Source organism: Hymenobacter latericoloratus, from assembly GCF_014199535.1.
Classification (GTDB): domain Bacteria; phylum Bacteroidota; class Bacteroidia; order Cytophagales; family Hymenobacteraceae; genus Hymenobacter; species Hymenobacter latericoloratus.
Genome location: NZ_JACHNV010000005.1, coordinates 1 through 227,515 on the forward strand (window position 1 = coordinate 1; position 227,515 = coordinate 227,515).

The 227,515-nt window shown below is 60.4% G+C and carries 202 protein-coding genes, 1 other RNA gene and 2 pseudogenes (1 of these 205 cut by a window edge); 122 read left to right on the top strand and 83 right to left on the bottom strand.

Annotated elements, in window-relative coordinates; all coding sequences use genetic code 11:
- Window positions 1–152: 152 nt before the first annotated feature.
- Window positions 153–959: a TrmH family RNA methyltransferase gene (locus tag GGU46_RS15740; RefSeq protein ID WP_183404526.1), complete on the bottom strand. Its 807-nt coding sequence runs from the start codon at window positions 957–959 to the stop codon at window positions 153–155.
- 153 nt (window positions 960–1,112) lie between these two features.
- On the opposite strand from GGU46_RS15740, the gene GGU46_RS15745 reads away from it, so the two are divergent.
- From GGU46_RS15745 to GGU46_RS15795, 11 genes are all read left to right on the top strand, one after another.
- Complete coding sequence (locus tag GGU46_RS15745; RefSeq protein ID WP_183404527.1) at window positions 1,113–2,597, top strand: sensor histidine kinase; 1,485 nt, start codon at window positions 1,113–1,115, stop codon at window positions 2,595–2,597.
- A 215-nt stretch (window positions 2,598–2,812) separates the two neighbouring features.
- Entirely contained in the window at window positions 2,813–3,223 is a 411-nt protein-coding gene (locus GGU46_RS15750) for a response regulator (protein WP_183404528.1), read from the top strand.
- A 29-nt stretch (window positions 3,224–3,252) separates the two neighbouring features.
- A complete protein-coding gene (locus tag GGU46_RS15755; protein WP_183404529.1) occupies window positions 3,253–3,654 on the top strand; it encodes a SpoIIAA family protein in 402 nt (133 codons plus the stop codon).
- A 248-nt stretch (window positions 3,655–3,902) separates the two neighbouring features.
- A complete protein-coding gene (locus tag GGU46_RS15760) occupies window positions 3,903–4,820 on the top strand; it encodes a hypothetical protein (RefSeq protein WP_183404774.1) in 918 nt (305 codons plus the stop codon).
- A 102-nt stretch (window positions 4,821–4,922) separates the two neighbouring features.
- Window positions 4,923–5,654 (top strand): endonuclease III domain-containing protein, encoded by a 732-nt coding sequence (locus GGU46_RS15765; RefSeq protein ID WP_317171925.1) that lies wholly within the window; start codon window positions 4,923–4,925, stop codon window positions 5,652–5,654.
- 46 nt (window positions 5,655–5,700) lie between these two features.
- Window positions 5,701–5,901 (top strand): hypothetical protein, encoded by a 201-nt coding sequence (locus tag GGU46_RS15770; RefSeq protein ID WP_183404530.1) that lies wholly within the window; start codon window positions 5,701–5,703, stop codon window positions 5,899–5,901.
- A 9-nt stretch (window positions 5,902–5,910) separates the two neighbouring features.
- Window positions 5,911–6,174 carry a DUF167 domain-containing protein gene (locus GGU46_RS15775; protein ID WP_183404531.1) on the top strand — a complete coding sequence of 88 codons (264 nt, stop codon included), beginning with the start codon at window positions 5,911–5,913 and terminating at the stop codon, window positions 6,172–6,174.
- Window positions 6,175–6,276: 102 nt separating this feature from the next.
- The gene (locus GGU46_RS15780; RefSeq protein WP_183404532.1) at window positions 6,277–7,077 is read left to right on the top strand and encodes a ZIP family metal transporter; all 801 of its coding nucleotides are present in this window, start codon (window positions 6,277–6,279) and stop codon (window positions 7,075–7,077) included.
- A gap of 115 nt (window positions 7,078–7,192) precedes the next feature.
- Complete coding sequence (locus GGU46_RS15785; protein ID WP_183404533.1) at window positions 7,193–8,602, top strand: AAA family ATPase; 1,410 nt, start codon at window positions 7,193–7,195, stop codon at window positions 8,600–8,602.
- A gap of 12 nt (window positions 8,603–8,614) precedes the next feature.
- Window positions 8,615–9,820 carry a tetratricopeptide repeat protein gene (locus GGU46_RS15790; protein WP_183404534.1) on the top strand — a complete coding sequence of 402 codons (1,206 nt, stop codon included), beginning with the start codon at window positions 8,615–8,617 and terminating at the stop codon, window positions 9,818–9,820.
- 39 nt (window positions 9,821–9,859) lie between these two features.
- Window positions 9,860–11,068, top strand: a complete 1,209-nt coding sequence (locus GGU46_RS15795) for a tetratricopeptide repeat protein (protein ID WP_183404535.1) — start codon at window positions 9,860–9,862, stop codon at window positions 11,066–11,068.
- A 166-nt stretch (window positions 11,069–11,234) separates the two neighbouring features.
- Here GGU46_RS15795 and GGU46_RS15800 read toward each other — a convergent pair whose 3' ends face one another.
- The 3 genes from GGU46_RS15800 to GGU46_RS15810 form a co-directional block, all read right to left on the bottom strand.
- Window positions 11,235–12,572, bottom strand: coding sequence for an ammonium transporter (locus GGU46_RS15800; RefSeq protein WP_183404536.1), 1,338 nt, complete (start codon window positions 12,570–12,572; stop codon window positions 11,235–11,237).
- Window positions 12,573–12,933: 361 nt separating this feature from the next.
- Complete coding sequence (locus tag GGU46_RS15805; RefSeq protein WP_183404537.1) at window positions 12,934–14,130, bottom strand: threonine synthase; 1,197 nt, start codon at window positions 14,128–14,130, stop codon at window positions 12,934–12,936.
- Between the two features lie 65 nt (window positions 14,131–14,195).
- Window positions 14,196–15,101: a LysR family transcriptional regulator gene (locus GGU46_RS15810; protein WP_183404538.1), complete on the bottom strand. Its 906-nt coding sequence runs from the start codon at window positions 15,099–15,101 to the stop codon at window positions 14,196–14,198.
- 257 nt (window positions 15,102–15,358) lie between these two features.
- On the opposite strand from GGU46_RS15810, the gene GGU46_RS15815 reads away from it, so the two are divergent.
- Both GGU46_RS15815 and GGU46_RS15820 read left to right on the top strand, forming a co-directional pair.
- A complete protein-coding gene (locus tag GGU46_RS15815) occupies window positions 15,359–16,063 on the top strand; it encodes a hypothetical protein (RefSeq protein ID WP_183404539.1) in 705 nt (234 codons plus the stop codon).
- A gap of 21 nt (window positions 16,064–16,084) precedes the next feature.
- Window positions 16,085–19,789: a DUF2339 domain-containing protein gene (locus GGU46_RS15820; protein ID WP_183404540.1), complete on the top strand. Its 3,705-nt coding sequence runs from the start codon at window positions 16,085–16,087 to the stop codon at window positions 19,787–19,789.
- Window positions 19,790–19,861: 72 nt separating this feature from the next.
- On the opposite strand, the gene GGU46_RS15825 is transcribed toward GGU46_RS15820, so the two are convergent.
- Window positions 19,862–20,725, bottom strand: coding sequence for a M28 family peptidase (locus GGU46_RS15825; RefSeq protein WP_183404541.1), 864 nt, complete (start codon window positions 20,723–20,725; stop codon window positions 19,862–19,864).
- A gap of 480 nt (window positions 20,726–21,205) precedes the next feature.
- A complete protein-coding gene (locus tag GGU46_RS15830) occupies window positions 21,206–21,634 on the bottom strand; it encodes an STAS/SEC14 domain-containing protein (RefSeq protein WP_183404542.1) in 429 nt (142 codons plus the stop codon).
- A 178-nt stretch (window positions 21,635–21,812) separates the two neighbouring features.
- Here GGU46_RS15830 and GGU46_RS15835 point away from each other — a divergent pair, with 178 nt between their 5' ends.
- A complete protein-coding gene (locus GGU46_RS15835; RefSeq protein ID WP_183404543.1) occupies window positions 21,813–22,409 on the top strand; it encodes a Uma2 family endonuclease in 597 nt (198 codons plus the stop codon).
- Between the two features lie 40 nt (window positions 22,410–22,449).
- Here GGU46_RS15835 and GGU46_RS15840 read toward each other — a convergent pair whose 3' ends face one another.
- Complete coding sequence (locus GGU46_RS15840) at window positions 22,450–22,866, bottom strand: hypothetical protein (RefSeq protein WP_183404544.1); 417 nt, start codon at window positions 22,864–22,866, stop codon at window positions 22,450–22,452.
- Between the two features lie 282 nt (window positions 22,867–23,148).
- On the opposite strand from GGU46_RS15840, the gene GGU46_RS15845 reads away from it, so the two are divergent.
- From GGU46_RS15845 to GGU46_RS15890, 10 genes are all read left to right on the top strand, one after another.
- Window positions 23,149–28,758, top strand: a complete 5,610-nt coding sequence (locus tag GGU46_RS15845) for an alpha-2-macroglobulin family protein (protein WP_183404545.1) — start codon at window positions 23,149–23,151, stop codon at window positions 28,756–28,758.
- Between the two features lie 188 nt (window positions 28,759–28,946).
- A complete protein-coding gene (locus tag GGU46_RS15850) occupies window positions 28,947–29,237 on the top strand; it encodes a hypothetical protein (protein WP_183404546.1) in 291 nt (96 codons plus the stop codon).
- Between the two features lie 151 nt (window positions 29,238–29,388).
- Window positions 29,389–30,165, top strand: a complete 777-nt coding sequence (locus GGU46_RS15855; RefSeq protein ID WP_183404547.1) for a protease inhibitor I42 family protein — start codon at window positions 29,389–29,391, stop codon at window positions 30,163–30,165.
- A 75-nt stretch (window positions 30,166–30,240) separates the two neighbouring features.
- Window positions 30,241–32,622: a penicillin-binding protein 1C gene (gene pbpC / locus GGU46_RS15860; protein WP_246399059.1), complete on the top strand. Its 2,382-nt coding sequence runs from the start codon at window positions 30,241–30,243 to the stop codon at window positions 32,620–32,622.
- Window positions 32,623–33,016: 394 nt separating this feature from the next.
- Window positions 33,017–34,369: a TolC family protein gene (locus GGU46_RS15865; RefSeq protein ID WP_183404549.1), complete on the top strand. Its 1,353-nt coding sequence runs from the start codon at window positions 33,017–33,019 to the stop codon at window positions 34,367–34,369.
- Between the two features lie 222 nt (window positions 34,370–34,591).
- Window positions 34,592–35,752, top strand: coding sequence for an efflux RND transporter periplasmic adaptor subunit (locus GGU46_RS15870; RefSeq protein WP_183404550.1), 1,161 nt, complete (start codon window positions 34,592–34,594; stop codon window positions 35,750–35,752).
- Window positions 35,753–35,938: 186 nt separating this feature from the next.
- On the top strand, window positions 35,939–39,166 hold the full coding sequence (locus GGU46_RS15875) for an efflux RND transporter permease subunit (RefSeq protein WP_183404551.1): 3,228 nt from the start codon (window positions 35,939–35,941) through the stop codon (window positions 39,164–39,166).
- 321 nt (window positions 39,167–39,487) lie between these two features.
- Complete coding sequence (locus GGU46_RS15880) at window positions 39,488–40,828, top strand: SWIM zinc finger family protein (RefSeq protein WP_183404552.1); 1,341 nt, start codon at window positions 39,488–39,490, stop codon at window positions 40,826–40,828.
- Window positions 40,829–40,893: 65 nt separating this feature from the next.
- A complete protein-coding gene (locus GGU46_RS15885) occupies window positions 40,894–43,962 on the top strand; it encodes a DUF6493 family protein (protein WP_183404553.1) in 3,069 nt (1,022 codons plus the stop codon).
- A gap of 41 nt (window positions 43,963–44,003) precedes the next feature.
- Window positions 44,004–44,927, top strand: coding sequence for an alpha/beta hydrolase (locus GGU46_RS15890; RefSeq protein WP_183404554.1), 924 nt, complete (start codon window positions 44,004–44,006; stop codon window positions 44,925–44,927).
- Window positions 44,928–45,014: 87 nt separating this feature from the next.
- Here GGU46_RS15890 and GGU46_RS15895 read toward each other — a convergent pair whose 3' ends face one another.
- The gene (locus tag GGU46_RS15895; protein ID WP_183404555.1) at window positions 45,015–45,320 is read right to left on the bottom strand and encodes a hypothetical protein; all 306 of its coding nucleotides are present in this window, start codon (window positions 45,318–45,320) and stop codon (window positions 45,015–45,017) included.
- Between the two features lie 131 nt (window positions 45,321–45,451).
- Between GGU46_RS15895 and GGU46_RS15900 the strand changes: the two genes are divergently transcribed.
- Window positions 45,452–46,048, top strand: coding sequence for a YMGG-like glycine zipper-containing protein (locus tag GGU46_RS15900; protein WP_246417700.1), 597 nt, complete (start codon window positions 45,452–45,454; stop codon window positions 46,046–46,048).
- Window positions 46,049–46,147: 99 nt separating this feature from the next.
- Window positions 46,148–46,624, top strand: a complete 477-nt coding sequence (locus GGU46_RS15905) for a nuclear transport factor 2 family protein (protein WP_183404557.1) — start codon at window positions 46,148–46,150, stop codon at window positions 46,622–46,624.
- 346 nt (window positions 46,625–46,970) lie between these two features.
- On the opposite strand, the gene GGU46_RS15910 is transcribed toward GGU46_RS15905, so the two are convergent.
- Together GGU46_RS15910 and GGU46_RS15915 are read right to left on the bottom strand one after the other, a co-directional pair.
- On the bottom strand, window positions 46,971–47,312 hold the full coding sequence (locus GGU46_RS15910; RefSeq protein WP_183404558.1) for a hypothetical protein: 342 nt from the start codon (window positions 47,310–47,312) through the stop codon (window positions 46,971–46,973).
- A gap of 179 nt (window positions 47,313–47,491) precedes the next feature.
- Window positions 47,492–47,707, bottom strand: a pseudogene (locus GGU46_RS15915) (aldehyde dehydrogenase family protein); the annotation flags it as partial.
- Window position 47,708: 1 nt separating this feature from the next.
- Here GGU46_RS15915 and GGU46_RS15920 point away from each other — a divergent pair.
- Complete coding sequence (locus GGU46_RS15920; protein WP_183404559.1) at window positions 47,709–47,984, top strand: helix-turn-helix transcriptional regulator; 276 nt, start codon at window positions 47,709–47,711, stop codon at window positions 47,982–47,984.
- A 61-nt stretch (window positions 47,985–48,045) separates the two neighbouring features.
- Window positions 48,046–49,284, top strand: coding sequence for an MFS transporter (locus tag GGU46_RS15925; RefSeq protein WP_246399061.1), 1,239 nt, complete (start codon window positions 48,046–48,048; stop codon window positions 49,282–49,284).
- A 240-nt stretch (window positions 49,285–49,524) separates the two neighbouring features.
- On the opposite strand, the gene GGU46_RS15930 is transcribed toward GGU46_RS15925, so the two are convergent.
- Entirely contained in the window at window positions 49,525–56,403 is a 6,879-nt protein-coding gene (locus GGU46_RS15930; protein ID WP_183404560.1) for an FG-GAP-like repeat-containing protein, read from the bottom strand.
- A gap of 550 nt (window positions 56,404–56,953) precedes the next feature.
- On the bottom strand, window positions 56,954–57,154 hold the full coding sequence (locus tag GGU46_RS15935) for a hypothetical protein (RefSeq protein WP_183404561.1): 201 nt from the start codon (window positions 57,152–57,154) through the stop codon (window positions 56,954–56,956).
- A 797-nt stretch (window positions 57,155–57,951) separates the two neighbouring features.
- Here GGU46_RS15935 and GGU46_RS15940 point away from each other — a divergent pair.
- A complete protein-coding gene (locus GGU46_RS15940; RefSeq protein WP_183404562.1) occupies window positions 57,952–59,037 on the top strand; it encodes a fatty acid desaturase family protein in 1,086 nt (361 codons plus the stop codon).
- A gap of 96 nt (window positions 59,038–59,133) precedes the next feature.
- Here GGU46_RS15940 and rfbD read toward each other — a convergent pair whose 3' ends face one another.
- The 5 genes from rfbD to GGU46_RS15965 form a co-directional block, all read right to left on the bottom strand.
- Complete coding sequence (gene rfbD, locus GGU46_RS15945; protein ID WP_183404563.1) at window positions 59,134–59,997, bottom strand: dTDP-4-dehydrorhamnose reductase; 864 nt, start codon at window positions 59,995–59,997, stop codon at window positions 59,134–59,136.
- Between the two features lie 87 nt (window positions 59,998–60,084).
- Complete coding sequence (locus tag GGU46_RS15950) at window positions 60,085–61,044, bottom strand: TIGR03915 family putative DNA repair protein (RefSeq protein ID WP_183404564.1); 960 nt, start codon at window positions 61,042–61,044, stop codon at window positions 60,085–60,087.
- 10 nt (window positions 61,045–61,054) lie between these two features.
- Window positions 61,055–61,939, bottom strand: coding sequence for an alpha/beta fold hydrolase (locus GGU46_RS15955; RefSeq protein ID WP_183404565.1), 885 nt, complete (start codon window positions 61,937–61,939; stop codon window positions 61,055–61,057).
- Between the two features lie 39 nt (window positions 61,940–61,978).
- Entirely contained in the window at window positions 61,979–62,164 is a 186-nt protein-coding gene (locus tag GGU46_RS15960) for a hypothetical protein (protein ID WP_183404566.1), read from the bottom strand.
- 104 nt (window positions 62,165–62,268) lie between these two features.
- Entirely contained in the window at window positions 62,269–63,537 is a 1,269-nt protein-coding gene (locus GGU46_RS15965) for a putative DNA modification/repair radical SAM protein (RefSeq protein ID WP_183404567.1), read from the bottom strand.
- A gap of 212 nt (window positions 63,538–63,749) precedes the next feature.
- Here GGU46_RS15965 and GGU46_RS15970 point away from each other — a divergent pair, with 212 nt between their 5' ends.
- The 4 genes from GGU46_RS15970 (at window position 63,750) to GGU46_RS15985 (ending at window position 68,235) form a co-directional block, all read left to right on the top strand.
- Window positions 63,750–65,657 (top strand): BamA/TamA family outer membrane protein, encoded by a 1,908-nt coding sequence (locus GGU46_RS15970; protein ID WP_183404568.1) that lies wholly within the window; start codon window positions 63,750–63,752, stop codon window positions 65,655–65,657.
- Between the two features lie 214 nt (window positions 65,658–65,871).
- Window positions 65,872–66,708, top strand: a complete 837-nt coding sequence (locus tag GGU46_RS15975; protein ID WP_183404569.1) for a CvfB family protein — start codon at window positions 65,872–65,874, stop codon at window positions 66,706–66,708.
- A gap of 227 nt (window positions 66,709–66,935) precedes the next feature.
- Window positions 66,936–67,598: an NAD-dependent epimerase/dehydratase family protein gene (locus GGU46_RS15980; RefSeq protein WP_183404570.1), complete on the top strand. Its 663-nt coding sequence runs from the start codon at window positions 66,936–66,938 to the stop codon at window positions 67,596–67,598.
- A 67-nt stretch (window positions 67,599–67,665) separates the two neighbouring features.
- Complete coding sequence (locus GGU46_RS15985) at window positions 67,666–68,235, top strand: hypothetical protein (RefSeq protein ID WP_183404571.1); 570 nt, start codon at window positions 67,666–67,668, stop codon at window positions 68,233–68,235.
- A 100-nt stretch (window positions 68,236–68,335) separates the two neighbouring features.
- On the opposite strand, the gene GGU46_RS15990 is transcribed toward GGU46_RS15985, so the two are convergent.
- The 9 genes from GGU46_RS15990 to GGU46_RS16030 all read right to left on the bottom strand — a co-directional run bounded on the left by GGU46_RS15990 (window position 68,336) and on the right by GGU46_RS16030 (window position 77,467).
- Complete coding sequence (locus tag GGU46_RS15990; protein WP_183404572.1) at window positions 68,336–68,614, bottom strand: hypothetical protein; 279 nt, start codon at window positions 68,612–68,614, stop codon at window positions 68,336–68,338.
- Between the two features lie 105 nt (window positions 68,615–68,719).
- Window positions 68,720–69,697 carry a DUF4249 domain-containing protein gene (locus GGU46_RS15995; RefSeq protein ID WP_183404573.1) on the bottom strand — a complete coding sequence of 326 codons (978 nt, stop codon included), beginning with the start codon at window positions 69,695–69,697 and terminating at the stop codon, window positions 68,720–68,722.
- 34 nt (window positions 69,698–69,731) lie between these two features.
- Window positions 69,732–72,128, bottom strand: coding sequence for a TonB-dependent receptor (locus GGU46_RS16000; protein ID WP_183404574.1), 2,397 nt, complete (start codon window positions 72,126–72,128; stop codon window positions 69,732–69,734).
- Between the two features lie 253 nt (window positions 72,129–72,381).
- Window positions 72,382–73,041: an OmpH family outer membrane protein gene (locus tag GGU46_RS16005; RefSeq protein ID WP_183404575.1), complete on the bottom strand. Its 660-nt coding sequence runs from the start codon at window positions 73,039–73,041 to the stop codon at window positions 72,382–72,384.
- Between the two features lie 80 nt (window positions 73,042–73,121).
- Window positions 73,122–74,210, bottom strand: coding sequence for a succinylglutamate desuccinylase/aspartoacylase family protein (locus GGU46_RS16010; RefSeq protein ID WP_246399062.1), 1,089 nt, complete (start codon window positions 74,208–74,210; stop codon window positions 73,122–73,124).
- A 185-nt stretch (window positions 74,211–74,395) separates the two neighbouring features.
- Window positions 74,396–75,337, bottom strand: a complete 942-nt coding sequence (gene rimK / locus GGU46_RS16015) for a 30S ribosomal protein S6--L-glutamate ligase (protein ID WP_183404576.1) — start codon at window positions 75,335–75,337, stop codon at window positions 74,396–74,398.
- Window positions 75,338–75,422: 85 nt separating this feature from the next.
- Window positions 75,423–75,884, bottom strand: a complete 462-nt coding sequence (locus tag GGU46_RS16020) for an ATP-dependent zinc protease family protein (protein ID WP_215906372.1) — start codon at window positions 75,882–75,884, stop codon at window positions 75,423–75,425.
- A 121-nt stretch (window positions 75,885–76,005) separates the two neighbouring features.
- Window positions 76,006–77,136: a PQQ-dependent sugar dehydrogenase gene (locus GGU46_RS16025; protein ID WP_183404577.1), complete on the bottom strand. Its 1,131-nt coding sequence runs from the start codon at window positions 77,134–77,136 to the stop codon at window positions 76,006–76,008.
- Between the two features lie 46 nt (window positions 77,137–77,182).
- A complete protein-coding gene (locus tag GGU46_RS16030) occupies window positions 77,183–77,467 on the bottom strand; it encodes a 2TM domain-containing protein (protein WP_183404578.1) in 285 nt (94 codons plus the stop codon).
- Window positions 77,468–77,672: 205 nt separating this feature from the next.
- Between GGU46_RS16030 and GGU46_RS16035 the strand changes: the two genes are divergently transcribed.
- Both GGU46_RS16035 and GGU46_RS16040 read left to right on the top strand, forming a co-directional pair.
- On the top strand, window positions 77,673–78,275 hold the full coding sequence (locus tag GGU46_RS16035; RefSeq protein ID WP_183404579.1) for an O-acetyl-ADP-ribose deacetylase: 603 nt from the start codon (window positions 77,673–77,675) through the stop codon (window positions 78,273–78,275).
- A 63-nt stretch (window positions 78,276–78,338) separates the two neighbouring features.
- Window positions 78,339–78,797 (top strand): DoxX family protein, encoded by a 459-nt coding sequence (locus GGU46_RS16040; RefSeq protein ID WP_183404580.1) that lies wholly within the window; start codon window positions 78,339–78,341, stop codon window positions 78,795–78,797.
- Window positions 78,798–78,801: 4 nt separating this feature from the next.
- Here GGU46_RS16040 and GGU46_RS16045 read toward each other — a convergent pair whose 3' ends face one another.
- Both GGU46_RS16045 and GGU46_RS16050 read right to left on the bottom strand, forming a co-directional pair.
- Window positions 78,802–79,593 carry an alpha/beta fold hydrolase gene (locus GGU46_RS16045; RefSeq protein ID WP_183404581.1) on the bottom strand — a complete coding sequence of 264 codons (792 nt, stop codon included), beginning with the start codon at window positions 79,591–79,593 and terminating at the stop codon, window positions 78,802–78,804.
- A gap of 433 nt (window positions 79,594–80,026) precedes the next feature.
- Window positions 80,027–80,581, bottom strand: a complete 555-nt coding sequence (locus GGU46_RS16050) for a DUF502 domain-containing protein (RefSeq protein WP_183404582.1) — start codon at window positions 80,579–80,581, stop codon at window positions 80,027–80,029.
- A gap of 160 nt (window positions 80,582–80,741) precedes the next feature.
- Between GGU46_RS16050 and GGU46_RS16055 the strand changes: the two genes are divergently transcribed.
- Complete coding sequence (locus GGU46_RS16055; RefSeq protein ID WP_246399063.1) at window positions 80,742–81,086, top strand: SDR family oxidoreductase; 345 nt, start codon at window positions 80,742–80,744, stop codon at window positions 81,084–81,086.
- Window positions 81,087–81,218: 132 nt separating this feature from the next.
- Here GGU46_RS16055 and GGU46_RS16060 read toward each other — a convergent pair whose 3' ends face one another.
- From GGU46_RS16060 to GGU46_RS16075, 4 genes are all read right to left on the bottom strand, one after another.
- Window positions 81,219–82,103 carry a 4-hydroxy-3-methylbut-2-enyl diphosphate reductase gene (locus tag GGU46_RS16060; protein ID WP_183404583.1) on the bottom strand — a complete coding sequence of 295 codons (885 nt, stop codon included), beginning with the start codon at window positions 82,101–82,103 and terminating at the stop codon, window positions 81,219–81,221.
- Window positions 82,104–82,236: 133 nt separating this feature from the next.
- The gene (gene cmk, locus GGU46_RS16065; RefSeq protein WP_183404584.1) at window positions 82,237–82,953 is read right to left on the bottom strand and encodes a (d)CMP kinase; all 717 of its coding nucleotides are present in this window, start codon (window positions 82,951–82,953) and stop codon (window positions 82,237–82,239) included.
- A 41-nt stretch (window positions 82,954–82,994) separates the two neighbouring features.
- Entirely contained in the window at window positions 82,995–83,387 is a 393-nt protein-coding gene (locus tag GGU46_RS16070) for a hypothetical protein (RefSeq protein WP_183404585.1), read from the bottom strand.
- Between the two features lie 11 nt (window positions 83,388–83,398).
- A complete protein-coding gene (locus tag GGU46_RS16075) occupies window positions 83,399–83,611 on the bottom strand; it encodes a hypothetical protein (RefSeq protein WP_183404586.1) in 213 nt (70 codons plus the stop codon).
- Window positions 83,612–84,359: 748 nt separating this feature from the next.
- Here GGU46_RS16075 and ade point away from each other — a divergent pair.
- Window positions 84,360–86,015 carry an adenine deaminase gene (gene ade, locus GGU46_RS16080; RefSeq protein WP_183404587.1) on the top strand — a complete coding sequence of 552 codons (1,656 nt, stop codon included), beginning with the start codon at window positions 84,360–84,362 and terminating at the stop codon, window positions 86,013–86,015.
- Window positions 86,016–86,102: 87 nt separating this feature from the next.
- Here the strand turns inward: ade and GGU46_RS16085 are convergent, their stop codons facing one another.
- Together GGU46_RS16085 and GGU46_RS16090 are read right to left on the bottom strand one after the other, a co-directional pair.
- The gene (locus GGU46_RS16085; protein ID WP_183404588.1) at window positions 86,103–86,522 is read right to left on the bottom strand and encodes a response regulator; all 420 of its coding nucleotides are present in this window, start codon (window positions 86,520–86,522) and stop codon (window positions 86,103–86,105) included.
- A 55-nt stretch (window positions 86,523–86,577) separates the two neighbouring features.
- Window positions 86,578–87,552 (bottom strand): annotated as a pseudogene (locus GGU46_RS16090) (PLP-dependent cysteine synthase family protein); the annotation flags it as partial.
- Window positions 87,553–87,811: 259 nt separating this feature from the next.
- Here GGU46_RS16090 and sucD point away from each other — a divergent pair.
- Window positions 87,812–88,693: a succinate--CoA ligase subunit alpha gene (gene sucD, locus GGU46_RS16095; RefSeq protein WP_183404590.1), complete on the top strand. Its 882-nt coding sequence runs from the start codon at window positions 87,812–87,814 to the stop codon at window positions 88,691–88,693.
- Window positions 88,694–88,804: 111 nt separating this feature from the next.
- Window positions 88,805–89,530, top strand: a complete 726-nt coding sequence (locus tag GGU46_RS16100) for a hypothetical protein (protein WP_183404591.1) — start codon at window positions 88,805–88,807, stop codon at window positions 89,528–89,530.
- Window positions 89,531–89,561: 31 nt separating this feature from the next.
- Here GGU46_RS16100 and GGU46_RS16105 read toward each other — a convergent pair whose 3' ends face one another.
- Together GGU46_RS16105 and GGU46_RS16110 are read right to left on the bottom strand one after the other, a co-directional pair.
- Window positions 89,562–90,296, bottom strand: coding sequence for a hypothetical protein (locus tag GGU46_RS16105; protein ID WP_183404592.1), 735 nt, complete (start codon window positions 90,294–90,296; stop codon window positions 89,562–89,564).
- Window positions 90,297–90,465: 169 nt separating this feature from the next.
- The gene (locus GGU46_RS16110) at window positions 90,466–91,200 is read right to left on the bottom strand and encodes an outer membrane beta-barrel protein (protein ID WP_183404593.1); all 735 of its coding nucleotides are present in this window, start codon (window positions 91,198–91,200) and stop codon (window positions 90,466–90,468) included.
- A 161-nt stretch (window positions 91,201–91,361) separates the two neighbouring features.
- Here GGU46_RS16110 and GGU46_RS16115 point away from each other — a divergent pair, with 161 nt between their 5' ends.
- Window positions 91,362–92,762, top strand: a complete 1,401-nt coding sequence (locus GGU46_RS16115; RefSeq protein WP_183404594.1) for a mercuric reductase — start codon at window positions 91,362–91,364, stop codon at window positions 92,760–92,762.
- A gap of 4 nt (window positions 92,763–92,766) precedes the next feature.
- On the opposite strand, the gene GGU46_RS16120 is transcribed toward GGU46_RS16115, so the two are convergent.
- The 5 genes from GGU46_RS16120 to pheT form a co-directional block, all read right to left on the bottom strand.
- Window positions 92,767–93,552: a hypothetical protein gene (locus GGU46_RS16120; RefSeq protein WP_183404595.1), complete on the bottom strand. Its 786-nt coding sequence runs from the start codon at window positions 93,550–93,552 to the stop codon at window positions 92,767–92,769.
- 138 nt (window positions 93,553–93,690) lie between these two features.
- Entirely contained in the window at window positions 93,691–95,388 is a 1,698-nt protein-coding gene (gene rny / locus GGU46_RS16125) for a ribonuclease Y (RefSeq protein WP_183404596.1), read from the bottom strand.
- Between the two features lie 136 nt (window positions 95,389–95,524).
- Window positions 95,525–95,815 carry a cell division protein ZapA gene (locus GGU46_RS16130; RefSeq protein ID WP_183404597.1) on the bottom strand — a complete coding sequence of 97 codons (291 nt, stop codon included), beginning with the start codon at window positions 95,813–95,815 and terminating at the stop codon, window positions 95,525–95,527.
- A 32-nt stretch (window positions 95,816–95,847) separates the two neighbouring features.
- Entirely contained in the window at window positions 95,848–96,147 is a 300-nt protein-coding gene (locus tag GGU46_RS16135) for a hypothetical protein (protein ID WP_139924494.1), read from the bottom strand.
- Between the two features lie 137 nt (window positions 96,148–96,284).
- Window positions 96,285–98,720 (bottom strand): phenylalanine--tRNA ligase subunit beta, encoded by a 2,436-nt coding sequence (pheT, locus tag GGU46_RS16140; RefSeq protein ID WP_183404598.1) that lies wholly within the window; start codon window positions 98,718–98,720, stop codon window positions 96,285–96,287.
- A gap of 189 nt (window positions 98,721–98,909) precedes the next feature.
- Here pheT and GGU46_RS16145 point away from each other — a divergent pair, with 189 nt between their 5' ends.
- On the top strand, window positions 98,910–99,518 hold the full coding sequence (locus GGU46_RS16145; RefSeq protein WP_183404599.1) for a Uma2 family endonuclease: 609 nt from the start codon (window positions 98,910–98,912) through the stop codon (window positions 99,516–99,518).
- 64 nt (window positions 99,519–99,582) lie between these two features.
- Here GGU46_RS16145 and GGU46_RS16150 read toward each other — a convergent pair whose 3' ends face one another.
- Entirely contained in the window at window positions 99,583–100,224 is a 642-nt protein-coding gene (locus tag GGU46_RS16150; RefSeq protein ID WP_183404600.1) for a DUF1684 domain-containing protein, read from the bottom strand.
- Window positions 100,225–100,564: 340 nt separating this feature from the next.
- Entirely contained in the window at window positions 100,565–101,329 is a 765-nt protein-coding gene (gene radC, locus GGU46_RS16155) for a RadC family protein (protein WP_183404601.1), read from the bottom strand.
- A gap of 114 nt (window positions 101,330–101,443) precedes the next feature.
- Between radC and GGU46_RS16160 the strand changes: the two genes are divergently transcribed.
- The 5 genes from GGU46_RS16160 to GGU46_RS16180 all read left to right on the top strand — a co-directional run bounded on the left by GGU46_RS16160 (window position 101,444) and on the right by GGU46_RS16180 (window position 105,825).
- Window positions 101,444–102,688 carry a metallophosphoesterase gene (locus GGU46_RS16160; protein ID WP_183404602.1) on the top strand — a complete coding sequence of 415 codons (1,245 nt, stop codon included), beginning with the start codon at window positions 101,444–101,446 and terminating at the stop codon, window positions 102,686–102,688.
- Between the two features lie 152 nt (window positions 102,689–102,840).
- Window positions 102,841–103,488 carry a hypothetical protein gene (locus tag GGU46_RS16165; protein ID WP_183404603.1) on the top strand — a complete coding sequence of 216 codons (648 nt, stop codon included), beginning with the start codon at window positions 102,841–102,843 and terminating at the stop codon, window positions 103,486–103,488.
- A 184-nt stretch (window positions 103,489–103,672) separates the two neighbouring features.
- The gene (locus tag GGU46_RS16170; RefSeq protein WP_183404604.1) at window positions 103,673–104,305 is read left to right on the top strand and encodes a carboxypeptidase-like regulatory domain-containing protein; all 633 of its coding nucleotides are present in this window, start codon (window positions 103,673–103,675) and stop codon (window positions 104,303–104,305) included.
- Between the two features lie 230 nt (window positions 104,306–104,535).
- Window positions 104,536–105,441 (top strand): UV DNA damage repair endonuclease UvsE, encoded by a 906-nt coding sequence (gene uvsE, locus GGU46_RS16175; RefSeq protein WP_183404605.1) that lies wholly within the window; start codon window positions 104,536–104,538, stop codon window positions 105,439–105,441.
- A 30-nt stretch (window positions 105,442–105,471) separates the two neighbouring features.
- On the top strand, window positions 105,472–105,825 hold the full coding sequence (locus tag GGU46_RS16180) for a hypothetical protein (RefSeq protein ID WP_183404606.1): 354 nt from the start codon (window positions 105,472–105,474) through the stop codon (window positions 105,823–105,825).
- Between the two features lie 75 nt (window positions 105,826–105,900).
- Here the strand turns inward: GGU46_RS16180 and GGU46_RS16185 are convergent, their stop codons facing one another.
- The 7 genes from GGU46_RS16185 to GGU46_RS16215 form a co-directional block, all read right to left on the bottom strand.
- On the bottom strand, window positions 105,901–106,287 hold the full coding sequence (locus tag GGU46_RS16185; RefSeq protein ID WP_183404607.1) for a hypothetical protein: 387 nt from the start codon (window positions 106,285–106,287) through the stop codon (window positions 105,901–105,903).
- Window positions 106,288–106,496: 209 nt separating this feature from the next.
- Window positions 106,497–107,705 carry an aldose epimerase family protein gene (locus GGU46_RS16190; RefSeq protein WP_183404608.1) on the bottom strand — a complete coding sequence of 403 codons (1,209 nt, stop codon included), beginning with the start codon at window positions 107,703–107,705 and terminating at the stop codon, window positions 106,497–106,499.
- A 151-nt stretch (window positions 107,706–107,856) separates the two neighbouring features.
- Entirely contained in the window at window positions 107,857–109,515 is a 1,659-nt protein-coding gene (locus GGU46_RS16195; protein ID WP_246399064.1) for a family 43 glycosylhydrolase, read from the bottom strand.
- Window positions 109,516–109,556: 41 nt separating this feature from the next.
- Window positions 109,557–110,621 carry a glycoside hydrolase family 43 protein gene (locus GGU46_RS16200; RefSeq protein WP_183404609.1) on the bottom strand — a complete coding sequence of 355 codons (1,065 nt, stop codon included), beginning with the start codon at window positions 110,619–110,621 and terminating at the stop codon, window positions 109,557–109,559.
- A 152-nt stretch (window positions 110,622–110,773) separates the two neighbouring features.
- On the bottom strand, window positions 110,774–112,348 hold the full coding sequence (locus GGU46_RS16205) for a RagB/SusD family nutrient uptake outer membrane protein (RefSeq protein WP_183404610.1): 1,575 nt from the start codon (window positions 112,346–112,348) through the stop codon (window positions 110,774–110,776).
- Between the two features lie 38 nt (window positions 112,349–112,386).
- Window positions 112,387–115,473 carry a SusC/RagA family TonB-linked outer membrane protein gene (locus GGU46_RS16210; protein WP_183404611.1) on the bottom strand — a complete coding sequence of 1,029 codons (3,087 nt, stop codon included), beginning with the start codon at window positions 115,471–115,473 and terminating at the stop codon, window positions 112,387–112,389.
- Window positions 115,474–115,513: 40 nt separating this feature from the next.
- Complete coding sequence (locus GGU46_RS16215) at window positions 115,514–115,717, bottom strand: hypothetical protein (RefSeq protein WP_183404612.1); 204 nt, start codon at window positions 115,715–115,717, stop codon at window positions 115,514–115,516.
- 239 nt (window positions 115,718–115,956) lie between these two features.
- Here GGU46_RS16215 and galK point away from each other — a divergent pair, with 239 nt between their 5' ends.
- Window positions 115,957–117,123, top strand: coding sequence for a galactokinase (gene galK, locus GGU46_RS16220; protein ID WP_183404613.1), 1,167 nt, complete (start codon window positions 115,957–115,959; stop codon window positions 117,121–117,123).
- A 159-nt stretch (window positions 117,124–117,282) separates the two neighbouring features.
- Entirely contained in the window at window positions 117,283–118,326 is a 1,044-nt protein-coding gene (locus GGU46_RS16225; protein WP_183404614.1) for a UDP-glucose--hexose-1-phosphate uridylyltransferase, read from the top strand.
- A 65-nt stretch (window positions 118,327–118,391) separates the two neighbouring features.
- Here the strand turns inward: GGU46_RS16225 and GGU46_RS16230 are convergent, their stop codons facing one another.
- A complete protein-coding gene (locus tag GGU46_RS16230; protein ID WP_183404615.1) occupies window positions 118,392–119,486 on the bottom strand; it encodes a glycoside hydrolase 5 family protein in 1,095 nt (364 codons plus the stop codon).
- A 246-nt stretch (window positions 119,487–119,732) separates the two neighbouring features.
- Between GGU46_RS16230 and GGU46_RS16235 the strand changes: the two genes are divergently transcribed.
- Together GGU46_RS16235 and GGU46_RS16240 are read left to right on the top strand one after the other, a co-directional pair.
- Complete coding sequence (locus tag GGU46_RS16235; RefSeq protein WP_183404616.1) at window positions 119,733–120,803, top strand: glycoside hydrolase family 43 protein; 1,071 nt, start codon at window positions 119,733–119,735, stop codon at window positions 120,801–120,803.
- A 161-nt stretch (window positions 120,804–120,964) separates the two neighbouring features.
- On the top strand, window positions 120,965–121,987 hold the full coding sequence (locus GGU46_RS16240; protein ID WP_184094075.1) for a LacI family DNA-binding transcriptional regulator: 1,023 nt from the start codon (window positions 120,965–120,967) through the stop codon (window positions 121,985–121,987).
- Window positions 121,988–122,102: 115 nt separating this feature from the next.
- On the opposite strand, the gene ssrA is transcribed toward GGU46_RS16240, so the two are convergent.
- Window positions 122,103–122,473, bottom strand: a transfer-messenger RNA (tmRNA) gene (gene ssrA / locus GGU46_RS16245).
- A 254-nt stretch (window positions 122,474–122,727) separates the two neighbouring features.
- Here ssrA and dnaX point away from each other — a divergent pair.
- From dnaX to GGU46_RS16265, 4 genes are all read left to right on the top strand, one after another.
- Window positions 122,728–124,890: a DNA polymerase III subunit gamma/tau gene (gene dnaX / locus GGU46_RS16250; protein WP_183404618.1), complete on the top strand. Its 2,163-nt coding sequence runs from the start codon at window positions 122,728–122,730 to the stop codon at window positions 124,888–124,890.
- 398 nt (window positions 124,891–125,288) lie between these two features.
- Complete coding sequence (locus GGU46_RS16255; RefSeq protein WP_317171926.1) at window positions 125,289–128,348, top strand: M16 family metallopeptidase; 3,060 nt, start codon at window positions 125,289–125,291, stop codon at window positions 128,346–128,348.
- A gap of 207 nt (window positions 128,349–128,555) precedes the next feature.
- On the top strand, window positions 128,556–129,818 hold the full coding sequence (gene icd, locus GGU46_RS16260; RefSeq protein WP_183404619.1) for an NADP-dependent isocitrate dehydrogenase: 1,263 nt from the start codon (window positions 128,556–128,558) through the stop codon (window positions 129,816–129,818).
- 91 nt (window positions 129,819–129,909) lie between these two features.
- A complete protein-coding gene (locus tag GGU46_RS16265) occupies window positions 129,910–130,473 on the top strand; it encodes a hypothetical protein (RefSeq protein WP_183404620.1) in 564 nt (187 codons plus the stop codon).
- Between the two features lie 463 nt (window positions 130,474–130,936).
- Here GGU46_RS16265 and msrB read toward each other — a convergent pair whose 3' ends face one another.
- A complete protein-coding gene (gene msrB, locus GGU46_RS16270) occupies window positions 130,937–131,527 on the bottom strand; it encodes a peptide-methionine (R)-S-oxide reductase MsrB (RefSeq protein WP_183404621.1) in 591 nt (196 codons plus the stop codon).
- 147 nt (window positions 131,528–131,674) lie between these two features.
- On the opposite strand from msrB, the gene GGU46_RS16275 reads away from it, so the two are divergent.
- Window positions 131,675–132,040, top strand: coding sequence for a hypothetical protein (locus GGU46_RS16275; protein ID WP_183404622.1), 366 nt, complete (start codon window positions 131,675–131,677; stop codon window positions 132,038–132,040).
- A 198-nt stretch (window positions 132,041–132,238) separates the two neighbouring features.
- Here GGU46_RS16275 and GGU46_RS16280 read toward each other — a convergent pair whose 3' ends face one another.
- Complete coding sequence (locus GGU46_RS16280; RefSeq protein ID WP_183404623.1) at window positions 132,239–133,732, bottom strand: serine hydrolase; 1,494 nt, start codon at window positions 133,730–133,732, stop codon at window positions 132,239–132,241.
- Between the two features lie 255 nt (window positions 133,733–133,987).
- Between GGU46_RS16280 and GGU46_RS16285 the strand changes: the two genes are divergently transcribed.
- Both GGU46_RS16285 and GGU46_RS16290 read left to right on the top strand, forming a co-directional pair.
- On the top strand, window positions 133,988–134,287 hold the full coding sequence (locus tag GGU46_RS16285) for a DUF3817 domain-containing protein (protein WP_183404624.1): 300 nt from the start codon (window positions 133,988–133,990) through the stop codon (window positions 134,285–134,287).
- 230 nt (window positions 134,288–134,517) lie between these two features.
- On the top strand, window positions 134,518–134,853 hold the full coding sequence (locus GGU46_RS16290) for a hypothetical protein (protein ID WP_183404625.1): 336 nt from the start codon (window positions 134,518–134,520) through the stop codon (window positions 134,851–134,853).
- A 76-nt stretch (window positions 134,854–134,929) separates the two neighbouring features.
- Here the strand turns inward: GGU46_RS16290 and GGU46_RS16295 are convergent, their stop codons facing one another.
- The gene (locus GGU46_RS16295; protein ID WP_183404626.1) at window positions 134,930–135,793 is read right to left on the bottom strand and encodes an SDR family oxidoreductase; all 864 of its coding nucleotides are present in this window, start codon (window positions 135,791–135,793) and stop codon (window positions 134,930–134,932) included.
- Between the two features lie 131 nt (window positions 135,794–135,924).
- Window positions 135,925–136,455, bottom strand: coding sequence for a DinB family protein (locus tag GGU46_RS16300; protein ID WP_183404627.1), 531 nt, complete (start codon window positions 136,453–136,455; stop codon window positions 135,925–135,927).
- Window positions 136,456–136,582: 127 nt separating this feature from the next.
- On the opposite strand from GGU46_RS16300, the gene GGU46_RS16305 reads away from it, so the two are divergent.
- The 3 genes from GGU46_RS16305 to GGU46_RS16315 all read left to right on the top strand — a co-directional run bounded on the left by GGU46_RS16305 (window position 136,583) and on the right by GGU46_RS16315 (window position 139,093).
- Complete coding sequence (locus tag GGU46_RS16305) at window positions 136,583–137,827, top strand: pyridoxal phosphate-dependent aminotransferase (RefSeq protein WP_215906373.1); 1,245 nt, start codon at window positions 136,583–136,585, stop codon at window positions 137,825–137,827.
- Between the two features lie 193 nt (window positions 137,828–138,020).
- Window positions 138,021–138,512, top strand: a complete 492-nt coding sequence (locus tag GGU46_RS16310; protein WP_183404628.1) for a hypothetical protein — start codon at window positions 138,021–138,023, stop codon at window positions 138,510–138,512.
- Between the two features lie 53 nt (window positions 138,513–138,565).
- Window positions 138,566–139,093: a hypothetical protein gene (locus GGU46_RS16315; RefSeq protein WP_183404629.1), complete on the top strand. Its 528-nt coding sequence runs from the start codon at window positions 138,566–138,568 to the stop codon at window positions 139,091–139,093.
- Between the two features lie 138 nt (window positions 139,094–139,231).
- On the opposite strand, the gene GGU46_RS16320 is transcribed toward GGU46_RS16315, so the two are convergent.
- Window positions 139,232–140,272: an NAD(P)-dependent alcohol dehydrogenase gene (locus tag GGU46_RS16320; RefSeq protein ID WP_183404630.1), complete on the bottom strand. Its 1,041-nt coding sequence runs from the start codon at window positions 140,270–140,272 to the stop codon at window positions 139,232–139,234.
- A gap of 171 nt (window positions 140,273–140,443) precedes the next feature.
- Between GGU46_RS16320 and GGU46_RS16325 the strand changes: the two genes are divergently transcribed.
- Window positions 140,444–141,382: a multidrug resistance efflux transporter family protein gene (locus GGU46_RS16325; RefSeq protein ID WP_183404631.1), complete on the top strand. Its 939-nt coding sequence runs from the start codon at window positions 140,444–140,446 to the stop codon at window positions 141,380–141,382.
- Between the two features lie 17 nt (window positions 141,383–141,399).
- Here the strand turns inward: GGU46_RS16325 and GGU46_RS16330 are convergent, their stop codons facing one another.
- Window positions 141,400–142,122: a DUF1990 domain-containing protein gene (locus GGU46_RS16330; RefSeq protein WP_183404632.1), complete on the bottom strand. Its 723-nt coding sequence runs from the start codon at window positions 142,120–142,122 to the stop codon at window positions 141,400–141,402.
- On the bottom strand, window positions 142,115–142,684 hold the full coding sequence (locus tag GGU46_RS16335) for a hypothetical protein (protein ID WP_183404633.1): 570 nt from the start codon (window positions 142,682–142,684) through the stop codon (window positions 142,115–142,117). Before GGU46_RS16335 ends, GGU46_RS16330 begins: the two co-directional genes overlap by 8 nt.
- A gap of 138 nt (window positions 142,685–142,822) precedes the next feature.
- On the opposite strand from GGU46_RS16335, the gene nfi reads away from it, so the two are divergent.
- The 3 genes from nfi to GGU46_RS16350 all read left to right on the top strand — a co-directional run bounded on the left by nfi (window position 142,823) and on the right by GGU46_RS16350 (window position 148,589).
- The gene (gene nfi, locus GGU46_RS16340) at window positions 142,823–143,506 is read left to right on the top strand and encodes a deoxyribonuclease V (RefSeq protein ID WP_183404634.1); all 684 of its coding nucleotides are present in this window, start codon (window positions 142,823–142,825) and stop codon (window positions 143,504–143,506) included.
- A gap of 345 nt (window positions 143,507–143,851) precedes the next feature.
- Window positions 143,852–147,046 carry a SusC/RagA family TonB-linked outer membrane protein gene (locus tag GGU46_RS16345; protein WP_183404635.1) on the top strand — a complete coding sequence of 1,065 codons (3,195 nt, stop codon included), beginning with the start codon at window positions 143,852–143,854 and terminating at the stop codon, window positions 147,044–147,046.
- A 13-nt stretch (window positions 147,047–147,059) separates the two neighbouring features.
- Entirely contained in the window at window positions 147,060–148,589 is a 1,530-nt protein-coding gene (locus tag GGU46_RS16350; RefSeq protein ID WP_183404636.1) for a RagB/SusD family nutrient uptake outer membrane protein, read from the top strand.
- A 62-nt stretch (window positions 148,590–148,651) separates the two neighbouring features.
- On the opposite strand, the gene GGU46_RS16355 is transcribed toward GGU46_RS16350, so the two are convergent.
- Entirely contained in the window at window positions 148,652–149,563 is a 912-nt protein-coding gene (locus GGU46_RS16355) for a glutamate--tRNA ligase family protein (protein ID WP_183404637.1), read from the bottom strand.
- 898 nt (window positions 149,564–150,461) lie between these two features.
- On the opposite strand from GGU46_RS16355, the gene GGU46_RS16360 reads away from it, so the two are divergent.
- The 13 genes from GGU46_RS16360 to GGU46_RS16415 all read left to right on the top strand — a co-directional run bounded on the left by GGU46_RS16360 (window position 150,462) and on the right by GGU46_RS16415 (window position 165,224).
- Complete coding sequence (locus GGU46_RS16360) at window positions 150,462–150,602, top strand: hypothetical protein (protein ID WP_183404638.1); 141 nt, start codon at window positions 150,462–150,464, stop codon at window positions 150,600–150,602.
- A gap of 381 nt (window positions 150,603–150,983) precedes the next feature.
- Window positions 150,984–152,153 (top strand): protein kinase domain-containing protein, encoded by a 1,170-nt coding sequence (locus GGU46_RS16365; RefSeq protein ID WP_183404639.1) that lies wholly within the window; start codon window positions 150,984–150,986, stop codon window positions 152,151–152,153.
- A 70-nt stretch (window positions 152,154–152,223) separates the two neighbouring features.
- Window positions 152,224–154,617, top strand: a complete 2,394-nt coding sequence (locus GGU46_RS16370; protein WP_183404640.1) for an ABC transporter transmembrane domain-containing protein — start codon at window positions 152,224–152,226, stop codon at window positions 154,615–154,617.
- Complete coding sequence (locus GGU46_RS16375; RefSeq protein ID WP_183404641.1) at window positions 154,592–155,821, top strand: HlyD family secretion protein; 1,230 nt, start codon at window positions 154,592–154,594, stop codon at window positions 155,819–155,821. The genes GGU46_RS16370 and GGU46_RS16375 overlap by 26 nt, the downstream gene beginning before the upstream one ends.
- Window positions 155,822–155,864: 43 nt before the next feature.
- Window positions 155,865–157,145, top strand: a complete 1,281-nt coding sequence (locus GGU46_RS16380; RefSeq protein WP_183404642.1) for a TolC family protein — start codon at window positions 155,865–155,867, stop codon at window positions 157,143–157,145.
- Between the two features lie 57 nt (window positions 157,146–157,202).
- Window positions 157,203–158,387 carry a metallophosphoesterase gene (locus tag GGU46_RS16385; protein WP_183404643.1) on the top strand — a complete coding sequence of 395 codons (1,185 nt, stop codon included), beginning with the start codon at window positions 157,203–157,205 and terminating at the stop codon, window positions 158,385–158,387.
- Window positions 158,388–158,771: 384 nt separating this feature from the next.
- On the top strand, window positions 158,772–159,128 hold the full coding sequence (locus tag GGU46_RS22475) for a pirin family protein (protein WP_317171927.1): 357 nt from the start codon (window positions 158,772–158,774) through the stop codon (window positions 159,126–159,128).
- Entirely contained in the window at window positions 159,129–159,485 is a 357-nt protein-coding gene (locus tag GGU46_RS22480; protein WP_317171928.1) for a pirin family protein, read from the top strand.
- Between the two features lie 126 nt (window positions 159,486–159,611).
- Window positions 159,612–160,190, top strand: a complete 579-nt coding sequence (locus tag GGU46_RS16395) for a nitroreductase family protein (protein WP_183404644.1) — start codon at window positions 159,612–159,614, stop codon at window positions 160,188–160,190.
- A gap of 3 nt (window positions 160,191–160,193) precedes the next feature.
- Window positions 160,194–160,904: a pirin family protein gene (locus tag GGU46_RS16400; RefSeq protein ID WP_183404645.1), complete on the top strand. Its 711-nt coding sequence runs from the start codon at window positions 160,194–160,196 to the stop codon at window positions 160,902–160,904.
- Window positions 160,905–161,089: 185 nt separating this feature from the next.
- The gene (locus GGU46_RS16405) at window positions 161,090–163,516 is read left to right on the top strand and encodes a S9 family peptidase (protein ID WP_183404646.1); all 2,427 of its coding nucleotides are present in this window, start codon (window positions 161,090–161,092) and stop codon (window positions 163,514–163,516) included.
- A 206-nt stretch (window positions 163,517–163,722) separates the two neighbouring features.
- Window positions 163,723–164,016 (top strand): YMGG-like glycine zipper-containing protein, encoded by a 294-nt coding sequence (locus GGU46_RS16410; RefSeq protein WP_183404647.1) that lies wholly within the window; start codon window positions 163,723–163,725, stop codon window positions 164,014–164,016.
- A 266-nt stretch (window positions 164,017–164,282) separates the two neighbouring features.
- Entirely contained in the window at window positions 164,283–165,224 is a 942-nt protein-coding gene (locus GGU46_RS16415; protein WP_317171929.1) for a D-2-hydroxyacid dehydrogenase, read from the top strand.
- A gap of 482 nt (window positions 165,225–165,706) precedes the next feature.
- Here GGU46_RS16415 and GGU46_RS16420 read toward each other — a convergent pair whose 3' ends face one another.
- Complete coding sequence (locus GGU46_RS16420; protein ID WP_183404648.1) at window positions 165,707–165,847, bottom strand: hypothetical protein; 141 nt, start codon at window positions 165,845–165,847, stop codon at window positions 165,707–165,709.
- A 178-nt stretch (window positions 165,848–166,025) separates the two neighbouring features.
- Here GGU46_RS16420 and GGU46_RS16425 point away from each other — a divergent pair, with 178 nt between their 5' ends.
- Window positions 166,026–166,610: an HPP family protein gene (locus GGU46_RS16425; protein WP_183404649.1), complete on the top strand. Its 585-nt coding sequence runs from the start codon at window positions 166,026–166,028 to the stop codon at window positions 166,608–166,610.
- Here the strand turns inward: GGU46_RS16425 and GGU46_RS16430 are convergent.
- The 4 genes from GGU46_RS16430 to GGU46_RS16445 all read right to left on the bottom strand — a co-directional run bounded on the left by GGU46_RS16430 (window position 166,607) and on the right by GGU46_RS16445 (window position 169,284).
- On the bottom strand, window positions 166,607–167,374 hold the full coding sequence (locus tag GGU46_RS16430; protein WP_183404650.1) for a DUF72 domain-containing protein: 768 nt from the start codon (window positions 167,372–167,374) through the stop codon (window positions 166,607–166,609). The genes GGU46_RS16425 and GGU46_RS16430 overlap by 4 nt on opposite strands.
- 3 nt (window positions 167,375–167,377) lie before the next feature.
- On the bottom strand, window positions 167,378–167,833 hold the full coding sequence (locus GGU46_RS16435) for a DUF2243 domain-containing protein (RefSeq protein ID WP_183404651.1): 456 nt from the start codon (window positions 167,831–167,833) through the stop codon (window positions 167,378–167,380).
- A gap of 33 nt (window positions 167,834–167,866) precedes the next feature.
- Window positions 167,867–168,100, bottom strand: a complete 234-nt coding sequence (locus GGU46_RS16440) for a hypothetical protein (protein WP_183404652.1) — start codon at window positions 168,098–168,100, stop codon at window positions 167,867–167,869.
- Between the two features lie 434 nt (window positions 168,101–168,534).
- The gene (locus GGU46_RS16445; protein WP_183404653.1) at window positions 168,535–169,284 is read right to left on the bottom strand and encodes a hypothetical protein; all 750 of its coding nucleotides are present in this window, start codon (window positions 169,282–169,284) and stop codon (window positions 168,535–168,537) included.
- 189 nt (window positions 169,285–169,473) lie between these two features.
- Between GGU46_RS16445 and GGU46_RS16450 the strand changes: the two genes are divergently transcribed.
- From GGU46_RS16450 to GGU46_RS16470, 5 genes are all read left to right on the top strand, one after another.
- Window positions 169,474–171,603, top strand: a complete 2,130-nt coding sequence (locus GGU46_RS16450) for a prolyl oligopeptidase family serine peptidase (protein WP_183404654.1) — start codon at window positions 169,474–169,476, stop codon at window positions 171,601–171,603.
- A 245-nt stretch (window positions 171,604–171,848) separates the two neighbouring features.
- Entirely contained in the window at window positions 171,849–172,316 is a 468-nt protein-coding gene (locus GGU46_RS16455) for a hypothetical protein (protein ID WP_183404655.1), read from the top strand.
- Between the two features lie 46 nt (window positions 172,317–172,362).
- A complete protein-coding gene (locus GGU46_RS16460; protein WP_183404656.1) occupies window positions 172,363–172,797 on the top strand; it encodes a hypothetical protein in 435 nt (144 codons plus the stop codon).
- Window positions 172,798–172,804: 7 nt separating this feature from the next.
- A complete protein-coding gene (locus GGU46_RS16465; RefSeq protein ID WP_183404657.1) occupies window positions 172,805–173,242 on the top strand; it encodes a hypothetical protein in 438 nt (145 codons plus the stop codon).
- A gap of 11 nt (window positions 173,243–173,253) precedes the next feature.
- Complete coding sequence (locus GGU46_RS16470; RefSeq protein ID WP_246399067.1) at window positions 173,254–173,697, top strand: NUDIX hydrolase; 444 nt, start codon at window positions 173,254–173,256, stop codon at window positions 173,695–173,697.
- 133 nt (window positions 173,698–173,830) lie between these two features.
- Here GGU46_RS16470 and GGU46_RS16475 read toward each other — a convergent pair whose 3' ends face one another.
- Both GGU46_RS16475 and GGU46_RS16480 read right to left on the bottom strand, forming a co-directional pair.
- On the bottom strand, window positions 173,831–174,217 hold the full coding sequence (locus GGU46_RS16475; RefSeq protein WP_183404658.1) for a DUF3037 domain-containing protein: 387 nt from the start codon (window positions 174,215–174,217) through the stop codon (window positions 173,831–173,833).
- Window positions 174,195–174,989, bottom strand: coding sequence for a HipA family kinase (locus tag GGU46_RS16480; RefSeq protein ID WP_183404659.1), 795 nt, complete (start codon window positions 174,987–174,989; stop codon window positions 174,195–174,197). Before GGU46_RS16480 ends, GGU46_RS16475 begins: the two co-directional genes overlap by 23 nt.
- A 210-nt stretch (window positions 174,990–175,199) precedes the next feature.
- Here GGU46_RS16480 and GGU46_RS16485 point away from each other — a divergent pair, with 210 nt between their 5' ends.
- From GGU46_RS16485 to clpB, 10 genes are all read left to right on the top strand, one after another.
- Window positions 175,200–176,153, top strand: a complete 954-nt coding sequence (locus tag GGU46_RS16485; protein ID WP_183404660.1) for a 1-phosphofructokinase family hexose kinase — start codon at window positions 175,200–175,202, stop codon at window positions 176,151–176,153.
- Between the two features lie 380 nt (window positions 176,154–176,533).
- A complete protein-coding gene (locus GGU46_RS16490; protein WP_215906374.1) occupies window positions 176,534–177,109 on the top strand; it encodes a hypothetical protein in 576 nt (191 codons plus the stop codon).
- A gap of 51 nt (window positions 177,110–177,160) precedes the next feature.
- Entirely contained in the window at window positions 177,161–177,625 is a 465-nt protein-coding gene (locus tag GGU46_RS16495; RefSeq protein ID WP_183404661.1) for a hypothetical protein, read from the top strand.
- Window positions 177,626–177,763: 138 nt separating this feature from the next.
- Window positions 177,764–177,982 carry a type II toxin-antitoxin system Phd/YefM family antitoxin gene (locus GGU46_RS16500; RefSeq protein ID WP_183404662.1) on the top strand — a complete coding sequence of 73 codons (219 nt, stop codon included), beginning with the start codon at window positions 177,764–177,766 and terminating at the stop codon, window positions 177,980–177,982.
- Window positions 177,982–178,239, top strand: coding sequence for a Txe/YoeB family addiction module toxin (locus tag GGU46_RS16505; RefSeq protein ID WP_183404663.1), 258 nt, complete (start codon window positions 177,982–177,984; stop codon window positions 178,237–178,239). Before GGU46_RS16500 ends, GGU46_RS16505 begins: the two co-directional genes overlap by 1 nt.
- 500 nt (window positions 178,240–178,739) lie before the next feature.
- Entirely contained in the window at window positions 178,740–178,997 is a 258-nt protein-coding gene (locus GGU46_RS16515; RefSeq protein ID WP_183404665.1) for a hypothetical protein, read from the top strand.
- A 90-nt stretch (window positions 178,998–179,087) separates the two neighbouring features.
- A complete protein-coding gene (locus tag GGU46_RS16520) occupies window positions 179,088–179,588 on the top strand; it encodes a hypothetical protein (RefSeq protein ID WP_183404666.1) in 501 nt (166 codons plus the stop codon).
- 239 nt (window positions 179,589–179,827) lie between these two features.
- Window positions 179,828–179,992: a hypothetical protein gene (locus GGU46_RS16525; RefSeq protein ID WP_183404667.1), complete on the top strand. Its 165-nt coding sequence runs from the start codon at window positions 179,828–179,830 to the stop codon at window positions 179,990–179,992.
- The gene (locus GGU46_RS16530; protein ID WP_183404668.1) at window positions 179,982–180,554 is read left to right on the top strand and encodes a hypothetical protein; all 573 of its coding nucleotides are present in this window, start codon (window positions 179,982–179,984) and stop codon (window positions 180,552–180,554) included. Before GGU46_RS16525 ends, GGU46_RS16530 begins: the two co-directional genes overlap by 11 nt.
- A 135-nt stretch (window positions 180,555–180,689) precedes the next feature.
- Window positions 180,690–183,311 carry an ATP-dependent chaperone ClpB gene (gene clpB, locus GGU46_RS16535; protein WP_183404669.1) on the top strand — a complete coding sequence of 874 codons (2,622 nt, stop codon included), beginning with the start codon at window positions 180,690–180,692 and terminating at the stop codon, window positions 183,309–183,311.
- A gap of 72 nt (window positions 183,312–183,383) precedes the next feature.
- Here the strand turns inward: clpB and GGU46_RS16540 are convergent, their stop codons facing one another.
- On the bottom strand, window positions 183,384–183,764 hold the full coding sequence (locus GGU46_RS16540) for a hypothetical protein (RefSeq protein WP_183404670.1): 381 nt from the start codon (window positions 183,762–183,764) through the stop codon (window positions 183,384–183,386).
- A gap of 310 nt (window positions 183,765–184,074) precedes the next feature.
- Here GGU46_RS16540 and GGU46_RS16545 point away from each other — a divergent pair, with 310 nt between their 5' ends.
- The 3 genes from GGU46_RS16545 (at window position 184,075) to GGU46_RS16555 (ending at window position 188,341) form a co-directional block, all read left to right on the top strand.
- Window positions 184,075–185,052 (top strand): SMP-30/gluconolactonase/LRE family protein, encoded by a 978-nt coding sequence (locus GGU46_RS16545; protein WP_183404671.1) that lies wholly within the window; start codon window positions 184,075–184,077, stop codon window positions 185,050–185,052.
- Between the two features lie 119 nt (window positions 185,053–185,171).
- Complete coding sequence (locus GGU46_RS16550; protein WP_183404672.1) at window positions 185,172–185,777, top strand: HupE/UreJ family protein; 606 nt, start codon at window positions 185,172–185,174, stop codon at window positions 185,775–185,777.
- 200 nt (window positions 185,778–185,977) lie between these two features.
- The gene (locus tag GGU46_RS16555; RefSeq protein ID WP_183404673.1) at window positions 185,978–188,341 is read left to right on the top strand and encodes a M1 family metallopeptidase; all 2,364 of its coding nucleotides are present in this window, start codon (window positions 185,978–185,980) and stop codon (window positions 188,339–188,341) included.
- A 665-nt stretch (window positions 188,342–189,006) separates the two neighbouring features.
- Here the strand turns inward: GGU46_RS16555 and GGU46_RS16560 are convergent.
- Window positions 189,007–189,258: a hypothetical protein gene (locus GGU46_RS16560; RefSeq protein ID WP_139924567.1), complete on the bottom strand. Its 252-nt coding sequence runs from the start codon at window positions 189,256–189,258 to the stop codon at window positions 189,007–189,009.
- Between the two features lie 190 nt (window positions 189,259–189,448).
- Here GGU46_RS16560 and GGU46_RS16565 point away from each other — a divergent pair, with 190 nt between their 5' ends.
- Window positions 189,449–189,823: a PH domain-containing protein gene (locus GGU46_RS16565; protein ID WP_183404674.1), complete on the top strand. Its 375-nt coding sequence runs from the start codon at window positions 189,449–189,451 to the stop codon at window positions 189,821–189,823.
- A gap of 77 nt (window positions 189,824–189,900) precedes the next feature.
- Window positions 189,901–190,284, top strand: a complete 384-nt coding sequence (locus GGU46_RS16570) for a hypothetical protein (protein ID WP_183404675.1) — start codon at window positions 189,901–189,903, stop codon at window positions 190,282–190,284.
- A gap of 76 nt (window positions 190,285–190,360) precedes the next feature.
- Here the strand turns inward: GGU46_RS16570 and GGU46_RS16575 are convergent, their stop codons facing one another.
- From GGU46_RS16575 to GGU46_RS16585, 3 genes are all read right to left on the bottom strand, one after another.
- Complete coding sequence (locus GGU46_RS16575; RefSeq protein WP_183404676.1) at window positions 190,361–192,400, bottom strand: S9 family peptidase; 2,040 nt, start codon at window positions 192,398–192,400, stop codon at window positions 190,361–190,363.
- A 173-nt stretch (window positions 192,401–192,573) separates the two neighbouring features.
- Window positions 192,574–193,956: an NAD(P)/FAD-dependent oxidoreductase gene (locus GGU46_RS16580; protein WP_183404677.1), complete on the bottom strand. Its 1,383-nt coding sequence runs from the start codon at window positions 193,954–193,956 to the stop codon at window positions 192,574–192,576.
- A 312-nt stretch (window positions 193,957–194,268) separates the two neighbouring features.
- The gene (locus GGU46_RS16585; RefSeq protein WP_183404678.1) at window positions 194,269–194,952 is read right to left on the bottom strand and encodes a carboxypeptidase-like regulatory domain-containing protein; all 684 of its coding nucleotides are present in this window, start codon (window positions 194,950–194,952) and stop codon (window positions 194,269–194,271) included.
- Window positions 194,953–195,077: 125 nt separating this feature from the next.
- Here GGU46_RS16585 and GGU46_RS16590 point away from each other — a divergent pair, with 125 nt between their 5' ends.
- From GGU46_RS16590 to GGU46_RS16600, 3 genes are all read left to right on the top strand, one after another.
- A complete protein-coding gene (locus GGU46_RS16590; protein WP_183404679.1) occupies window positions 195,078–195,476 on the top strand; it encodes an ArsR/SmtB family transcription factor in 399 nt (132 codons plus the stop codon).
- Between the two features lie 41 nt (window positions 195,477–195,517).
- Window positions 195,518–195,844, top strand: coding sequence for a (2Fe-2S) ferredoxin domain-containing protein (locus GGU46_RS16595; RefSeq protein WP_183404680.1), 327 nt, complete (start codon window positions 195,518–195,520; stop codon window positions 195,842–195,844).
- A gap of 228 nt (window positions 195,845–196,072) precedes the next feature.
- Window positions 196,073–196,768, top strand: coding sequence for a YjjG family noncanonical pyrimidine nucleotidase (locus GGU46_RS16600; RefSeq protein ID WP_183404681.1), 696 nt, complete (start codon window positions 196,073–196,075; stop codon window positions 196,766–196,768).
- Between the two features lie 6 nt (window positions 196,769–196,774).
- Here the strand turns inward: GGU46_RS16600 and GGU46_RS16605 are convergent, their stop codons facing one another.
- Window positions 196,775–197,161 carry an SIMPL domain-containing protein gene (locus tag GGU46_RS16605; protein WP_183404682.1) on the bottom strand — a complete coding sequence of 129 codons (387 nt, stop codon included), beginning with the start codon at window positions 197,159–197,161 and terminating at the stop codon, window positions 196,775–196,777.
- Between the two features lie 89 nt (window positions 197,162–197,250).
- On the opposite strand from GGU46_RS16605, the gene GGU46_RS16610 reads away from it, so the two are divergent.
- Window positions 197,251–197,802 (top strand): nucleoside/nucleotide kinase family protein, encoded by a 552-nt coding sequence (locus GGU46_RS16610; RefSeq protein WP_183404683.1) that lies wholly within the window; start codon window positions 197,251–197,253, stop codon window positions 197,800–197,802.
- Window positions 197,803–197,827: 25 nt separating this feature from the next.
- Window positions 197,828–198,271: a hypothetical protein gene (locus tag GGU46_RS16615; RefSeq protein ID WP_183404684.1), complete on the top strand. Its 444-nt coding sequence runs from the start codon at window positions 197,828–197,830 to the stop codon at window positions 198,269–198,271.
- 50 nt (window positions 198,272–198,321) lie between these two features.
- On the opposite strand, the gene GGU46_RS16620 is transcribed toward GGU46_RS16615, so the two are convergent.
- A complete protein-coding gene (locus GGU46_RS16620) occupies window positions 198,322–199,320 on the bottom strand; it encodes a glycoside hydrolase family 43 protein (RefSeq protein WP_183404685.1) in 999 nt (332 codons plus the stop codon).
- A 292-nt stretch (window positions 199,321–199,612) separates the two neighbouring features.
- On the opposite strand from GGU46_RS16620, the gene pruA reads away from it, so the two are divergent.
- The gene (gene pruA, locus GGU46_RS16625; protein WP_183404686.1) at window positions 199,613–201,283 is read left to right on the top strand and encodes an L-glutamate gamma-semialdehyde dehydrogenase; all 1,671 of its coding nucleotides are present in this window, start codon (window positions 199,613–199,615) and stop codon (window positions 201,281–201,283) included.
- 98 nt (window positions 201,284–201,381) lie between these two features.
- Here the strand turns inward: pruA and GGU46_RS16630 are convergent, their stop codons facing one another.
- A complete protein-coding gene (locus GGU46_RS16630; protein ID WP_183404687.1) occupies window positions 201,382–201,978 on the bottom strand; it encodes a Uma2 family endonuclease in 597 nt (198 codons plus the stop codon).
- 134 nt (window positions 201,979–202,112) lie between these two features.
- Between GGU46_RS16630 and GGU46_RS16635 the strand changes: the two genes are divergently transcribed.
- The 12 genes from GGU46_RS16635 (at window position 202,113) to GGU46_RS16690 (ending at window position 213,313) form a co-directional block, all read left to right on the top strand.
- Entirely contained in the window at window positions 202,113–202,505 is a 393-nt protein-coding gene (locus GGU46_RS16635; RefSeq protein WP_183404688.1) for an NADH-quinone oxidoreductase subunit A, read from the top strand.
- A gap of 69 nt (window positions 202,506–202,574) precedes the next feature.
- Window positions 202,575–203,129: an NADH-quinone oxidoreductase subunit B gene (locus GGU46_RS16640; RefSeq protein WP_281378894.1), complete on the top strand. Its 555-nt coding sequence runs from the start codon at window positions 202,575–202,577 to the stop codon at window positions 203,127–203,129.
- A 94-nt stretch (window positions 203,130–203,223) separates the two neighbouring features.
- A complete protein-coding gene (locus GGU46_RS16645; protein WP_183404689.1) occupies window positions 203,224–203,787 on the top strand; it encodes an NADH-quinone oxidoreductase subunit C in 564 nt (187 codons plus the stop codon).
- An 18-nt stretch (window positions 203,788–203,805) separates the two neighbouring features.
- The gene (locus tag GGU46_RS16650; RefSeq protein WP_183404690.1) at window positions 203,806–205,074 is read left to right on the top strand and encodes an NADH-quinone oxidoreductase subunit D; all 1,269 of its coding nucleotides are present in this window, start codon (window positions 203,806–203,808) and stop codon (window positions 205,072–205,074) included.
- A gap of 22 nt (window positions 205,075–205,096) precedes the next feature.
- The gene (locus GGU46_RS16655) at window positions 205,097–205,666 is read left to right on the top strand and encodes an NADH-quinone oxidoreductase subunit NuoE family protein (protein ID WP_183404691.1); all 570 of its coding nucleotides are present in this window, start codon (window positions 205,097–205,099) and stop codon (window positions 205,664–205,666) included.
- A gap of 12 nt (window positions 205,667–205,678) precedes the next feature.
- Window positions 205,679–206,035, top strand: a complete 357-nt coding sequence (locus GGU46_RS16660) for a hypothetical protein (RefSeq protein WP_183404692.1) — start codon at window positions 205,679–205,681, stop codon at window positions 206,033–206,035.
- A gap of 12 nt (window positions 206,036–206,047) precedes the next feature.
- A complete protein-coding gene (nuoF, locus tag GGU46_RS16665; RefSeq protein ID WP_183404693.1) occupies window positions 206,048–207,388 on the top strand; it encodes an NADH-quinone oxidoreductase subunit NuoF in 1,341 nt (446 codons plus the stop codon).
- A 143-nt stretch (window positions 207,389–207,531) separates the two neighbouring features.
- The gene (locus GGU46_RS16670; RefSeq protein WP_183404694.1) at window positions 207,532–208,533 is read left to right on the top strand and encodes a 2Fe-2S iron-sulfur cluster-binding protein; all 1,002 of its coding nucleotides are present in this window, start codon (window positions 207,532–207,534) and stop codon (window positions 208,531–208,533) included.
- Window positions 208,534–208,669: 136 nt separating this feature from the next.
- The gene (gene nuoH / locus GGU46_RS16675; RefSeq protein WP_183404695.1) at window positions 208,670–209,752 is read left to right on the top strand and encodes an NADH-quinone oxidoreductase subunit NuoH; all 1,083 of its coding nucleotides are present in this window, start codon (window positions 208,670–208,672) and stop codon (window positions 209,750–209,752) included.
- Window positions 209,753–209,814: 62 nt separating this feature from the next.
- A complete protein-coding gene (locus GGU46_RS16680) occupies window positions 209,815–210,390 on the top strand; it encodes a NuoI/complex I 23 kDa subunit family protein (RefSeq protein WP_183404696.1) in 576 nt (191 codons plus the stop codon).
- A gap of 59 nt (window positions 210,391–210,449) precedes the next feature.
- Window positions 210,450–210,962 (top strand): NADH-quinone oxidoreductase subunit J family protein, encoded by a 513-nt coding sequence (locus tag GGU46_RS16685; protein ID WP_183404697.1) that lies wholly within the window; start codon window positions 210,450–210,452, stop codon window positions 210,960–210,962.
- Window positions 210,963–211,564: 602 nt separating this feature from the next.
- A complete protein-coding gene (locus GGU46_RS16690; protein WP_183404698.1) occupies window positions 211,565–213,313 on the top strand; it encodes a serine hydrolase domain-containing protein in 1,749 nt (582 codons plus the stop codon).
- A gap of 53 nt (window positions 213,314–213,366) precedes the next feature.
- Here the strand turns inward: GGU46_RS16690 and GGU46_RS16695 are convergent, their stop codons facing one another.
- The 3 genes from GGU46_RS16695 to GGU46_RS16705 form a co-directional block, all read right to left on the bottom strand.
- Entirely contained in the window at window positions 213,367–213,741 is a 375-nt protein-coding gene (locus GGU46_RS16695) for a hypothetical protein (protein ID WP_183404699.1), read from the bottom strand.
- Between the two features lie 79 nt (window positions 213,742–213,820).
- Window positions 213,821–214,423 carry an RNA polymerase sigma factor gene (locus GGU46_RS16700; protein WP_246399068.1) on the bottom strand — a complete coding sequence of 201 codons (603 nt, stop codon included), beginning with the start codon at window positions 214,421–214,423 and terminating at the stop codon, window positions 213,821–213,823.
- Between the two features lie 122 nt (window positions 214,424–214,545).
- On the bottom strand, window positions 214,546–215,007 hold the full coding sequence (locus GGU46_RS16705) for a MaoC family dehydratase (RefSeq protein ID WP_183404700.1): 462 nt from the start codon (window positions 215,005–215,007) through the stop codon (window positions 214,546–214,548).
- A gap of 300 nt (window positions 215,008–215,307) precedes the next feature.
- On the opposite strand from GGU46_RS16705, the gene nuoK reads away from it, so the two are divergent.
- The 5 genes from nuoK (at window position 215,308) to GGU46_RS16730 (ending at window position 221,213) form a co-directional block, all read left to right on the top strand.
- Window positions 215,308–215,640: an NADH-quinone oxidoreductase subunit NuoK gene (nuoK, locus tag GGU46_RS16710; protein WP_183404701.1), complete on the top strand. Its 333-nt coding sequence runs from the start codon at window positions 215,308–215,310 to the stop codon at window positions 215,638–215,640.
- 122 nt (window positions 215,641–215,762) lie between these two features.
- Window positions 215,763–217,709 (top strand): NADH-quinone oxidoreductase subunit L, encoded by a 1,947-nt coding sequence (gene nuoL, locus GGU46_RS16715; protein WP_183404702.1) that lies wholly within the window; start codon window positions 215,763–215,765, stop codon window positions 217,707–217,709.
- A 13-nt stretch (window positions 217,710–217,722) separates the two neighbouring features.
- Complete coding sequence (locus tag GGU46_RS16720; RefSeq protein ID WP_184094083.1) at window positions 217,723–218,235, top strand: hypothetical protein; 513 nt, start codon at window positions 217,723–217,725, stop codon at window positions 218,233–218,235.
- 53 nt (window positions 218,236–218,288) lie between these two features.
- Window positions 218,289–219,758: a complex I subunit 4 family protein gene (locus tag GGU46_RS16725; RefSeq protein ID WP_183404704.1), complete on the top strand. Its 1,470-nt coding sequence runs from the start codon at window positions 218,289–218,291 to the stop codon at window positions 219,756–219,758.
- A gap of 42 nt (window positions 219,759–219,800) precedes the next feature.
- Complete coding sequence (locus tag GGU46_RS16730) at window positions 219,801–221,213, top strand: NADH-quinone oxidoreductase subunit N (RefSeq protein WP_183404705.1); 1,413 nt, start codon at window positions 219,801–219,803, stop codon at window positions 221,211–221,213.
- A gap of 81 nt (window positions 221,214–221,294) precedes the next feature.
- On the opposite strand, the gene GGU46_RS16735 is transcribed toward GGU46_RS16730, so the two are convergent.
- The 4 genes from GGU46_RS16735 to GGU46_RS16750 all read right to left on the bottom strand — a co-directional run bounded on the left by GGU46_RS16735 (window position 221,295) and on the right by GGU46_RS16750 (window position 224,701).
- Window positions 221,295–222,644, bottom strand: a complete 1,350-nt coding sequence (locus GGU46_RS16735) for an OmpA family protein (protein ID WP_221297357.1) — start codon at window positions 222,642–222,644, stop codon at window positions 221,295–221,297.
- 241 nt (window positions 222,645–222,885) lie between these two features.
- Complete coding sequence (locus tag GGU46_RS16740) at window positions 222,886–223,674, bottom strand: 3'-5' exonuclease (RefSeq protein WP_183404707.1); 789 nt, start codon at window positions 223,672–223,674, stop codon at window positions 222,886–222,888.
- A gap of 104 nt (window positions 223,675–223,778) precedes the next feature.
- Complete coding sequence (locus tag GGU46_RS16745; RefSeq protein ID WP_183404708.1) at window positions 223,779–224,432, bottom strand: SdpI family protein; 654 nt, start codon at window positions 224,430–224,432, stop codon at window positions 223,779–223,781.
- Window positions 224,429–224,701 (bottom strand): autorepressor SdpR family transcription factor, encoded by a 273-nt coding sequence (locus GGU46_RS16750; RefSeq protein WP_183404709.1) that lies wholly within the window; start codon window positions 224,699–224,701, stop codon window positions 224,429–224,431. Before GGU46_RS16750 ends, GGU46_RS16745 begins: the two co-directional genes overlap by 4 nt.
- A gap of 91 nt (window positions 224,702–224,792) precedes the next feature.
- On the opposite strand from GGU46_RS16750, the gene GGU46_RS16755 reads away from it, so the two are divergent.
- Complete coding sequence (locus GGU46_RS16755; RefSeq protein ID WP_183404710.1) at window positions 224,793–225,296, top strand: DUF2314 domain-containing protein; 504 nt, start codon at window positions 224,793–224,795, stop codon at window positions 225,294–225,296.
- 518 nt (window positions 225,297–225,814) lie between these two features.
- Here GGU46_RS16755 and aspS read toward each other — a convergent pair.
- A protein-coding gene (gene aspS, locus GGU46_RS16760; RefSeq protein WP_183404711.1) for an aspartate--tRNA ligase crosses the window boundary here: on the bottom strand, window positions 225,815–227,515 show its 3' portion. Its footprint extends 63 nt past the window's final position; the window shows 1,701 of its 1,764 coding nt (coding positions 64–1,764); the start codon falls outside the window, past its right edge — the gene reads right to left on this strand; its stop codon occupies window positions 225,815–225,817.

Sequence of the window (227,515 nt, forward strand, 5' to 3'; positions counted from 1 at the left end):
ACGAATTCACCCCCGTCAGCCACGTCACGTGGCTCCTGATTGCCAACATCACCCTCTGCCTCAATCGATGACCAAAATTCCCCAACACCTTCTAACGCCGGCCCTGCTGGCACCCTACCTGCAGGCGGTAACGCAGGAGTACAACCAGCGCCTTACGCCTCCCGTTGGCGCACCGCCTCAAAAGTAAGAATGGCGGTAGCCGTGCTTACGTTCAGCGAGTCGATGGCCCCGCGCATGGGAATGATGATGGTCTGGTCGCAGGCCTGCAGCAGCTCGGGCGTAAGGCCATCGGCTTCGGTGCCCATCACCAGCGCCGTGGGGCCGCGAAAGTCGCAGGTGGTGTAGGGAACTGCTTTGTCGGTGAGGGCCGCGGCGTAGGTGCGGATGCCGTGCTGACGGCACCAGGCCAGCAACTCGGGGCGGGTGGTGGCAATGGTGGGCACCGTGAATGAGCAGCCGATGCTGCTGCGGATGGCGTTGGGATTAAACAAATCGGTGCGCGGGTCGCAGACGATGACGGCCGTAGCCTGGGCTGCATCGGCGGTGCGCAGAATGGCGCCCAGGTTGCCGGGTTTTTCCACCGCCTCCAGCACCAGCAGCAGCGGGGCGGCCGGCAGGGGCAGCTGCGCCAGCGTGCGGTAGGGCGGCTCGGCCAGGGCCAGCACGCCATCGGAGCCCTCGCGGTAGGCTACCTTCTCGAAAACAGCCTTCGATACTTCGAACCACTCCGTTGAGCTACCCCCGAACAAGCCCCGCAGCTGCTGCTGGCGCTCTGCTCCGGCCAGCACGGGGCATACAAACAGGGCCGGCACCACTACGCCGGCACCGTGAGCAATGGTGAGTTCGCGCAGCCCTTCAATGATAGTGAGCCCCTGAGCGCGGCGCTCCGACGACTTCTGCTGGAGCTTAAGCAGGTTTTTGATACGCGGATTCTGGGGGCTGGTAATTGCGTCGGGCATGGGGAAGCGGACTAGCGGATGTGGCAGGCGGCCGGCGGGGCGTCGCCGCCGCGAAGATACGGACCGCGCTCCGGGCCGGCCACGGGGTAGGCAGCCTAGCGCCGCAGCACGTACCTTGCGGCCGGTATCGTTTCACTTGCCGCACCACCGCCGATGGGCCTTAAGCTAAACACGAAGATAATTCTGGGATTTATTATTGCCGTGGGCGTGCTGCTGCTGACCTCGGTTACCTCCTGGTACAGTATTCAGCAGCTTTCGTACTACACGCAGCAGGTAGAGCACACCTACCAGGTACTGCAGGGCACGGCCAACATCCGTACCCACATGCGCGACGCCCAGAGCCACATCCGCAGCTATCTGCTGCTGGCGGATACCACTGCCCTGACCAGCTTCCGGCAGCTGCAGCCCGAGGCCCACGCCGACTTTGAGCAGTTGCACCGCCTCACGCTCGATAACCTGCGCCAGCAAAGCCGCCTCGATACCCTGAAGCGGCTGATGGCTGATGAAATAGCCTACCTGGCTCGCTGGACCGACCGCCGCCCCAGCGGCGAAGCCGTGCGGGAGCTGGTACTCGGCGACCGGGACCGGCAGCTGCAGCTGCGCAATCTGCTGATCCGGGTGCGCCTCGAGGAAGAAGCCCTGCTGGCTCAGCGCCGGCAGCAACAGGATATGTACGAGAACATCACGCCTGTTGCCGTTGTGGTTTCGGCCGTGCTGGCCGCCCTCATTGTGCTGTGGCTGTTCCGGCAAATTACCCGGGAGGTGCGGGCCAATGAAGCCTTACAGCAGGAGCTCTCGCGCAGCAACGACGAGGTGGCCCGCCGCATCCAGATTATTGAGGCGCTGGCCAACCGGGTGGTGCAGGGCGACTACACCGTGAAGATTACCGACCAGGAGCAGGACAGCCTGGGCAACCTGGCCACGGCCCTCAACCGCATGACCCAGACCCTGGATACCAACTTCACGGCCCTGGAAAACCGCAACCGCGAGCTGGACCAGTTTGCCTACGTGGCCTCGCACGATCTGAAGGCCCCCCTGCGCGGGGTAGTGACGGTGGTGAAATGGATTGAAGACGAGCTGCCCCACGAGCTCAGCCCCCAGATGCGCCAGTACCTGGAGATGATGAAAGGCCGCCTTTACCGCCTCGAAGACCTGATTAACGGTTTGCTGGCCTACGCCCGGGCCGGCCGCACGGAGCAGAAGCTGGAGGAAGTGAGCGTGCAGCAACTGGTGCAGGAGGTAGCCGAGCTGGTGGTGCCGCCCACCTTCCGGGTTGCCACCCCTACCCCCCTGCCTACCTTCGTTACCGACCGGCTCAGTCTGCAGCAGGTGTTCACCAACCTGATGGGCAACGCCGCCAAGTACCATCACCGTCCCGATGGCCTGATTACCGTAACCTGCCGCGACATGGGGGAGTGCTACGAGTTTCGGGTGCAGGACGACGGCCCCGGCATTGCCCCCCAGTTTCACCAGAAAGTTTTCCTGATGTTCCAGACCCTGCGCGACCGGCACACGGCGGAAAGCACCGGTATTGGCCTGAGCATCGTAAAACGCATCATCGAGGAAAGAAAAGGCACCATCCACCTCGAATCGGCAGAAGGCGCCGGGGCGTCTTTTATCTTCACTTGGCCGAAGTGAGGGTAGGCGGGTAAGAAGGTGTGAGGGTAGGAGTTATACAAGGGGGGTGGGGTAGGGAGGCAGGAAAACGCTGCTTTCCAGCCCACACGAAGCAGAAAAGCACTGCTCCCGGCTTTCCAACCCCATCACCGGCCTACCTTCACCTTACTCCTCAAACCACTCCTACCTCGACCCCCTCACGCCCTCTTACCCTCTTACCCTCCTACCCTCTTCCTATGCGCTCCGTACTACTGGTTGAAGACGACTTTTTTGACACCATGACGGCCCAGAAGGCCTTCGAGAAATTTAGTGTACCCCACAAGCTGTACACGGCTTTCAATGGCCTGGAGGCCCTGGATATGCTGCTGGGCACCAACGGCGTGGAGCCCATCCGGCCCCTGCCGGAAGTAATTCTGCTGGATTTGAACATGCCCAAGATGAACGGCCACGAGTTTCTGGCCGAGCTTCGGACCAACCCCGAGTTAAATGCCATTCCGGTATTTATTACCACTACCTCCGGCATGGATGTGGACCGACTCAGCGCCCAGAACCTGGGAGTAAGCGGCTACATTTTGAAGCCCCTCGATTTTGAAACCAGCGCCAATATGGTAGACAGTATTAATTTGCTGGAAAAGCTGCTGCGGTAGCCGTTTTTCACCTCTTTTTCCGGCCGGGTATGGAATTGGTATTTCAAAATCAGCATTGCGCCATATTCTTCGATCCGGTCACCCGCTGCCTCCACCAGACCTGGACGGGCTTTGCCACCGGCGAGCTGCTGCGGGAAGCCCACGAGGCTACCCTGGTACTGCTCAGCCGCCACGGCGTGCAGCAGGTCCTGGCCGATACCCGCGAAATGCGCACGATCTTGCGCACCGACCAGCAGTGGATTACCGACAATTTTTTTCCGCGGGCCCTGGCCCGGGGCTACCGCCGGGTGGCCATCGTCATATCGGCTGATATGTTCAACCAGCTTTCCGTGCGGGCCATTCTGGACCTGGTTTTGGGGCAAAGCCTGTTCACGGCCGAGTATTTCGGCAACCTGGAAACAGCCCGGGAGTGGCTTATTCAGGAGACCTGAGCTGCTATTGGGTAGGCTTTGCTTCCCCAAACCCACCCGGACCTCTCTTCTTTTCCGACCTGGAAGGTTGCATATACAGCTAAAACGGATTAATTCGTTGGGTTCTTGGGCCGGGCACCTTCACGAAGGACCGGCTGTTAAGGAAAACCCGTTGGTCCGGCCGGCCCTTCCGGATCAGAGCAGGCAGCGGCTCATCTTTGCCTCACGCTCCGGGCCGACGTTGTCACCCCACTGCTTTACCTGCCTGTATGGTACTTCGCCTTCTCCCACTTGTGTTGTTTTTGTGCGCGGCAGCCGCACCCACTTTTGCCCAACAAACCCCACGGGAACTGAACACCCTGCCCGGTACCCCGCAACCGGCCACTCCGGCCCAACCGGCTCCCGTACCTACTACGGCTACCCCGGTCCCCGCCGCCCCTGCCGCCGTAGCCTCACCTGATTCAGCCCGCCGCCCGGCGCCGGGGCAGTTGCCCGCGGCTACTACCAGCCGCTACGCTGTGGGGCTGAAAACCGGCCAGGTAGTGCGCGCCTACGATGTAGAAGTGAAACAACCCATTCTGGGCCGCACCTTTTTGCTGGTAGATGGGCAGCAGCGCCTCGACCTGAACGACGTGCGCTACTACGAGGATGAAACCGGCTTTTATGTGCGCACTACCCTGCCCGGCCGCTCCAAGCGCGAAAGCACGCTGCGCCGCGACCGGGTGGGCCGCATCAGTCTGTACTCCATCACGCGCCAGCAGTACACCAATGGCCCCTACGGCTACAGCCCGTACGGCATGGGCCGCTATGGGTACGGCTACCCCTACGGGGGCTACGGCGGGTTTGGGGGCTACCGCACGGTGCGCCAGGAATACTTCAGCAAAGACAATGGCCCCATTGAGGACCTGAGCGTGCGCAACCTGCAGCTGGCCACCGCCGATAACCCCGGCGCGCAGCAGCTGCTGGCCAATGCCCGCCGCTACCAGACCCTTACTACCCTGAGCTACGTAGGCGCGGGGGGCCTGCTGCTGGCGGGCGTGCTCTCCAGCTTCGGCGGAAGCAACGGAGCCTCCGTGTCGCCGCTGATGTACGCGGCTATTCCGCTGGCTGTGGTACCGCTGGTTATTGGCGGCAAGCAGCAGAACAACATCAAGCAGGCTATTCTGCTGTACAACCGGGGCCAGTAGGGCAACATCCTTTTAACCAAGAAAGCCCCGGCGCCTGCGCAGCCGGGGCTTTTTTGTGGAGGCGCCCTAACCCCATCGGCAGCAAGTTGCGTAGGCAGAAGCGTGGCCTCTTCTTCCCTACCCCTCTCCGCCGACCCAACCTATTTTGCCCGCCAGGAACTGGCCCTGTGGGTGCACGAGCGGCTGTGCGCCGAATACGGGGCGCCGTTCCGGTTTTTCAGCTCCAAAGACCCGCTTAGTGAGCTGATCAGCTCCCTGCTTTCGCACCGCACCCGCAACCAGGATTCGCACCGGGCTTACCAGCAGTTGCGGGCCCGCTTCCCGACCTGGGATGAGGTGCGCGACGCTCCTACGGCCGAGGTGGAGGAGGCCATCAGCCCCTGCACCTGGCCTGAGCAGAAGGCCCCGCGCCTGCAGCAGGTGCTGCGCGAGGTAGGCCAGCGCTGTGGCGGCCCCTGCAACCTGGAGTTTCTGGCCGCGCTGCCCATTCCGGAGGCCCGGGCCTGGCTGGAGCAGCTGCCCGGGGTAGGCCGCAAAACCAGCGCCGCCGTGCTGCTGTTCAGCACCCTGCGCCTACCCGCCATGCCCGTGGATAGCCACCACCACCGCGTGGCCCAGCGCCTGGGCTTGATTGGGCCGAAGGTGGGCGAGGCCGCCGCGCACGCCCTGCTGGAAGCGTTGCTGCCCCTCGGCTGGGACGCCCAGCAGGTGTACGACCACCACGAGGCCCTAATGTTCCATGGCCAGAAATGCTGCTACTTTCATACTCCCGCCTGTGGCCGCTGCGTGGTACTGAGCCGCTGCCCCTTCGGGCAGGCTCGCGTGAATACGTAACTTCTCCTACCTTGCCTTCCTTCCTCCATCTCCTGCCTGCTGCCTCATGAAAACGACTTACGGCCTGCCCGCTTTACTTTCTGCTTTTTTCCCCGGCCTGGGCCAGTTAATAAAAGGCCAGATTCTGAAGGCCATCTTCATCTGGCTGGTGGGCGGGGCGGTTGGGTTTCTGCTGAGCTGGACGATTATCGTGCCTGTGGCCCTGTGGGCCTGGAACGTGTACGACGCCTACAACGACCCCGCCTGAGCAGTGCCCGTGCTACACCTGAAAGCCAGGCCCAACGGCCGCCGCAACCAGCTGGAGGTAGCCCCCGACGGCAGCGTAACTGTGCGCCTGAACGCGCCGGCCCAGGATGGCAAAGCCAACGCCTGCCTGCTGGGCTACCTCGCCGAGGTATTTGGGGTAGCCAAATCCAGCCTTACGCTGCTCAGCGGCCACACGGCGCCCTTCAAGAAAGTAGAAGTAGGGGGCCTTTCGCCGGCGGAGTTCGAGGCAGTGCTGGCTCGTTTTCGGGGGTAGGCAAAGGCAGCGCATAATGCATCTTTCGGCGTAAAGGTTGCGTTGAACGGTTCAGTTCCGGCTTTTAGCCGGGTTCCGTCCTTCTCTCTCCCCTCTCTTTCCATGATTGATTTTCCTACCTGGGCCGTAGCAGGCTTCTGGGGCCTGGTTTCCGGCTCAGCCCTGCTGCTGGGCGCGGCCATCGGCTACTTTGCCCACGTGCCACAACGCCTGATTGCTGCCATCATGGCCTTTGGCAGCGGGGTCCTGATTTCTACCTTATCGTTTGATTTGATGGAGGAAGCCTACCGGCAAGGCGGCTTCGATGCGACGGCCGTGGGCTTTGTGGGCGGAGCGGCCGTGTACACCTTCGCTAACTGGCTGCTGGCCCGCCAGGGTGCCAAAAACCGCAAACGCTCCGGCAAGCACCAGGCGCGGGAGCGCCAGGCCGTGCAACAGGGCCAGACGGAAGCCTCCGACCCTGGCTCCGACAACGGCATGGCCCTGGCCATTGGGGCCCTGCTCGACGGGATTCCGGAAAGCATTGTGATTGGGCTGAGTATGCTGGCCGGCGGAGCCGTGAGCATGGTGGCGGTGGTAGCCATTTTCCTGAGCAACTTGCCCGAGGGCCTGAGCAGCGCGGCCGGCATGCGCAAGGCGGGCCGCACGCCGGCCTACGTGCTGGGCCTCTGGGCCGGTATTGCCCTGGTTTCGGGGGTTGCTTCGCTGGTAGGCTACACCGTGTTCAGCGGCTTTTCCTCGGAAGTGGTGGCCGCTACCACGGCCGTAGCGGCGGGGGCCGTGCTGGCCATGATTGCCGATACCATGATTCCGGAAGCCTTTGAGGTGGCCCACAACTTCACGGGCCTGATTACGGTGCTGGGCTTTCTGGTGTCATTTGTCCTCAGCAAGCTGGGCGGGTAGCAACGGTTGCCGCGGCAGCAGCCTACCCTAGCTTTCAGACTTAACCAAGCGCCAGCATTCCGAGGGGGCCTAAATCTGCGTAGCTTGCAGGTATCGACTTATTGTACGGATACCTATGCCCGCTACGCCCGACCCGTCTGCTATTCAACCGCTGCTGGAAGCCCTATCCTTCTCGCCCGATAACCTGGCCCTGCGCAAGCACGTGGCGGGCCTGCTGGTGCAAGCCGGCCGCCTGCCCGAAGCCGAAGACCTCTACCGCACCGGCCTGCGCCAGGCCCCCGACGACCCCGACCTGCAGCTGGGCCTGGCCGAAACCTACGCTGGTATGGGCAAAACGTCGGCGGCGTTTGTGGTGGTGGAAGAGCTGCTGGCCGCCCGCCCCGAGCACGCCCGGGCCCATCTGCTGCACGCCCGCCTGCTGCTTGCTACGGAGCAAGTAACGGCGGCCCGCGAGGCCTACCACACGGCCCTGCACTACAACCCCACCCTGGAAGATGCCGAGCTGGCCGGCCGCCTGCGCGGCAGTGCCAGCGCTACGGCCCAGCCGGCCCACGGTGGGGCGCCTACCCCCCTCCCCGGCACCAACCCCGATACCTCAACCGGCTCCGACGATGATTTTGGCAGCCTGGAGCAAAACCTGTTCAGCGGCCTGGAGCGCCCCAAAATCACCTTTGCCGATGTGGGTGGCATGGAGGCCATCAAGGAGGAAATCCGGCTGAAGATTATTCACCCCCTGCAGTTCCCGGACCTGTACAAAGCCTACGGCAAGGCGGCCGGCGGTGGGCTGCTCCTGTACGGCCCGCCCGGCTGCGGCAAAACCCACCTGGCCCGCGCTACGGCCGGCGAGGTGCAGGCCAGCTTTATTCACGTCGGCATCAACGATATTCTGGATATGTGGCTGGGCAACAGTGAGCGGAACTTGCACCAGATTTTCGAGCAGGCCCGCCTGCAGGCGCCCTGCGTGCTGTTTTTTGATGAGGTAGATGCCCTGGCGGCCAACCGCCACGATTTGCGCCAGAGTGCGGGCCGCACCGTCATCAACCAGTTTCTCTCGGAGCTGGACGGCGCCACCCGCTCCAACGACGGCGTCCTGATTCTGGCCGCCACCAACGCGCCCTGGCACCTCGACTCCGCCTTCCGCCGCCCCGGCCGCTTCGACCGGATTTTGCTGGTTACCCCGCCCGATGAGCCCGCCCGCGAGGCCGTGCTGGAGGTGCTGCTGCAAGGCAAGCCCGTGGCACCCTCGGTTAATCTGCGCAAGCTGGCCGCTCAAACCGCCGGCTTTTCCGGCGCCGATCTGCAGGCCGTGGTAGATGTGGCCGTGGAAAGCCGCCTGCGCGAATCCATGAAAGCCGGCAAGCCCCTGCCCCTGGAGCAGGCTACCTTTCAGGAGGCCATCGGCAAAGTAAAGCCCAGCACCCGCGAGTGGTTCGCCACGGCCAAAAACTACGCCCTCTACTCCAACGAAGGCGGCGTGTACGACGACATTCTGGTGTATCTGGGCATCAAGAAGCCTTCGGCGTAAGCAGAGCCGCCGATGGAAGAAGTTCGCGCTACTAAATGGCAGGAGGCGGTGCGGCATCTGCTGGCCGTGTGCCGGCCGGAGCAGGCCGAGCAGCTGGTGCGGCGGCACTTAGCATCTCATCCGCTGGATGCTGCTGCCCACGAGCTGCTGGGCCTGGTGCTGCTCAACGTGCCCGGCCGGGAAGCCGAGGCACAAGCCGTCATTCGGGAGGCCATTGGCCTGGACCCGCAGCAGCCTGACGCGCACTATTTCCAGAGCGTGACCCTGCTGCGCAGTTCCCAGCCGTTTGCCGCCCTGCAGGCCATTGACGAGGCCCTGCGCCTTAACCCGCGCAACGCCACGTATTTCGGCTACAAGGCAGTTATCCTGAATGCTCGCCGGCAGCCCGAGCCGGCCCTGCAGGTGGCGGATGCGGGCCTGGCTTATAACCCGGGGCATCTGGAGTGCTTGTACCAGCGTATTCGGGCCCTGCAAGCCCTGCGCCGGCAGGAGGCCGCAACCCAGACAATCGGGCAGCTGGCCCGGTGGCACCCCACCTCCTTCCTGGCGCACTACCTGTTGGGAGAAGAAGCGGAGCGCCAGGGCCACACCGCAGCAGCGGCTTCTCATCTGCAGGAAGCCCTCCGGCTCCATCCCCACAGCACCCAGGCTCAACAAAAACTGATGCCTGTGTTGGCGCAGCTGGGGCGGGCGGCCCGGCAGCGCGGGGAGGCAGAAGCGGCCCGCGCCTACTTCTGGCAAGCCTGGCACCTGCAGCCCGGCAACCCCGATACGCAGCGGGAAATAGAACAGCTCGCCCAGCACAGCTACTGGCTGAAACGGCAGCTGCTGCGGCTTGATGCGTGGTCGGAGGCGGTGCAGCACAACCTGAAAAAAGGCAAGCCGCGTGCTTTCCTGCAGCTGTATCTGGTAATGGTGCCGCTGATAGCCGTGTTTTGTCTGCCCTTGCTGCTGGCTATGCTTTACGCTACCGTGCAGTGGCGGCTGCACCCCGATGTACGGCTGCTGCGGCAGCACTCGCGCCGCGCCACCGTGGGCCGGGTGGCGCTGGAGGTAGGCGCAGGACTCCTCATACTGGGGCTGATGGTAGCATTTCGGCTTTGGCTTGATAGCGTACCGGAGGAGGTCATCCTGCTCCTGCTGTTACTGCTGGCAGGTGTAGGTGGCATCTGGGTGCGGCGTGAACGGAAGAAAACGTCTTCGCCCCAGCCCCAATAACCCATTCTGTTTTCTCTTCCCCGACCCTCTTCTACCCCCATGGAACAAGCCAACTGGCCCGACCGGATTTTACTGCTGCTGCGCCAGGGCCGGGCGGCGCAGGCCGAGCAGGAGCTGCGCCGCATACTGCGCCAGGAGCCCAACGATGCCCTGGCCCATGCCTGGCTGGGCATGGCCCTGCTGGACCTGGGGCAGCTGCCCGAGGGACAGGAGCACATTGAAATTGCCATTGGCCTGGCCCCGGAGTTCGACTTTGCTTACTACCTGCTCAGCCTGGCCCACCAGCGTCAGCACCGCCTTTCGGAGGCCCAGGAAGCCATTGAGGAAGCCCTTCGTCTCGACCCCACCGACCCCAACTACCACCACACCCTCGGCCTGATTCGGTTTCAGCGGGGGCAGTGGGAAGGCGCGCTGCGGGCCGCTGAAATGGGCCTGGCCTACGACCCCGAGCACGTGGACTGCCTGGGGCTGCGGGGGCGCTGCCTGGCCCGCCTCGGTCGCGCCCAGGATGCCGAGGCTTCCCTGCAAACCGCCCTGCGCCACGACCCCGACGATGCCGGCACCCACGCCGACGCCGGCTGGGTAGCCCTGGAGGCCGGCCGCCACCGCCAGGCCCTGGAGCACTTCCGCGACGCCCTGCGCCGGCAGCCGACCTCCAACTACGCCCGCGAGGGGTTGGTGGAATCATTAAAGGCGCAGTACTGGCTGTACCGGGCCTTCCTGCGTTTCACCGTCTGGACGGAAAAGCTGGGCGGCGGCACGCGGCGTCTGCTGTTCATTGGGCTGTATGTGCTGGTGCGGTTTGTGCCGGTGCTGCTGCCTGTTTACCTGCCCTTGGTGTTCATGAGCTGGTTTGCCGACCCCATGTTTAATGGGCTGCTGCTGCTGAACCCCTACGGCCGCCATGCCCTTTCGGAGCCGCAGAAGCGGCAGGCCCTTGCGTTTCTGGGGGTACTGCTGGGCGCTACGGCCCTGCTTACCACCGCCACCTTCACTTCCCTGCCCGGGCTGGGCATTTTGGGTGGCAGCCTATTGGCAAGCCTGTTCCCGCTAACGGTAGCGCTGCGGCCCCACGCTACCCGCCGGGCCCGCACCTGGGCTATTGTGGCCGCTACCCTGCTGCTGGTGCTGGGGGTAGCCGGCACCGGAGCCAGTTTCCTACTGCCGGAGGCAGGTATTGAGAAAGGTTTGGTGGGGCTACTGTTCATTATCTGGCTGGTGTACCTGTGGTCCACGGCCCTGAGCTAGCGGGTGTTCCGGCGGGGCGCTCGGCAGCCAGCAGCGCATAAGAAAAGGCCACCGGATTCCCCGCCGGTGGCCTTTTCTTTATTGCCTCTCACCCTTCTATGTTACCTACTGCCGGAGAGGCACCCCAGGATTCCCCGGCCTGGAGCTGTGGCAGCAGGCGTTGCTGTTACACGTTTTCCGGCGTTAGCTCGCGCCGGTACGTGCGCTCAAATTCCTCATCAATGTGATAGGTGGATTCCTCGTGCTGGCTTAAATCCAGGCCCAACTCCTCTTCCTGCACTTTTACGCGCAATCCGAAGATACGGTCGGTGATTTTCAATAAAATCCAGGCGCCGCCGAACGAATAGGCAATAACGATGACCAGGCCCAGCAAATGGTAGCCGAACGTGGTAAAGGTGCCGTGAATCAGACCTACCTTATCGGCAAACACGCCCGTGAGCAGCATGCCCACAATGCCACCCAGGCCGTGGCAGGGAAACACGTCCAGGGTATCATCAATGGTAGTGCGCGAGTTTTGCCAGTGCACGGCGGCGTGGCTGATGAGGGCGGCCAGCACCCCAAACAGAATGCTTTGCCCATACCCTACGTAGCCGGCCGCGGGCGTAATGGCCACCAGCCCCACTACGGCCCCGGTGCAGGCCCCTACCGCCGTGGGCTTGCCGCCCCGGGCTACCTCAATCAGCACCCAGGCAATGAGGGCGGCAGCCGAGGCCAGGTTGGTATTCACGAACGACAGGGCTGCCAGTTCGTTGGCTCCCAGGGCCGAGCCGGCATTGAACCCAAACCAGCCAAACCACAACAGCCCGGTGCCCAGCAGTACGTAGGGCACGTTGGGGGTAGAGAAAGACGAGCTGCGCAGGCTGGCCGAGCGGCGACCCAGCACCATAGCCCCGGCCAGCGCGGCCACGCCGGCCGAAATATGCACCACCGTACCGCCCGCGAAATCGAGCACGCCCCACTTACGCAGGAAGCCCTCGGGGTGCCAGGTCCAGTGGGCCAGCGGGCAGTAAATAAACAGGCTGAACAACACCATAAAGGCCAGATAGCCTTTGAAACGCACCCGCTCGGCAAAAGAGCCGGTAATCAGGGCCGGGGTGATGATGGCGAACTTCAGCTGAAAGGCGAAGTAGAGAATAAACGGAATGGTAGCGGCGAAAACCGGATTAGGCGCTGTGCCCACGTTGCGCAATAGCGCAAACGTGCGCGGGTCCCCGATAAGGCCGTACCAGGAGTCGCCGTAGCAGAGCGAAAAGCCCACGAAGTAAAAAAGCACCGATACCACGCCCAGAGCCACAAAGCTTTGCAGCATGGTACTGATAACGTTTTTGGGCCGCACCATGCCTCCATAAAAAAAAGACAGGCCAGGGGTCATAATGAGCACAAAGGCGGTGGCCGTCAGCATCCAGGCTACATCGGCCCCGTTGAGCGAGCCGGGCGCGGCCGCCGGATGCGGTACTTCTACCAAAGCGGCTACCAAGGCCAGCACCAGCAGAGTTCCCAGCATCAGTAAGCTAAGGCCAGGACGGAAGGGGGCAGCTTTAGCGTTCATAACATGTTTTTCAGAATACTACTATCGTTTTCAAAGGCAATATATCAAATATCATAGGTTATTATTCCATATACCCCCTAAAAGTATAGGCATCTTGCAAAAATCACCTTATTATCAGCCCATACCCCCTCAAAAAACTACACCCTAACCAAAGCAAGCTGCCTGGCTTGAAATACGCACTTCATCTTGTCAGATGATGGACGGCTCAATCCAGGCAGCTTGTTTATGGGGGCCAGCACACTTGTGCTACCTGTTTTGCAGGAGGCAGCAGCTTTTCGCCGCCGACTTTCGGTATTTCGGTACGGTTTCCGGTGTTTTAGGCCAGCCCCACAATGTTCTCCAGGTATTTCTGCCCGGAGCCGGTATTGAGCAGCAGCACCCGTTCCTCGGGCCGCAGCCAACCAGTACGGAACAGGTGGCGGGCCGCCATCCAGACGGCCGCTCCTTCCGGCGCCACAAACAGGCCTTCTTCCTTGCCTAACTCACGCAGGCCCTCCAGCATTTGCTCGTCGGTGATGGGTAGGGCCAGGCCCTTCGATTCGCTCAGCACTTCCAGCATCAGCGGCTCGCCCAGGGGGCGGGGCACGGCCAAGCCATTGGCAATGGTGGGCTGGCCCACGTAGGCGTGGCAGTTGGGCTGGCGCCCGGCCCGGGTTTCAACCAGCGGGCAGCAGTTGGCGGCTTGCACGGCTACCATGCGCGGGAGCTTCAGGGTGGCGGGCAGCCAGCCCAGCTGCTGCATTTCGCGGAAGGCCTTCCAGATACCGATAAGCCCCGTGCCGCCGCCGGCCGGGTACAGCAGTACGTCGGGCAGCTCCCAGTTCAGCTGTTCGGCAATTTCGTAGCCCATGGTTTTCTTGCCTTCGAGGCGGTAGGGCTCTTTCAGGGTTGACACATCGAGCAGCTCGCCGGCCGCGTTCAGCTCCCGCACCCGGGCGGCGCAGTCGTTAATCAGGCCGTCCACCAGGTGCACTTCGGCCCCGTACCAGTAGCACTCCTCCTTAAAGGCCTGGGGGGTGTGGCGCGGCATCACCACCACGGCCCGCATGCCGGCCCGGGCGCAGTAGGCCGCCATTGCCACGCCCGCGTTGCCCGCCGTAGGAATGATGCAGCCCGTCACGCCCAGCTCTTTGGCTTTGGAAATGGCCATGCTCAGCCCCCGGGCCTTAAAGGAGCCCGTGGGGTTCTGGCCCTCATCTTTGAGTTGCAGGTCGTGGAAGCCGTAGCGGGCTGCCAGCCGGGGCAGGGCCAGCAGCGGCGTCCAGCCCTCGCCCAGCGTTACCCGGTTTGCCTCGTCGAGCAGGGGTAGCAGGGCGGCGTAGCGCCACATGGAGTTTTCCGGGGCTTGGATGCCGGCCGCTTTTGATAACGGTTCCTGCAGCTCGTAGTCGGCTATCAGGGGCTGGGCGCAGCAGGCGGAAACGCGTTGCAGGCTGAAGGCCGGGTAGGGGGCGCGGCAGGCGGCGCAATGCAGCTTTTGCAGACGCGAGGTGGTAGCGAGCAGGGTAGTCATAGCGTGGAGTTCAACGCAAAACTGCCCCGGGGTTATGCCTCCTGCAAACGGCAAATTGGAATAGGCTATTCCCGTTTGGAATAGTGACGCCGCGCAAACTGCACGAATTCCTTGTAGGGCAGGTTATTCTCAGTACCCTTGCGCTGCACGAAATCGAAGTGACGTACCAGGTTCAGGTCCCGGATGGCTACCTCCACCAGCTCACCGGCTGCCAGCTCCTTCATCACCGACTGCCGGGGCAGGAAGGCCAGGCAGGTATCTACCCGCACAAAGTTTTTCAGGGCCTCGGTGCCGCCCAGGCGCACTTTCACGGGCAGGTCAGTCAGGCGGATGCCTTTTTCGGCCAAGGCTTCTTCCAGCACGGCCAGCGTACCCGAGCCCGTTTCGCGCAGGGCCACCGGAATCCGGCGCAGGTCCTGGGCCTGCAGCTCGTGGCGGTGCAGGGGGTGGCGGCCCGAGCACACGGCCACTACCTCGTCGGTGAGCAGAGGCGTGTAGGTTACGTTGCTGACTTTGTGAATGCCCTCAATGATGCCCAGGTCGATTTCGTGCTCCAGCAAGGCCTTCAGGATGTTCTCGGAGTTGCGGTTTTTGAGTGTGAGCTGGGTATGCGGGTAGCGGCCCAGGTAGGCCGAAAGCACCGGCGGAATCACGTACAGTGAAATGGTAGTACTGGCCCCGATAACCATGTGCACCTGCGGCGAAAACCGGGGGCTGAGCTCCGTGATTTCCTGGTGCAGCTCGTGCTGCAGCTGCCGGGCCAGCAGCAGCTTGCGGTACAGCAGCTCGCCGGCCGGCGTGAGCTGAATACTGTTGCCCAGGCGCTCAAACAGCCCCGTTTTGTAGTGCTCTTCCAGCGCCTTCACCTGCTTGCTTACCGCCGACTGGCTAAGGAACAGCGTTTGCGCTGCCTTGGTAAAACTGAGTTGCCGGGCTACTTCCAGGAATATTTCGTGCGGGTGGGAAAGCATGGCCGGAAGGTAGGGGAATGCGCCGGTAAGGCAAGTAGCTTAAAGAGCCCTCAGCGCTGCTTAGAGCCATATCAGAAAAAATATGTGTAAAATTTTGTCATGCACTTGATAAGTATTCAGAGAGTAATTGGTAGGTTTCGGTCCCTATGCTACTGTGCGCTACGGCGGCGGCTTTACTACCGGCCGCGCCCGGCCCACGCCCTTATAGGCTGCCTGACGGCAGCCAGTTGTGTGTTATCCTTTACCGTTCTTCATCTATGGGTACTTCCTTGCTGATGCTGGTCGCCGTGGTGGTGGCTTTGCTGTATCAGAAGATTACCAGGCGCGTGCAGGAGCTAAGTGAGCAGCTGCAGCAGCGTGAAAACGAGCACCAGGCCCTGCACTCCACCGTGGAGCAGCTGCGGCAGGAGCTTCGGCAGCTGCGCTCCAGCACAGCACCCGCCGCAACGGCCGCGCCTTCGGCTTTGGCCGAGCCCGCAAAGGCAGCGGCTCCAGCGGCCGCTCCGGCAGTAGCTCCTCCCACGGCCCAGGAAAGGTATCAGACAGCGGCTCCGGCGCCTACCCCTGCTGCGCCAAGTAGTACGCCCCCGGTTGCGGCTACTCAGCCCACGGCGCCGACCTTGCCCGCTCAAGCTACCCCACCTCCCGCCGCGGCTCCCGTACTGCCCGCTGCCGCGCCAGTTGTTCCGGCTGCGCCTACACCCGCGCCTACACCCGTAGTTGCGGCCTCAGCGCCGGCGGAGCCGGTACTACCCGTTGTTCCAGCATCGGCGGCTACGCCGGCAACATCTGTTCCTTCGGTAGCAACTTCATCGGCATCTTCTGCGGAGGCAGCTCGCGCGGAAAGCCCCACTCCTACCCCGCCCCGCACCCCCAAACCACCAGCCCCGGCTCCGGTAGCTGCTGAGCCGGCCGGACCGAGCTGGTGGGACCGCGCCGAGCAGTTGCTGCTCGATAACTAGACCGGCATTCTGGGGGCCATCGTGCTGGTGACGGGCATTGGCTTTCTGGGCGTGTACACGGCCCTGCGCGTAAGCGCCCCGGCCCGCTTCGGCATGATTACGGCTTTTGCGGCGGTGCTGCTGGCCCTGCACTACTACCTGCGGCCCAAGCCGTTTGCCGCCCGGCTGCATGTATGGTTGCAAAGCAGCGCGGCGGCCGTGTTTTTGTTTGCCTGCGTGGGCGCCGTGAGTGTGCCCGGGCTGCAGTGGGCGGGCCCGCCCCTGAGTTACCTGCTGCTGCTGAGCGGGGTAGCCGCCAACCTGTGGCTGGCCTGGGACGCCAGCCGGGAGTCGGTGGCTACCCTGCACGGCGTGCTGAGCCTGGTGGCCCTGGCCGTGCTGCCCCATACCCTGCTCACCCTGGGAGCGGCGGCGGGCGTTACGGCGTTCCGCATTGGGATTACCTACCGGCAGCGCTGGAAATACCAGCTGCTGCTGAGCATCATCAGCTTCTTCGCTTTCCATTACTACTGGCATGCCTCCCTTACCGCAGCCGGGCCGCTTACCGGCGGGCTGCGGCTTGGGGCGCTGGGCTTCGTGCTGCTGGTGGGGGTAGCAGCGGCCGTGGTGCAGTACCGCAAAGTGTACGCTAACGCCCGTTTTGATGGGCTGCTGTTTTCGGCCCACATGCTGAACTGGACGTGCCTGGGCATCAATCTGTACCTGTATAGCACCGGCTCGCCCTGGAAAACGGTGCCGCTCGGCCTGGGGGCCCTGCTTACTTTTGGCGTGGCCCGCCGGGCGCGGCAGCTGGGCATCCGGTGGCTGTTCCGCACGGATAGCATTATTTCCCTGGCACTGGCCTTGTTCACGGCCTTTTCTTTGCAGGGCTGGCACGCGTCTGGCTCCCTGATTCTGCTGTTTATGCTGCTGGAAACGCTGCTGGTGGCGTTCATTATGGTCCGGGAAAACGAGGCTATGGTGTCGCAGGTGGCCATGGTGGGGGCGGTACTGGCAGCGGTACTGCTGCTGGTGCTCAACATCAGTCAGGTAGCTGCCTACTCGCCCGCCGAGCTGCACCGCAACGCGTTTTTGCTGCTGCTGGCCGGGCTGCTGGGCGCTGGCTACTACCACTTGCTGCAGCGCCAACCCGCACCCGACGGCGAAGCGGGACTTATTGGCCGGGAGCTGTACCAGGGCTTTGGGCTGATGGTAGGCGCCCTGTACCTGGGCACGGCTGTGTTGCTGCTCCGGGCGCTGTTTGGCGTGCCGCACCCACCAGTTGGGGCGTTGCTGGGCGGTGCATTTGGAGTCGCCGGAATATTGTTTGGTGGGGCGTGGTGGCTGCGTAGCTACCCCGGCTGGTTCCGGAGCATGCATTACTTGGGTGGCCAGGTATTTTTGGCGGTTGCCATCGTGGGCCTACATAAGCTGGGGCTGAGTTGGCCGGCCACTGCCGCCCTGCTCTACCTGGAAACCCTGGTGCTGGCCGGCGCGCTGGCCTGGTATGGCGAGGCCGCGTTGTACCGAATACTCGCGGGGGCGGCCCTGCTCGGCGGCGGCTGGTTTCTGCTGGCTTCTGCCCACGCCTTCCGGGTGGTGCCGGAAACGGTGCTGTACCAGCGGCTGCTCCTGCTGGTACTGGCGGGCCTAAGCAACACTGTCCTGCTTTCACTGCCCACCCGGTGGCCCCGCTTTACGCAGGCGGTAGCGGCAGCTTCTGCCCAACGCCTACTCACGGGCCTGCAGCTGTTCACGGTGCTGGTGTATCTGACCGGGGCCGGGCTACTGGGGCAGGCGCTGTTTGGGGTTGCGCACCCGCCGGTAGCTGCTCTTCTTGGAAGTACGGTGGTAGTGGCGGCCGGGGTATTCGGGCTGGCAGAGTGGCTGCGCGGCAGTACCGGCTGGTTCCGGCCCGCCCACCTGCTGCTCGGGCAGCTTCTGCTGATGATAGCCGTACTGGGCCTGCACGAAACGGGACTGTCGGGGCCCGCAACCGGCACCCTGCTGTACCTGGAAGTGCTGCTGATGACCGTTTGGCTGGCCTGGCGGGCCGAGTTGCTGGTGTATCGGGTGCAGCTGTACCTGGCGCTGGCCCTGGCTGCCGTTCTGCCGTTGCTGGCTTATCAAACCGGCCAGATAACGGACTCCCTGCGGGCCCTGCTGCTGACGGGTGCGGCACTGGCTACCCTGGGCACGCAGTTGCTGCTCAGCTGGCGCCAGGCCCCACCCCACGATGCGCTGCCCCTGCCCGACAGCCCCGCCTTCCGGGTGCGCCTGTTCAGCCTGCTGATGGGCCTGCAGCTGCTGGCGGCCGGCGGGCTGGTATATGAGCACACCTGGGCCGGGTGGGTGGCCGCCGCCGTAGGCGCGGGCCTGCTCGTGGTTCGGCGGGTAGGCAAGGTACCGGGCTTGTGGAGCGGGGTAGCCGCCGCGGCTATTGGCTACCAGGTGCTGCAGTGGAGCGAGGTGCTGCCAGCCGGATCGGTTTTCCGGCCGTGGGCGGTACTGGGCTACCTGCTGCCGCTGCTGGCCCTGCCCGCAGCGGGTATGTTCTGCTCGTGGTGGGCAGCCCGGCAGCAGCACGTACGCTGGCCGTGGCTGTACCTGGGGGGCTTGCAGCTGCTGCTGGGAGCGTGGGCAACCCTTGCCCCGCGCACCGAGGCCCTACCCGTTCTGGCCTGGACCGGGCTGGCCGCCGGCCTGGCCCTGGCAGCCCAGGTAGTGCGCCGCCGCTTCGGCCAGGCCGAGGCTCTGCGCCGGGCTGGCTCGCCCGATAGTTTTCTGTTGCATCTGGCTTACGTGCTGCTGGCCGTGGCCTTTCTGGGGCACTTTACGCTGCTGGCCACCCACTCGTCTGATGTTTTGCTGGGCTTGCCCGCCCGGCGCTTCACGGCGGCGGCCCTGCTTCTGATGGTGGCCGGCTGGGCCTGGCAGCGCCCACCTGCCACGGCGCCGGTTTACCGCTCCTGGCGCTACCTGCACCCATTGCTGCCGGAAGTAGCCCTGGTGTTCGGCGGCTTCACGGCGTGGCACGAGGCCCGCACAGCGTGGCACGCCCCGCTCTGGCTGCTGCTGGCTTTTGCCCTCACCCTGGGCGGGCGCTACCTCCCCCTGCGCCTGCGGCGGGTGCGCGTGTACGGGCTGCTGTTCTTTGGGGCAGCGGTGCTGAGCAGTAGCTACGTGGCCCTGGCCTACCTGGCGCCGGGCCAGCTGCTTAGCCTCGCCGGCCTGACCACCATGGCCACTACGCTGGCGCTGTTTGCTTACGCGGCGGTAGCGCTGCAGCATTTCCCCAGCGCGGCGGCCGCCACCTGGCCGCGCCTGCTGGCCCCGATGGCCGCCCTGGGCCGCCTGCCCACCCAGGCGCTGATTCCGCTGCTGCTGTACCCGGCCTTCGGGGTGCTCACGCTGCTGCTGCTGCAAACCTTCGACCGCTCTATTCTCACGGTGCTGCTCATGCTGGAGGTAGTGGCCGCTTTTGTTAGTAGCCTGCTGCTGCGCCGCCAGGATTTACGCTACGCCTCCCTGGCCGGCACCGTGCTGTGCTTTGGCCGGCTGCTGCTCATCGACCTCCGGCAGCACGGCACCATCACCCGCGCCATCGTCTTTATCCTGATGGGGGTGCTGCTGCTGGGCATGAATGCGCTGTATGCTCGTTTCAAAAGCCGGTTTGCGGCCCCCGCGTCCACCGGACCGCCCGACCCCGACGAGCTGGCCGAGCCCCTGGCCGATTCGCTGCGCTAACGTAAAAGCCGGAGCCGGATTACTTCCGGCTCCGGCTTTTGCGTTACAGTGTCTTTACCACCCGAAAGCCGCCTACAGCCCCAGAATGGCGGCGTACACGCCGTTTACTACCTCAGCCATGCGCCGGAAGTCTAGGGTATCGATAGTATCGGAGGGAAGGTGGTAGTGAGGGTTGCGCAGGAAGGCCGTGTCGTTGATCATCACGGCCTCGTAGCCGTAGGTCCAGTAGTTGCGGTGGTCAGAGAGGCCCGCCAGGCCCATTTCGGCCGGCAGGTTGATGCGCTGCACGTCAATATCGGCGTTGGCCTGCATAAGCTCCTGCACCTGCTGGGTAAACGCCTCCTGCCCCGTGCGGCCTACTACCGTAATAAAATTGCCGGTGCTGGGGTAGCGGGCGGCCAGCTGCTCGTTGGGAAAGCGCTGGGAGCCGGGCTCGTCGCGGAAGTAGCCAATCATTTCGTAGCAGAGCATGGCCCGCACCGGCACGCCGGCCTCGTGCAGGGACTTGGCGTGCACGGCGCTGCCCATGTACTCGGTGGCAAAGTAGGGCGGCTCCTCGTTGGGGTAGGCCACCAACTCTACGCAGTATTTGAGGTTGGAGCCCAGCGTGTGCAGCAGGCGAGCCGTTTCCAGCAGGCCGGCCACGGCGCTGGCGTTGTCGTCGGCCCCGGGCGTTTCATCGAACACATCGTAGTGGGCTCCCACTACAATGCGCGGCGCGCTCAGGGAGCCCACCGACAAAATAATGTTGCGGTACTGCCGACCATCGGCCCGGAAGAGCTGCTCCGCCACGGAACCGCCCCCCAGTTTCTCGAACTCCGCCTTAATGTAGTCGGCCGCTTGGTCCAACGACCGGAGGTTGCGGTAGTGGCGGGCAGGCTGCAGAGAAGTCAGGAACTTGACGTGGGCGTAGAGCAGGTTCTGGTCGGCGTGCATGCGGACGGCGGGCGTAAGGGAAGCAGCAGGTGGGGCGTTGCACGGCGGGCATCGCAGGCGCTCAGGCTCAACAGGGCCCACAGCCCCCGGCTACCGCTTCGTGGCAGAAACATACCCCCTAAACGGCAGCGGGCCCTAATGGGTCATCGGATGCCGGCTTTCTTTTTCAGCCGTGCAAATGCCCCGCTGAGCAAACGCGGACGGGCCAGGCCCCGAAGTAGGGCCTGCTCCTGCGGCCATAACCCCGGGCCCGGGGCGGCGGCGGCTTGCACCCGCGGGGTAGCCGGGCTTCCGGACCGTGGCTACCCGAGCCAAGTGCCGTAGGCCCGGGGAACAGCTCTGGGCTGGCCATTATGAGCCCGCATGCCGCGCAGAGCGGGCTTTCGGGGCCAGCCCAGGTGCCGGGCCGGGCTGTTCGCGCGCTTCGGCCGGCCGCGCAACGTTGGGGCAGGGGCACGGGCTAACCCAAAACGTCGGCCGCTATTCTTCCAGCAGCCAGCTTTCGGCTTCCGCCTCGTTATCGAAGTACTTGACCGTGAGGGGCAGGCGCCCCAGCTGCATGACTACTTGCGCGGCAGCCAGCCGGCTAAACACGTTGAACGACTGCACCACCGCCGCCCGCTGGTACCCACAGTCCTGCACGGCTTGCTGGGTCCAGGTGCTAACCAACCAGTGCTGCAGGTCTGCCGAGAGGGGGCGCATGTCCCGGTGGTCGGTGAGGATGCCCGTGACCCCGTACTGCAGCAGCGCCTCACTCGCCGCTTCGTAGAGCCGCTGCACTTCCGCGTCGGAGGCCGGAGTACTGTACCAGTCCAGGCGTACGTACCCGGCAGAATGGTAAACGACTTTGCCAGCCTGATTTTCGAGAATCAACAGGTCGGCGTTATGAAGAAAGTATGCGGCGGCCATAAGGGCGGCAAAGCTAGCTGGCACTTGTTCACTAGGCAAGCAAGCTCGCTTATAAGGTCAACTATTTTTTCTATTGCGCACTTGAAAAATACCAATCGTCCCGCCGGATTAGTCCTGCACGGCACGCCTCCCGCCGGCGCTTTCCGTATCTTTACTACTGCCCGAAACGCCCGCTATTATGCCGCCCATCACCAGCCTTTCTCAGCTCGACCTCACCAAAACCTACACCTACGCTGATTACCTGACGTGGCAGCTCACGGAGTGGGTAGAGCTCATTCGGGGCAAAGTGCGCCCCATGAGCCCAGCGCCACGGGTAGTGCACCAGCGGATTTCCAGCCGCCTGATGGGTATAATTTACGCCCGGTTGGCGCAGCATCGCTGCGAAGTTTTCCACGCTCCCTTCGATGTGCGCCTGACTACAACCTCCGCCAACGGTGATGCCGAGGTTACCACCGTCGTGCAGCCGGATATCTGCGTGGTGTACGACCCAGGCAAGCTGGATGAAAAAGGCTGCGTAGGTGCTCCCGACTGGATTATCGAAATCCTGAGCCCCGGCAACCTTGCCCGCGACACCAAGGAGAAATTCGACCTCTACGAGGAGGATGTGGTAGGCGAATACTGGATTGTGTCGCCCGGCGAGAAGAGCGTGACGGTGTATGTGCTCCGGGACGGCTGCTACCAGGTGCGCGGCGAGTTCTACACGCCCGGCCTCATTCCGGTGCACACGTTGCCCGAGTTTGGCGTTGAGTGGACGGAGGTGTTTAAGGGGGTGTAAGGGGGTATTGGCACTACAACCAACTACCCCACTAGTACATCTACTCTTCTTTAGGAAATAAAACTTTGAATCTGCTACATAAGGCCAGGAAGGGAGCAACTTGCCTGTTATTGGAACTATGTAGTGGACCTACATCAATCCGAATATTTCCGTATTTACTCTTAATATTTAGTATTCCACTCACATCGTCAGTTTCAAAGTGCGTTTGTTTTGGTTCGTTATAAATAGTATCAATGTTTGAAACTGCTACAGACTTATACACTGCTTTGGCCAGATTGAACAAGCTATCAGCCTGTGATGCCGTGACTGCTACCTCTACTGTATCATGTGTTGCTACTTCTCGCTGCAGCTTATCATCGTAATCATATTGGCTTGTTAGTCGGTAAGCATACATTGTTGCGCCCGGCTTTTCAGAGAAACGATGGAATTGCCACAGTCTTCGAATTTTAGGTCTCAATAAGAACTGGGTGTCACCTCTGTTAATTACAGTGCCTCTTACTGAGGCCCCTATAGTATAGAAATAGCTACGCTTAAGCGTAAAATTTTCTTCGGCCTTGGGTTGACATCTTGTAAGCAGGAGGCCTGCAAGAGCGCATAAGAGTGATAAATGATATATGCGCACTCCATTCATGTCAGACTGTCCTTATTAGTATTTATCCCTTCCTCAAACCTATACAAAACATAGCAGAAACGCCGTTTTTCTATACCTTCCGGCGTCCTTTCTACCTCCTCCCTATCCATGCTATTCCGCTCCGTTTCTCGCCTGCCGCTGCTGGTGCTGCTGGCTTTGCTGTGTGCCTGCTCTAAGTCGGGCTCCGATGCCACTTTGGACCCCAACGGCGAGGAAATTGACCCCTACCAGAATCTGGTGTTTCAGTTTGCCGATGCCGTGGCCAACCCGGAGCAGCAGGACCGCTGGGATACGGTGCAGGTAGTGAAGTTTGAGCCGGCCATGCGCGGCAAGTTCAAGTGGACCTCGGATCGGGAGTTGATTTTCTCGCCCACCACGCCCTTTAAACCCAGCACCGCCTTCAAGGCCACCCTGCAAAAAGAGGCCCTGCCGGAGGGCAAACGCAACGTAGAGCTGCCCGAGAACCGCCAGAAATTCCACACGCCCTACCTGCAGCTGCAGGAGCCCCAGGCCTTCTGGGGCCGCTCGGAGCGGGCGGCGGGCACGGCTGAAATGCGGGTGGAGCTACCCTTCAACTACAGCGTAAAGCCCGCCGACGTAAAGCCCCTGCTCCGCGTGACCCAGGACGGGCAGCCCGTGGCCTTTGAGGTGAGCGGAGAGCCAGGCCAGGTAGTGCGCGTGAGCCTCAACCAACAGGTGCGCCCCGGCAGCCCCCTCACGGTAGCGCTGGGCCAGGGTCTGCGCGCCCAGGGTAGCGACCAGGCCTCTACCGCCGACTACGAAAAGCAGGTGCAGGTGCCCGACCCGGAGGCCCTGGAGGTGCGCTCTATCACCGGTACCCTGCAGTCAGCCGACCCCGTCATCACCATCCTGACCAGCCAACCAGTAACCACGGGTGACTTACAAAATGCCCTATCGGTGTCGCCGCAGGTGGCCTACGAGGTGGAGGAGCTGGAAAGCGGCTTCCGACTCAAGGGCGGTTTCGAGGTGGGTAAGAGCTACCAGGTGAGCTTGCGCCAGGGGCTGCGGGGTGGCCTAGGCGGTCATTTAAGCGAGGACTTTACCCAAACGGTAAGCTTCTCCGATGAGCGGCCGACCATCAGCTTCGCCAGTGCTGAAAAGGCCATGTACCTCGATGCCCTGGGTGGGCGCAACCTGGGCGTGCGCATCAACGAGGTAGGCCAGGTGAAGGTGACCATTGCCAAGGTCTACGCCAACAACATCCAGCAGCTCTTGCGCGGCGGCACCCAGTACGGCTACCCCGGCTACGACGGAGAATATTCTGGTGATGAAGACCAGGATGAGGAGGGCGAATACGTGGACCGCTCCTACCAATACTACGACGTAGAAAACCTGGGCAACGTACTCACGGAGCGCACTTACACCGTGTCGGGGCTGCCGAAGGCGCAGGGGCTGCGGCTGCTGAACCTGAATCTGAAGGACCTGGAGTTTTCCGGTGGCTTGAAGGGCCTCTACATCATTAAAGTGCAGGACACCGAGCGGCAGTGGCTACAGGTAAGCAAGCTGGTGGCCGTGTCGGATATTGGGCTGATTGTGAAGCAGGGCAAGGCCGGTAGCACGCTGGTATTTGCCAATTCTATCCGCAACGCCAAGGCCCTAAGCGGCGTGGAAATGCGCTTTATCAGTACCAACAACCAGGTAATGGGCACCGGCCTTACCAACGGCGAGGGTGTAGCAAAATTCGATAGCACCGCCCAAAACGGCCGGTTCCGGCTGGGCATGGTGATGGCCCAACAGGGCAACGATTTCACCTTCCTCGACCTGAGCCGCAGCCGCGTAGAAACCTCCCGCTTTGAGGTGGGTGGCCTACAGAGCAACGCCGCCCGCTACCAGGCCTTTCTCTACGGCGACCGGGACCTGTACCGCCCCGGAGACACCATCCAGACCAATACCGTCATCCGGACCGAGGATTGGCAGGCGCCGCCCAAAGGTTTGCCAGTGAAAATCAGGCTGCTGCTGCCCACCGGCAAGGAGTACGCCGGTCTGCAGAAAACCCTGAATGCAGCCGGCTCCTTCGAAGCGCGTTTCCTGCTACCCCCCGCCGTGATGACGGGCCTCTACACGATGGAAGTACTGACCGGTAACGACGTGCTGCTAGCCTCGCGTCAGATTTCGGTGGAGGAATTTATTCCGGACCGCATGAAGGTAACGGTGAAAGCCTCCAGGGCTGTAGTGAAGCCCGGTCAGGCCGTTGCAGCCCAGATTACGGCCCAGAACCTGTTCGGCCCGCCGGCCGCCGACCGCAAGTTTGAAGTAGAGTTTTCCTTGAAAGAAAAAGCCTTCAATCCCAAAGGCTTTGAGCAGTACACCTTCGCCATTAATAGCGGCGAGCGGCGGCGCGGCGGCTACGGCTACCAGGAATCGACGCCCATTTCCGACCGCTTCGAGAAAACCACCCGCGAAGGCACTACGGATGCCGCCGGCCGCGGCACGGCCACGTACGAGGTGCCCGATTACACCGACCTCGGTACTCTGGAAGGCGCGGCCTTCACAACGGTGTTCGATGAAACCGGCCGCCCCGTGAACCGGCTGGCTACCTTTGAAGTGCAAACTCAACCCGTGTTGTTCGGCATTAGCAGCCCCAATGAGTTGGTGAGCACCGGCAAGCCCCTGGCCGTGCAGCTGGTGGCCCTTACCCCAGCTGGCAAGCCCACCCAGGCTCAGGCCCAGGTGCGCATTGTGCGCCTGCTCTGGGAAACGGTGATTGAGCGTCAGGGCGGCCGCTACGTGTACAACTCGCAGAAGCGGGAACAGGTAGTGCTAAACCGCACCATTCCGGTGTACGGCGGCAGCAATGCCGAGGCCCACCTGGGCTTCTCGCCCACCTACTCCGGCGAATACGAAATCCGCGTGTCCCGGCCTGGGGCCGTCACCTACGTGGCCCGGCAGGTGTACGCCTACGGCTACGGCGACACCCAGAGCAACTCCTTCGAGGTAAACAACGAAGGTGAGGTGACCATTGAAGCCGACAAGCCCAAGTACGAGCCCGGCGAAACGGCTAACCTCCTGCTGAAAACGCCCTTCCCCGGTCGCGTGCTCGTGACGGTGGAGCGGGACCGGGTGCTGGACCACTTCTACGTGAACACCGACGAGAAGTCGGCCCGCGTGAGCATTCCCATTCGCACCGGCCACGTGCCCAACGTGTACGTGACAGCCACCGCCATCCGCGAAATCAAGGACAACCGTCTGCCCCTCACGGTGGCCCGCGGCTTCGTGCCGCTCACGGTAGAAAAGCCCGGCGCCAAGCTGCAAGTGGCCATCAAAGCCTCTGCCCAAAGCCGCTCCCAAACTGCCCAGACCATTGAAGTTACCACCGCCCCCGGCGCCCAGGTGACGCTGGCTATGGTGGACGAGGGCATCCTGCAGATGAAGGACTACCGCACGCCCGACCCCTACGGCTACTTTTACCAGAAGCGCGCCCTGGAAGTACAGGCCTACGACGTCTACCCCTTTCTGCTGCCCGAACTAGGGACCAGCAGCACCGGCGGCGACGGTTACGACCTCTCGCGTCGCACCACGCCCGTGCCCAACCGCCGCGTGAAGCTGCTCGCCAAATGGAGCGGCGTGCTCACCGCCGATGCCAGCGGCAAGGTGCGCTACAAGCTGCAAGTGCCCCAGTTCAGCGGCGCCGTGCGCATCATGGCCGTGGCCTACAAGAACGACGCCTTCGGTTCCGCTGAGCACACCATGCGTGTCGCTGACCCAGTAGTCATCAGCACCGCTCTCCCCCGCTTCCTCAGCCCCGGCGACACAATTGACGTGCCCGTAACGCTGACAAACACGACGAAGTATCGAATAATAGGTGGCGTAAGAATATCCACGTCCATACATTCTTCTGAAGATCCTCTGATTCGGGTTCAGACTAAAGACGACCTAGACCCTAACAAGAGTGATAGAGGTATATATGAGGAAGAATTGCATGGCCTTCGAATTGACTTAGCGCCTGATAGAGAGCAACGTGTTGTTTTTCGAGTAGCAGCAACACACATTGGAAATTCTCGAATAAGCATGAATGCTCGGGTTAGACAAATAGGAGCTCCGCAGCCTAAGAAGTCGAAGGTATCTTCTGATCCTTACCAATTTTTCACCGAAACCATCGAGATACCCGTCCGTCCTGCTTCACCACTGCAGAAGCGCACGGGAGCGGGCGTGGTGACGGGCGGCGCAGCCCAGCAGCTGAACCTGAAAACCGACTTCCTGCCTTCGTCGCTGCGGAGCCAGCTGGTGGTGAGCCGCTCCCCCATGACGGAGTTTGCCAAGGACCTGCGCTACCTGCTGCAATACCCCTACGGCTGCCTGGAGCAAACCGTGTCGGCCGCTTTCCCGCAGCTATACTACGGCGACTTAGCCGCCACGCTAGGCCAGAAAACCGGCAAAACCGGTAAGGCGGGCCTGTTCAACCCCAACTACCACGTGCAGGAAGCCGTCCGGAAGGTGGAAGCCCAGCAGATGTACAACGGCTCCCTCAGCTACTGGCCCGGCGGCGACTACGATAACTGGTGGGCCACCACCTACGCCGCTCACTTCCTGCTGGAAGCCCAGCAAGCCGGCTTCGACGTGAACAAGAACGTGCTCGATAGGGTACTGCGCTACCTGCAGGCCCGGGTGCGCAAGCGCGAAACCGACACCTACAACATCATCCAGACCGGCGGCGTGATCCGCCCCCTCACGCTGGCCAAGAAGGAGGTAGCCTACTCCCTCTACGTGCTGGCCCTGGCCGGCCGCCCCGATGCCGTAGGCCTCAACTACTACAAAGCAAACCGCCCCCAGCTGGCCGAAGATTCGCGCTACCTACTGGCGGCGGCCTTCGCCCTGAGCGGTAACCAGCGCGGCTACCAGAGCACGGTACCCACCCGTTTCGGGGCCGCGCCCAGCATCGCCGGCCGCCAGCTCGATGGGGCCTTCTCCTCTCCCATCCGCGACGAAGCCCTGGTGCTCAACGCCCTGCTCGCCGCCGACCCCGCCAATCCGCAGATAAACACCCTAGCCCGTCAGCTCAGCCGCCAGGTAAAGCAAGCCGGCTGGCTCAACACGCAGGAACGGTCATTTGCACTGCTGGCCCTCGGCAAGCTGGCGAAGAAAAACGCCGGTAGCACCGTGGTAGCTAGCCTGCTGGCCGACGGTAAGGCCATCGGAAACTTCTCAGGCAAAGACCTCACGGTAAGCAACGTGGCCAACCGCCAGCTGCAGCTGCGCACCAGCGGCAAGGGCAGCCTCTACTACTTCTGGGAAACCGAAGGCATTTCGCCCACCGGCCAGGTGCGCGAGGAAGACGCCTACCTGCAAGTGCGCCGCCAGTTCCTGGACCGCAACGGCAACTCGGTGGGCTCTACCTCTTTTAGGCAAAATGACCTGGTAGTGGTTAAAATCACTATTCAATCAGCGGAAACGGCGGGTGAGGTAAAGAACGTGGCTATTACGGACCTACTGCCCGCCGGCCTGGAAATTGAGAACCCGCGCATCGGGGCCGTGCGTGACCTGACCTGGGCCACCGACGCCGCCCAGCCTGACTACCTCGACGTGCGCGACGACCGGATTAACCTGTTCACTACCGTTACCACCGCGCCCAAGTCGTTCTACTACCTCTGCCGCGCCGTGAGCAAAGGCACCTTCAAGCTCGGTCCCGTCAGCGCCGACGCCATGTACAACGCCGAGTACCACAGCTACGCTGGTAGCGGCATAGTGCGGGTGCGGTAGTTTTCGATGCATAACAAAAGTTAGTGTCATGCTGAGCTAGTCGAAGCATCTCTACCGCTCCGTCCTCACAATTGGGGTAGCCAGAGGTAGAGATGCTTCGACCAGCTCAGCATGACGTTCTTTTTCACACTACATCCTCACTTTTTATCATAATCAACTTCCGCCTTATTCTGATTTCCATCCTGGTTATGTTCATCGGCATGATTCTGTGGATGGGCTACTACTTCTATTTCCGCACCGATGGCCAGGGCCGCGTAACGCGGGAAGCAGACAGCCCCGAAGCGGCGGCCCGGGGCCAACAAACCCTGCGCCGGGCTGACGCTCTCATCAATCAACGGCAATATGAGCCGGCCAAAGCCCTACTCGATTCCCTGCGCGACGCTGACCTGAACCCCGCATTCTTCGTCAGCACCGAGGATCTGCAGCAGCGCTTCGATACGCTGCGGGTGCGCAGTTACCGCGAGAAGCAGGTTCAGTAAGCGAGGGGGGGGGTAGCATCCCAGGCAACTTCGCTCAGCAAGCTCAACTGCAGCCTTTTACTTGTGCATTCGTAGAATTTCTACCGCAGCCGGCGCTTCCTAAGTGGCCGGCTGCGCTGCTGTTGATGAACTCTATTTCTGGCGCCGCTCCATGAAACCTACCCTGTGCTTCTCTCTGTTTCTGCGCCTGGCTACCGCCCTGCTCCTGGTGTGCGTAGTCCTTCTTTTTCCTACCCCTGCGCAGGCCGACATCGTCACGCTCACGGCCACCGACAATGGCAAGCAGGTGCAGTTGAACGTGGGCGACCAGCTGGTTATCCGGCTACCGACCGTTTCACCGCGCTTTGGCTGGCGCCTGACCCAAACGTATCCGGGGCAACTGACCGTGACGCAGGTCCACAGCCTGCCGGGGTTGAGCAGCGGCGTACCGGGGGCGCCGGCTACCTTCGAAATTCACTTTCAGGCAACCGGCACCGGGGGCCTCGACCTGGCGCTGGTGTCGGCGCAACCGGGTACGGGCTTTTCCCCGCTGGGCGATTTTTTCCGGGTTTTTGTGACGATTGATAAGCCGGGCGTAGCCAAAAACGTGAACATCACGGAGTACGGCAACCGCAGCCGCGTGAAAGTAAACAAAGGCGACCAGCTCGCTATTCGGCTTGATAACACGGGCGGCTCGAAGTACCAGTGGGAAGTGATGCCCATTGCCAACGGCGTCATCCAACTGATTCCGCCCGCGGCCACCCCGCCCACCAAGAAGCCGAGAAAGAAAGCTAAAGCGGGCGGCGAGGAAGATGTGACCTTTCAGTTTCAGGCCCTAAACCCCGGCAAAACCACGCTGCGTTTCCTCTACCGCAACACGGCCAACAACGAAGCCCCACCCAAGCGCGACTTTGAGCTGGAGGTAGAAGTACCCGAGCCGCCCAGATAAAAGCACCACTACCGCTGCCAGCTTTCTATCTTGCTACCCCTAATCCATGGCTGAATGCCGTGGGTTAGGGGTAGCATGAAACGCGCTTTTAAGGTTCTTCTGGGGGTAGTGGCGTTCCTGGCGTTGGCCGGGGGCCTCGACCTGCTTTTCCCGCTGCCGCCTACCCCCCGGTACTCGCCCATTGTGCTGGCCGCCGATGGCTCGGTGCTGCATGCCTACCTCAACCCCACCCAGAAGTGGCGGATGAAAACCGAGCTGCGCGAGATTACGCCGGTGCTGCGCAAAGCCATTCTGGAAAAGGAAGACCGGTGGTTTCGGTGGCACTTTGGGGTGAACCCGGTGGCACTGGTGCAGGCCGCCGCCCGCAACCTGTTTGGCACGGGCCGCACCACGGGGGCCAGCACCATTACCATGCAGGTGGCGCGGCTGCTGGAACCCAAGGAGCGCACCTTCGGCAACAAGCTACTGGAAATGCTGCGCGCTACCCAACTGGAGCTGCATTACAGCAAGGACGAGATTTTGCAGCTTTATCTGAACCTGGTGCCTTACGGCGGCAACATGGAGGGCGTGAAATCGGCCGCCCTGCTCTACTTCCAGCAAACGCCCGACTACCTCTCCCTGGCCCAGACCGTCACGCTGGCTATCATCCCGAACCGGCCCAGGGGCCTGGTGCTGGGCAAGAACAACGCGGCCGTGCTACAGGAGCGCAACCGGTGGCTGAAGCGGTTCGGCGAGGCCGGGTTATTTCCGAAAGAAGAGGTAGCCGACGCCCTGCTGGAGCCCTTGGACGTGCAGCGCCACCCGGCCCCCACCCTGGCTCCCCACCTTTCGCGGCGGCTGGTGCGGCAGTTCCCGGGCCAGGCCATCATCCGGAGCAGCTTGCAGCGCAGCAAGCAGGCCCGGGCCGAGGACCTGACGCTGGGCTACGTGCGCCGCCTCCGGGAATTGGGCATCAGCCAGGCCGCCGTGCTGGTGGTGAATAACCGTACCCGGCAGGTGGAGGCCTACGTGGGCTCGGCCGATTTTCGCGACTTTGGCAGCCAGGGCCAGAACGATGGGGTAGTGGCCGTCCGCTCGCCAGGTAGCACGCTCAAGCCGTTTCTGTACGCCCTGGCTATGGACCGGGGCCTGGTTACGCCCAAGCTGCTGCTGCCCGATGTGCCCACCAACTTCCAGGGCTACCGGCCCGAAAACTTCGATAAGCGCTGCAACGGCGAGGTAACGCTGGAACGCGCCTTGGCCTATTCGCTCAATATTCCGGCCGTGCGCGTGCTCAACCAACTGGGCGTGCCCGCCTTCACCGACAAACTCCGCCAGGCGGGCTTCCGAAACATTACCCGTAACCGGGCCCGCCTGGGCCTGAGCAGCATTCTGGGCGGCTGCGGGGCGAGCCTGGAAGAGCTGACCAACCTGTACGTGACCCTGGCCGAGGGCGGGCAGTATAGTCCGCTGCAGTTTACCTCACCCCCCGGCCCCCTCCCCTTCAAAGAGGAAGAGCTAGGCGCGAGTAGCAGAACCAAATCGTCGGGCTCCCCCTCTCTGAAGGAGAGGGGGCCGGGGGGTGAGGCCCAACTTATTTCCCCCGCCGCCGCCTTCCTCACCACCGACATCCTGGCCCAGCTTACCCGCCCAGATTTGCCCCTGGGCGCGGCCAGCAGCATGCGGCTGCCCAAAGTGGCCTGGAAGACCGGCACCAGCTACGGCCGCCGCGACGCCTGGAGCATTGGCTACAACCGGCAGTACACCATTGGGGTGTGGGTGGGCAACTTCAGCGGCCAGGGCAGCCCCGCCCTCACGGGCGCCGATGTGGCTACCCCCCTGCTGTTCGACCTGTTCAACGCCTTGGCCTACAACTCGCCCAACAACTGGTTTACGCCTCCGGCCGCGCTGGATTTCCGGCTGGTGTGCGCCGAATCGGGCCGGGTGCCGGGCGAGAACTGTCCGGATCAGGTTATCGACTATTTCCTGCCAGGCGTCAGCAACGGGCAGCGGTGCCAGCACCAGCGCGAGGTGCTGGTAGCAGCCGATGGCAGCAGCGCCTATTGCCGGGCCTGCGCGCCGGCGGCGGGGTACCGGCGGGAGCTGTTCCCGAACCTGCTGCCCGAGGTAGCGGCCTTTAAGGAGGCCCAGGGTATCCCGTACCGCCGCCTGCCCCCGCACAACCCCCAATGCCAGCGGGTAAGCGGGGGCGCGGAGCGGGCCCCCACCATCACTTCCCCTACCCCCAACACCGAATACGTGCTCAACCGCCACGAGCAGCAACAGCTGCTGCTCAGTTGCACCACGGGCAACGAGGTGCGCCAGGTGCACTGGTACGTCAACGACCGGTTTCTGCGCACGGCGGCGGCCACGGAGCGGGTCTTTTTCCGGCCGGCGCCCGGTCCGCTGAAAGTTTCCTGCGCCGACGACCACGGCCGCAACACCGATGTGCTGGTGACAGTAACCGAGCTGGAATAGGCCCGCCGGCCGGGCTTGTTCCAGCTCGGCGTTAGGGCCTGTTCTGCTACCTATTGCTGCCCAAACCGCCCGCGGCGTAGCTGGGCGCTACGTGCCCTGTGCTACCTGTTGAGGTACATTTTATTTCTGCGGACCGCATAACCTTTCGGTCCTACCCCGGTTTATCAGCCTTGTAATCCTGAAACCATGCTGTTATTCATCTTGGATAATCTTGGATGAGTACTACGCTGAATTTCAGAACCCTTTTCATTTTCCCACCGAATACCCCCTGATGGCAGGCAGCGGTGCGGCGAAAGGCCGTGTCCTTGCGCCTGATGGTTTGGATTCCGGGCGGCTGCCATTAGTCGCCTACCGTGCGTTGGCTACGTGGTGTAGTAGCTGCTTTACCCCGAATATGAAACAAACGAAACGGGCGCTCCGCTTGCTGCTTGGGCTGTTTATGCTTGCCCCGGCCTGGCTGCAGGCGCAGCCCACCTCCCCTCCGCCCCCGCCCAGCGCCCTCACGCTGGAGCAGTGCCTGCAATACGCCCTGCAAAACCAGCCGGTGCTCCGGCAGGCCCGCCTCGATGAGGAAACCAACGAGGCCACCATTCGCATTGGGCTGGCCGGCTGGCTGCCCCAGGTGGGCCTCAACGCCACGGGGCAGCACTACTTCCAGTTGCCTTACACGGTGTTTCCCAACGCGGAAGGCGTGAACGTGCCTCGCCAGATTGGCCTGAGAAACACCTCTACCGTGGGGCTGGCCGCCACCCAGGCCCTCTACAACAACGATGTGCGCCTGGCCCTGCGCACAGCCCGCCCCTCCAGGCAGTTCTATCAGCAGAACACGGTAGGCGTGCGCATTGATGTGGTAACCGACGTGAGCAAGGCCTTTTACGACGTGCTGCTTTCCCAGCGCCAGCTGGACGTGCTGGGCGAAGACATCGTGCGCCTGCAGCGCAGCCTCAAGGATGCCCGCGCCCGCTACGAAGCCGGCATTGTGGATAAAACCGATTACAAGCAGGCTGAGATTCTGCTCAATAACTCCGTGGCGGCGCGCAAGCAGGCCCAGGAGGCCATCAAGGCGAAATCGGCGTACCTGCGGGAGCTGATGGGCCTGAGCGGGCAGCAGCCCCTGACCCTGCAGTACGATACCCTGCGGCTGATGCAGGATGCGGCCGTGGACACGGCCGTGGCCCTGGACCCCGCCAACCGCATTGAGCTGCAGCAGCTGCAAACCCAGAAAGCCCTGCAGGCCGCCCAGATCAGCTACTACCGCTGGGGGTTCCTGCCGTCCTTGTCGGCGTTTGGTAACTACAACGCGGCTTTTCTGAGCAACGAAATCAGCACGCTCTACAACCAGCGCCTACCCAACTCCTACGCGGGGCTGCAGCTGAGCCTGCCCATTTTTCAGGGCCTGCGCCGCCTCCAGAACCTGCGCCGCGAACGGCTCACCGACCAGCGCCTCGACCAGGATATTCTGGCTACCCGCAACCGCATCAATACCGAGTTTGAGCAGGCCCTGGCCAGCTACAAAGGCTACTACGCCGACTACCTCATCGGGCAGCGCAACCTGGCTTTGTCCAAGGAAGTGTACTCCGTGGTGGACCTGCAGTACCGGGAGGGCATCAAAACCTACCTCGACGTGATTGTGGCTCAGACTACGCTGCGCACGGCCCAGCTCAACTACTACAGCGCCCTGTTTCAGGTGCTCAGCAGCAAAGTGGATTTGCTGCGCGCCCAAGGCAATCTGCCAACCGGGTTTTAGGGCATGAGGGGGTGGGGGTGCGAGGTGTAAGGGTAGGAGGGTAGGAGGGTAGGAGGGCTTGAGGGTATAGCTTCTGATGACAAAGCCCTCCTACCCTCCTACCCTCCTACCCTCCTACCCTCACACCTCGCACCCCCACACCTTCACACCTTCACGCCCTCCTACCCTGACACCCCCTACCCCCAAGCAACGCATCCTTTCCGCCGCTCCTGCTTACCCCATATGAAAAACACAGTTCTTGCCTTGTCTTACGCTGCGGGCCTGCTGGCTTTGGCCGGCTGCGGCAACAAAGAGGCCGAAAAGCCCGCCGGTCCGCCGCCGGCCACGCCCGTGACCCTGGTAGCCGCCCGCGAAACCGATGCGGTGTACTACGATGAGTACCCGGCCACGGTAGTCGCCATCAACAACGTGGAGCTGCGCAGCCAGGTAGCGGGCTTTATCACGGGCATCTTCTTTAAGGAAGGCGACGTGGTGCAGAAAGGCAAAACCCTCTACGAAATAGACCGCCGCAAGTACCAGGCCGCCTACCAGCAGGCCCAGGCTGCCCTGCGCAGCACCCAGGCCACGGCCCAGAACGCCCGCGTAAACCTGAACCGCTACGAGCGGCTGCTGGAGCAGGATGCCGTGGCCCGCCAACTAGTGGACAACGCCCGCACGGCCTACGCCACGGCCCAGGCGCAGATTGCCGAGGCCCAGGCTGGCGTATCGGCCGCCCGCACCGACCTCGACTACTCCCTGATCAAGGCGCCCTTCACGGGCCGCATTGGTATTTCGCAGGTGCGGCTGGGCTCCCAGGTCAGCCCGGGCTCTACCTTGCTCAACACCATTGGCGGCGAGGACCCGATGGGGGTTGATTTCGTGGTGACGGAATCGGACCTCACGCGCTTCAACGACCTGCAGCGCCAGGGCGGCGGGGCTTCCGACTCCACCTTCCGGCTGGTGCTGCCCGATGGCACCCGCTATGAGCAGCCGGGCAAAATTCTGGCCATCGACCGGGGCGTAAACCAACAGACCGGTACCGTCCGGATTCGGGTGCAGTTCAGCAACCCCCAGCGCCAACTCAAGGATGGCATGAGCACGGTGCTGCGCGTGCTCAACCGGCAGTCGGGCCGCCGCATCGTCATTCCTTACAAAGCAGTGGTAGAGCAGATGGGCGAAAACTTCGTGTTCGTGGCCGGCGACAGCAGCAAAGCCTACCAGCGCAAAGTGCAGCTGGGCCCGCGCCTACGCGACCAGATCGTCGTTATGGAAGGCATCAAGTCCGGCGACCAGGTAGTAACCGAAGGCCTGCAGCGCCTGCGCGACGGCGGCCAGATTCAAACCGGCCCGCCCGCCCAGGCCCAGGGCGGCGCAGGAGCCCCGGCCGCGGGTGGCGCCAAGTGACCTAAAATGTAGAGCTATGCTAGCTGCTCTCCTCGGAAAAGGAGGGATTGGGGGTGGTTGACCGAAGCGCCTACACAATAACTAGCTCTAGTTTTTGAATCTGAAAATCAACCACCCCAGCCCCTCCTTTCCGAGGAGGGCAGCTAGCACAGCTTTTCTCCCAGCAGCGCATCTATTCCTTCTGATATGATTGCAGAAACCTTTATCCGGCGCCCCGTCACGGCCATTGTCACCTCCCTGGTGATTGTGCTGGTGGGGGTGCTGGCCATCCTGAATCTGCCCGTGGGGCAGTATCCGGAAATCACGCCGCCCACGGTGTCGGTGAGCGGCACTTACACCGGGGCCGATGCCCAAACGGTGGAGCAGACGGTAGCTACGCCCGTGGAAGTGCAGGTGAACGGCACGCCCGGCATGACCTACCTGCAAAGCAACAGCACCAGCAACGGGCAGATGAGCATGACGGTGAACTTCGAAGTGGGCACCGACATCAACATTGCCGCCTTGGACGTACAGAACCGCGTGGGCATTGCCCAGCCTACCCTGCCCCAGGAGGTACAGCGCCTGGGCCTGGTGGTGCGCAAGCGCAACCCCAGCATTCTGATGCTGGTGGCCCTGTACGCCCCCAACGGCTCGCACAACAGCACCTTCCTCGATAACTACGCCAACGTGTTCATCAAGGACGCTTTGCTGCGTACCAAGGGGGTAGGCGACATCGTGTCGCGGGCCGATGACTTCTCCATGCGCGTGTGGCTGAACCCTGACCGGCTTTCCCAGCTGGGCGTAACGGCCCAGGAAGTAACGGCGGCCATTCAGGAGCAGAACGCCCAGATTGCGGCCGGCTCCATTGGGGCGCCGCCCTCCCAGCGCGGCCAGACGTTCGAGTACATTGTGTTCGTGAAGGGCCGCCTGACCACCACCGACGAGTTTGGGGATATTGTGGTGAAAACCCGCCCCGACGATGGCTCGGTGGTGTACCTCAAGGATGTGGCCCGCCTGGAGCTGGGCAAGTTTAATTACGCCAACAACTCCTACGTGGACGGCAAGCGCGCCGCCTACCTGCTGGTGTACCAGGCCCCGGGCGCCAACGCCCTGGAAACCTACGAAAACGTGCTGGGCACCATGACCCAGCTGAAAAAGCAGTTCCCCGCCGACCTCGATTACGTGGTGCCGTTCGAGGCTGCTTCCGTGGTGAAAGTGTCGATTGAAGAGGTGCTGCACACGCTGGTAGAAGCCCTGATTCTGGTAATTGTGGTGGTGTACCTGTTCCTGCAGAGCTGGCGCTCCACCCTGATTCCGGTGCTGGCTATTCCGGTGTCCATCATCGGCACGTTCATCCTGTTTATTCCGCTGGGCTTCACCATCAATACGCTCACCATGTTCGGCTTCGTGCTGGCCATTGGTATTGTGGTCGATGACGCCATTGTGGTGGTGGAGGCCGTAGAGCACAACATGAACGAGCGGGGCATGAGCCCCCTGGACGCCACCCTGGCGGCCATGCGCGAAATTTCGGCGCCGGTTATTGCCATTGCTCTTATTCTGGCGGCGGTGTTCGTGCCGGTGGGCTTTATTCCGGGCATCACGGGCCGCTTATACCAGCAGTTTGCCATTACCATTGCCATTTCGGTGCTGATTTCGGCCTTTGTGGCTCTCTCGCTCACGCCGGCCCTGTGCGTGCTGCTGCTCAAGCCCCACAAGCGCGACGAAAACTCCCGGGGCGTTGACCGCCTGTTCTACAAGTTCAACACCTGGTTTGATAAGGTGACCCGCAAGTACGGCAACGGCGTACAGCGCGGCATCAATCACTCCCGCTTCGTGGTGGTCATTCTGGTGTGCATTGTGGCTGGTACGGGCCTGCTGTTCGCTAAAAAGCCCGGCGGCTTTATCCCGACCGAGGACGAGGGCCGGGTCATCATTACCTTCAACCTGCCCGAAGCCGCCGCCACGGAACGCACGGTAAGCACCCTGAATGCCATTATGAAGGAGCTAAGCCAGATCAAGGGCATCCGGCACTACGCGGGTCTGGGTGGTCTGAACGCGGTAAACTTCTCTTCCAAATCAAACAGTGGCACGGTGTTCTGCCAGCTCCAGCCCTGGGAAGAGCGCAAGGACAAAGAGCTGCAGCTTCAGGGCCTGATTGCCACCATTCAGCAGCGCCTAAGCCATCTGAAGGAAGCCAATATCGTTGTGATTTCGCCGCCCGCTATTCCGGGCCTGGGTAACACGGGCGGCTTCTCGTTTATTCTGCAGGAGCGCGAGGCGGGCGGCGACATCAAGAACTTCGATGCCCAGCTCCAGAACTTCCTGGGGGCCCTGCGCAAGCGCCCCGAAATTGCGGCTCCCTTCTCCTTCTTCACGGCCAATACGCCCGGCTACCAGCTTACCATTGACCGCGAGAAAGCCAAGAAACTGGGGGTATCCATTGCCGATGTGGGCACGGCCCTGCGCACCTATCTGGGCTCGGCCTACGTGAACGACTTCACGGTGTACGGCCGCAACTTTCGGGTGGTAACCCAGGCCGACAGCATGTACCGCACCAACATCAGCAACCTGGGGCAGTACTACGTGCGCAACTCCTCGGGCGGCATGGTGCCCCTGAGTACGCTCACCAGCTACCAGCGCACCGAGTCAGCTCCCCTGATTTCGCACTACAACCTGTTCCGCTCCGCCGAAATCAACGGCAACGCGGCCCCCGGCTACTCTTCCGGCGACGCCATTAAGGCCCTGCAGGAAACGGCTGCCCAGAGCCTGCCCCAGGGCTACGGCTTCGAGTTTTCGGGCCTGACGCGGGAAGAGCTGCTGGCCGGCGGCCAGACGGTGTACATCTTCGCCCTGTCTTTGGCCTTTGTGTTCCTGTTTCTGGCGGCCTTGTATGAAAGCTGGTCGGTGCCGTTCTCCGTACTGCTGGCCGTGCCGGTGGGGGCCTTCGGGGCTATTCTGGCGCTTACCTTCCTGCCCAAGCTCACCAACAACGTCTATGCCCAGATCGGGCTGATCACGCTGATCGGTTTGTCGGCCAAAAACGCCATTCTGATTATCGAATTTGCCAAAGAGCGGGTGGACAAAGGCATGCCCCTGGTAGATGCTACCCTGGAAGCCGTGCGCCTGCGTCTGCGCCCCATTGTGATGACCTCGCTGGCCTTTATCCTGGGCGTGCTGCCGCTGGTGTTTGCCTCCGGGGCCGGCGCCCAAAGCCGCCAGACCATCGGCTGGACGGTGCTCGGCGGCATGCTTTCGGCTACGCTGCTGGCCATCTTTATTGTGCCGGTGCTCTACGTGCTCATCACCCGCTTTGCTTACGGCAAAGAGAAGCTGGCCGAGCTCGAAGCCAACTATAAGCCCGATGAAGAACACGGCGGCCCCAAAGAAGAAGGCCCCGGCGAAGGCAACCACTCTCCCGCCCCCAGCCCGGCCTAGGCTACTCTGGCCGCTCCACCCATTTGCCGGAGGCAACCGGAAGCCCCTGTGAAACCGACACTCCTTAATCTGAGCTATCGGTTTCACGGGGGCTTTTCGTTTGGTAACAACTGGCTTACGGCCGCCAATAGCATCTTTAGTTACCTTACCGCCAGCAATATAGCTTGGTAGCTAGGCTCTCCAGGGCATATTGCGCAGATCCATTACACTACTAAATTCAATAGCATAAGCAGGCTAATATTAACCTAATTTTATACTAAAATTATTAGCATAACTAATGCGGATTACCGAACTTGAGGCTACCAACTTACCCCGCTTCGTATGTCTGATTTCGCTTATGCTTATGCCCGTCCTTCTGCGCTGGAAGCCCGTCCGGAAGGCAATGCCTTGCTTTTGTCTGCCTTCGCCGAGGATGCCGCTGAATCCGGTACTTCCTGCTTTTTCTGGGGGCGGCTACGTAACTCCTGGCTAGCCGCCCGCGGGCTAAGCACGTTAGCTAAAGTGGTGGCCTCGCGGTTCGTGCCGCAGAGCGCCGCCCTCCGCGACCCCATCGTAACGGCCGGAGCCGGGCTGCTGCGCTTCGAAGCATTTTCCTCGTGCAATGGCGTGTACGCCCGCCTGGACCTGGGGCCGGAAGCCCTGGACGGGGAGTTTCTGAGCAGCGGCACTACCAACGTCGATTTCAACGAGCCCATGGTGAATGCCCTGGCCCGCATTTCGCGCACCGAGCCGGTGCTGCTGTCGGTGGGTGAGCAAGAGGTAGTACTGGAGCGGGCCGAGGGCCGCGTGACGGAGCGCAAAGTAGCCCTGCCGGAGCGCTGGATTAAAGGCCTGACCGCCGTGCAGGCCTACCTGGCCCTGATGGAAGAAAAGATGCGTCTCACCCGCGTGCAGGCCGTGCAGCTGGTGCAGGGCCTACCCGCCGGCACTGCCAAAACCGACGTTTTTCTGGTGCTGCGCGGCCCCCGGCCCAGCTTCTCGCCGGTGGCGACGGCGGGGGCGGTGCGGGTGGGCGGCGCCCACCGACTGCGGCTCCTGGAGGGGCTGCTGCCTTTGTGCGAAGCCCTGCGCGTGTACGCTACTCCTGATGGGCAGGCCTCGGCCTTTGTGCTGGAGCTGGGCGGCGGGCAACAGTTTGTGCTGGCCTTGTCGGCGGATGTGTGGCGGGGCTTTTCGGGGGAAGGCAACCAGCTGGATGCCCTGATGGAAGAATTGCCCACCGAGTGGATTGCGGGTGCCAATAACCTGTTTCGGGGCAACGAAACCTTCAACCCTACCCTCTTCGCCCTCGAAAACAACCTCGACCCCAACACCGTGGACAAGCTCTGCGCCAGCCTTTCGGCCATGGGGCTGCTGGGCTTCGACCTGGCCGAAAATCAGTATTTCTACCGCCGCCTACCCTTCAAAACCCAGCGCATCCTCAGCCTGAACCCGCGCCTGAAAAACGCGCGGGCCCTGCTGGCCGCCGCCGATGGCCTGCAGCTGGTGGGTGTGGGCGAAGGCGGGCGCACCGAGGCGCGAGTGCGCGGTACGGGCGTATGGCACACGGTACTGGTAGGTGGGGCGCAACCGCCCCAATGCACCTGCACCTGGTTTAGTGAGCACCAGGGCCAGCGTGGCCCTTGCAAGCATATTCTGGCGGCTCAAATGCAATTCGCTTAAATTCCCTACCCCCGTTGTCTGCTTAAACGCGGTCCTATCTGCGGCTGCGTAGGCTCTGCTATTCTATGACTACTGCCGAAACCTTCGAGCACATTATCCGCCACCAAAGCTGCCGGGAGCTGGTGCCCTTCCTGGGGGCGCTGGGCAACTCCGACATTGTGGCGGTGCGCCAGAAAACAAAAAGCCTGCTCCGGGAGCTGGACCGCTACGAGAAAACGCATGGGCGGTCAGGCCTGGGCGAGTACCGCCGGGTTATCACGCCGGAGCAGGAGATGATGCTCTTCTTTGCCGGCCTGGCTACTTACTCGCGCAAAGAGGCCCAGGCCCGCAGCTTCTCGCTGCCCTGGCACCTTTCTGATCGGGGCCCCGACCCGCAGGGGCACCAGGAGCAGTTTATGACGGTGCTGGAACAGGCCCGGCCCGCGTGGCTGGCGGAGTGGCTGGTGCGGCTTACCCGCGCGAACCAATGGGCTGTTCTATCCTACAAACAGCTGCGGGAGCTGGAAGACCGGAACCTGCTGGCCCACGACCCGTGGTTGTTCACTCAATCGGTAGCTCACCAGCTGACCCGCTATAACTGGCTGCGCAACACCTATAAGAAACCCGATATTGACGGCTACGACCAGCAGATTCTGCAGCAGCTACAAGAGGACCCCACCCTACTGCAGCGCGACCTGCTCCTGCTGTTCGATTATGACAGTCTGGTGGATTCTGACAGCACCTTCAGCGGGAAAGACCGGGAATTGATTAACTGGCTGACTCTGCTGCCCCGGTTGGTTGCTTCGGGTCACCTGAACCGCCCGGAGGTGCTGACCCGCTGCCTGCTGGCTCTGCGCCGCGACTTCCGCCGGCCCCTGCTGACGTGGTTCAAGAACCTGTTTCTGGCCCTGCAGCCTACCCCCGCCGAGCGGCTGGCCCGGCAAACCGAACTAGTTGATCTGCTGGCCCACCCGCTGCCGCTGGTCATTAACTTTGCGCTTGATCAGCTGAAAGAGCTGTGGACGCAGCCGGCGTTCGATGCCGCCGCCCTGCTGCTGTACGCCGATGCGCTGGTTACCCGCCAGGACCTGAAAACGGGCCTGCGCACGCTGTTCAATGGCCTGGAAAAACTACTTAAGCAGGACCCTACCCTGGCCCCAACCCTGAGCCGGCTCAGCACCACGGCCCTTACCAGTGCCGATGCCAGCGTACAGGAGCGGGCCGCCAAGCTGCTCAAAACCATTCTCGGGGCCCGGAAACCCTTGCTGACAGCCGCGGAGGCAGCGGAAACCACCGATACTATTAGCCTCTACACCGACCTGCTGACGCCGGCTGCCCGCACCCTGCTGGGACCGTACCTGACTACCGCACCCACGCCCGGCAGCTCTACGGCGCTGGCTGCCGCCTACGCGCCGGCCACCGGCTTCACCCCCGATATTTCAGAGGCTACGGTTATTGCTCCGGTGCGTGACTGGCACGAACTGCTGTTTCTGACCGGCGAGCTGCTACAGCACAACAGCCCCGTCAGGGTGGAGCGGTGGCTTGATGGCCTGGGGCGCCTGCGCGGCCACTACCCCGCCGACTACGCCCAACAGCTGCGACCGTATATCGTGCAGACGGCCTCTTCGGAGCTTAAAAACAAGACCGACGACGAAATCCGGGAGTACTTCCGCACCTACTCGTTCGGCGGAATTCGGCAGGGCCGCCGGGAGCTGCTTGTTGCGCTGCTGATTAGCTGGTACCAGGGCTTTACCCAGGGCAACGTGCCGCGTGCCAACCTGCAGCCCCAGCAGTATAGCGCCCCCGACCCGCTGCTGCTAGTAGAGCAAGCCCGCCTGGCCGCGCTTGAGCAACGCCTCCACACCGGCAGTCCCGCCCTACCCCTGCTCAGTACGCCAAGCCACGCTCCGCACTGGGTGGCGCCCTCCGCGCTGGTGCAGCGCCTGCTGGCCTACCAGGCCGCCAGCGCAGAACCTGCTGCCGCCGACCTCGCCCTGGCCCTGACCCGCACCGCCGCCACGGCCCCCGATGATGCCGCTGCTGCCCGCCTGCTGCTCCCGCAACTGCAGCATCCGGAACTACGCGCCCTGCTCGAGTGGTACCTGGCCCCCCAACCTGAGCCCGCCGCCTTACCCCTGCAGGTGGCACCATCCCCTGGCAAGCCCATAGCCCGCGAGCTAACGGAACGGCTGGGCAAGCTGATTCCGTTTCTGAAACGCACACCGGCTGCGGATTCCTCCCCGCCCCTGGCGGAGTCCCTGCCGTGGCTGTGGGTGGTGGCGGCCCGCACACGTTTGCCCTATCAGGAGTTGCCGGCGCTGGCCGCCGTGGCCAGCTACCCCGGCGTGGCTCAGCCCTGGCTTCCGGGGTGGCACTTCGAGCAGAAAACGCACACTTACAAGCAAAGCTGGAACAAGCAGCACCCCGAAGTGACGAATACGTGGCAGGAGCTTTTGGTGCATACTCCTCCGGTGCCGCAGGGACTGCCCAACCCCTTGCTGCTGTATTCCTACTACGTGCAGCCGCCCAAGTCCACTACTGGCTGGTACTCACTTTTCTCCCTGCAGCTGGAGCTACCTTTTTTGCTTTCCCTGTTTCCACAAAACCCCGACCCGCTGTACTGGCACCTGATCCGGTTGAGCTGCCGGACGGATAACTCGGATACTACGGCCCGGGAGGTAATTCAAACGGCGCTGCACGCACTTCTGGCGGCGGGACCGGCCTTCAGCGAGCCGGCTACCCTGCTGCTGGCGCTAGGGCTCACGCATTCTACCCCGGCAGGCCGGGCCGTAGCGCTGGAGGTTTTGCTGGCTTCCGTTGATACGGGCCGGCTAGTGCCGGATGCGCTAGGCAGAATACTGGGCAAGCTGCTGGCGGTAGGGTTTGCACCGGTGCAGCGCCTCAGCGACGCCCTGGCCCAGGCCCGCGCCATCAGTCCCCTGCTAGACGATGCGGTAGGCCAGGTGCTGGACGAGTTGCTGCCGCTATTGCCAACGGCCACGCCTCTGCGCAACACCCGCAAGCTGCTGGAAGCCTACACCGATGTGCAACAGCGGACCACCCGGGTAGTGCCGGCCCCGGTTGCTCAGCACCTGCAGGCCTGGAGCCAGTCAGCGGCCCTCAGGAAGGCCGCCGCTAGCTTACTTACGGTGTAAATAGTTGCTTTCTACCTCTCACTCTTCCCGTGGTTCTTATAATGCGCGCCTTTCTGCTTTCCCTTCTCCTTAACCTGACTTCTTCTGTGGTGATGGCCCAAACGCACCCTGTTATTCCATTATATGCGGGCGCGGTGCCCAACTCTAAGCCGAGCCCAACGGCCGAAGCCGTCACAAGGAGGCCCGACGGCAGCCCGCGCGTTTCGCAGGTAGTACAGCCCACCCTCACGGTGTATAAAGCGGCCAAAGCCAACGGCACGGCGGTCATCATCTGCCCCGGCGGCGGCTACGGAATGCTGGCCATGGACCACGAGGGCCACGACGTAGCAAGGCGGTTCAACGACATGGGCATTACGGCCTTTGTGCTGAAATACCGCCTACCCCTCGACGCAAGCCAAACCGACAAATCCATTACCCCGCTGCTGGATGCCCAGCAGGCCCTGCGGCTGGTGCGGCAGCGGGCCGCCGAGTTTGGGGTGCACCTGGGCCGGGTGGGCCTGATGGGCTTTTCGGCCGGCGGGCACCTGGCGGCTACCACGGGTACCCACTTCACTACCCCCGTCGGCGATACGAAGGACAAAACCACCGTGCGCCCCGATTTTCTGATGCTGATTTACCCGGTGATTAGCTTGTCGGATAGCCTCATGCACGCCGGCTCCCGCACGAATCTTCTGGGTGACAAGCCCGCGGGTGAGCAAATCAAGCGCTACTCCAACGAGCTGCAGGTGACCGCCCAAACGCCGCCTACCTTCCTGGTGCACGCCCAAGACGACCAGGTGGTGAAAGTGCAGAACAGCCTGGCGTTCTACGAAGCCTGCCTGCACCATAAGGTACCCGTGGAGATGCACCTTTATCCGCTGGGGGGCCACGGCTTCGGCATGCACAACAAAACCACCCAAGACAACTGGACCGACCGCCTGCAGAACTGGCTGGCGGCCGGCGGCTGGCTGGGCCAGAGCAGGTAGAAGGCGGGAAACCATCCCCTCCTTCTTTGCTCCCGCTCAGGCTGATACCCGTTTTGGCTTACGCCTGGCGCATGGGTCTGGCGCACCTCAAAGCAGCTCTTCCCAGCCTACCTCCGCCCCCGTCCACCAGACCTGCGCGCCGGCAGGCCCTGAAGCAGCGCCCGCCTGCGTCAGCAGCAGGCCCCGGATGAGGGGCATTTCGGTGCGGGCTATTTCTTCCACGGTAGCAAGGGCGGTTTCAGCGGGGCCGGTGGGGTAGCGCAGGCTGACTCTGAGGGCCGTGTGCAGGGCTAACTCCTGCAGCTCGGGCACCCCGGATGCAGGCAACAGCAGCACGCCCAAACCCGGCAGCGAAAAATTTTTATCGACCTGAAAAAGAAATTTTTCTTCCATGAGGCGCTGTACGCAAAAACTGCCCGTATTGGCTGGAACACCATGTTTTCAACATTTCACCTGTCCAAAACAGAGGCCTCCCTTCGCCCTACTGCCGAGCTAAACCTGTCCCGACTTTTGCCCGTATTGGCATGGTGCTTGTAAAACTGAGCGCAGGGCTACTGCTCAACCAGCCCACCGAACCTAAACTTCTCTTCGCCATGAAAAAGGTAAGTCTGCTTCTCGCCCTGGTAATGTTCTTCTCCGCCATTGCTACCAGCTTTGCGCAGGATCGTAAGATTAGCTCCCACGCCAAAGGGGCCGTCATTGGTGGTTTGGGTGGTGCCGCCGCTGGTGCCATCATCAACAAGAAAAACCGCGTAGTAGGTGGTGCCGTGGGGGGTGCGGCCGGCGCGGGCCTCGGCTACGTTATTGGTAAGAATGCCGACAACAAGCGCAAGGCTGAAGCGGCCCGCGTAGCCGCCGCCCGCCGGGCTGAGCAGCGCCGCGCGGCCGCCTACCGCGCGGGCCTGGCCCAGGGTGCTGCCAAGGCCAAGGCAAACAACACGGCCCTGGCCGCCGCTGCCGTGCCCGCCGCCGCTGCCGCCCCCGTTATGATGAACAGCTTTGGTGCTCCGGCCGGTGCTCCGGCCGCCCTGTCCATGAGCTCGGCCTACCTGCCGAACAACAACTACGGCGCCCGCGACGCGGCCTATCCTACCTCGGAAGTGCGCCGCAAGAGCTGGTAATCCTATTTTTGCTCTAGCTTCTAAGCCCAGGCCCCCGGGCCTGGGCTTTCTGCTGCCTATCCTCTCTTCTTTTTCAGCCCTCACCTAACCTCTGTTCCCATGAAACCTCTTTCTGGTTTTCTGCTTGGGAGTGCCGCTCTGCTGGCCTCCTGCTCGGCGCCCAAGCCCGATGATGCCGCCGCTGCCGCCGTGGATGTAAAAAGCCTCAACCAGCAGTTTATCGGGGCCTGGAACGCCAAAAACACCGCCGCCCTCGACACGCTGCTGGCCGACGACGTGCAGTACGCCCAGGGCGCTACCCGCTTCAATGGCAAGTCGGAAGTGTCGGACAAATGGGTGCGCGCTACCCTCGGCACTATTGCTGATCTGAAACTTTACGGCACCAGCACCGGCACCGATGCCAACACGGCCTACGAGGCGGGCACCTTCTCTACGGAAGTGCTGCCCGAGGCCCCCGGCCAGCCCAGCGGCGAAGGCGAAGGCAACTTCATTTTGCTCTGGAAGAAGAATAAGAAAAACGCCTGGAAGCTGAGCTACGTGCAGCTCGAAGGCCTGCCGGTAAAAATCAGCAACTAGCTATCCGCCGTAAGCTCGCTTTCTACGCAAAAAGCCCCGCCCATCTTCTGGCCGGGGCTTTTTTGCTATTGTATTGGATTGATAGCGCTATTAGATTTCCGTAATCGGCTTGCTACCGCTTAAGGGGCCTTCCATCTTGCCGGTAACGGCACCGATGATGGACTTACCAGTGGCTATTTGCTCTTTTTAGGCAAAAGAGCCGGGCACCGGCGGAGCCAGGACGGGAATATCGCCCAGCGGCGCTGCTTTTTCTACGTGGAATTCCCCTTTTCCATCAAGCGAAGGGCCCTCGAAGGCCGAAGCTGCAAAGCCGGAACAGGCGAGTTAAGTAGCCAGCGGAACTAGGCTAGCGGGCCCGCCGCCGATAGACGTAGGCCGTGCCCGTCCGCTGCTGGTGCACCGTCACGCGCTGGTCGGGCGCCACCTGGCCCGGCTGGCTCACCCACTCGTACGCCACTTGTTGCTGCGCATCCCAGCAGTAGTGGCGGTTGCCGCTGCTGGTAATACTTTTCTGGGCGGCATTCGGCATTCGGTTGGAACTGAGCGGTAGCACGGAGGGGCTGGGCTTCGGGGCATCTGCCTTTTCCAGCACCCAGTCGGGGTTTTGGCTACCGGGAACGGGTAAAAGCTGGGCCTGAGCTACCGAAGCTGCACTAGCCAGTATGAGAAGCAAAGCGGCTCGTTTCATAGCGAATAGAATAAGCGGATACTATTTTACGCAATTTGCCTGATGCCAGCCTGTTCGCAGCCGAAATAGTAAAGCCCGCTGGCCCGTTTGCTACCTACCGCTGCTCCCCTGAGCAAAGCGAGGGCTTTATTGCGCTGAAAAAACTGTTTCTTAACAGGATAAAGCGGCTTGCTACCCTCTTAGAAGAGACTCAGCTTCTGCTGGCTGTAGGAAATCAGCATGTTCTTGTTCTGGCGGTAGTGCGCGAGCATCATCCTGTGGTTTTCGCGGCCGTAGCCCGAGGGCCTGTAGCCGCCGAACGGCGCGTCGGCGGGGTAGCAGTTGACCCACACGCGGCCGGCCTGAATGGCGCGGGGCGCCTAGTAGAGTTCGTGGGCGTCGCGGGTCCAGACGCCGGTGGAGTACATTATTCAGGAGCGGCTGGCCGAAGCCAAGCGCCTGCGGCGCAGTCTGCTGGTAACCGTGGCCGACGTGTGCTACCGGGCGGGCTTCCCCAACACGTCTTATTCTCCGAAGCTGTTCAAGCAGTACCAAGGCGTAACGCCGGACCTGTATAAGCGCCCGTATTGTGCGGGCGTGGCCCGAAAAGCGGCCCGCATGGCGCTTCGGCTGGCCTCGGTTTTGCTCCCCCGGCCGGCGGCCCGGAGCCAGCACGACAACCTTCCGGCCTGAAATCCTGTTATCGGAGGCCACTTAGGCGGCTGCCAGCCAGCGCCCGCCGGTTTTTTGCCTCATGACACACCTAGCAGCGGCCGACACCCGGCCCGTGCCTCAGGACGATACCCGTTCTAGTCCCCCTCCTCTCCCCCTGGCCCCCGCCCTGGTGTGGCTGATGGCCATTACCTGCGGGCTGGTGGTAGCCAACATTTACTACAACCAGCCTTTGCTGGCCGAAATTGGCCGCACGTTTAACCTATCGGAAAGCCGGGTAAGCCTGATGGCTACCATCACCCAGGTGGGCTACACGCTGGGTTTGCTGTTTGTGGTGCCCCTGGGCGACAAGCGCGAGCGAAAAAGCCTGACCCTGGTGCTGCTTTTGTGCGCCGCCGCGTGCATGGCGGGCGCGGCCGTGGCCCCTACGTTTGCCCTGCTGGCAGCGGCCAGCCTGCTCATTGGCCTTTTCTCGGCGGTGCCTCAGCTCCTGATTCCCATGGCCGCGTCGCTGGCTAGTGACGAGGAGCGCGGGCGGGTAGTGGGCAAAGTGATGAGCGGGTTGCTGATTGGCATTCTGTTGTCGCGCACTATTAGCGGCTACGTGGGCGCCCAGTTTGGCTGGCGCACCATGTTTTGGGTTGGCGCGGGCGTGATGGTGGTGCTCACCGGTATTCTGGCCCGCATGCTGCCCCGCAATCAGCCCCAGTTTACCGGCAGCTACGGCAGCTTGCTCAGGTCGTTGGGTACGCTTACTACCGAGCTGCCGGTGCTGCGCCGCTCGGCCCTGGTGGGCGCCTGCATGTTTGCCGGCTTCAGCGCCTTCTGGACTACCCTGGTGTTTTTCCTGGAAAGCCCGGCCTACCGCTACGGCAGCGAAGTAACCGGGCTGTTTGGCCTGATTGGGGCCAGCGGGGCCTTCGCCGCTTCCTTCGCCGGTAAATCGGCCGACACGAAAGGGGCCGACTACGCCCTCAACCTCGGGATTCTGCTGTTTCTGGGGGCGTATCTGCTGCTGGGCCTCGGCGGCACCTACCTGCTGGGGCTGATTGCGGGGGTAGTGATTCTGGACATCGGGCAGCAGATGACCCACATTTCCAACCAGACCCGCATCTTCACCCTGCGCCCCGAGGCCCGCAGCCGCCTGAACACGGTGTACATGACGGCCTGCTTTATCGGGGCCTCCACGGGCTCCTTCGTGGGCGGCCTGGCATGGGACCATTTCCACTGGCTGGGCGTGTGCGGCGTGGGGTTGGGCTTTGTGGTGCTGGCCTACCTTGCCAACCGGTTTTACGGCCAGGTGGCGGGCGCGCGGCCCTAGCAGGGTAGCACACGGATAATGGCGGGCTCTGCCCCACTGTAGCTGCCCCCCCCCAACGCCCGGATAAGATTATGGGGGGCACTAAAGCAGGAGGAGAACTACTGGTAATCTGATTATAGCACCCACAAGGGTGCTGCTCCCAACGGCCCGGAGCCACAACCAGGCTAGCATGGTATGCTGCTCGGTTGTGGCTCCGTGAAGGCGGCTCATCGGCCTAGGCGACGTAGGTCGGGGTATTTCTCACTCTATCATCAGATGCCCAACGACCTGCGGGCTACCCTCCGCGCTCAGCCGAACCAAGTATAGCCCGGCCGCTAGGCCGGGGATGCGAACAGTGGTACGGCTGCCAGCCGGGGCGGCGGCCAGGGCCTGCGCATGCATCACCTGGCCCAGGCTATTCACCAGGCTAAGCGTACCCGGGCGCAGCAGCAGGCCTGCCGGCAGCTGAAGCGTAAACTGCTGGTGCGCCGGGTTAGGGTACAGCGCCACGGCGGCCAGCAGCGGGCTGCCCGGGGTGGCCGCCAGGGGCGCACCAGGATTGTTCAGACGAACGGCCAGGCCGTAGTTACCGTCCGAAAAGTTGTCCGTAGCCAGGTCCAGGTCGCCGTCCCCGTCCAGGTCGCCGAGCTGCAGGGTGACGGGCGTGCCAGTGGTGGGCAACGACGTAACCGCACTGAGAGCACCGCGCCCATCGTTGAGGAACAGGCGGATAAACTGCGCCGGGTTGCGGTAGTCGTGGCCCGAGGTGAAGGCATCTATGTCACCGTCCGCATCCACGTCGCCCAACTCCAGCACGTCGGCCACGGCGCTGGGGGCGGGCAGAGCCCGCCGGGGGCCCACGGTGAACCGGGCCGCGCCCGTGTTGCGCAGCACCGTCAGGCCCCAATGGTCGGCGCCGGGCAGGTCCTCGAAGTCGGTAATCACGGCGTCGAGAGTACCGTCCCGGTCCATATCGGCCAGCTTCAGGCCGGTGGGTACGGTGGGCAGGGGTAGGTTGGCAGCCGCCGTAAACTGACCGTTGCCATCATTGAGTAGAATGCTCAGTACCCTTCGGCCGGGGTCGGCGTCGGATTCCCGGATGGCCACCAGGTCCAGGTCCCCATCGTTGTCCACATCGCCCAAGCGGAAAATGGTGAAGTACACGGTCAGGAGCTGCTGCGGGCCCGGGCTAAATACGCCCTTGCCATCGTTGAGCAACGCCGTGATGCTGCCCCGGTTGGGAGAGCCGGTGATGAGGTCCAGGTCGCCGTCGGCGTCAACGTCGCCAACCTCCAGGGGAATTTCCCGGTAGGCTCCGCCCCCAAAGTCGGGGGCGGGCACGTTCTGGGCGCCGCTCAGGTTGCCGCGGCCATCATTCAGCCGGATGGCCACTGTACCAAAGTTGTAGTACGTAGCTACGTCCAGGTCCCCGTCTCCGTCGAAGTCGCCGAGCTGCAGAACCGGGCTGCCGCTTACTACCGGGTTAGAGGTGTAGACAGGGGTAGCAAACCTACCATTGCCCTGGTTGAGCGCAACGCTCAGTTGGTTGTAGCCGCTGTTCGTTACTATATCCAGGTCCCCGTCGCCGTCCATGTCGCCCAGGCGCAGGGCGTTGACCAACAGCTTGTGTGCCAGGTCAGAGGGGCCGGCGAAGGTGCCGCGGCCCGGGCCGCTGGTAGCCGCCCGAAACTGAAACACCCGCTTCACCGTCCGGCCCCCTTCTGTGCCCAATAAAGTGGGCGGCAGGCTCACGCTGATTTGCTCGCCGGGGGCGAAGGGCTGGGCCGGCACGAAGCGCAGCGCCGCCGTGCCGCCGCCGGTGAGCGTGCCCGTGCGCTGCCCTTGGCGCTGGTTGCCGAACACGCGCAGGCTGCCGGCCGAAGCCGCCGAAATAGCCCGCGAAAACGACACCTCAATGGGGCTGGTGGCCGGTACGTGCGAGGCGTTCGGGCCGGGGACCCAGGTAGTAGCTACCGGCGCCGCCAGTACCGTAAACGGGCTGACGCTGGTGCCCGTCCCGCTGGGCGAGGTCAGGCGGATGGGAGCCGTGGCGGCGCCTTCGGGTACTACCGCCGTGGCCTCCGTAGCCGACACCACCGTGAACGAGGCCGCCGCTACCGTCCCGAAGCTGACGCCGGTGGCGCCGGTGAAATAGCTACCCCGCAGGGTAACCACCAGGCCCGGGCCGCCGGCCGTTGGGGTAAACGAGGCAATGGCCGGGGCGGGCAGCACGAACGGCGCGGCACTCACGGCCACGCCGTAAGGGGTAGTCACCTTGATAACGCCCGAGGTGGCCGTAGCCGGCACGGTAGCCGTTAGCTGAGTAGCCGATACCACCGTAAAGCTGGCCGGTACCCCGTTAAAGGTTACCTGGCTGGTTCCGGTAAAGAAGCGCCCGGTAAGGGTTACTACCGTGCCAGCCTCGCCGGTAGTGGGCGTAAAGCTGCTGATAACCGGAGCCGGCAGCGAGTTCAGAAATACTCTTACGAACCCGCTGTTCAGCTGATCATCCACGGAAACCAGGTCCAGGTCCCCATCCGCGTCAATATCACCGAGGGCCATTTCCCAGGGGGCTGAGCCGACAGGAACTTCCTGCACCGCCGCGAAGTTGCCGTGCCCATCGTTGAGCCGTACGCTGGTGGTTTTGCTGGTTACGTTGCTGGTCAGCAGGTCCAGGTCGCCATCGGCGTCTATATCACCCAGGAGCACGGCCTCCGGCTGGCGGCCCACCGCTACGGTTTGGCTGGCGCTGAACACGCCCTGCCCGTTGTTGAGGCCAATAGACACGCCTTTGTTGGGGTAATCTTCGGTAGAGGCTACCAGGTCCAGGTCGCCGTCGTTGTCCACGTCGCCGAGGGTTACGCTCTGGGGCCGGCCGCTCACCGGCACGTTCTGCGTGCCCGAGAAAAAGCCCAGCCCGTTGTTGAGGCGCACGCTCACGATGTTGGGTCGGTCGGTGTAGGAATCAGAAACGTTGGCTACCACCAGGTCCAGGTCGCCGTCGTTGTCCACGTCGCCCAGCACCAGGGTTTTAGGCTGAGTGCCCACCGCTACGGCGTGTTTGCCCGAGAAGCGGGCCTGCCCGTCGTTGAGGCGCACGTACACACTGTCGCGGCTGTAGTTGGCCAGCACCAGGTCCAGGTCGCCGTCGTTGTCCACGTCGCCGGTATTTACCGAGTAGAGGCGGCCGGGCACCGGAATAGACGGGGCCGCCGTGAAGTTCCCAGTGCCGTCGTTGAGCTGAATCGCCACCTCGCCCGTGGTACCGCCCCAGCTGCAGTGGCAAATGGGAATTATAATATCCAGGTCCTGGTCGTTGTCCACATCGGCCAGCTTTATCTGTCCCGGACCGGTGGGCATGATTATTTCCTGGGTGCCGCTAAAGGAGCCCTGGCCATTGTTGCGCCGGATGCTGATGGTTTCGCTGCGGGCGTTGCTGCTCACCAGGTCCAGGTCCCCGTCATTGTCCACGTCGCCCAGGGCTACGCCCAGGGGCAGCTGGCCTACTTCTACCGGAGGCGCCGCCACAAAATTGCCGGTGCCCGGGCCGCTGGTAGCCGCCCGAAACTGATACACCTGCTGCACCGCGCTTCCGGCAGCTCCCTGCAGCGTATTGGGCACTACCACCGTTACCTCTTCGCCGGGGGCAAAGGGCTGGCTGGGCGCGAAGGACACCGCAGGTGTGCCGGCCCCGGTCAGGCTTCCGCTCCGCAAGCCCTGGCGCTGGTTGCCAAAAACCCGCAGGTCGGTGGCCGTTTGCATGGGCTGCGCGAAGGTGAGAGCCACCGGGCCGGCCACGGGGGCTATATGGCTGTTGCGGGCCGGGCTCAGACTGGTAACTGCTACGGGCTGCGTAATTGTGAAAGCCTGCTCGGAAGCCCCCGTGCCAGCCGGCGACACCACGGTGATGGGGCCGGTGGTAGCAGCCGCCGGAACCCGCACGGTTAGTTGCGTGGCCGAGTTAATGATGTAGTCAGACGCTGCCTGCCCGTTGAAGCGTACCTCCCGGACGCCCACCAGGTGGCGGCCCGTCAGCAGCACCAGGCTACCGACGGGGCCCCGGGCCGGGCTAACCTGACTAATCACGGGTGCAGGGGTAGGCTGGTTGAAGCGCACACTCACGCTGTTGCCGTAGGCGTTGGCCGTGAGCAGGTCCAGGTCCCCGTCGTTGTCCAGGTCGCCGAGGGCAATCTGGTAGGCGGCGTCGTTGGGCGTTACCACGGCGCTGGGCGCGGGAGCAAAACCGCCGTGGCCGTCGTTGAGGCGGACGCTGATGGTATTGGGGCGGGTGAGCTGCTGCTGGTAGTTCGGAACCACCAGGTCCAGGTCCCCGTCGGCATCCACGTCGGCCAGCTCCAGGGCCGTAGGCTCCGGGCCCACCGGCACGGCCTGCAGGTTCCCGAACTGCCCGCGGCCGTCGTTGTACTGCACATGCAGGCGGCCAGTGGTCCGGTGTACGGTTACCAGGTCCACGTCCTGGTCGCCGTCGAGGTCAGCCAGGGCCAGGGCCGTAGCGGCGGCGCCCACGGCTACGGCCGGGCCCGGCGTGAAGCTGCCCCGGCCATCGTTCAGCCCGATTTTAGCGAATTTGCTGGTGAGGCCGTGGGTGGTTACTACGTCCAGGTCGCCGTCGTTGTCCACGTCGGCCAGGGCCAGACCCACGGCGTCGTCCAGGCCCGCGTAGGAGCCGGTGGTGAAGGTAGCGTTGCCGTTGTTGAAGAACACGTTCGGGCCCGGCCCGCTGTCGGCGCTCAGAATGTCCTGGTCGCCGTCCGCGTCAATATCTCCCACGGCCAGGAACTCGCCCCCGGTCAGCGCGTTAGTGCCCGAGAAGTTGCCGCGCCCGTCGTTGAGGCGCAGGCTGATTTTGCCCGTGCTGCTGCTGCTGACCAGCAAATCCAGGTCCCCATCGGCGTCCAGGTCGCTGAGCAGGGCCTGCTGGGAATGAAAGTCCGTGGGAATCTCCCGGCTTACGGGAAAGTTGCCGCTACCATCGTTGAGGCGCAGCACGATGGCCGAGTTGCTGTTTTTGGTGGTGGCTATCATATCCAGGTCGCCGTCGTTATCCACGTCGCCTACCGTCACGCCCCAGCATTCCGCGCCTACCCCTACGTTTTGCGTACCCGTGAAATTAGCCTGCCCCGACACGCCCGTAACGGCCGTCCGAAACTGAAAGACGTGGGGCGTTACGCCCCCGCTTGGCCCTTCCACCGTCGCCGGCACCGACACGCTTATTACCTCGCCGGGCGCATACCCTTGGGCCGGGCTGAAGGTGAGGGTAGCACTACCGCCGCCCGTAATGGTGCCCGCCTGCCTACCCCGTAGCAGGGAGCCAAACACGCGCACATTATCGGCTGAGGCCGCCGTCATGGGCTCCGAAAAGGTAATCTGCGCTGTTGTGCTGCGGTCGGCGGCTACGGTGTTGCGGGCGGGCGCTACGGCAGTTACCACGGGTGGCACTTGTACTATATAGCTGGCGGCCGAGGTAGTGGTGCCCAGGGGGGTAGTAACCGTCAGGGGGCCCGAGGTGGTGCCGGCCGGTACGGTTACCGTCAGGCGCGAATCCGAATCAACGGTAAAATCAGGAGCCGGAATACCGTTGAAGCGCACCTGGGTAGCGGCCCAGAACCCGGTGCCCGTCAGGACCACCGTAGTGCCCACCCGGCCGCCGGAGGGGGTGAAGCTGGTAATGGCGGGCGGGCGCGACACGCCGTTCAGCCGGACGCTTACGGTGCTCTCGTTTTCATTGCTGGCCAGCAGGTCCAGGTCCCCGTCGGCATCCACATCGGCCAGGGCTAAGCCCGATGGATTGAGCCCCAGGGCTACCGGCACTACGGCTGTAAACGTGGCGCTGCCATTGTTCAGAAATACAGTCGCGTTTTTTCTACCGGCGGCCACTAAGTCGGCGTCGCCATCGGCATCAATATCGCCCAGCACCAGGGCCGAGCCGGGCTCCGGCAGCGGCAGCGCCAGGGTACCCGTAAAGGTGCCCGCCCCCGTGTTCAGGCGCACGCTCACCGAAGAATCCTCGTCGTTAATGGTAGCGAAATCCAGGCTGCCGTTGCCGTCCAGGTCGGCCAGCACCACGTCCTCCGGGCTAGTGCCTACGCTGACTGTAGTGGTGCCGCTGAAGGTGCCATTGCCCGCGTTCAGCCGCACACTCACGGTATTATCGGTGGCGTTGGCCGTGAGCAGGTCCAGGTCGCCGTCGTTGTCCACATCGCCCAGCACTACTTTCTCAGGAAAAGCGCCCACGGCGACCGTGCCGGTGCCCGAAAACGTGCCCGCGCCATTGTTGAGCCGGACGCTGACGGAATTGCTACCCGCGTTGGCGGCCACAAAGTCCAGGTCGCCATCGGCATCCACGTCGCCCAGGGCCACGCTGGAGGGGCGCACGCCAACCACCCGGCTCTGGGCCCCGAATACAGTGCCCAGAAACTCTCCTTTGCCATTGTTGGGGCAAATGCTCACGCTGCCCGCCCCCCCGCCCTGTCCAGCGTCCTGGGCGTCGGTAACCAGCATATCCAGGTCCCCGTCGCCGTCCACGTCGCCCAGGGCCACGCTGGTGGGGTGCCCGCCCACAATGGTGTTATACGGCGCCAGCGTATAGGTACCGTTGCCGTTGTTGAAGCCCACAGCCGCCCGGAACAGGTAGTCGTGTACTGTCACAAAATCCAGGTCCCCGTCGCCGTCCACGTCGCCCGCCGCAATACCAGTAGGCCAGGTGCCCACCACTACCTCGGAGCCCCCCGTGAAGGTGCCCTGGCCCGTACCGCCCGCGGCGGCCGTAAACTCCAGCACCTGTTTAATGGCCCCGCTGCCGGTAGCACTTTGCAGGGAAGCAGGCACCGAAACCCGTACTTGCTCACCGGGTGCAAAGGGTTGGCTGGGGCTGAACGTGAGGGCAGCCGTGCCGCCGCCCGCCACGGTGCCGGCCCGCCTACCCTGCCGCTGGGCACCAAATACGCGCAGGTTGTTGGCAGAAGCTGCCGTAATGGGTTGCGAAAACTGCAGCTTTATTCCGGTCTGGATGCCCAGCACTGCCGTGTGGCGGGCCGGCTCGGTGCCGGTTACTACGGGCGCTTGGGCGCGGCTGCTGGTGGGTGCCAGCAGGGCCCCACAGGCCAGGCCAACGCCCATGGCAGTTAAGCCGGAGAGCGGACGGGAAAGAAAGCAAGCCAGAAAAAACGGAAAAGCAGAGGGGGAAGTAAAATTTTGCAAATTCAAGACAATTAATTGTACTATAACTTGAATAAATCAAGATTATTTCCTAAATATAAGCCGCTAAATGGGGTATCTGCCTTCCCTACTGGGAAACAAATGAAATTTGACCGTCGAGTTTTAATTGCACTTGGCCACTATGTACGGCCCGCACCGCAGCATTTGGCAGTGTCTGAACTCTGCCCTGGCAGAAACCCACGCGTTATTGCTACAGGAAGCCAGTTTGGCGGCTTCGTGCACGAGGTAGGCAGTCTGACTTCCGGTCCGCCTGGGGCCGCCAGGGCCGCATGAGCCTGGTTGCCTGAATAGCCGGCTGATGCGCATCCGGCGGCCTAGCGGGCGGACAGGGGTGGGGCAAAAAATACTGGTAAGCAGCGGCGCCCCTCCCCTGCTTGCTTGCCGCGCGGAACCTGCCCGTGGGCTGCACCGCACGAAGCCCGGGTGCAAGCCGCCTGGCGGCATTTCCTCGCTAGGGTTGGGAAGGAGCCTCCCGCAGGGCGCACACATCTTCCCAGCTAAGCTCTCCGTCAATGTAGCGGCGGTAGAGCTGCGCAATGTGGCCGGTGGCCTTCTTGTACAAATCGGGCCGCACGGCCTGCATCTGGGCCAGTACATAGGCGCGCTGCTGAGGCGTTTGCGCAGCCGGGCCATATTTCGGATCATTCTTCATGAGCAGGCCTTCTAGAGCAGCAAGATGCTGAATTAAAAGCCTGGTGTCGAGGAAAATTCAGGGGCTTTTGTGACAACGGTTTCGCCCTGGGCACGGCGGGCAACTCTGCTCCCCGCCGCGTCCGTACCGGGCCGCCTGTTGGTAGAGAAAATAGCGGGGCAGGCCGATACTACCGGGGCATTGAAAGAGGCTACCCAGGCGTGACCGTATCAACGCTTTGCCGGGGCACAGGGCTTGCAAAGTACCCTACAGACACCCGGCGCTACTCCCTAACTCTTTCACTTACAGTATTTTTCTTTCGCCATAAAAGCCACCATCTTCTCCCTCGTTGCCGCCCTGGGCCTGCTGGCCAGCTCTTCTTCCTTCGCCGCTCCGGCTGCCGCCCCTGACCCGTACAAGGCCCGCAAGGAAGCCATCAGGTACGACCGCAAAGCCGAAGTTGAGCGGGCCCGCCGGGAAGCGACCTACCGCCACGACAACCACGGCCACGGCCGCGACTATGGCTACCGCCGCTAAGCCCAGCCTACCCCTTCCCTGGCCCGAAAGCCCCGGCATAGTGCCGGGGCTTTTATGGTATATGCAGTGCCGGACCCGTAGCATTGGCAATGCTGAAAATAGCCGTTGGTGTCCTGAAGCAAGGCTGCTGCGTGCAGGAAAGAGCGTCAGTCAATCTGGACAATTCTTAGAAAGCAGGCACAACCGGAGCTTTCTCGGCAGTATCCGGGTTAGAACCCATACATTCAGTTTTCTTTTCCGGCCAAGGCAGTTTGTATTGCTTTTGCGCAGTACTGCTTCCAATGACCAAACCCCTCAAGTTTACCAATGCCAACCGCTCTGCCTTCTTCGCCACGGTGCGTGAGCGGGTTGACGTGTATTTCCAGAGCCGGCAGCTCTCCCGCCACGCCAATGGGGCTATGTGGGTTAAAACTATTTTCTTCCTGACGAGCTTCGTGGGGCTGTACACGCTGATCCTGTCGGGGCAGTTCGGGCCCTGGGTTATGCTGGGACTGGCGGGTTTGCTGGGCGCCTGCTGCGCTTTCATCGGCTTTAACATCTGCCACGATGCCCTGCACGGCGCCTTTTCGGCAAATAAGCGCGTGAATAAGGCCTTTAGCCTGCTCTTCAACCTGATTGGGGCCAACCCCTACGTCTGGACCATCACGCACAACATCGTGCACCACACCTACACCAACATTCCGGGCCACGATGAAGACATCGAGGTAGCGCCCGGCCTGATTCGGTTGTCGGAAGAGGAGCCGGTGCGGCCCTGGCAGCGCTTCCAGCACCTGTACGCCTTTCCGCTCTACGGCCTGGCCTCACTGTCGTGGGTAGTGCGCAAGGATTATATCAAGTTTTTCAAGTCGAAGATCGGACAGCATCCTACCCTCAATCACCCGCGCAAAGAGTACATCAACCTCTTCGCCTACAAGGCCTTGTACTACGCCCTGTTTATTGTGGCGCCGCTGGTAGTACTGCCTATTACGTGGTGGCAGTTCCTGATTGGCTTCCTGAGCCTGCACCTGGTAGAGGGCTTGGTGCTGGGCCTGGTTTTCCAGTTGGCCCACGTAGTAGAGGGCACGGAGTTTCCTACCCCCGACGAAACCGGCGACATGCAGGAAGCCTGGGCGGTGCACCAGTTGCGCACCACGGCTAACTTTGCTCCGCGTAGCGCCGTGGCCAGCTTCCTGTGCGGCGGCCTGAACCGGCAGATCGAGCATCACTTGTTTCCGCGCGTCTGCCATATCCATTACCCGGCCTTGGCGGGCATCATCCGGCAAACGGCGCAGGAGTTTGAGCTGCCTTACCTCGAAAACCCGTCGTTTCTGGCCGCGCTTCGCTCCCACTACCGCATGCTTCACCAGCTAGGCCGAGAGGCCGCGTAATTGCGTGCCTCTCGCGGCGAAACCCTACCCCCTCTTTCATAGCAAAGCCCCGACAAGACTGCCGGGGCTTTGCTATGAAAGAGGGGGTAGGAATATCTATGCCTCCAGTCGGCTCAGGCAAACTTTCAGACTTTCGCGCCAGTGCGGAATGGCCACGCCCAGCTGCGCCTTGGCCTTCGACTTGTCCATGACCGAAAAAGCGGGCCGGGTGGCTTTGGTGGGGTATTCGGCGGTGCGGATGGGTAGGGTACGGGTGGGCAAGCCGCTGAGCTCGAAGATGGCCACCGCGAAATCGTACCAGGAAGTCAGGCCCTCGTTGCTGTAGTGGTAGATGCCGTACTGCTGGTTCTGCTGCTCGATGATTGTGAGGATGCAGCCGGCCAGGTCGATGGCGTAGGTTGGGGTGCCCACCTGGTCCCAAATCACCTTCATTTCCTCCCGCTCCCGGCCAAACTTCAGCATGGTCTTCACGAAGTTGCCCGCGTACTCCGAGTACAACCAGCTGGTGCGCAGAATGAAATACTGGCTGGTAAGGGCCGGAATTACCTGCTCGCCTTCCAGCTTGGTGAGGCCGTACACGCTGATGGGCGCGGCTTCGTCGGTTTCCAGCAGCGGGGTATTACCGGTGCCGGCAAACACAAAGTCGGTGGAAATATGGATGAGCGTGGCGTTGTGCTTTCCGCATAGCCGGGCCAGGTTTTCGGCGCCGTCGCGGTTTACTTTGCGGGCAATTTCCACCTCGTCTTCGGCCTTGTCCACGGCCGTGTAGGCGGCGCAGTTAATCACGTAAGCCGGCTGGTATTGCTGAAAAACGGCCTGCAGCGCCTCCGCATTCAGGATGTTGGCCTGCTCCTCGGGCAGAAACACCAGGCTGGTGAGGGTACGCTCCTGGGCAACGTGCTGCAGGCATTGTCCCAGTTGCCCGGAGGCTCCGAAGACGAGGGTAGTAGTTGTGCTCATAACGAACGAAGAGAGAAAGGAATCCGCTGGTGGTTCTGGGTCAGGGCAAGATGCCGAAAACCCAGAACGGGCGCAAATTACCCTTTTTTACTCCGGCAGCGCATCGGGGCCCGCTTCCAGCGCGGGGCCACCGGGCTGCACCGGCCGCTTGTTCTTGATGGGCTCGAAGCGCTGCTCCCGGGGCTGCTTTTCGCTGAGGTAGCGCCAGTAGCGCAGGGGCATGTGGCGGCGGTGCAGCTTCAGGTTTTTGCGCTCCGGGATGTTCACATGGTCGAAGTAGGACTGCCAGAGCAGCTTGAACAGGGGCTCCCGCTCGTCGAGCACGGTAGCGGAAATATCGGTGGTGCGCTGGGGGGCGTTGGTTTCAAACTGCACCACGTCGGTGCGGTGCAGATCGTAGTAGAGGCCGTAGCGGCGCCGCCGGTCGAAGATCAGCCAGCGCTGGTCGGCGTAGCGCTTCGTGAAGTGAGGGGCAATCAGCGGCAGCACATCGAAATCGGGGTCAATGGTGGCGTGAAACAGCCCGTCGGAGGTTTTCTCGAAGCGCACGAAGGCCTCCATGCGGTGCTTTTCGCGGTACATCTGCTGGGCAATGCCAGCCACGCGGCGCACATTTTCGTCGGCGTAGTTGTCGGAGATGTCACGGCCGGCACGCATGGCCAGGTCGGCGTAGCGGAAAATCAGCAGTTCCCGGTCGGGCTGCTCGCTCAGAAAGGTGTGGAACAGGCGGGTGCGGGCTTCCTCATTCATGTGCCGAAGCAGGCCCTCCCACACGCGGGCCGCGGTGGCCTCGTGGGTGTCAATCTGCACGGGTTGGGCAAACAAGCCACCCTGCACCGCGCCCAGGGGCTGAATGCTATTCGGGGCCGACTTGCGCTCATAAATGGCAAACAGCACCGTCAGCAGCCCCTCAAACGACCCATCGTAGGCGTAATCAAGCGGCGGGTTGGTGAGCTGCACCACCGTAGGGCGCGCGGCCACCGGGCCGGTCGCCTGGCTGGCTACGGCTCTTTTTCCGGATGTAAGCGGGGTTAAGGAACGGCTCATGGGTAGGAAATCAGGGAGCAACGGGCGGCGAAACAGCCCGCAGAAACTCCAGCAGTAGTCGGTTTACTTTTTCGGGCTCTTCCTGGTGCAGCCAATGGGTAGCCTGGTTGAAATACGTCAGCTCGCCTTGGTCGCAGAGGTCAATGCTTAATTGCGCCAGTACGGGCTCCAGAAAGCTGTCGTGCCGGCCCCAGAGCATGCGCACCGGAACCTGTATGCGGCCGGCCTCGCCTACCCCACTCGGCTGCCGGAACGCGGCCCGGTACCAGTTAAGCATGGCGGTGGGGGCGCCGGGCTGGGCCCAGGCTTCGGTGTAGCGGTGCAAATCGTCGGTGGTGAACGTACCGGGCCGACTGGTGCCGCGCAAGGCCCCGCGCCCAAACCGAAACTGCCGCCGCCAGAACAGCTTTTCGGGCAGCCAGGGCAGCTGGAAAAAGAAAATGTACCAGCTCCTGAGCAGCTGCCGCGGCGCCCGCCGCAGGGCCCGGCCCAGTACGGCTGGGTGCGGCACATTCAGGATGGCAACTCCGTGCAAGCGGGCCGGATGGTGGGCCGCCAGCCACCACGTTACGGCCGCGCCCCAGTCGTGCCCAACCAAGGTGGCTTTGCCTACCCCCGCCGCATCCAGCAACCCCAGTATGTCGGCCCCCAGCTGCTCCATGCGGTAGTCGGCTACGCGGGGCGGCTTGTCGCTGAGGTTGTAGCCGCGCTGGTCGGGCGCCCACACGCGGTAGCCGGCGGCGGCCAGCGCCTGTATCTGGTGGCGCCAGCCGTACCAAAACTCCGGAAAACCGTGCAGCAGTATCACCAGGGGCCCGGCGGCCGGGCCGCACTGCACCACCTGCAGCCGGATGCCGTTGGTGACAACAGAATGATGTTCAAGGTCGAAAGCCATAGGCTTCCTACCCCCGGCAGCCCGGCAAGGTTACCGGTGCTAGGCGGCCTCCGGGCGCTGCGCTTTGTGGGCCGCATTGGCGCGGGCCGCCTCGTGGTGCAACTGCTGCACCATGGGCAGCAGCTCCGACAGCTTGCAGCAGCAGGCCATGCGGGCCACTTTCGTAGGCTTACTGGCTTCCGCAGTAGCGGCCGACGCGTCGGCGGCGCGATGGGAGATGGTCATAGCAGCTTGGGTCACTGATGGTTTCTTTTCGGGTAGTTCGGGTAAGAAAAGTTGTTTTTCGCTCCTGCCAACACACTAAAAATCAACCGCCAGAAAACGAAAGCTTACGAGGCCTGGGCAAACAAATCGAGCTGCTGGGTTACCAGCGCCGAGCGCACCGAGCCCGCGCCAAACAGAATCTGGCGCCGAATGGTCTGCTCGTCGTAGTCGCGCTTCTCCAGGGCCTGGCCGCGGCAGGTCAGGAAGAACTTAGCCCGCTTCAGCACCACCCCAAACTTGTGCAGGTGGTCGAGGGTAATGGGCGAAAACCGGCGGGCCGCCACAATGCGCTTGGCCGAGCGCGCTCCTACCCCCGGAATCCGCAGAATCATCTCGTAATCAGCGGTATTCACATCCACCGGGAATACGTGACGGTTGCGCAGGGCCCAGGCCAGCTTGGGGTCAATTTCCAGATCGAGGAAGGGGTGGGCGGGGTCCAGAATTTCATCGGCCTGGAAGCCGTAGAAGCGCATGAGCCAGTCAGTCTGATACAAGCGGTGCTCCCGAATCAGGGGCGGCTGCGTTACCTGGGGCAGGCGGGCGTCGTCGGTTACGGGGATGTAGCCGGAGTAGTACACGCGCTTGAGGCCGTAACCCTTATAGAGCGAGTCGGTGAGGTTGATGATTTGCAGGTCGTTTTCCGCCGAGGCGCCCACAATGAGCTGGGTGCTTTGGCCGGCGCTGGCAAACTGCGGCACTTTCTTAAACAGGGCCTTCTCATCCTTATTCAACTGAATCCCGTCCCGGATCTGGGCCATCGGGGTCAGAATTTCCTGGTAGTTTTTCTCCGGCGCCAGGGCGGTCAGGCTCATTTCGGAGGGTAGCTCGATGTTCACGCTCAGGCGGTCGGCGTAGAGGCCCGCCTCCTGAATCAGCTCCTCTGAGGCGCCCGGAATGGCCTTTACGTGGATGTAGCCGTTGAACCGGTGCTCCGTGCGCAGCTTTTTGATGATGCGCACCAGGCGCTCCATGGTGTAGTCGGGCGAGGAGAAAATGCCGGAGCTCAGGAACAGGCCTTCGATGTAATTGCGCCGGTAGAAGTTCATGGTCAGGTCCACTACCTCATCCACCGTAAAGGCGGCGCGCTTCACGTCGTTGCTTTTCCGCGACACGCAGTAGGCGCAGTCGAAGATGCAGTGGTTAGTCAGCAGAATCTTAAGCAGGCTCACGCAGCGGCCATCTTCGGTGTAGCTGTGGCAAATGCCCATGCCCTCCGCATTGCCCAGGCCTTTGTCCTCGTTCTTGCGCTTGCCGCCGCTGCTGGAACATGAGGCATCGTACTTCGCGGCATCTGCCAAAATACTTAGCTTTTCCTGAATACGCTGGTCGTTCATCGTGCCGGTTTGTTGGCTTAAAAATAGAAGCTTGCGCGCACATACGCATCATCTTTAAGGCTAATTTCGTTGGAAATGTTCCTTCAACCTCAACTTTCCTACCCGCGGGTATTGCCCCTAGATTTGGCGGGCTTTTTGGCCCGGCAACCGCAATAAAACCCGGCGCTAAACGCGTTTGGGCTGTATCTTGCGAAGACTGGCCTGCTGTTTTTATGAAGTATCTGGTTTGGGTTTGGGGACTACTGCTCGGGGTGGCCGTGGCTGCTACCCCCGTGCTGGCCCAAACCCCGGCCCTACCCCACCCCGATACCACCAAGCTGCCGGGGGCCCGCCCCGACTCGCTGCGCCGCCGCTTCGATCAGGAGCGCATGCTCAACAGCCTGAAGGCCTACACCAAGCGCAAAACCATAGCCGGCAAAGCCGCCTCGGCCCTGTTCAACTTCACGGAGCGACGCGAAGACCAGGCCGGCCTCGACGCCAAGCTGCTCGACCGCCAGTTCGACCGGCACAACTACAAGGTCATTCGGCGCATTGATATTCGCTCGCTCGACGCCTTTGGCTACAGCATATCCGACTCTTTGCGCGAACCCCGCAACATTCTGGAGAAAACCGGCAACTTCTTCCACATCAAAACCAACAAGCTGCGGGTGCGGCAGGTACTGCTGTTCCGGGAGGGCGAGGAGCTGGAGCCGCAGGACCTGGCGGAATCGGAGCGTTTGCTGCGCCAGACCTCCGAGATTCTGGATGCCCGCGTGTTCGTGAATGAGCGCACCAGCACTCCCGACAGCGTAGATATTCAGGTAATTACCAAGGATGTGTTCAGCATCAGTGGCTCGTTTCAGCTGCGCGACGTGGCGGCGGGAGTGATTGGCCTGCGCGACGTGAACTTTCTGGGGCTGGGCCACCAACTGCGGAACCGCTACGAGTACGGGCGGCGCGACAATGGCCCTGGCGCCCAGAGCTGGCGCTACATTGGCAGCTACCAGATTCCGTTCCGCAACTTCGTGTACGGGCAGGCTCGCCACCGCAACGAAACCCGCAACCGCGAAACGGGCGTTACGTTCAGCCGCGACTTTTACTCCATCAACACCCGCTACGCCGGGGCCATCAGCTACGACTTTATTGACCGGGTAGTAACCACCCAGGGCAGTGGCACCGAGGAAGACCCCTACATCTTCCGGCCCCTGCGCTACAATATGCAGGATATGTGGCTGGGCCGGACGCTGCGCCTGAAAAGCTACGACCTGGGCTACGAGAGCCCCGGCCGGGTCATTGTTTCGGGGCGGGTTATCCGGACCAGCTACGCCCAAAAGCCGACCACTGACTACTTCAATGCCAACCTGGTGCTGGGTACCGTGGGCTACAGCGTGCGCCGCTATTACAAAGACAAGTACCTGTTCGGGTTTGGGCGCACCGAGGACATCCCGACGGGCACTCTGGCCAGCCTGACGAGCGGCTACGAGTTTAACAACCAGGCCAACCGCCGCTACTACGGGGTACGGCTGGCCTATGCCGGCTACCACCCCCAGCGCGGCTACCTTTACCTCAACGGCGAGTTTGGCTCTTACCTGCGCGGGCGCGACAACGACTGGCAGCAGGGCCTGGTGAGCGGGGAGCTGCTGTACTTTACGCGCCTCTACCACACGGGCAACTACCAGTGGCGCCACTTTCTCTGGCAGCGCACCAGCCTCGGGCTTAACCGCCGGCCGGGCGAGCAGCCCCTCAGCATCGACGGGGAGCATGGGCTGCGCGGCTTCCAGCCGGAGGGCCTGCTGCTGGGCACCAGCCGCGTAACCCTCAACTACGAGGCTACCCTATTTACGCCGGTATCGTTTCTGGGCTTCCGGATGGCGGGCGTGGCCTTTGCCGATGTGGCCTGGCTGAACGCCCGTAATCAGCGCCAAGTGCTGCCTTTCCTGGAAGCTCCCTACACCGGGTTCGGGCTGGGCCTGCGCTTCCGCAACGAGTACGCCGCCCTGCGCACCTTCCAGATTACGTTCGGCTTCTACCCCCGCGGCATGGTGCAACCCAACGGCATCCGCATCTTCGAAAACTCCCGGCCCTACTACGACTTCAGCGACTTCAGCTTTGGGCAGCCCGGCGTGGTGCGCTACCAGTAAAGCACAGATTCGCGCTGATTACATCGATTACGCTGGTTCTTGAACACCGAATAGTAAACCCTTGAGCAGACCATACTTATCTGGGAGCTTTCCGGCCCCGTATAGATGGTGGCCGGCTTGGTAGCGGCGGGCGCCTTGCCGGTGTGTACCTTTGTCCTTGGTCAGCTTATGAAAATCAGCGTAATCGACCTAATCAGAGCAAATCTGTGATTCTATGAACCTTGGTGACTTTAACGACCTGGAAGTAGCCCGCGAGGTAGATTTCGGCATGTACCTGACCTCCGACGACGGCGACCTGCTGCTGCCCCGCAAGTACATTCCGGCCGGTACCCGCGTGGGCGACGTGGTGCGCGTTTTCGTGTACCGCGACTCCGAAGACCGCCTGATTGCCACCAACCTGGAGCCCTACGTGCGGGTAGGCCAGTTCGCGGCCCTCACCGTCCGCGACGTGACGCCCACCGGCGCCTTCCTCGACTGGGGCCTGGAAAAAGACCTGCTGCTGCCCTACCGCAACCTGCGCCGCACCCTGCGCCCGGGCGAGCGAGCCACCGTGTTTGTGTACCTCGATGACACTACCGACCGCATTGTGGCCTCGGCCAAGTGGGAGTGGTTTCTGAGCGACGACCCCTTCCCGGGCAAGGCCGGCGACGCCGCCGACTTGTTTGTGGCCGAGGAAACCGACCTGGGCTACAAAGTCATTGTGGATGGTACCCACCAGGGCCTGCTCTACCACAATGAGGTGTTCAAGCCCCTGCGCCTCGGCGATGTGCACACGGGCTACGTGCGCCAGGTGCGCCCCGATGGCAAGCTCGACCTGAGCCTGCAGCGCCCCGGCTACGACGAGGCCCTGGCCGCCGCCGATACCCTGCTGGCCGCCCTGCGCCAGGCCCCCAACGGCACCCTGCCCCTCGGCGACAAAAGTGAGCCCGACGACATTTACCGCCGCCTGGGCATGAGCAAGAAAGTATTCAAGAAAGCCCTGGGCTCTCTCTACAAACAAGGTATGGTGCAACTGGAACCCGAAAAAACGGTGCTGGTTTCTAGCAAGTAGTCCGGAGTTACCTTGCCTACCCCACCCCTGGCTTCAAACCCACAAAGTGGGCAGAAGCCGGGGGTTTATCTTTCGGGGGCGGGGTAGGCCCCGCAAAGCTCACCCGACTGGGCAACGCTGGCGGTGGCTGGTGCATCTGAGCCAGAGGGAAGGCAGCGTTTCAACGGCCGGACACGTACCTGCCAGAAGCTGCGGCCTTCCGTTCAGCTCCTCTTTTCCTTCTGCTCATGCAAAAAACTGCCCTCCTGGCCGGCGCCACTGGTTTGGTCGGAAGCCAACTGCTACCCCTGCTGCTGGCTTCCGGGCGCTACAATCGGGTTATTGTGGTGGGGCGGCGCCCGGTGCCGCTGGTGCACCCCAAGCTGGTGCAGCGCATTCTGCCTTTTGACCAGCTGGAAGCCCACCGCCTGCAGCTGATTGCCGATGATGTGTTCTGCTGCCTGGGCACCACCTTGCGCCAGGCCGGGTCCCGCGAGGCTTTTTACCGCGTCGATTACCTCTATGTAGTGACGCTGGCGGCGCTTACGGCGGCCAATTTTGCCGCGCAGCTACTGGTCGTATCGGCCCTGGGTGCCAGCGCAGCGTCGCGGTTCTACTACAACCGGGTGAAAGGTGAAATGGAGGAAGCCCTGCGTCCGTTGCCCTTCCGGGCTGTTCACTTTTTTCGGCCTTCTCTGCTACTTGGGCCCCGGTCCGAAAAGCGTTTGGGCGAGCAGCTGGGGGCCGTGGTACTGGGTGCGCTACGGCCGGTGCTGGTGGGCCCTCTACGGCAGTACCGCGCCATGGAGGCGGCAGCCGTAGCCCGGGCCATGCTGCACGCCGCCGAGCAGGATACCAGCGGTATCCACGTTCATCTTTCCGGTTCGATGGGGCAAAAAGCAGCTAACTAGTCGTAATAGTCGGGCAGTTATGGTACTTTTGCGGGAAAATTGACTGTTTACTACCTTCTTTTTCCGCATGAAGCGTTTGATTTTTGGCCTCGTAGCCCTGGGGCTGTTGGCAACCACTGAAGGGGCCCAGGCCCAGAGCAAGAAGAAAAGCAGCGGCAGCGGTGCCGGCTACGAAACGGCCATTGGTCTGCGCGGCGGCGGCTGGTCGTCGGGCCTTACCTTCAAGCACTTCCTCAGCGGCAAAAACAACGTCGCCTTTGAGGGCCTGCTGACCCGCGAGTACCAGGCCCGCGGTGGCCGCCTCACGCTGCTGCTGGAAAAACACCTGCCCGTTTCCGACTTCAAAGGCCTGCAATTCTACTACGGTGCCGGAGGCCACGTAGGGGTGTACAATGGCCGCTACTACGTGCTGGATGGCCGCTTTGTGCGGGGCCGGAAGCGTGACTTCTACTATACCTACTACCGGGAAGACCGGAATTACATCGTAGGTGGCGCCGACCTCATCCTGGGTCTGGAGTACAAAATGGAAGACCTACCCTTCACCATTGGCGTCGATTACAAGCCCTTCTTTGAGGTATTCGACGGCTACACCGGCTTCTATAATGATGCCGCTGTAAGCCTGCGCTTCGCGTTCTAAGCACTACCGGCACTGAACTCCTGACTGCTCAGTACAAAACAAAGCCCCACCGATTGATATGTCGGTGGGGCTTTGCTTTTCATGGAAAGCCGGAAAAGAGCTACCGCATCCGTCCGTAGGGCCGGGCCTGGTAGTGCGGCCGGGGCGCCGGCACCACCACGCGGCGGCGGGGCTCCACTACCACTACCCGGGCCGGGCGCGGACGGTAGTAGGGCCGGTACGGCCGATGATAGACGGGGCGGGCGGGGTACCGGTAGTAAGGCACCGGGGCCGGCGCTACCACTACTCCGGGCTGGGCCGTAGCTACGCACCCAGTAAGGGAGGCAGCGGCCAGCAGCAAGGCAAAAAACAGGGCAGGAAACTTCAGAAAGCTTTTCATACGCAGGGCAGCCGCTGGTTAGGACGGCTTCTGTCCTTTGACGTACCCGAAAGCCTCGGGTTTAATGCCTTGCCCTAAAAAAAGCCGGTAGTGCCTACCCCCTGCTTACAGCTGAATCCGGTAGGTAGTGCCGGACATGCCCCCGAAAAAGCCGTAGCCATTGCGGATGTTGGAGTACAGGGGGGCGGGCTCGGCGAAAGGGTTGTCCTCGGTATCCTGGTAGCGCTGGCGCGACTGGTAAAACTTGTAGGCATCGGCCGTGAGGTTCAGCACCTGCAGCTCCAGGTAAGCGGGCACGGGCACATTGCTTCCCCCGTAGCTGGTGGAGCTTACCACGTTGCTGCTGAGGGTAAACTGCCGGCCGTTCACGTTGGTATCGGGGTAGGGTGCCAGGCTGCTGTAGTAATCGTTGTAGAGCGAGGACAGGGTGAAAGTTTCGCCCACGTTGCCAAACTCCGTGTTGGTATCCTCGGTCATCAGGTCGCCGTACGGGCGGCCCTGGGTGTCATAGAGTTTGCCTATCACCACGTAGTAGTCGGCCGTAGCGGCGGGGTCGGTAAGCACCAGGCTCAGGCGGCCCCGCAGTTGCCCGTAGTCGCCGGGCGGGCGCTGGGTGTAGGTGGCGCGCTCAATCTGCGGGCGGGCCGGCATGGTCAGCTGGCTTTCTACCGCCTCGAAGCCGGGCAGCCGGCCGCGCAGCGTGTAGGTCTGGCCGGGCTGGGCGGCAAAGTTCATCGTCGGCTCGTAGTAGCCCGGCTCGTAACGGGGGCGCGGATACGTTTGCCACTGCTTGTTGGTAGCCTGCCGGAACCGCTCTACCACCGTGCCGGTGGCATCCAGTATTTCTACCGTCGCGTCGGGGCGGCCCTGCAGCGGCCGGGCATCAAACATGCGCTGGCTGTGGCTCACGTAGAGCTGGTTGAAGGCCTGCATGGCTTCCGACTGCTGGGTGGGGGTAGCGTTGCTGAGCAGGTAGCGCAGGGCAATGCGGGGCGTGTGCTCGGGCTCGGGCAGGTTCACGTCGGTTTCGCAGCCCGCCAGCGTTGTTGCAGCCAGCACCAGAACGGGGAATAGCTTTTTCATAACCATCAGATACAAATGACCGTGTGCCCCACCGCTAAAACCGGAAGGCTTTGCTGAAGGATGGAATAATGGGAAACAGCGAAATCTGCTTGTAGGTGGCTTTGCGCTCCACGTTGCCGTACTGGTCCAGGTAGCCGCGCTGGAAGTAGAGGTAGTAGGGGTTGCGGCGGCTGTAGGCGTTGTAGAGGGACAGGCTGTTTACCACTTCGCCCCACTTTTTCTTTTTGGTGCGGCTCAGGTCGAGGTCCATACGGTGGTAGGCCCGCATGCGGTAGCTGTTGCGCCCGCCGTAATCCTCGTATTCCTGGTAGTCGCCGAGCTGGAAGCGGCCCTGGCCCAGCGTCACGGCGTTGCCGGTGCCATACACCCACGTACCGGAAAGCGTGAGCGTGGGGCTGAAATGGTGGATGATTACGAGGGAAGCATCGTGGCGGCGGTCGTATTTGTAGGGGAAGATGCGGCCTTGGTTCAGGTCAGGGAAGCGGCGCTTGCTCCAGGCCAGGGTGTAGCCAATCCAGCCGGTCGTGCGCCCCGATTTCTTCTGCAGAAACAGCTCGGCTCCGTAGGCCCACCCGTCGCCGCTGGTTACTTTGTCCTGCCAGTTGTTGTCGGTGGTACCCAGGAAGCTGGCGCCCTCGCGGTACTCAATCAGCTGGCGCATGGGCTTGTAGTAACCTTCCAAGCTGAACTCGTAGTCCTCGTCTTTGATGCGCACGGTGCGGGCCGCGCCCACGCTGAACTGCTGGGCTTTCTGGGGCTTTACCTTGGCCGTGGCGGGCACCCACAAATCGGTGGGCAAGCCAATGCCGCTGTTGGTGAGCAGGTGAATGTACTGGGTGGTGCGGGCGTAGGCAGCTTTCAGGGCCCAGTCTTCGGTGAGCAGGAAGCGGGCCGCCAGCCGCGGCTCCAGCGAGGGGTACAGGGTTTTGTCCACCAGAAAGCCGTTCAGGCGCAGGCCGCCATTTACTTTCAGGCGCTCGGTCAGGCGGTAGTCGTCCTCCAGGTACAGCGAGGCCTCACTGGCCAGCGTACGGCTGCCCACCTCCAGGTCCGAGTCCACGTCGGAGCCGGCGCCTTTCACCTGCAGGGCGCCCGGCCGGAACGAGTGCTGAATAAACTGCCCCCCGAAACGGATGTAGTGGTCGGCGGTGGGCGTGTAGTCCAGGTCCGATTTCAGGCTGAAGTCCCGGATGTTGGAGAGGTACTTCAGGGCAAACCTGTCGGTCTGGGCCTGGCCGTTGTTGTCGGGGTAGCGGCTCTCGTTTTCCTGCGTTACGTTGAACTGGTACTTGCTGTAGGTGAGGTGGGTATTCAGGAACAGCTGGTCGGTGAGGACGTGGTTCCAGCGCAGGGCCGCCGTGAGGTTGCCCCAGCCCAGCCCGGCCTTGTTGCGGTCGTAGTTGCTGCCGTCTTCCTCGCGGTAGCGGGCATAAAACTTATCGTAGCCGGTGTAGGCACTCAGGTACAGCCGGTCGCGCCGGCTTACTTTCCAGTTGAGCTTGCCGTTCAGGTCGTGGAAGAAGTAGCCGATGGAGCCTTTTTGTCCCTCGCTGGCCAGGGTGGCTTTGATCAGGGGCTGGGCCAGAATATCAATGTAGGTGCGGCGGGCCGAGAAGATAAACGAGGCCGTATCCTTCTTGATGGGACCTTCCAGGGTGATTTTAGAGGCAATCAGACCGATGGCGCCCTCACCCTGGAACTTCTGCATGTTGCCCTCCTTCATCGAAATATCCAGCACCGAGGAAAGCCTCCCCCCGTACCGGGCCGGAAAGCCGCCCTTAATCAGCTCCACATTATTGAGGGCATCGGCATTGAACACCGAGAAGAACCCGAACAGGTGGGAAGCATTGTACACGGGCGTGCCATCCAGCAGAATCAGGTTCTGATCGGGGGAGCCGCCGCGCACGTACAGGCCGCTGGTGCCCTCGCCCCCACTCTGCACGCCGGGCAGCAGCTGCAGCACCTTCAGCACGTCCCGCTCGCCGAGCAGGGCCGGTACCGCCTTAATCTGGTTGAGCGGGATGTTGACGGTGCCCATGCGCGTGCTCTGGGCTATTTTCTCCTCGCGGCTGCCTACCACCTCTACCCCGCCCAGGTTATTGGCAGCGGAGCGCAGGCGAAAGTCGTGGGCGAGGCTGCGGCCGACGGGGGCGGCCCAACGGGCCTTTTCGTAGCCCAGGTAGCTGACCAGCAGCCGCACCGAGTCGGTGGGAGCCGGCAGGGTAAGCGAGTAGAACCCGTAGGTATTGGTGGCCGTGCCCTGGCCCGTGCCCGGGCTGACTACGGCCACGCCGATGAGGTTTTCGCCGGTGGCCGCGTCGCGGACGTAGCCGCTGATGGTAACCCGGGCCGGAGTGGCCTGCTGGGCAATAGCGGGGGAGGTAGCCAGCACGGCAGCGCCCACCGAAAGTGAGCGGAATAGTCGGCTCATAAGAGGGAATAGAAGTTAGCTATATAGGCAGATTTCAGCGTGAGCAGAAACGCGCTGACCAGCGCGTTGGTATCGGCAAGAGCCCGGGCCCGGAAAAAAGGTTGCCCCGGGCCGGCGAATTATTTAAGGCTAAGCTACAGACAAAAACGCCCGCTTTTCAGAAGAAGAAAAGCGGGCGTTCAGAAAAAACGGGCGGCTACCCCGGGCGCGGTGGCAAAGCCTGAGTTTTACTGACCCAAGTGGGCCAGGGCGCTTACTTTTTACCGGCCCGGTACTCGTCGTTGAGGTACTTGAGCACCGGAGTGGTGATGTCGAGGTCTTTGCGGCCGTACGCCAGCGAGCCGCTCAGAATCAGGCGGTAGCCGTGGGCCTTGCCGTACTTCTCAATTTGCTTGTTGGCCCGGTCCAGCACCTGCTGGGTCATTTTGGCTTCTTCCTCCTGAGCCTGGCGCTGGAGTTTTTCCTGCTCCTGGGCCACCTGCATCTGGCGGCCCTGCAGCTGCTGCTCGGTGGCGGCGCGCTGCTCCTGGGTCATGCTTTCGGCCTTTTGCTGGTACTGCTGCACGGCCGTCTGGAAGCCCTGCACCAGGGTTTTGTTCTGGGCTTCCCAGCGGCGGGCCTTGGTTTCAAAGTTCCGGCGGGCGTCTTTCATGCCCTGGTAGCCATCCAGCAGCTTACCCGACTCCACGTAGGCTATTTTGTTGGTATCGGCCACGGCAGCCACATCGGTGGGCTCTTCTTCCACCACATCGGGGGCATCGGCGCTGGCCGAATCAGTGGGGGCGGCCGGCGTAGTAGTAACGGCTGCTTTTTTGGTAGCCGCGGCCGGTTTGCTGGCGAAGTGCAGGTAGAACAGAACCGCTACGGCCACGGCCAGCACTGCGTTAATTGCTAATTGAAGCGAATTTTTCATTCAGGAAACGAGGAAGAAGATCAAAGGCCGTATGGCTCTTCAAAGTAACGCAAAATGTAGCAAGCCGATGAGCTTTGGGGCTATTCGCCGTCCCGCATCTGCTCCTCGCCGGCTTCCTCGTCTTCCTCCGTTTCACTTTCCAGGGGCCGCATCGGCTTCTCCTCGAACGGGGCCGCCAGATCGGCGCGGGCGGGCGCGGCATCGGTGCGGCCTACGTGCACGAGGGCATCGCCCTGGTTTACGACGGGCATGTGGTTGAGCCCGATGATGTAGCCTGCCACCGGCGACTCCAGGCGCACAGAGTTTTCCCCGTAGGGGTCGGCCACGGTGCCAAACACTTGCCCTTTTTCAATGTACTGGCCCAGGTGCACCAGGCTACGAAACAGGCCCGCGTACTTGGCCCGCAGCCAGGTAGAGCGCATGCACACCACCGAGGGGTAGGCGGGGGCCGGCGCCTCCGGCATCATGCCCAGGTGATGCAGTACCCGGAACGTGCCGGCAATGCCCAGGTCAATGCCTTGCTCATCGAGGCGCAACGACTCGCCGGTTTCGTACACAATAATGCGGCGGCCCTGCTGCATAGCCGTTTCGCGCAGGGAGCCGGGGCGCAGGCCCGCGTGCAGGGTAAACGGCGCCCCGAAGGCTTCGGCCAGGGCATCGGTTTCGGCATCCTGGTGGAGCAGGCACCGGATCTGGGGGATGTTGGCCCGGGCCGCACCGCCCGTATGAAAATCAATGCCGTAGTCAATCAGGGGCATAATTTCGCGCATGAAGCGGTGCGCCACGCGGCTGGCCAGCGAGCCGCGCGGGTTGCCCGGAAACGAGCGGTTTACGTCTTTGCCGTCGGGTACCTCGCGCGAGAAGTTCAGGAACCCGTAGATGTTGAGGATGGGAATGGCCAGGATGGTACCCCGCAGCGGCTGCAGCATCTGGCGGCGCACCATGCGCCGGATGGTTTCAATGCCGTTCACCTCGTCGCCGTGCAGGCCCGCCATGAGCAGTACCGTGGGGCCCGGCTCCAGGGCGCGGTACACGTGCACCGGAATGTCGATAACAGTGCCGGAGGGCAGCCGCGAAATCACCAGCCGCGTCAGGACCTGCTCGCCGGGCTTGATAACCAAGCCGTTCAGGCACAAATCGGGAGGGCTACAGACAGATTCAGTGGACAAGGCAAATGAAGCTACGGGGCGGGACTACCCTACCCCATTCAACAACTCCGGTAGCGCATTCGCTCCGGCCAGAAACGCGTGCGTCAATTATCGTTCCAAGGCGGCTGCCCCTGTGGCCGCCCGGAAGCCAAACCGCCTACCCAGCAAAGCCAGGTAGGCGGTGAAAATCAATAAAATAACCAGCCTTAATCTACCGGAGTATCGGGCAGCGCCTGGGGCGGAACAGGAGCGGCGGGCTTTTTCCGCTTCTGTTTGTGGGCCAGCTGCTCGGTGTACTCAATGATTTTGCCGGCAATGTTGAGGCCGGTGGCCTTCTCGATACCTTCCAGCCCCGGCGACGAGTTTACTTCCAGCACCAGGGGGCCGCGCTTGCTCTGGAGCATGTCCACGCCGGCAATGCCCAGGCCCAGGGCTTTGGTGGCCAGCAGGGCGGCGGCTTTTTCGGCGCGGGTTAGCTTCACCAGCGTGCCGGAGCCGCCGCGGTGCAGGTTGGAGCGGAACTCGCCCTCCTTGCCCTGGCGCTTCATAGCCCCTACTACCTCCCCGTTTACCACGAAGGCCCGCAGGTCGGCGCCTTTGCTTTCGGCAATGAACTCCTGCACGATAATGCGGGCCTTGAGGTTGTGGAAGGCCTCAATCACCGACTGCGCCGCCTTAGCCGACTCGGCCAGTACCACGCCCAGGCCCTGGGTGCCTTCCAGCAGCTTGATAATAACCGGAGCGCCGCCGACCTGCTGAATCATAGCCGGCACGTCGTCGGAGTAGTTGGTGAAGGCGGTTTTGGGCATGCCTACGCCCGCGCGGCTCAGAATCTGCATGGAGCGGAGCTTGTCGCGGCTGCGCACAATGGCCTGGCTTTCCACGGCCGTGCGCACCTTCATCATTTCAAACTGCCGCACCACGGCGCAGCCATAGAATGTTACGGAAGCCCCGATGCGGGGAATGATGGCGTCGAAGCCTTCCAGCTTCCGGCCTTCATATACAATGCCGGGCTGGCCTTTTTCCAGCACCAGATTGCAATGCAAATGGTCGAGCACTACGGCCTCGTGGCCGCGCTCTTGGGCAGCTTCCACCAGGCGGGTAGTAGAATATAGCTTCGGCTCACGCGATAGAATCGCCAGTTTCATCAGGATGCGGGTGGTACGTGAGAGAGAGGATAGGAGCGGAAGCGCGAGGCAAAGATAGGCGGCCCGGCCGGCACGCCGGGCGGTACTAACGAGCAGAAGGTTGATTTTTATACGACAGGTTGCGCCGGGCTACATCCACAATCAGCCGCGCCTCACGCAACAGCACGCGCCCAATTAATACGGGATATTTCATGTCGGAGCGGTCGGAGAGCGAAAATTCCGTGATGAAATCCTGCCCGAATAACCGGATGGCCGTCCGGATAACGTAGCGCTCCTGCACCTCCCCGTTGGAGCTTCTGATATCGCGCAGCTTAAACTGGTCAAACTGCATGGGCGAGCCATCAAAGTTGGGGTGCGAGGGGTCCAGCAGCTGCACATGCAGGTGCCGGCGGCCCTGGGCATCGGTTTCCACCCGGATGTTGGAGCAGTGAATGGCCCCGGTGTAGGCGCCAGTATCCACCTTGGCCTCCACGCCCCAGAGCTGAAACTCCGGAAAATCCACCAGTTCCCGCCGCCCCACCATTCGCTTCGGTCCGCGCTGTTTCATTATAAGTGGTGAAATAGTGAAATGGTGAAATGGTGAGTTTACTGTTCTGCCGACGCAATATGCGCAAGTCGGGCAGTTTGAACAGCAAACTCACCATTTCACCATCGCACTATTTCACCACTCAGCCCTTGTAGCTGATGCGGTACACGGCGTCGTTCTGGTCGTCGGAAACCAGCAGGGAGCCGTCGGGCAGGTTTAGCAGGCACACGGGCCGGCCCCAGGGCGTCTGGCCCTGCAGCCAGCCGCTGGCGAAGGTTTCGTAGCTGGTGGCCTGCTTGCCGGTGGCGTCGAGGCGCACGAGGGTAATGCGGTAGCCGATTTTGTTGCTGCGGTTCCAGGAGCCGTGCTCCGGAATAAAAATCTGGTTGCGGTACTGGGCCGGAAATTGCTTGCCGGTGTAGAACTTCATGCCCAGGGCGGCTACGTGCGGGCCCAGCTTGCGGGCGGGCTTCACGTAGGTATCCGCCGATTTGCCTTTGCCAAACTCCGGGTCGGCAATATCACCGGCGAAGAAGTACGGGAAGCCAAAGTGCTGGCCGGGGCCGGCGGCGCGGTTCAGCTCGTCGGGCGGCAGGTTGTCGCCCAGCTGGTCGCGGCCGTTATCCGTGAACCACAAGGCCTTGTCCTGGGGGCTCCAGTCGAAGCCCACGGTGTTGCGCACGCCATACGCATACGTTTCCAGGCCCGAGCCATCGGCGTTCATGCGGTTGATGGTGGCGTAAATCGGCTCCTCGGGCAGGCAGGTGTTGCAGGGCGCGCCCACCGGCACGTAGAGCTTGCCATCGGGCCCGAAGGAAATGTAGCGGAAGCCGTGCCACTCTTTAGTGGGCAGCTTGCCGTACACCACCACCGGCTTGGGTTTCTGCCGGAGGCGAGCCGCAATGTTGTCGAAGCGGATAATGCGGTTGATTTCGCCTACGTACAGGGCGCCGTTGCGCACGGCTACCCCGTTGGGCGCGTTCAGGCCGGTGGCTACGGTTATAATCTCATCGGCGCGGCCGTCCTTGTTACGGTCGGGCAGGGCGTACACTTTGTCGTCCTTGGTGCCTACGTACACCGTGCCATCGGGGCCCACGGCCAGCTCGCGGGCGCTTTTCACGCCTTTGGCAAAGTAGCTGATAGTGAAGCCGGCCGGCAGCTTGATTTTGCTCAGGTTCGCATCGGGGGCCGGGGCGGGCTCCGGCTTGGTGGCAGAAGAAGCCAGAGCCAGCGGAACCAGCGCGAGCAGCGGAAGGAAGTAGCGCGTTTTCATACTGCCACAAACCCCTACCCCGGCCCGAAGGTTGCACCCAGGGCCGCTACACCCGGTCGGCGCGCTGGCGCACCAGCCGCTCGTACTCCCGCTCCGAGAGGTTGCCCTGGCTCATGTTGCCGTAAGTGGCAAAGCCCTGAATAGCTACGCCCACGCCCCAGAACACGGTTGACCAGATGGGCCAGGGCAGGGGAGAGCCGGGCCGCCCCGTCAGCAGCCAGATGGTCCAGAGCAAGGCATTCACGGTCACGTAGGTGAAGAGGTGAGACTTAAACTTGGCGCGAGCTTTAGCCATTCGCCACAGGTGGGGGTCGCGCTGAGAGGTTTCCATGGATGAGTAGGTTTCGGGTTGTTGAATGCTCAAACGTAGGAGATTCATCAATATACGCAAACCTATATCTACCCAACCGGCTATTTTCAGCCCCGAACCGGCTAAAAGCGGCCCCGAACCGCTCGGAATAATGCTGGCGTGGCGCTGTGCTCAGCCACCATGCTATCCTATCCGGTACGTTATTGCGCAAAATTTTCTGTTCCCTATGCTTACCTCCCCTACCCCCCATTGGCGCGCCAATGCCTTGTCTTTCGGCCGCATCCTGCTCTACCGCGGCGACATTACCCGGCTGGATACCGACGCCATCGTGAATGCCGCCAACTCCAGCCTGCTGGGCGGCGGCGGGGTTGATGGGGCCATCCATCGGGCCGGCGGCCCCGAAATACTGGCCGCCTGCCGGCAGCTGCGGGCCAGCCACTACGGCAGCGGCCTGCGCACCGGCGAGGCCGTCATCACCACCGGCGGGCGCCTGCCGGCTCGCCACGTAATTCATACCGTGGGGCCCGTCTGGAACGGAGGGCACAAGCACGAGCCGGAGCTGCTGGCCAACTGCTACCGCAACAGCCTGGGGTTGGCCGCTAAGCATGGGGTAGGGAGCGTGGCCTTTCCGGGTATCAGCACCGGCATTTATGGCTACCCCAAAGAACAGGCCGCTCCCATTGCCATTCAGGAAGTACGCCGGTTTCTGCAGGCCCATGCGCAGCTCCGGGAGGTAGTATTTGTGGCGTTTGGGGAAGATGATTTCGCCTTATATGAGCGAGAGCTAATCAAACTTCAGGCTGATTATAAGGGCGATACGGCGGGCTGAATCCGGAAATAGTGGTGTATATTTAATAGAGCCTAGTTCTTCCCACCCTCCACAAGATGCGCCATGGAACTCTCTAATCAATTTCCGGTGGCCCAGCGCCGTCGCAGAACCAGTGCCACTAACCCCATCTGGATGGATGCGCTGCGTATAATGCTGGGCCTGTTTCTGTTTATCAAAGGGGTTTCTTTTCTGGATAACTCCACCGACGTTTTTGCTCTGCTGCGGCAGCAGCCCAGCCTGGCCGAGCTCCGGAAAGCGTCGCTTTTCGTCAGTACATTTCATATCGTAGGCGGCCTCATGATTGCCTTCGGAGCTCTTACCCGCTTTGCGTTACTGCTCCAGATTCCGATTCTGGCCGGAGCGGTACTACTCGTGAATTTCCGCAACGGGCTCCGCCCGGAAAATACTGAGCTGTGGGTATCGGCGCTGGTGCTGCTGCTGTGCTTGTTCTTCCTGATTGCGGGTCCGGGCCGCTACTCCATCGACAATAAGGTTTTCCGCCACCAGCCGCCCCGCCTGTAAGTACTCAGAGCCGGAGCCCCGGGTGCCGGCGCAGGTAGGCGGCAACATCGTAAATCAGGCCGGCGTGCCCGGCTTCCAGTACCACCGTATGCGCCCGGCGCAGGGAGCCAATAAACTGCTCGAGGCCCGCGTGCGGAATAACCCGGTCGTAGCGGCCGAGGAAGAAGGTAACGGCGGTAGGCTGGCGGTTGAGGGTGGCCGCCAGCTTTTTCACATCGAACGTCAGATTTCGGAAACCCACCCAGCTGCGGTACACGCGCAGGCGCTTTTCGCGGCTGTCCAGCTGCCACTGGGCAAACCGCACTAGGTTGGCATCAACGAGGCGGCGCTGGTGTAGGGCGTCGAGCAGGCGCAGCAGGCGCTGGGGGCGGAGCACGGCCCGGCCCAGCACCCCGCGCATCCAGGGCGGGTAGGTAGCCAGCGCGTACCAGAACCGGCGCTGCAGCCCATCTGGGGCAATCAGCCAGAGCTGCTCTGCGGCTGCGGGAAACTGCTCCACGGCCGTCAGGGCAAACTTGGCGCCCATGCTGAACGCCAGCAGGCTGAATCGGGTAATGCCCTCGGCTTCCAGAAACTCTCGTAGCAGTTCTCCCAGCCGCTTTTTGCTCAGGGGCGCGTCGGTACGGGCCAACTTGCTGCGGCCGTGGTAAAACAGGTCGAAGGCGTACACCGTCACCTCCGGACCCAGCACCGTTATCAGGCTCCGCCAGTGCCCCTCGCCCTGCCCGTACCCATGAAACGCCAGCACCACCCGCGGCCCCGTCCCGTATTTCTGAAAGTGCAGCCGGGTTTTCATGAGGTTGTGTGAGGTGATGGGGTAAAAAGGTGATGGGGTGATGAGGTAAATAGTGACAGGTGGCAGGTAAGGGGTAGTCAGGTGATGGGAGGTGTTGTGATAGGTAAAGAGGTTGATGTTGGAAGGCTTCTCTGCGTGTGAGGGGGTAGGCGGCCTACCCCCTCACACGCAGGGAAGCCCCGGCGGGGCGGCACCAATCGTTCAACGACGTGGTGCCGCCCCGCCGGGGCTTTACGTGCTTATGCTCGCCAGGATGCTACCGATATGCCGCCCCTCCGGGACTGGTGGGGCGTTTTGTTGCTTCTGTGTTATCTATCTGCTTATCGCCCCGTCACTCCCCTACCCCTCCTCGCCCTGTCAAACCAGTATCACCCTTTACCTATCACCTGTCACCATTCACCTCATCACCTCATCACCCTATCACCTCGCAAACTCACCCCAGCCTCGATACGCCGCCGGATACGATGAATTTCATCACTTCACTGCTGGGCAGATCCAGGTAGGTGATGTTCTGGACGGGCACCAGCACCAGCTCGCCGGAAAAGTTGTAGGAGTGCGGGAAGTACACCGCCAGCAGATCGTCGCGGTGGATGGCGGCCATGGTGGGCTGCGTCACGAAGCCCATTTTGAAGGTTTGCTCGGCGGCGCTCAGCCGCACCAGCACCGGCCGGTTAAACTTCTGGTTGTCGCCCACGAAGGCGTCAAACAAATCCTTTAGGCTGGAATAGATGATGCTGACCAGCGGCGTGCGGTGCAGCAGCCGCTCGGTAATAATGAGGAAGGGCCGCACCAGAAACGACTTGGCCACGAACCCCACCGCCGTAATCAGCAGCACCGCTACCAGTAACCCCAGCCCCGGCACATCAAAGCTCAGCCCGGCGAACAGGTCATCGAGCCAGCGCAACAGCGCAAACAAAATGTACACGGTGAGCCCAATGGGCGCCACGATTAAAAACCCGCTGAGGAAATAGTTGATGAAACGACGCATGAAGAGGGAGTTAAAGCGGCTGGAGCAGCGGACGCCCAGAGGCGCAAGATACCCGCCCCCGCTAAAACCCGAAAGCCAGACGGCGCGCTATTTCCCTACCCCTGGCCGCCACGCGGGCCGGCAGTTGGTTGCAGCTTTGATTTTCACAACGCCCGTCACCATGAAAGCTGCTCCCCTGGCCGAGTTCTATCACGACGTAACTGCCTGCACTAGCGCCGAGCTGAGCGCGCTGCTTCCCGACGGCATTTTTTACCCCGGCGCCTCGGCCTACGGCATCATGAAGGGGGCGGTAGATGTGTTCACGCGCTACCTGGCCGCGGAACTGGGCGCGCGGGGCATCACGGCCAACGTAGTGGCCCCGGGGGCCATTTTTGGCGGCGGCGCCATGACGGATGCCCCGGAGATGCGCGCCTTCGCGGCCCACACCTCGGCCCTGGGCCGGGTAGGCCTCCCCAACGACGTAGCCGGGGTAGTGGCCTTTCTTTGCACGGAGGAGGCCGAGTAGCTCAACGGCCAGCGGCTGGAGCTAACGGGCGGCGTGAACCTGTAACTCAGTAACCTGCTACCCTTGCTACAAAAACACCAGACCCGGCGCAGCTAACTGCGCCGGGTCTGGTGTTTTTGCTAAAAAAAGCTGCTACGCTACGTGCTCGGTCACTTCTTCAATCCGGTCCTTCACGCGCTGCATCAGCCACATAGGCGTACTGGTAGCCCCGCAGATGCCTACCGATTCGGCGCCCTGGAACCACTCTTCGCTTAGCTCCTCTTCGTTTTCCACAAAGTAGCTGCGCGGGTTGGTTTTGTTGACTACCGAGAACAAGGCCTTGCCGTTGGAGCTTTTACGCCCGCTCACAAACACCACTACGTCGTGCTGCTGGGCAAACTTGGCCAGGGCCGGCTCCCGGTTGCTTACCTGCCGGCAAATGCTGTCGTTGGCATCGAAGGCCTCCAGGGAGCCCCCGGCAGCCTTAATCCGGTCCTCTATCACGCCCTTCATGTGGTAGAAGCCGGCCGTGCTCTTGGTGGTCTGGCTGAACAGGGTTACGGGGCGCGAAAAGTCCACCTGGTCCAGGTCCTGCTCCGTCATGACGATGAGGGCCTGGTTGCGGGTCTGCCCCGTCAGGCCGATAACCTCAGCGTGGCCGGGCTGTCCGTAAATTACAATCTGCCCATCCTGGCGGGTGGTCGCGTCGAAGGCGTGCTTCACGCGGTTCTGCAGCTTGAGCACTACCGGACAGGAGGCATCAATCAGCTCAATGTTGTTGCGCAGGGCAAGCTCGTAGGTTTCCGGCGGCTCGCCGTGGGCCCTGATCAGCACTTTGGCGTCGTGTAGTTCCGTGAGTTGCTCCCGGTCGATAATGCGCAGCCCCAGGGCATGCAGGCGCTCTACCTCCATGCGGTTGTGTACAATATCGCCGAGGCAGTACAGGGTTTCCTGCTGCCCCAGCTCATCCTCAGCCATCTGAATGGCGAACTCAACGCCGAAACAATAGCCGGAATTCTTATCAATGATGACGTTCATGGGCTCTTATAGTATGACGGCGAGGCTCCATAAAGCCGGGTCGTCGGCGCGGGATTCGCTTTCCCGCAAATCCGATAACACTATTTCTCTACAACAACTTTGCCGCACTTTTGCTCCGGGAGCGGCTTAGTTCTTATTTCTGCTCGCTGCCCTGCCAGCCACCCGCAGCCAACGAAAACAGCGTGGCCGACACGCGCTCCAGCACGAAATCTACCTGCTCATCAATCATCATGTGGGTAGTATCGAGCAGTACGGCATCGGAGGCGCGGCGCAGGGGACTTTCGGCGCGGGTCGAGTCCAGGTGGTCGCGCTTGCGCAGGTTTTCCACAATGTCTTCCACCGGTACGTGCTCTTGTTTGAGGGCCAGCTCTTCCTGGCGGCGCAGGGCGCGCGTGAGCACGTCGGCCGTCATAAAGATTTTCACTTCCGCATCGGGGAAAACGGTGGTACCAATGTCGCGGCCATCCATTACTACCCCCCGCTTGCGGCCCATGCGCTGCTGCTGGGCCACCATGGCGTGGCGCACGGCCGGAATTACTGATACTTCGCTCACGGAGTTGGAAATGCGCATCTGCCGGATTTCGTCTTCCCGAATCACGCCATCGAGGCACAGCTCGTTGCGGCCGGTTTTGCGGTTGCGCTTGAAGGTGATGTGCATTTCCTGCAGGGCCTGCTCAATGCGGGGCAGGTCATCGAAGGGGATGCCGTGCTCCAGCAGATACAGCGTTACGCCCCGGTACATGGCTCCGCTATCAATATAGGCGTAGCCCAGCTCCGCGGCCACGGCCTTGGCCGTGGTGCTTTTGCCACAGGAAGAGTAGCCGTCGATGGCAATGACGATTTTTCGCATGGCGGGGGCGGGGCTAGGCTCAAGCAAACTAAAGGGGCTCACTAAATCCAGGATTTACGGCCTGGCTTGGCAGCCAGGCGCTCGGGTACACCCGCGAAAAACGCAGCAACGGACTGGGTTTCGCCCTTGGCCAGTTGCTCGCTTACGCGGTAAAATGGGTTGAAAAACGAGGTCTGGTTGATGCCTACCCCCGTGGTGCCGTCGGGGCCCTGGGCCCAGGTGCCGCCGTAGGTTTCTACCAGGCACTGGCCCAGAAAGCACCCCAAAGCGGTAATAACGCCCTGGCGGTCCGTTTCTTTCAGGGTGGTCCGCTGCCCTTCAATAAACTCGGCTAGGCGCTGCACGGCGGCCGCATCAAAGGCATTGACGTGCAGCTGCTGGCGCACGGCTTCGGCAGCGGCTACCAGGGAGGCAAGCGGGTTCTGATCGGGCATAAGGGCGCGGGTTATTTGGTAGCAGGCTGGAGGTTGGCCTGCTGCCAACGAGCATAAGTTTGTACTATCTGCCGCATATGCTGACGGCCCAGCTTACCCTTGGTAATCTGAGCTGCCAGTTCCGGACAGTCGCCTATCAGCGTCAGCATTGTCCGGGTGAAGGCCCCCCGGGCAGTCGGCACGCGCACCGCATCGCCGATGATAGGCTGCAGTACTAAATCCATAGCACCAGCGGGTACTACTGTATTGCTTCCAAACGTGTGGTCACCCTCTCCAATGTATCGATGGTCGAGTTTGAAAGCGGTGTACTGCCCGTACCGGTACAGTTGCAAGGCAAATGCAGCCGGTATGCGCCGATACGACATGTTAACGTTCCGCACTGTCCCGAATGTGTCAGACTTCAACACGAAAGCACTGACCTGGCCCGGTTGGTACACTGTGGTAGCCTTGCTCTCAAGTGGACGCACCCTCAACTGCCCTGATGTTTCCAGATACAGCTGCCCCATCTGCCAAGTACCATCCGGCAGTTGGTAGGCCCCATCGTGGTAATTAACAATACGCGGCAATCCGGCGCCATTGCTTGTATACTGTGCCTGTGCCAGATTGGGCTTCAGATACGCCACTGTACACAGCAGCACAGCAAACCAACGGGTATATTTTATAAAGACAGCCAAAACAGCGTGACTAACTGTAGAGGGTGAAAGAATACCAGTTGCATAACATAACCAGCTAGTGACTTTCACAGGGACAGGGGAGTTTACCGAACTTAGCTTTCCGCTTCATGGAGGCCGTTTTCTTTTGCTGAGGGGTGCGGGCAGCGCAGCCAGCAGTTAGCAGGCCGGAACCCCCAAGCAGGGCGGCCAGTAGCAAAGTCACAATCTTTCTCACGGCGCGGATTTTCGGCAAATATACGGTTCTTTACCCGTTAGCCGCCCCCCGGCTCCACAATTCACCGCGCCTCGTGCCCTGCCTATGCCCGCCGATTTTCAGTTGCTCGCCAACGTCATTGACCTGTTTCAGAACACGATACTACCCGCTACCGTGCACGTATCCGCCGGCCGCGTGCAGCGCATTGAGCCTACCGGCGCCACCGTGCCGGACCCTACCCTGCCCTACGCCCTGCCGGGTTTCGTGGATGCGCACGTGCACGTAGAAAGCTCCCTGCTGGTGCCCTCGGAGTTTGCGCGCCTGGCGGTGGTGCACGGCACGGTAGCTACCGTTTCGGACCCCCACGAAATTGGCAACGTGCTGGGCGTAGCTGGCGTAAAGTACATGCTGCGGAGCGGCCGACAGGTGCCGTTCAAATTCTGCTTCGGGGCGCCTTCCTGCGTGCCCGCTACCCCCTTCGAAACGGCCGGGGCCGAAATAACCGCCGCCGCTATTGAGCAGCTGTTCCAGGAGCACCCCGAAATCGGCTACCTGGCCGAGATGATGAACTGGCCCGGCGTACTCAACCGCGACGAGCTGGTGCTGGAGAAAATCCGGCTGGCTGAGCAGTACGGCCGCCCCGTGGATGGGCACGCGCCCGGCCTACGTGGCTCCGATGCCCAACGCTACGCCGAGGCCGGCATCAGCACCGACCATGAGTGCTTTACGGCCGAGGAAGCCCTGGACAAGCTGGCCGTGGGCATGAAGATTCTGGTGCGGGAAGGCTCGGCGGCCCGCAACTTCGAGGCCCTGATTGACTTGCTACCCCAGCACTACGCGCAGATGATGTTCTGCTCCGACGACAAGCACCCCGATACGCTTGTGCTGGGCCACATCAACCAGCTGGTGCAGCGCGCCGTGGCCCGCGGCCAGGAGGTGCTGCAGGTGCTGCGCGTGGCTTGCCGCAACCCCGTGGAGCACTACAAGCTACCGGTAGGCTTGCTGCAGCCCGGCGACCCGGCCGACTTCATCGTGGTCAACAACCTCACCGATTTCAGGGTGCAGCAAACCTACCTCAACGGCGAGCTGGTAGCCGAAAACGGCCAAACGCTGATTCCGGCCGTGCCCGTGGAGGTAGTCAACAACTTCAACACCAACCCCGTCCGGCCCGAGGATTTCCGGCTGCCCGCCCCGCAGTCGGCCGCTACCATCCGGGTAATGGAGTGCTTCGACGGGCAGCTTATCACGGCCCGCCACGACCTGCCGGCCCGCGTGGAAAACGGCGCGGTAGTGCCCAACGTAGCCCAGGATGTGCTGAAGCTGACGGTAGTGAACCGCTACCACGCGGCCCCGCCGGCCGTGTCCTTCATTCAGGGCTTTGGGCTGAAACGTGGCGCCCTGGCCAGCAGCGTCGGCCACGACTCCCACAACATCACGGCCGTGGGCTGCGACGATGAGAGCCTGGCCCGCGCCGTGAACCTGGTGATTGAAGCGCGCGGCGGCCTGGCTGCCGTATCGCCCGATGGACGGGAGCTGCTGCTGCCTCTGCCCGTAGCCGGCCTGATGTCGGACCAGGAAGGCTACCACGTTGCCGAAGCCTACGCCGCCGTCGATGCGCTGGCCAAGCAGCTGGGCTCCCCGCTCCAGGCTCCTTTCATGACGCTTTCTTTTATGGCCCTGCTGGTTATTCCCAGCCTCAAGCTCAGCGACAAAGGCCTGTTCGACGGGGAAGCCTTCCGGTTTGTGGATGCGGTAGTATAACGTCTGCCACCCTACCCCCTCCGAAACCACAAAAGCCCGGCGCTAGGCAGCGCCGGGCTTTTCTATGGTACTGGTGAAGCAGAATTGCTAGGCGGCTACGAAGCGCTTCTGCATCAGCTTCTGCATCTTTTCTTCGGTCAGGGGCTTGGCCAGATACTCCACGCCTTCATACTGCGCTACCCGGGCGGTATCGGCGGCGTGCATGGAGGTAGTAAGCACGGCCATAACGGTTTTCTCGCGGACGGCCTCGGGCAGGGCGCTATACAGCTTCAGAAACTCGAAGCCATCCATACCCGGCATCTTTAGGTCCACGAACACCAGATCGGGGGCTTCTGCGGCGGGTTGCTCCCCTTTGGCACCGCCCCAGATATGCTGGTAGGCCTGCTCGGCTTTGGAAAAGGTATGCACCTGCTCGGCCACGTCGAGGCGGCTGAGCAACCGGTTGTTGAGGAAACTAGTGGTTTCGTTGTCGTCCACCAATACCACGCTGCGCAACTTCTTAGACATAGGGCTCTGCGGTTAGTAAGCTTGTATGAGTAGGCATAAGCAACCAGGGTGGCTACAGCCAGCCCTGCTCGCGCATCCAGTCATCGTTGTAAATCTTACCGAGGTAGCGCGTGCCGTGGTCGGGCAGCACAATCACCATGGTATCGTCTTCTTTCAGGTGCTCCTTGGCATATTCCAGCGCCCCGTACACGGCCGAGCCGCACGACCAGCCCACGAACAGCCCTTCTTCCTTGGCCAAACGCCGCGTCATGAGCGCCGCATCTTTGTCTGATACTTTGATGAAAAGATCAATCAAGTCAAAGTTAACATTCTTAGGCAGAATATCTTCGCCGATGCCTTCCGTCTTGTAGGGGTAAATTTCGTTTTCATCGAAGATACCCGTTTCCTTGTACTTCTTGAACACTGAGCCGTAGGTATCCAGGCCTACCGTTACAATGTTCGGGTTTTGCTCTTTCAGGTACTTGGCCGTGCCGCAGATGGTGCCGCCCGTGCCCACGCCGGCGGCGTAGTGCGTGATTTTGCCTTCCGTTTGCTGCCACAGCTCGGGGCCGGTGGTTTCGTAGTGGGCCGCCGAGTTGGAGGGGTTATCGTACTGGTTGGGGTAGATGGAGTTCGGGATTTCCTGGTTGAGCTTGCGGGCCACCGAGTAGTAGCTGCGCGGGTCGTCGGGGGCCACGTTGGTGGGGCACACGATTACCTCGGCGCCTACTGCCCGCAGAATATCCTGCTTCTCCTTGCTTTGCTTGTCGCTCATCGTGAAGATGCACTTGTAGCCCTTGGCAATGGCAGCCAGCGCCAGGCCCATGCCGGTGTTGCCGGAAGTACCCTCGATGATGGTGCCGCCGGGCTTCAGCAAACCGGCCTTTTCAGCATCCTCTATCATTTTGAGGGCCATGCGGTCCTTCACGGAGTTGCCGGGATTAAAGTATTCCACCTTGGCCAGGATGGTTCCTTTGATGCCGTCGGTGACGTTGTTGAGCTTCACCAGCGGGGTGTTGCCGATGGCCTCAACGATATGGTTCAAATACATGAGTGAGAGGTAGGTGGTGTTTCAAGGGAGAGAGGCGGCAAAGGTACGGATTTCGGGCGGGAGGCCCGGGCGCCCGGCCGGAAATAGCCTAAATCGGCCTAACAACCGCCGCGCCCACGGGTTAGATTCCCGGCTCCGGGCAGAATGATAGGGAATGCTTCGCCCGACACCCAAAAAAGCCTACTTTTGCGCACCGTCGGCTGGTAGCCGGTGGTGAGTATCCCACCCCAAATCCGCATCTTCCTCTAACCCCACTTCTATGAGTGTTCTGGTAAACAAGGATTCCAAAGTGATTGTGCAGGGCTTCACGGGCTCTGAAGGCTCGTTCCATGCCCAGCAGATGATTGAGTACGGCACCAACGTGGTGGGTGGCGTAACGCCCGGCAAAGGGGGCTCGCAGCACCTCGAGCGCCCGGTGTTTAACACCGTAGCCGAGGCCGTTGCCCAAACCGGCGCCGACACCAGCATCATCTTTGTGCCGCCGGCTTTCGCCGCCGACGCCATCATGGAAGCCGCCGACGCTGGCATTAAGGTTATCGTAACCATCACCGAGGGCATCCCAACCAAGGACATGATTGCGGTGAAAGAATACCTGAAAGGCCGCGAAGGCCTGCGGATGGTAGGCCCGAACTGCCCCGGCGTGATGACGGCCGGCGAGTGCAAAGTAGGCATCATGCCCGGCTTCATCTTTCAGAAAGGCCGCGTAGGCATCGTCTCGAAATCGGGCACGCTGACCTACGAAGCTGTGGACCAGCTGACCAAGGCCGGCCTGGGCCAGACCACGGCCATCGGCATCGGCGGCGACCCCATCATTGGCACCACCACCAAAGAGGCCGTGGAGCTACTCATGAACGACCCCGAAACGGAGGGCATTGTGATGATTGGCGAAATTGGCGGCGGCATGGAAGCCGAAGCGGCTCGCTGGATCAAGGAAACCGGCAACAAGAAGCCCGTAGTAGGCTTCATTGCCGGCCAAACCGCGCCTCCCGGCCGCCGCATGGGCCACGCCGGTGCCATCGTAGGCGGCGCCGACGATACGGCCGCCGCCAAAATGGCCATCATGCGCGAGTGCGGCATCCACGTAGTGGACTCGCCCGCCGAAATCGGCGACACGATGCTGCGCGTACTGGGCGGAAGGTAAGCTCTGTTCTGACGCAAATTAAAAAGGCGACTCTTGGTACAAGAGTCGCCTTTTTGTTGAATAGCTGCCATATTATGGCAACTGTTGGCTTCTTTTCCTGCTCTGGTTTGTATGCGACTCCTCGGCGGCGTGATTGGTCTAGCACTTTTAGGGATAATTCGTTCAGGGTACTGCCAGCAGCCTGCTGATAGCACGGCGAGGGTTATTGCTTTACCGGACGTGCAAATTGCGGGTAGTTTACAACAGCTCGTAGTGGCGTCGGGCACCGAGGACAATAAGTACGCACATATAATAGGCCCTGGTGGCGGTAATGCCATCCGTTTTCTGGCAGCGCAGGCGGGCGACCACCAACTGCGCCAAGTACGCCTGCACCTTCGACACGCCAGCGAACTGCCGGCCAATAAGATACAGGTGCGTGTAGTCTCCGTAACGGATGCCGGTAACCCCGCAAATGACAATCTGCTACCTACCTCCGGGTTGCTGCAAACCAGTGACTTACCAAAAGCACGGCGTACAATAACTTTGCAGTGGCCGTTAAATGCAGTGCCCGTACCGGAGCGAGGATTTTCTATTGTAGTGGAGGGCTTGGGCGAAACGGCCGACGAGTACGTGAGTGGAGTGGTAGAGGAGCACAAACATGTGTATTATAAAATTTCTCGTCGCAGTCAGCCTGGCACAGTGGTACGAACCATTGATGCCTTCAAGCTTCCCCAGCTAAAAGGCACCCGGCCTGATCCCACACAAATAAGCAGTTGGCACCGGGATGCCCTGACGCAACAGTGGCGCCCAGACCGCGCGGGCAGCTCTGCACTATTGGTAGAGGCTATAGTTGAATAGCTAGTTGGGCCAGCGTCCGGCGCGCTACCCCCTACCAGTTGCGCAAACCCGGGCGCCACACCACGCCCAGGCTCACCAGGAAACCAGGCAGTTGGGTGTACTGCACCCCAAAAGCCGTCGGATCGTTATCGGGGCCGTCGCCCGGACGACGACCACCCGAAATACCAATGCTGGTTTGGGTTTGCCACTGCGCCCCCCACCCAGGATTATGGCGCAGGTTCAGCAGGATTTCGTGGCGGCTCATGCGCTGCAGCGGCAGGTCCTGAGCTTCGTCGCGCAGCTGCCGAAACCGCACGGAGGTGAGGCGGTAGCCCAGACTGATGCTGCCGCCATTATCAAGCTGCCAGCCCAGACCTGCTTGCCCAAACAAGGTAGCGTAGCGCGCCTGATACTGCTCCCGGCCGCCGAGTATTTCCCGGAAACGCCGGTTTGTGCGGGCCCCTCCGGCCCCGAGCATGCCGCTGAACAGTATCTGCTCACTCAGTTTTGCGTAGCCCCCGGCCATTGCCTCCGCCTGCTGCACCCGGAAGAAAGTGGAAGAAGAAAAATTTGGCCGCGTGCTACCTCCCACGCCCACCAGCACATGCCGGACGGGCGAGTACACTCCGCGCGCTTCTACCCGCCCGTTCAGTTGCATGCTACCACTGACCTCTGCCTCGCCCTTACTTTCTACCATGGGCACCGCCGGCGAGGTAGGCGCGTAGGCGCTGCAGCCCGCCAGCAGCAGGCTGCCCAAAGTACCGGGAATACGTACCAGAAGAGACATAACGAATGGGGTAAGAATACTTACCCCAAGGTAGAGGTGCGCCCTGGCGGGCTAACACCACTTTTCCTTCCGATCTGACTTTTCAGGCCAGCCCCCCCAGTTTCCCGCCCACCCTGTAGCCGCTGCCCAAGCGGATCGGGGGCCTTAAAAATCTGACTTTTGCCGCTCGCTATTTTCCCCCGCTCTGCCCCCCTACGTTCACTACCAACCCGAACTGAAACACGGAGTTGGCCGCCTTCAAATACTTGCGGTGGCGCAGGCCGAAGTTGCTGCCGCTGATAAGCTGGAAGTCCAGGGGGCCAACCAGGTTGATGCGGGTGTAGGTGATAGGCTCCAGAAACACGTTGTCTTCGGAGGCGTGGGGCTGGTTGTCGAGGCGGAAGTTAGTGAGCGTTACGTAGCTCAGGCGCAGGGCTGTGCCGTAGGTCACGGGCCAGTCGCGGCCCAGCACGTGGTAGGTTTTCTTGTCCTTGGAGGTGTAGTTTACCTGGGCGAAGTACTTCGTCAGGCTGCCTTCCAGGGTGCGCGTAATGCCCTCGGCGGGCGTGCGCTCCACCCGCCGGGTATGGCCCAGGCCGTAGCCCCCGTAGATTTCCAGCACCCGCTTGTCGCGCAGGCGGGTGTAGTAGCCCAGCCCTACCTCACCAAAATCGTGGTCCTCGGCCCGCTTTTTTTTATCGGTGTGCAGGAAGGAGGCGGAGCCCATTACGCCCAGGTGGTCGGTGAAGGCGTAGGCGCCCTGCACGGCCGTGTTCTGGCTGAAATTGGTGTGGATACCGCCGCTCCACTCGCCTTTTTGGGTGAGCAAGGGCACCTGGGGCGGCGGCGGAAAGTACAACGACGAGCAGCTGGCCAGCAGCGGGAGCAGCAACAGCGCATGGGTCCGGCGGAAAAGAAACGACATAGGCAGGAAGAAAGGGCTGGTTGGGGCAAAACGTTAGAACGAAGCTTTCGTTGTGATGCCGGGGGTAGCTCCCCGCAACAGCCAAGCCGGCGGTTTACGCACGAGCCTCGTATAGAGCCGCGAAGGTCAGCTTTTGCCCCCTTGTTCCCCACCCCGATTCTATGGCTGTTGCTACCCGCTTCGATGCTATTATCATTGGCTCCGGCCAGGCTGGTAATCCTTTGGCCACCGCGCTGGCGGCCGCGGGCCGGAAAGTAGCCCTTATCGAGCAGAACCTGCTGGGTGGTTCCTGCATCAACTACGGCTGCTCGCCGGTGAAGGCCATGCTGGCCTCAGCCGAACGAATGCAGCAGGTAGCCACCGCCGCCAATTACGGCATTAAAGCCGGCAAGCCTACCCCCAATCTGCGCGCCATTGTAGAGCGGAAGGACGCTCTTATACAAGCCAAGCGCGACGGTATCCAAAAGAACCTTACGCAGGAACAAAAAGGCATTACCCTCCTGCACGGCCGCGCTACCTTCACGGGGGCCCGCCGACTGCGGGTGGCTCTGGCTGATGGCGGCGAACAGGTTCTGACCGCTCCGCGCATCTTCATCAACACCGGCACGCGGGCCGCCGTGCCGCCCATTGAAGGGCTGGAAGAAAGCGATTTTCTCACCAATGTAGAAATCCTAAACCTGAAAGAGCTGCCCGAACACCTGCTGATCCTGGGCGGGGGCTATATTGGCCTGGAATTCGGGCAGATGTTTCGGCGCTTTGGCAGCCGCGTCACCATCGTCAGCACGGCTACTCAGTTGCTGGAAAATGAAGACGACGACGTATGCGCCGCCATGCAGGAGCAGCTGGCCGCCGACGGTATCGAGTTTGTGCTGCAGGCCGACGTACACCGCGTGTCGCGCAATGCCGATGGCATCTATACCCTCACGGCAGCCACGCCCGCGGGCGAACGGCGCCTGCGCGGCACCCACCTGCTGGTAGCGGTGGGCCGGGAACCCAACACCGATCTGCTGGGCCTGGAGGCGGCCGGCGTTGCAACCGATGAGAAAGGCTACGTGCAAGTAAATGAGCGGCTGCAAACCAACGTGCGCGGCGTGTACGCCCTCGGCGACGTGCACCCGGGCCCCCAGTTCACCCACATCAGCTACGACGACTACCGCCTTGTGCGCGACAACCTGCTGCACGGCAAGCGCCGCACCACCACGGGCCGCCCCGTGCCTTACGTGGTATTCACTCAGCCCCAGCTCGGGCGCATCGGCCTGAACGAGAAGCAAGCCCAGGAGCAGAAGCTCAGCTACCGGGTGGCTACCATGCCGGTCCGGACCATTGGCCGGGCTCAGGAAACCGGCCACACCACGGGGCTGATGAAAGTGCTGGTCGATGGCCGGGGCTACCTCCTGGGAGCCGCTGTTTTCAGTGAGCAGGGCGGCGAAATCATGTCGATGCTACAGCTGGCCATGGCCGGCGGCCTCACCTGCGACGATTTACAGGACATGGTTCTGGCCCACCCTACCTGGGCGGAGGCCCTGAACAACCTGTTTAGTAAGCTGCGGCAGCCCGGCTGATACGCTACCGGCTGCGACCAGCGTATTCCCTGAACAGGTGTGGGTAAATCACTAGGCCAAGGGTAGTAAACAGGCGGCCTTCCTTGTTGTCTCTGATTTCCGGATTGAGCGAACGGCTTCTGCCTTCCGGCGATACGGAAACACTAGTGGCTACTTGCCCTTGCAGCCACGGTAGCCGGCCCGGCCCGCCGAACCGCATAAACAACATTGGCTCAAGCCGGGTCATGCGCCGCAGCGGCACGGGCACCCCGTGGTTGGTGAGGGACGCAAAGGCCACCTGCGACAATCGGCAGGCCGCCCCAAAGGTAGTCCAGCCGGCATCGTGGGCTATATAAGCCTCCCCGAAGAGCTTGTGAAAACGAGAATGATAGGCCACGGTGCTTCCAGCTGTTGGGTAAGGGATGATAAAAGCGGCCGTTAATCTGGTTTTTTGATACCGCCTTTCTCCCTGGCCATAGCCGTAGCCCAGCAGGCCGCCTATCAGCCACTGCTCCTTGATGTAATAATAGCCACCGGCACCCGCCTCCCACTGCCGACTCCGGGAATACGTCGAATCCCGGTTGTCTGGTCGCAGTCCACCAGCAGCGCGTACCAGCACATGCTGCAGGGGGGAGTAAGCCACGGAGCCTTCCAGCCGACCGGAGAGGTAGGCGCTACCCACTACTTCCGCCTCCCCCTTATCGTGCAGCAGGGGGGCGCTCGTCTGCAGTGGCAAGTACACCGAGCAGCCCGTCAGGGAACCGGCAGCGACGAATAACAGGCTATTTTTCAGGCGTAGATAGGCACGCATTAACAACATGGTATAGAGGGGAAAGCCCTGGCGGCCCTATAGGGTAGAGGTGCACTCCAGCCCAAACGTTGCATACGCCAAACGTCCCCGCAGCGGCTGCTACGGGGGCGCTTTGTGGTGAGAGGATGGGAGCGAAACTTACTTGGCGTAAGCTACGGCGCGCATTTCCCGGATAACCGTGATTTTGATCTGGCCCGGATACTGCATTTCCTTTTCAATCTTCTGGGAGATTTCGTAGCTCAGCTCGGCGGCGCGCTCATCGGTTACGTTTTCAGCATCCACCATCACGCGCAGCTCGCGGCCGGCCTGAATGGCAAAGCACTGATTTACGCCTTTGAAGCCGTTGGCCGTTTCTTCCAGCTGCTTCAGGCGCTTGATGTAACTTTCCATCATTTCGCGGCGGGCACCCGGGCGCGAGCCCGAAATAGCGTCGCAGGCCTGCACCAGGGGCGAAATCATGGCCGTCATTTCGATTTCGTCGTGGTGAGCCCCGATGGCGTTTACCACGTCGGGGTGCTCTTTGTACTTCTTGGCCATTTCCATGCCCAGAATGGCGTGGGGCAGCTCGGGCTCCTCGGTGCTTACCTTTCCGATGTCGTGCAGGAGGCCGGCGCGCTTGGCGTGCTTCACGTTCAGGCCCAGCTCGGCGGCCATAGTAGCGCACAGGTTGGCTACCTCACGGGAGTGCTGCAGCAGGTTCTGCCCGTAGCTGGAGCGGAAACGCATCCGGCCCACCATCTTGATCAGCTCGGGGTGCAGGCCGTGAATACCCAGGTCAATGATGGTTTTCTCGCCAATCTCAACGATTTCCTCGTCGATGTTCTTCCGGGTTTTGGCCACAATTTCCTCGATGCGGGCGGGGTGAATCCGACCGTCCTTCACCAGTAGGTGCAGGCTCAGGCGGGCCACTTCGCGGCGCACGGGGTCAAAGCCGGAAATGATGATAGCCTCGGGGGTATCATCTACTATAATCTCGACGCCAGTAGCGGCTTCCAGGGCGCGGATGTTGCGCCCTTCGCGGCCGATAATCTTGCCTTTGACGTCGTCGGACTCAATGTTGAACACCGACACGCAGTTCTCGATGGCGTGCTCGGCGGCGGTGCGCTGAATGGTTTCCAGCACCACTTTCTTGGCATCTTTGGTGGCCGTGAGCTTGGCCTGGGCTACTACGTCCTTGATGTAGCTGGAAGCCTGAATCTGGGCTTCGTTTTTCAGAGACTCTACCAGTTGCTCGCGGGCCTCGGCGGCCGTCAGGCCGGAAATGGTTTCGAGCTGGGTGGTTACCTGCTGCAGCTTGGTGCTGAGCTCCTGGCGGCCTTCTTCCAGCTCGGCTTCTACTTCCTGCTCGCGCTGCTCCAGCTTAGCCAGCTGGTTTTCGAGGGTAACGCGGCGCTTTTCTTCCTGGGCTTCCAGCTTCTCGCGTTGCTGCTGAGCCTGGGTTTCAATTCGCTCGCGGGTAGCGTCCAGTTCCTTTTCTTTGCGCTGAATCTGCTCCAGTTGCTTCTGGGTGGTGAGGGTCAGCTGCTTGATGCTCTGCTCCTGCTCCACTACGGCGGCGCGGCGCTCGGTCAGCTCCTGCTCCAGGGCTTGCTTCTGGCGGCGGCTTTCCTGCTCGAATTCCTGCTTAAGGGTGCGGAATTTATCTTTTGACTGCTGAATCCGCTCGTCGCGGGTACGGGTGGCCTGCGCTTCGGCTTCGGCCATAATCTGCTGAGCCCGCGCTTTGGCATCGGCTTCGTGGTCCTGCCGGGCTTTGCCCGCCAGCAGGCGCCCTACCACTACGCCAACCACAAGGGCCAGCACGGCGGCAAGGACAATATAAAGAGGTTCAGACATGAGCTATGAAGGGGTTTTAGGAAGGAAGAAACCCATAGCTCCACTGCAGAAACACCAATGCCCGCGCAGAAAGCAGGGCCGACTGCCCTACCCTGCTCGGGCTTACGCTTCGCGCTGCTGCTAGCCGCGCAACTGGCTAGACCAGCACCACTCCCGACAGCAGCTCGTCCAGGCGCGCGAGGCGCTCGGTCAGGGCCGCGTCGGTCCCGTCCTTTTCCTTGCTGACCTTGAGTTGGTCAGCCATTGTTGATAACGCAATCATGGCCAGCAAGTCCTGCTTGTCCTGAATGCCGTACCGGTCCCGAAATTCCTTCAGCCGCTCGTTTAGCTGCCGACCCGCGAGGCGCAGGCGTTCCTCGTCCTGGGGGCTTACCCGCATGGGGTAGTCCCGGTCAGCAACGCGGATTTTGATGGATAGCTCAGACATCGGTAGCCAGGGGGCGGTGGGTTAGGTGGTGGTTACTCCCTCAAATAGGCAAGGCACTTATCTATTTCTCGGATGTATTCGTTGAGGCGAAGTTTCAGCTCGTTGACATTGGCCGGTTCTGCACCGGCTATGGTATTGACAAGTTTAGTGATATTCTCCTGATTCTGGAAATCCTTCAACTGCCGCTCCCGGTCGCGCACGTCGGCCCGAAGCTGTTGAATGGTGGTATGGGCATCGGCCAGCTCCTCGCGCAACTGCTGATAGGCAGCCACTAACGTGGTTACCTGTCGCTCCATGCGGTCGAGTTGAGCAAGCTGCTGGGTAGAAGCCATTTTTTGGTGAATGATGAGTGGTGAAGATACGCAGCTACCGCGAAGCTCCTACATTGTCATTCCGACCGAAGGGAGGAAGCTGAGTTAGCCTTTGATGAGGACCCAGGATTTCTCCCTTCGGTCGGAATGACAACGGGCTACTTCCGAATCAACGCCCCAGCTTGCTGCTCGAACTGCTGAATCAGGCGCTGCATCACGCCGTCGATGGCCTGGTCAGTCAGGGTTTGCGTGGGGTCCTGGAGCAGGAAGCTCACGGAGTACGACTTCTTGCCGGCCCCGAGGTTGTCGCCCTCGTACACGTCGAACACATTCACCTGCTGCAGGAGTTTCTTCTCGGTGCGGCGGGCAATCTGCTGGAGCTGGTCGAAGGTGATGGTTTTATCCACCACCAGGCTCAGGTCGCGGCGCACCTCCGGGAACTTGGGCAGCTCGCGGGCTACGAGGCTGTTCTTGTACTTGCGCATCAGCCAGTCCCAGTCCAGCTCGGCGTACCACACCGGCTGCGACACGTCCAGCTTCTTCAGCACTACCCCCGACACGGCGCCCAACTGCGCCACCGGCTGGTTCTGGGCCAGCAGCGTAAGCCCCCCGGCCAGGTACGGGTGCTGCACCGGCTGGGAGGTAGGCGCCGGGAAGCCCAGCGAGGCCAGCACCTGCTGCACCGCTCCGGCCAGCTGGTGGTAGGTAGCCTTTTCCGATTTCTGCTGCCAGGTTTCGGCAGCCGTGTTGCCGGTCAGGTAGATGACGAGCTTGTTTTTTTCCTCGTACTGGCCGTCGGCTTTCTGGTGGTAGGTTTTGCCGAACTCGTACAGCTTTAGGTCGCGCTGGCGGCGGTTCACGTTGTGGCGCACCACTTCCAGGCCGCTGTGCAGCAGCGTGGGCCGCAGCACGTTCAGCTCGGCGCTGTTGAAGTTGAGCAGGCGCACCAGGGTAGCATCCGTTTCCCCTTCCTTCTCGAAATAAAGCGAGTTGGTAATGGAGTTGGTAATGATTTCCAAGAAGCCCTGGCCGCTAAGCAGGCGGGCTGTGTTCTGCCGAATTACCTCCGGGTCGGGGTTCGGGAATTTGGCGAGGTAGGAAGCCGAGTTGTGGGGGCGCAGGGCTACGTGGTTGTAGCCATAGATGCGCAGAATCTCCTCAATCACGTCGGCCTCGCGGGTTACATCTACCTTGTGCGGGGGCACCGACAGAATCCATTCGGCGTGGCCGGTTTCGTCGGTCAGCTCCTCCGAAATCAGGATATCGAGGTCGGTGAGGATCTGGCGAATACGCTCGGGCGCGATGAACTGACCCACCAGCTTTTCTACCCGCGGCAGGCGCAGGCGCACCAGGGTATTGCTGATGTGGGTTGGGTACTCATCCACTACCGGGGCAGCTACCGTAGCACCCGCAATTTCCTGGAGCAGCAGAGCCGCGCGTTTGAGGGCCACGGGCACCATGTGCGGATCGGTGCCCCGCTCGAAGCGGAAGGAAGCGTCGGTTTTGAGCTGGTGGGTCTGGCCGGTTTTGCGCACCACGGCCGGCGCGAAGTAGGCGCTTTCCAGGAACACCCGGGTAGTGGCGTCGGAAACGCCGGAGGTCTTGCCCCCGAACACGCCCGCCAGGGCCATGGGCGTGCCGTTGGCATCGGCAATAACCAGGTCCTCCGCGCGCAGGGCGCGCTCTACCCCATCCAGGGTCACGAACGTCTCGCCGGCTTCGGCCCGCTTCACCCGGATGTGGTTGCCGGTAATCTGGTCGGCGTCGAAGGCGTGCAGGGGCTGGCCCAGCTCGTGCAGCACGAAGTTGGTGATGTCCACCACGTTGTTGATGGGCGAAAGGCCGATGCTGCGCAGGCGACGCTGCAGCCATTCCGGCGAGGGGCCTACCTGCACGTTTTCCAGCAAGAGCCCAGCGTAGCGCGGGGCTGCTTCGGCATCCTCGATGGTTACGCTGATGTTCCGAGTGGCTTCCTGGGGGGCATGGAAACCGCTGATATCGGGCAGGTGGCAGGGCTGGCGCAGCAGGGCGCGCAGCTCGCGGGCTACCCCGTAGTGCGAAGCCGCATCGGCGCGGTTCGGGGTCAGGCCGATTTCAAACACCGAATCGGAGCCCAGCCCGAAGTACTCGGCGGCGGGGGTGCCGTTGGGCAGGTCGGTGTCCAGCTCCATGATGCCGGCGTGGGAAGTACCCAGCCCGATTTCATCCTCGGCGCAAATCATGCCCTCGGAAGCCGCCCCCCGGATTTTCGACTTCTTGATCTTGAATGGCTCGCCCTGGGTTGGGTACAGCGTAGCGCCTTCCAGGGCCACTACCACTTTCAGGTCGGCGCGCACGTTGGCGGCGCCGCACACAATCTGGCGGGGGGTAGCGTCACCTACGTCCACGGTGGTCAGGCTGAGCTTGTCGGCGTCGGGGTGCTTTTCGCAGGTGAGCACCGTGCCCAGCACCACCCCGCGCAGGCCGCCCGGCACGCTTTCCAGCTCTTCAATGCCTTCCACTTCCAGCCCGGAGCCCGTCAGCAGCTGCCCGATTTCCTCGGCGGGTTTGTCGGTAGGAATGAGCGTACGGAGCCAGTCGAGGGATATTTTCATCAGTTGTCAGTGGTCAGTTGTCGGTTATCAGTGGCGGTGGTTCTGTTTTCGGGCAGCCCTGCTAAACGGACAACCATCAACCGACAACCGACAACTGATTCGGGACAAAGGTACGGATTCGGGCGGGCGGCTAAAAACGGCAGCGGTGAAGGGTTTTACGTATCTTCGGAAAGCTAACCTTGAGTTCCTATGTCGAATCGTCCCGCTATTTCGGAAGAAGCCATTGTGCTGCGCGGCCCACTCGTCACCAGCTTCTCGGACGAGGAATTTTTCCAGTTCTGCCAGGACAACCGCGACCTGCGCCTGGAGCGCACTTCCGACCACGAAATTATCTTTATGTCGCCCGCCGGCTTTCTCTCCAGCTCCTATAGCGCCGAAGTAGTGTTTCAACTTTCCCTTTGGAACAAACAAACCCGTTTGGGCCGTGTGGGCGAGTCGTCGGCGGCCTACGTGCTGCCCGATAAGGCCACCTTGTCGCCGGATGCCTCGTGGTTTAGCCAGGCGGCCTGGGCGCGGGTGCCGGCCGAGCTGCGCAACCGGTTTCTGCCCATCTGCCCCGAGTTTGTGGTGGAGGTGAAGTCGCCTTCCGACCGGATTCCAACCCTGCAGGCCAAAATGCAGCAGTGGCTCCACAACGGCACGCAGCTGGGCTTTCTGCTCGACTGCGAAACCGAAACGGCCTGGGTGTACCGCCCCGACCAGCCCGCCGAGGAACTCCATGGCTACGACCGGCACCTGAGTGGCGAGGCCGTGCTACCCGGCTTCGCGCTGGACCTGCGGGCGCTGCGGGAGGAATAAGCGCGCCCCAAACGGCAGCGGCCTACCCCCTGCCAGCGGCTAAACCCTTCCGGGCTGTTCCGGCTTAGTGGTTATGGCCGGTGTGGTCGATTTCGGGGAAAGCCATTTCGCCGGCCCGTACTTCCACGGCCAGGCGGTTTTCCTGGGGCGGCACGGGGCAGGCGAAGGCCGGGCCGTAGGCGCAGAACGGGTTGTAGGCCGTGTTGAAGTCGAGGGTAATTTCATCCTCTCCCTCGGCGGGCAGGGCTACATCGAGGTAGCGGCCCCCGCCGTAGGTAGTAAAGCCGTTGGTTTTGTCGGTGAAGGGCACGAAGAGCTTGCCGTCTTTTTCATCGGGCTTGAGCAGGAGTACCAGCTGCTGCGGGGCGTCGGCCAGCTCGAATGTGGCGCGGCCCCAGCGCAGGTAGGTATCCGCCTTGCCATCGGTCAGCGGAATCTGCACTGATTCGGGCTGGACGAACCGCTCGACCTTGGCGCTGACGCGGTACGATTTCTCGGGCGCGAAGTAGCGCAGGCTGTCGAACTCCTGGCGCTGCTCCGAGGAAAGCGGCGAGTCCTTGGCCCGGCGGAAACTGTCGTTTTTAGCTGTGCGAGCTTTGTAAATGCCGGCGTTGTACTGGCTGCTGCCAAACACGAGGTCCTGGAAGGAGTACGCCAGCACCAGCAGCACCCCGAGGGCAATAAATAACTTAGGATTGATGCGCATACGGCAAAGGTAGGCACCCGGCCGCGCAACCCCGATTTATGGGAGCGGGGGTTAGAGCGAAGAGCTAACTCACTTCCTTGGGAAAGAGGGATTAGGGGCGGTTGATAATCGTTGAATGTCATCTAGCTTCTAGCTCTAGTGCGCCTCACCCCCAGCCCCTCTCCGGGGGGAGAGGGGGGACTAGCTCTAGTATTGTTCTGTGCCAAGCCAACCACCCCCAACCCCTCCTTTTCAAGGAGGGGAGCTAGTTCTCTAGCTCTAGTCCGTAACCCGGGTTATGTACTTTGGCAACGCCGGCACGCGAGATGTCTCAACAAGCCCGACATGACAGGGGCCGGTGTTACAGCATGCCCTCGTCGGCGAAGCTGTAGTAGCCGGCGTCGGTATAAATCAGGTGGTCGAGGATGGGCAGGTCGAGGAACTGGCCGGCTTCCCGGAGCTTGCGGGTGAGGGCAATATCGGCGGCCGAGGGGTTGCGGTTGCCGCTGGGGTGGTTGTGCACCAGGATGATGGACGAGGCCAGCTGCTCCAGAGCTTCCTTGAAGATGAGCTTGGGGTCGGCGACGGTGCCGGCTACCCCGCCCCGGCTGATGGCCACGGTGCGCATCACCACGTTGGCCCGGTTCAGGAGTACCACCCAGAACTCTTCGTGGGGCAAATCCTGGAGGTAGGGCCGCACCACGCGGTAAATGTCGCGGGAGTTGGTGATGGTGGGGCGGGCGGGCGCGTCGGCCTCCTTGCGGCGCCGGCCCAGCTCCAGGGCCGCCACAATGGTAATGGCCTTGGCCTCACCAATGCCTTTTTGGCGCATCAGCTCTTTCACCGAGAAGCGGGCCAGTTGGTTCAGGTCGTTGCCGGCGGCATTCAGCACCAGCTTGGCTACATCTACGGCCGAGAGCTTGGCCGTGCCGGAGCCCAGCAGAATGGCCATGAGCTCAGCATCGGAAAGGGCAGCGCGGCCCTTCTGCAGCAGCTTTTCGCGGGGGCGGTCTTCCTCGGCCCAACTCTTGATGCCGAAGGAGGAAGGGGTTTCGTACCGGTTGGGGGTAGGCTCGGGGGTAGCGGATTCAGATAGATTTCCCGTCAGATTGTCAAACTCTTGCATAGGGCATTGTTGTTGTAACGCCCGGAAATTAAAGCAAAAACCCGGCTCCCGCGTCTGCGTTTCTGGCAACTCCGCCCAAACCGAATGTTCCCGCGCGGGTTTGCCTTTCTACCTATGTCAAGATCCGTCATTCCCTTCATTTTTTTCGCGCTGGTCATTGCCGGCGAGTGGTACGGTTTTCAGGCCGTACGCACGCTGGTTCAGAACTCCTCCCCCGCTACGCGCCGCCTCACCCTAGCCGTGTACTGGGTCCTGACGGTGGTTATCTGGGGCCTGGGTATTTGGGCCATGAGCAACCGCCGCCAGCACGCGTCCTTCAAATCGTACTTCGGCGGACTGTTGCTGGCTATGCTGGCTGCTAAAATCGTGGTGGTTATTCCGCTGCTGCTCGAAGACCTGACGCGGGTAGCGCGCTGGGCCGTGCAGGCTGTGTCGGGCCCCAAGGGTAGCGGCGAAGGCCGGGCTATTTCGCGCAGCGAGTTCCTGAGCAAGGCCGCCCTGGTGGTGGGGGCCGTGCCGTTCGTGTCCCTGATCTGGGGCATGGCGAAGGGCGGCACCGACTACACCGTGAAGCGCGTGACGTTGCGCTTTCCCAATCTGCCGGCCTCGTTTGATGGTTTCAAGCTGCTCCAGATTTCCGACCTGCACACGGGCTCCTTTCAAACCAAGGAGCCGCTGCAGCGGGCCGTGGCCCTAATCAACCAGCAGCAGGCCGACCTGGTATTCATGACTGGGGACCTGGTGAATAACTATGCTCACGAGGTAGAGGAACACATTGATACGCTGGCCGGCATCAAATCCAGCCTGCCCATTTATTCCGTGCTCGGCAACCACGATTATGGCGACTATGTGCAAGAGTTCAAGGAGGATCGGTCGTTATGGCAAACCAACTTGGCCCGCATCAAGCAGAACCACGCCAAAATTGGTTGGGAGCTGCTGCTGGATGAAGCCCGCACTGTGGAACGCAACGGCGAGAAAATTGCCATTCTAGGCGTGCAGAACTGGGGCGCCCGCGGCTTTGCCCAGTACGGCAAGCTCGACAAGGCCCACGCCGCCGCCGACCCTACGGCCCCGTTTAAAATCCTGCTTTCCCACGACCCGTCGCACTGGGACGAGCAGGTGCACGGCTACGAAGACATCGACCTGACCCTTTCGGGCCACACCCACGGCATGCAGTTCGGCGTGAACCTGCCGTTTCTGAAGTGGAGCCCCGTGCAGTACGCCTACAAGCAGTGGGCGGGCCTCTACCAGCGGGGCCGCCAGTATCTGTACGTGAATGCCGGGCTGGGCTTTATCGGCTACCACGGCCGGGTAGGCTTCCTGCCCGAAATAACCGTGTTTGAGCTGCGCCGGGCCTAGTTTTGGCCTGCCGCCATTTGCTGAAAAGCCGCCGCGAGAAGTCGCGGCGGCTTTTCTTTTTGCGGAAGTAACCGCCACCGTAGCAAGCCCGTATAGCAGCCATTGGAAATTTTCTCCTCTCTCTCCCTCTCTTCTCTCAACTTCTCTCCATCATGAAAAAGACCCTGCTTCTGCTCTCCGCAGCCGCCGCCTTTACCATGGCTTCGTGCTCGGAAAATAAGACCGGTGAAACCACTTCCACCGAAACCACTACCAGCACCACGGCCCCGGTAACCTCTACGGCCTACTCCTCGGAGGCCATTGAGCGCCGCGCCGACCGGATTTCGTCTGATATGGCCACCAAAATGAAGTTCGATGAGGCCACCCGCGCCAAAATCCGGACGGCCTACGTAACCCGTGGCCAGCGCATTGCCGAGCTGCAGACCCGTTACGCAACCGACACCGCAGGTATGGCCGCCGCCATGCGCGACGTGTACATGAACACTGACACGGAGCTGAAAACCATCCTGACCGACCCCACCCAGTACTCAGCCTACGAGTCGAGCCGGATGGAGTACATGGATGACCGCTACATGGACGATGACGCCAGCATGTCGGGCTCCGATATGAGCTCTTCTTCCTCGATGAGTGATGCTTCCGGCATGGAAGCAGGCTCGGCCGGCGGCGAAGGCAAGCTGAAGGTGAAGCGCGACGGCGACATCAAAATTAAAGACGCAGAAGGCAACAAGCTGAAAATGGACGCCGACGACGGCACCGTGAAAGCCAAGCCCGAAAACGGCGAAAAAATCAAAGAAGAATAGGCTGGCTCGCTTTCTGCTTGTCTTGCCAAGCCCGCACCTGCAACGGTGCGGGCTTTTTTTGTCTCTCTTTGTTGTTGTTCCGTCGATGATGCCCTGCTTTTGGTAGGTTCTTCTCGCTTTCTACCTGGCAGCAGCGTTAGTTTACTGAATAATGAGTGTTCGGCTTTCCTTTTTCTGGCGTGTAGTGTGGTTGTTGCTTCTGCTGACGGGGCTGCGGGTGGGCAGTGCCCAGGCGCAGATCCGGGTGACAGGCAGCATTTCCGATGCCAGCACCCGCAAGCCCGTGCCCGGAGCCTCGGTGGTGGTGCAGCGCACCCGCCAGGGGGTAGTAGCCAACCAGGAGGGCGACTTCAACATTTCGGCCAACAGTACCGACACCTTGATTTTCCGGGCCGTGGGCTTCAAGGCCCAGCGCCTGCCGCTGGGGGGCTCGGGCCTTTCCCAGCTCATCGTGCAGATTAAGCTGCTCCAAGATACCGTGATGCTGGGCGAAGTGCGGGTAACGGAAGGCCGCCCCGACCGGGCCACCATCAACAAAGCCCTGCGCAACATCAAGCGGCCCAGCACCGCGCCTACCAGCTATGTGAAGCGCCCACCCGCGCCCAAACCCATGTTCCCCGTCGATTCAGCCGCGCCCAAGGCGCCTACGCCTACCATCGCCAGCCCCGTCAGCCTGATTTACGAGCAGTTTTCCCGGGCCGGTAAGGAGCGCCGCAAAATGGCCGAGATTCTGGCCGAAGAAGCCGCCGAAAAAGCCCGCCAGACCCGCCGCCAGTACAACACCAACTTCAAAGACAACCGCGGCTACGAGGAGTAAGAGAGTGAATGAGTAACGTATGTCATGGCGAGGAGGCACGACGACGCCATCCTTCCTCTCTTGTGTGACAGACCTCCTAATGTGACAAGCCCTTGACGCTCGCCCAGTCGTCAAGGGCTTGTCACGTTTCGAGGGGGTAGCGCGCGGGTCAGGACGGATGGCGTCGGCGCCCTCGCCACGACAACTTTTCACCAGTTCGCCATTTCCGCGTTTCCTACGTAAGCAGGTCTATGAGAATAGGCTATCCTTGCGTCAACGAATCGTTAGACTGCACTTCTACCAGCACTTTCCGGCTGGCTTCCTACTCCGATGAGCGGGTAGAGCTGGCCGTAGCGAATAACCTGGCCTGCCTGCAGCGCATTCTGGTGTGGAATGTGTCGCAGCACCTGCTGTTTTTCCGCATCGGCTCGGGCATTGTGCCCTTTGGTTCCCACCCCGTCAATACCTTTCCCTGGCAGACGCGCTTCGCCGAGGAATTCCGCAGCGTGGGCGACTATATCAAGGCCAACGGCATGCGCGTGTCTTTCCACCCCGACCAGTTTGTGGTGCTCAACTCGCCCGATGCGGGCATTGTGGAGCGCAGCATTCAGGAATTGGTGTACCAGGGCTCCATGCTGGATCTAATGGGCTTGGACAGCACCCACAAGCTGCAGATTCATGTGGGCGGCCTCTACGGCGACCGGGAGCTGGCTATTTCGCGCTTTATTGCTACCTACCACACCCTGCCCGAAGCCGTGCGGGCCCGCCTCGTTATCGAAAACGACGACCGGCTGTTCAGCCTGCAGGACTGCCTGCGGGTGCACAGCGCGGTAGGGATTTCTATCCTTTTCGACAACTTCCATCACGAATGCCTCAACAACGGAGAGCCCATGTCGGAGGCCCTACGGATGGCCGCGGCTACCTGGCACCCCACCCGCGACGGGATAATGATGATGGACTACAGCTCGCAAGCGCCCGGCGAGCGGCGCGGCAAGCACACGGCCTCGCTGGTAGAAGAGCTGTTCCAGGGCTTTTTGCAGGAGCTCGGCGACCTGGACGTGGACATCATGCTCGAAATCAAAGACAAGGAAGCCAGTGCCGGCCGGGCCTGCCTGATGCTCCGCGACCTGGGCCGCATCGTGGCGCTAACCGCTTAACTTTCCTCCCCCCCTTCTTTTCCTCAACCCATGTCTGAATTTTCTGACCTGCTGAACAGCACCGTGCAGTCGTTGAGCAACGGCGTAACCGGCCTGCCCATCAGCGCCGCCATGGATACCACCGAAACCTGGCAGCAGCACTTCCTGCAAAGCGGCGACCCTACCTTGCAGAACATTGCCCGCGAAATCGGCAACCTGCAGTCCTTGCTCAGCAGCGAAAAAACCGCCGGCCTCGATGGCCCCGCCATTGGCCGCTCCCTGAGCATGCTGGGCTCCCAAACCGCCGAGGTAGCCCGCACCGCCCCCGATGCCGTCCGTAGTAACCTCACCACCCTTTCCGATACCCTGCTGCGCATGGGCGGACAGCTGGAGCAGGAAGCGTAGCCTCCCAACCCCCAAAGAAAAAGGCTCTCTAACCAAGTTAGAGAGCCTTTTTTGTGAGCTCACTTATCCCCGTTGCTACGGCCTCGAATCGGTGGGGGTAATGGGGGTAGTGGACTGCTGCTGCAAGGTGCCGCGCGGGGCCGTGGTCTGGCGCCGGGCGCGCGGGGCTACGCGCGTGGGCCGGGCCGGCTGGCGCAGCTCCTGCTCCGTAGTAATGGGGCGCGGCGGCTGGGGCGACTGGTCGATGGTGCCGATTACGCCCTGCTGGGTAGGGCTGGCCGTAGTGGACGTGCGCTGATCCAGGGTGCCCGGGTTGGTGGTGGGGTTGGCCGGATTGATGGGCGGCACCGTGGACTGGTTGACGGCTCCCGCGCGCTGGGGTGAGGTAGGCGTAATCTGGGCCGAAGCCAGGGTGGCGGTGCCCATCAAGAGAGCCGCCGCCAGAAAAAATTTCGTTTTCATATGTCAGGCAGAAGTAAGATCAAACGCCCGAATGGCGCGAACCTCCCTCTATACGCAGGCGCCCTGGTGCCCAGCTGATAATACCATAATCTTATTTTCAGGCAAACATCTATTTATCAATCCTATATAGTAAAAATCAAACAGTCCGTAGGCAAAGCCCACGGACTGTTCGGTCCTGAGGTATCAGGGCTGCTGGTTGAAGCCAGAAGCTATTTGCGCACCCCGAAACGGTACTCCGTGGTGGAGCGGAACGTCTGGCCGGGCTCCAGAATAGTGCTCGGGAACTTGGGTTGGTTAGGCGAATCGGGGAAATGCTGGGTTTCCAGGCAGAAACCGTAGTGCTGGGGGTAGGCCGTGTTGCCCTTGCCCGTGAGCGTGCCCTTGAGGAAGTTGCCGGAGTAGAACTGCACGCCGGGCTGGTCCGTCAGCATTTCCATGGTACGGCCCGAAACCGGCTCGTACACGGTGGCCGCCAGCTCAGGCTGGGTGCGCTGCCGGTCGGCCAGCACCCAGTTGTGGTCGTAGCCGCCGGGGGCGGCGCCGGGCACCTGCTTAATTCGCTCGCCAATGGCGTGGGGCTGGCGGAAGTCCATGGGGGTGCCTTCTACCGGGCGCAGCTCGCCGGTCGGAATCAGGGTGGCATCTACCACCGTAAAGCGGTCGGCCTTCAGGGTCAGCACATGGTCGAGGGCGTTTTTGGCCTGGCCGTGGTTGAGGTTGAAGTAGCTGTGGTTGGTGAGGTTGAGGGGGGTAGCCTTGTCGGTGGTAGCGGTGTAGTCGAGGCGCAGGGCGTCGTCGTGGGTGAGCGTGTACACCACCTTTACCGTCAGGTTGCCGGGGTAGCCTTCCTCGCCGTCTTTGCTGGTGTAGGTAAGCGTGAGGGTCTGCCCATCGGCCGAAGTGCCGGGCTCGGCCTGCCACAGCACTTTATCGAAGCCGCGCTTACCGCCGTGCAAGTGGTTGGGACCGTTGTTCTGGGCCAGGGTGTACTGCTGCCCCCCGAGCGTGAACTTGCCGCCCTTGATGCGGTTGCCGTAGCGCCCAATCAGGGCCCCGAAGTACGGGCCGGCCTCCAGGTAGGCGGGGCTGGTGTAGCCTTCCACATTATCAAAGCCTAGCACCACGTCGCCGAGCTGGCCGTTTTTATCAGGAGTGAGCAGGCTGGTGAGCGTGCCGCCGTAGGTGGTAATGGTGGCCTTCAGGCCGTGGGCGTTGGTGAGCGTGTAGAGCTGGGCTTCGGCGCCGTCGGGAGTTTTGCCGAACGAGGAAGAGGTAGGCATAGCGGTTGGTTGCGCGGAGTCGGCGCTGGCAGAGGTTCGGACCGCGCCGGCCGCCTGTTCAGAGGGTTTAGGTTGGTTACAGGCCGCCAGCAGCAGCAGGCCGGCCAGGGCTCCATTCCGGGTGAAGCGTTTGGGCATAAAGGTCAGAAAGAATCGAAGAGAGTTGGGAAAGAAATTCACCTGTTTCGGCTGGATGACTTGCCAAAGCCCCCGGCCCCCTGTCCGGGGGCTTCGGCAACGCCAGCCGAGCAAGACGCCCCGGTGGCACCTCCGCTCAGCGGGCTCGTTGTTACTGCTTACCATCCGGGGCATTACCACCCGCCCGGGCGGTAGCTACCTGGCTTTGCAGGCTGAAGCTTTCAAACGATACGGTAGCCGTAGCGGGCCCCTTGGCCAGCACGCCGGCCCGCACGCCCCGGTCCCAGGGCGGCAGGTAGGTGCCGTTGATGGGCGCGCTCTGGCCGGGTAGGCTCTGCCAGGTTTTGCCCCCGTCGGTGCTCCAGCCGAAGCGGAACAGGTTGCCGTTCTGGGCCTGCATCCGCAGGGTCAGGGCCGTGGTGGCATTGTCCAGTTTGGCTTCGCCGAGGGTCTTTTGCTTGCCTTTCTCCAGCTGCCAGAGCTGCAGCTTGCCGCCCCCCACCGTGAGGGCCAGGGTGTTTTCCGGGTCGCCGTGGGCGGCAATGCCGGCCAGGGTGCCGGCCGGGAGCTTGGCGGGGTTGAGCAGGGTAGTCGTGGCGGTGTAGTCGGCGGTGGTGGTGTGCTGGCCGAGCACGGCGCCGCTGTGCTCGGGCCGGGCCGTAAGGCGCAGCTGGCCGCCCTGCACGGCCACGGTGGGCCGCTCCTGCACGGGCCACTGCCACGAGGGCTGCAGGGTGGCCTGGTCAAACTCATCGGTGAAGTTGCGGGCCACGGCCGAGGGTGTACCCTTGTCGGGTATAGTGCCGCCGCTGCGGAACTCCGGCCAGCCCTCGGCATTCCAGGTAAACTCGCTTACTACCCCCTGCCGGCCCACAAACTCGAAGCTGCGGGTGTCGTAGGCGTGGTGCAGCAGGTACCAGCGGTTGCCGCGGTTGAACACGGTGCCGTGGCCGGGGCAGGCCCACTTCTCGTTTTTGGTCAGGATGGGGTTTTTCTCGTACTTCTCCCAGGGGCCCAGCAGGCTTTTGGAGCGCGCTATGCCAATGCCATAGGTGCAGTTGTGGCCGCAGCAGCCGTTGCCGGCATAAAAGGCGTAGTAATAGTCGTTGCGCTTCACCATGCTCACGCCCTCCACCAGGTTGCCTTCCCAGGGCACGGTGTTGCGGAACAGCTCTTTTTTCTCCCCAAGCAGGGCGGTGTGCTCTTCGTTGAGGCGCTGGGCCCAAATGGGGGTAGGCTGCCCGACGCTGTTGCCATCTTCTTTCCAGATCAGGTATAGCTCGCCCTTCTCGTCGCGCATCGGGAAGCCGTCAATCGAGCCGTCCTTCTGCGCTACCAGCGGACCCAGGTCGCGGTACGGGCCGGCGGGGTTGTCGGCCACGGCCACGCCCACGGCCAGGTTGCCGCCCTTTTTGTGAGCCGTGTAGTACACGTATATCTTGCCGTTTTCCTCGCTGAGCTCCGGGGCCCAGAAGTAGTAGTCGGCCCAGTCAGGCAGCTCATTCGGAAAAACGTGGCCCACCAGCTCCCAATCCGTCAGGTTAGTGGATTTCAGCAGCGGAAACGCCGGCCCCCAGTTGGAGGAAGTAGCCGAGGCCCAGTACGTGTCGCCAACTTTGGTGATGGACGGGTCCGGAAAGTCGCCGGCCAGCACGGGGTTCACAATGGGCAGCGCCGGCAGTTCGGCCTCGGCTACCGTTTCGGCAGTGGTAGCCGTGGGGGTGCTGACGCTGGTGGTGGCGCTCTGGCAGGCCCCGAGCAGGCCCAGGGCCAGGGTGGCAACCAGGTGGAATTTGGAGGGTAGGATCATGGTAGGTCAGGATGCGAAGGTTGAACGTGCGCGGGGTGCGGCTACTCGCCGGCCGGCCGGGGCAGGGCCGTGCCCACGGCTACCGGCGTCCCGAAGTCGGGGGTGCCGTCGGCTTTCCAGGTAAACTTCTGCATGCGCGGACTCCGGTTGTCGCCGCAGCCCTGGCCGGGCTGGGGGTTGGCGTGGTAAATAATCCAGTCCTCGGTACCGTCCTTCGACTGAAAGAAGCTGTTGTGGCCCGGTCCGTAGGCCTGGCCGGCCGGGTTTTTCACGAATACGGGGGTAGCCGATTTTTTCCAGGAGCTGAGCTGCATGGGGTCGGCGGTGCTGGAAGCCGTGAGCAGGCCCAGGGCGTAGTCGTCGGTGCTGCAGTGGCTGGCCGAGTACACCACGAAGGTTTTATCGGCGTGCTTCAGAATCTGGGGGCCTTCGTTTACGGGCGGGTTGCCGTTCCGCTCCCAGGCGTACTCGGGGTTCGACAGCTCTACCCGCGGCCCTACCAGGGTCCAGGGGTTGCTCATCTCCGAGATATACAGGCGCTGCACCTCGCTTTCGGCCACCTCATGGCCCGACCACAGCAGGTAGCGCTTGCCGTTCTGCTCCAGCACGGTGCCATCAATGGCCCATACATCCTGGCCGGGCACGGCAATGCGGCCCTTGTCCACCCAGGTACCGGTGGTGGGGTCGGGGCTGCTGTTTTCCAGCACGAAAATGCGGTGGCCGCCGCAGCACTGGGGGTTAGCGGAGTAGTAGATGTACCACTTGCCATCGAGGAAATGCAGCTCCGGCGCCCAGATTTCGCGCTGATTCGAGCCCACCTGCTGGGGCGACCACACCACGGTGCTTACCGCCGAGCCCAGCTCCGACATCTTCGCGGTTTTGCGGATAACGAGGTTGCCCCCGGTGGTGTGCATGTAGTAGTACGTGTCGCCGCGCCGGATTACCCACGGGTCGGGCCCCACCGTCAGCAGGGGGTTGGTGAAGCTGGTAGCGGTAGGAACCGTGGGCGGCGGCGGGCTCACGGTGGGCGGCGCCGACGACTTGGAGCAGGCCAGGGTGCCCGCCAGCAGCAGGGAGGCCCAGAAGGAAGAACGAAGTAAGAGCATAGCTTGGGTGGAAAGGAGAATGAGCAAGTAAGGCAAAACGCAGGGTCCGCCGCCGGGCAGGGCCTTTTCCCTACCCCCTCACTTTATGCAAACAGCCGCTGCACCCACGCGGCACAGCGGCTGTTTGCGGTTTTCCGGCAGAAATCAGCTGGTTAATAGCCGGTATTCTGGGCCAGGCGCAGCAGGTCCACGTCGGCCTGCGGCAGGGGCAGCAGGCGCGACTTGCCCACCACGAAGTTGGTAAAGTCCTCGTCGCGGGCCTTGAGCTGATTTACGCCCGCTGGGGTATCAAGCAGGCCCCAACGCTGCAGGTCAAACCAGCGCACGCCCTCACCGGCCAGCTCCGTGGCGCGCTCGTGCATGAGCTGGGTACGCAGGCTGGCCTGAGTGAAGCTGCTGGCCACCAGGGGCGCCAGGCCGGCGCGCTGGCGTACCTGGTTAATCAACGGAATGGCGGCGGCGGTCTGGTTTTGCTCGTTCAGGGCTTCGGCCTGCAGCAGCAGCACGTCGGCGTAGCGCATCACCCGCTGGTTAATCGGAGAGTCGAAGTCCTCGAAGGTGCGGTAGTAGTCAGTCTGGTACTTGCGCCAGTACACGCGGGCCCGGTTGCGGGCGTCCTTGCCGTAGCGGGTCAGGAAGCCTACGCCATAGGCCAGGGTGTCGGCGTCGGAGGGCAGAGCCGTCGGGAACTGGCCCTGGTCGCGGCGGTTGTAAAACACGGTAGCGGCCAGGCGCGGGTCGCGCTGCCCGGTGGTGGTCGGCTCCTTCAGGAACTCGTTTACCAGCCAGGGCCGCACCTCCCCATCGTTAAAGCCAAAGCCCGGTACGCCCCAGAACTGGGAGCGTTGGCCACCCTGGGAGGTGGTAGCATCGGGGCCGCCCCCGGCATCGTTGCCGCCTTTCTTCTCATCGGAAAACTGCACCTCGAAGATGGACTCGGCGTTGTTCTCGGTGGTGTGGCGGAAGTTGTCGGGGTAGGCGACACTGAGCCGGTAGGTACCCGAGCTGATGACCTGGGCAAACTGGGTCTGGGCATCGGCCCAGCGCTTGTTTTGCATGTAGGCCTTGCCCAGCAGGGTAATGGCGGCGCCCTTGGTGGCCCGCCCCAGGTCGTTGCCGGAGTAAGAAGCGGGCAGATCGGCCTGGGCAGCCTGCAGGTCGCTGATTACCTGGGCCCAAACGGTAGCCTCGGTGCCCTGGGGCGTGCTCTGGGCCAGATCGGTGGTGTACTGCAGGGCCAGGGGCACGTTGCCGTAGAGCGACACCAGATTGAAGTAAGACAAGGCGCGCAGGAAGCGGGCCTCAGCCACAATGCGCCGCTGCAGGGCGGCATCCATGCCCTGAATGCCGGGCACTTTGTCAATTACCTGGTTGCAGCGGAAGATGGTGCGGTAATGGTCGCGCCAGATGTTGTTAGATACCTCAAAGTCGTAGTTGGTCTGCACGAAGCGGGTGAAGTCGCGCAGCTCGCCCCAGGGGCTCTGGCTGAAACCGATGTCGTCGCGCAGATCAAAGGCAAAGTTCAGCCAGCGGCGGTACATGCCCAGGCCCTGCAGGCCGGCGTAGCAGGCCGTGGAGGCTTTCACGGCGTCGTCGCTGGTCTGGAAAAACGATTCGGTAGTGGGCAGGTTAGGGTTTACCTGGTTCAGGGGGTCTTTCTCGCAGGCGGCCATGCTCAGGAGCAGCATGCCGGCCAGGCCCGTCCGGGTCAGAAAGGAGAATTTCATATCAGCACTGATTTAAAGTCGGGGTAAGGAAGAAGGGCCTAGAAACCGGCCTGAATGCCCAGCGTGAAGGAGCGCAGGTTGGGGTACGAGCCCTCATCGACGCCGCGGGCCAGCGTGCCGCTACCCACTGTTTCGGGGTCGTAGCCGGTGTACTTGGTCACGGTAAACACGTTCTGGCCGGTAGCGTACACGCGCAGGTTGCTGATGTACTTGGCCCGCTCCAGCATGGTTTTGGGGAAAGTGTAGCCCACCTGCAGGTTTTTCAGGCGCAGGTAAGAGCCGTCTTCGAGCCAGCGCGTGGAGTTAAACCGGGCGTTGTTGCCGGCCGAGAGGCCCCCGCCCCCGGCAATAACCGCCCGCGGGGTGGTGTTGGAGGGGTTTTCGGGGGTCCAAGGGCTGAAATCGGCGCGGTAGCTGCCGTTGTCGTCGGTACGGTCGAGCCAGTAACGGGTGGTGTTGAACACGTCGTTGCCCTGTACGCCCTGGAAGAAGGCCGTCAGATCGAAGCCGCCGTAGCCGGCCGTCAGGTTCAGGCCGTACTGGATTTTGGGGAAGATGCGCCCCACGTGCACCCGGTCCTTGTCGTCGATGATACCGTCGGAGTTGGCGTCCTTGTAGCGCACGTCGCCGGCCTGCAGGCCCGCCGGAATGTTCTGGTCGCCCGACTGGTAAATACCATCGAACTGGTAGAGGTAGAACGAGCCGATTTCGTAGCCCACCTCGGTGCGGGTAATGCTGTTCGGGCCGCTTACCAGGAAGTTGGGGGCCGTGCCTTCAATGGCTCCGCTGTTCAGATCCAGCACCTTGTTGCGGATGGTAGTCAGGTTGGCCGTGGCGCCGTAGCGGAAGGGCTTGCTGTTCTCGGTGTAGCCCAGCTGAAACTCAAAGCCGCGGTTTTCCAGCTTGCCCAGGTTCTGATAGGGCAAAGACCCGGCGTTGGCGGCCGTGGCCGGCAGGTTGGCCTGAATCAGGGCATCTACGGTCTGGGAAATGTAGTAGTCGGCCGAGAAAGTCAGGCGGTTATCCAGCACGCCCAGATCGAAGCCGTAGTTCTGGGTGCGGCGCTGCTCCCAGCGGATGTTGCTGGCCAGGGTGGTCTGGATGGCTCCGTTCTGAATGGTGCCGCCCAGCACGTAGTTGGCGTTGGTGTTAATAAAGCCCTGGTAGAGGTAGGAACCGCCGTAGGCACCCGTCAGGTACTGGTTGCCCAGGCTGCCGTAGGAGGCCCGCAGCTTCAGGTCGCTGATGCCGGAAATGCCCTCAAAGAACTTCTCCCGCGAAATGCGCCAGCCCACCGAGCCGGCCCAGAAGTCGCCCCACTTGCGCCCGTCGGCAAAGCGCGACGACCCGTCGCGGCGGTAGGCGCCCGTCAGCAGGTACCGCTCATCATAGTCGTAAGTCACCTGCCCGAAGTACGACTGCAGGGCCTGCACGTAGGAGGAGCCAATGGTCTGGGGCGTTTGGGTGCCGGCATCCAGGGCCCAGTAGTAGGTAGGGCCGGTGCCGTAGCCGAAGTTCACGCCCCGCGTAAACTCGAAGCTGCGCCGCTGCCGGCTGTAGCCCGCCACGGCCGTCAGGTTGTGCTGGCCGAAGCTCTTGTCCAGGGTCAGGGTGTTTTCGGCCTGCCCGAACAGCTCGTTGCCCTGGCTTTCGCCGTAGTACGAGGGGGTAGTCGCATCATTGCGGCGCCAGATGCCGAACTGGCGCTTCTGCTGGTCGCGGAAGCCGTGGTACTCCAGGCCCAGGTTCAGGCGGTAGCGTAGCCAGTCAAACAGCTGCACTTCGGCGAAAACGTTGCCCAGCAGCCGGTTGGAGGTGCCCGTATCGTTCAGCAGCTTCTGCAGGGCAATGGGGTTGGTGCCGAAGGTAATGGCGTTGTCAGTACCAATCCCGAAGCCGCCCGGCACGGTGGGGTCGTACACCGGAATAACGGGCAGCATGCGCACCACATCAAGGAAGGGCAGGCCGTTGAGGCGGGTTTGGTTGGCGCGCACCAGCTGCAGGTTCTGGCCCACGCGCAGGCGGCCCCGGTTGAAGCCCGTGTTTACCCGCACGCTGTAGCGCTCGAACTTGGGGCCCTGCACCGTACCGTTCTGCTTGAAATACCCGCCCGATACGTTGAAGTTCGAGTTGGGCCCGCCGCCCGAGAAGCCCAGGTTATAGTCCTGCACCGAGCCTTGCCGGAAAAACTCGTCCTGCCAGTCGGTGTCAATGCCGGCGGGCGGGTTAGCGGCGAAAGGCAGGGGCGCGAGGCCGGCGTTCTGATAGGCTTGCCGGTTGATGGCGGCCCACTGCGAGGCATCGGCCAGGTCCAGCCGGTTTACCAAGTTCTGCACGCCTCCGTTGGCGTTGAAGGTAATGGCCGGCACGCCCTGCTTACCCTTTTTGGTGGTAATGATAATCACGCCGTTGGCGCCCGACACCCCGTAGGGAGCCAGCGAGGAAGCATCCTTCAGCACCTGCACCGACTCGACATCGGCCGGGTTGATGTCGCGCTGGGCACTGCTGGTGGGCTCAATCCAGAGGCCATCCACGATGTAGAGGGGCGAGCTGGCGGCGCCGCCCAGGGTCCCGAGCCCGCGGATATTGACTACCGGCGCCTGCCCTGGCGCCCCGGAGTTGGTTACCTGCACCCCGGCCAGGCGGCCCTGAATGGCTTCGCCTACCGAGGCCACCGGCGCGCGGCGCACTTCCTGGGCCCCCACGCTGGCTACCGAGCCGGTTACGTTCTGGCGCTCCTGGGTGAGGTAGCCCACCACCACCACCTCGCTCAGAGCCTTGGAGTCGGGCGCCAGGCTGATGTCGATGGTGGTACGGCCGCTTACTGGTACCTCCTGGCTCAGGTAGCCCACGAAGGAAAAAGTAAGGGTAGCGTTGTCGGCAACGGTAAGCGAATAACGGCCGTCAGAGTCGGTAGTGGCACCGTTGGCGGTACCCTTTTCCAGTACTGTTACGCCGGGCAGGCCTTGGCCTTTTTCATCAATGACCCGGCCGCTGATGCTTTGCGCGGGCGCCGGCACCCGGACGTATTCCGGCGAGGCCATTTCGGCGGCTGCGGCTTCCGTGGCTGCCAGCGGCACTAGGGGTAGAAAGCAGAGCAGCGTCGGCACAGCAGGCCGTCGCAATCTGAGGTAGGAATGGTTCATGGGAATGTGGATGTGGGAATTAAAGAAGGCTCTTTGCAATCGTTTGCATCACTAAAGCAAAAGCAAGCGCTTGCAAGCGAGGAAGGACAACCAGCAGACGAGGTAAAAAAAGTGGCAAGACACTGTAAACGTGTGCTTTCGCCAGAATATGCGACAGACGAAATAAGTACAGTTCAGCTAAGCGAATATTCGCAACTATAAGCAGTATTTCAGAAATAGTCAAGTTTTAACTAGTTATAGACCAATTATACTATTCAGGTAGAAACAAATTTATATTTGATAAATTATACATAACACGCACTAAGTAAGAGCTACAAGCAGCTGACACTTTTCATTGTGCAATACTACTCTGGCAAGAAAATTTATTACACGTAACCGCAAACGTTTGCACTGATTATGGCAATTCATCATCTTTAGCCCCTCAGAACCTTTGCTTTCTCCGTTGTCTTCTGCTTTCTGCGTATGTTATCCGCTTCCATCTCAGCTGCTTTTCAGGACCAGTTTCACTATCCTCCCCTGTTGGTACGCGCGCCCGGCCGCGTCAATCTGATTGGGGAACACACCGACTACAACGAGGGGTTTGTGCTGCCCGCCGCTATTGATAAGGAAATCTACTTTGCCGTGGGCCTCAACGGTGGGTCTGCCATCCGGCTCTACTCCTACAACAAGCAGGAGCTGTACACCACAGAGGCCAGCCAGGTGCGGCGCGATGCCACGCTTTGGGCAAACTATCTGAAAGGAGTAGTCGCCCAGTTTCAGAAGCGGGGCATCACAGTACCGGGCTTCGACTGCGTATTTGGGGGCAACGTGCCCATGGGCGCGGGGCTGTCATCGTCGGCGGCGGTGGAGTGCGGCCTAGCTTTCGCCCTGGATCAGCTGCTGGCTACCAAGCTGGAACGCCTGGACCTGGCCCGAATGGCCCAGAAAGCCGAGCACGAGTTTGCCGGCGTGCAGTGTGGCATCATGGACCAGTTTGCCAGCTTGTTTGGCCGCGACGGGCAGGTAGTACGCCTAGACTGCCGCTCCTTAGCCTACGAGTACTTTCCCTTTGACACGAGCCGCTGCCACATCGTACTCTGCAACTCCGGCGTAAAACACTCTCTGGCCAGCTCCGAGTACAACACCCGCCGCCAGGAGTGCGAACAAGGCGTGGCCCTGCTCCAGCAGCACTATCCGGAGGTTCGTAGCCTGCGCGACGTAACCCTGGCCCAGCTGCAGCAGCACGAGGCAGAATTTGATGCGGTGGTATTCCGCCGCTGCCGCTACGTAGTAGAAGAAAACCTGCGCGTGGAAGCCGCCTGCCAGGAGCTGGCCGCGGGCAATCTGCCGGCCTTCGGACAGCAGATGTACGCCTCCCACGCCGGCCTGCGCGACGATTACGCCGTGAGCTGCCCCGAGCTGGACACGCTGGTAGAGTTGGCCCGCCCCCTGCCGGGCGTGTACGGCGCCCGCATGATGGGCGGTGGTTTTGGCGGCTGCACCATCAATCTGGTGGAGGTAGCCCACGTAGAGGAGTTCACGCGCCGCATGCGGGAGCTGTACGAGCAGGCCACCGGCATTCCGCTGGAAACCTACCAGACCACCATTGTGGCCGGCGTTTCAACGCTGGAGCCCGTAATCGTTTCCTAGGCGGCCACCCCTAAACCGGCGCCCCGGCCGTCCGGGACGTACGGCTGGCAGTTTTCTGACCCGTACCGGCTAAAAACCGTTAGAGGGGGTAGGCGGCTTGCCACCAGAAAGCCCCTACCCCGCTCTGGCTTATTGGTTTCTCACTTCTTACCTTCTCGCATGGCATCCTTCGACCTGGCCCAGCAACCTCACCGTCGTTTCAACCCGCTTACCGGAGAGTGGCTGCTCGTGTCGCCGCACCGGGCGCTGCGCCCCTGGCAGGGCCAGCAGGAAGCTCCCGACCGGAGTCAGCGCCCCGCCTACGACCCTACCTGCTACCTCTGCCCGGGCAACACCCGCGCCAACGGGGCCGTGAATCCCGCCTACGAGGGCACGTTTGTTTTCGACAATGATTTTGCGGCGCTTACCCCCGATGCTCCTACTGGTACGGTGGAGGTAGGCGGCCTGCTGCGGGCCGAGGCCGAATCGGGCGTGGGGCGGGTTATCTGCTTTTCTCCCCGCCACGACCTGACCTTGCCCGAAATGGATGTTGCCGCCATTCGGGGGGTAGTGGATGTGTGGGCCACGGAGTTTGAAGCCCTCGGCAGCCGGCCCGATATCAACTACGTACAGATTTTCGAGAACAAGGGTCAGGTGATGGGCTGCTCGAACCCCCACCCCCACGGTCAGATCTGGGCCCAGCGCACCGTGCCCGGCGACCCCGCCAAGGAAACCGTGCAGCAGCAGGCTTACTACCAGCAGCACGGCCGAACGCTACTCACCGACTACCTCGAAATCGAGCTGAAAGAGCAGCAGCGGGTAGTGCTGGAGAATGAGCACTTCGTGGTGCTGGTCCCCTTCTGGGCCGCCTGGCCCTTCGAGACGCTGGTGGTGTCACGCCGCGCCGTGCAGGACATTACCCAGCTTACCAGCCCGGAGCGCGACGCCTTCGCCGATGCCATCCGCCGCCTCACCATCCGCTACGACAACCTGTTCCAGACCTCCTTCCCATACTCCGCCGGCCTGCACCAGCGCCCCACCGATGGGCAGGAGCACCCGGAGTGGCACCTGCACATGCACTTCTATCCGCCCCTGCTGCGCTCGGCCACCGTACGCAAGTTTATGGTGGGCTACGAGCTGCTGGCCAACCCCCAGCGCGACATCACCCCCGAGTACGCCGCCCAGCGTCTGCGGGAGCTTTCGGAGGTGCATTATAAAGGGTAGGCAAATGAGAGAGGAGAGGTGAAGGATCATAGACATCAATCCTTCACCTCTCCTCCATAGCTTACCTATTTCCCGGTCAGCTTCTTAATCAGGTCCGTTTCGTTCTGGTGGTAGGGGGTACCGTCGCGGCGGAATACTTCGTGAAACCACTCGGTTGGCTCGCCGCCGTCGGCAATGGGCACGTCCCACTGGTATTTGGTGTTGGTTTTGCCATCCACGAGGCCCCAGTTGATGGCCCCTACGTTGTACTTTTTAAGCAGGGGCAGAATATTCACGAACCGAGAGTTGCGGGGGCGGGCCATGTACTCGGTGCAGATAAGCGGGCGGCCGTGGGTGTTGAGCAGCTCAATGATGCGCTGGTGCAGCGGCGCCTCGTCGTAGCAGTGGTAGGTGATAACATCGGAGTGCAGGGCCTGGTAGCGGTTCAAAGCCTCAAAATCCCAGTTCCAGAGGCCTATGCTTAGCGGTTGCTCGGGGTTTACCTCGCGGGCCCAGCTGAACACGTTGCGCACCAGCGGCAACGAGGAAGTAAGCTTGCCGCTATTGCCGGGCTCGTTGTACAGGTCCCAGAGCAGAATGCGCTTATCGCGGGCGAAATGGCGCAGCACGTCCTGCACGTAGGGCTTCAGCTTCACGAAGGCCACCGAGTCGCGGGAGGTAGGCTCGCCGGGGTCCTGCAGCCACCCCGAGTTGTGGATGCCAGGCTTGGGCGCGGGCTGTAGCCCGATTTTGGCTTCCTTGTTCCAGCAGTCATCGAAGAATACCAGAATCGTCCGGATGTGGTGCTTTTCGGCCAGGCCGAGGTAGGTGTTCACGCGGTCCTTGAAGCCCTGGGGGTCCTGCTGCCAGGCCAGGGAGTGCAGAAACACGCGCATGGTATTGAACCCAATGCTTTCGGCCCAGCCCAGCTCTCGGTCGATGGTGGTGGGGTCGAAGGTAGCGGCCTGCCACATTTCCAGCTGATTGATGGCCGTGCTGGGTGTAAAGTTGGCCCCCGTCATCCAGCGGTGCTCCTTGTACCAGGCGTTGGCTTTCTCGGCCGACCACCGCCGCTCCTGCGTTACGGCTACGGCGGCGGGGCCTTTTGTCTTGATCTTGGTTTTTTGGGCAATCGAGCTGGTAGAAACCAGCAGCAGTACGAGTAGAAGCAGCTTTTTCATAGAATCGGACAAGGTGGGAACTGAAGGAGCGGAAGGTTAAGAGGTCAAGATATGCAAACGATTGCATAATTATCTACATATTGAATTGCATTGCTGCATCTTCGCCCTTCTCCTCTCTCCTACACAGCGTGACTTACTAGTGCCCGCCGCCCCGGATTGGAGGCGTTGGCGTAGTGCCTGCCCCTACTTATGTAGCTTCCCCAGCTTCAACACCCCAGCCCTACTCACCGCCCCAATTATTTGCCTATGCCTTCCCGCCGCCACTTCTTGCAGCAGGCCACCGCTGGCCTGGCTTCGTTGGCTTTGCTAAACCAAGCCACTGCCCAGGCCGCCCGCACCTACACCAATCCCGTGTATGCCGGCCAGTTTCCCGACCCCTTCGTGCTGCGCCACCAGGGCCGCTACTACGCCTTCGGCACCACGGGCACCGGCCGCACCTCTGATGGCCGCATCTTCACGCTACTGACTTCCACGAACCTTGTGGACTGGAAGCCGGCCGGCGGGGCCCTTACGCCCCCCGCCGGAGCTGAGGGCGCCGACTTCTGGGCTCCGGAAGTCATTTATCATCAGGGCACCTTTTATATGTATTACTCCATGGGCGGCGGGGCCATTGGCGCTACCGTGGGCCACCGCCTGCACGTAGCCACCAGCAAAACGCCCCAGGGCCCTTACCAGCAGGTAGCCCTGCTGGATGTGCCCGACAGCAAGTTCACCATTGATGCCCACCCCTTTCAGGATACCGACGGGCAGTGGTACCTGTTCTACGCCCGCGACTTTATCGACTCTGCGGATGGCTACCGCCCCGGCACGGGCCTGGTGGTGGACCGCCTGCTGGACATGACCCGCCTGGCCGGGGAGAGCCGCACCGTGATGCGCGCCCGCCACGACTGGACCGTGTTCGAGAAAAACCGCACCATGCCGCTCTACGGGGGCCAAACCTTTCCGGAATGGCACACGCTGGAGGGCCCGTTTATGCGCAAGCAGGGCAACAAATACTACTGCTTCTACAGTGGCGCCAACTTCCTGACTTCCCGCTACGGCGTTGACTACTGCGTGGCCGACTCCATCATGGGTCCCTACTCCGACGCTGGGGCCGAGCAGGGCGCCCGGGTGCTGCACGCCGTGGAGGGCCACGTCCGCGGCCCGGGGCACCACTCCCACGTTTTCGGGCCCAATGGCAAAACCGAATACCTGGTGTATCACGCCTGGAACGCGCAGATGACGGAGCGCCAGCTCTGCATTGATCAGCTGCTCTGGACGCCGCAGGGGCCGCGCTGCCAGGGGCCTACCTACACCCCGCAGCCCCTACCCCGCTAACCGCCCCCAACCCATCGGGGCTGCCGCTACGGTTCTGCTTCCGGCAAGGGCAGCAATTTGGCAACGGAATACCTGAATGTGCTATGTTTGAGTAGTTTTTGCGCGATTCGTTGCGCAAAAACTACTCTGTTTTTTCCTTGTTCATTTCAACCGCCTACCCCTTGGCCCGCGCAAAAGCTTCTATTTCAGATCTGGCAAAACAGCTGGGCATATCGGTTTCCACGGTTTCGCGGGCCCTGAGCAACCACCCGAGCATCAGCGACGCCACCAAGAAAAAGGTCTGGAAGCTGGCCAAGGAGTTGCACTACCAGCCCAACCACTTAGCGGCCGGTTTGCGCAAAGGCCGCAGCAACTTGCTGGGCGTCATCGTGCCCCACATTGATGGGCACTTCTTCACGCTGGTGGTCAAAGGCATTGAAACGGTGGCCACCAAGGCCGGCTTCAACGTGCTCATTTGCCAGTCGAACGAGGACGTAGCGCACGAGCGCAAAAACATCGAAACCCTGCTCAGCGCCCAGGTAGAAGGCATTTTGGTGTCACTGGCCCGCACCACCCGCGACTTCAAGCACTTCGAGAAGGTAGAGAAGCAGGGCATTCCGTTGGTATTCTTCGACCGGGTGCTGGACGGCCTGAACGTGAGTGCCGTGGTGCTCGACGACCGGGAGGGGGGCTACCTTTCCACGAAACACCTCATTGCCCAGGGCTGCCGCCGCATTGCCCACTTTGGGGGTCCGCTGCACCTGAACATCTATAAAAACCGCCGTCTGGGCTACCTCGATGCCTTGCACGAACACGGCCTGCCCGTGGAGGAAGAGCTGATTTTCCACTGCGACATGACCGTGGAAGATGGCGTGCAGGGCATGCAGCAGCTCCTGGCCCTGCCCCACCCCCCGGATGCCGTGTTTTCGGCCAGCGACTTTTCGGTGGTAGGGGCCCTGCAGGAGCTGAAGCGCCAGAGGCTGCGCGTACCCCAGGATGTGGCTCTGGCCGGCTTCAGCAACGAAACCTTTACCTCCCTCACCGAGCCCATGCTTACCTCCGTGGACCAGCACTGCGAGCAGATGGGGCAGTCGGCGGTGCGGCTGTTTCTGGAGATGCGCGAGGAGCAGGACCAGAACTTCGCGCCCCGCCGCATTGTGCTCCCGCCCGATCTGCTGGTCCGGGATTCGTCGGTGCGGAGCTGAGTGGCCTTGGGCACCGCGTTGTTGGCCGGCACAGCCGCCAACTGGCCCCGCATGAGGGGGCGAAACTGGCGGCAGAAAACAAAAAACCCGCTTTATGCTAGCATAAAGCGGGTTTCAGTGGAGCTGCAGGGATTCGAACCCTGGTCCAGACAAGGAAGCCGTCGAGCTTTCTACGTGTGTATCTATGCTTGAATTTTCGAGACATTCCAGGCGCACATCAGGCCCTTGGTTTGTCCTTATCTGCTGTGGTTTCGCCCTGGAGTCGCAGCGCCCCCAAGACTATCCTACTACTTACGACGCCCCGAACTCACCCGTGAGAAGGAAGACGGATGCGGGACGATGGCACTTACCTAATACCTAGATTAGGCAGCCATGGCGTAGCTATACTCGCCGGTTGTTGTTTGAATGACTTTTTAACGGGAGATTCATTCAACTCCCGACACGCTTACTCGCGACCTGCACAAGCTGTCAATTCCGGTCAGCCCCAATTTTAAAAGAACGATGCCGCCACAAGTAGCGGGGTGCGAATGTACGCACATCAGCCGGAAAACGTTACTTCGGAATGAAATTGTTCCCTGCTTCAACCGTCATTCCGACCGCCGGGAGGAATCTGAGTCGAACCCAGGAAGCCAACCCGGATTCCTCCCAGCGGTCGGAATGACGGTTCTATTTCCTGCCGCAGCCTACCCATTGCATCCTTCCAAACCCGGGCTTTTCGGGGTATCTTTGTGGCTAGTCGTATGGAGAATTTTGTTGTTTCAGCCCGCAAGTACCGTCCCGCCACGTTTCGCAGCGTAGTTGGGCAGCAGCACGTTACCACCACGCTGCAGAACGCCATTGCCTCCCAGCATCTGGCGCAGGCGTTCCTGTTCTGCGGTCCGCGGGGGGTAGGCAAAACCACCTGTGCCCGCATTCTGGCCAAAACCATCAACTGCGAGTTCGTGGAGGAGCACGTGCGCAAAGGCCGGCCGGTTTCGGAGCTGCTGAAAACCCAGCCCGACATCGTGCCCGACGCCCTGCAAACGGCCCCGGACCCCGACAACACGCCCTTCGAGCTGGAAGCCTGCGGTAAGTGCTCTTCGTGCCGGGCTTTCCAGGAAAACGCCTCGTTCAACGTGCACGAGCTGGACGCGGCTTCCAACAACTCGGTGGAGGACATCCGCAGCCTGGTAGAGCAGGTGCGCTACGCCCCGCAGCAGGGCCGCTTCAAGGTGTACATCATCGACGAGGTGCACATGCTCTCGAATGCGGCTTTCAACGCCTTCCTGAAAACCCTGGAAGAGCCGCCAAGCTACGCCATTTTCATTCTGGCTACCACCGAGCGCCACAAGATTATCCCCACCATCCTCTCGCGCTGCCAGATCTTCGACTTCAACCGGATTCGGGTGGATGATATTCGGGGCCATTTGCGCTACGTAGCCACCCAGGAGCACATCAAGGCCGAGGATGACGCCCTGCACCTGCTGGCCCAGAAGGCCGACGGGGGCCTGCGCGACGCCCTGAGCATGTTCGACCAGATGGTGACCTTCTCGGGCCACGATCTGCGCTATAAGGACGTGGTGCAGAACCTGCACATTCTGGACTACGAGTACTATTTCCGGCTGGTAGATGCCCTGCTGAGCGAAAACCTCTCCCAGACCCTGCTGCTGCTGGAAGAGGTAGTCCAGAACGGCTTCGACCTGCACAACTTCGTGGTGGGCGCCGCCGAGCATCTGCGCGGCCTGCTGGTGTGCAAGGACCCCGTGACGGTGCAGCTGCTGGAAGTATCCGACAACATTCGGGCGCGCTACGTGCAGCAGGCCCAGGCCGCCCCCCTGCCCTTCCTGCTCTCGGCCCTGAACCTAGTAAGCCAGTGCGACCGGGAGTTCAAGCAAGCCAAAAACCAGCGCCTGCACGTGGAGCTCATGCTCATGAAGCTGGCCTACCTCAACAGCGCCGTGCAGTTTGCCCGCGACCTGAGCAGCGGCGCCGCCTCAGCCAGCAACGGCGAGGCGAAAAAAAAAAGTAGCGTAGCTCCTACCCCCTCTGCGCCCGCAAACGGCCAGTTGGTAGCTGATGGTACGGCCGAAGCCCCGGCTGCTTACGCAAAAGTCGCCGGGAATGGGGCAGCTGCCGCGGTGCTACAGCCAGCAGCACCCGTACCCGCGCCTACCCCCCTGCCCCAGCCGAAGTCGGCCCCGGCTGACCCGGAACCCGTAGTGCCGGTGGAAAGCGGCGTGGAGGAGCTGCACGACACGCTCAGCATTGAGGATGAGGCCGCTACCCTGGTGCCGCCCACCAGCCGCATCCGCGACACGGTGCCGCACGTGGAAATCGGGACGCCCAGCGTGGCCGGCCACGAGCCGGGCCAGACGCCGGTAACGGCTGCTCCCCTACCCCCGCCCCGCCCCGGAATGCCCACCGGCAAGCCGTTAGGCCTGGGCACCAAGCTGCCGGGCCTGGGGAGCCTATCGGCCATGAAGGCCCAGCTGGAGCAGCAGGCCGCGGCCGGCAAAGCCAGCGTGGAAGCCGAGTCCAGCGGCCCCACTACGGGCCTGCCTACCATCAACGATGAGGTACTCCAGCGGGTGTGGAAGGAGCTGACCGAGGAGCGCAAAGCCATCAGCATGATGCACTATAGCCTGCTTAACCGTCCCGTGCAGGCCAATGAGCAGCACCTGATTGTGCTGCGGGTGGACAACCCCGTGCAGGAAGACCAGTTCAACGAGTTTCGGGCCGAGTTCCTGGGGGAGCTGCGCCGCCGCACGGGCTACCCCCGCCTCAACGTGCAGGCCGAGGTAGTGGAGCGTGTAGAAACCGGCCGCAAGCTCTACACCTCCAACGACAAGCTGGAGTACCTGATGGAGAAGTATCCCATGCTCACGGCCATGAAGCAGAAGCTGGGCCTGGACGCGGACTTCTAAATCGTTGATTTGCGCTGACTGGGGTGATTACGCTGATTCCGTTGGCTCAGGCTGGGCCTGTTTAGGCAGTCTGGAAAACGCGTAGCCGGCATATCGAGCTTGTCGAGACATCTGGCGTGGCTGACGTTGTGGTGGTAACTGTCATGCAGAGCCGGAGGCGAAGCATGTCGCTCAGCTGACGTTGCCAAAGTATTCACTCCCCCTCTCCCCCGGAGAGAGGGGGCCGGGGGGTGAGGCGAACCACACGCCCAGCTAAACCAGCGCGAATCTGCGATTCTCTATACACATTTTTTTTCACTTCGCGGCGGCCGGGCCTTTGTCAAGCTTTTTATTCCCAGGGGGGCGGCCTATCTTTGGCCCTTATCCTTTCCTGCTCTGCTTTCCGCGTTCGTCTCCTCGTGAAAAAACCCCTGCTGCTCATTATTCCGGCCCTGGCTTCGCTCGGCCTTACCCAGTGCCAGACGAGCAAGCCAACGGCTACTGCTGGAACTTCTTCCTCCACTCCCGCCGCCGCTACCCCGGCTCCGCAGCAGAAAGAGTACAAGTACCAGACCGTAGAAGGCGACCCGCTGAAAGCGCGCATCTACACCCTCGACAACGGCCTGACGGTGTATTTGTCGGATTACGACGACGCCCCGCGCATCCAGACCTACCTGGCCGTGCGCGCCGGCTCCAAAAACGACCCCAGCACCGCTACTGGTCTGGCCCACTACCTGGAGCACATGGTGTTCAAGGGCACCTCCCGGCTGGGCACCCAGAACTGGGCCGCCGAGAAAGTGGAGCTGGATAAGATTGAGGCCCTCTACGAGCAGTACCGCGCCCAGCGCAACGACCCCGCCGCCCGCAAGCGCACCTACCACCAGATCGACTCGATTTCCAGCGTAGCGGCCAAGTACGCCGTAGCCAACGAGTACGACAAGGTGATGGGCGCCATCGGGGCCAAGGGCTCCAACGCCTACACCTCCGTGGAGCAGACAGTGTACCAGGAGGATATTCCGAGCAACCAGCTGGAAAAGTGGGCCGCCATTCAGGCTGAGCGCATGGGGGAAATGGTGCCGCGCCTGTTCCATACCGAACTGGAGGCGGTGTACGAGGAGAAAAACCGTGGCCTGGACTCCGACTTCCGCAAGGAGTTTGAGGCCATGAACGCCAGCCTGTTCCAGAAGCACGAATACGGCACCCAGACCACCATCGGGACCATCGAGCACCTGCAGAACCCCTCCATCACGGAAATCAAGAAGTACTTCGGCCAGTATTACGTGCCGAATAACGTGGCCCTGTGCCTGAGCGGTGACCTGGACTACGACCAGACCATCCGCATCATTGACCAGTACTTCGGTAAGCTGCAAGCCAAGCCGGTGCCGGCCTTCACCCCCGCCCAGGAAGCGCCCATCACGGCGCCCATTGTGAAGGAAGTGCTGGGCCCCGACGCCGAAAACGTGATGATCGGCTTCCGCTTTCCCGGCACTGCCACCCGCGACGCGCTGGTGCTGCGCATGATCGACAAGATTCTGAGCAACGGACAGGCCGGCCTCATCGACCTGGACCTGAACCAGAAGCAGGCCGTGCTGAGCGCCGCTTCGTTCACGGACCTCAACAACGACTACTCTACCCACATCCTGTACGCTACCCCCCGCCAGGGCCAGAGCCTCAACCAGGTGCGCGACCTGCTGCTGGGCGAGCTCAGTAAGGTGAAGCAGGGTGACTTTCCGGAGTGGCTGATTCCGGCCATCATCAACAACGAGCAGCTGCAACGCACCAAGAGCTACGAGAGCAACGAAGCTCGCGCTGGTGCCTTCGTGGCGGCTTTCGTGGCCCGTGAGGACTGGAAAGACTACCTCAAGCAGTTCGACGACTTCGGCACCATCACCAAGGAAGAAGTGATGCGCGTGGCCAAGCAGTACTACGGCCCTGGCTACGCGTTGGTGTACAAGCGTACCGGCCAGGACCCCAACAAGGTGAAAGTGGTGAAGCCCGCCATTACGCCCGTGCCGGTAAACCGCGAAGCCGCTTCCGACTTCTACAAGCAGGTGACCAGCATGACCTCGCCGGAGTTGCAGCCGGTGTTTCTGGACTACAAGAAAGACATTCAGGAAACGAAGCTGGCTTCGGGCCTGCCGGTGTACTACACCCACAACGCCGAGAACAACCTCTTCAACCTATACTACGTGCTTGATCTGGGCACGAACCACGACCCCAAGCTGGGCCTGGCTACTGATTACCTGCAGTACCTGGGCACCGGCAAGTACAATGCCGCCCAGCTCCAGCAGGAGTTCTACAAGCTCGGCTGCTCTTTCTCGGTGCAAAGCGGCCAGGACCGCACCTTCGTCAGCCTCTCCGGCCTCGACACCAACTTTGAGCAGGCCTTGCAGTTGTTTGAAAGCCTGCTGGCGGCGCCCAAGCCCGACGCGGCGGCTCTCAAGAACATGGTGGCCGGCGTACTCAAAGCCCGTCAGGATGCCAAGCTCAACAAAGGCGTGATTCTAAACCAGGCCTTAGTGAACTACGCCAAGTACGGCGCCAAGAACCCCTTCACCACGCAGCTGAGCGAGAAAGAGCTGAAGGCCCTGAAGCCCGAGCAACTCACTGCCCTCATCCAGAAGCTCCCGACTTACCAGCACCGCGTGCTGTACTACGGGCCGCGACCAATGCGCGGATTAAAGAAAACGGATAATGAAGAGACTGAGAAGAAAATTGGATACAATAACCAAAAAGACGAATGGGGAAGCCCAGGCTCTCTCACGAATATTTTAACGCAACATCACCGCACGCCCGCTAAGCTGACGCCTGTACCGGCCAACAAGGACTTCGCGGAGCAACCGCTGACGGACCGCAAGGTGTACTGGGTGGACTACAACATGGTGCAGGCAGAAATCCTGTTCCTGAGCAAAGGCCCCGTGTTTGACAAAGGTTTGCTGCCGACCACCAGCCTCTACAACGAGTATTTCGGGGGTAGCATGGGTAGCATTGTATTCCAGGAATTGCGCGAGTCCAAGGCCCTGGCGTACTCGGCTTCCTCGCGGTTTGCCTCGGCCGACAAGGTAGGGCGCAGCTCCTACAACCTCAGCTACATTGGCACCCAGAGCGACAAGCTGCCCGAGGCCATGGCCGGCATGAACACCCTGCTCAACGACATGCCCGTGGCCGAAGCCAACCTGCAGATTGCCAAACAAAGCATCCGCAACAGCATTGCCACGGAGCGCATCACCAAGTCCGACATCCTGTTCAGCTACGAGCGCGCCAAGCGCCTCGGCCTCGACTACGACGTGCGCCGCGACGTGTACGAGCAGACCGCCAACATGAGCTTCCAGGACTTGCAGAAATTTCAGCAGGCCCGCGTGAAAGGTCAGCCCCAAACGATTCTGGTTATCGGCAGCAAAGACCGCCTCAACTTTAAGGAGCTGGCCAAGTACGGCCAGGTCCAGCAACTCACGCTGAAAGAGATTTTCGGCTATTAGTGCCCATGTCGCTTCTACCATTTCACCTGTCATCCTGAGCGCAGCGAAGGACCTTATCACCCCGGAACGACACCGTTCGGTAGTAATTCTCAACGTGATAAGGTCCTTCGCTGCGCTCAGGATGACAGGCGGGGTAGCAGGAGCCACATTTTTCAAAACCCACAATCCTCAATACCTGTCACGTAACACCTGACAATCTTTTCAACAATGGCAGAGAAAATCACCATCAAGAACGGCAAGCTGAATGTGCCCGATCAACCCATCATCCCGTTCATCGAAGGCGACGGCACGGGTCCGGACATCTGGGCGGCTTCCGTCCGCGTGTTCGACGCGGCAGTAGAAAAAGCCTACGGCGGCTCGCGCAAGCTGGTGTGGAAAGAAGTAATGGCCGGCGAGAAGTCGTTCAAGCAGACTGGTAACTGGCTGCCCAACGAAACCCTGGATGCCTTCCGCGACTACCTCGTGGGCATCAAAGGCCCCCTGACTACCCCCGTAGGTGGCGGTATTCGTTCCCTGAACGTGGCCCTGCGCCAGGAACTGGACCTGTACGCCTGCGTACGCCCGGTGCGGTGGTTTGAAGGCGTGCCCTCGCCCGTGAAGCAGCCGAACCTGACCGACATGGTGATTTTCCGCGAAAACACCGAGGACATCTACGCCGGCATCGAGTACATGAACGGCACGCCCCAGGCGCAGAAAATGCTGGAATTCCTGCAGGACGAGATGGGTGTGAAGAAAATCCGCTTCCCCGAGTCGTCGTCGTTCGGCATTAAGCCCGTATCGAAAGAGGGTACCGAGCGGCTGGTGCGCGCCGCTATTCAGTACGCCATCGACAACAACAAGCCTTCGGTGACCATCGTGCACAAAGGCAACATCATGAAGTTCACCGAGGGTGCCTTCAAAACCTGGGGTTACGAGCTGGCTGAGCGTGAGTTCGGCGACAAAGTGTACACCTGGGCTCAGTACGACAAGGTAGCGGCCAAGCAAGGCCAGGAAGTAGCCGACGCCCAGCAGAAAGCTGCGCTGGAAAGCGGCAAGATTCTGGTGAAAGACAGCATTGCTGACGCCTTCCTGCAGCAGATCCTGCTCCGCCCCGCCGACTACTCGGTAGTGGCTACCCTGAACCTGAACGGCGACTATATCTCCGATGCCCTGGCTGCCATCGTGGGTGGTATCGGCATTGCGCCCGGTGCCAACATCAACTACGTAACCGGCCACGCCATCTTCGAAGCTACCCACGGCACCGCGCCCAAGTACGCTGGCCTCGATAAAGTGAACCCCGGTTCGGTTATCCTGTCGGGTGCCCTGATGCTGGAGCACATGGGCTGGCAGGAAGCTGCCGACCTGATCTACAAAGGCCTGGAAGCCGCCATTGCCTCGAAGCGCGTAACCTACGACTTCGAGCGTCTGATGGACGGTGCTACCCTGCTGAAGTGCAGCGAGTTCGGCGACGAGATTATCAGCCGGATGTAGTAGCTTGGCACTAGCCAACTAATCCACGAAACCCCGCGTTGGCTGTAGAGCTGGCGCGGGGTTTTGATTTATCAAAATAATAAATTTCATTATGAAACAGGAAAAACAAAAAATGAATAGTGCGCATATGTTAGCTGCTAATGCTAATGAATTTCACCAGGTTGGTTATGGATTAGCAGCGCGTATAAAATCCGCTTTAGTTACAAAAGGATTTGAAGTGATGGTACCTGCTGCTGTAAATTTCTCACTTGCTTCCGAATTGTATTTGAAAGCTGTTCACACTATGACAGGCCGTCCTGCAGCTGAAATCCACAAACTTTGGGAATTATTCAGAACACTCCCAGAATTTCTCAGGATACAATTTGAAAATAAGTACAAAGAAGCTATAGATGCCAATCAAATAAAGCCTTTGGAAATACTACCTAACGGCAACGCACAAATTGATAATATTGAAACTTTATTATTAAAACATAACGATTCTTTTGTCCAATGGAGATATGTTCATGAGATTAAAAAGACAAATCATACGTATAGCTTTGACTTTCCAAGGATGCATATATTTTGCCAAGTATTAAACGAACATACATGTAGTTTAATGGGGAATAGACAATTTAAAGTTGCTACTCTACCACCTTCTCCTGATTATTCCATTTAACACGTGTGAGGTCATATGGAATGCTCTTTCCATGAACTTCCGTATACTTGCATAATCTTGACAGACAACCGGTCTGCTAGACGCGCAAACGGCGGCCAGAGCCGAAGCCCTGACCGCCGCCACCCTACGGATGTCCGAGCCAGTGGCTGACCACGGCTCGAATTGCGCCTGTTAGAACTGCTTTCGTCAGTTCCAGCACGACGTGAAACCAATTGGCTTTGCCAACCGGTTTCTTTTTCGCACGTTTACCCATAACTGCTTAGGTAGAGGGTGTGCTAACCACCCACTTCCTGAAGCCCCGGCAGAGCCACCTGCCGGGGCTTCGTCTTTTCAGACGACGCGTTGGCGGGGTGACGACCGTGCGAATAGAGTAAAGGTAGCAACTGCCGGGGTAGCTCAACAACAAACAGAGCGCCTTAGGTGGGGCGCTCTGTGAGGTTTAAGTTAGTTGTAGGGGTAGGCGCTAGTTGCCCAGCGCTCCGAAGGCGGGGCTTTTGCCGGGCACGAAGTCGAGGACGATGGAATTCATGCAGTAGCGCTGGCCGGTGGGCGGCGGGCCGTCGTTGAAGATGTGGCCGAGGTGGGCGTCGCAGCGGCCGCAGAGCACTTCGGTGCGCTCCATGCCGAGGGTGTTATCGGCTTCGTAGCGCACGGCCTTGGTACGCAGGGGCTCGAAGAAGCTGGGCCAGCCACAGTCGCTGGCAAACTTGGCTGTGGAGCGGAACAGGGCATTGCCGCAAGCGGCGCAGTAGTAAGTGCCCTTGGCCTCGGCATTCCAGTATTTGCCGGTGAAGGGCCGCTCGGTGTCTTTGCCCCGGGCTACGCGGTACACCTCAGGGGTGAGGACCTGCTTCCACTGAGCGTCGGAGAGGCGCAGGCGGGTAGTATCGGTGCGGGAATAGTAGAGGTTACGGCCGGTAGCGGGGGTAGCAGCCTTGGCGGCCGTTTTGGTGGCGGCTGAAGCTTTGGCTTTGGCAGGCGCGGTTTGGGCTTGGCCGTCGCAGGAGAAACAGCAGGTAGCTACCAGAAGCAGCCCAACAATGCGAAGTAGCATGATGCAAGGGGATGAAGTGTACCTGCACATACGTAGTTGCTACCCCCATCGGTTCCTCTAAACCTGAACCGTTGCGGCGGCCGCCCGGAACTAGCACCATTGTTGCGCCTCTGAGCGGATACGCACCTTTTATTCCTCGCTTTATCTATGAAACGCTGCTTACTTCCTACCCTCCTGGCGCTGGGCAGCCTGACTGCCGCGCACGCCCAAACCTCCGTAGTGGTTAACCCCGATGGGACGTTCTCGACACTAGAGCAAACCGGTGGCTCAGCGGTGCTGATCAACCCAAACGGCACGCATTCCACAGTACCCAATGCCGACAGCAACCCCACGGTTGTCGTCAACCCGGATGGTACCCACTCAACGTTACACCGCCACGGCGGCACCAGTCTGCTGGTAGCGCCTAGCGGCTCTCACCAAACCCTTTCTTCCCCTACCCCCGACACAACGCATCATTCGCGCCTGCCGCGTATCAGGAAACGGAAGCAGCAATATGCTGACGCTCTCTTCTAATAAAAGGCCGTCATGTCGAGCTTGCCGAGACATCTCGCCTGCTGATGCTGGGATGCTAACTCAACGAAGCGGTAGAGATGCTTCGGCAGGCTCAGCATGACGTTACTAACCCAACCTCAGCACGCGAGATGTCTCGGCAAGCTCGACATGACGGCCTTTACATTTATAGCCGGACCTACTGCAAACCCAACACTCCGGCTAGTTCTGTAACTTTTTGAGGTAGGCAGCGGCAGCGGTGTTTTTGGGATTGAGGGCCAGGGCACGCTTATAGTTTTTGGCGGCGAGGTCCTGGTTGCCCAGGTCGGCGTAGGTTTCGGCGAGGCTGTCGTAGGTGTTGGCGCTCTGGGGGTAAAGGCTGACGTTGAGCTTGAACACCTCCAGGGCTTCCTGGGCCATGTTCTGGCGGAGCAGCATATAGCCCCAGGTATTTACTTCATCTTCGGGCAGCTGGTAGGCGGCGTTTTTCTTTTTCTCCTGCTTTACCAGCGCCGAGGCCTGCGCGAAGCCGCGCTTGCGCAGCTCGGTATGCAGGGCCCGGATGGTGGGCGGCAGGCCGAACCCAGCTACGGCGCGCATATCGGGGAGGTAGTGGCCGGCTATTTCATCCATAAATACATCGGGGTTGGCCCCAATGAGGTTGGTCAGGACTACAATGGCCAGGTCGTCGTCGGGGTAGATGAATAGGGCGGAGCGGCCCCCTCCTACTGGCGCCACCGCGCGGTGCTCGGGGCGCGCTACGGTGGGCCAGCCCAGAGCATAGCCATTTAGCATGCGGCTGAAGCCGCGCTGGGTGCCATTGTTGAGGTTGCCGGGCGTCCAGAGGGTAGGGAGGCTGGCGAGTTTCAGGAGCTGCCCCTGCTGCAGGGCGATAATCCAGCGGGCAACCTCCTCGGCCGTGGAGCTCATGCCGGCCGCCGTGCGCAGCATGGGCGGAAACGTCTCGAAGGTGTTGCGGAGCTGGTTGCCCCGGCGCATCTGCCCGTTGCTGTTGTGGTAGTAGGTGTAGCCCCGGGCCCCGTGGGGCAGCACGTCGTGGGCGTCGCCGAAGGTGGTGCGCGGCATCCCGACTACGTTCAGCTGGCGCTCCTGAATAAACTGGATAAACGGCTGCCCACTGAGCTTATCAATGATTTTGCCCAGCAGCAGATAGTTGGTCTGGTTGTAGGCAAACTTCTCGCCGGGCGCGAAGTCCATGGGCTGGGTTTGCACCTTGGCCCAGGCGGCGCTTTCGGTTGACTCGGTCACCATCTCGTCGTCGGGCATAATGTCGGGTAGGCCGGAGGTGTGGGTGAGCATCTGCCGGACCGTAACGGGCTGCCAGGCCGCGGGCAGGCCCTCGAGGTAGCGCGAGGCGGGCGCCGCGAGGTCGAGCTTGCCGGCTTCCACCAGCTGCATCACGGCTACCCCTACAAAGGCCTTGGTGATGGAGTTAATGGTAAACCGCGTCTGGCCGGTTACCGGCACCGAGTCCTGCACGTTAGCCAGCCCGTACTGCCCCGTCCGGATGATTTTGCCGTGCCGGATAACGGCCAGCTGCAGCCCCGGAATGCGGAGTTGGCGCATTTTGGCTTGCAGAAACAGGTCGAGGCTGTCGGGAGGGGTAGCGGCTTGCGCCTGAGAAGCAGTGCCAAGGCTCAGGAACAGGACCAGCCAGACCAGGGGGGCCCAGGCAGATGTACGGGGCGTTTTCATGGGAGAGCAATTAAGGGAAAGAGACAGTAGCGGTGCGCGCGGCCGGGTTACGCAGGGACAGATGTAGCGCCGTAATATAGGGTTGCCTCTATCTTAAATATTTCCCGTAAGGCTGATAATCCAAACCCGTCAACTGACAAGACAAACCAGTGCCGCTCAATAGGCGCTTAGAGTAGGTCGCCAACCTTTCGCCCAGAACCGGAGGGTAGGCCGGCGCGGCTGGCGTACCTTGCGGCTTCATTTAGTTGCTGCCGTATGCTTTCTTCTTTGTTGCGCACTTCGTTGGGCCGCCTGCGGGTGGTGGGGTTTCTGGAAGGCATTTCCTTCCTGGTACTGTTGGGCATTGCCATGCCGCTGAAATACCTGCTGGGGCAGCCCGAGGCCGTGCGCATGGTGGGCATGGCCCACGGCCTTCTGTTTGTGGCCTACGTGCTGCTGGTGCTGCAAGTGAGCCTGGAGCGCAGCTGGTCGTGGCGGAAGGCCCTGCTGGCGCTGGCTGCGTCGTTGGTTCCGCTGGGCACCTTCTGGGCCGATAAGAAGCTGTTTCGGGAGTAGGGCTGGCTGGTTGCGCCTGGAGCACATCCGGCGCCCCCGCGGCCCGGGAATAACCAGCCACAAGCCGCCAGCGGAAGCGGCGGCTTGTGGCTGGTTATTCCCGGGCCGCTTTATAAGCTGGGCACCACAACTTTTGGGGGTCAGCTAACTATCTCATCTTTATCCGCGTACATGCTGTACTCCTGCGCCACCGGCCCGGAAGCAGTCCTTTCCACCTGATTCATTCGTCTATGAAAACTTCCCTCCTCCTGACCGCCCTGCTGGCTACTGGCCTGGCTACGGCGGCCCAAGCACAAACCGGCACTACTTCCGGTTCCCAGGTACAAACCACCACCACTCCGGCCACTACCACCACCGCGCCCAGAGCCGTGGGGCAGGGTGCCACCATTGAAACCCAGATTGGTACCGGCAACACCAGCCTGGCCGAGCCGAATCGGGTTTCTTCCACGGTTCAGTCGCCGCAGGAGCGCAATATTCTGAACGGAGCTGCCCCTGCTACCCAGACCAATACCTCGAAAGGCACCAAAATGAAATCCAGCTCCGGCAAAGCCAAGCGCAAGCCCTAAGGTTGCTTACACTGCCAACAGCAACGGCCTCCCAACACGCGTTGGGAGGCCGTTGCTGTTTAAGCGGCTCTGGTATTTAGGTATTCAGCACCTCACCGCCGTTGGGGTGAATGGCCTGGCCCGTGATGTACGAGGCGTCTTCGGAAGCCAGAAACACGTAGGCCGGCGCTACCTCCGAGGGTTGACCGGGGCGCTTCATGGTGGTATCCTTGCCGAAGGCGGCCACCTTATCGGGGGGGAAAGTAGCCGGAATCAGGGGCGTCCAGATGGGGCCGGGGGCCACGGAGTTCACCCGGATTTTCTTTTCGGCCAGCTGCTGGGCAATGGAGCGGGTGTAGGCCGTAATGGCTCCCTTCGTGGAGGTATAATCCACGAGCTGCTGGTTGCCGCGGTAGGCGTTGATGGAGGACGTGTTGATGATGGAGTCGCCTTCCTGGAGGTGAGCCAGGGCCGCCCGCGTCACGCGCACGAAGGAGAAGAAATTGACCTGGAAGGTATCCAGCCACTGCTCATCCGCAATATCGGCTACGTTCTGGTTCACGAACTGCTCGGCGGCATTGTTCACCAGGATGTTCAGCTGGCCTAGCTCCTGCACCGTTTGGTCCACGATGGACTGGCAGAACTGCGGGTCGCGCAGGTCGCCGGACAATGTGAGGCAGCGGCGGCCTTCGGCTTCCACCAGCTGGCGGGTAGCGTAGGCGTCCTGCTCTTCCTCGGGCAGATACGTAAAGGCCACATCGGCCCCTTCGCGGGCAAAGTGCACGGCCACGGCCCGCCCGATGCCGGAGTCGCCGCCGGTAATGAGGGCCACTTTGCCCTGCAGCTTTTCGCTGCCCTTATAGCCGGGCCGGATGTACTCCGGCTGGGGCGTCATTTCCTGCTCGATGCCCGGTTGCTGATCCTGGGCTTGCGGGGGCAGGGTGGTTGGTTTGTTTTCCATAGCGTTGGTGAAGGTTAGAGCCTTTACCAACGGGCTACGGCTTTATGGGTTACTGTGGAGCCCCGTTTTGCTGGCTTACTTTATCTTACGTTCTACCTCGGATGCCAACCGAAAAGCCACCACTCCGTCAGCTACTGCCGGCCGGCCCGCGCTATCCGGGCCGTCACCAGCAGCTGGCCTACGTGGCGGGTGGTGTGCTCCGTGGCGTGTACCAGCAGGCCCATCACGGTGCTGGGCAGCCCGGCCCGCCCCACCGGCCGAAACTCGGGCAGCGTGGCTTCGGGGGTGGTGCGCAGGGTTGTCAGCATAGTCTCTACCTGCGCGGAAAACTGCTGAAGCAGGTTGGCGACGGTATCGGGGGTAGCAGGTCCCTCTTTTTCCAGGGCCAGAAACTGAAATTGCGCTTCACTGAGGGCTTCCTGACGGGCGTAGCTCTGCATCCGGTCGAGGACGCCGGCCAGGTGGCGCAGATGGAACCCTACGGAAGCCACCCCGGCCGGGCGAGCCGGCAACAGCTCCTCGGGGAAATCGTGGAGGGCCGCCTGCAGCTCCTCGCGAGCCTGGAGCAGGGCCATGGCCAGAGGCTGCAGCAGGGGCGAGAATCCGGAGAGAGGGCCGCGCAGCCACACTTCGGGCAGAGAAGAAGCGGGAGAGGTTGTCATGGGAGCATAACCGGGGGCGGGCAGCGGGGGTTTGCGGCCGGCCGCGGGGTAGGCTCGTTTTCTGATTTGATTAGCTGGGCAATGCAGGCTTCCTACCCTCTATCGGGCCATCAACCCCGCGAATACTTTGCCTGAAAAACGCCTGATTCTGCCCGTTCGGCCTATCTTTAAGCCCATGCTCCAGATTTCGCAGCGTGGCCTGGCCCTGCCACCCTCCCCTTACCGCCGCTTAACGCCTTACGCCGAAGCCGCCCGCCAGCGCGGGCTAACGGTTCACCCGCTCAATATTGGTCAGCCCGATATTGAAACGCCGCCCTCCATGCTGGCGGCGGTGCAGCAGGCCGACATCCGGGTGCTGGAATACGGCCCCACGGCAGGCTACCCCAGCTACCGCCAGAAACTGGCCGAGTACTACCAGCGCCTGGGCCTGCCCGTAGCCGCCGACGACATTCTGGTGACAACGGGGGGTAGCGAGTCGATTTCGTTTGCCCTGCTGGCCTGCCTGAACCCCGGCGACGAGTTCATCGTGCCCGAGCCCTTTTACGGGCCCTACAACGCCTTTGCCATTGCTACCGGCACGCACGTAGTGGCCGTAGCCTCTCACCTGGAAAATGACTTTGCGCTGCCGCCCATTGCGGAGTTTGAGCGCCGCATCACGCCGCGCACCAAGGCCATCCTCATCTGCAGCCCTAATAATCCCACCGGCTACGTGTACAGCCGCCAGGAGCTGGAGCAGCTGAAAGAGCTGTGCCTGCGCCACAACCTGTACCTGCTCTCGGACGAGGCCTACCGGGAGTTCTGCTACGATGACGCCTTCACCAGCGCCCTGAGTCTGGCAGGAGCCGATGAGCACGTGGTACTGCTCGATACCATCTCGAAGCGCTATAGTGCCTGCGGGGCTCGTATCGGGGCCTTGGTAACCAAGAACAAGGCCCTGCGCGACGTTATCTTCAAGCTGGCTCAGCTGCGGGTGTGCCCGCCCGGCCTGGGGCAGCTGCTGGCCGAAGCCGCCGCCGATTTGCCCGAGAACTATTTCGACCACACCAAAGCTGAGTACCAGGCCCGCCGCGACCTGATGGTTAGCCGCCTTCGGGCCATGCCCGGCGTGCGCTGCCCCCTACCCCGCGGCGCGTTCTATGTGCTTTGTCATCTGCCCGTAGATGATGCCGAGCGATTTGCACGGTGGCTGCTGGAAGACTTTAGCTACCAGGGCCAGACCCTGATGGTGTCGCCGGCGGCGGGCTTCTACGCCACGGCCAGCCTGGGCCGCCAGCAGATGCGCCTGGCCTATGTGGTAAACCAGGACGTCATCAACCAGGCCATGGATTGCCTGGCAGTAGCCCTGCAGCAGTACCCCGGCCGCCAGGGCTAAACAAGCGACCTTACGTTCCGGCGCCCGAGCAAACCGGCTGTTGTCATTCCAACGCAAAAGGAATCTGGATTAATTAGTCAAACAGCTTGACCCAGATTCCTTCTGCCTTGGAACAGCAACGAGTTTGCTGGTAGCACAACCGTACAAAGGATTTCAGTATCTTCTGGGCTGATTATTGCCTTTCCCCGCCCCGATGAAACGCTTTCTGCCTCTGCTGCTCCTGCCGCTGCTGGGTTCCGCGCCCAAAGCCCTACCCCCTGTTCTGCCCGACTCTGCCCGCCTGCTTACCTTGCGCATCAACGGGCAGCCGGTGGAGGCCGACACCATTAGCTCCCGCTTTTTCCTGGGCACCGACCGTGCCCTGCGCCTCAACATCGTGCGGGCCGATGACCCCGACGGCGAAGGCCTGACCATCATCATCGACCGGTTCCCGATTCAGGCCGGCACCTACACGTTTCAGGAAATTCTGAGCGGCCGCAACCGCGACGCTTCCTACCGCTACGGCAGCACGGCGGCCTACTCCAAATCCTGCCCCGATAACCCCGGCTCCGTGACCATTACCGGCATAAATGCCGCCCGGCACTGGCTGGCCGGTTCCTACCGCTGCCAGGTCTGCGAGTCGGGCCGGGGCGGCAAGCGCCTCACACTGGAAGGCACCTTCCGCTACCCGGTGGAGAAGGAGTAAGTTTTTCGGCATAGTTGGTGCAACCATTTAACAATCAGTTGACTCCTGCCTCTATGCCATCACTCCGTGTTTACTCCCGTACGTTGCTCCTGGTTGGGGCAAGCCCGTGGCTGCTGGCCGGCTGCTGCTGGGATGTTTTCTCCGAAAACAGTGCCTTCGTGACGTTTCAGTTCAGTGCCGACACTCTGGCGGCGGGGCCTGGGTTCCGCAGAGCAGAGCTACGATCGGCCTACCTGGTGCAGTACCTTGATGCCGACCTTACCCTCCCGGCCGATACCTTGTGGCAGCTAGCACCGGGTACTCCGTCCACGGCAAGTACAGGCTATTTCCAGGTTTCGGCCTTCCCCACGAACAGCTTCGGACTATATTTCCAGAAAAGCGGCTCGGCTGTGTACCCTGGTAGCTTTCGGGTAGTGGTACCAACCAGCCAGCGCAGCTTCGACATCCGCCAACCCGACCTTGAGCTAGTTGAGCGAGATGACCGATGCGGCGGCCAGTACGTCAGTCGCGTACGATTCACCCTCAACGGCGAGCTTTTGGACCGGGAACCTACTACTACCCCCATCATCCTCAGCAAATAAGAAAGAGGCCACCTGCTACGCAAAAAAGCCCTGATTAGCCGGCCTCGCCGAAAGCGAGGCTCCAACTTACCAGGGCTTTTGCCTTCTTGGCTACTTCCTAAAAAGTCAAGTAGCTAAGAAATCGCGCGGTGTTGCTGCTTAAATCGTGGCCAGGTCCAGCACGAAGCGGTATTTCACGTCGGACTTGAGCATGCGCTCATAGGCTTCGTTGATGTAGTCCATCCGGATGATTTCCACGTCGCTCATCACGTTGTGTTCGGCGCAGAAGTCCAGCATTTCCTGGGTTTCCTGGATGCCGCCAATCAGGGAGCCGGCAATGCGGCGGCGCTTGGCAATGAGGTTGAAGGCGTGCAGCTGCGGCGCTTCCGGCGGTACACCCAGCAGCACCATGGTGCCATCGAGGCGCAGGGTGCCGATGTAGGGCGTCAGGTCCATGGTAGCCGATACGGTGTTGATGATCAGGTCGAAGTAGTTCGACACCGACTTCATGGCCTCCCGGTCTTTGCTGACCACGAACTTATGGGCACCCAGGGCTTTGGCATCGGCTTCCTTGCTAGGCGAGGTGCTGAATACGGTTACCTCGCAGCCCAGAGCAGCGGCAAATTTCACGGCCATGTGGCCCAGGCCGCCCAGGCCCATTACGGCCACCCGGTCGCCGGCTTTGGCGTTCCACTGGCGCAGCGGCGACCAGGTAGTGATGCCCGCGCACAGCAGCGGGGCCACGCGGGCCAGATCGAGCTTTTCCGATACGTGCAGTACGAATTTCTCGGTTACCACGATGTGGTTGGAGTAGCCGCCGTAGGTCACGGTGCCGTCGCGGTCGGTGGCGCCATAGGTACCCACGAACCCTTCGTCGCAGTACTGCTCCAGGCCCTCGTTGCACTCAGGGCAGTGCTGGCAGGAGTTCACCATGCAGCCGACGCCGGCCAGGTCGCCTACTTTAAAGCCTTTTACGTGGGCACCTACTTCGGTCACGCGGCCCACAATTTCGTGGCCGGGCACCATCGGGAACACGGAGCCGCCCCACTCGTCGCGCACCTGGTGCAGATCGGAGTGGCAGACGCCGCAGAACAGAATTTCGATGCGAACATCGTGGGCACCTACCTCGCGGCGCTGGAAATCGAAGGGCACGAGGGGCGCGTTTACCGCCGGAGCGGCATAGCCTTTTGCTTCTGACATGAAAAGGGTTGGTTGTAGAGAAACGGTTCAGAACAGAACCGCAACAACGGCCTCAGGGGCTAATTGTTTAGGAAGCTCCAAGACAAGCGGTACTTTGCTGGCTACACTGCTTGCTTCGTTTCTGCATTCTGGCCCTGCGCCTTGCGGCAGCGGAAGCCTCCACTACCCCTCATGCCTACCCCCTCACCTGCCCCCAACCCGCTGCGCCCCATTCTGCTGGCTACGCTGGGAGCCATGCTGTTTTCCTCTACCTTTCTGCTCAACCGCCTGATGGCTACCACTGGCGGCTCCTGGGTCTGGACGGCCGTACTGCGCTACGCTTACACCGCCCTGATCCTGACGGGCTGGCTGCTCCTGCGCGGCGAGTGGACGGGGTTCTGGCGGTTTTGGCGCAGCTCCTGGCGGCTATGGGTGCTGTGGGGCAGCGTGGGTATTGGGGTATTTTACTCCCTAGTAGCCGTAGCGGCCGAGCTCAGCCCGGCCTGGCTGATTGCCGGCTCCTTTCAGCTGGTGCTGCTCTCGGGCCTGCTGCTTACTCCCTTCATCTACCCCGACCACCGCGCCAAGCTCAACTTTCCGGCCTTGCGCATGGCGGGGGTGGTAGTGGCGGGCGTGCTCCTGATGCAGGTTGAAAACGTGGCTCAGGGCTTTTCAGCCAAGGCACTGCTGGGCTTCGGCATGATCGTCGTGTCCACTTTTCTCTACCCCCTCGCCAACCGCAAAGTGCTGGTGTATCTGGAAACGGCTCCGGTGCGGGTTTCGGCGGCTCACATGGTGCTGGGCCTCACCCTGGGCAGCCTGCCGTTCTGGGCCGTGGTTTCGGTGTGGGGCGGCCTTACGGGGCCAGGGCCTACGCCCCAGCAGTGGGGCTACACCTTTGTGGTGGCGCTGCTGGCCGGCGTGGTAGCAACCGGGCTGTTTTACTACGCCCTGGCCCTGGCCGGCCCCAATGCTACCCTGCTCGGAGCCGTGGAAGCCACCCAGTCGGTGGAGCTGCTAACTACCGTAGCCATTGAAGTGACGCTGCTGGGCGCTCCGCTTCCCTCGGCCCTGAGCTGGGCGGGCATGGCCCTGGTGGTGCTGGGCATCGTACTGTATAGTCGGCTGTAGCAGGATTACGGTTCGCTTTAGCGTGATTTATCGAGCTGCTCTTGGGCATCTGGCTCCGCGGACACAGCTTGTACCGGCGGGGCATCCTGCGGGGCCGGGGCCTGCCAGCCCTTACGCAGCATTTCCGCTACCTGCTCCTTCATGCGCCGCATCGATTCGCGGGCAAACTTCCGCTGCAGCATGCGCCCAAACAGCCGGAAGCCAATCCAGTAAAACGGGTTGCTGATGCGGCCCGTCTGCGAAAAGGCGTGAACGTGAAACCGCACCCGGCCGGTGGTCAGATTCTTGTGGATGGTGAAATCAATTTGCCCGCGCTCGAAGTGGCCTTCCAGGGTGCGGTAATTGTAGCCCCACACCTGCTCCTGCTCGCCGGTGGGCAGCGTTTGCCGCTCGTCCGTTACGCCCCCAATGCGCACCCCGAACCAGAACGTGAACAGCAGGAAGCGGCCGCGCAGCACCATCACGCGCTGTTCCAGGGGCTGATCGGGCAGAAAGATGCCGGTAATCAGATCTGGGGGCGGGAAGGTGTAGTTGCGCAGCACCTCGCGGGCAGCGGCCCAGGAGCCGTGCGGGTCCGGAGGGCCGGGCGCTTCCAGGGGTAGCTCCGTTTCGTAGTCGTCCACGCGCCAGCCGTTTTCGGTCGTGTATTCGTGGGTGCGGGTCAGGTCGAAGTTGTAGCCGGCCTTCGTATAGGCATCGAGGCGGGCCTTCTGAAGCTGATACAGGGGCGGCTTAGGCATCGTGGGTTACTTCAGTTCCGGTAGTATCCTGCTTCACAGTTTCAACCTGCACAGGGCAGAGCTGCAGGCCGCCACTCCGCTCGGCCACCCGCTGGCAGAACGTTTCCCAGGTTTGCTGCTGCACTTTGCGGCCCACGCCCAAAGTGTCGTAGGTGAGGGCCACCAGTCCGTCGCGGGAGCGGGCCCTGGAGTGAATTTCAAAGCGCAAGGTATCCGGCAGCGAGGCGTGGGGCCGCAGCGTGAAACAGATGCGGCCGGCCTCGGGGTGGTTTTCGAGGGTAGCCAGTTCAAAGAAATCAGCGCCTATTTCCGTAACGCGTACTTCTCCGTTCCAGGGCCCCAGTATTTTGATGTGAAACTCGTCGCCTACGCTCAGGTCGTGGACCTGGCCTTGCTGTTTCTCAAAGTCGGCCAGGGAATCCGGAGCATATTCGGGCAGGTGGCATTTGATGTGCTGCAGCAGCTCGGCCGCCGACTGGCGCGGGTGCTGCACATCTACCCAGTAGCGGCGCTCGAAAAACGGGCCGCTGCCGGTGTGGGCGGGTTGTTCAGCTTTGGACATGGTAGGGAAGGGTAGTTGCTCAGCATAACGTAGGGGGGTGGCCGGGGTTGTAACCCAGCCTGGGGGTAGGCGCCCGATAACCCCGGTGCGACCGGGGTAGTAGAAGCATTGTTTACTTGCCCTTACTCCCCTCTGCCCATGGCCTACTACCGCCCGCCCGGCCCAGCCCCCGACCCCATTATTGTGCGTGACCTCACCCGCCAGCAGGACGAAATGCGCAGGCTCGTTCGGCTGCAGCCGCTGCCTCACGAGCCGCGCCTGATTGCCGGCTGCGACTCTTCCTTTCCTACCCCCGAAACGGTACTGTCAGTGTTCGTAGTGTTGCGGTTTCCTACCCTCGAAGTGGTGGAGAAGGTGTACCATACCAGCCCCGTTACGCTGCCTTACATCCCGGGCCTGCTGGCCTTCCGCGAAGCGCCTAATCTGCTGCGGGCCTACGAAAAGCTTCAGCACCAGCCCGACGTGATTATGGTGGATGGCCACGGCATAGCCCACCCGCGCCGCATGGGCATTGCTGCCCATCTGGGAGTTTTGCTGGATGTTCCCACTTTCGGGGTAGCCAAGCAAAAACTCACGGGTAACTACCAGGAGCCCAGCCTTGCCAAAGGCAGCCGCTCACCGCTCACCGATAAAAGTGGAGAGCTGCTGGGCGAAGTTATCCGGAGCAAAGACAAGGTGAATCCGCTGTTCGTGAGTCCCGGCCACCGCTGCGACCAGGCCACGGCAACCCGCCTGACGCTGGCCTGCCTGCGCGGCTACAAGCTGCCGGAGCCCACCCGTTTGGCCGATTATTGGGCGGAAGAGTTTAAAAAAGAGCTGTAAGGCCGGGTGCCTTACCCGTTCCCGGCAAACTCCTATACACCAGTTTTTGCCGCGAGCAGCGGTTGCGGGGCAAGAATCTTGGCCAGATTGCCTGCTATGTTGCCCTTTGGGACTTGTTCTGCCGCTTACGCCCTGCACTACCCCGCTACTTCCAGCCCTGGAGTAACGGGGTATTTTTTTATTGAAAATCCGTTAAGTGCAATTCATGTTACTACATAGGTGCATGTAAATGTTTTACCTCAACGACCCAATTATTGAAAATAAGTTAGATCTGCTTTGCTTGGATTGAAGATAGAGCGTTTATTCGCCCTCATCGTTGAGTTTTTCACAATCAAAGGCGAAAGCATGAAGAAAGGTTTACTCTTGTGCCCTCTGGTAGCATTGGCACTCACGGGTCAGGAAGCCTGGGCCCAGACCCAAACTATTTCCGGCCGGGTAGTCGGGACGGATGGCTCCGGCTTGCCGGGGGTTACAGTTATTGTGAAGGGCGGCTCGCAGGGCACTTCAACGGACAGCGACGGCCGCTATTCTATTTCGGTGCCAGCTTCCACCTCCACCCTGGTGTACTCCTTTATTGGGTACGCGCCCAAGGAAGTGGCCATTGCGGGGCAATCGTCCATCAACGTTACGCTGAGTTCCAGCGCCACCGGCCTCGATGAGGTAGTGGTAGTGGGCTACGGCACCCAGTCGCGCCGCGACCTGACGGGCTCCGTGGCCACGGTAAACGCCGCCCAGATTGCCAATAAGCCCGTGCAGAGCTTTGAGCAGGCCCTGCAGGGCCAAGCAGCGGGCGTGAACATCACCACCCCCAACGGCGTGCTCAACAACCCGCCGGTTGTGCGCATCCGGGGCGTGAACTCCATCAGCCTGAGCTCGGCGCCGCTGTATGTGATTGACGGGATTCCGGCCTTCAGCGGCAACAGCTCGGCCGTGGGCAGTGTGCCGAACAACCCGCTCAGCAACATCAACCCCAACGATATTGAGAGCGTGGAGGTGCTGAAGGATGCTTCGGCTAGTGCCATTTACGGCTCGCGGGCAGCGGGCGGGGTAATCCTGATTACCACCAAGAAGGGTAAACGCGGCCAGAGCCGCCTTTCGTTGGATTCGTGGGTGGGCTGGAGCAAGCCCGTACGCCTCTACGACATCCTGAATGCCGAAGATTACATTGCCATCAAAAACGAGTCGGTTCGGAACCTGAACGCCAACCGCATTGCCCTGGCGCCCCCCGGCACTACCCCCACCCTGGCAGTGGAAGGCTTCCGGCCTACCCTGGATGCCAACGGCAACCCTGTGGATACCAAGTGGTACGACTACATCTACCGAACCGGCTTCTCTTCTTCGAACACCCTGAACTTCAGCGGCGGCACCGAAAAGACCACCTACTACACGTCCGTTGGCTACACCGATCAGAAGGGTATGCTGAAGGGTAACTCGTTTAAGCGCGCCTCCGCCCGCCTGAACCTCGACCACAAGATTTTCTCCCGCCTGACGGTGGGCATGCGCGCGGGTTACTCCAACTCCCGCACGGCCTCGCCTAACTCCGGCTCCGTAGCCGATGGCGCTTTCGGTACGGCGGGCCTGGGTCGCCTCCCCCTGGTGCTGCCGCCTAACGTGCCCGCCTACAACCCCGATGGCTCCTACAACACCAACGGCGCCGGTATCGGGGCCGGGGCCAACATCAACCCCACCGGCTCCAACAACGCCCCCCTGCTGCCCGGCTACTACAACCCCGTAGTGGACCTGGAAAACAACTACTTCCGCTCGGAAGGCAACGAGGTGCAGGGCAGTGTGTACGCCAACCTGGAAATAGTAAAAGGGCTGAACCTGCGCTCCACCTACGGCATTTATAACATTGCCTTCGAAGACCAGGCTTTCTATACCTCCCTGGCCGGCGACTCTTACAACATTGGTAGTGCCTCCAACTTCTACCGCACCAACAAGCGCTGGAACTGGCAGAACACCGCTCAGTACGACCTGACGTTGGGCGGCAAGCACAACTTCTCGTTGCTGGGCGGTACGGAGCAGCAGAAAACCACCATTGACCGGTGGGGCGCCAACCGCACTAGCCTCGCCGACCCCTTCTTCACCACGTTCCAGGGGGGCTACACCAACATTGCCACTACCGGCAACTTCCAGGGCGAGAACTACCTGCTTTCCTACTTTGGCCGCCTGAACTATAACTTCAGCAGCAAGTACCTGGCCTCCATCAACTTCCGCCGCGACGGGTACTCGGCCTGGGCCCAGAAGTGGGGTAACTTCTACGGTGCCTCCGTGGGCTACGCCATTTCGGAGGAAGATTTCTGGAAGAACTCCTCGGCCCTCAGCCGCGTCAGCTTCCTGAAATTCACCGGCAGCTACGGCGAGGTAGGCAACAGCCAGGGCGTGGATGACTACGCCTCGCTGGCTCTCTACAACCCGGCGCTGTACGGCCCCACGGCCAGCCTGTTCTTCGCGGCCGCCGGCAACCCCAACCTGACGTGGGAAACCAGCAAGAAAACGGATGTCGGCTTGTCGTTCGGCCTGTTCGATGACCGGATTCAGGGGGATGCGTCCTACTACAAAAACCTCGTCGATGGGTTGATTCTGTACATCCCGCAGGCACCCTCCAAGGGTATTCCGGACAACTCCATTCCAAGCAACGTGGGCTCTATGCAGAACACGGGCGTGGAGCTGAACCTGCGCGTGAATGCCATTACCACCCCCAATTTCTCGTGGTCGGTGAACGCCAACCTGACTACCCTGAAAAACAAGGTGCTCAAGCTCCAGTACGACGACCAGCGCATTGGCACTGCTACCTCCGGCCTGGAAACCGTGAACTACACCCGCGTAGGGCATTCAGTAGGCGAAATTCTGGCGGTGCCTTCGCCGGGAGTAAACAAAGCCAACGGCCGGCGCCTGGTAGAGAAAAGAAATGCCGACGGCACCAAAACGCTGGTGCAGTATGACCACCAGGGAACCGGCTGGACGACGCTGGACGGGCAGCCGACCTCGGCCCCTTCCCAGCTGGCCGACGGCGAGTACTACGGCCCCACGCTGCCCAAGTGGTACGGCGGCTTCGACAACACCTTCCGCTACAAAAACTTCGACCTGGGCGTATTCATTCAGTTCTCCGGCGGCAACTATATCTACAACGGTACCAAGGCCGGCCTGCACGACATGCGCTTCTGGAACAACGATGTAGATATTAAGGACCGCTGGACGCCTGAAAACCCCAACGGCGAGTGGCCGCGCGTGGTGTACGGCGACAACGTATCGAACGGCTCCGCCCTGATTCTTTCCACCAACGTGGAAAAAGGCGACTTCGCCCGTTTGCGCAACGTGTCGCTGGGCTACTCCCTCAACCAGGGGCTGGCCAGCCGCATTGGCCTGAGCACGGCCCGCCTGTATGTGCAGGTACAAAACGCCGCTCTGCTCACGAAATACAAGGGCATCGACCCGGAAATTTCGACGAATGGCAGCTCAAACACCGGCGCCGGCGTGGACCGTAACTCGGTGGGTCAGGCCCGCACGTACACGGTTGGTTTCAATATTGGTTTCTAATTTCTGTTGTCTGATGAAGACAGTTAAACATACTCTCGCGCTCGGACTTTGCGCGGCCCTCTTAGGTTTTGGTACCGTTTCCTGCAACGAAGAGTTACTGGAGCCCCAGCCCAAAGCGTCTATCAACAGCGCCGATGCTTTTAATACCCCGTCCCGCGTGTTGCTGCAGGTCAACAACATGTATGACTACGTAAAGGCCGGCAACTTTCTGGGTGGGCGCTACCAAGTGTACGGCGACATCCGGGCCAACGACTTTATCAACCGAACCTCGAACCTGGTAACCGGGGCCGCCGTGTGGCAGCATACCATCACGGAGTCGTCGCAGAACGACGTTATCAACCTGTGGGGCGCGGGCTACGCCGCTATCAACCAGATCAACGTGTTTCTGGCGGGCATGGAGGAGAATGCGCCGAAGTTCGCGGCCACGCCCTTCGCCGCCGACTTCGCTACTACCACCGCTACCTACTACAAGGCCGAGGCCCGGTTCCTGCGCGCGCTCTGCTACTACTCGCTGCTGCAGTACTACGCCCGCCCCTACACAGATGGCAACGGCAGCAAACCCGGCCTGCCGCTGCGCCTGAAGGCCGAGAAGGACCTGAACAACAACAACCTGGCTCGCAGCACAGTGGCCCAGGTGTACGAGCAGATTCTGACCGACCTGAACTTTGCCGAGCAGAACCTGCCCCTAACCCAAAGCAGCGCGTCGCTGAACGTTACCCGCGCCCACCGCAACACGGCCATTGCCCTTAAAACGCGCGTGTACCTGAGCATGGCCCGCTACGAGGACGTGACGAAGGAGGCGGATAAAATCGTGTCGGCGGCCGCGCCGTTCAGAGCAGCCACGGGGGTAGCGCATGAGCTGAACCCCTCCATCGTAAGCGTGTTTACCTCCCCGCAGGAAACCACGGAAAGCATTCTGGCTTTCCCGTTCACGGCCCAGGACCAGCCCGGCACCCAGAACCAGCTGGCTTACTACTACCTGCCCAGCAACCAGGGCGGCAACGGCGAGTACAACCTCAGCACGGCGGCGGGCAGCATTCTGGCCGAGCCGCGCTTTACCGCCACCGATGCCCGCCGGGTTAACTTTGTTACCACAGTGAGCAACGTTTCGTATCTGCGCAAGTACACGGCCGGCTCTACCGCCTCCTCGCCCTATACCGATAAGGCCCCGGTGATGCGCTACTCCGAGGTGCTGCTGAACCTGGCCGAGGCCTTGGCCCGCACCAACGGGGCGGCCGATGCCCGCGCCCTGGCCCTGCTCAACGCCGTGCGCACCCGCTCTAACCCCAGCACCACCACGCCCAATCCCGCGGCCTATACGGCCAGCAGCTTCAGCAGCACCTTCAGCATTATTGATGCTATTCTGCTGGAACGCCGCATTGAGTTCCTGGGCGAAGGCCTGCGCAACAACGACATCATGCGTTTGCTGCTGCCTTTCCCCGCGAAAAGCACCGTTAGCGCCGTGCAGCCCAGCGCTACTCTGTACATCTGGCCTATTCCATCCACGGAAATCGCCACCAACCAAGCCATGACCCGCAACTAACCCGTTGCCAGTATTTCTCAGAAAAGCCTCTCCAGTAAGCCGGAGAGGCTTTTTTTGTTGGCCTACCCCCCGGCTAGTACCTCTTGTAGCCCAGCCATCGAACGGCCGGCTTCCGGAGCTAGCCCCAGGAGCTGCGCTACGGCCCGGTACACCACCTGCGGCGAACCGGCTTCTTCTACAATGCCTCGCTGCCCACCAGCCTGTGTTGATTTTGATAGTTTCTGCCCGTTTTCCTGGAGCACCAGCCCATGATGCAGAAACCGAGTGGTCCCAAATGCCTCCTGCCCCGGCAGATAGTGCGCCAGCCAGAGCTGGGCAGCCGTGCTGGGCAGCAGGTCCTGGCCGCGCACTACCAGCGTAACACCCAGGCGCACATCATCCACCACGGAGGCTACCTGGTAAGCAGCCGCTCCATCCTTCTTGCGCACCACAAAGTCGCCTAGCGCTGTGTCCAGATAGCTTGTCATCGGCCCCTGAAGCAGATCGGGGATGGTAACGGGGGTAGCGGGTGGCACGAGGGCCCGCCACGCGGTTTGAGGCGTAGTGAGGGGTAGGGAATGGTGGCGGCAGTTGCCGGGGTAGCAGCCATGGGGGCGGGCCAGGCGAGCTAGGTCGGTGCGGGAGCAGCGGCAGGCGTAAAACACGCTAGGATGGGCCCGCTGGGCTGCCTGCAGCACGGCTTCGTAGGCAGGCAGGAAGTGGCGCTGCGAGAAGTGCCGCTCGAAGTCATCGGGGCCCATGGGGCCATGGTCGTAGTCGAGGCCCAGCCACTCCAGGGTCCGGAAGATGTTCTGGAGGTAGGCGGGCCGAAACCGGGCCCGGTCCAGATCATCAATGCGCAGGTGCAACACCCCCCCGGCCCGGCGCGTGAGCAGCCAGGTCAGGGTGAAGTTGATGGCATTGCCCAGGTGCAGAAAGCCGCTGGGGGTAGGAGCCAAACGGGAGACGACGGGAAAAGCAGGCCACTGAAGCATAACCCTGGCAAGGTACCACCGGACCCCGATACAGGCCGCTGCGTGCCGGCTTTGTTACGCTACCTATGCGGTTTACGTGCTCGGCCAGTTTCACTACAGGGCCCCTACCCCAGGCTAAGCGACAAAGCCATACCATCCTTCTGCCCCTCCGGATACGCCGCAAAGGAATGGAACTGACGGACCGTTAAAGGGTATCCGGGGGCAGAAAAAGAAGCGCCGCGTTGCAGCCGGCCCTGTCAATAGCACCCCCTGCTCAGCAAGGCCGCAGTCTGAACACTGAATACGGTTGAGCTTCAATATTTTAGTTTACGTCAGGTTTGTCATCATTGAGAATTTTGCTTTATACTTAAGCATCTGAGCAGCCCCTGACCTAGCAGCTGCCACCGCGCCCTTACACACCCTATTGCACTTAGGATTATATCGATGCTGCCCCCTGCACAGCAGCAGCATCATTGGTGTGTGTTCTCAAGGCTTGCCACAGTGCGCTCAACTACTACTCTGTTTTCCTGGCTTCGGAAGGGAACCTCTCCCCCTGCCCGCCGTGCTTCTGGCATTGGCTGCGGAAGCGGCTTGTCGCTTCCGCAGCCTATTGTTCAGTAATAACCTGTTACTGTTCGGCTTACTGCTTGCGCATTAGACCTCTCAGACCGTACAGGGCCTCGATGCAGACTTTACTGTCGGTGATAAACGGCTGAACACAGCCAGTTTGTTTTATTAGAATATTTATAAAAATAATTTCTCTGATTTGAGTTAAAAGAGAAAAAACCTTTTATAATTAAATATTGTCATTTATGTGTTAAAAATATTTAAGTAATTGTTTACAAATCGTTCTTTAACTCTTCTTATTTGAACCAGACAGCTGTTCAAAACATCCACAAACCAAAAACACTTTCCACACATGATTACTGTAGAAACTCTGACCCAGGAGCTGCAAGAGCAGCAAGTAGAACTCATCGTTGGCGGCATGATGGTGGCTGATTCCAGCATCGGCAGCTGGAGTATTTCTGGCCCTGGCCCCAGCTGGAGCGACCTGGGTTAGTCAAAAGTAATAAGGGGAAATAGAGCATATATGAAGTTGTTTTAGTCTGATTATGTAATCATAATCGTACTCAAAACATTGTTTCATCTTACCCTTTATTGCCCCTTATTAACAACCCATAAAAATGGGAGTCGGAAAACATTTTAATTAATGATTTCTGACTCCCATTTTAATTAAATGACATTGTAAATATCAATTACCGGCTGCGTTATTTATTAGTATAGTTACATTCACGTTTGTCATATTCTCTGGCCTGGCGCTGGTATTCGTTTTAACGCCCCCCCCGCCCTACCTGCTACCCACTCCTACACCCGCTTCTGAAGCCGGGGCACCATTGCTACGTCCTGTCCAATCCTAGTTTCCTTATTAGTATTCAAGGCAATGAAAACCAAGCGGCAACGGTTTTACCTATCGAAGAGCGCCAGTGTGCTTGAGCACCAGGAGGCCTTCTACATCACGACGATAGGGCGCTCCTACAAGATCAATCGGACGATTGCCACCTTCCTGCGGTTACTGGCGGAGCCCAGAACAGCGAAAGAACTGGTGACTGACGTTCAGCACCTTACAGCCGCCCCCGACCCCGCAGCCATTCGTGCGGTGGTAGATAAATTTTTGCGCGACATGTACCGGCTGGAGATTGTGCGCAGGGAGGGCGACGTTGATGTTGCGACCCTGCACCAGCACTATCAGGCAGGCGACCTTGTCGGGCGCTACCGCATCGGAGCACTCCTTTCTCTCGATGACCAGTTTGTGCAGGTGTACAAGGCTACGAACTGCGAAACCGACCAGCCGGTAGTGCTGAAGATGTTTTCGCACAGGCCGGAGGCCGTAACGGATAGCAAAACCCTGGCTAAGGGCCTGCGCCAGTTTCAGCAGGAGTTTGAGCTAATGGGCTCCTTGCCCCCGCACCCCAACGTATGCGCCCTGCATAGCTACCACCCCGAGCCCTACCCCCACGCCGTGCTGGAATACCTGCGGGGCTGCACCGTGTCGCAGGGCTTAACCCAAAACCTCTTTCGTGAAGCGGATAAGCCCCAACTGGTAGCCCAGATGCTACGGGGCCTGGCTCACGTACACGCCCACGGCATTATCCACGGCGACATCCATCCGCGCAACTTCATGGTGGACGGGGAGCGGGTGTGCCTCATCGACTTTGGTTTTGCCCACCGCCGTGGCGTAACCGAGGAGCACCAGGTGATTAACCGCGGAGGTGCCGCGTGCTACCTCCCGCCCGAACGGGTAAACCAACACCACTACAAGTTCAGCAAGCGGGCCGCCGATTTTCGCTCGGAAGTGTACCAGGTAGGCTTGGTGATATATAAGCTCTGCTACGGGCAGGTGCCCTTCGAGGGGGGCACCTGGCTTGAGCTGGCGGCTTCTATTACAAGCCACAACTTCGGGCAGCGCCTAAGTGCGGCCGTCCCGCACGAGCGGGTTCTGCTCCGGGCCCTGCACCAGAACCCGGCGGAACGCTACTCCGATGCTGCCGAGCTGCTAACGGCCTGGCAGCAGGCTACCGAGCAGCCGGTTGCTACTGCCCCGGTAGGGTAGCAGGCCCGTCGGTACTTCGTTTGTTTAACGTCGCTAGGCCCGGCCGGCGGCGCCTTTCTTACCCTGCCCCATGGTAGATTGCCAACTCAAGAACAACGACTGTGGCGTTAGCGCGGTGAAAACCGTGTTCAACATTTTCAGTCAGGATATCAGCCGCAAGTACATCCAGCAGCACATTTTCCTGGATGATAAAGGCTCCCGGATTACGGATCTGCAGGACTTCCTGGAGCGCCACGAATTTGCCGCTACCCTGCGGGTGCTGGATGTACACCACCTGCAAACTGACCCCTCGGCCATTCAGGAGCACTTGCCTTTCATCATGCCGATCCAGCACCAGAACGGCCTGCACTACGTGGTGGTGGACAAGTGCAAGGCGGGCAAGCTCCGGGTACTGGACCCCGCCAAGGCCAGCACGTACTACGTGTCGTTGCACGAGCTGAAGAACATGGCTCACTTCAGCAAAAGCTACTGGGATTTGCTGCAGCTGGAGCAAAAGCTGACCCTGCTCTGCAACCAGGAGCTGACGACGTACCACATCAAGCTGGAACAGGCTCTGACCACCAACGACGCCAGCACCCTGTTCAATAAGCTGACTTATTTCACCTACCTCAAGGAAAACTTCGGGCTGAAGGATAACAAGGCCGAAAAAGACTTTCTGGAGGACTTGCTTTTCCACCAGGAGGTAGGCGCGTTGCCCAAGCACTTCCGCTCGTTGAAAGACGAGAAAAACAGGATTAAGCTCCGGGCCGCTATGGTCTTGACGGTAAAGCCCAAACAGCCCAAGCCGGCCCCCGCCGCCAGCCGCCCCGAGCAAAGCCCCTACCTGACGCTGCTGCGCGACCTGGGCCGCAACCGCCGCATTTGGTACATCTACATTTTCGCGGCGCTGTTTTCGGCCTTCACGGCGCAGCTGTCCGTGTTCATCAATCAAATCCTGATTGACTACATCCTGCCCTCTTACCAGCTGAACATGCTGGTCGTGTTTGCCATTGGGGTCGGCGTGTTCAAGCTCTTTGACTTAGCTACTTCGCTCAATGTGTCCTTCGTGGGCATTCACATGGGCAACCTGCTGGACAAGTACTTCCTGACCCGCTTCGACGAGAAGCTAAACGCGTATTCCATCCCCTACGTCCAGTCGTTTAAGCGCGGCGACCTGACTGAGCGCCTGAGCGACGCCTTTAAGCTGAAGGCCTTTTTTCTGCGCTTCTTCACCAAAATTCTGGTTGACCTGAGCGTGTCCTTGTACTCACTGGGCATCCTGTTTTACATTGACTGGAAGCTTACGCTGGTGGTGTGCGGCGTGATGGTGGCCTTCGCCGGGTGGTTTTATTTGGTTACCCCCACCCTGAAGCAGAACGAGCGCCTGCGCTTTATGCGCAAATCCGACTACTTCACCCGCATGATCGAGAAGCTGGATGGCCTCCAGGTACTGAAATCTTTTCGGATTGAGGAAGTCTATTCGCGCAAGCTGGGGCAGATAGTGGATCAGCTGCTGAAGGTGCAGCTCAAAAACAAGTACCTCGATCTGGTGAACCTCTCGGTGGTATCCATCATCACCATTGCGGCTTCGCTGCTGATCATTGTAGTGCTGGCCAAAAAAGCCATCAACACCAATGCCATTTCCCTGGGCCAGATTGTCACCTACATTGCTCTCTCGGAGCGGGTATTTGCCACGCTGCGCGCCTTGCTGGCCGAGAACCTGGTGCTGCAGGAAAACGAAGTGGTGCTGAAGCGCTACATCGATTTTGAAGAGCCGCCGACTGCTGCTCCGGCCGATAGCAGCGGGAACGGCATTGAGGAGTTCACCGTCAGTCGCCTGCAGCTCCAGAACCTGAGCTTCGGGTATAACCCACAGGAGCTGGTGCTCCAGAACCTCACGCTCGGGGCGGAAATCGGCGACAAAATCCGCATTGAGGGCAGCAACGGCTCAGGAAAATCTACCCTAAGCAAGCTCCTGACGGGCCTGTACACGCCTAGTGGCGGGGCCATGCTGCTCAACGACACCGACCAGCGCTTCTATAACCCCGACAAAGTCAAGGAGAAGCTTGTGCTGGTCACCAATGAAGATATTCTCTTCAACGACAGCATTGAGTTCAACATCACCTTCGGCCGGAAGGTATCCACGGCCCGCATCCTGGATTTGGCCCGGCGCATTGGCCTCTACGAGTTTCTGGCTTCCAAAGAGGAAGGCCTGGCCTTCCTCATCAGCGAGAACGGACGAAACCTGTCCACCGGGCAGCGCAAGAAGATTTTGCTGCTGCGTGCGCTGTTTTCCACCGCCGATGTGCTGATTCTGGACGAAGTTCTTTCCGGCGTTGATGCCGCCTCCCGCACCCAGATTGAGGCCCTGCTGAATCAGCTCTCCACCAAAATCCTCATTGTGATTTCGCACGAGCCGATTGACTATATCCGCTTTACCAAACAGTACCGTCTTGCGCATGGAACCCTTATCGTACAGGCCTAGGCTGGCCCTGCGGCTCATTCATGTATTCTGCGGAGTGCTGGTGGCCTTTCTGGTACTCTCGGCCGGCCTGCTGTGCCTGCTGCACATCAACGAAACGGTTGACTTCACGGAAGGCCAGATTTATTCCAGTAACCCGCAAACCGTCATCCATACACCGGCCGATGTACGGGTGCGCAAGGTGCTGGCCCGGGAGGGCGACAACGTGCGGCGGGGCGACACGCTCTTTATCCTGGAAAACAAGCGCCTGCAGTACGACTATAAGACAACGCAACACGAAATTGGAGTGCTGCAAAACAAGCTGGTAGTGGCCGAGCGGCAGCTGGCCTATATGCAGGAACGGCAGGCTACCCTGGCCCAGATGCGCCAGATACAGCGGCAGATGTACCAGAACGACTACGCCCAGAACGAGCGGGAACTGCGCACGCTGGGCGGAGCCGTGGCCTATGCTGAGCAGCAGAATGCCATCAGCAGCGAGCAGGCCCGCACCGACTCAGTTCTGTACGCCCGCCAGGCCGTTTCGCGCTGGGACGCCACCGAGTCCAGAAGCCGCAGCCTGGTGAAACGCAAGGAAATGCTGGACACACGCGCCTCTTACGAGCAGAAAAAAGCCCACCGCGCCAGCCTGCTCCAAACGTTTCGCCAGCAGGACACCAACCTGGATATTGACCTGAACGCCCTGAACCAGGACATTCAGCGGCAGCAGCGCGAACTGCTGGATGTACGCTCGGAGCTGGATACCAAGCGCAACAACGCCGTGGTGCAGGGGCAGGAAACCCGCGAGCTGATTGTGCGGGCACCCGCTGATGGCAACATCATTGACCTGTATAACGCCCGGCAGAAATCGGAGCTACTGGGGCGCAACCAGCCCCTGGCCGTTATTGCCCCCCGGCAGGAGCAGTTCTACGCCAAAATAGTGCTGCCCGAGCGCGAGTTGGCCTACGTGCGGCTGGGCCAGGCCGTGAACCTCAAGCTGAACGCCTACTACCACTACCAGTTTGGAGCGGTGCACGGGCAGGTAACATTTGTGTCGCCGGCCAACGTGAACGACAAGTTTTTCACGATTGTGCAGCTGACCGGCCCCCCACGCTTTCCTCTGAAAGCGGGCTACAAGCTGAAAGGCGAAATTATTACTACCCGCCACACCCTGCTGGGCTACGCCGTGAAAAAGCTGTTCGATAAGATTGACACCTATGACAAGGTTTAGATGCCGGCTGCTGGCAGCCTGGCTTTTATGGTGGGGGCTGAGTATGGCGTACCCCAGCACCGGGCAACAGCGGCTCTCCTACGATGCCTGCCTGCAGCAAGCCCGCCAGCACAATGTGCAGCTGAAACAGGCGCTGCTCGACCTGGAAATAGCCAGCGTGCGGCTTAAAACCCGGCGGGCCGAGCGGCTACCGGTAGTAAACGGAACCCTGCGCAACAATAACTCCGTCGGGCGCAGCGTGGACCCGCTGACCAACGAGTTTATTGACCGCAAGTTCAGCTCCCTGAACGGGGCCGTAAACTCATCCATCTATGTGTTTGAAGGCTTCAAGACGGCCAGCGAGATTAAGGCTGCCCGCCAGGAAATAAACCAGCAGACCAGCCAGCTGCAGGCCCTGGAAAACGATATAGCCGTGGACCTGGCCCTGGCCTACATCCGCATCAACTACCTGCTGGAAATATGCAAGAGCCAGCAGCAGCAGCTCACGCTCAGCACCCGCCTGATTGAACTGACCCGGCTGAAGCTCAGCGCCGGGCGTGTGGCGGAAAGCGCGCTGTTCAAGCTGCTTTCCCAGCAGGCCACTGAGCAGCTGAACCTGACGAAAAGCCAAAACGACCTGCGCCTGGCCTACCTGGATCTGCGGCAGATTATGAATGCCCAGCCCAACGACACATTTCAGATTCTGCCGCTACAATACCCGGTTGCTGCCGAAGCAGAATTTGCGCCCCCAACCGGCCCTGAGGTCAGCCGGGCGGTTGAAGCCCAGCCCGCTTTGGCCGCCAAACAATATAGCGCCCTGCGTGTGCGCCATCAGATTGGTGTCGCCCGCGCCGACCTGTACCCCTCCTTGCAGCTAACGGGCTCTTTGGGCTCTAACTACAGCAACACCAACCAGGCGTATGACTTTGCCCGCCAGCTTAATACCAACCGCTCGTACGGCGTAGGGTTTGTGCTGGCAGTGCCGCTGTTCAACAGTTTTCGCTATAAGCTGCTGATCAAAGAAAGCCGCCTGGAGTACCAGCGCGAGCTGCTGGCCGTGGACCAGGAGCGCAACCGCCTGAACAAGGTGGTGCAGCAGGCCATTACGGATGCGCAGGCGGCCAGCCAGAGCTGGAAATCGGCAGTGCAGGCCGAGGAGTTTGCCCGCAAAAGCTACGAGGCCGATCAGCTCAAGTACGAGCTGGGCACCATTTCGGTGTTTGAGCTAAATCAGGCCAAGGCCACCTACGTGAGTGCTCAGGCCGATTTGTTCAAAGCCAAATACGAGTCGATTTTACGCTCCCGGCTGGTCGGATTTTACCAGGGCACTCCCCTGACCCTGTAAAGTTTTATTCGCTGCCGGCAGCGAACCTTTTATTCCCGTCATCTTGCCTGCTCTGCTATGGTTGCCCGTGCTTACAAACGAATAGCCTTTGGCGTCCTGCTGCTCTACGTTCTGTATCTGGCCGGGGGCATTGCGCTGGCGGCCACCGGTGTGCTTTCCAAGGTTTATTTTTTCCCGGGCTGGGCCCTGAAAGCGCCTTCGCACGATGCCTCGGCCTTTGCCCCCGATGGGCCCATTGTGCGCTACCAGTCCGGCGCGGCACTCAGCACGGCTATTGTTCCCCGGGGCGCAGGGCTGCTTATTCAAACCGATACGCTGACTGACCCGGCCCGCAGCACAGTGCGGTGCTACGTAAATGAAACCGGCACCTCGTTCACGGTTCCTCTGCATCCGCGGCACACCGTGGAGCCCAGTGAGTATCCGGCTCCGGCCAAAATGCTGGTGGTTTCCGACATCGAGGGCAACTTCAAGGGGCTTGATCTGCTGCTGCGCACGACGGGGGTAGTGGACTCGGCTTACCGCTGGCGCTTCGGCAACGGGCATCTGGTAGTCGTCGGCGACGTGTTTGACCGTGGGCTGCAGGTTACGGAATGCCTCTGGCTGCTCTACAAGCTGGAGCAGGAAGCAGCCCGGGCCGGTGGCAAAGTCCATTTCATTCTGGGCAACCATGAGCTAATGAACCTGACCGGGCACTACAAGTACGTGCGCCGCAAATACCGCCGCAACGCCGATTCCTTACGCCTCGACTATGCTGCCTGGTACGGCCCGGAAACGGAGCTGGGCCGCTGGCTACGAACCAAAAACGTAGTGGAGAAAATCGGCAGCACCCTGTTTGTGCACGGCGGCATCAGCCCCGAGGTGCTGGGTCTGCGCCCCACCCTGGCTGCCCTCAACGAGCAGGCCCGCAACCGCCTTGATGCACCGCCCGCCCGCAACCCGGCGGGCCTGGCTAAAGTGCTGGCCAGCCCGCAGCTAAGTCCCGACTGGTACCGGGGCCTAGCCCAGCAGGAAGCTTCCGCCGGGCATGTGCAGCAGGTGCTCACCCAGTATGGCGTCCGGCGCATGGTTATCGGGCACACGCCGGTTACGGAAATCACCCCGCTCTACGGGGGCAAGGTGGTAGCCATCGACCTGCCCCACCAGGAAAATACCGATGAGCAGCAGCTAATGAAAGCCCTCTGGATTGAAAACGGCCGCTTCTACGCCATTCGCACCGATACTTCCCGCCGCGAGGAGCTGTAGCCCACTGCTTCAGCGAAACCCGGTAGCGGCCCACGGTAACGCTTGGCCCCTCACAACCAAGAGCATAAACTACGGCTCCGGGGGTTGACAGCTTGCGCGGGGGTAGCCCGGCAACAGTAGCGGCCTGGAGCTGCTTGGGCGGTATCAGAAACGGCAGATGCTGGCTTTTAGGCTCTTCAACACGCGCAAAAACACAAGGCCCGTATTTTATTTTACCCGCTCGCCCGCGCTACTTACTTGACTATCAGCCGGGTTTATTACTCCGCAACCTGCGTGCACGGGGGTAGGCGCTTGCAAATGTATAGCGAGAGGTGAATCTTTGAGCCACAATCTATGTATGTACATACGATTGCCACCCGGTATTCATCTTACGTTGCTTCTCTTATGCAAACGCTTCTTCATACGGCCAACTCGCGCGGGCACGCCAACCACGGCTGGCTCAATTCCTACCATACCTTCAGCTTTGCCGGCTACCACAACCCCGAGCGGGTACATTTCGGGGTGCTGCGGGTGTTGAACGACGATACCGTGGCGGGCGGCATGGGTTTCGGTACCCACCCCCACGACAACATGGAAATCATCAGCATTCCGCTTTCCGGCATGCTGGAGCACAAGGACAGCGCCGGCAACCACGGCATTATCCGCAGCGGCGACGTGCAGGTGATGAGTGCCGGCACGGGCATTGCCCACAGCGAGAAAAACCACAGCCCGCACGAAGAAGTGCAGTTTCTGCAGATCTGAGTGTTCCCGAACAAGCGCAACGTAACCCCGCGCTACGATCAGCAAACCTTCCGGGCCGAGGAACGCCGCAACCAGTTCCAGCAGATACTTTCGCCCGACCCCACCGACGCGGGCGTCTGGATTCACCAGGATGCGTGGTTTCACCTGGCCGATTTTGAAGCGGGCTTTGCCGCCGACTATCAGGTGAAGAAGTCGGGCAACGGCGTGTACGTGTTTGTGCTGGAAGGCGACGCCACGGTAGGCGGCCAGGCCCTGCACCGCCGCGACGGCCTGGGCCTCTGGGACACGGATGGCTTCACGGTGCAGGCGACCTCCAATGCGCGCCTGCTGCTGATGGAAGTTCCCATGAGCTTGTAGTAGCCGGGGCCTTGCCGGTGCTAATGCCAACCTCCGGGCGTTTCAGGTGTTACTGGGTCTGCCGGGGGTAGGCAGCCACTCCTGTTTTTTTAGTCAGCGCAACTACTTGGCGCAATTCTGTCAGTTATGAAACACGCTCCCACCACGTTTCCCGTCCTGGAAACCATTCGCAAGCGCTGGAGCCCCCGCGCTTTTGCCAGCTACCCCGTAGCACCCGAAACGCTGCAGCAGGTATTTGAGGCCGCTTCCTGGGCCGCCAGCGCCATGAACGAGCAGCCCTGGCGCTACATCTACGCCCACCACGCCGATGGGGAAGCCTTCCAGAAAATGGTGGACTGCCTGCTGCCCGGCAACCAGCCCTGGGCCCAGCACGCGCCCGTGCTGATTCTGGCCCTGGCCAAAACCCATTATGATAACGGCACGCCCAACGGCGCCGCCCTCCACGACCTGGGCCTGGCCAACGGCAACCTAATTCTGGAAGCTACGGCCCTGGGGCTGCACGGCCACTTTATGGGCGGCTTCGACGCGGCCAAAACCCGCGAGGCATTTCACTTGCCCGAAACCCTGCAGCCCGTAACCTTTATTGCCCTGGGCTACCTGGGCGCCGCCGAGCAGCTGGAGGAGCCGTTCCTGAGCCGGGAAAAGGCACCGCGCCAGCGTAAGGCCCTCCACGAAATTGCCTTTCACCACCAGCTACCTGCCTAACCCATGCCGTACCGCCTTACCCCCGCCTCCGACCGCGGCCTGAAGGACATTGGCTGGCTGCAGAGTCACTTTTCCCTCAGCTTCGGCCCCTACGCCAACCCCGAGCGGGCCGGCTTCGGGCTGCTGCGCGTCTTCAATGATGACTTCGTGAAGCCCGGCCACGGGTTTGGCCTGCACGCCCACGCCAACATGGAAATTATTTCCGTGATGCTGGCCGGGCACATGAACCACAAAGACTCGCTGGGCTATTCCGAGGAGGTAACCCAGGACTGGGTGCAGATTATGAGCGCCGGCTCGGGGCTGCGGCACGAAGAGCACAACATCGGGCAGGAGGAAGTCAATTTTCTGCAGATCTGGATTGAGCCCAAGCTCCAGAACGTGACGCCGCGCTACCAGCGCCGCCACTTCCCCCGCGAAAAGCGCCGCAACCAACTCACCACCATTGTCAGCAACGAGGAAGGCACGGCCCACTGCTGGATCAACCAGAACGCCAAGCTCAGTTTGGGCTTGTTCGAGACCGGCCAGACGGTGGAATACCGCCTGAATCCGCTCAACAAGTGCGTATTTCTTTTCCTGATGGAAGGCCGGCTAACGGTAAAAGGGCAGGCCGTGGGGCCCCGCGAAAGTCTCGGCCTCTGGGAAACTGATGCCGTGGCCATTCAGGTGGAGGCCGAAAGTCACTTCCTTCTGCTTGAGGTTCCTATCAATCATTAGGGCGGCTTCCAGGCCCGGGCCCAGCACTACACGCCGGATTTCTGCGCCCCGCAGAAGTTCGGCGTTTTTTTGGGCGCGTTAAGCCGGCCGCTACGGAAGCTGGTGGGGTAGAGTTGCACATCCTTTAGAAAATCTGCCTGATTGTAGCGTCCTTTGTGGTAATTTTCTGTTGCTTACCTCTTTCTATGAAGATACTTCGACTTACCCTGGCCCTCTGCGTGGGTACCATGGGCCTGGCAGCGGCGCAGGATCTGCCCTACCAGACTCCGCCCCGCGCCATTGCTGCGCTGGCCGAAGCCCCGCCTACCCCCCGCGTCAGCTTTGCCTCCAACGGGCAATGGATGCTGGTGATGGAAGTGCGGGACATGCCCACTATTGCCGAGCTTAGCCAACCCGAGCTACGCCTGGCTGGCCTGCGCATCAATCCGCGCACCAATGGCAGCAGCCGGGCTTCTTACGCCTCTTCCATGCGCCTGCGGCAGCTGCCCGACGGCAAAGAGCTGCTCATCACCGGCCTGCCAGCCAATGCCCGCATCAGCGACGTGCAATGGTCGCCGGACAACACCAAGATTGCCTTTACCCACACCACCAACAACCACGTGGAGCTGTGGATTGCCGATGTGGCCTCGGCCTCGGCACGGCTGGTGCCCAATCTGTTTCTGAACAGCGTGTTCGGCACGCCCTTCGAGTGGGTTTCTGACAACAAAACCATTATTGCCCGCGCCGTTGTAGGCGGCCGCGGCGAAGCGCCCAGCGCAGCAGAGGCTCCCAAGGGTCCGGCCATTCAGCAGAACATCGGCAAGACGGCCGGTGCCCGGACCTACCAGGATCTGCTGAAAAACCCCATTGATGAGCGGCTGTTCGATTATTACGCTCTGGCCCAGGTAGTGAAAGTAGGCCTGGATGGCCGCATGGCCCCGCTGGGTCAGCCCGGCATTATTCAGCAGGCGTTGCCCGCCCCCAACGGCCGCTACGTGATGGTGCGCACCCGCCACCGCCCCTACTCTTACACCCTGCCTGTCAGCTCCTTCCCTCAGCGGGTAGATATCCTGAACCTGGAAGGCCTGGTGGTAAAGGAGCTGGCTGAAGTGCCCTTGGCCGACAACGTGCCAACCAGCTTTGATGCCGTGCCCACCGGCCCCCGGCAGTTTGGCTGGCGTGAGGACGCGCCCAATACCGCGTTCTGGGTAGAAGCCCAGGATGGTGGCAACCCCAAAACGGAAGCCGCCGTGCGCGACAAGCTGTACGGCCTGGCAGCCCCCTTCGACGGGCAGCCCCAGGAGCTGGCGGCCCTACCCCTGCGCTTCCGCGACATCCACTGGGGCAACGATAAGCTGGCCCTGGTGGAAGGCTACCGCTGGGCCGACCGCAAGGAAACCACCTGGACCCTGGACCTGGCCACCAAAACGTCCCTTACCCCTCTTTTCGAGCGCTCCGCGCAGGACACGTACACCCATCCTGGCTCGCCCTACCTGCGCCGCAACGCCCAGGGCCGCTACGTGCTGGCCACCGACGTTACCGGCGACGTAGTGTACCTGATTGGGGCCGGCGCTTCGCCGGAAGGAGAGCGGCCCTTCATTGATGAGCTGAACGTACGCACCAAGAAGAGCTTACGCTGGTGGCGCTCCGAGGCCCCGTACTACGAGATGCCGGTTTCTATTCTCGACGCCAACAAACGCATGTTCGTGACGCGCCGCGAGTCGCCGCAGGAGTCGCCCAACTACTTCCTGCGCGACGCCCCGAGCCTGAAACTCACGCCCCTCACCAAGTTCCCGAACCCCTACGCCACCTTGGGCAACTTGCAGAAGCAGGTACTCAAGTACAAGCGCGCCGATGGCGTGGAGCTGACCGCCAACCTGTACCTGCCGCCCAACTACAAGAAGGAAGACGGCCCCCTGCCCACTCTGATGGAGGCCTACCCCGTAGAGTTCAAGGATAAGAAAGACGCCAGCCAGGTGAAGGGCTCGCCCTATACCTTTGCCCGCCTCAACTGGGGCTCGCCGGTGTTCTGGGTAACGCAGGGCTACGCCGTACTGCAAGGCACCAGCATTCCGATTGTAGGCGAGGGCACCAAGCAGCCCAACGACACCTACGTGGAGCAGCTCACGGCTTCGGCCAAGGCCGCCATTGACGAGGGCAAGCGCCTGGGCGTGGTGGACCCCAACCGGGTGGCCGTAATGGGCCACAGCTACGGCGCCTTCATGACGGCTAACCTGTTGGCTCACACGAATCTGTTCAAAGCCGGCATTGCGCGTAGCGGCGCTTACAACCGCACCCTCACGCCCTTCGGGTTCCAGGGCGAGGAGCGCACTTTCTGGGAAGCCCCGGAAGTGTACAACGCCATGTCGCCCTTCAACTTCGCCAACAAAATCAAAACCCCGATTCTGTTGATTCACGGTGAAGCGGATAACAACTCCGGCACCTTCCCCATCCAGAGTGAGCGGTTCTACAACGCCCTGAAGGGCCACGGCGCCACGGTGCGCTACGTGGTGCTCCCCGCGGAGTCGCACGGCTATGCCGCCCGCGAGTCCATCATGCACATGCTCTGGGAAATGAATACGTGGCTGGACACCTACGTGAAGAAAGCCAGCCCGGGTGAGCCGCTGAAGTAAGGCCAAGCACTGCTCCTTTGCCTGAGCTATAAAAATGCCCCCAGACTGCTAATCTGGGGGCATTTTTATAGCTCAGCTTCTATATAGTATTTTATTATAGCATGCAACAGAACTGCGTGCAAAATTATGCCCAGTTTGAAACCTACGTTTTAGGGCTTCGTTAAAAAGCCAAACATCATCCTTTCAGGATTTTAATCATAGATGCCATGAAAACGATCAAAATATATGCGGCTATGCTTTCGGCCTTATTTGTGATGGAAAGCACGGTAGTAGTTTCGGACGCCGAAGCCCAGACCAAGCCCAGGAAAACCTGGAGTAAGAAAGCCAAAGGTGCCGCCATTGGCGGCGGAGCCGGGGCCGTCACCGGCGCCGTGGTTGGGGGCGGCAAAGGTGCCGTTATTGGTACCGTAGCTGGCGCCGCCGCGGGCGGCCTGATTGGTCGTAAGAAAGACAAGAAGAAAGACCCCGTGCGCTACGAGCAGTATTCGCGCCGCGACTAATCAACAGAACCAACCAGTCAAAAGAAGGCCCCAGGCTACATAGCCTGGGGCCTTCTCTTTTGCTTAGCTGCTAGCCTACCCCAGAGCTTACAGGCCAACGCGGGTGCCATAGAGGCTGCTCCTGGCCGCAGGCCGGCGGAGGGTATTTTTCCCGTAGGAAGCAAAACCTGCTGTTGCTCTACTTAGCCCGCCCATGGCCACAGCCGTAGCTTCCGACGCCCGCAAACTGAGCCCGGCCGTGCAACCTCCGCCACTTCCGCCCGAATATGGATACGATGCACTTATTTATTTACTCCAACCTGAGCGCGGCCGCCCGGGCCCATCTGCTCCGGCAGCTTCCGTCCGATACGACGGTCACTTTCCGCACCGACCTGCTCCCGGCCGAGCAACGACCGGCCCTGGCTACGGCCGATGTGCTGCTGGGCAACCCGCCTCCTGGTTGGCTGACGCCGCCGCCGCCGCACCTGCAGTTCTGGCAAATTGATTCAGCCGGGATTGACCAGTACCAAGGGGTAGCCCTGCCCTGCCCGGTAGCCAACATGGGCGACTTTTTTGCCTGGCCCTGCGCCGAAACCATGGTGGCGGGCCTGCTGGGCCTGCTGCGCTACGTGCCGGAGCTGGCCGTGCTGCAGGCTGAGAAGCGGTGGGTGGGCGCCCCGTTGCGCCCCCGGCTGGGGCTGCTGCGCGACAAGCGGGTAATTATTCTGGGCCGCGGAACCATTGGCAAGGCCGTAGCCCAGCAGCTAACGGGTTTCGGCTGCGCGGTGCAGTTTCTGGCCCGCACCGATCCGCAGGCGCAACTGCATTCCAAGCCGGAGCTGCAGGCAGCCCTTCCCACCGCCGACATCGTAGTAAACTGCCTGCCTGGCAGCGCCAAGGGGTTTTTCTCGCGGGAGCTGATTGCGGCTCTGCCTCCGGGGGCGCTTTATGCCAGCGTGGGCCGCGGCACCACCACCGACGAGCCAGCGCTTATTGAGGCCCTGCAGGCGGGCCACTTGGGCGGGGCCGTGCTGGACGTAACGGCCCAGGAGCCGCTGCCGGTCGATAATCAGCTATGGAGCCTGCCGCGGGTGCTACTGACCCAGCACAGCGGCGGCGGGCAGCCCGGCGAGGATGAAGGCAAAGTAGATGTGTTGCTGCGCAACCTCCGGCACCTGCGCCAGCACGAGGCCCTGGAAAACCAGGTGCAGCTGGCGCGGGGCTATTAAGTTACTGGGAGGCCGCAGCAACTCTCGCAAACGGAACCGAGTAGGTTCTTTCAGCGGCGGCTTTTGAACACCCCACGCACGTACTCCGCTAACACGGAAGCCCGCCCGTGGCAACACGTAGCTGCCAACCTCGCCCGGGAGAAAACCAGTACGAGTATCAAGCCAAGCTTGTGCCGGGAGGCTACCGCATTCGGTTTGAGCTGGATACAGACCTGGGGGCGGCTTTGAAAGCGGCGCGCTACCCTGCCCAACCATTAGGAACTGCACCTGGCCCCGGGCCACGCGCACGAGCCCGAAGTCTTACTCACTTCCACGAAGGAATAAGCCATTACAAATGCCGCGCAGCTCCAGGAAAGCCACCACATGCTGTATTTGATTTACTGCAGCGCCTACTTCCCCCGCCAGCCCGCAGGCGGTAGCGGGCTCCCTACCCCTGCTTTAGCGGGAAACCGGGTTTGAGAACAGCTGGCACGCTGCGCAGGTTAATGCCCCGGAATAATACCCGTCAGGCGCATGAGCCAGCCCAGCAGGTACACCCCTATGATCACGAGCACATAGGCCCACCAGGGCATGTGGGCCAGCCGGTAGCCCAGACCCATGTATCTTCTCGGTCTTGTTTCCATAGCGAGCTGTTGGTTAATTACCTACTTATACTTTAAGATACATTTTTAATCGAATAAATCCTAACGCAGTCTGCCTCATACATAGCCTTCAGCAGCGGCCCGGGTTGCGCCGCGCCGCCTGGCTTTGCAGTGCAACCCGGGCCGGCAGGTAGTACCTTTGCGCGCGTACAGATTTGCCATGCGAGAAAAGCTCAGACAACGCATGCGCCGGGCGCGCTACATCTTTTACCAAGAAACCCTTTTTGATTATCAGGAGCACCTCTGGACTTTCCTGGGCTCGTTTGTGGGTATTGGCTTGCTGGGATGGCTGAACAGCGCCTTCCTGCCCCCCTACGACAACCTGTTTCTGATTGCCTCCTTCGGAGCCTCCTCGGTGCTGATTTATGGCCACATCAACAGTCCTCTGGCCCAGCCCCGCAACCTCATAGGCGGGCACGTAGTCAGTGCGCTGGTGGGCGTTACGGTGCAGCAGCTGCTACCCGCCCCGCTGTGGCTAACGGCGGCCCTGGCCGTTTCGCTGGCCATTGTGCTCATGCAGATAACCCGCACCCTGCACCCGCCGGGTGGGGCTACGGCCCTGATGGCCGTGGTAGGCTCCGAGAAGCTCAAGGCCCTGGGCTACCTCTACGTGCTGAGTCCCGTGCTGTCGGGCGTGCTGATTTTGTTTGTGGTGGCTATGGTGTTCAACAACGCCACCGCACACCGCAGCTACCCGGCCAACAAGCACTGGTTCAAGATCTGGCGGCGGCGCTACCCCCGCTAGCGTTGGGCGCCGGTTAGCGCCAGCATCTGTCGGGCATCACCGATGGCGGAGGCATCAATGTCGTTATTGAAGTAGAGGTAGGCCTCCTGAACGTGCCCGGCAGCTTCTATATTCTGGTGCACCCGCCGCAGAAACTCCTCGGGGTAAGGCGACTTATACAGCTCCGGCGTGCCGTGAAAGCGGTAGTAAAGCAGTTGGGTGTTGGGTACTACCTCATCGGGCAGGGCCGGATGGCTCTGGCCCACAAAGGCAATGCGCCGCCGGGCCAACTCCTGGTACACGTGGCCCAGCCACCAGCTGGGGTGCCGGAACTCCACCGCGTTCCGGAAAGCCGGGTAGAGGCTGTCGGTGATGCGGGCCAGGCGCTCCTCGGAGTACGTGAGGCGCGGGGGCAGCTGAAAAAGCACCGGCCCCAGCTTTTCACGCAGGCCCTCCTGCACGGCACTGTAGAAATCGGCCAGCAGCTGGGCGCAGTCGTGAAACTGCTTGTAGTGGGTAATCAGGCGCGGAGCCTTCACCGAAAACCGAAAATCGGGTGGGCTTTGCTGGTGCCAGCTCTCCAGGGCCGAAAGCTGGGGAAAGCGGTAGAACGTCACGTTCAGCTCCAGCGTCCGGAAGTGCTGCTGATAAAGCTCGAACCACCGGCCCTGGGGCAATTTCTCGGGGTAGAACGCGCCCCGCCAGTGCCGGTAGTGAAAGCCCGAGCAACCAATGTGGTAGGTGGGAGCGGCAGCGGGCTTTGGGTTCGGGAGCAGGGTAGCCATGGATTAGGCGCCGTAGGCCGTTCGGGGGGCCGTATCGGCGCGCCCGGCCCGGACCAGAGCCCAGCCGGCCAGCAGCAGCAGCCCCCCAAACGCCAGGAAGGCCATATCCCAGGGCATTTTCTGCTCGGTGTACTCGTACACGTGGTGCAGCCCCAGAATGGTGTGGTCAATCAGGCCTTCTATCACATTAAACAAACCCCAGCCCAGCAGCAGCCCGCCCACCAGCGTCCGGCCCGACCATGGCACATCGGGGCGGCGGCTGGCGGCCCACAGCACCCGCAGCCCAATGGCCGTGAGCACCCACACAGCCGCATGGAACACCCCGTCCCAGTACATATTCACTTTCGCGGCCACCAGGTTATCGGGGGGCAGTTGGTTGGAAAGCATGTTGTGCCACTGCAGAATCTGGTGGAGCACAATGCCATCAACAAAGCCGCCCAGGCCAGCGCCCAGCAGCAATCAGGGGAGTACGGTGCAGGGGTTGAGGTTGGGTCATGGGCGGGGGGTAGGGGTAAGACGGGATTTAAGGGCCGGCGCGAAAAACAAGCCCAGCCCGATGAGCAGCACCAGCCCCACCGGCAGTAGCAGCACCAGCAGGTTAGTGGTATAGTCGGGGGTATGAATCTGGGCCTGTACCCGCGGCCGGCATACCCGGCAGGCCTGGGCCAGGGGGCCGGTAAGCAACAGGCAGCAGGTAAGCCAGGCGGCAACCACTACTTTCATCATGGGCTGAAAAAAGAACGGGATACCGGAAGGATACGTAGCGGCCCGGCGCAAAAGTTATGTCGAGCTTGCCGCCGGTCATTATCCTAATGCCTTCCGAAAACCAGATAACCGACGACATCAAGGGCGGCCCCAGCCTGACGAGGCTTTTCGGCAAAGGCGGCAGCTGCTCCAGCTCTTCGCGGGGCAGCCAGCAGTAGCCCCGCTTAAAAGACGCAGCGCCATGAAAAGCCGGAGCAGCCAACGTAATACAGGGGGATAGGCATAAGCGGGAGAGGCCCAAAGCGGCCGGTAGCTCCGGGCAGTACGCAGCGGCGGCACGCAGCAGTTACGCCCGGAGCCGCGTGGCAGGCCGCTCGAAAAGCCAAAAAGCGTCCTTCCGGCTGGCCGGAAGAGCGCTTTTCTACGGAACAGAAGGTCCTGCCATCAGCCCTGGGCTAGGGCGCCTTGTCCACGCTGGCCAGCAACGTTACGATGTCCAGCTCTGATTTGGCCAGTACCTGTTGGCGCGCCAGCTCGGCCTTGATGGCAGCGGCCAGATCGGGGGCGGCCGCGCTGATGGCTTTGGCATTGAGCTTCACCGGAACCACCGTGCCATCGGGCCGGCTCAGGAAGTAGGAGTTGTACTCCACCAGCTGGTCGTAGTGGCGGCCGCTGTTGAATACTTTGTCCTTGTCGGAGCGCTGGAGTTGGCGGGCGTGGCGCTTGAGCAGCGTGTACTTGCCCTCGTGCAGCACTTCCACGTACTCCTGCTGCTGCTCGGGACGCGGGGCGTTGTCGAAGCGGCGGAAGGTGTGCACGCGGTCAGCAAACAGCTCGTCCTGCACCACAAATCCTTGTATCTCGTTCTTGTTCAGCAGCAGCGTATCGGCCCGGTTCCGCTGCGGCACGGCCAGCAGCTGATAGCCGTAGGCATCGTACTGCAGCTGAATATTGCCGATGCGCTGCTTGGTATTCACCAGAATGATTTCGCCGGGCTGCCAGGTTCGCTGGAAGAAGGCCTGCCCTTGGGCCTGGCGTTGCGGGGCCTGGTAGGCATAGGCCATTTTGCCGTCGAGCAGGGCCCCCAGGTTTTCATTTGCCCACAGTCGGCCACCGGGGCTGGCAACCGGTGGGGTTATTTGCTGGGCCGTTGCCTGATAGGTTGATAAGCCCCCTAACAGCAGTGCTAGAGCGAGATAGTTCATAAGCGGAAAAGCAAAGGGATATAAAGTGCTTGAAATATATAGCTTCGGAGGCAGTAAAATACCATGGCGGGGCGAGGCCGTTGCTACCCGGCCGCCGCTTCCGTCTTGCGGGCCCAGACTTTAGGCAGCTTTAGTACCTTGCTTCTCTGGTTGCTTTCCAGAAGCCTTTCTTTTCCTACCTCGTCTTCTATGAGAAACGTAGTCCTTCTCCCCACGCTGGCGGCGCTGCTGGCCGGCCCCGCGGCCTTGGCCCAGGCGCCCATCAAAACCCTACCCTACCCTCAAACCCGCAAGGTAGATACCGTTACCACCTACTTCGGTACCAAAGTGGCCGACCCGTACCGCTGGCTGGAAAACGACCAGGCCGCCGATACCAAAGCTTGGGTGCAGGAAGAAAACAAGGTGACGCAGGCCTACCTCAGCCAGATTCCCTACCGCGACGCCATCCGGAAACGGTTGGAAACCCTGTGGAACTACGAGAAGTACGGGGCGCCCTTCAAGGAAGGCAAGTACACCTATTTCAGCAAGAACACGGGCCTGCAGAGCCAGTCGGTGCTGTACCGGCAGGTGGGCAGCGGGGCGCCGGAGGTGTTCCTCGACCCCAACCAGTTTTCCAAGGACGGGACTACCTCCCTGGCCGGCATCAACTTCACCAAGGATGGCTCCCTGGCTGCCTACCAGATTTCGGAGGGTGGCTCCGACTGGCGCAAGGTCATCGTGCTGAAAACCGCCGATAAGAGTATTGTAGGCGACACGCTCAAAGATGTGAAGTTCTCGGGCCTGGCCTGGAAGGGCAACGACGGCTTCTACTACAGCTCCTACGACAAGCCCACCGCCGGCAGCCAGCTGGCCGGCAAAACCCAGATTCATAAGCTCTACTACCACCAGCTGGGCACCAAGCAAAGCACCGATAAGCTGATTTTCGGGGGCGAGAAAACGCCGCGCCGCTACATCGGGGCCTCCCTGACCGAGGACGAGCGTTTCCTGGTTATCAGCGCCGCCAATACCACTACCGGCAACGAGCTCTACATCCAGGACCTGAGCAAGCCCGGCAGTGCCATCGTGCAGGTCATCGACCACGAGAAAAACGAGGTGGACGTGGTGGATAACGTGGGCAGCAAGCTCTACATCTTCACCAACCTGAACGCGCCCAACAACCGCGTGGTAACCGTGGACGCAGCCAACCCTACCCCCGCCAACTGGAAAAACCTGATTCCGGAAACCCCGAACGTGCTGCGCGTGAGCACCGGGGGCGGCAAGCTCTTCGCTAACTACCTCAAAGATGCTACTTCCCTCATTGAGCAGTATGACATGACGGGCAAGAAGGAGCGCACCATCACGCTGCCTTCGGTGGGTACGGCCGGCGGCTTCGGCACCAAGAAAGAAGAGAAGGAAACCTACTACACCTTCACCTCCTACATCTACCCGCCCACCATCTTCCGCTACGATATTGCCACCGGCAAATCCACGGTGTACAAGAAGGCGGGCGTGCAGTTCGACCCCACCAAGTACGAGTCGAAGCAGGTGTTTTACACCTCCAAGGACGGCACCAAAGTGCCCATGATTATCACCTACAAGAAGGGGCTGGTGATGAACGGCAAGAACCCGACCCTGCTCTACGCCTACGGGGGCTTTAACTCCAGCGTAACGCCGGCCTTCAGCACCAGCAACATCATTCTGCTCGAAAACGGCGGTATCTATGCCGTGCCCAACATCCGGGGCGGGGGCGAATACGGCGAAAAGTGGCACCTGGCCGGCACCAAGCTGCAGAAGCAGAACGTGTTCGACGACTTCATTGCCGCCGCCGAGTACCTGACCAAGAACAACTACACTTCCAAGGATTACCTGGCTATTTCCGGAGCCTCGAACGGGGGCCTGCTGGTGGGCGCTACTATGGCCCAGCGTCCCGACCTGTTCAAGGTGGCTTTCCCGGCCGTGGGCGTGATGGACATGCTGCGCTACAACCAGTTTACGGCCGGCGCCGGCTGGGCCTACGACTACGGCACGGCCCAGGACTCCAAGGAAATGTTCGAGTACCTCTACAAGTACTCGCCCTACCACGCCCTGAAGCCCGCCGCCTACCCCGCCACCATGGTGACTACCGCCGACCACGACGACCGGGTAGTGCCGGCGCACTCCTTCAAGTTTGCCTCCCGGCTGCAGGAAACCCAGAAGGGCAGCGCCCCGGTCCTAATCCGTATTGAGACGAAAGCCGGCCACGGCGCGGGCCGCTCCACGGCCCAGGTTATCAGTGAGCAGACCGACAAGTGGGCCTTCCTGTTCCAGAACATGGGCGTGCCGTACCAAGTAGTCAACTAAGCAACGCTGATTCCCTACCCCCTGCCAACCGGCCGAACCTTCCTAAAGGTTCGGCCGGTTTGGTTTCTGAGACTGGGTATGCAGGGAGTTACAGGAAATTTCAGAACGGGGTAGAGACGCCTGCTTGCGTCTCGTCCGCGCCGCGTGGCCGTTGTCGTTCAACGATGAGACGCAACTATACGTCTTTACACCATAAGTTGATCAATTCAACTCTCTACCTGAATAAACATTATCAATAAATGGGTATGATTAATAACCTTCTTATATTTTTTACTCTGCCTTACTTCTTCGCGCTAAGCTCGTGCGAGGAAGACGCGCACAAGGCTTTAGCTATTGCCATAAACAGCTCTGAGATGAGTGTGTTTCTTTCTCATTACACAGGAAATAAAAGTATCATTTATGTCAAGCAAAGCTCTCAACCCACCTGCAATGGAGAAAATGTATCTTTAGGAAAGCTAAAGACCTCGTACAAGGAAAGCATCATCATGTATTCTTCTGAACCGCTAGCTCCGGGGGAGAAGGTGCAAGCAGCAAAACAAAACTATTTTAATTTACCGAAAGGCCGTGCTGTTATCATCATCGACTACTTTACTATTCGCAGTACACATGCGGATATAAAACTTCGCATACCTATAGAGGGGGTACACGCATCATTCACTTTAACAAAGAATCCTACCTGGTCTATTACTGACTCGGACGTGTATGAACAGTAAGCAACATCATGCTTGCATCTTTTAACTACCGCACAATATCAACAGCATGAAACGTATCTTTGCCACCCTTCCCTTGATCTTATCAATTAATTATCAATCGGATTGCAAAGTTGCAGCAAACGATATACAAGATATTCTTAACCGGATAATTAACACCAAGGAAATAACAAAATTCACAGAGCATTACGTCAGCAGAAATGACACTATCTACTTCTGCTTTGAGCCTTCTCCTGCGTATAACAAGCAAACGCTTCAAGAATTAAGGCACACTATCTTAAAGATTAAAAATGTTAATTACCTGGTTTATACCGACAAACAAAACGAAAGCAGAAAGCCAGTTATAACTTTTCAAATTTTGGAGCTAACCAAAACCACTGCCTCAGTACGCTTAGGCTTCTCAATTGAGGGCGTAGTAGGCAACTTCAGCTTGGAAAAGAAAAACACCTGGAATATTCGGAGTAGCGAGGTATATGAAATTTAATTTAGCTATGCGACTTCTGCTTCTTTCAGTGACACTAGGCCTTATACTATTAAGCTGCCAAAAATCAGTTTCCGTGCCAAGTAATGATATTCAACAAGTAGTTCAGGCAACATTTGCCGATAACCAGTTAGCCAGGTTTCTGAATCGGCCAGGGCCAGGCATCTTCACTTTCCGATATGAAGAGCTGCCCGTGCACAACAACGAGCATCTGCCCAAACCCCAATTCAATATCATGCTTAGCAACAAGCATGTTATAGAATATAATATAAGAATGAAAGATGAGGTAAATGCTATTCCGATCATCGTGGAACAAGTAATTATTGACCACGACTCTGCTAAAGTCAATTTGCGCATTCCCAAACAAGGCGTTATTGGTCAGTTTCGCTTGGGCAAAACGGCTGATGGTGCCTGGCTGGTGACCAAAGCGTTTGTGGTGGAAACCTGAGTGAGCAGGCTATGTTGCTTGAACCGGTAGAACCTTATGACCACACGACCACTTTGACATTCATCGACAAAATTGCCTGGCTGCACCTGCGCGAAGGCCGCGTGCTGAGCACCCGCAGCCGGGGCAAAGACCGGTACTACTTTCCCGGCGGCAAGCGCGAGCCTGGAGAAACCGACGCCCAAACCCTGCTGCGCGAGATTAAGGAAGAGCTGACCGTGGACCTCGACGCGGCTACCCTGGTGCACGCGGGCACCTTCCGGGCCCAGGCCCACGGCCACCCCCAGGGCCTGCTGGTACAAATGACCTGCTACTACGCCGCGTACACGGGCCAGCTGCAGCCCGCTGCCGAAATCGAAGAAGTGGTCTGGCTGACCTACCGCCACCGCCCCGACGTTTCACCCGTAGATCAGCTGATTTTTGACTGGCTGCAGGAGCAGCAGCTACTAGCCGACTGAGCTGCCCCGGTCCGACCAGTTGACACCCGCACCGCCAGCACCGCCTCCGCCTACCCCTTCGCACGGGCCAAACCCTTACGCCGGCAGTCAGCACGAAGCCAATCGGACGGGCTGCGCCCGTTCGACCCGTTGGCTACCCTACCAGCTGGCTGTAGAGGTGGTTGAGCGTGTCGGCGGGGTCGTGGCAGAGGCCGGGGTGCACGGGTGAGGTTTGCACAATGGTACTGCGCGTGGCCGTAAGCCAGCGGAAGCGGGAGGCCACCGGCAGCTGCCCAATGGGGCCGCCCTCCTTCCTTCCCCCGCAAATCCGCTCAAAGGAGCGCAGGCGCTCGGCCAGCTCGTCCAGGTCCAGCGTTTCGCCGGCGAAGGCGCGCAGCCGGGCTTCGGGCACCTCGAAGCGGGCCTGCAGAAACCCCCGCGACGAGCAGTACAGAATCACGCCGACGTTCAGAAACTCTTCGCGCTCCACGCGGGGCACCACGCGCAGCACGGCATACTCAAACAAGTGCTTTTCGGGCATTTTCGGCTTCCTGAACAAAGGTTTCTGATGCGGCGAGGCGGGCCGTGAGAAAGCGCACGTAGTTTTCGCGCTGCTCCTCCGGGTCCACCCCCGATTCGGCCAGCCACTCGGCGGGTACCAGCGCCACAATGGCCCGGATGCGTTCCGGGGTGAGGCGGGCGCGGCCTTCGGCATCGGCGGCGGTTAGGTCCGTGGCCTGGGGTAGCAGCACATGGTCTTTCACCTGCGGAAACGGGCGGGGCCGGGGCTCGGCCCAGCCGGGGCCGGAGTGGTGCACGTAGAGGGCCGCGCCGTGGTCAATCAGCCACAGCTCCTTGTGCCACATCAGCAGGTTGGTGTTGCGGGCGGTGCGGTCCACGTTCAGGGTCAGGCAATCGAGCCACACAATGCGCGAGGCCAGGCCCGGCTCAATGGTATTCACCAGCGCATCGTAGGTGCTGGCGCCGGAGAGGTAGTGCAGGCCCAGGTTGAGGCCCGTACTGAAGCGCAGCAAATCCTGGATTTCCTCGTCGGGCTCGGTGCGGCCAAAGGCTTCATCGAGCTGGCAAAACACCAGCTCCGGCAGGCGCAGACCCAGCGCGCGGGCCATTTCGCCCACAATCAGCTCGGCAATCAGGGCTTTCAGGCCCTGGCCGGCCCCCCGAAACTTCACCACGTACATAAACCCATCGTCGGCTTCGACCAGGGCGGGCAGCGAGCCGCCTTCGCGCAGGGGGGTGACGTAGCGCGTCACGTCAACGGTTCTCAGGGAAAGGGAGGCAGGGTCCTGCATAGAGCACGGGAAAGATTGGAACAGGCCCCGCAAAGGACGAACAATTCCGGCAGTTTCGCGGCGGCAGCCGGGTAAGTGCGCCCTCCTTGCTACCCCGGTAATTTTCGTTAGCGGCGCCCTATTGGCAACCTAGTAGCCCGTAGCTAGTACACTCCTTTTGCCGGCCCCAGGCCTGGGAGTACGCCGGTTCACCTGCCACTGCGGTTTTCTATGAAGCCTATTGTCACCCTGACGCTCAACCCCACCGTGGACAAAAGCACCACGGCCGACCACATTATTCCGGATCAGAAATTACGCTGTGCCCCGCCTAAGTTTGAGCCCGGCGGGGGCGGCATCAACGTTTCCCGGGCCCTCAAGCGCCTGGGCGCCGCTTCCATTGCCGTGTTTCCGGTGGGCGGCCCTACGGGCACCCTGCTGCGGGAGCTGCTGGAGCAGGAGCAGATTCAGCAGCAGCCGATAGAAACGGAAAGCCGCACACGCGAAAACTTTATTGTGGTAGATGCTTCCAGCGGCCAGCAGTACCGCTTTGGCATGCCCGGCACCCCACTTTCCCCGCAGGAGCAGCAGCAGGTGCTGATTACTCTTAAAAGCCTGGCCGAGGTGCCCGAGTTTCTGGTTATTAGCGGCAGCCTGCCGCCGGGCGTGGAGCCCGAGTTTCTGATGAAGATTGTGCGGGCCGCCAAGAGCATGGGCATTAAAGTAGTGGCCGATACCTCGGGGCCGGCCCTACACCAGATTCTGCAGGAAGGCGTGTACCTGGCTAAGCCCAACGTAGGCGAGCTAAGCAAGATGGCCGGCGTTGATGAGCTTGACAGCGAAGCCGTGGCCCAGGCTGCCCACCAGCTGGTGCAGGAGGGCAAATGCACCATTGTAGTCACCTCCCTGGGGCCCCAGGGCGCCTGCGTGGTTAGCCAGGACCTGGTAGATCATGTGCCGGCGCCCGCCGTGAAAAAACGCAGCACCGTAGGCGCCGGCGACAGTATGGTGGCCGGGCTGGTGTACGGGTTGGCTACCGGTCTTTCGGTGCGCGAAACTGTGCGGCTGGGCGTGGCCTGCGGCACGGCCGCTACCATGAACCCCGGCACGGAGCTGTTCCGCAAGGAAGACGTGGACAAGCTTTACCACTGGCTGCTGCAGCAAACCCTGCCGGCCGCGGCGGCCTAGCGCCCCCTCGGCTCCGCGCCATAACCACCAGCAGGCACCAGCCCGGTACACCTTGTACCGGGCTGGCGTTTTTTCACCCCTACATACCTGGCACCGTAGCGGCATTTTTGGCTCAGGTTTCGAACGGGGTGGACCCACCCCAGGCCCAGATAGCAGCTTCCTAACGCACTTCCAGCAAAGCCATTAGCCGTCGAAAAGAAAAAAATATCATCTAACTTTGAAATACAAAGTTCTTTCACATTCTTTGCATCAGCCCGAGGCGCACCCCTCGTGCCAGCTAACGGAGCTTACTGGCAGTCCCACCGAAACGTAGTGTGCAGTGCTGGTCGGCCCCCTTGCTTTCCGAACCATTCCTTTTAGTATATCAACCAATTACCATCATGACACTCCCCAAAAGCATTCTGCGCGTTGCACTGGCCACCGGCCTGCTGCTACTCATTCCTCTGTTGGCAATGCAGTTCACCCAGGAAGTGGTCTGGACCTTTTCTGATTTTGTCTTTGCCGGGGTCCTGCTTTTCGGCACGGGCACAGCGTACGTGCTGATTGCCCGGAAATGGAACAACACCACCTACAAGCTGGCCGTTGGGGTGGGGGTAGCCGCCGGGCTGCTACTTGTATGGGCCAATGCAGCCGTAGGGCTAGTGGGAAGCGAAGACAACCCAGCCAACCTGCTGTACCTCGGGGTGCCGGTTGTGGCGCTTACCGGGGCCATTATGGCGCGGTTCCGGCCCCTGGGAATGTCGAATGCCATGTTCGCGGCGTCACTTACCTACGTGGCCATAACCGCCATAGCCCTATTTGTCTGGACGCCCACGGGCGCCGCTGCGGAGCCGCAGGTGCATTCAGTGAATGTGCTGGTCGCGAATGGCGTTTTTGCCGCCATCTGGGCCGTGTCGGGCTGGTTGTTCCGCCGGGCCAGCGCCACCGGCTCTACGCTGCATCAGCAGGTAGCCTAGCGCCGCAGAGCACCAACCTCTACCGTTCCCTGACTCTTACGCATTCCTGCTATGACCACATCGCACGTTATAATGGCCGGCGTCCTGCTCCTGATCCTGGGACTCCTGTATCTGCTGGTAGCCAGCCGGGGCCGCACCGGCACCTATAAGCTGGCCGCGGGGGTAGCCGCGGCGGCCTCCCTCCTGCTGGTGTGGGGCAACTTGGCCGTCGGCTTCATCGGCAGTGAGGACAACCCCATGAACCTGCTCTACGGCGCGGTGCTGGCCGTGGGCTTCATCGGGGCCATCCTGGCGAAACTTCAGCCGCTGGGCATGGCCCGCGCTATGTTCGCGGCGGCCGCAACCCAGTTTGCCGTGCCTTTCGTGGCCTTGCTCATCAAGCAACCCGAGCTGACCATGGGCGTGCTGTGGGTAATTGTGCTCAACACCATCTTCGCCGGGCTGTGGGTATTGTCGGGGTGGCTATTTCGGCGGGCGGGTACTGCCGGCGTGGGTTTGGGCCGGCAGGTAGGGTAGAGAAGTCACGTTAAACTCTATTGGACAACGCCCCGCAACCACTCCGGTTGCGGGGCGTTTCTGTGTGCTGCGGCGGTTGTGAAGCGCCAATAGGAACCCGCTTGGGAACCATCGTATAATCCGCTAGTTTTGAGTAGTATGAAAATCACGCTGGAAGTCCCCGACAACAAAGCAGCTTTCATGATGGAGCTGCTGCAAAGCCTACCTTTCGTGAAAGCCACGCCAGCCCGCAGCAAAGCCAAGCCGCAAGACGAGACGGAGTATCTGCTAAGCACCGAGGCCAATAAGAAAGCCCTATTGGAATCTATTGCTCAGATTGAGCAAGGTCAGACCGTTACGCACGACCGGCTCGACTAATGTTTTGCTTTAGTTTCAAAGCCTGGGAGCAATACCAATACTGGCACAGCCAAGACCCCACCCTGTACGCTAAAATCACGGCGCTTTTGGAGGAGTGCCGACGCACACCGCACAAAGGCACTGGCAAACCCGAACCACTAAAAGGCGACCTGCGCGGTTGGTGGTCGCGCCGCATCAACCACGAACACCGCTTGGTGTACAAAGTAGAAGGCGGCAACGTGTATGTAGCTCAATGCCGCTACCACTACGCGAAGTAGCTACCCCAACTTGCTCCTACAGGCGCAGCAGATGTTTCAGGCGCTCTACCCCGATTTCTCCAACGCCCTCAGCGACTCACTGCGGCTGGTGGTTCTGGGGATTCGGATTGAGCAAAATTTATTATAGCGTTTGCAGCCGGGCTTGTTCTTGCGTAATTTGTCGCTACGTGCTAGTGGAAGTGCATTCTCCACCACATGGCTAGTCACTAGTTGCAAGCCCACGTCAATTACGGGGCCAAGAAATAACATCATTTAACCAAGACCAAAAAGAATAGTATGTATTATAAAATAGTGAATGATATTCCTAAGAATATAAAGCCGGAAGATTTTGTTGATGAATTATTGGGAGAGTGCGCGGTAATCTGCAATGCCCCTAATGAACATCCTTCGGAATGTCCTTATTTAGTAATAACTCCATCTGGTGAGCGTATTGCAAAATTCAAAAACAAAGAATCTGCTGTATCATTTATATTAAATTGCCTGAAGGCTAATTAATAACCATGGAATATTCGGAAAAGAATTGGATCAATGGGCACGGCGTATCAATTTGCGAAGGCATTAACGAAATTGAGCACACTTCGCTAGGAGGAGAATTAATTATACATGGAGGCTTATCAATTCAAAATATCTACACTACTGTTACAACCTTATCATCTGATTCTATACAAATTATAGATAAAAGAAAAATCTATGAAAAATCAATAGATTCTAGATATAGAGTATTAGATAATGTGCAAGTTGGTTTTGATTTTAATTAACATCCGAATATACGGTATGGATATCCGATTAGCTTAATTGACTTTTTTAACAAAAACAATATTAAGAACTTCAACGAAGTTACACCTGACATGATTGTAAGATGTCCTAATTCTAAATGGAATTGGAGCAAAGAGAAAATAAAAATAATTTTAGGACATAAGCCTATTTCTTTAACCTGGATTGGGAATGAAAAATCAATACATTTTTACAACGAAGAATGTATTGAAATAAATATTAATATTGACAAAAACGGCAATCATATAAAATATTCTTTCCATACTTACACCCCAAAAAGGTGGAGAAATAAGTTCATGTATGACCGAGCAATTGCATCAGAAATAGAGCATGGTAGTGTACTTAGCAAGCACCACGATATGTACGTAAATACACAACCATTTAACTGTGAATGGCTAAAAAATCAAGCTATAGATGAACTTGATGAAGGATTCTTGATTCTATCTTGTGAAGAGACCAAGGAGCTACTTCGATATAATGGAATAGAAAAAGTGGAAAACATCACACTGTCACTTGTAGTAAATCATCCTAAGTTTACAACGCTAGAGCGAGAGTTTCTCGATTTATTGTATTAGCATGCCACTTATCTTACTAAATGACGCAGACAATTCAGTCAAAAAGATAGTAAGAACACCCCCACGCGCTCCGTTTTCTACTCCCATTGTAGCCCCCCCCTCATAGTCACTCGGCTATGCCGAGTGACGCCTACGCCTGAGCAGCTATGCTGCGAATCTGTTAGCACAATAGGGGCAACTCGCTTGCTGAACCTTTTGTCATATCTTCGCAGTAATACAGCTACTTAACCTGCTGCATCATGGGCACTACCGACAACTCTCCTAAGCCAACTACTAACACCAAGCTCACCAAAGAGCAGCGCTTGGCGCAAGCCCGCGAATACGCCAAGCAATTCAAGTTTGACACGCTCACGGAAGAGGACCTAATCCGTATTCGCCGCAATGCCTATAAGTATGCCATCTGAGCGCGAACTAGGCGAAGGCTACTCGTTCCATTACCGTAAAGGGCCGTCTCACAAAGGCGGCCCTTTGGTTTGTACGCACTACTACGCCTTCCGCACCCGCAAGAACCGACGATATATAGTAGAGGCTGAACAGTATAAACACCATGTATATGTGCTCAAGTATTATCCTTTGGCGCTAAAGGCTTCGCCTAATCGGTTCAAGCTGCTGGTTAATGATGGTGACGCTTTTCGCATCCTGACTACCTGCACGCAGATTTTTCTGGACATCTGCCGGCGTGACCCGCTTGCGTCGGCTGGTTTTGTGGGCGAGGCGCTGTTGGGAGAAGGCAGAGCCAATACGAAGCGGTTTCGGGTGTACCTCAACACGGTGACGGCATTCGTTGGGCCAGTTCGGTTCATTCACCATCCCTTACCTGCCATCAGTGCCTATTTTCTTGAAAACCGCGCTAATCCAGAACCTAATCTGAAAGAACAGGTGGAGCAGATGTTCCGTGAACTGTACATAGTCCCGGAAGCACTGGAGACTGGTAAGCCCACCGACCCAAACAGCAACGGAGGCTGATATTTTGACGCATTTAAATCATATCGAATTTAATTTTTCCGCCAAAACGTCAGCGAAACCACATCTGCACCCCGTTTGCTAAGCCCTTCGTAGAACCTTCCATTGCGAAGTCTCACCCTACGACCAAAGCAAGCCATGAACTTTACTGATTATACCATTAAGGCACAGGAGGCCGTGCAGAAGGCCACTGAAATTGCCGGGGGCAACCAGCAGCAGGCCATTGAAACCGGCCACCTGCTGAAGGGCCTCTTCCAGAGCGACGAGAATGTGCTGTCGTTTCTGGCCAAGAAGCTGGGCGTGAACCTGAACATCCTCACGCCCCGCCTCGATGCCCTGGTAACGGGCTACCCCAAAGTAAGCGGAGGCTCGCCCTACCTCTCCAACGAAGCCGCCGCCGCTCTGCAGCGCGCCACCGGCTTCCTGAAGGAGTTTGATGATGAATACGTGTCGGTGGAGCACCTGCTGCTGGGGCTGCTCGGCGGTAAAGACGCCGTGGCTACCCTGATGAAGGACGCCGGCTTCAACGAGAAAGATCTAAAAGCGGCCATTAAGGAGCTGCGCGGGGGCCGCAAGGTGACCTCGCAGACTGCCGAAGACCAGTACCAGAGCCTCAACCGCTACGCCCGCAACCTCAACGAGCAGGTGCGCACTGGCAAGATGGACCCGGTAATCGGCCGCGACGAGGAAATCCGCCGCGTCCTGCAGATTCTGAGTCGCCGTACCAAAAACAACCCAGTGTTGCTCGGTGAGCCGGGGGTAGGGAAAACTGCCATTGTGGAGGGCCTGGCCCAGCGTATCGTGGCCGGCGACGTACCCGAAAACCTCCAGGACAAAATCATCATGTCCCTGGACATGGGCTTGCTCATTGCGGGTGCCAAGTACAAGGGCGAGTTTGAGGAGCGCCTCAAGTCCGTTATCAAAGAAGTAACCGACTCCGAAGGCCAGATCATTCTCTTCATCGACGAGATGCACACCCTGATTGGGGCCGGTGGTGGCGGTGAAGGCGCCATGGACGCCGCCAATCTGCTCAAGCCAGCCCTGGCCCGCGGTGAGCTGCACTCCATCGGGGCTACTACCCTCAAGGAGTACCAGAAGTACATTGAGAAGGATAAGGCCCTGGAGCGCCGTTTCCAGGCCGTGATGGTAGACGAGCCGACCACGGAAGATGCCATCAGCATCATGCGTGGCATCAAGGAAAAGTACGAGCTGCACCACGGCGTACGCATTACCGACGACGCTGTAATTGCCGCCGTAGAGCTATCTAGCCGCTACATCACCGACCGGTTCCTGCCCGACAAGGCCATCGACCTGATGGACGAGGCCGCCGCCAAGCTGCGCATCGAGCTGAACTCTATGCCCGTGGAGCTGGATGAGGTGCAACGCCGCATTATGCAGCTGGAAATTGAGCGCGAAGCCATCCGGCGCGAGGAAAACCACGACCGGGAAAACGTACTCAACAAAGAGTTGAGCGAGCTAACTGCCAAGCGCGATTCGCTGAAAGCCCAGTGGGAAAACGAGAAATCGGCCCTCACCAGCATTCAGACCGAGAAAGAGAACATCGAGCGCTACAAGCTGGAAGCCGACCAGGCTGAACGCCAGGGCGACTATGGCCGCGTGGCGGAGCTGCGCTACGGCAAAATTCAGGAAGCCGAAGCCAGGCTAAAGGAGCTACAAGCCCAGGCCGAAGCCGACAAAGGCAAGGACGGCGGCTCGATGCTGCAGGAAGTGGTAACCTCCGAGGACATTGCCGAGGTAGTAGCCAAGTGGACCGGTATTCCGGTAAGCAAAATGCTGCAGTCGGACCGCGAGAAGCTGCTGAACTTGGAGCAGGAGCTGGGCAAGCGCGTAGCCGGCCAGAGCGAGGCCATTGCGGCTATTTCGGATGCCGTGCGCCGTTCGCGGGCGGGCCTGCAGGATCCCAAGCGGCCGATTGGTTCGTTTATCTTCCTCGGCACGACGGGGGTAGGAAAAACCGAGCTGGCCAAGGCCCTGGCCGAATACTTGTTCAACGATGAGAATAGCATGGTTCGCATTGATATGAGCGAGTACCAGGAGCGCCATGCCGTGTCGCGCCTGATTGGGGCGCCTCCCGGCTACGTGGGTTACGATGAAGGCGGGCAGCTGACGGAGGCCGTGCGCCGCAAGCCCTACTCGGTGATTCTGCTTGACGAAATCGAGAAGGCCCACCCCGATGTGTTCAATATCCTGCTGCAGGTGCTCGATGATGGTCGCCTTACCGACAACAAAGGCCGGGTGGCGAACTTCAAGAACACCATCATCATCATGACCTCGAACACGGGCGCCGACATCATTCAGACGAACTTCAAGGAGCTGAATGAGTACAACCACGATGAGGTGGTGGACCGCACCCGCGAGGAAGTGGTAGAGCGCCTGAAAGGCCACATGCGGCCCGAGTTCCTGAACCGCATCGACGAGATTGTGATGTTCCAGCCGCTGAAGCGCCGCGAAATCCGCAAGATCGTGGACATCCAGTTCCGGCAGATTCAGCAGCGCCTGGAAGAAGCCGGCATCCGGCTGGAAGCCACCGACGAGGTCCTGGACTTCCTCGGCGAGCAGGGCTTCGACCCGCAGTTTGGGGCCCGCCCCTTGAAGCGCGTCTTGCAGCGTTTGGTACTGAATGAGTTGTCGAAAGACATTCTCTCGGGCCGCGTAAGCAAGGATGCCGTGGTGGAAGCCGTGCTGGAAGACAACCAGATCCGCTTCGTGAATGTGGATGTGGAAATCCCGGGCGTGTAAGAGCCCCATTAACTCCACGAAAAAAGCCCCGCTGGCTAATGTCAGCGGGGCTTTTTTCGTTATCGGACGCTGTTAGGCTCTGAAATGCTTACGCTTCAGGCGGCGCCGAATGTTTTTCGGGATGGCTTTGCCTTGCTGATACGCCCCTACTATTTCCTGCTCCCGATCCTTGCTGAATCGTACGCCCTTAGAAATAGTAATGGCTGAAAGCACTGCTCCCAGCCCCAGCGTAACGGGCGCGCCATCTACCCCCTGGGCCGTAGCTACGGCCCCGTAGCCAAAAAAGTAGCCTGCCGGGAAGCCTAGAATTGTGCTGCCCGTGCGGCGGCTTGCAAACAAGCGCTGCACAGCCTTCGCTGAATCGGCGGGGGCTGCTACTTGGGCAGATGCGGATAAGGCACTTGCTCCCAGCAAGCCAACCAGCACACTGATGCGGAGTACGTGTGAAATCATAAAAAGCAATAAGTAAGCAATGGATTACTTCACAATTTTATCCTATTTCTGGCAACAATTAAGGGCATCCATGTAGTATCCTAAATAAATAATACTGTTTCTATCTTAAATATAACCCATGGATACACAAAGCTCCCCACTCAGAAGTAGCCAGTGCGTTCGTGGGGTAGTGATATTCACCCCGGCACGTGCGAAATAGGAAGCTGGGGTAGCCCCTTCCGGCTGAAGCTCGTATGACTAGCTGCTTGACTTATTGCTTTTTAACCGCTTCACTCTTATGGTATACTGCTTCTCTTTTCCTGGCGCCGGATTGCGGCCTTTGTTGCGCTACCTGCGCTTAGCTGCGCTGGTAGCAGGACTGACTGGTTTACTAACCGGCTGCTCCGATAGTGACGATGACGTAGCGGTTGAGCCAGCTGCCCCCGCCCGCATTACCGTGCCTCAGGCAGGCCTGCACCCCGAAGGCATTCAGTACGACGAGCAAGGCAAGCGCTTTTTGGTTAGCTCCCGCACCCAAGGGCGCATTGGCGGCGTGCGCGACGACAGCACCTACACCACGTTTGCCGACGACCCGCGGCTGGTTTCTACCATTGGCCTCCACCTCGATGCCCCGCGCCAGCGCCTGCTGGTAGCCGTTTCCGATAACGGGGCCAATGCTACCCGTACCACCGCCGCTACCCTGCGCAAGCTGGCGGCCCTGGCTATCTACAACTCTAGCAACGGCAGCCTGATCAGCTACACCGATCTGGGGGCCCTGCGGCCCGGCCTCAACCATTTCGCCAACGACATAGCCGTGGACAGCCAGGGCAACGCCTACATCACCGACAGCCTCTCGCCCATTATTTACAAGGTAGATGCGCAAGGTACGGCCTCCGTTTTTCTGGAGAATGCCCAGCTTAGTGGGGGTACCGGCTTTGGGCTGAACGGCATTGTGTTTCACCCCGACGGATACCTACTGGTGGCTAAATCCAATGACGGTACCCTGTTCAAAGTACCGGTTAGCAATCCTGGCAGCTTTTCGCGGGTAACATCGGGGCAGAGCCTGGTGGGGGCCGATGGGCTCCTGCTGCTGGATTCCCGAACCTTGCTGCTGGTGGCCGGTAGCCAAAGCACCGTTTTCCGGCTAACCTCCACTGACGCTTGGGCCACGGCTGCCGCCTCGGGCAGCTTTGCCACGGGTGCCGTTAGCCCCACTACTATTACTCGCCGCAACCAAACCGACGCCTACGTCCTTTATCCTTACCAAAGCACTTCCCCGCGCTTTGCTATTGTGAAGGCTGGTTTTTAGTCTTATGGCAGAAGGGAAACTTGGCTTCAGTCAGAGCAAAGGGGCTCAGAGAGTTCTGATGCAGCCCCCGGTCTGCTAGCCTACGCCCCGAAATTCGGCCGAGCGTGTAGCTTTGTCCTATGTCGTCCTCTGTTTTCACTACCTACCTGCAGCTAGGGTTTCACCACATTTTCAACCTGCAGGCCTACGACCACCTGGTGTTTCTGCTGGCCTTGTGCGCGCCCTACGTACTGCAGGACTGGCGCCGGGTGGTGGCCCTGGTAACCAGCTTCACGGTGGGCCACTCCATCACGCTGGCCCTGGCCACCCTGAACGTGGTAGGCTACTCTCCTACCCTGATTGAAACCCTGATTCCGGTAACTATTGTGCTGACGTGCCTGCTGAATCTGGGGCGGGCCGGCAAGGCGGGTACCCGGCCGGTGGAGCGGCGCGAGGCTACCCCCATCATCCTCACCCTACCCAATCTGCTGGCGGCAGTGTTCGGGCTGATTCATGGGTTGGGCTTTTCCAGCTACCTGCGCGAGCTGCTGGGCCGCCAGAGCCGCCCGGTGCTGGAGCTGCTGAGCTTCAACCTGGGCGTGGAGCTGGGCCAGCTGCTGATTGTGGGTTTTATCCTGCTGCTCGGCTTCGTGTTGCTGCGTATCTTTAACGTGGCGCGCCGCGACTGGCTCCTGGTCACGACCGGGGCCGCCCTCGGCATAGCTTTAACCCTTTTGGTGGGGTAGGAAGTGGTGAGTTTGAAGCTTTAACGGCCCAGTATGCGTCGCTTGCGCATGTGAAACGTCAAACTCACTATCTCACCATTTCGCCACTTCACCACCTGCAACCTACGCCGGTAGCGGTTGTCTTTCGCCGCGCGCGGCGGGGGTCACTTGCAGCCGCTCCGTTTTACCTCTGAACTGCCTTTTTCTCCTCTTCTATCTGTATGCTGAAACCTACTCTGCTGGCCGCCGGGCTGGCGGCTTTGCTGACCTTACCCGCAGCAGCGCAGAACACCAACTCCGGTACCGACAAATTCGCCCAGCTGGAAACCCTGTTGCCGACTCCCAACGCCTACCGCACCGCCTCGGGAGCACCCGGCAGCGAGTACTGGCAACAGCGCGCCGACTACAACATTCGGGTAAAGCTGGACGACGCGAAACAGTCGATTTCCGGCGACGAGGACATTACCTACACCAACCTCTCGCCCGACGTGCTGACCTATCTGTGGGTGCAGCTCGACCAGAACATTCTCGATAAAAACTCCATCACCACCGCCACCGAGGTCGGCCAGATTCAGCCGCGCATGTCGTTTCAGGCCCTGGACTACCTGCAGCGCAGCGAGTTTGACGGGGGGTTCAAGATTGCGGAGGTGAAACTGAAGGGTGGCAAAGCTCTGCCCTACGTCATCAACCACACCATGATGCGCGTGGACCTGCCCACGCCCCTGCGGCCCAAGCAGGCCGTCACGTTCAGCATCAAGTGGGCCTACAACATCAACGACCAAACCAAAATCAACCAGCGCTCGGGCTACGAGTATTTCCCGGAGGACAAAAACTACCTCTACGAAATTGCCCAGTTCTACCCCCGCATGGCGGTGTACTCCGATAACCAGGGCTGGCAGCACAAGCAGTTTCTGGGCAACGGCGAGTTTGCCCTACCCTTCGGTGACTACCGCGTGAGCATTACGGCCCCCGCCGACCACGTAGTGGGCGCTACCGGCACGCTGCAGAACGCCTCGGAGGTCCTGACCTCAACCCAGCGCCAGCGCCTGGAGCAAGCCAAAAACTCCCAGAAGCCCGTCCTGATTGTGTCGCCGCTGGAGGCGGAGCAGGCCGAGCAGAAGCGCGCCAAAGGCACCAAAACCTGGACCTTTGCCGCCAAAAACGTGCGCGACTTTGCCTGGGCTTCCTCGCGCAAGTTTATCTGGGATGCCATGGGCATCAGGCAGAACGGCACGCCCGTAATGTGCATGAGCTACTACCCCAAGGAGGGCAACCCGCTCTGGGGCAAGTACTCCACGGAGGTGGTAGCCCACACCATCAAAACCTACTCGAAGTTTACCATTCCGTACCAGTACCCGGTGGCCATTTCGGTGCACGGGCCGGTGGGCGGCATGGAGTACCCCATGATATGCTTTAACGGGGGCCGCCCCGAGAAGGACGGCACCTACTCGGCGGACCGGAAGTACGGCATGATTTCGGTGATTATCCACGAGGTAGGCCACAACTTCTTCCCCATGATTGTGAACTCCGACGAGCGGCAATGGTCGTGGATGGATGAGGGCCTGAACACCTTTGTGCAGTACCTCACGGAGCAGGAGTGGGAGCGAAACTACCCCTCGCGCCGGGGCGAACCGGCCAACATTGTGGCCTACATGCAGACCGATAAGAGCCTGCAGACGCCCATCATGACCAACTCCGAATCGGTGCTGCAGTTCGGCAACAACGCCTACGGCAAGCCCGCGACGGGCCTAAATATTCTGCGCGAGACTATTATGGGCCGCCAGCTCTTCGATTATGCCTTCAAGGAGTACGCCACCCGCTGGGCCTACAAGCACCCTACCCCCGCCGACTTCTTCCGGACCATGGAAGACGCCTCGGGCGTGGACCTGGACTGGTTCTGGCGCGGCTGGTTCTACTCCGTGGAGCACACCGACCTGGCCATTGAGGGCGTAAAGTGGTACACAGTGGACTCCAAGAACCCCGAAATTGAGAATGCCCGCAAGCGGGAGCTAATCAACAAAGCGCCCCAGAGCATTTCGCAGCAGCGCAACCTCCAGGACATCAAGAAAACCCTGGTGGATGACAAGCCGGAGCTGAAGGATTTCTACAACAGCTACGACCCGCTCTCGACCACCGAGGCCGATAAGCAGCGCTACCAGCAGCTGGTGAAAGGCCTCAGCCCCGAGCAGCAGCAGCGCCTGAATGCTGGCCTGAACTTCTACGAGGTGAGCCTGAAAAACCGCGGCGGCCTGACCATGCCCATCATCGTGCAGATGACCTACGAGGACGGCAAGCAGGAAATCATGAACATTCCGGCCGAAATCTGGCGTAAGAACAATGCCGAGGTGACCAAGGTGTTTATCACCGAAAAGCCCATCGTGAGCTTCGTGCTGGACCCCTTCCAGCAAACCGCCGACACGGACCTCTCCAACAACGCCTACCCCCAGCGCGCCCAGCCTTCGCGTTTTGAGGTGTTTGAGCAGCAGCAGCGCGCCCAGCCCAACCCCATGCAGCAGCAGTCGGCTCTGCAGCAGAAGGAGCAGAAGCCGGTGAATGGCGCTACCTCTACGGGCGGCACCAACTAAGCACACTCCGTTTACCACCACACAAAACAGCCGGGCCCTATGGTCCGGCTGTTTTTTTATGTTTGCGCATCCTTCACCGGCAAGTGCTTCTCCTGATGGCCTTCCCCTGGGGTCGAGTTCAGAGGCGCCACATTATGCCCAGCTAATTCTGCCAGATACCCCCAAAGCACCGTTCCGGATGATTCCTGATTCTATAGGCGTTTCTGATGAGGATAACAACCGAATGCACGGTGTACTATGGGCCATGCTGGGATGGGTTATCCTTTGCGTGGCCTTACTCTATGCGCTTGATAGGGTAATGTCTTCCGGAGAAGAGGAAAGGCACTTAAAACAGCGCGTGAGTACCGTAGTGGTGTCCAAGTACAAGCCAGCCGATCCGGACAGCTACGTGCTTTACCTACAACGGGGTAAAAGCATCATGCCGTTTGCCGTATTGAAGGGTGCTTTTGCCAGGTCGGAGGTTGGCGACAGTATTGTTAAGTTTCCGCGCTCTGCCACCTATTACCTGAAAAACAGGCGTACGGGCTCCTTGGGCAGGCTGAGTCCTGTATCTGATAGCCTGCCAGAGCCGGCTTTCGGGACTGATGGGCGGTTGAGCCACTGAAAAGCTGACGGGTGCGCACTGCCGGCCCTGCACCACGTCCCGCACCCTAGTCCGGAAAACGTTAGGCAGTGGGCCAGTAGTCGCGGAGCAGGCCCTGCAAATGACTGACGGTAAGCAGGCTGGAGCGGAAGTGCAGCAAGGGCGTATCCACGTCGCCCACAATCACTTCGATTTCCGAGGAATCGGAGTACCACAAAATACTGATCAGGGCGTGGCCGAAGTCACGGCACACTACGCGCCCTTTGTTTTGCCAGGCTTTGGGGCACTCAATAGAATCGCGGAAGCCTAACTCCAGTAGTTCAGCTAGTTTCATGAACAAAAATACTCTGCGGAGAGGCAAAATTAGGGAGCAACTCGGTGTATCGCAAAAAAGCCGGGGCAGCCTGCTGGCAGCGCCGGGCGAGGGGTAGCTGAGCGGGGCTTGAGAGGACACTATTCGGGGTGGGCCAGAAGGCGTTTTCTTGTTAGCTTGAGGCATCTTCCACCTCAACCTTCCTACCCCTATGGGACTTCTTGATGCCCTCTTGGGCAACGCGGCCGAAACCGATGCCCAGGAAATTCAACTCGAACTAAGCCAGCTGCTGGCCCCCGGCGAGGTGGTGCGCAACGCCTACGCCGTTATCCGCGACCTGCTGGTGTTTACCAGTAAGCGCCTGATTCTGGTAGACAAGCAGGGCGTTACGGGCAAGAAGCGCGAGTACCTGAGCATCCCGTACCGCAGCATCGAGCGGTTTTCGATGGAAACCACCGGCCACTTCGACCTGGACGCGGAAATAAAAATCTGGGTGCGGGGCCAGACGGAGCCCATCAGCAAGAACTTCCGCAACGACAAAAACATCCACGACGTGTACCGGGCCCTGAGCGAGTTTGCGCTGTAGCGGGAGGTAGGCAGGTAGCGGCATGCAACCATCTGGCCGGCAGGCAGCTCCTGGTAGTAACGTTTACTTCCTACCCCATGATGCGTCCGTTACGCTCTATAACCTTGGCCAGCCTGCTGCTGCTAGGTCTGCTGGTTAGCTGTCAGATTGATGAAGAGGCCCAGGAGCCTGATTTGAGCTGTGTTTCGGTGCGCGTGCTCGGGCTCAGTTGCAATGGCATGCTCCTGCAGCTAGACGAGAATGTGAACATCGGCAGCTCCATTATGTACCGCGACACGTTGCGCACACACGTAGTTGGCACCTACTCTGAGTTGCCGGTTGGGGCCGAGCCGGGCCGGAAGTTTACCCTTGCCCTGCGTACTCCCACGGCTCAGGAAGCTACTTCGCGCCCCTGCCTGGCTATTTATCAGAGCTTTGATGTGCCCCAGATGGTAGCAGAATCTGCCCGCTGCAGCAAATAAACCCGTAACTAACACAGATGCAACAAGGCCCGTAGCGCTGTGCTACGGGCCTTGTTGCTAGTTCCGCCGGTTACGCTTAGCGGCCGCCGACGGTGGCAGCTCCCGACTTCAGGTACTTGTCGTACCAAGCCAGGTACCGGTCGTAGCGTTCCTTCACGTAGCTGGGCTTGCTGATGCCGTGGAACTGACCGGGGTAAATGATAAGCTGGGTGGGCACTTTCCGGCTTTGCAGGGCCTGGTACATCTGCTCGGTGTTGAGCAGGGGCACGTTGAAGTCCTTCTCGCCGCAGAGAAACAGCGTGGGCGTGTTGATCTGGCCGGCGTGAAAGAAGGGGTAGGAAATGCGCATCCACACGTCGGGGTGCTCCCAGGGCGTGCCCAGCTCGGTTTCGTAGTCACGGATGTACTGGTCGGTGCCGTAGCCGGCCAGCACGTTGGCAATGCCGGCCCCGCTGGTAGCGGCCTTAAAACGCGGGTCGCGGGCAATGAGGTGGTCGGTGAGGATGCCGCCGTAGCTCCAGCCGCCCACCCCCAGGCGGGCCGGGTCGGCCAGGCCCTGCTGCACGGCGTAGTCCACCACGGCCAGGGCATCCTCGGAGTCCTTGTTACCCCAGTCGGCATAAATGGCCCGGCAGTATTCCAGGCCCCGGCCCGAGCTGCCGCGAGGATTGCCGGCCACAACGGCGTAGCCGTGGGCTGCCAGCACCTGCCACTCCGGCGCGAAGCCGTAAGCAAACTGCGACACCGGCCCGCCGTGAATCCGGAGCACCGTGGGGTACTTCTGGCCCGCCTGGTAGCCCACCGGCTTCACCATAAACCCGCTGACCAGGGTGCCATCTTTGCTTTTGACCTGCAAAGGTTCCACGGCGCCCAGCTGCACGGTTTTCAGCCAGGCGTCATTCTGTTTAGAAAGCGGGCGCAGGCTTTTCTTCTCGAAGGCAAACACTTCTTTCGGCTGCAGCGGCTCGCTGTTTACTACCACTACCTGCCCTTTCGGACCCAGCTCAAATTCCGTGATTTCGCGCTTCCCGTCCAGCACCCGCTCTACCTTGCCGCCGGTAGCCGGCACCCGAGCCAGCACCTGGGCGCGGTCGTCTTCGAGCAGAAAGTAAAGGTGCTTGCCATCTTTAGACCACTGTGGCTTGAGGGTGTTGCGGTCCAGGCCCTGGGTGAGCAGGCGGGGCGTGCCGCCGGTGGCCGGCACCACGGCCAGCTGGTGCAGGCCGTACACCAGTTGCTCCTTGGGGGCGCCCTCCACAAAGGCTATCCACTTGCCATCGGGGCTCCAGGCGGGGCGGCCGCTCCAGTTGCTGGGGGCGCTGTCGGCCACGTCGGTGGTGGTGAGCTGCCGCGGCTGGGCGCCGGGGGTAGCCTCTATGGCGTATAGGTCGAAGTTATCGTGGCGGTCGGGGTCCTCGCCACGCTTGCTCACGAACACCAGCTGCCGGCTATCGGGGCTCCAGGCGGGGGCGTGCTCGTCGTAGCGGCCGGGTGTGAGGTTGGTCAGCTTGCGCGTGGCCACCTCGAAGACGTAGAGGTGCTGGCGCTGCTTATTGAGGTAACCGTCCACATCCTGCTTAAACTGAAACCGGTTGATGACGATTACCGGCGGCGTTTTCTTTTTGGCTTTCTGCGCCAGCGTGAGCGAGTCGGGGTCGGCGTCGCGGATGATGAGGGCGAGGCGCTTGCCATCCGGGGCCCACACGTAATCCTGCACGCTGCCTTTCAGCTTGGTTACTTTCTCGGCCTCGCCGCCGTTGCGGTTCAGCAGCCAAAGCTGGGCCTTGCCTTCCTCCCCCTCACTGCGGCTCGAGAGGAAGCTTAGGTAAGTACCATCGGGCGAGAAGCGCGGAGCGGTTTCGTTGTCGGGGCTGGTGGTTACGCGCAGGTTCTGGCGGCCGTCGTAGCGGGCCATCCACACGTCGGCGTTGTTTTTGTCGGCGGCCGTATCGGCTTGGCTGACCACGTAGGTAACCCACTGCCCATCGGGCGAGAAGTGAGCATCTTTTACATCGCGCAGCTGCTGCAGGTCGCGGGCCGTGAGTGGGTGCGGGGCGGTTTGGGCCGCCAGCGCCGTGGGAGCCAGCACCCCGAGCAGGAGGAACAGCTTTTTCATGAAGGCAGAGGAAAGGAACGGCAACAAGGACAGCGCGCCACCACAGGAGGTTGCGCCCATCGTTCCAGGGCAAGATACCAGACCGCCAGCACCTACCCCACCAACGAGGTATACTAAAGAACCCCGCCCGACGGGGCAGGGTCTTCAGTTGGTTGCCGAGATGCCGCGTTGGGCTACCCCCCTACCACGGCCGCATTGGGCGCGGGCACTGGGGGGTTGTACTCCGGGGTAGAGGCGTTCTGCTGGGCGTTGGTTTTGCCTTTGTCGTCCTTGAAATCGTGGCGCTTGTAGGGCCGGATGATGAGGCGCAGGGCCTTATCGGAGCTGAAGTAGCTGATGGCCCAGCTCACCAGCGTAACGGCTTTGTTACGGAAGCCCACCAGCGTCATCAGGTGCACGAACAGCCAGGTCAGCCAGCCCAGGAAGCCGCCGAAGTGCCGGTCGCCGGGCAGGTCCACCACGGCGCGGTTGCGACCCACAATAGCCATGCTGCCTTTATTGAAGTATTTGAAGGGCTGCAAGGCCTCGCCGGCCAGCAGGCGCTTGAAATTGGCTGCCAGCTGCTCAGCCTGCTGAATGGCTACCGGGGCCAGCATGGGGTAGCCGCGCGGCATTTCCTCGGTTACCAGGTTGGCCACGTCCCCAATGGCGTACACGTTCCGGCTGCCCATTACCCGGTTTATAGTATCCACGTTGATGCGCTTGTTTTTCGCAACTACCTCGGCGGGCAGCCCCTCCACGGCGGCCCCGTTCACGCCAGCGGCCCAAATCAGGTTTTCCGTGCGCAGAAACTCCGTGTCAGAATAGTACAGCTTGCCGTCCTCGAAGCGGGCGGCTTTGGTATTCAGGCGGATATGGATGCCCATTTCCTCCAGGTAGGCTTTGGCCTTGTCCTGGGCGTACTTCGACATGGGCCCCAGCACCTCCCCGCCCGACTCCACCAGATAGATTTCCATCTGCTTGAGGTCCAGCTCGGGGTAGTCCTGGGGTAGCACGTCCTTGCGCATTTCGGCCAGAGAGCCGCAGATTTCCACACCCGTGGGGCCGCCGCCTACCACTACCACGTTCATCAGGGCCTGGCGCTGCACGGGATTCTCACAGAGCAGGGCTTTCTCGAAGTTCTGGAACAGGTAGCTGCGCAGGTTCAGGGCGTTAGGCACGCTCTTGATCTGCATGGCGTTGCGCTCAATACTTTCCAGCCCGAAGTAATTAGTGAGGGAGCCGGTGGCAATAACCAGGTGGTCGTAGCGGATTTCGCCGATGTTGGTTATCAGGGTGTTGCGCGCGTGGTCAACCTGCTGCACATCGGCCATGCGGAAAAAGAAATTCGGCTGGCCGGCAAAAATCTTGCGGATGGGGTAGGCAATGCTGTCGGCCTCCAGGGCGCCGGTGGCTACCTGATAGAGCAGGGGCTGAAAGTTGTGGTAGTTGTTCCGGTCGATGACGACTACCTGCACGGGCGCATCGGCCAGGTCTTTGGCCAGCCGCAGCCCCGCGAAGCCGCAGCCAATAATAACGATGCGCGGCTGGGTGGTAACCGGAAGGTTGGTATCCATACCTGATACAGAATAATGTCGGCGTAAGCATACGACGAACTCCGGCAAAAGCGCCAAAATCCTGTACCGAAAACGACCGGCTTAGGTTGTGAAGTGGTGAAGTAGTGAATAAGTAAAGTGTCATGGCGAGCGGAGCGACGCCATCCGTCCTCTCCTCTGTGACAAGTCTAATCAACAGACAAGCCCCTGACGCTCGCACAGTCGTCAAGGGCTTGTCACGTTTCAGGGGGTAGGGCGTTGGGCAGGACGGATGGCTTCGTGCCTCGCCATGACACCTGTCACCTATCACCGTTTACCACCTCACCGTATCACTTAATAATCCGTCCCTTCTTTCTTCTTGAACTCTCCGTCCTTGACCTGCTTGATGAGCTGCAGCCAGCTGAAGGGGTTGAGCAAGGGGTTGTTGGTGGCGGGCGTGGGGCCCATGCCCATGCGGCGCTGCTGGTCGTACTGCTGGTTTTGCAGGGTTTGGCGGTAGTTGCCCATGCTGGTCACGGGCAGGGTGTTGAACATGCGGCGCATTACCTGCTCATTGAGCTTTTCGGCGGCGGTCCGGTCACTTTCGGCCGGGGCCCTCATGGCCAGAAAGGCTTCCTTGAAGGCTTTTTCGGTGGCATAGGGAAACACCCGCACCTCGGGCAGCACGGTAGCGTCTTCCTTTAGCTGCACAATCACGGAGTAGCTTTGGCGAGGGTAGTTGGCCGGAATTACCACGTACTGGTTGCGGTAGCCCAGGCTTCTGATGACAATACTGTCGCCGGCCAGCACCGGGATGGAAAAGTAACCGTAGGCATTGGTGGCAGTGCCGCGCCCGGCCTTGGGCACGAACACGGCCGCGCCGGGCACGCCCAGCAGCGAGTCGCCGGAGGCCACGATGCCGGTAAACTGCACCACCGGGCGCTGGCCCTGCGCCCGCGCACGGCCGGGCACCAGCAGCAGGGCTACCAGCACGAGCCCGAGCAAGGCGGGCAGGAAAGAAAGACGAATTCGGGCCACTGGGAGCATACAAGGCATTACAGGCGACAAAGATACGGCACTTTCGGGGGCCGCTGGCGGGTTTAAGGTAAATTCGGGCCCGCTGGGTTTGGTTCAGGTTTTTGTATTTCTGCTTTCGTCTATAGATGCGCCTCAAACACTTTACCGTTGCATTCGGCCAGCAACTATTCAAAGCACTCGGCGACGAAAGCCGGGTGCGCATCCTGCATTTGCTGTGGCGCAACCAGGAAATGTGCATTTCTGACCTGGAGCAGGTGCTGGACTTCAGCCAGACGAAAACCTCCAGGCAACTAGCGTACCTGAAAAATGCAGGCCTCGTGAATTTCCGCCGCCTCGATAACTGGGTGTTTTATTTCATTAAGGACGAAGCCCAGGATTTCCTGCACCAGCTGCTGAGCTATATGGAACGCGACCCGCAGCTCCTGCGCGACCAGAAGATTTACCAGACCCTCTGGTCGAACCGGGAGCTGGCCGCGTATAAGCTGCAAAACCGCCGCTGGACCGGGATTCCGGATGCGCGCTGAGCGCGGGTGGCCTTCTGTTTTCTTTTTACTTTCTGTTTTCCGTGAAATCTTCTGCCGCTCCCACCCGCCTGTTTGTCTGTACTGCCCAGAAAAGTGAAGTGGGCAAGGAGGTAGCTAAGGCACTCAAGGTGGAGCTGAAAAAGCAAGGCCTGAAAAACCTGTTCAGCGGCGGCGAAAAGCGCAAAACCCGGGTGCAAACCTGCAATTGCCTCGACCTGTGCAAGCACTGCAAGAAAGGCCCCGGCGCGGCCCTCATCATGTACCCCGAGGGCACCGTGTACGGCGACGTAAAACCCAAGGACGCCGCCGACATTGTGCGCGAACACCTGGGCGAAGGCCGGGTTATTAAACGGCTGCTGATTGAGTAGCCCCTACCCTTGCTCCGAGGCTGAAGGCTCCACCTCACTGCGCGCAGACTACTTGTGTATGCCGCCTACCCCTCCCACGCCTCCCAACCTCCACAGGTACCAATCCGGCCAGACCTGCCCCAGTGCATCGGAGCCCAAAACCACGTCACCTATTACGTATCACCTGTCACTATCTACCTCATTACCATTTACCTGTTACCATTTACCTCATCACTTCATCACCTCCCTTTGAAATACCGTCATCTTTTCTTCGACCTCGACCATACGCTGTGGGATTTTGAAGCCAACGCCGATGAAACCCTGCGCCACCTCTTTGAGCTGCACGAGCTGGGGCGCTACGGCACCTTCACGGCGGAGGAGTTTATCCGGGTGTACTCCGATATCAACCACGGTTTGTGGCGGCTGTACCAGGGCGGCAAAATCACGCAGCAGCAGCTGCGGGCCACGCGCTTCCCGCGCACCTTCGTGAAGCTGGGCCTGACGGAAGCCGACGCGCCCGCCGAGATGTCGGGGCAGTTTACGGACCTGCTACCTCATAAAACGGCAGTATTCCCTTACACCTATGAAGTGCTTGATTACCTGCGCGACAAGGGCTACGTGCTTCACCTGATTACCAATGGCTTCAAGGAAATTCAGTACGTGAAGCTGAACTCGGCCCGTCTAACGGACTACTTCCGGGAAATCGTTACCTCGGAGTGTTGCGGCCACCTCAAGCCCGATGCCCGCATTTTCCGGCACGCCCTGGAGCGCTCCGGCGCTACCGCCCCGGAAAGCCTCATGATTGGCGACAACCTGGAGTGCGACGTGCTGGGCGCCTACAATGCCGGCATCGACCAGGTGTACTTCAACCCCGAAAAACGCCGCCACTTGGCCCAGACCACCTACGAAATCAGCTGTTTGAGTGAGCTGAAGAACATTTTGTAGCCGCTGCTATTCCAGCGCCACAACGGTCTGTGCGGCGCCGGCGTACTCCATCAGCTCGGGGGTAAGGCGGAAGCTGCGGCCGCCCATGCCTTTGCCGTAGAGCTCCATTTCCACGGTGGTTGATACGGTACTGGTGCGCAGGTCCTGGGCCGTCCGGATGAAAGGTTTTACTACCCCGCTTACCTGCCCGATAACCGCCTGCACTTCGGCCGCTGCCTCTTTCAGCCGGGGCCTGGTGAAGGCTACCTGCACTGTAATTTCCGCTTGGTCAGGATAGGCCGAAACCCTGCCGTAGCCCACCACCGTGATTTGCCGGTTCGGCGCCGTGGTAGATGCCGTGGGCGTGCACCCGGATAGCAGCAGGGGCAGGCAGCTGGGTATGATTCGCTTCATGTGGGATGGAGGCATCCGGGGAGAAGGAAGCCGCGGGCAAGTATAGCTCCTCAGAAGCCAACCGCAGCTTCCTGGCTACCTTTGCGCCCATGATCAGACTCATTGGCCTCTCCGGCCGCCGGGGCAGCGGCAAAGACACCATTGCCCGTATGCTGCAGCAGCTACAGCCAGAGCGCAAGTGGCACATTCGCTCCGTGGGCGAGCCGATTAAGGCCGTGTGTGCAGCCCTGGCTGGCGAGGGTGTTTCGCCCTATTTCTCACAGGCGGGCAAGGCCGAGCGCCTGCCCGCCTTCGGGCGCACCCGCGGCGAAATGCTGCAGCAGGTAGGGCTGGCCCTGCGCCAATGGGAGCCTGATATCTGGGTGCAGGCCTTTTTCTCGCGCCTGCCCACCGACCAGTGCACCCTCATCCCGGACGTGCGCTTCCCCAACGAAGCCGACCTGATCCGCAGCCGCGGCGGCCTGATGCTGCGCGTGGAAGGCGACCCCCTCCACCAGCGCGGCGACGGCACCCGCGACGACAACCACCCCAGTGAAACAGCCCTCGACGCCTACCCCCACTTCGACTTGGTACTTCGCAACGAAGGCTCCGTGGCGGAGCTGGAGCAGCAGGTGCGGCGGGTGCTACTGGAGCGGGTGTAGTGGCTTGAGAATGGTTAGGGAAATTATGAAGCCCGTTACTGTAACTGTATTAGCCACCCTGCTTGTACTGTTTACCTGCTCCTGTAATTCCGCCAAGCCACTAAAACAGGTTCGTTGGCATGACTATACTTTCCAACTTAGTGTATTGGATGGAGGACCTTTAACATCTGACTCTTGGGAAGTAACAGCGCGCCACACAGGATTATTTGGGGTACGGGAAAAGTTGCTGTTTGACACTTACGGAGGGCCTGATTTAACTGACATTCAGCTGGAAGGCGCCTTCTTGGTTTTGTTAGCAGATAACTACGACGGCAAGCCTAAGCGGATAGCCTTGGATCTACGACAGCTTGATGCGTTTTTGCAGAGCCCTGTTCGCTACCAGCGTTACTCTCTTATGCAGAGCAACGCCTCCTATATAGAGCCTGATTTTATTAAGACAGGTAGGATGATAGAACGGACAGCTCGCTAAAACAGGAGCCACACGGTGTAAGTAAGCGTGCAACGAATCCCGTTAAACTTTCACCTCACCGGTCCTTCCTGCTCCTGCCACGAGGGCGTGCCACCCGTAACCAGCCGGGGCCAGCCATCCACGTATTCCAGCCGGTCCAGCAGCAGTACGCGGCGGGAGAAGCCTTGCTCGTCGTCAATGGCGTCGAAGGTGGGCTGTCGGAGGTCGATGGCGTGGTAGGCCAGCCAATCCTGCCCGGCCGCGTCCGTGACGACGCAGTTGTGGCCGGGGGCGAGCCAGTGCTCATTGCCTTCCAGCAGCATGGCGTAGGGGTTGCCAGTGGCTTCGGCCAGGGTTTCGAAGGGGCCGGTAGCAGCGCGGGACCGGGCCACGAGCACGCCGTAATGCGCATCGGGGCCGCAGCAGTTGTTGCCGGAATAAAACAGGTAGTACCAACCGTGGCGCAGCACCACCCAGCTACCTTCCAGCAGTTGGTCGTAGCGGCGCGGGTCGCCGGCCCCGGCGGGCTCCAGCAGGGGTATTTCCTCACTGCCCGGCGCGAAGGAAAGCCGGTCTTCGGCTAGTTCCCGCACCCGCAGCGCCCCGAAGCCCGAGCCCCAGTACAGCAGCCGCTTGCCGGTGGCAGGGTCATCAAACGCCATCGGATCGATTTCCAGGAAGCCTGTGCCGCATTGCAAGGGTGCGCCTACATCCCGGAACGGTCCGGTGGGGGCAGCGGAGGTAGCCACGGCCAGGCAAAGCCCGGCCCCCGAATCAGGTTTGGCCGAATAGTAGAGGTAGTAAATGCCGTTGTGCTCACTTACGTGCGGGGCCCAGAACTTCTGCGTGGTACTCGCCCACACGGGTTTCTGCGGCAGGCCTTCGCCCAGGTATTCCCAGTGCACCAAATCCTGAGAGCGGGCTACCTGCAAGTTGATGATAAGGTTGCCAGGCCGCTTGGTCTGGGTGCCGTAGGCGTAATAATAGCCATCCGTCGCCCGGATGATAGTAGGATCCGGAAAGTCGAAATCCCAGATGGGGTTGCGGTAGGTAGCGGCGGGTTTGGGCATAACAGCGGGGGTAGGCAGATGTGCTTATGCAAACGGATTCCGGCTGGCTTGGATATCAGGCCCTCTCTGAGCCACAGATGCTTCCGGGCTGAAATGGGTGTGGCACGGACCTCAGTCGGTAACCTTTTGCCCGGATGATTTGAATCTGAGGCTACGGGCATAAGTCCGTGCACACCTGCTCCAGCCTGGAAGCCCACTTGTGGTTTCATGCGAAGCGGGGATTTCGCGCAGGTGGCTACCTTTGCCCCTACCTCCCTCCACCATCCAAGCCCCCACAAAACCAGTACGTATTATGGCCAACGCCTTCTTTAACGTTCCCGCTCCGGTCAACGAACCCGTGAAAGGGTACGCGCCTAACTCACCCGAGCGCACCGAGCTGCTCAAGACCCTGAAAGAGTTCAAGCAGCAGGAGCGCGACATTCCCATGCACATTGGCGGCCAGGAAGTACGCACCGGCAACACCCAGCGCATCTTCCCGCCCCACGACCACCAGCACACCCTGGGCTATTTCCACGAGGGCACTGCTGACCACGTACAGCAGGCCATTGACGCCGCCCTGGCGGCCCGTCCCCAGTGGGCTGAGCTGCCCTGGGAGCAGCGCGCGGCCATCTTCCTGAAAGCCGCCGAGCTGCTGGCCGGCCCCTACCGCGCCCGCCTCAACGCGGCCACCATGCTGGGCCAGAGCAAAAACGCCTTCCAGGCCGAAATCGACGCCGCCTGCGAGCTGATTGACTTCTTCCGCTTCAATGTGCACTTCATGCAGGAGCTGTACCACCAGCAGCCCCAGAGCCAGCCCGGCATGTGGAACCGCCTGGAGCACCGCCCCCTGGAAGGCTTCGTGTTTGCCCTTACGCCCTTCAACTTCACCTCCATTGCCGGCAACCTGCCTACCTGCGTGGCCCTGATGGGCAACGTGGTGGTGTGGAAACCCGCCAACACCCAGATTTACTCGGCCCAGGTGCTGATGGAACTGTTCAAAGAAGCCGGTCTGCCCGATGGCGTTATCAACCTGATCTACGTGGACGGTCCCGTGGCCGGCGACGTTATCTTCCAGCACCGCGACTTCGCCGGTATCCACTTCACCGGCTCTACGGGTGTGTTCCAGAACATCTGGCAGACCATCGGTCAGAACATCAAGCGCTACAAGAGCTACCCCCGCATCGTGGGCGAAACCGGCGGCAAGGACTTCATTGTGGCCCACCCCTCGGCCCACGCCAAGGCGGTAGCCACGGCCATTACCCGCGGCGCTTTCGAGTACCAAGGCCAGAAGTGCTCGGCCGCTTCGCGCATTTACCTGCCCAGCAACCTCGCCGACGAAATCCTGGGCTACGTGAAGCAGGACCTCGCTTCGTTCAAAATGGGCGACGTGGAGGACTTCTCGAACTTCATCAACGCCGTTATCAGCGAAACCTCTTTCGATAAGCTGGCCAAGTACATTGATGGGGCCAAAGCCGACAGCAACGCCGAAATTGTGGCGGGTGGCGGCTACGATAAGTCGAAGGGTTACTTCATTGAGCCCACGGTTATCGTAACCAAGGACCCCAAGTACACCACCATGTGCGACGAGCTGTTCGGCCCGGTGGTGACGGTGTACATCTACGACGAAGCCGAGTTCGAGCAAACCCTGGAGCTGGTCGATTCGACCTCGCCCTACGCCCTGACCGGCGCCATTTTCTCCCAGGACCGCTACGCCATTGAGCTGGCCTCGAAGAAGCTGGTGCAGGCCGCCGGCAACTTCTACATCAACGACAAGCCCACCGGGGCGGTGGTAGGCCAGCAGCCTTTCGGCGGGGCCCGCGCTTCCGGCACCAACGACAAAGCTGGCTCCCTGCTGAACCTGCTGCGCTGGGTGTCGCCGCGCGCCATCAAGGAAACGTTCGTGCCCGTAACCGACTACCGCTACCCCTTCCTGGGCGTGGAAACCGGCGAAAACCTGAACGTAACCGGCCAGGGCGGCTTCTAAATTGATTTGATTTCCTGGTAAAGAAGAACGCTTCCTCAGAATTTCTGAGGAAGCGTTCTTCTTTACCAGGACAGTGCCTGAGTAGATAGTTTCTTTGCCTAATTCATCTGGGGCCTATCCAGCTGGGGTATAATACTCAGTTCATTGTAGATATCGGTCAGAGGCAGCGTAATACCCAACTCTGGCAACGTTACGGCATCATCTTGACTGGCTAGGGGCGTAAACGACCACACACCCGAGGGCTCCCGGCGGTACCACTCCACCAGCCAGTTGCTGGCCGATACCAGCAGGTAGTGCTGCAAGGAGGACAACTGAGTGTAGCAGCTGAATTTCCATACCCGGTCATAGCTTTCCGTGCCCGGCGACAACACCTCGATAATCAGTACCGGGTGATGCATCATCACTTTGTCCGGCGAGTCGTCGGAGTGGCATGTGACCATCACATCGGGGTACGTATATAGCTCACCCTGCAGCACGGCCAGACGCACGTTCTCATCGTACACCCGGCAGCCTTTTCCACGCAGAGCCAGCCGTAGGCTTATCACGCTGTTCTGCTTCACAATATTGTGCGTGCCTACCCCACCTGACATGGCAAACACTTCGCCGCGGTAGAACAAGTGCCTTTCTTCCGAGGCTTCTTCCAGGGCAAAGTATTCCTCCACGGTATAGCGGCGGGCGGTAGCTAATTGTTCCATGCGGGATAGGCAACTGGTTTCTCATCAAAGATACACCTTTCCCCTACCCTCCGATTTCTCGTTTGTTCCGCCCGCATTTCGTGGTACCTTTGCCTTCCATGCCGTTTCTGAGCGGCCTTACCCTGTCGATGTCTATGCTTCTCGCTGTCCCGACCCAATACCAGCCTTCTGATTTTCTGCCGATTATCGTGCAGTTCGTACTGGCCATAGCCTTCGTTGCTTTTTCCATGATAGCCTCGCACCTGCTGGGCCCGCGTCGGAAAAGCGTGGTAAAAGATGAAGCCTTCGAGTGTGGCATCGAATCGGTGGGCAACGCCCGCACTCCGATTTCGGTGAAGTACTTCCTTACGGCTATCCTCTTTGTACTCTTTGACGTGGAGGTAATCTTCATGTACCCTTGGGCCGTGAACTTCCGCGCCTTGGGCACCACGGGCTTCATCCAGATGATTGTATTCCTGGCCCTGCTGATGGCCGGCTTCGCCTACGTTATCAAAAAGGGCGTTTTGCGCTGGAATGAGTCGCGCTAAAGCAACCTTTGGCCCTTGGCCCGTGTTGCCTGAATGAAGCCCCGCGCTTCCCCAAACTGACTGATCCTCATGGAAAATAGAGCTCCTGAAGTAAAAATGGTAGATGCACCGGAAGGCCTGGAAGGCGCCGGCTTCTTTGCTACCTCCCTGGAGAAAGTAGTGGGTATTGCCCGCGCCAACTCCCTCTGGCCCCTGCCTTTTGCTACCTCCTGCTGCGGCATCGAATTCATGGCTACCATGGGCGCCCGCTACGACATTTCCCGCTTCGGCTCCGAACGCCCCTCGTTCTCGCCCCGGCAGGCCGACCTGCTGATGGTAATGGGCACCATCGCCAAGAAAATGGCCCCTATTGTCAAGCAGGTGTACGAGCAGATGGCCGAGCCCCGCTGGGTGCTGGCCATGGGTGCCTGCGCTTGCTCGGGTGGTATCTTCGACACGTACTCCGTGCTCCAGGGCATCGACCGTATTATTCCGGTGGATGTGTACATTCCCGGCTGCCCACCCCGCCCCGAGCAGGTACTTGATGGTCTGATGCGCATCCAGGACCTGGCCAAAAACGAATCCCTGCGCCGCCGCAACTCGCCCGAGTATCAGGCCCTGTTGGCGTCTTACAACATTAAATAGAGCTGTTAGCTGTTAGCTCATCGGCTATTAGCTTCTGTACTGAAGCCTGCCGATGAGCTAACAGCTAACAGCCACTAGCTAACAGCTCAAGATAATGGCTGACCAGAACGAATCTACCCCGGCCCAGGAAGTCGCCGCTGCCCAGGACCCGGCAACGCAGAAAAATGCGCAGCTGCTGGCCTTACTGCACCGCTTGTTCGGCGAGGACACTTTCACCGATGTGGAAGAGCCCTACGGTCTGCTGACTGTCACGACTACGCGGGAACGGATTCACGATATCATTGCCGGCCTGCAGCAGGATCAGGAGCTCCAAGTAAACTTCCTGACCACCATGTGCGGCATGCACTTCCCCGATAAGGAAGGTCAGGAACTGGGCATGGTGTATCACCTGCACAGCCTGGTGCACAACGTGCGGCTGCGCCTGAAGATCTTCTTCCCCATCTCGGATCCAGTAGTGCCCACGATGACGGACCTCTACTCCACTGCTAACTGGATGGAACGTGAGGCCTACGACTTCTTTGGCATCCAGTTCCCGGGGCACCCCAACCTTATTCGCATCCTCAATGTGGAGGACATGGACTACCACCCCATGCGCAAGGAGTACGCGCTGGAAGACGGTACCCGCGAAGATAAAACCGACCTTTTCTTCGGCCGCTAGGCCCCTGATACCTTTATCATGGCAGTAAACGATACGCTGGAAGGCACCCGCAAAATTGTGGAAGAGGCCGAGGTGCAACGCCCTAACCTGCACCCCCTGGCGCCTTCCGTCAACGACTTCAACCAGGAGTTGACTACGCTCAACCTGGGCCCTACCCACCCCGCTACCCACGGCATCTTCCAGAACATTCTGCAGATGGATGGCGAGCGGATTGTATCGGGCGTGCCCACGATTGGCTACATTCACCGTGCTTTCGAGAAGATTGCCGAGCGCCGGCCCTTCTACCAGATTACGCCCCTGACGGACCGGATGAACTACTGTTCGTCGCCCATCAACAACATGGGCTGGCACATGACGGTAGAGAAGCTATTGGGAGTAGAAGTACCCAAGCGCGCTCAATACATGCGCGTGATTCTGATGGAGCTGGCCCGTATTTCGGACCACCTCATTTGCAACGGTATTCTGGGGGTAGATACGGGGGCCTTCACCGGCTTCCTCTACCTGATGGACGAGCGGGAGAAGATCTACGAAATCTACGAGGAAGTAAGCGGCGCCCGCCTGACCACCAACATGGGCCGCGTAGGCGGTATGGAGCGCGACTTCACTGACGTGGCCATCCAAAAGCTGCGGGCCTGGCTGAAAACCTTCCCGGCCGTGATGAGCGAGTTCGAGAAGATGTTCAACCGCAACCGCATCTTCATGGACCGGGTGGTGGACGTAGGCGCTATTTCCGCCGAGCGGGCCTTGAACTACGGCTTCACGGGTCCCAACCTGCGCGCCGCCGGCGTCGACTACGATGTGCGGGTAATGAATCCCTACTCCAGCTACCAGGATTTCGAGTTTGAAATTCCGGTAGGCACCAAGGGCGACACCTACGACCGGTTCATGGTGCGCAACGAGGAAATCTGGCAGAGCCTGCGCATCATCAACCAGGCGCTGGAAAACCTGCCTGAAGGCCCTTACCACGCCGACGCGCCCCACTACTACCTGCCGCCCAAGCAGGCCGTGTACAAGAACATGGAAGCCCTTATCTATCACTTCAAAATTGTGATGGGTGAGATTGAGGCCCCAGTGGGTGAAGTGTACCACTCAGTAGAAGGTGGCAACGGGGAGTTAGGCTTCTACCTGGTTTCTGATGGAGGCCGCACGCCCTACCGCCTGCACTTCCGCCGTCCTTGCTTCATCTACTATCAGGCCTACACCGAAATGGTGACCGGCCAGACCCTCTCCGATGCCATCGTGACGCTGTCGTCGATGAACGTAATTGCCGGCGAGCTGGACGCGTAGTTTTTTGCTGAATTTGACTTTTATGGAGACGACTGCCGTCAAGCCGCAATTTTCCGAAGCCGCCCAGGCTGAAATCAAGCGTCTGCTCACCCACTACCCCGACGAGCGCCGCAAGTCGGCCCTACTGCCTGTCCTGCACATTGCACAGGCCGAGTTCGGTGGTTGGGTAAGCCCTGAGGTACAGGATCTGGTAGCTGAAGTATTGGATATCAAGCCCATCGAGGTATACGAGGTGGCTACCTTCTATACCATGTTCAACCTGAAGCCGGTAGGCAAGCACGTACTGGAAATCTGCCGGACGGGCCCCTGCATGCTGCGCGGCTCCGATGAGCTGACAGCTCACCTGGAGCGCATTACCGGCGCCAAAGTGGGCGGCCCGGCTTCCGAGGACGGTTTGTTCACGTTGAAGGAGGTTGAGTGCCTGGCGGCTTGCGGCTTCGCTCCCATTGTGCAGGTGCGCGAGAAGTACTACGAGCAGCTCGATACTCCGGAAGCCGTGGATGCCATGCTCACAGAACTGCGCAACCAAGTGCACCGTCCTGCTTTGCCGTGGGAAGAAACCGGCCTACCCAACGCGCTGGCCAACAACTAATTATTTGCGGCCATGGACAAACGAAATAAAGACCTACCGCTGATTGTCTCGGAGATTCTCATTGAGATGCACGAGATGAAAGAAGCTCTCAACCGAGTAGCATCTGTTGTTGTGAAGCAGCAGGAGCATATGAGTTCTATGTTCAGTGTGTTGCTCGATGAGAATAAAAAGAACGTGTCGTTCATGGCTTCCATAATGGCTGACACGCGACAGGAAAATATTTCGCTCATTAATGAGGTTCGGCGCGAAGGCGAAGAAGGTCGTCAGTTCATGGTCTATTCCATCAATAAAGCATTGGGGCAACAGCAGCAGACAAGCGCCGCTTTCGAGCAACGTCTGGCTGTGCTAGAAGCGAAATACAACGGCTAACTGCCTACTACTATGGGACGCAAACTGCTGACCGAACATATTAACGTTGAAGGCATCAACACCTTTGAGGTATACCGCAAACACGGCGGCTACCGCTCGGTGGAGAAGGCCCTCAAAACCATGACTCCCGACGAGGTGGTGGAAGAAGTGAAGAAGTCGGGCCTGCGGGGCCGCGGCGGCGCGGGCTTCCCCACCGGCATGAAGTGGAGCTTCCTGGCCAAGCCCGAAGGTGTGCCGCGCTACCTCGTCTGCAATGCCGACGAATCGGAGCCGGGCACCTTCAAGGACCGGCAGCTGATGTCGAAGCTGCCTCACCTGCTCATCGAGGGCATGATTACGAGCTCGTACGCCTTGGGCGCTAACACCTCGTACATCTACATCCGCGGCGAGCTGTTGTATGTGCTGCGCATCCTGGAAAAAGCCATTGCCGAAGCATATGCCGCTGGTTTCTTGGGCAAGAACATTCTGGGCTCGGGCTACGACCTGGACTTGCACGTGCACCCCGGCGGTGGCGCCTACATTTGCGGGGAGGAAACTGCTCTGCTGGAATCGTTGGAAGGCAAGCGCGGCAACCCGCGCAACAAGCCCCCATTCCCGGCTGTGCAGGGCCTGTACGCCCGCCCGACGGTAGTAAACAACGTAGAATCCATTGCCGCGGTACCGGTTATCGTGAACGAGGGCGGCGACGAGTACGCCAAGATTGGCGTGGGCCGGAGCACCGGCACCAAGCTGATTTCGGCTTGCGGCCACCTCAACAAGCCGGGCATCTACGAAATTGAGCTGGGCCTACCCGTTGAAGAGTTCATCTATTCCGATGAGTACTGCGGCGGCATCTGGAAAGGCCGGGAGCTGAAAGCAGTAGTTGCCGGTGGCTCCTCCGTGCCAATTCTGCCCAAAGAGCTCATCCTGAAAACCGCAGCCGGCGAAAACCGCCTCATGACTTATGAGTCGTTGTCGGATGGCGGGTTCGTGACGGGTACCATGCTGGGCTCCGGTGGCTTCATCGCCATGGACGAGACAACCTGCATCGTGCGTAACACCTGGAACTTCAGCCGCTTCTACCACCACGAGTCGTGCGGGCAATGCTCGCCCTGCCGCGAGGGAACGGGCTGGATGGAAAAGGTGCTGCACCGCCTGGAGCACGGCCACGGCCACATGGAGGATATCGACCTGCTGGTAAGCGTGGCCAAGCAAATCGAGGGCAACACCATTTGCCCGCTGGGTGAAGCCGCCGCCTGGCCCGTTGCCGCTGCCGTACGTCACTTCCGCCACGAGTTTGAGTGGCACGTGACCCACGCCAAGGAAGCGGCCCAGCCCGGTGCCGTGTACCGGACCAATGCTGTGCTGGCGTAACTTTAGAACGTCATGCTGAGCTTGCCGAAGCATCTCTACCGCTTCGTGACAGGCTTCCTTGATTACCCTCGGTAGAGATGCTTCGGCAAGCTCAGCATGACAGTAGTTTTGCTGGCGGGCCGAACTAACGACTTCAACTGATAATGGCTAAAATAACTTTCGACGGCGTTGAGGTAGAAGTTCCAGACGGAACCACTATCCTGAATGCTGCCCGCCAGATTGGGGGTAGCATCGTGCCCCCAGCCATGTGCTACTACACCCCGCTGAAAGGCTCGGGCGGTAAATGCCGCGCCTGCCTCGTGCGGGTAGCCGCCGGCTCGGCCAAGGACCCGCGCCCCATGCCCAAGCTGGTCGCTTCGTGCGTGACGCCGGTGCAGGACGGGATGGTGGTAGAAAACACTACCTCCGAGCAGGTGCTGAACGTGCGCAAGGGCATTGTAGAGATGCTGCTCATCAACCACCCGCTGGACTGCCCCGTGTGCGACCAGGCCGGGGAGTGCGACCTGCAGAACTTTGCCTTCGAGCACGGCGTGAGCACCACCCGCTACCAGGAAGAGCGCCGCACCTTCGAGAAAATCGACATTGGGCCGTTAATTCAGCTGCACATGACGCGCTGCATCCTGTGCTACCGCTGCGTGTACACGGCCAATCAGATTACCGATAACCGGGTGCACGGTGTGCTGGGCCGCGGCGACGCCGCCGAAATCGGCACCTACATCGAGAACATCATCGACAACGACTTCTCCGGTAACGTTATCGACGTATGCCCGGTGGGCGCCCTCACCGATAAAACGTTCCGCTTCAAGTCGCGCGTGTGGTTCACGAAGCCCGTGAATGCGCACCGTGACTGCCCCAAGTGCTCCGGTAACGTGGTGCTGTGGTACAAAGGCAAAGATGTACTGCGCACGACAGCTCGCAAGGACCAATACGGCGAGGTAAAGGAGTGGATCTGCAACGAGTGCCGCTTCGAGAAGAAGGAAACCTCGGACTGGATCATTGAAGGTCCGGCCCACATTGACCGCTCTTCAGTAATTTCGGCTAACCACTACGAGCTGCCCGTGCTCAATCAATCGGTAGTAGCCGACCTGCCCGAAAGCACCCAGCGCGACCTGGAAAAGAACCCGCCGCTCAAGCTGGGTAGCTAGCCACAAGGTCCTGTCATCCTGAGCGGAGCGAAGGACCTTATCACCTGATGACGTGAACATTTGGGCTGCCCGAATGTGATAAGGTCCTTCGGTCCGCTCAGGATGACAGCATTTTCTATAGATTTCAACCTCTCCAATGATTGAACTACCCGCTCTAGGCTGGCAATCCATTGTCATCTTCGTCGTATTTGCGCTTTCGCTGCTGATTGCGACTTATTGCACCTATGCGGAGCGCGTAATTGCCGCGTTTCTGCAGGACCGCGTAGGCCCGGACCGCGCTGGCCCCTACGGCCTGCTCCAGCCCCTGGCCGACGCCGTGAAGATGTTCACCAAGGAAGAGTTCTTCCCCGGTGGCGCTAATAAGGCTCTGTTCATCTTCGGCCCCTGCCTGGCTATGATTACGGCTCTGATGTCGTCGGCGGTAATTCCGTTCGGCAACAACGTGAGTTTCGGCAACAACAGCTTCTTCCTGCAAGGCATTGAGGTAAACGTAGGCATGCTGTGGGTGTTCGGGGTAGTATCCCTGGGTGTGTACGGCGTGATGATTGGCGGCTGGGCCTCCAACAATAAATTCTCCCTGCTAGGGGCCGTGCGCGCTGCCTCCCAGAACATCAGCTACGAGCTGGCCATGGGCATGTCGCTGATTGCGGTGCTGATGATGTCGGGCACGTTGAGCCTGCGCGAAATCACCCTGCAGCAGTCGGTGGCCGGCGAGTGGCACTTCTGGAACATCGTGAAGCAGCCGCTGGGCTTTATTATCTTCTGCGTGTGCGCCTTCGCCGAAACCAACCGCACGCCCTTCGACTTGCCGGAGTGCGAAACGGAGCTGGTAGGCGGCTACCACACCGAATATTCCTCGATGAAGCTGGGCCTTTATCTGTTCGCCGAGTACATCAACATCTTCGTGGCTTCGGCCGTGATGAGCGTACTGTACTTCGGGGGCTTCAACTTCCCCTTCCAGTACGAGCTGCGCGACTGGCTGGTAAGCAGCCAGGGCTGGGAGCTGGCTTCGGCTCAGAACCTGATTACAGTGCTGGGCACGGTAGGCTTGTTCGCCAAGATTTTCGGCTTCATCTTCTTCTTCATGTGGGTGCGCTGGACTTTGCCCCGCTTCCGCTACGACCAGCTGATGCGCCTGGGCTGGACCATTCTGATTCCGCTGGCCGTTGTCAACATCCTCATCACCGGCGGGCTCATCCTGTTCGGGGTGATTCAGTAACTTTCCATCCCTACCTCGTTGCGGCCGCTCAAACCTGGCCGTAACACATGGTCTGACGATATATGCAACTCACTAATAGAGCCAAGAAATTAGAGAAGAAGCCGATGACCCTGGCTGAGCGGGCTTACCTGCCCGCCATCTTCCAGGGCCTGAGCATCACGATGCGGCACTTCTTCATGAAGAAAGCCACCGTGCGCTACCCCGAGGAAGTGCGCCCCTTCTCCCCCGTATTCCGGGGCCTGCATGTGCTCAAGCGCGACGAGCAGGGCCGGGAGCGGTGCACCGCCTGCGGCCTGTGCGCCGTTGCCTGCCCGGCCGAAGCCATTACCATGGTAGCCGGCGAGCGGAAGAAAGGCGAAGAAGGCCTCTACCGCGAGGAAAAGTACGCCATCAGCTACGAAATTAACATGCTGCGCTGCATCTTCTGCGGCCTCTGCGAGGAAGCTTGCCCAAAGGCTGCCGTGTACCTGCAGCCTGATAAGATTGCGCCCCCGCGCTACGAGCGGGACGAGTTCATCTATGGCAAAGACCGTTTGGTGGAGCCCGTTTCGCCGGATGCCCGCTCAGTAAGAGGCATTCAGCTCACGCCGGAGCAGGCTGATGCCCTGCGCAACAAGTTAGCTCAACAGCCTGCCTAGACTTACCCCCTACCCCCTTGCCAAGGCCGAAACCAGGCAAAGCGGTTAACTCCTCCGATATGTCTCCTCTTTTTCTCTTCCTGGCTTTCGTGGCGCTGCTTAGCGCGCTGGGCGTGGTATTCGCCAAAAACCCGGTGCATAGCGTGCTGTTCCTGATCCTGACGTTTTTTGCCTTATCGGGTCACTATCTGCTGCTGAACGCGCAGTTTCTGGCCGCTGTGAACATCATCGTATATGCCGGCGCTATCATGGTGCTGTTCCTGTTCGTGATTATGTTCCTGAACCTGAACGTGGACACGGAGCCCCACAAGCCTGCCCTGGCCAAAATTGCGGCGGCCGTTGCCGGCGGTTCCTTGCTGCTCATTCTGGTGGCGGCTCTTAAGGATGTACAACCCACCGGCGCTACCCTGGATGCGACCTTCGACTCGCAGATTGGCATGGTGGACCGGCTCGGTCTGGTGTTGTATCAGCAGTATCTGCTACCCTTCGAGCTGGCTTCGGTACTGTTTCTGGTGGCTATGGTGGGCGCTGTGATGCTAGGCAAGCGGGAAGCCGGAGAACGGAACTTCTAACAGCCATTGCAACATCTAAAAAAAGGCCGCTGGGGAATCAGCGGCCTTTTTTATTGCCAACTACCTACGTGAATGAGCTTACCCGCAACTATAGCCTCTGCGCGACCTTCAGCCAGACAGAAAACCAGAGCTTATTCACCTGTTCAAGCGACCGGGCTGGCGTGTCAGGAAATCATTATGGGCCGGTAGCGAGCCGGAAAACGAATGGGCTGTGTTGAACCTGGATGGGCCTGACAGCGCGCTTCTCCTGCACGGCATCATTCGCTACACGGAACCACACTGGGCGCTTCTGACAGCGTTGCTTGCCTGCACTACGTGCCCCTATCAAGTAGAAGTGTACCGGCAAGATGGTATTCTCATGCGTGAGCAACGGGGGTGAACACCAAGTCAACCAGCAGCAAATAGAATTATCCTAATACTTTTTCTAAACAACTAGATGATAATATCAGGTAATACGACCCGCATTTTATTAGTATAATGCAAGTTTATACCCCGATATGCCAGCTTTTTTATCAAAAATATTTAATATACTTGTAAGTCTGCATTCAGACTGCAATAGCTGCATTTAGCTGTGATAGGCACTCTTTTGTTCTAGTAGTTTTGTGAAGAAGCTGCTCGCCCTGCTACTGGGCTTGCTTGTGTTGCCGGCGTGGGGTCAAACGGGGGTGCCGGCCGGCGAAACGGCGCCCGTTGATGCCGTTGTGCAGAAGTTTATGAGCCGCTGGAAGATTCCGGGTGCCTCCGTGGCCATCAGCCGCCAGGGCAAGCTGGTGTATGCCCGCGGCTTCGGCCACGCCGACCTGGCTAAAACCCAGCCGATGACGCCCGCTACCCTGCTGCGGGTGGCCAGCGTTTCGAAGCCCGTCACGTCGGTAGCCATGATGAAGCTGCTGGAGCAAGGGCAGCTCAGCCTGCAACACAAAGTGTTCGGGCCGGAGGGCTACCTCAATGACGACTACTACACCAGCGTTATCACCGACCCGCGCATCTATGACATTACAGTGCGGCAGCTGCTGGAACACGCCGCCGGCTGGAACCGCGACGCCGGGGTGGACGGCTTCAGTAGCTCCGACCCCATTGATTTTCCGCTGCACGTGGCCCGGGTAATGCAAGTGCCCAACCCCGTCGGCGACTCCACGCTGGTGCGCTACCTGCTGAGCCGGGGGCTGAACTTCACGCCGGGCACCCGCTTTGCCTACTCTAATATTGGCTACCTGGTACTGGGCAAGATTATCGAGAGGCTAACCGGCCAGCGCTACGAAGCCTGGGTGCGCAGCAACATCCTGGAGCCGGCAGGCATCCGGGAAGCTCACCTGGGCCGCAACCTGCGCACGGCCAAGCTGGAAAACGAAGCGGAATACTTCTGCCCGGCCACGGGCGAGTCGTGCTACGGTACGGGCAAGAAAGTACCGTACGCCTACGGCGGGGCCAACCTGGAAGCCATGAACGCGCACGGCGGCTGGCTGTTCACGGCCCGCGACCTGGTGCGCCTGTTGCTGGCCGTAGATGGCTCGCCTACCCGCCCCGACATTCTGCTGCCCGCAACCCTGGATACGATGACGGCCCCGTCGGCCGAAGCCAAGCGTTATGCCAAGGGCTGGATGGTGAACTCCAAGCGGGGCTTATGGTGGCACACGGGCTGCCTCAACGGCTCCACCAGCCTGGTAGCGCGCACCGATGACGGCTACACCTGGGCCATTCTGCTCAACGCCTGCCCCAACACCAACCGTTTCTGGAATGAGGTAGAGGACCTAGGGTGGGAATGCATCAACAGCACAGCCAACTGGCCCACCTACGACCTTTTTCCGCCCGAGCGAAATGCTACTCAGCTTCGGGTAACGCACCGGGGTAGCAAATCGGCTACACTGGCCTGGGCCAATGGCAACGGTACGCACCGCCTAGTAGTGGTGCGCGAGGGGGGGCCGGTTGATGCCTTTCCCGTGGACGGGCGCACGTACGCCGGCGGCCGCACCCTGGGCCAGGGCGCCAGCCTGGGTAATGGCAATTATGTGGTAGCGGCTGGCCCCGACAGCGTAGTACAGGTAATGGGCCTGCAGCCCGGCCGCACCTACTACGCTCGGGTAATGGAGTACCGGCTGCAGGCCCAAGGCGCTATGTGGCCTGTTTACACATTCGATGGCAACCCGGTGCTACGTGTGCAACTCCCGGAGGCTCCGGTAGCTAAGGCAAGAACAAAAGTGGGTACGCGCCCTAAGGCTGTAGCTGGCAAGATGCACCCCAGGAAGCCGGCCACCTCCTCGGCTGGCACTACCTTGCCCCGTGCGCCGGCAACTCCTCAGCCTGCCTCTTTAAGCCGGCTGCGTACTCTGCTGAGCTGGCGCAAGGGCTAGCACTGGATTAATCAGCAAAAACCCCTGGCAGCGGTGTCTGTCAGGGGTTTTGTTCAGGGAGTGGTAGGAGCTTCTTCAGCGGGGCGGCGGCGCATCCAGGCGGGTCCGCAGGCACCCTGCATCTTCAGGCGGAATTTTTCTTGTTCCTCGGGGGTAAGGCCCGCCATCCGGGACTCCATTTTCTGCTTCCAGAGTTTGCGCTGCCGGGCCCAGGCTGCCCCCCGGCCCCCCCTACCCCACCCGCCGAACAAGATGCGGGTAAGTAGCAGCAGCCCCAGTGTTTGCCAGAACGTAATAAAAGGGCCATGGAACAGGGTCGGCACCAGCCAGTTCCACAGGCCCATGGTCAGGTAGCCGGCGGCCGCTATAAACAAGGCCGCAAAAAGTATGAATTTGAGGCCGCGAAACAGCCAGAAGGAGCGATTCATCTTGTTAGCAGTATAAATCGGAACGTGGGTCAGTGGTACAACGCCTGCGCGTGGCGCCGGGCCCTTGCTCTGGGGTGGGTTAATCAGTAAACAGCTCGTTGTAAAGGGTCTGCAGGCGCTTGCGCAGGTGCTGCACGGCGTAGTGCTTGCGCGAAATCAGGGTTTTGAGTGGTACGCCCGTTTCCTCCTCCATTTCCCGGAACGTCTTGTCCTCCAGTTCGTGCCAGATAAATACCTGGCGCTGGGCAACCGGCAATTCCGCCAAGGCATCGGCCAAGGCTTCCATCAGCGTTTCCCGTAGCAGGCGGTTCTCCGGCGCATCATCGGGGGCGGGCAGAATGTCGGCTAGCAGCAGCGAGTTTTCATCCTCGTCGCGGCCACGAATCAGCTCCTCTTCCAGGGACGACGGGCGCTTACGCCGGTACAGGTCGGTGATGCGGTTGCGCGCCACCCGGAACAGCCAGGCCGCGGCCTGCTCCACCGGCCTGAGCATGCGGTAGCTTTCCACCAGCTCGGCAAACACATCCTGTAGCACGTCTTCGGCTTCGGCCTCATCGGGGATTCGACGGCGGATAAAGGCCAGCAGCCGCCCGCGCTGGGTGCGCACGGCTTCCTGAATTTGCAGGTCCTGGTGGCCAGCCGTCATCAGCGAAGCATCGAGGGGTAGTGCGATAGGTTCCATTCTGTTCCGGCAGACGCGGAAGCAGATGAAATACTTTATAAGAAGTAGAAATAATTGCGCGCACTACCCCTGCCGCCGCGTGAAAGTCCGTTTTGCGCCGCGGCGGGGGTAGGGCGCTGGCTTTATATAAAATGATACAGGAAGGTGATGACGCCGGTGTAGGCGGGCTTGCGGCTGCCCTCAATTTCCAGGGTTACTTCAATCCGGGCCTTGGCAATGCCGCGCAAGTCCTTCACCGATAGCAGCTTGGCCCGCAGGCGCACGCTGCTTCCTACCGTCACGGCCTGGTTAAAGCGCAGGCTTTCAATTTCGTAGTTCACCTGCATCTTCAGATTCTCAATTGTTACAATCTGATTCCAGAGGTAGGGCAGCAACGAAACCGTCAGGTAGCCGTGGGCAATGGTGGCCCCGAAAGGCGACTCCGTTTGGGCGCGCTCAGCATCCAGATGAATCCACTGAAAGTCGAGGGTAGCGGCCGCGAACTGGTTGATTTGCTCCTGGCTGATGACGTGGTAACCGGAAATGCCCAGCTCCTGGTCTTCGTACTGCTGAAGCTCGGCGAGGCTGCTGATGATAATGCTCATGCGGAAGGAAGGTTGAGAGTTCAGAAAGCGAAGGTAAGGCAGCCGTGGCGTTCGGGGCCCAGTAAAACGTACTGTACGCCTCCTTCCCTACCCCCCTGCGACGGCTAAACCCTCCGTGGGCCACAACCCAAGTGGCAGCCAGATGCCGCTTCCTGCCCAGTCTGCTGTGCCTGGCCCCGGTTCTGCCCAACGGGGCCCGATTTAAGGGTGGCGTTTTCCGATTTTCAGGATACCTTTGCCGGCTAGTTGCCCTTACCTCATCCGTGAGTGAGGGCGTCCTTTCGCCGTCAGCCTCACCGCATGGACCAGAACATACCGCAGGTTATCCAAACGGTACCTCTCCAGTACTACGTCTTTTTCGCCGCCGCTCTGTTTTCCATCGGTGTACTGGGCGTACTCACCCGACGTAATGCCATTATCATCTTTATGTGTGTGGAGCTGATGCTCAACGCCGTAAACGTGCTGCTGACGGCTTTTTCAGCCTACCGCGCTGACCCCAACGGACAGGTATTCGTGTTTTTCATCATGGCCGTAGCGGCCGCCGAAGTAGCGGTGGGCCTGGCCATCATCGTGATGATTTACCGCAACCTCCAGAGTACCGACGTCAATCTGCTTAACCGCCTGAAGTTCTGATTTCACGCGGTTACCAAGCTGCGGACCCAAGGCTCCTACCTGTTGCGCTGCTCGCAACCTTCCTACACGGTAGAGGTCTTTGGTTCCGCCAAGGATAACCATGTGATTCTGCATCCCTGCTTATGCAAGAACAAGTAATACCCGCTGCCAGCGCACCGTACTCGACTTTGCTGTACGTGCTCATTCCGCTGTTGCCGTTTCTGGGCTTTCTCATCAACGGGCTGCTGAACCGGCGCCTGTCGGGCACGGTAGCCGGCCTGATTGGCTCGGCCGCGGTGCTGGGCTCGTTCCTGATTTCGGCCACGCTGTTCGCCACGTTCGAGTACCCCTACACCGTCACGCTGTTCGAGTGGATTCGGGTGGGCTCCCTGCAGATTCCGTTTAGCTACCAGATTGACCAGCTCAGCCTGATTATGCTGCTGCTGGTGACGGGCGTAGGCTTCCTGATTCATGTGTACAGCATCGGCTACATGCACCACGACGAGAACGTGGGCAAGTTCTTTTCCTTTCTGAACCTGTTCGTGTTCAGCATGCTGGTGCTGGTGCTGGGCGCCAACTTCGTGATTCTGTTCATCGGTTGGGAAGGGGTAGGCCTCTGCTCCTACTTGCTCATTGGCTTCTGGAATAAGAACACCAGCTACAACAACGCTGCTAAGAAAGCCTTCATTATCAACCGCGTTGGTGACCTGGGCTTCCTGCTGGGCATCTTCCTAATTTACCTGACTTTTGATTCGGTCCAGTACGCCGAGGTATTCCAAAAGGCCAGCACCTTACAGATTGGCACGGGGGTAGTAACGGCCATTACCCTGCTGCTCTTTGTAGGTGCCACTGGTAAATCGGCCCAGCTGCCGCTCTACACCTGGCTGCCCGACGCTATGGCCGGCCCTACCCCGGTTTCGGCCCTGATTCACGCCGCCACCATGGTAACGGCGGGTATCTACATGATTATCCGCGCCAACGTGTTGTTCACACTGGCCCCCAATACCCTGGAAGTTATTGCCATCATCGGCGGCGCTACGGCGCTATTTGCCGCTACCATCGGTCTGGCCCAGAATGATATCAAGAAGGTACTGGCCTACTCTACTGTTTCGCAGCTGGGCTACATGTTCCTGGCCCTGGGCGTGATGGGCTACAGCACTTCCCTGTTCCACGTCCTGACCCACGCTTTCTTCAAGGCCCTGATGTTCCTGGGTGCCGGCTCCGTGATTCACGCCATGAGCAACGAGCAGGACATGCGCCGTATGGGCGGCCTGCGGAAGTCGCTGCCCATCACGTTCATCACCTTCCTAATTGGCTGCCTGGCCATTGCCGGCATCCCGCCCTTCTCGGGCTTCTTCTCCAAGGATGAAATCCTGCTGCACGTCTACCAGCACAGCAAAGCCCTGTACGCGGTAGGCCTGTTCACCGCTTTCCTGACGGCTTTCTACATGTTCCGTCTGCTATTCCTCACCTTCTTCGGCGAGTTCCGGGGCACCGAGGAGCAAAAGCACCACCTGCACGAGTCGCCCGCTTCCATGACCCTACCCCTCGTTGTGCTGGCTATCCTGGCGGCCGTGGGTGGCTTCATGAACGCGCCCTTCTTCCTGGGCGAAGAAAACGCCTACCTCTCCAACTACCTCGCGCCCCTGTTCACGTACTCGCGCAAGCTGAACCCCGCAGCCTTTGGCCTGGAGGTTGACCACGCGACCGAGCTGATGCTGATTGGCCTCTCAGTAGGTGCGGGTGTGCTGGGTATTGTGTTTGCCTACGTGCAGTACGTGAGCCGCGGCGTACGCCCGGCTGAGGACGAAGCCCACCGCTCGGCCCCCGAAAATCTGGTGCATCACAAGTACTACATCGACGAGCTGTACAACGCCCTGTTCGTTAGACCGATCATGGGCCTCTCGCGCGGCCTCTACCGCTTCGTAGAAAACGGCATCATCGACCCCATCGTGAACGGCCTAGGCCGCCTGACCATGGGTGGTGGACAACTGCTGCGCTACGTGCAAACCGGCTCCGTGGAAACCTACCTGATTCTGATGGTGGTGGGTATCGTGCTGGTGTTGGCCCTGAACTTTGTGAAGTTTTAGAGCTATGTTTAGTTTGGCAGGAATAATTTCTTTATTGTTTCTTCATCAAACTTTTCAAGAAGCACAAACACCTATTTCAAAACCGCAAGAACAGACAATTATAAATACTAAATATGGCCGTATTAGCATAAGAGGTAAGTGGAAAAATACTGCATATAATCCAGACTCGCGCCAATACGAATTTACCAACGAGCAGAACGAGCTTTTAGCTATAACCAAAGCTCCTAAGAAAGATTATCCTTTCTATTCTTCTTCCTTCACAGATAATCATTTTGCACATGCTTACTACAAATGGGAATCTGAGTTCTGGAAGAATCAAGGGTTATCTTCACAAATGATTTTAAATGACAATAAAAGAAATTATGTCATTTGTAAATTCTCGGGAAAATTCGAGCAAAAACAAGTAAATAATACTTTTCTATTTGCGTCTAAAAAAGGCTTCGCTTATAATATTCTGATTACGTCTGACAAATTGAGTCAAGAGAAAAAAATAGAATTATTAACCAGTACTTATGAAGCTAATTAAATCTAACGAGAAACGATAAAGTCTCTCTTTAAACAGAACAACTCGCTTAGTTAATGCTGACTGTCCTTCTTCTACTCTGGCCCGTGGCGGCCGCCCTGCTGCTGCACTTCTTCAAAGGCCGTGCGGCCCGGGTTCCGGCGCTGGGCGCGGCGTTGGTTGAACTCGTGCTGGCGGCCTACGCGGCGTTCACCTTCAATGCTAACCACACCGGGCAATTCTCCTACAACCTCAACTGGATTCCTTCGGCTGGCATTCAGTTCGCGGTCGGTATGGACGGCCTGAGCCTGCTGCTGGTGCTGCTGACGGCTTTCCTGGTGCCGATTATTCTGCTGGCCGCCTTCCGCCGCAACTTTGAAAACGAAGGTGTGTTCTACGCCCTGGTGCTGTTTATGCAAACCGGCCTGATTGGCGTATTCACGGCGCAGGATGCCTTCCTGTTCTACTTTATGTGGGAGGTAGCCCTGATTCCGATTTACTTTCTGGCCGGCGTATGGGGCGGAGTGAACCGGGCCAAGGTCACGTTCAAGTTTTTCCTCTACACCATCGTTGGCTCGCTGTTCATGCTGGCCGGCTTTGTGTATCTCTATTTCCAGACCGGCGCTTCGGCCGACGGGCTGGCGGCGCACAACTCCAGCCTGGCCTCGTTCTACAGCCTGAACCTGCCGGCTGCAACCCAGATGTGGCTGTTCTGGCTGATTTTCGCGGCCTTCGCCGTGAAAATGCCCATCTTCCCCTTCCATACCTGGCAGCCCGACACCTACACGGAGGCCCCGGCCCCGGCCACCATGCTGCTCTCCGGCATCATGCTGAAAATGGGTATCTACGGCTGCATGCGCTGGCTGCTGCCTGTAGTGCCGCTCGGCGTTGACTACTGGCAGAACCTGGTGCTGATTCTGGCTATTATCGGCATCATCTACGGGGCCATCATTGCCATTCGTCAGCAGGACGTGAAGCGCCTGATTGCCTACTCCTCCCTCTCGCACGTAGGCCTGATGATTGCCGGCGTGTTTTCCTTGACCCAGATTGGCCTGCAGGGCGCCAGCATTCAGATGCTGGCCCACGGCGTGAACGTAGTCGGCATGTTCTTCATTGCCGACGCCATTGAGCGCCGTACCGGCACCCGCAACATCGCCGACCTGGGGGGCCTGACCCGGCAGGCTCCGGTCCTGACGGTGTGCTTCCTGGTGCTGCTGCTGGGCACTGTGGCCCTACCCCTCACCAACGGCTTTGTGGGCGAGTTCCTGCTGTTGGAAGGGGTGTTTGAGTACAATGCCTGGATGGGCGCCGTAGCCGGCGTAACCATCATTCTGGGCGCGGTGTACCTGCTGCGCATGTTCCAGCGTGTGATGCTAGGCCCCGATTCGTCGTTCACCGCCACCTTCACCGACCTTACGGGTGCCGAGCTGGCGCTGCTGGTGCCGCTCATCGTGCTGGTTTTCTGGATTGGCTTGTTTCCCGGCACCTTCCTGCACCTGTCGGAAGGCAGCGTGATGAACATTCTGAACGAGGTAGTAAAACGCTAAACTGCTGGCATGCCGCAGTAGCGGCGTCGGCTTCCTTTGCCAATGCATTCCATCATTCTACTTTCCGTTCTGGGCCTCGGCAACCTGTTTCTGGGGTTCCGCCGCTCCAACCGGCTGCTGCTCCCGGCGGCCATGCTCATACTTGGCCTCGTGCTAACGGTAAATTTCACCGATTGGAATCAAGGGCCACAGTCGTTCTTCAACGACATGCTGGTGGTCGATAATTTCTCGGTGGCCTTCACGGGCATTGTGGTCCTGACGGCCCTGGTGCTCCTACCCTTCTCCCAGAAATACGTGCACGACGGGGAGGCCAACCTAGCTGAGTACTACTCGCTGCTGATTTTCTCACTGGTGGGCGCTATTATGATGGTGGCTTACAACCACCTGCTGATGCTGTTCCTGGGTGTGGAAACCCTGAGCATTGCCATGTACGTGCTGGCCGGCTCCGATAAGCGCAACCTGCGCTCCAACGAAGCCGCGCTGAAGTACTTCCTGATGGGTTCCTTTACCACGGGCATCCTGCTCTTCGGTATGGCCCTGGTGTACGGTGCTACCGGCACCTTCGTGCTGCGCGACATCAGCTTCGCGGTGCAGAACCCCGTGAATGCCTCGCTCACGCCGATGCTGTACATTGGCATGCTGCTGATGTTTATCGGCATGGGCTTTAAAGTATCGGCCGCGCCTTTCCACTTCTGGACGCCCGACGTGTATGAGGGCACGCCTACCTTCTTCACGGCCTTCATGAGCACCGTAGTGAAGGCGGCGGGCTTCGCGGCCTTCCTGAAGCTGCTGGTGCAGGCCTTCCCCGCGGCTTCGGCCCAGGGCGTGTGGCTGCCGACCCTCACGGCCATGTGCGTACTCACGCTGCTGCTCGGCAACGTGGGCGCCGTAACCCAGACCAGCGCCAAGCGCATGCTGGCCTACTCCAGTGTGTCGCACGCGGGCTACCTGCTGATTGGGCTGGTAGCCTTCAACGGACAGCTGGAAGGCGCTTCGGCCAACGGCCTCTTCTTCTACTCTCTGGCTTACTCGGTGGCTACCGTGGCCTCGTTTGGGGTGCTGAAGCTGGTAGCCGACGCCCGCGCGCGGGAAGACTACAACGGCCTGAATGGCCTCGCCAAAACCAACCCCTTGCTGGCCTTCGTCATGACGGTGGCCATGCTGTCGTTGGCGGGTATTCCGCTCACCGGTGGCTTCTTTGGTAAGTTCTTTATCTTCTCGGCCGCCGTTGAAAATGGCTACATTGGCCTCGTGGTATTCGCGGTGGTCATGTCGATGGTGAGTATCTACTACTACCTACGCCCCATCATTGCCATGTACATGCGCGAGGCCGATGACGAAACCACCGCTACCCCGGTTCCGGTAACGGGCTTTCAGTCGGCGGCGTTGCTGCTGCTGGCCTTGCTGACGGTGGCACTGGGTGTACTGCCAGGTTTGGTCGCCGGAATTCTCTAGCAGATTTGCTACCCCTTAAAAACGAAGAAAGCGGCTCTATTAGAGTCGCTTTCTTCGTTTTATAAACTACCAACGCCCACCTTATTTTTTCACTACCCGAATGCTGATGCGGCGGTTCAGGGCGCGGCCTTCGGGGGTAGTGTTCGGGGTGATAAAGTACTTACCGCCGTACCCTTTCGCTTGAATTCGGTTGATATCAACCCCGGAGCTTGCCAGCACCAGCATGGCCGTTTTGGCCCGCTCCTCGCTAAGCTGAAAGTTTTTCATAGCGTTACCAGTGCTGTCGGTGTATCCCCCAATCTTTACCTGAGAGTTGGGAAAAGTCTTCAGGATACTGGCTACGTTGCGCAACTGCTGAAACGACTCGTCCGTGAGGGTAGTCTGCCCGGTTTCGAAGTACACCCGGTCGAAATTGATCCAGCCATTGGTGCGATTTACCGAGTCAACCTGCATCCCCGGGTCGGCCAGGAACGTGTACAGGCGGTTTTCGGTGGAAGTAGCGCCTACCTTTTGCGTGGTTCCATCGGCCAGACGCAGAATCAAAGGCTGCCCTGTGTCGTAGATATACTTATCGTTGACGGGGTCATAGCGGCCGGCGGCCGTGGCCTTCACGGGCGCCGGAGCGGCCGTACTCGTGGTTACCAACCCGGAGCGGGGGCTTGAGCTGGTCGTACTCTCTTCGGTATCATGGCCGAAAAAGTATCCGAGGCCTACTGCTGTCAGCAGGAGTACCCCCCACGCCCAGGGCTGGCCGGCAATAGGCGACGTGCTGGGGGCAGGCGCAGCCGGTGCCGGGGTAAAGGTGCGCCCCCCGCCTACTGGCAGCCAGGAGCCGTGGCCGTGCGGCGTTTCCGTTAGGGCGCTACCGGCGGGGGCTACCTCCGGCACTGCCGCAAACTCACGAGGGCCGGTTTCCGGGGCCTGCGGACGGGGCGAGCCAGCCAGCAGGAGGCGCTGAAGGGCATCTTCGTCTTGGTGAAGCCAGCGGGCCAGCGCCGCGGCGTCGAAGCTGTGCTCCTGGCTGTATTCGCCGGCTACCCCCAAGGCAGCTACCGCCGTTACGCTGAGCAGGTAGTTGACGGCGGCCGAACTGATGCCCGCCGCGGCTGCTATCCGCAGCCCTGTAAAGTTGTAGCTCTCACCCAGCAAGCCCCGCATAAGGGCTTCACCGCGTTGCAGCCAGTTTTCCTGCCCTGGCCCCAGCAGGTGTTCCAGCACACTAGCCCCGTAGGCTTCCCGGCTGAGCTTCCAGATGGCTTCGGGCCCATCGGGGCCGCTGGCCCGCCCGGCTAGTGAGTGGGCCACCAGGGGCACTACTTGCCCCAACGCACCCCAAATTCCGGCTTGATTTTCCTGCGTTTCCTGCGCTAGCCGACTAACGACTTCACTGGTGAAAAATACTTGTGAGGTGTGTGATGCGGTGTGTTCCATAACAGTCCATTCCCTTTCTGTCCAACATACCACAAAGTACAATTATTTATTGTAATAATTATTTTATAATTAAGATTAATTTTTCTTTTTTCAAGGTTGAGCTTTAGAATCAGGCTGGCTGTGGAGGCAGTCTTTGCTACTGCTTTTCAGACCTGCTTCAGCCAACTACCCTTCTATAAGCGGACATAAGGCAGTACTGAAGCCAAGCCCAAATAGATGAGTTTACTTTGACTTAATTGCCTTATACGCGCCGTAGTACGGTTTCCTGATCCGCGTACACAATAGCTTCGTCGCCGAACGGATCTTCACCGCGAAACTTCTGCAACAGCCGGGCCGTGGTTACAATGTCCTTCTGACAATAGCGGGCAATGCGGGGCAAATCGTTTTCCTCGTAGTACACCCGCGCTACGTCCTTGCCCTGGATGTCGTCTTTGGGGGTAGGAATGCCGAACATGGCCGCCAGCAAACCCAGGGACGTGAAGGATTTCCGGTCGCCGAACTTCCAGAGCTCCATGGTATCCAAGTGGAGTACCTCCCAGGGCTTTTTACCGGCCGTATCCAGGTGCGGCGGCAAAGGCAGCCCATTGATAAGCATGCGGCGCGACAGGTAGGGCAGGTCGAACTCCTTGGCATTATGCCCGCACAGCCGGAACTGCGGCCGGTGACTAATGACAGCGCTGAACTCCTGCAGCAGTTGCCGCTCATCGTGCCCGTAAAAGGACTTCACGCTGAAGCGCACTTCTCCTTCAGCGTTATACCGAAACCGTCCTAGCGAGATGCATACTACCCGGCCAAACTCAGCGTAGATACCGGCCTGCTCAAACAAGTTGGCGGCATGTAGGGTATCGGGCAGGGGCGCAATGTGGTCGTGGTGCGAAATCCAGCCTTTCTCGCGCCGCAGGGCGTGGCACTTGTGCTCCCACAGCTCTTTTAGCATCTCCTCCAGATCGTCGTGGCAGCCTACGCAGGGTACGGTTTCGATGTCGAGCACGAATACCTCATCAAGTTTCAGGTCGCGGAGCAGGCGCATACAGGCACGGGTTGGAAGCCAGGAGAAGAAGGAAAGATAGAAGAAACCGCCAGAATTGAATAGTTGCTGGCTTTTTACTTTCCTGCTGGCATCTGCCTCACCCCTTAGCGAGCCGCCGTTATTTCCTGCCGATAGAGCCAATAGGAATAGGCGTACACGGCTACCGTCGTCCCCAGCAGCCCCGCCACCAGCACGCCCGTTGCTACCTCCCCTAGCCCTGCCAAAGCCAGCAACGTGCTCAGCACCCCGGTAGCAAAGAACAGCCAGCCGCCCAGCCGGTGCGTCCGCGTCCAGATCAGCGGAAACTCCAGGGCCCAGGGCGTTTTGAACCCGACGAAGTAATTGGGCTGCACTGTTGTGAGGTAGTTGCCCATCAGGGCGAAAAACACACCCATCACAACCGCCAGCCCCCGCCCCGGCTGCACGGCGGGGTGCAGGGCCGCGTACAGGCTGAACAGGCTGAGGCCGCTCATCAGGGCTACCAGCAGCAGTTGCAGCTTCTGGTAGTTCGTGGTGCCGGCATCCAGGCGCCTTTTGGGGTCGAGGCGGGGTAGGAAAGTCAGCAGCAGGTAAGTGCCCATTGGCAGGCCCAGGCAGAGCAGCCACATGTTTTCTTTCGCCGTAAAGCCGTCGGCAGCACCGGCCGCATTGAAGTGGGTCGGAATCTGGGTCGGCAGCGCGGGCCAGGTATAAGCCAGATAGGCGGCTGGCAGCACCAATACTACCAAGGTCAGCAGTTTCCAGATGGTCGTCTTCATGCGTTCGTATCGTTACCGGGTTTGAATTGCAGGAGCCAGCCCAGCAGCTCGTCCATCACGGTCATGTTCAGGGTGTAGGTCACGAACTGGCCCTGCTTGTCGCTGGTCACCAGCTCGGCCTGTCTCAGCAAATCCAGGTGGTGGCTGATGGTAGGCTTAGAGAACTGGAAGTGCTCGGCTATTTCGCCGGCCGTGCGTGGCTGCTGGCGTAGCAACTCCAGAATGGCGCGGCGCGTGGGGTCGTTGAGGGCTTTAAAGAGAGCGTTCAAGATTGATTAGATGTTTAGACAAATATCTAATTATATCCGAAAGAAGCAATCTGTACTCGCCTATATTTGGAGTAGTTTCTTCCCTACCCCTATGCGAATTAGTATTCCAATAGCATCAGGTATTCTACTTGCTCTTGTCAGCTGTACTATCTCAACTGATAAAGTAGAGCGGCCAGGCGAGCCTGCTATTTACAATGTAACGGCTGAGGATACGGAAATGAACCACGCTATAAGGCAGGGTAAAGCTACCTTACCTCAGTTCTTGGCTACCATCAGTAAAGCTGATTCGACTATCTCCAACCCAGCCGTAAAAGTTCATTACGACGATGGGGAGAGAAAGGAGTTTTTATGGATTGGCGACCCAATTTTAGAAGAGGGCCAGTGGTACGGCACTGTAGACAACACACCGGAGTACACAAAGCAAGTTGTTGCAGGGCAGAAAGTGCGCATTGATACTGCCATAGTAGTTGACTGGAATTACACCCAGAACAACCATTTGGTAGGAGGATATACCGTCAAACTTCTGCGTAATAGAATGACACCCGAGGAAAGAGCAGAATTTGACCAATCAACCGATTTAATATTCGACAGGTAGTAAACCAGGAAGCGGCGCCTGCTGTATCAGGAGCTGTTTCTGGTTTATTGCTTATCGTGTAGCGAATTGCATAGCCCACGCCTTTAATTCCTTGGCAGTAATTGTCAGAGTTGAAACTCTCGCGTAAAAACGCGGCGTGAAGCTCGAAGGCCTGTGAATTTCCAATGTGTATCCATTACGGTCAGATTCCAGATTCACGACCAATTTCTTCCAGGGCTGCCAGCCAAACTCTTTTGTCCAGATGCGCTCTGGGGTTAAACGCAGCAGCACGTCGCTCTCTCGTAAACGCAAGCTAGCTATGTGAACTGTTACTGCTCCCGCCAATAAGAGTATTAATCCGGCAATTGTTGGGCTTAGTGCTATACCTGTTCCTAACAATACCAGTCCTAATGCCACTTGTAACCAAGCACTCCACCGGTTATATCGTACTTCCACCATAGTGTGTACTCATAAAACAGGTCCCGTTATTTGCAGTGATGCAAACAACGGGACCTGACGCATAAACCGAAAAGTACCCTTTACTTCCCCACCACTGCCGTAGCAATGCTCAGTTCCTTCAGCTGGGCGTCGGAAATGGGCGAAGGCGAGTCAATCATAACGTCGCGGCCGGAGTTGTTTTTGGGGAAGGCAATAAAGTCGCGGATGGAGTCGGCGCCGCCGAAGAGGCTGCAGAGGCGGTCGAAGCCAAAGGCAATGCCGCCGTGGGGCGGAGCGCCGTACTCGAAGGCGTCGAGCAGGAAGCCGAACTGGGCTTTGGCTTCCTCATCGGAGAAGCCTAGCAGCGAGAACATGCGGGCCTGCACCGCGCGGTCGTGGATGCGGATGGAGCCGCCCCCTACCTCTACCCCGTTAATCACCATGTCGTAGGCGTTGGCCCGCACCTCCCCGATGGTTTCGGGCGAGTCGAGCAGGGCTACATCTTCGGGCTTGGGCGAAGTGAAGGGGTGGTGCATGGCGAAGTAACGTCCTTCTTCCTCGTTGTATTCGAGCAGCGGGAAATCAACCACCCATAGGGCCGAGAAAGTATCCTTGTCGCGCAGGCCGAGGCGCTGCCCCATTTCCAGACGCAGCTCGCTCAGGGCCTTACGGGTTTTGTTGGGCTCACCGGCCAGGATGAGCAGCAGGTCGCCGGGCTGGGCGTTGAACGCCACCTTCCACTGCTGGAGCACTTCCTGGGAGTAGAACTTATCGACCGACGATTTCACCGAGCCATCCTGCTCCACGCGGGCGTACACGAGGCCAGTAGCGCCAATCTGGGGGCGCTTCACGTACTCGGTCAGCTCATCGAGCTGCTTGCGGGTGTAGGAGGCCGCGCCGGTAGCATTGATGCCCACGACCAGTCCGGCCGCCTCGAACACCGGGAAGCCGTGGCCTTTTACTACCTCGTTCAGCTCCACGAACTTCATGTCGAAGCGCGTATCGGGCTTGTCGTTGCCGTAGTAGCGCATGGCGTCGGCGTAGGTCATGCGGGGTAGGGTCCCGATTTCCAGGTTTTTCACCTTGCGGAACAGGTACTGCACCAGCCCCTCGAAGGTGCTGAGAATGTCTTCCTGCTCCACAAACGACATTTCGCAGTCGATCTGGGTGAACTCCGGCTGGCGGTCGGCGCGCAGGTCCTCGTCGCGGAAGCACTTCACAATCTGGAAGTACCGGTCAAAGCCCGACACCATCAGCAGCTGCTTAAACGTTTGGGGGCTTTGGGGCAGGGCGTAGAACTCACCGGCATTCATGCGGGAGGGCACTACAAAGTCGCGGGCACCTTCCGGGGTGCTTTTGATGAGGACGGGGGTTTCCACCTCAATGAACTGCTGCCCGTCGAGGTAGCGGCGGGTAGCCTGGGCCACGCGGTGACGCAGCATCAGGTTTTGGCGTACCGGGTTGCGGCGCAGGTCGAGGTAGCGGTACTTCATCCGCAGGTCGTCGCCGCCGTCGGTTTCGTCCTCAATCAGGAAGGGCGGCAGCTTGGCTGGGTTCAGCACCGTGATGCTCTCCACCCGGATTTCGATGCCGCCGGTGGGCATCTTATCGTTTTTGGAGTGGCGCTCCGAAACCTTACCGGTTACGCTCAGCACGAACTCGCGGCCCAGCTGCCGGGCCTGCTCGCGCACTTCGGCGGTTTCTACCCCTTCTTCCAGGGCCAACTGCGTAATGCCGTACCGGTCGCGCAAGTCAACCCACAAAATGCCACCTTTGTCACGGGTACGCTGGACCCAGCCGCA

Excerpts from the sequence above, each read along its gene's own strand:
- GGU46_RS16035 (WP_183404579.1), top strand. The coding sequence starts at position 77,673 with ATGCTTACCTCCCCTACCCCCCATTGGCGCGCCAATGCCTTGTCTTTC.
- galK (WP_183404613.1), top strand. The coding sequence starts at position 115,957 with ATGTTATCCGCTTCCATCTCAGCTGCTTTTCAGGACCAGTTTCACTAT.
- GGU46_RS16520 (WP_183404666.1), top strand. The coding sequence starts at position 179,088 with ATGATTGTAAGATGTCCTAATTCTAAATGGAATTGGAGCAAAGAGAAA.
- GGU46_RS15800 (WP_183404536.1), bottom strand. The coding sequence starts at position 12,572 with ATGCTGGGAACTCTGCTGGTGCTGGCCTTGGTAGCCGCTTTGGTAGAA.
- nuoK (WP_183404701.1), top strand. The coding sequence starts at position 215,308 with ATGGACCAGAACATACCGCAGGTTATCCAAACGGTACCTCTCCAGTAC.
- GGU46_RS16200 (WP_183404609.1), bottom strand. The coding sequence starts at position 110,621 with ATGCTCTTACTTCGTTCTTCCTTCTGGGCCTCCCTGCTGCTGGCGGGC.
- GGU46_RS16575 (WP_183404676.1), bottom strand. The coding sequence starts at position 192,400 with ATGAAAAAGCTGTTCCTCCTGCTCGGGGTGCTGGCTCCCACGGCGCTG.
- GGU46_RS16280 (WP_183404623.1), bottom strand. The coding sequence starts at position 133,732 with ATGAAAACGCCCCGTACATCTGCCTGGGCCCCCCTGGTCTGGCTGGTC.
- GGU46_RS15805 (WP_183404537.1), bottom strand. The coding sequence starts at position 14,130 with ATGACTACCCTGCTCGCTACCACCTCGCGTCTGCAAAAGCTGCATTGC.
- GGU46_RS16150 (WP_183404600.1), bottom strand. The coding sequence starts at position 100,224 with ATGCGCATCAATCCTAAGTTATTTATTGCCCTCGGGGTGCTGCTGGTG.
- GGU46_RS16295 (WP_183404626.1), bottom strand. The coding sequence starts at position 135,793 with ATGGAAAACAAACCAACCACCCTGCCCCCGCAAGCCCAGGATCAGCAA.
- GGU46_RS15930 (WP_183404560.1), bottom strand. The coding sequence starts at position 56,403 with ATGGGCGTTGGCCTGGCCTGTGGGGCCCTGCTGGCACCCACCAGCAGC.
- GGU46_RS16540 (WP_183404670.1), bottom strand. The coding sequence starts at position 183,764 with ATGATTTCACACGTACTCCGCATCAGTGTGCTGGTTGGCTTGCTGGGA.
- GGU46_RS16430 (WP_183404650.1), bottom strand. The coding sequence starts at position 167,374 with ATGGCTACCCTGCTCCCGAACCCAAAGCCCGCTGCCGCTCCCACCTAC.
- GGU46_RS16655 (WP_183404691.1), top strand. The coding sequence starts at position 205,097 with ATGGAGACGACTGCCGTCAAGCCGCAATTTTCCGAAGCCGCCCAGGCT.
- GGU46_RS16315 (WP_183404629.1), top strand. The coding sequence starts at position 138,566 with ATGCCATCACTCCGTGTTTACTCCCGTACGTTGCTCCTGGTTGGGGCA.
- GGU46_RS16695 (WP_183404699.1), bottom strand. The coding sequence starts at position 213,741 with ATGAATCGCTCCTTCTGGCTGTTTCGCGGCCTCAAATTCATACTTTTT.
- GGU46_RS16415 (WP_317171929.1), top strand. The coding sequence starts at position 164,283 with ATGGATACGATGCACTTATTTATTTACTCCAACCTGAGCGCGGCCGCC.
- GGU46_RS16700 (WP_246399068.1), bottom strand. The coding sequence starts at position 214,423 with ATGGAACCTATCGCACTACCCCTCGATGCTTCGCTGATGACGGCTGGC.
- GGU46_RS16355 (WP_183404637.1), bottom strand. The coding sequence starts at position 149,563 with ATGCTTCAGTGGCCTGCTTTTCCCGTCGTCTCCCGTTTGGCTCCTACC.
- GGU46_RS16485 (WP_183404660.1), top strand. The coding sequence starts at position 175,200 with ATGAAGCCTATTGTCACCCTGACGCTCAACCCCACCGTGGACAAAAGC.
- GGU46_RS16460 (WP_183404656.1), top strand. The coding sequence starts at position 172,363 with ATGAAACGTATCTTTGCCACCCTTCCCTTGATCTTATCAATTAATTAT.
- GGU46_RS15980 (WP_183404570.1), top strand. The coding sequence starts at position 66,936 with ATGCAAAAAACTGCCCTCCTGGCCGGCGCCACTGGTTTGGTCGGAAGC.
- rny (WP_183404596.1), bottom strand. The coding sequence starts at position 95,388 with ATGTCTGAACCTCTTTATATTGTCCTTGCCGCCGTGCTGGCCCTTGTG.
- GGU46_RS16450 (WP_183404654.1), top strand. The coding sequence starts at position 169,474 with ATGAGAAACGTAGTCCTTCTCCCCACGCTGGCGGCGCTGCTGGCCGGC.
- nuoF (WP_183404693.1), top strand. The coding sequence starts at position 206,048 with ATGGGACGCAAACTGCTGACCGAACATATTAACGTTGAAGGCATCAAC.
- GGU46_RS16370 (WP_183404640.1), top strand. The coding sequence starts at position 152,224 with ATGGTAGATTGCCAACTCAAGAACAACGACTGTGGCGTTAGCGCGGTG.
- nuoH (WP_183404695.1), top strand. The coding sequence starts at position 208,670 with ATGATTGAACTACCCGCTCTAGGCTGGCAATCCATTGTCATCTTCGTC.
- pbpC (WP_246399059.1), top strand. The coding sequence starts at position 30,241 with ATGAAACGCGCTTTTAAGGTTCTTCTGGGGGTAGTGGCGTTCCTGGCG.
- GGU46_RS15950 (WP_183404564.1), bottom strand. The coding sequence starts at position 61,044 with ATGAGCCGTTCCTTAACCCCGCTTACATCCGGAAAAAGAGCCGTAGCC.
- GGU46_RS16475 (WP_183404658.1), bottom strand. The coding sequence starts at position 174,217 with ATGCCCGAAAAGCACTTGTTTGAGTATGCCGTGCTGCGCGTGGTGCCC.
- GGU46_RS16380 (WP_183404642.1), top strand. The coding sequence starts at position 155,865 with ATGGCGTACCCCAGCACCGGGCAACAGCGGCTCTCCTACGATGCCTGC.
- GGU46_RS15900 (WP_246417700.1), top strand. The coding sequence starts at position 45,452 with ATGGTGCTTGTAAAACTGAGCGCAGGGCTACTGCTCAACCAGCCCACC.
- GGU46_RS16345 (WP_183404635.1), top strand. The coding sequence starts at position 143,852 with ATGAAGAAAGGTTTACTCTTGTGCCCTCTGGTAGCATTGGCACTCACG.
- GGU46_RS15935 (WP_183404561.1), bottom strand. The coding sequence starts at position 57,154 with ATGAAGAATGATCCGAAATATGGCCCGGCTGCGCAAACGCCTCAGCAG.
- GGU46_RS15990 (WP_183404572.1), bottom strand. The coding sequence starts at position 68,614 with ATGAAAAGCTTTCTGAAGTTTCCTGCCCTGTTTTTTGCCTTGCTGCTG.
- GGU46_RS16505 (WP_183404663.1), top strand. The coding sequence starts at position 177,982 with ATGTTTTGCTTTAGTTTCAAAGCCTGGGAGCAATACCAATACTGGCAC.
- GGU46_RS15795 (WP_183404535.1), top strand. The coding sequence starts at position 9,860 with ATGGAACAAGCCAACTGGCCCGACCGGATTTTACTGCTGCTGCGCCAG.
- GGU46_RS16235 (WP_183404616.1), top strand. The coding sequence starts at position 119,733 with ATGCCTTCCCGCCGCCACTTCTTGCAGCAGGCCACCGCTGGCCTGGCT.
- GGU46_RS15780 (WP_183404532.1), top strand. The coding sequence starts at position 6,277 with ATGATTGATTTTCCTACCTGGGCCGTAGCAGGCTTCTGGGGCCTGGTT.
- GGU46_RS16555 (WP_183404673.1), top strand. The coding sequence starts at position 185,978 with ATGCTGAAACCTACTCTGCTGGCCGCCGGGCTGGCGGCTTTGCTGACC.
- GGU46_RS16085 (WP_183404588.1), bottom strand. The coding sequence starts at position 86,522 with ATGTCTAAGAAGTTGCGCAGCGTGGTATTGGTGGACGACAACGAAACC.
- GGU46_RS16285 (WP_183404624.1), top strand. The coding sequence starts at position 133,988 with ATGCTTTCTTCTTTGTTGCGCACTTCGTTGGGCCGCCTGCGGGTGGTG.
- GGU46_RS15750 (WP_183404528.1), top strand. The coding sequence starts at position 2,813 with ATGCGCTCCGTACTACTGGTTGAAGACGACTTTTTTGACACCATGACG.
- GGU46_RS16100 (WP_183404591.1), top strand. The coding sequence starts at position 88,805 with ATGCGACTCCTCGGCGGCGTGATTGGTCTAGCACTTTTAGGGATAATT.
- GGU46_RS15855 (WP_183404547.1), top strand. The coding sequence starts at position 29,389 with ATGAAACCTACCCTGTGCTTCTCTCTGTTTCTGCGCCTGGCTACCGCC.
- nuoL (WP_183404702.1), top strand. The coding sequence starts at position 215,763 with ATGCAAGAACAAGTAATACCCGCTGCCAGCGCACCGTACTCGACTTTG.
- GGU46_RS16445 (WP_183404653.1), bottom strand. The coding sequence starts at position 169,284 with ATGAACTATCTCGCTCTAGCACTGCTGTTAGGGGGCTTATCAACCTAT.
- GGU46_RS15995 (WP_183404573.1), bottom strand. The coding sequence starts at position 69,697 with ATGAAAAAGCTATTCCCCGTTCTGGTGCTGGCTGCAACAACGCTGGCG.
- GGU46_RS16645 (WP_183404689.1), top strand. The coding sequence starts at position 203,224 with ATGGCTGACCAGAACGAATCTACCCCGGCCCAGGAAGTCGCCGCTGCC.
- GGU46_RS15790 (WP_183404534.1), top strand. The coding sequence starts at position 8,615 with ATGGAAGAAGTTCGCGCTACTAAATGGCAGGAGGCGGTGCGGCATCTG.
- cmk (WP_183404584.1), bottom strand. The coding sequence starts at position 82,953 with ATGCGAAAAATCGTCATTGCCATCGACGGCTACTCTTCCTGTGGCAAA.
- GGU46_RS15890 (WP_183404554.1), top strand. The coding sequence starts at position 44,004 with ATGCGCGCCTTTCTGCTTTCCCTTCTCCTTAACCTGACTTCTTCTGTG.
- GGU46_RS16005 (WP_183404575.1), bottom strand. The coding sequence starts at position 73,041 with ATGAAAAATTCGCTTCAATTAGCAATTAACGCAGTGCTGGCCGTGGCC.
- GGU46_RS15885 (WP_183404553.1), top strand. The coding sequence starts at position 40,894 with ATGACTACTGCCGAAACCTTCGAGCACATTATCCGCCACCAAAGCTGC.
- ade (WP_183404587.1), top strand. The coding sequence starts at position 84,360 with ATGCCCGCCGATTTTCAGTTGCTCGCCAACGTCATTGACCTGTTTCAG.
- GGU46_RS15925 (WP_246399061.1), top strand. The coding sequence starts at position 48,046 with ATGACACACCTAGCAGCGGCCGACACCCGGCCCGTGCCTCAGGACGAT.
- GGU46_RS16730 (WP_183404705.1), top strand. The coding sequence starts at position 219,801 with ATGCATTCCATCATTCTACTTTCCGTTCTGGGCCTCGGCAACCTGTTT.
- GGU46_RS16670 (WP_183404694.1), top strand. The coding sequence starts at position 207,532 with ATGGCTAAAATAACTTTCGACGGCGTTGAGGTAGAAGTTCCAGACGGA.
- GGU46_RS16185 (WP_183404607.1), bottom strand. The coding sequence starts at position 106,287 with ATGAAAACGAAATTTTTTCTGGCGGCGGCTCTCTTGATGGGCACCGCC.
- GGU46_RS15815 (WP_183404539.1), top strand. The coding sequence starts at position 15,359 with ATGGGTACTTCCTTGCTGATGCTGGTCGCCGTGGTGGTGGCTTTGCTG.
- GGU46_RS16180 (WP_183404606.1), top strand. The coding sequence starts at position 105,472 with ATGTCTGAATTTTCTGACCTGCTGAACAGCACCGTGCAGTCGTTGAGC.
- GGU46_RS16465 (WP_183404657.1), top strand. The coding sequence starts at position 172,805 with ATGCGACTTCTGCTTCTTTCAGTGACACTAGGCCTTATACTATTAAGC.
- GGU46_RS16135 (WP_139924494.1), bottom strand. The coding sequence starts at position 96,147 with ATGGCTTCTACCCAGCAGCTTGCTCAACTCGACCGCATGGAGCGACAG.
- GGU46_RS16740 (WP_183404707.1), bottom strand. The coding sequence starts at position 223,674 with ATGCGCCTGCTCCGCGACCTGAAACTTGATGAGGTATTCGTGCTCGAC.
- GGU46_RS15870 (WP_183404550.1), top strand. The coding sequence starts at position 34,592 with ATGAAAAACACAGTTCTTGCCTTGTCTTACGCTGCGGGCCTGCTGGCT.
- GGU46_RS16025 (WP_183404577.1), bottom strand. The coding sequence starts at position 77,136 with ATGAAAACGCGCTACTTCCTTCCGCTGCTCGCGCTGGTTCCGCTGGCT.
- GGU46_RS15940 (WP_183404562.1), top strand. The coding sequence starts at position 57,952 with ATGACCAAACCCCTCAAGTTTACCAATGCCAACCGCTCTGCCTTCTTC.
- GGU46_RS16660 (WP_183404692.1), top strand. The coding sequence starts at position 205,679 with ATGGACAAACGAAATAAAGACCTACCGCTGATTGTCTCGGAGATTCTC.
- GGU46_RS16620 (WP_183404685.1), bottom strand. The coding sequence starts at position 199,320 with ATGCCCAAACCCGCCGCTACCTACCGCAACCCCATCTGGGATTTCGAC.
- GGU46_RS16265 (WP_183404620.1), top strand. The coding sequence starts at position 129,910 with ATGAAACAGGAAAAACAAAAAATGAATAGTGCGCATATGTTAGCTGCT.
- GGU46_RS16590 (WP_183404679.1), top strand. The coding sequence starts at position 195,078 with ATGCGCCTCAAACACTTTACCGTTGCATTCGGCCAGCAACTATTCAAA.
- icd (WP_183404619.1), top strand. The coding sequence starts at position 128,556 with ATGGCAGAGAAAATCACCATCAAGAACGGCAAGCTGAATGTGCCCGAT.
- GGU46_RS16000 (WP_183404574.1), bottom strand. The coding sequence starts at position 72,128 with ATGAGCCGACTATTCCGCTCACTTTCGGTGGGCGCTGCCGTGCTGGCT.
- GGU46_RS16145 (WP_183404599.1), top strand. The coding sequence starts at position 98,910 with ATGTCGAATCGTCCCGCTATTTCGGAAGAAGCCATTGTGCTGCGCGGC.
- GGU46_RS16160 (WP_183404602.1), top strand. The coding sequence starts at position 101,444 with ATGTCAAGATCCGTCATTCCCTTCATTTTTTTCGCGCTGGTCATTGCC.
- GGU46_RS16410 (WP_183404647.1), top strand. The coding sequence starts at position 163,723 with ATGAAAACGATCAAAATATATGCGGCTATGCTTTCGGCCTTATTTGTG.
- GGU46_RS16045 (WP_183404581.1), bottom strand. The coding sequence starts at position 79,593 with ATGAAAACCCGGCTGCACTTTCAGAAATACGGGACGGGGCCGCGGGTG.
- GGU46_RS16455 (WP_183404655.1), top strand. The coding sequence starts at position 171,849 with ATGATTAATAACCTTCTTATATTTTTTACTCTGCCTTACTTCTTCGCG.
- GGU46_RS16055 (WP_246399063.1), top strand. The coding sequence starts at position 80,742 with ATGAAAGCTGCTCCCCTGGCCGAGTTCTATCACGACGTAACTGCCTGC.
- GGU46_RS16385 (WP_183404643.1), top strand. The coding sequence starts at position 157,203 with ATGGTTGCCCGTGCTTACAAACGAATAGCCTTTGGCGTCCTGCTGCTC.
- GGU46_RS16205 (WP_183404610.1), bottom strand. The coding sequence starts at position 112,348 with ATGAAATTCTCCTTTCTGACCCGGACGGGCCTGGCCGGCATGCTGCTC.
- sucD (WP_183404590.1), top strand. The coding sequence starts at position 87,812 with ATGAGTGTTCTGGTAAACAAGGATTCCAAAGTGATTGTGCAGGGCTTC.
- GGU46_RS15880 (WP_183404552.1), top strand. The coding sequence starts at position 39,488 with ATGTCTGATTTCGCTTATGCTTATGCCCGTCCTTCTGCGCTGGAAGCC.
- GGU46_RS16030 (WP_183404578.1), bottom strand. The coding sequence starts at position 77,467 with ATGGAAACCTCTCAGCGCGACCCCCACCTGTGGCGAATGGCTAAAGCT.
- GGU46_RS15830 (WP_183404542.1), bottom strand. The coding sequence starts at position 21,634 with ATGGCCGCCGCATACTTTCTTCATAACGCCGACCTGTTGATTCTCGAA.
- GGU46_RS16680 (WP_183404696.1), top strand. The coding sequence starts at position 209,815 with ATGCAACTCACTAATAGAGCCAAGAAATTAGAGAAGAAGCCGATGACC.
- GGU46_RS15985 (WP_183404571.1), top strand. The coding sequence starts at position 67,666 with ATGAAGCGTTTGATTTTTGGCCTCGTAGCCCTGGGGCTGTTGGCAACC.
- GGU46_RS15970 (WP_183404568.1), top strand. The coding sequence starts at position 63,750 with ATGAAGTATCTGGTTTGGGTTTGGGGACTACTGCTCGGGGTGGCCGTG.
- msrB (WP_183404621.1), bottom strand. The coding sequence starts at position 131,527 with ATGCTACTTCGCATTGTTGGGCTGCTTCTGGTAGCTACCTGCTGTTTC.
- GGU46_RS16050 (WP_183404582.1), bottom strand. The coding sequence starts at position 80,581 with ATGCGTCGTTTCATCAACTATTTCCTCAGCGGGTTTTTAATCGTGGCG.
- GGU46_RS16550 (WP_183404672.1), top strand. The coding sequence starts at position 185,172 with ATGTCGTCCTCTGTTTTCACTACCTACCTGCAGCTAGGGTTTCACCAC.
- GGU46_RS16225 (WP_183404614.1), top strand. The coding sequence starts at position 117,283 with ATGGCATCCTTCGACCTGGCCCAGCAACCTCACCGTCGTTTCAACCCG.
- GGU46_RS16605 (WP_183404682.1), bottom strand. The coding sequence starts at position 197,161 with ATGAAGCGAATCATACCCAGCTGCCTGCCCCTGCTGCTATCCGGGTGC.
- GGU46_RS16490 (WP_215906374.1), top strand. The coding sequence starts at position 176,534 with ATGACACTCCCCAAAAGCATTCTGCGCGTTGCACTGGCCACCGGCCTG.
- GGU46_RS15905 (WP_183404557.1), top strand. The coding sequence starts at position 46,148 with ATGAAACCTCTTTCTGGTTTTCTGCTTGGGAGTGCCGCTCTGCTGGCC.
- GGU46_RS16335 (WP_183404633.1), bottom strand. The coding sequence starts at position 142,684 with ATGTCCAAAGCTGAACAACCCGCCCACACCGGCAGCGGCCCGTTTTTC.
- GGU46_RS16165 (WP_183404603.1), top strand. The coding sequence starts at position 102,841 with ATGAAAAAGACCCTGCTTCTGCTCTCCGCAGCCGCCGCCTTTACCATG.
- GGU46_RS16525 (WP_183404667.1), top strand. The coding sequence starts at position 179,828 with ATGGGCACTACCGACAACTCTCCTAAGCCAACTACTAACACCAAGCTC.
- GGU46_RS16310 (WP_183404628.1), top strand. The coding sequence starts at position 138,021 with ATGAAACGCTTTCTGCCTCTGCTGCTCCTGCCGCTGCTGGGTTCCGCG.
- clpB (WP_183404669.1), top strand. The coding sequence starts at position 180,690 with ATGAACTTTACTGATTATACCATTAAGGCACAGGAGGCCGTGCAGAAG.
- GGU46_RS16470 (WP_246399067.1), top strand. The coding sequence starts at position 173,254 with ATGTTGCTTGAACCGGTAGAACCTTATGACCACACGACCACTTTGACA.
- GGU46_RS16320 (WP_183404630.1), bottom strand. The coding sequence starts at position 140,272 with ATGTCAGAAGCAAAAGGCTATGCCGCTCCGGCGGTAAACGCGCCCCTC.
- rfbD (WP_183404563.1), bottom strand. The coding sequence starts at position 59,997 with ATGAGCACAACTACTACCCTCGTCTTCGGAGCCTCCGGGCAACTGGGA.
- GGU46_RS15740 (WP_183404526.1), bottom strand. The coding sequence starts at position 959 with ATGCCCGACGCAATTACCAGCCCCCAGAATCCGCGTATCAAAAACCTG.
- GGU46_RS16500 (WP_183404662.1), top strand. The coding sequence starts at position 177,764 with ATGAAAATCACGCTGGAAGTCCCCGACAACAAAGCAGCTTTCATGATG.
- GGU46_RS16515 (WP_183404665.1), top strand. The coding sequence starts at position 178,740 with ATGGAATATTCGGAAAAGAATTGGATCAATGGGCACGGCGTATCAATT.
- GGU46_RS15770 (WP_183404530.1), top strand. The coding sequence starts at position 5,701 with ATGAAAACGACTTACGGCCTGCCCGCTTTACTTTCTGCTTTTTTCCCC.
- GGU46_RS15910 (WP_183404558.1), bottom strand. The coding sequence starts at position 47,312 with ATGAAACGAGCCGCTTTGCTTCTCATACTGGCTAGTGCAGCTTCGGTA.
- GGU46_RS16130 (WP_183404597.1), bottom strand. The coding sequence starts at position 95,815 with ATGTCTGAGCTATCCATCAAAATCCGCGTTGCTGACCGGGACTACCCC.
- pruA (WP_183404686.1), top strand. The coding sequence starts at position 199,613 with ATGGCCAACGCCTTCTTTAACGTTCCCGCTCCGGTCAACGAACCCGTG.
- GGU46_RS15875 (WP_183404551.1), top strand. The coding sequence starts at position 35,939 with ATGATTGCAGAAACCTTTATCCGGCGCCCCGTCACGGCCATTGTCACC.
- GGU46_RS16615 (WP_183404684.1), top strand. The coding sequence starts at position 197,828 with ATGAAGCCCGTTACTGTAACTGTATTAGCCACCCTGCTTGTACTGTTT.
- GGU46_RS22475 (WP_317171927.1), top strand. The coding sequence starts at position 158,772 with ATGCAAACGCTTCTTCATACGGCCAACTCGCGCGGGCACGCCAACCAC.
- GGU46_RS16440 (WP_183404652.1), bottom strand. The coding sequence starts at position 168,100 with ATGATGAAAGTAGTGGTTGCCGCCTGGCTTACCTGCTGCCTGTTGCTT.
- GGU46_RS16350 (WP_183404636.1), top strand. The coding sequence starts at position 147,060 with ATGAAGACAGTTAAACATACTCTCGCGCTCGGACTTTGCGCGGCCCTC.
- GGU46_RS15960 (WP_183404566.1), bottom strand. The coding sequence starts at position 62,164 with ATGACCATCTCCCATCGCGCCGCCGACGCGTCGGCCGCTACTGCGGAA.
- nfi (WP_183404634.1), top strand. The coding sequence starts at position 142,823 with ATGGCCTACTACCGCCCGCCCGGCCCAGCCCCCGACCCCATTATTGTG.
- GGU46_RS16610 (WP_183404683.1), top strand. The coding sequence starts at position 197,251 with ATGATCAGACTCATTGGCCTCTCCGGCCGCCGGGGCAGCGGCAAAGAC.
- GGU46_RS15835 (WP_183404543.1), top strand. The coding sequence starts at position 21,813 with ATGCCGCCCATCACCAGCCTTTCTCAGCTCGACCTCACCAAAACCTAC.
- GGU46_RS16110 (WP_183404593.1), bottom strand. The coding sequence starts at position 91,200 with ATGTCGTTTCTTTTCCGCCGGACCCATGCGCTGTTGCTGCTCCCGCTG.
- GGU46_RS16365 (WP_183404639.1), top strand. The coding sequence starts at position 150,984 with ATGAAAACCAAGCGGCAACGGTTTTACCTATCGAAGAGCGCCAGTGTG.
- uvsE (WP_183404605.1), top strand. The coding sequence starts at position 104,536 with ATGAGAATAGGCTATCCTTGCGTCAACGAATCGTTAGACTGCACTTCT.
- GGU46_RS16530 (WP_183404668.1), top strand. The coding sequence starts at position 179,982 with ATGCCATCTGAGCGCGAACTAGGCGAAGGCTACTCGTTCCATTACCGT.
- GGU46_RS16360 (WP_183404638.1), top strand. The coding sequence starts at position 150,462 with ATGATTACTGTAGAAACTCTGACCCAGGAGCTGCAAGAGCAGCAAGTA.
- GGU46_RS15845 (WP_183404545.1), top strand. The coding sequence starts at position 23,149 with ATGCTATTCCGCTCCGTTTCTCGCCTGCCGCTGCTGGTGCTGCTGGCT.
- GGU46_RS16040 (WP_183404580.1), top strand. The coding sequence starts at position 78,339 with ATGGAACTCTCTAATCAATTTCCGGTGGCCCAGCGCCGTCGCAGAACC.
- GGU46_RS16650 (WP_183404690.1), top strand. The coding sequence starts at position 203,806 with ATGGCAGTAAACGATACGCTGGAAGGCACCCGCAAAATTGTGGAAGAG.
- GGU46_RS16630 (WP_183404687.1), bottom strand. The coding sequence starts at position 201,978 with ATGGAACAATTAGCTACCGCCCGCCGCTATACCGTGGAGGAATACTTT.
- GGU46_RS16565 (WP_183404674.1), top strand. The coding sequence starts at position 189,449 with ATGGGACTTCTTGATGCCCTCTTGGGCAACGCGGCCGAAACCGATGCC.
- GGU46_RS15965 (WP_183404567.1), bottom strand. The coding sequence starts at position 63,537 with ATGAACGACCAGCGTATTCAGGAAAAGCTAAGTATTTTGGCAGATGCC.
- GGU46_RS16640 (WP_281378894.1), top strand. The coding sequence starts at position 202,575 with ATGGAAAATAGAGCTCCTGAAGTAAAAATGGTAGATGCACCGGAAGGC.
- GGU46_RS15975 (WP_183404569.1), top strand. The coding sequence starts at position 65,872 with ATGAACCTTGGTGACTTTAACGACCTGGAAGTAGCCCGCGAGGTAGAT.
- GGU46_RS15745 (WP_183404527.1), top strand. The coding sequence starts at position 1,113 with ATGGGCCTTAAGCTAAACACGAAGATAATTCTGGGATTTATTATTGCC.
- GGU46_RS16725 (WP_183404704.1), top strand. The coding sequence starts at position 218,289 with ATGCTGACTGTCCTTCTTCTACTCTGGCCCGTGGCGGCCGCCCTGCTG.
- GGU46_RS15895 (WP_183404555.1), bottom strand. The coding sequence starts at position 45,320 with ATGGAAGAAAAATTTCTTTTTCAGGTCGATAAAAATTTTTCGCTGCCG.
- GGU46_RS16300 (WP_183404627.1), bottom strand. The coding sequence starts at position 136,455 with ATGACAACCTCTCCCGCTTCTTCTCTGCCCGAAGTGTGGCTGCGCGGC.
- GGU46_RS16330 (WP_183404632.1), bottom strand. The coding sequence starts at position 142,122 with ATGCCTAAGCCGCCCCTGTATCAGCTTCAGAAGGCCCGCCTCGATGCC.
- GGU46_RS16560 (WP_139924567.1), bottom strand. The coding sequence starts at position 189,258 with ATGAAACTAGCTGAACTACTGGAGTTAGGCTTCCGCGATTCTATTGAG.
- GGU46_RS16070 (WP_183404585.1), bottom strand. The coding sequence starts at position 83,387 with ATGCCCGATCAGAACCCGCTTGCCTCCCTGGTAGCCGCTGCCGAAGCC.
- GGU46_RS16420 (WP_183404648.1), bottom strand. The coding sequence starts at position 165,847 with ATGGAAACAAGACCGAGAAGATACATGGGTCTGGGCTACCGGCTGGCC.
- GGU46_RS16755 (WP_183404710.1), top strand. The coding sequence starts at position 224,793 with ATGCGAATTAGTATTCCAATAGCATCAGGTATTCTACTTGCTCTTGTC.
- GGU46_RS16580 (WP_183404677.1), bottom strand. The coding sequence starts at position 193,956 with ATGGATACCAACCTTCCGGTTACCACCCAGCCGCGCATCGTTATTATT.
- pheT (WP_183404598.1), bottom strand. The coding sequence starts at position 98,720 with ATGAAAATATCCCTCGACTGGCTCCGTACGCTCATTCCTACCGACAAA.
- GGU46_RS16020 (WP_215906372.1), bottom strand. The coding sequence starts at position 75,884 with ATGAAACAGCGCGGACCGAAGCGAATGGTGGGGCGGCGGGAACTGGTG.
- GGU46_RS16190 (WP_183404608.1), bottom strand. The coding sequence starts at position 107,705 with ATGCCCAAACGCTTCACCCGGAATGGAGCCCTGGCCGGCCTGCTGCTG.
- GGU46_RS16705 (WP_183404700.1), bottom strand. The coding sequence starts at position 215,007 with ATGAGCATTATCATCAGCAGCCTCGCCGAGCTTCAGCAGTACGAAGAC.
- GGU46_RS16745 (WP_183404708.1), bottom strand. The coding sequence starts at position 224,432 with ATGAAGACGACCATCTGGAAACTGCTGACCTTGGTAGTATTGGTGCTG.
- GGU46_RS16635 (WP_183404688.1), top strand. The coding sequence starts at position 202,113 with ATGCTTCTCGCTGTCCCGACCCAATACCAGCCTTCTGATTTTCTGCCG.
- GGU46_RS16275 (WP_183404622.1), top strand. The coding sequence starts at position 131,675 with ATGAAACGCTGCTTACTTCCTACCCTCCTGGCGCTGGGCAGCCTGACT.
- GGU46_RS16290 (WP_183404625.1), top strand. The coding sequence starts at position 134,518 with ATGAAAACTTCCCTCCTCCTGACCGCCCTGCTGGCTACTGGCCTGGCT.
- GGU46_RS16115 (WP_183404594.1), top strand. The coding sequence starts at position 91,362 with ATGGCTGTTGCTACCCGCTTCGATGCTATTATCATTGGCTCCGGCCAG.
- GGU46_RS15755 (WP_183404529.1), top strand. The coding sequence starts at position 3,253 with ATGGAATTGGTATTTCAAAATCAGCATTGCGCCATATTCTTCGATCCG.
- GGU46_RS16400 (WP_183404645.1), top strand. The coding sequence starts at position 160,194 with ATGCCGTACCGCCTTACCCCCGCCTCCGACCGCGGCCTGAAGGACATT.
- GGU46_RS16075 (WP_183404586.1), bottom strand. The coding sequence starts at position 83,611 with ATGGATTTAGTACTGCAGCCTATCATCGGCGATGCGGTGCGCGTGCCG.
- dnaX (WP_183404618.1), top strand. The coding sequence starts at position 122,728 with ATGGAGAATTTTGTTGTTTCAGCCCGCAAGTACCGTCCCGCCACGTTT.
- GGU46_RS16395 (WP_183404644.1), top strand. The coding sequence starts at position 159,612 with ATGAAACACGCTCCCACCACGTTTCCCGTCCTGGAAACCATTCGCAAG.
- GGU46_RS16230 (WP_183404615.1), bottom strand. The coding sequence starts at position 119,486 with ATGAAAAAGCTGCTTCTACTCGTACTGCTGCTGGTTTCTACCAGCTCG.
- GGU46_RS15865 (WP_183404549.1), top strand. The coding sequence starts at position 33,017 with ATGAAACAAACGAAACGGGCGCTCCGCTTGCTGCTTGGGCTGTTTATG.
- GGU46_RS16570 (WP_183404675.1), top strand. The coding sequence starts at position 189,901 with ATGATGCGTCCGTTACGCTCTATAACCTTGGCCAGCCTGCTGCTGCTA.
- GGU46_RS15955 (WP_183404565.1), bottom strand. The coding sequence starts at position 61,939 with ATGGCTTTCGACCTTGAACATCATTCTGTTGTCACCAACGGCATCCGG.
- GGU46_RS16120 (WP_183404595.1), bottom strand. The coding sequence starts at position 93,552 with ATGCGTGCCTATCTACGCCTGAAAAATAGCCTGTTATTCGTCGCTGCC.
- GGU46_RS16375 (WP_183404641.1), top strand. The coding sequence starts at position 154,592 with ATGGAACCCTTATCGTACAGGCCTAGGCTGGCCCTGCGGCTCATTCAT.
- GGU46_RS16195 (WP_246399064.1), bottom strand. The coding sequence starts at position 109,515 with ATGATCCTACCCTCCAAATTCCACCTGGTTGCCACCCTGGCCCTGGGC.
- GGU46_RS16735 (WP_221297357.1), bottom strand. The coding sequence starts at position 222,644 with ATGGAACACACCGCATCACACACCTCACAAGTATTTTTCACCAGTGAA.
- GGU46_RS15825 (WP_183404541.1), bottom strand. The coding sequence starts at position 20,725 with ATGCACGCCGACCAGAACCTGCTCTACGCCCACGTCAAGTTCCTGACT.
- GGU46_RS15760 (WP_183404774.1), top strand. The coding sequence starts at position 3,903 with ATGGTACTTCGCCTTCTCCCACTTGTGTTGTTTTTGTGCGCGGCAGCC.
- GGU46_RS16425 (WP_183404649.1), top strand. The coding sequence starts at position 166,026 with ATGCGAGAAAAGCTCAGACAACGCATGCGCCGGGCGCGCTACATCTTT.
- rimK (WP_183404576.1), bottom strand. The coding sequence starts at position 75,337 with ATGAAACTGGCGATTCTATCGCGTGAGCCGAAGCTATATTCTACTACC.
- GGU46_RS15810 (WP_183404538.1), bottom strand. The coding sequence starts at position 15,101 with ATGCTTTCCCACCCGCACGAAATATTCCTGGAAGTAGCCCGGCAACTC.
- GGU46_RS16685 (WP_183404697.1), top strand. The coding sequence starts at position 210,450 with ATGTCTCCTCTTTTTCTCTTCCTGGCTTTCGTGGCGCTGCTTAGCGCG.
- GGU46_RS16405 (WP_183404646.1), top strand. The coding sequence starts at position 161,090 with ATGAAGATACTTCGACTTACCCTGGCCCTCTGCGTGGGTACCATGGGC.
- GGU46_RS16495 (WP_183404661.1), top strand. The coding sequence starts at position 177,161 with ATGACCACATCGCACGTTATAATGGCCGGCGTCCTGCTCCTGATCCTG.
- GGU46_RS16325 (WP_183404631.1), top strand. The coding sequence starts at position 140,444 with ATGCCTACCCCCTCACCTGCCCCCAACCCGCTGCGCCCCATTCTGCTG.
- GGU46_RS16060 (WP_183404583.1), bottom strand. The coding sequence starts at position 82,103 with ATGAACGTCATCATTGATAAGAATTCCGGCTATTGTTTCGGCGTTGAG.
- GGU46_RS16105 (WP_183404592.1), bottom strand. The coding sequence starts at position 90,296 with ATGTCTCTTCTGGTACGTATTCCCGGTACTTTGGGCAGCCTGCTGCTG.
- GGU46_RS16480 (WP_183404659.1), bottom strand. The coding sequence starts at position 174,989 with ATGCAGGACCCTGCCTCCCTTTCCCTGAGAACCGTTGACGTGACGCGC.
- radC (WP_183404601.1), bottom strand. The coding sequence starts at position 101,329 with ATGCAAGAGTTTGACAATCTGACGGGAAATCTATCTGAATCCGCTACC.
- GGU46_RS15785 (WP_183404533.1), top strand. The coding sequence starts at position 7,193 with ATGCCCGCTACGCCCGACCCGTCTGCTATTCAACCGCTGCTGGAAGCC.
- GGU46_RS15850 (WP_183404546.1), top strand. The coding sequence starts at position 28,947 with ATGTTCATCGGCATGATTCTGTGGATGGGCTACTACTTCTATTTCCGC.